Genomic DNA, 230686 nt, shown 5'->3' with positions numbered 1-230686 from the left:
CTTTATTTACCAATCAATATTTTCACGGAGGTGTTTGGGGAACCTTGCACAATAAATCCGTTAAGCCCAAAATTGAAATTCAGGATACCAAAATTAAAAATCAAACGCTCTCTTTTCAGGTATTCCGAACAGAAGGTGCCGATGTGTACGGTTCTTTTTTAATTGGGATTCAAGTCACTGATGCCAATGGAAATACGATTATAGAGTTAGATGGAAACGCACTTTCAAAATTCCCAAAAGAGCAAATAAATAACTTTTATGTTACCAAAGTAAAAAATGGAAAACATAGCTTGATCATTCCTTTGGGCGCTAAAGCAATACTATCTATCAAAGATGAAAAACTTTCGGTTTTACCAAAAGGCGAATACCATTTGACGTTGATTGACATTAGTGGAGCAACTTGGTCTGAAACTTTTGAAATCTAAAATTCAACCGAGTTTCAAAAAACAAACCCCTTTCAAAATTGCTTTCGAAAGGGGTTTTTAAATTTAAGAATAGCCGTTTTTTTTTTTAGATTCCCGCTATCGCTTTTATTTCATCAATAATTCTTAGTGCCAAAGCATCTGCTTGTGCTTGCGAAGGCGCTTCGGTATAAATACGGATAATCGGCTCCGTGTTTGATTTTCTTAAATGTACCCAATCATTGGCAAAATCAATTTTCACCCCGTCAATGGTGGTGATATCTTCGTTTTTGTATTTTTCGGTCATGGCAACCAAAATTGCATCCACATCAATTTGAGGCGTCAACTCGATTTTGTTTTTGCTCATGTAATATTCAGGATAAGAAGCACGCAAAGCCGAAACGCTCATTTTCTTGTTAGCCAAATGAGTCAAGAACAAAGCCACACCCACCAAGCTATCACGACCATAGTGCGACTCTGGATAAATGATTCCACCGTTTCCTTCTCCACCTATGATGGCATTATTTTTTTTCATCAATTCCACCACATTCACCTCGCCTACAGCGCTGGCTTCGTAATTCCCGTTATGCGCTTTTGTCACATCACGCAAAGCGCGAGAAGATGACATATTAGAAACAGCATTACCAGGCGTTTTACTCAATACATAATCCGCACAAGCTACCAAAGTATATTCTTCGCCAAACATTTCACCGTCTTCACAAATGAAAGCCAAACGATCTACATCAGGATCAACTACTACACCTAAATGAGCGCCTTCTTTAACCACCAATTCAGAAATATCGGTAAGATGTTCTTTTAAAGGTTCTGGATTGTGTGGAAAATGCCCGTTAGGCTCACAGTATAATTTTACCACTTCAACACCCATTAATTGCAACAATTTTGGAATGATAATTCCACCTGATGAATTGACACCATCCACTACCACTTTAAATTTAGCCGCTTTTACAGCTTCAACATCTACCAAAGGCAAGTTCAACACTTCATCAATATGAATGTCCATATAGGCATCATTCTCCGTGATTTCGCCCAAACTGTCCACATCCGAGAAATCGAAAGCTTCGGCTTCGGCAATTTTAAGGATTTTTTCGCCTTCAATACCGTTAAGGAATTCTCCTCTTCCGTTCAATAACTTTAAGGCATTCCATTGTTTTGGATTGTGCGAAGCGGTAAGAATAATTCCTCCGTCAGCTTTTTCAAGCGGAACAGCAACTTCTACAGTTGGCGTTGTAGAAAGTCCCAAATCAATCACATCAATTCCTAAACCTATCAGCGTGTTAATTACCAAATTATGAATCATTGGTCCCGAAATACGGGCGTCACGACCTACAACTACCTTTAATTTATCCTCTCTGATAATGGAAGGGTCTAAGCTATTTTTAAGCCAAGTTCCATAAGCCGAAGCAAATTTAACAGCGTCAACCGGCGTAAGGTTATCACCTACTTTCCCTCCTATTGTTCCTCGAATTCCTGATATCGATTTTATTAAAGTCATCTTTTGTATTTAATTTTTTGAATTTTGAGTCACAAATATAGCTAAAGTAGCTTGGTTGCAAAGAAGTAAAACAGCAAAATTTTAGACGTAATTTCGTAAAGTATGTTAAAAAGCTTTTTTCTATATTTACATTCTACAAAAGGCTTTTCTTCTTTGTGGGTTAAATAAAAAGAAATGAACTTTCTGGCACATATCTATCTTTCCGGAGATAACGATTCAATCAAAATTGGTAATTTTATAGCTGATAGCGTTCGGGGAAAACATTTTGAAAATTTTCCTTTGGATGTCCAAAAAGGAATTATCCTGCATCGAGCCATAGATACTTTTACTGATGCGCATCCTGTTTTTAGAAAAAGCACCAAAAAACTACACGCCCGATACCATCATTATGCCGGCGTGATTGTTGATGTTTTTTACGACCATTTTTTAGCAAAAAACTGGACAAATTATTCAAATGAGAATTTAGAAGAATATGTGGAGCGTTTTTACCTTTCTATGAATGATAATCTTGTAATACTCCCGGAAAAAGTGCAGAAAATGTTGCCCTACATGATTCAGGAAAATTGGTTGGTCAGTTATCAAACCATCGAAGGAATTAAATACATATTGACCAAAATGGACCAACGCACCGCTAACGAATCTAAAATGCGTTTTTCGACTGAAGAACTGACACAATTTTATTCAGAATTTGAACAGGAATTCACTGTATTTTTTGAAGATTTGAGAACTTTTGCAACAGAAAAATTGGATGAAATTTAAAAAATTTTACTACCTAGAAATATTTAGGTTAATTTTATTCTGAAAAAGATATATTTTTTTTCAAACACTAGTTTTTCACCTCACAAACCAAAATTCTATGTCTCTAGGTGGTTTAACCATTTAAAAACAAAGTTAATTATAAAATATAATGTGATAACATCTGTAAACATTACTACCATGAAAAAAATAATCTTACTTCTTTTCTTAGCTGTTTTAGGCTGTAAATCGAATGAAAAAACAACAGTGCCAACGGGCGTGGTAACTGATAAGGCCATGGTTGTTTCGGCACGCGAAGAAGCCTCTGCCATAGGAGTTGAAATCATGAAAAAAGGCGGAAATGCTTTTGATGCTATGGTCGCTACTGAACTGGCATTGGCCGTTTCCTATCCGCAAGCCGGAAATATTGGCGGCGGCGGATTTATGGTTTACAGAAAAGCAAATGGAGAAACCGGTGCGATTGATTACAGGGAAAAAGCACCACTTGCCGCATCCAAAGACATGTTTCTCGACAAAGACGGAAACGTGATTGAAGGCAAAAGTACCGCCACAGCACTGGCATCAGGAGTTCCCGGTACCATAGCCGGAATATTTGAAGTACATAAAAAATTTGGTTCTCTACCCATAAGCGAAATCTTGGCACCTGTAATCGCATTAGCCCAAAGAGGCGTAATCGTTACGCAACTACAAGCACAAAGCTTAGCCGAGTACAAAACTGCCTTCATCAAAGCTAATGGCACTAACAGCTTGTTTTCTGCAGCATACAAAGTAGGTGATACCATTAAATATCCGGCGCTGGCAAACACTCTAAAACGAATAGCACAAAACGGTCGCGATGAATTTTACAAAGGAGAAACGGCTCAAAAACTAATTGCTTTTCTTTCTAAAAAGGGCGGTAATATGACATTGGAAGATTTAAATAAATACCAGGCAAAATGGAGAACACCAATCACTTTTCAATACAAAGATTTAAAAATCACTTCAATGTCTCCCCCTAGTAGTGGCGGTATTTGTCTGAATCAAATTATGAAAATGATTGAACCTTACAATCTTTCTGAAATGGGACATAACAGCCAAAAAGCGATACAGCTCATTACCGAAGCAGAACGCAGAGCTTATGCCGACAGGAACTATTTCTTGGGTGACCCTGATTTTGTAAAACTGCCTTTAAAAGAATTGGTCGATACCGGCTATCTAAAAAAGAGAATGAGCAATTTTTCATTTGACAAAGCAAGTAAATCATCTGACATTGCCAACGGCGAAATCAAAGGCTACGAAAGCAAGCAAACCACACATTACTCCATTGTGGATGCCGCAGGAAATGCCGTTTCGGTAACAACAACCCTGAATGACAATTATGGTTCTAAAATCTATTGTGATGAATTAGGCTTTTTCCTGAACAATCAAATGGATGATTTTAGCGCTAAACCAGGGGTTCCCAATTTATACGGTCTTACAGGAACCCAAGCCAACAGCATTGCTCCCGAAAAAAGAATGTTGAGTTCGATGACACCAACCATAGTAGAGAAAAACGGAAAACTCTTCATGGTCTTAGGAACTCCAGGCGGTTCGACCATTATCACCTCAGTATTACAAACGATATTGAATGTTTATGAGTTTAACATGAGCATGCAGGAAGCCGTAGATGCACCTCGTTTCCATCACCAATGGCTACCTGACGAAATTACATTTGAACCTTCTTCCTTTGCTAAAGATTTATTAGAAAATCTAAATAAAAAAGGATACCATATCAATGAGAAAAACAATCAAATTATAGGACAAGTAGATGCCATTTTAGTTTTACCCAATGGAAAACTGGAAGGTGGCGCAGACAAAAGAGGCGATAACAAATCGGTTGGTTTCTAATCTACAATTATATTTATGAGTTTTATTTTTTCTTTAGAGTCAGCTTTTATGGAAAACAGCCATCCTGAAAATGCAGCTCCTATGGCTAAATATATGAGGAATCATTTTGCTTTTTTTGGAATAAAAACAACCGAAAGAAGACGGCTTTTCAAGGAAATTTGGAAACAAAATAAAGCAGAAGTTACCGAGAATTCCAGAACGGTCGCTTTGCAATTATTTGCAAAAAAACAAAGGGAATTTCACTATTGCGCCATAGAGATTTTGATAAAAGAACTCAAGCAAAACTATTTAAAGGATGACATTCATTTAATAAAAAAACTGATAACTGAAAATTCTTGGTGGGACAGTGTGGATACCATCTCAAAATACATACTGGGAGAATATTTATTGGAATTTCCTGATGAAACTGATACCGTAGTGAAACTTTTTTCTAATGCTGACAATATGTGGTTGAACAGAAGCGTCATTCTTTTTCAATTGGGATACAAGAAGAAAACCAATTTTGAGTTATTAAAATCTATTTGCCTCAAACAGCAATCGTCTTCTGAGTTTTTTATTCAAAAAGCAATTGGTTGGGCATTACGGGAATACGCAAAAACGGATTCTGAAGCCGTTAAGGAGTTTGTTGCTGTTACTGCCTTTAAGCCTTTAAGCAGAAAAGAAGCATTAAAAAATACATGAGGTTGCGCAAAATAATAGTAATTTAGCCCTTTCAAAAAAAGATAAATGTTTAAAAAATATATTTCTAAATTAGAAAGTATAATTGCTTGGTGGCAATCTATCCTGAGTGAAAAACAATTTATTTTCTTATCCAGTGTATTAGTTGGTATAAGTGTTGCCTTTGCAGTAATTGTCTTAAAGTCATTTGCCCACTGGGTTTTCTTATTTGCTACCTACATCAATGGCATTTTAAAACTTAGTTTTATCAATAGTGTTTTACCCATTGCCGGTTTGTTATTGACCGTATTTGTGGTAAAAAAAGTACTTCGTGGTTCCATCGAAAAAGGAACTTCACAAATTTTATATGGAGTTGCCAAAAAAGCAAGCATCATTCCAAAAAAACAAATGTATGCGCAAATCGTTACCAGTTCCCTTACGGTAGGATTGGGGGGTTCAGCCGGTTTAGAAAGCCCAATTGTGATTACAGGTGCAGCTTTTGGTTCTAATTATGCTCAAAATTACAAATTAAGTTACAAAGACAGAACCCTTCTTATAGGTTGTGGTGTCGCAGCTGGTATAGCCGCAGCCTTTAATGCGCCCATTGCCGGTGTTTTGTTTGCTATCGAAGTTTTGTTAGTCGATGTGAGCATTTCGGCATTTACCCCCATAATGATTGCCGCTGCAACCGGCGCCTTGGTCTCTGTAATTACATTAGACGAAACCATTTTATTGAATTTCAAACAACAACAGCTTTTTGATTACCATAAAATCCCTTTTTATGTACTTTTAGGAATAGTAACTGGTTTTATTTCTGTTTACTACACCCGAAATTTCCAAAGAACGGAACACTTTTTTGCCCGACTTAAGCTAAGTCCTTACAAAAAAGCAATGTTTGGCGCTTCTATTTTAGCGATCCTTATTTTTATTTTCCCTACACTCTTTGGCGAAGGTTATGAAAGCATCAAAATCCTATCCGAAAACAATCCAGGCAAAATATTAGACAACACTCTTTTTAGTGATTACAAAGACAAAACCTGGTTGCTTATTATCTTTGTTGGTTTGACGATGATGGTCAAAGTTTTTGCAACAGCCATTACATTAGGATCAGGAGGAAATGGAGGTAACTTTGCGCCTTCGTTATTTGTAGGTTCTTACGTGGGTTTTGTATTTTCCAAAGCAATAAATCTTACAGGACTCACTCATTTACCGGTCAGCAATTTTACCATGGTGGGAATGGCCGGAATTTTGAGCGGATTATTTCATGCACCATTAACCGCGATTTTCCTAATTGCCGAAATAACGGGCGGCTACAGCCTGATGATTCCCCTTATGATTGTCGCCTCCATCAGTTTTGCTATTTCAAAACGGTTTGAAAAACATTCGATGGATGTAAAAGATTTAGCAAAAAAAGGCCATGCTTTTACCAGTAATAAAGATACTAACGTCCTTTCGACATTAGATACTAATTCGATTATTCAAACCGATTATCTGACTGTTTCTCCTGACGAAAATCTAGAAAAACTGGTCGATTTGATTTCACATTCCAATCAAGTTGTATTTGCAGTTGTAGACAAAGAAAAACATTTATTGGGTATTGTTCATTTCAATAGCATACGCGAAATTATATTCAATACTTATAGGGTAAAATATACTTTGGTGAAAGAAATTATGATTGATCCGGCCGAAGTCATTTATCCTTTTAACAGCATGGAAACCGTAATGAATAAATTTGAAACTTCTAAAGTGGCTTTCCTTCCTGTGATTAAAGATGATAAATACTACGGATTTATCTCTAAATCGGTTGCGCTGGAGGCCTATAGAACCAAGCTGAAATCAATGACAATTGAATAAATTTCTATCGGTTTTTAACATAAACTTCTAAACTGTTGTACCTAAAGAACAAATCAAAATGCTAACTTTGCTGTCATTGCGATGAAAGAAGCAATCAGCAAAAATATGTTAGATAAAGACAATACCATCGAAGTTCTAGGCGCTCGAGTTCACAACCTAAAAAACATAGATATTTCCATTCCTCGCGAAAAATTGGTAGTGATTACCGGTCTTTCGGGTTCTGGAAAATCATCTTTGGCATTTGATACCATCTATGCTGAAGGACAACGCCGTTATGTAGAAACTTTTTCGGCTTATGCCAGACAATTTCTTGGCGGACTCGAACGCCCGGATGTGGATAAAATAGACGGACTTTCGCCCGTTATCGCTATCGAACAAAAAACAACTTCCAAAAGTCCGCGTTCTACCGTAGGAACGATTACCGAAATATACGACTTTCTGCGTTTGCTTTATGCGCGCGCCGCAGATGCTTACAGCTACAATACGGGAGAAAAAATGGTCAGTTATTCTGATGAACAAATCAAAGATCTTATCATAGAGGATTTCAACGGAAAACGCATCAATATTCTGGCTCCGGTTATTAGAGCCCGAAAAGGACATTATGGCGAATTATTCCAACAAATTGCCAAGCAAGGTTTCCTGAAAGTGCGTGTCAATGGTGATATTCTCGATATTACGCCCGGAATGAAACTGGATCGTTATAAAACCCACGATATCGAAATTGTGGTAGATCGAATTGTTATTGAAGCTACTCCTGATAATGAAAAAAGATTGTCCGAAAGCATCAACACGGCGATGCATCACGGAGAAAATGTATTGATGGTTTTGGATCAAGATTCGAACGAAGTGCGTTATTTCAGTAGAAACTTAATGTGTCCCACAACCGGAATTTCGTACCAAAATCCGGAACCGAATTTATTTTCATTCAACTCTCCAAAAGGAGCCTGCGATCATTGCAACGGTCTGGGAACAGTGAACGAAATCAATATCCTAAAGATTATCCCCAATCCTAAACTATCCATAAAAGCGGGCGGTTTTGCGCCTTTGGGCGAATACAAATCTTCTTGGATTTTCAAGCAATTGGAAATTATTGGCGAAAAATACGCTTTTAAAATCACCGACCCCATTGAGAAAATTCCCGAAGAAGCCATGAAAATGATTTTGAACGGCGGTAAGGAAAAATTCACTATAAATTCGAAAGATCTGGGCGTTGCCCGCGATTATAAAATAGATTTTGAAGGTATTGCCCATTTTATCAAAAACCAACACGACGAAAGCGGTTCCACAACAATTAAACGTTGGGCAAAGGAATTCATGGACGAAATATCCTGTCCTGTTTGTGAAGGTTCGCGATTAAAAAAAGAAGCATTATTCTTTAAAATCAATGAAAAAAATATTGCCGAATTGTGCAATATGGATATTTCTGATTTGACAGCTTGGTTCAAAAAACTGAACAGCCAATTATCCGATAAACAAAAACGAATCGCGACCGAAGTTATCAAAGAGATCAAAGACCGATTGGACTTTCTGATGAATGTTGGATTGGATTATTTGGCTTTAAGCCGAAGCTCCAAGTCGCTTTCCGGAGGAGAAGCCCAACGCATTCGATTAGCGACCCAGATTGGTTCGCAGCTGGTGGGTGTTTTGTATATTTTGGACGAACCCAGTATCGGTTTACACCAAAGAGACAATGAAAAATTGATCCATTCTTTGGAACAATTGCGTGATATTGGGAACTCAGTAATCGTGGTAGAACACGATAAAGACATGATTGAGCGCGCCGATTATGTGATTGATATTGGACCAAAGGCAGGGAAATTTGGTGGTGAAATCATCAGCAAAGGAACTCCAGCCGAAATTCTGGCATCGCATTCGATGACAGCCCAATATCTTAACGGCGAAATGAAAATTGAAATCCCGGCAAAACGTCGTGAAGGCAATGGGAAATTCCTAAAGTTGACTGGAGCAACAGGAAATAACCTCAAAAATATATCGATTGAATTGCCTTTGGGCAAAATGATTTGCGTGACGGGAGTTTCAGGAAGCGGAAAATCGACGCTGATTAATGAAACGCTCTACCCTATTTTGAACGCCTACTATTTTAATGGTGTCAAAAAGCCTCAGCCTTATAAAAAAATTGAAGGCCTGGAACATATTGATAAAGTGATTGACATTGACCAAAGTCCGATAGGTAGAACGCCACGCTCTAATCCGGCTACTTATACCGAAGTTTTTACCGAAATCAGAGCTTTGTTTACCAAGACTCCTGAGAGTATGATTCGCGGTTATAAGGCGGGACGTTTCAGTTTTAATGTCAAAGGCGGACGCTGTGAAACCTGTGAAGGTTCAGGAGTACGAACCATAGAAATGAATTTTTTACCGGATGTGTATGTCGAATGTGAAACTTGCCAAGGCAAACGTTTCAACAGGGAAACTCTGGAAATCAGGTACAAAGGAAAATCCATTTCGGATGTCTTGAACATGACGGTAGACGAAGCCGTTCCGTTCTTTGAAATGATTCCGAAGATCTACAGAAAAGTAAAATCCATTCAGGATGTAGGTTTAGGCTATATCACATTGGGACAACAAAGTACAACCCTTTCGGGTGGAGAAGCACAACGAATAAAATTAGCCGGAGAATTATCTAAGAAAGATACCGGAAATACCTTTTATATTTTGGACGAACCCACAACAGGTTTGCATTTTGAGGACATTCGAGTATTGATGGACGTGATTAACAAACTGGTTGACAAAGGGAATACAATATTGATTATCGAACACAATATGGATGTAATCAAACTGGCCGATTACATTATCGACATTGGCCCCGAAGGAGGAAAAGGCGGCGGACAAGTTGTCGCCAAAGGAACTCCAGAGGAAATTGCAAAAGTTAAAAAGAGTTATACAGCGCAGTTTTTGAAAAAAGAGTTACTTTAGTATTTTGAAGTTTTATACTCTGTTCCTTTAGCTATGCGGGATTATGAGAATATAACTAAAATAATAGTTAAATAATACAATACGAATATGAGATTAGAAGATTTTGACAACGATGAGGATAAAGTAATCCAAGATAAATTAAAACAAAAAACCTGGAACGAGATTAGAACCAATGACAGTTGGGCTATTTTTAAGATCATGGCTGAATTTGTAAATGGTTACGAAAGCATGGGACGCATCGGTCCTTGTGTATCCATTTTTGGATCGGCAAGAACCAAGCCCGAGGATAAATACTATAAACTAGCCGAAAGTATCGCCTATAAAATCAGTAAAGCAGGTTATGGTGTGATTACCGGCGGCGGTCCCGGAATCATGGAAGCAGGTAACAAAGGGGCGCATCTGGGCGGCGGAACTTCTGTAGGTTTAAATATTGAATTACCATTCGAGCAGCATTTTAACCCCTATATTGACGGAGACAAGAATTTGAACTTTGATTATTTCTTTGTTCGAAAAGTGATGTTCGTAAAATATTCCCAAGGTTTTGTAGTTATGCCAGGTGGTTTTGGAACCTTGGACGAATTGTTTGAAGCCATAACCTTAATCCAAACCAAAAAAATAGCCAAATTCCCCATAATACTGGTTGGGACCAGCTTTTGGTCAGGATTGATTGATTGGGTAAAAACGGTCTTAATCGAAAAAGAACAAACCGTGAGTCCCGATGATTTGAAATTGATAAAAATTGTGGATTCAGAGGATGAAGTGGTTGAAGCTTTAGATAATTTCTATAAAAAGTACAATTTGAAACCTAATTTTTAAGAATAGGGCTGTTTTTTATAACAGCCCTATTTTTTTTAGTCTTTTAACTACAAAGCATTGTGGGTTTTATGTAAATAAAATGTATCTTGTACTTTATTAAACCGAAATCTACCATTGAAATCTACCTACAAATTTGCGGTTTGCCTTTTCGTTTTATTGACCTCAATAAAACCGTACGCCCAACATCATTCCAAAATGTTTGTTGAGGTAGATTTTGATACTAAAACCTTGAATATCCAGCAGGAAATTGCGTTTTTTAATGATTCTAATGATAGCCTTTCGACAATAGTGCTCAACGACTGGAATAATGCCTACTCCAATGTAAAATCGCCTTTAGCCAAACGCTTTTCTGATGAATTTTACAGAGGTTTTCATTTGGCTAACGAAAAAGAAAAGGGAAGCACAAACAATATCACCATCATTGATGCTAATAAATTATTCCTTGGTTGGGAAAGAACAGAGGAAAATCCGGATGTCATCAGCGTAAAGCTCAGAGAAAAACTGGGTCCAAAGCAAAAAACGACTCTTTATCTTACTTATGTAGTAAAGATTCCCAGTGATAAATTTACCAAATACGGTTATGATGTTAATGGAGGAATAAATCTGAAAACATGGTATTTAAGCCCTGCCCGATATGAAAATCATGGTTTTATAAAATACAATAATGAGAATCTGGATGATATTGCCAATGCCGTTTCTGATTATGACATTGAGCTAAAAGTACCTAAAAACATGGATGTTTCTTCTGATTTGAACTCCTCTGAGCCGATTGTCAAAGCCCACTCTTCCATTTATAAATTATCCGGGAAAAACCGAATTAATTTTGACCTATTCATAGAAGCAAAATCCAGTTTTTACAGCTTTAAGAATTCACTTGAAGTGCTAACTAATTTGAAAGAAGAAAAAATTAGCGGCATTCAAAAAGCTATTATTATTGACAATATCGTCTGCTATGTCAATGAGTTAATAGGAAAATACCCCTTTGAAAAAATTGTGGTTTCTGAAACGGATTATGAACGCAATCCGTTTTATGGTCTGAACCAACTGCCTTCCTTTATTAGTCCGTTTTCGGATGAGTTTACTTATGAAATAAAATTCTTAAAAACCTATTTGAACGCCTATCTCAAAAACACGATGAGAATAGACAACCGGAAAAATAGTTGGATCAATAACGGGATTCAGGTTTATGCAATGATGAAATACATTCACGAGAATCATCCTAACAGTAAGATGTTAGGAAGCGCCAGCTCTTTTAGATTATTGAGAAGTTATAATTTGACAAATCTGGATTTTAACGAGCAATACAGCTATTTCTATATGCTGATGGCTCGTAAAAACCTGGATCAACCACTGGGCAGCCCAAAAAACACTTTGATCAAATTCAACGAGCAAATTGCCAGTAAATATCATGCTGGGTTGAGTTTGCGCTATTTGGACAATTACCTTGGTGAAAATACCGTTACCAATAGCATCCGTCAATTTTACGCTAAAAATCAGGAAAGCCAAACCTCAGAAAAAGATTTTGAAACCCTGTTGAAATCCAATACGGAGAAAAACATAGATTGGTTTTTTAATACTATTGTAAACACCCGCAAAATCATAGACTATAAATTTTCGAATGTTATCAAGACAAAAGACAGCATCTCTTTTTCCATCAAAAATAAAACTGGAGTTATTGTTCCGGTTCCCATCTATGGTGTGAAACACGGAAAAATTGTATTAAAAAAATGGCTGGAACCGCAATCCAATGATACGATTTTTACTTTGGAAAGAAATAATTCCGATAAGATTGTCATCAATTATAATAATGAAGTTCCTGAATACAACTTGCGAAACAATTGGAAATCCCTGAAAAGTTTTTTTCCAAACAATCGCCCCATCAAGTTTGTGTTCATGAAGGATCTTGAAGACCCTTATTACAATCAGGTTTTGTATGTACCTACTCTAACTTACAATTTATACGACGGCCTGTCGCCCGGAATAAGACTTCATAATAAAACGATTTTAGACAAACCTTTTGTATTTGATGTCAATCCATCTTATTCTACAAAAACAAGCACTTTATCCGGATCAGGTTATTTTGTGGTAAATCAAAACTACAGAAACAGCGCTTTATACAATGTTCGCTATTCGCTATCGAGTTCTTATTTTCATTATGCGCCGGATGCCACTTACCTTTCGATAAATCCAACCGTTCAATTGCGTATTCGTGAAAACGACTTTAGAGACAACCACAAACAATTGATTCTTTTTCGCCAGGTGATGATCAACCGAGAGAAAAGTGCGATTGTAGTAGATAATTCCAAAGAAAATTACTCTGTTTTTAATACAAAATATTTTAACTCCAATAATGAACTTACCAAGCAATTCAGTTTCATGACTGATCTGCAATTGGCAGGCAAATTTGGAAAAGTAGCCGCCGAATGGAGTTATAGAAAACTATTTGAAAACAATCATCAGATACAATTACGCTTCTATGCCGGCAGCTTTTTATACAACAAAACCAATTCTGATTTCTTTAGCTTTGCTCTAGACAGACCAACAGACTATTTGTTTGACTATAATTATTATGGAAGATCAGAGAGTAGCGGATTTTTTAGTCAACAATTAATTATTGCCGAAGGCGGATTTAAATCTAAATTGAACACACCCTTTGCTAATCAGTGGATATCAACTTTGAATGCAGGATACAATATTTGGAATTGGGTCGAAGTTTATGGCGATCTGGGTGTTGTTAAAAATAAATCTCAAAACGCAAAACTGTTATTTGACAGCGGAATTCGGCTGAATTTGGTTCCAGACTATTTTGAAATGTATTTACCGGTCTATTCTTCGAATGGTTGGGAAATAGGACAAAACAAATACAATGAAAAAATAAGGTTCATTATTACTTTATCTCCAAAAATATTAATCAATTTATTTAATCGAAAATGGTTTTAATTGATTAAATAAAAACATAGCAATTGAAATATTCTTAACAGAAAAGCTTTTTAATTACATATAATTAAAAAATAGTTAATTCAAAATAGATAAAATTACACATAATTAAATTTTATTTCTTTTATTGAATTATGATAATAGCTAGTTTTTAAGTAAATTTGCAGCACTAAGTTATACTTTTCAATTATGATAAAAGAAAAAACCAATACTACATTGACATTCGAAGATTTCAAAACCGAAGTATTGAACGACTACAAAATCGCTATAACAAGCCGAGAATGTAGTCTATTAGGACGTAGAGAAGTATTGACCGGAAAGGCTAAATTTGGAATTTTTGGTGATGGAAAAGAGGTCCCTCAGCTAGCGATGGCTAAATTTTTCAAAGACGGAGATTTCCGTTCTGGATACTATCGCGACCAGACTTTCATGATGGCTATAGGTCAATTGACTGTGGAACAGTTTTTTGCCGGTTTATATGGAAATACCAGTATAGAACAAGACCCCATGTCAGGAGGTAGACAAATGGGCGGTCACTTTGCCACCCATAGTTTAAATGAAGATGGTTCTTGGAAAGATTTAACAAAACAAAAAAATTCAAGCGCTGATATATCCCCTACAGCCGGACAAATGCCTCGCTTACTTGGCCTTGCGCAAGCATCAAAAATATACAGACAGGTTGATGGAATTACCAACAAATCAAATTTTTCAGTTGAAGGAAATGAAATTGCTTGGGGAACTATTGGCAACGCCAGTACATCCGAAGGACTATTCTTTGAAACCATTAATGCAGCAGGTGTTTTACAAGTACCTCTAATCGTTAGTGTCTGGGATGATGAATATGGAATTTCGGTTCATGCCAAACATCAAACTACAAAAGAGAATATTTCGGAAATATTAAAAGGATACCAACGCGATAAAGACGCCAAAGGATATGAAATTCTCAGAGTAAAAGGATGGGATTATTCAGATTTGATTGCGACCTATGAAAAAGCATCTGCCATTGCCCGTGAAGAGCATGTGCCCGTGCTCATTCATGTAAACGAACTGACGCAACCTCAAGGACATTCCACTTCAGGTTCTCATGAAAGATACAAAGATGCTGATCGTCTGGCTTGGGAAAAAGATTTTGACTGTATCCGACAAATGAAATTATGGATGATTGCTATTAATATTGCATCACCAGAAGAAATTGCCGAAATTGACTTGAAGGCAAAGAATGAAGTTCTTGAAGCTAAAAAAGCAGCTTGGAATGCCTTTATAAATCCCATTGTACAAGACCAAAAAGAACTGGTAAAACTATTGGAAAAAGTCGCTGTTTCTTCTGAAAACAAAGACAATATACTAAAGCAAGCCTCTGAACTAAATAGCTTAAAATCTCCTTTAAAAAAGGAAATTCTTATAGCAGCCCGCAAATCTTTGCGTTGGATTTCTAATGGTGAAGAAAAGAATGAATTATCCAGCTGGATCACCTCTTACTTAGCTAAGAACCAACCACATTTTAGCAGTCATTTGTATTCGGATTCTGATTTGAATGTGTTTTCTGTAAAAGAGGTTTTACCTGAATATAATGAAAACTCAAAAGAGGAAGCAGACGGAAGAATGATTCTACGCGATAATTTTGATGCCATTTTCACAAAATATCCGGAAGCCTTAATATTTGGTGAAGATGCCGGGGCTATTGGTGATGTGAACCAAGGACTGGAAGGCATGCAGGAGAAATATGGTGAACTGCGTGTAGCAGATACCGGAATACGCGAAGCTACAATTATAGGGCAAGGAATAGGAATGGCTTTAAGAGGCTTAAGACCTATTGCCGAAATTCAATATTTAGACTATTTGTTGTACGCCATACAAATCATGAGCGATGATCTAGCAACCTTACAATACAGAACTGTCGGCAAACAAAAAGCGCCTTTAATTATTCGTACCAGAGGACATCGCTTAGAAGGAATTTGGCATTCTGGTTCACCAATGGGAATGATTATCAACGCTGTTAGAGGAATTCATGTTTTGGTTCCAAGAAATATGACCAAAGCAGCAGGTTTTTACAACACTTTATTAGAATGTGACGAACCGGCTCTAGTAATCGAATGCTTGAATGGTTACCGATTAAAAGAGAAAAAACCGACTAATTTTGGAGAATTCAAAACACCAATTGGTGTTGTTGAAACCATGAAAGAAGGTAATGATATCACCTTGGTTTCTTATGGCTCTACATTGAGACTGGTTGAACAAGCTGCCAATGAACTTATGGAAGTTGGTATTGACTGCGAAATCATCGATTTACAATCCTTATTACCATTTGATATTAACCACGATCTGGTAAAAAGTATCGCAAAAACAAACCGTCTTTTAGTAATCGACGAAGATGTACCTGGCGGCGCTTCGGCTTATATTCTACAACAAATTGTAGAACAACAGGACGGCTATAATTATTTAGACAGTAAACCGCAAACCTTAACGGCAAAAGCACATCGTCCTTCTTACGGGACAGATGGTGACTATTTTTCAAAACCGTCTGCAGAAGATATCTACGAAAAAGTATATGCTATGATGAATGAGGTAAATCCATCAAAATTTCCAAGTTTATACTAAAATAACTATTCAATAAGTGAAAAAGGATGTCTATAATGACATCCTTTTTTTTTAGCAGTATTTGTAGCGAAACAAAATATCTTAATGAAAAGTTATAATTATGATATCAATCTGTCATGTTGAATTTTTATTGTAATTTGAGAATACAAAATTGAATTATAAATGAGCAACTTAGAAACGACATTAAAAAACATCCAAAATGTAGAATTAATAGACAGTTCAGTAGATCATCCCTATTATTTTCCCATCGATCTTTCCGTTTCTAATAATGAGCTGTCAAAACACAATTTAGGCACTGCGGCTGATTTTCAAAGATACGTAGAAAATATATTAGCCTCAAACAACTCAACAGTTGCCTATGGCGGTTATAAAGAAGAAAGGAATCTTTACAAAAAAAGTCCGATTTTTAAAAACAATAAAACGGAAGAAAGAAACATACATCTGGGTATAGACTTGTGGACAAAAGCAGGAACGAATGTATTATCGGCTCTGGACGGAACAATTCACAGTTTTAAAAATAATGTTGGTTTAGGCGATTACGGACCAACAATAATCTTGGAACACAGACTGGAAAATCAACAATTTTATACTTTATACGGACATTTAGCGTTAGAGAGTTTAGAGAATTTAAAAATTGGCGCTTTTTTTAAAAAAGGAGAACAACTGGCTGTTTTAGGAGAGGCATCGGTAAATGGCAACTACGCTCCGCATTTGCATTTTCAAATCATAAAAAACTTAGGCAATAATTTTGGTGATTATCCCGGTGTTTGCAGCAAAAAAGATTTGGCTTTCTATCTCGAAAACTGCCCTGATCCCAATTTATTATTAAAAATACAAGCATGAAAAAAATCATTTTACTACTTAGCTTAATCGTACTCATTGGTTGTAAATCAAAAAAAAACGCCCTCGAGACTGAAGAAAAAAAAGACGAAGTTAAATTCGAAAAATTAGCCCTGACAGCGGTTGATGCAGGCTTAAAGAATAAAGCATACGAACTGGGCAAAAGAATTTTGATGACTTGTAATACATCCAAATTTAAACCTTTTAACGAAACGGAAGCCACAAGCTCCGTTATTGCTAACATCACCTTAGAGAAGCTTTCCAAAACCTGCACCCGTTACCGCCAGTTTTACGGAGATTTCAAAGACATTCAGTTAGTAGAAATTTATAAAGACTACCAAAACAACACCATTGTATTTCGCTATAAGGCATTGTATACTAAAAAAGTGGCCAATAAAGAGCTTCGGGTATCTATGAATGACGAGAATAAAGTTTCTGCAATAAAATCAATGGATTGGACTGATTTATTTGAACTGAAATAGAAATAAAACTCTAAAAAACACATTTTATGAGCTGAACAAAAAATACAGTTAACCAATTCATACCACCTGCCGATAAATCAAAACTTATAAAAAAAACTACCTTTTATTTCAGTTTTTTACTCACTATTATAAATTTTAGTCAAAGGTTTCCAAACCGTGAATTATGTAACTTTTTTAAATAGTTATACAACTCGTTTTCAATAAAAAAGAGCAACTTTTACAATCAGTTAAAAAAAGAAAACAATTTGAAGTTATATATAAAATACATGGTCAGTAATCGTTGCAAATCAGCAGTGAAAGAAGAGTTAAAGAAACTTGGTTTGCATTTTATTGTCGTTGATCTAGGAGAAGTAGATGTGATGGAAAATATTTCCAAGGATCAACGAGAATCTCTTAAAATAGGACTCCTTAGTTCCGGCTTTGAACTGATGGATGATAAAAAGTCTATGCTCATAGAAAAAATTAAAAATGTAATTATTCAGATGGTTCACCATTCTGACGAAATCATTAAAGTAAATTTCTCTATTTATTTAAGCGAAAAATTAAATCACGATTACACCTATTTGTCCAACTTATTTTCTGAAGTTCAAGGAACGACTATTGAACATTTCATCATTTCTCATAAAACCGAAAGAGTCAAGGAATTAATTATTTACGGAGAACACAACATTACTGAAATTGCTTGGAAAATGGGATACAGCAGTGTCGCTCATCTCTCGAGTCAGTTTAAGAAAGTAACAGGACTCTCCCCTTCTCACTTCAAGAATTTGAAAGATAAAAGACGCTGTCCCATTGAAGAAATTGGAACTGAAAATAACAGGAATCAAAATACTCTAAATTAATTTTTAAAAACGATTATGAAATTAATTTCAGACAACAAAAACCAATTCTATTCCCTTTTTTTAGTTCTAATATTGGCTTCGGTCTTAGCTTTTTTCTATTACAACAATCTTAAAGTGAAATCTAGCGGTATCTCAGCCGACCACGCTCAGGATATACTAAGCAAAAATGACAATGTTCTTTTGGATATTCTTGATATTGAAATTGGCATGAGAGGTTATATCGTTTCCGAAAATAACATTTATTTGGAGACTTTCAATAATGCCCGAAAATCGCTCAACAAAAACCTACTGGCTTTATCAGAATTAACTAAAAATAATCCAAAGCAAAAAAAAGAGGTCGATTCCTTAAGTATCATGGCTACGGAAAAATTATTCCTACTTCAAAAAATTGTCGATGACAAAAAGATTGGTTTATTAAATGAGAATGAAAAAATAGCCATTCTTAATAATGGAAAAGTTATTACTGATAAAATAAAAAATATCATATCTGATATAAAATACGATCAGTATCATTATTTAAAACAAAGGAAAGACGAAAATGACAATAGAATCCAAACTACGGAAATCTTGTTCTTTTTACTCTTACTGTTAATATTCACCATTTTTACCCTTGTCTCAATCATTATCAAAAATTTAAAAGGCAGAAACAATGAATTAGAACGCTATACCGCTTCACAAAAATTACTCTCTAATTATTCTCTTAGCCTTATTGAAGCCAGTTTAGATCCACTAATTACTATAAATATAGACGGAAAAATAACTGATATAAACGAAGCCACCGTTAAAATTACGGGCTTGGATCGCGACAAACTCATTGGTTCTGATTTTTTTGACTATTTCACCCAGCCACAAATGGCGCGCGAAGTATATCAGGAAGTTTTTGCTAAAGGCTCTGTGTCTGATTCTCCCCTTACGCTGCGACACAAGGACGGAAAACTGACTGATGTACTATTTAACGGATCTGTTTATAGAGACGATCAAAAAAATGTACTTGGAGTAGTTGTAGTCGCTCGTGATATCACTGACCAAAAAAGAATTGAAACAGAACTGATAGAAGCCCGGGTTTTTGCCGAACTAGCAACCGGAATCGCAGAAGAGGAAAAAAGAAATGCCGAATGTGCCACCACAATAGCCGAAAATGCCGTAAAAGCAAAGCAACAGTTTTTATCCAATATGAGTCATGAAATACGAACTCCGATGAATGCTATTATTGGGTTTACAAAAGTGGTCTTAAAAACTGATTTGACAGCAAAGCAAAAAGAGTATTTAGATGCCATAAAAATGAGTGGGGACGCACTAATTGTATTAATAAATGACATTCTGGATTTAGCAAAAGTAGATTCCGGAAAGATGACTTTCGAGAAAATCCCCTTTAAAGTGAAATCATCGATATCATCGATGCTCCATCTGTTTGAAACAAAAATTCAGGAGAAAAATTTAACGTTAATTAAAGAATACGATCCTAACATTCCCTCAATAATAGTGGGCGATCCCGTTCGTTTGCATCAAATTATTTTAAATTTGGTGAGTAATGCCGTAAAATTTACCTCAAGAGGAAAGATCACTGTTGCTGTTCGTTTAATCGATGAAACCCCTGAGAACGTAACCCTTGAATTTGCTGTTACTGATACCGGTATTGGAATTCCTGAAGAAAAAATAGCCACAATATTTGAAAATTTCCAGCAAGCATCCAGTGGAACATCCCGAATTTATGGAGGCACAGGCTTGGGACTGGCTATTGTCAAACAATTAGTAGAACCCCAAGGCGGCACCATTAAAGTAAAAAGTGAAGTGGGTGAAGGAACTACCTTTAGTTTTAGACTGAATTTTGAAAAAACGGATGTTGATGCCGAGCTGGAAACTGAAATACATGAATTGGATTCGGATATAAAAAACATAAAAGTTTTAGTCGTAGAAGATATAGCGCTAAATCAATTATTGATGAAAACACTATTGGATGATTTTGGTTTTCAAAGAGATATTGCCGAAAATGGAAAAATAGCCATAGAAAAACTGGAAAAAAACAGTTATGACATCATCCTAATGGATTTGCAAATGCCAGAAATGAATGGTTTTGAGGCTACCGAATACATTCGAAAAATAATGAAATCCAATATTCCTATTGTTGCTTTAACAGCTGATGTCACCACCGTAGATTTGGCCAAATGCAAGGCCGTAGGAATGAATGATTATGTTACAAAACCCGTTGACGAACGATTGTTATACAGTAAAATAGTAGGAATCGTAAGAAAATCATCAAGCCTAAAAGACAATGAACTGAAAAAAAATAGCCTTGCGAAAAATTCCAAATGCATTGATTTAGCCTATTTGAACAGTCGTACTAAATCAAATCCTAAACTAATGATGGAAATGATTGCGGCTTATTTACTGCAAACACCTCCTTTAATAACCGCTATGAAGCAAAGTTTGACTGAAAAAGATTGGACTTTACTAGCTGCTTCGGCTCATAAGATGATTCCATCTTTTTCAATAATGGGTATGAATCCTGATTTTGAAGAAATGGCAAAAACAATCCAAAACCACTCCAGTGAGTTAGAAAATAAAAAGGGCGAAATTGATGATTTAGTTTTCCAACTTTCAACTATTTGCGATCAAGCTTGTAAAGAATTAGAAATAGAATTTAATAATATTAAAAACATAAACGGATGAAAAACGAAGAGAAAATAAAACTATTTTTAGTAGATGATGATGCCGTTTTCTTAAAATCATTAGAAATCGAGTTTCTTAATCATACCGATTTTATTGTTGAAACTTTTGCTACCGGAGAACTTTGCATCGCTAATTTAGATCAAAATCCAGATGTGGTCATTCTTGATTACCATTTAGACGGAATAGATCAAAATGCCATGAATGGAATAGAAACATTAGATAAAATTAAAGAATTTAATTCTAGTATTCCTGTAGTAATGCTGTCTTCTCAGGACAAAATTGACGTAGCGATAAGCTGTATGCATCATAAAGCATTTGATTATGTCGTAAAAAGCGAAACGGCTTTTATGCGACTTCAAAAGAATATTACCGCCTTTTTCCATTTTGAAAGAATCGAGAAAGAATTAAATTGGTATATGGCTAGAATGTAAATTGATGATTGGCATTCTATATAGTAGCCTATAAAAAATCTCTTTAATAGAAATAAAAGCACCTTTTGTTAAGTACAAATGGTGCTTTTATACTTTTAAAAGCCACACACATCAGAAAAGTGTGAAAGATGAAACTTTCTGTACAAATTATATAAAACGAACTATGCATGAGAGTCTTACCTTTGATATTAATAATACAATTACAAATTATTGTTCGCTATTAATAAAACAAATGATGCTTTATTAATTATTAGTGTTTTTAAAACTTTAATCTGTAAATCAATACATTCTATAATCAAAAACAGATTAGCAAATTTAAAAACTTACAATCATGAATCTTAAACGAATCTTCGGAGCATTACTTACAGTTCTAGGTATAGGAGCTCTTATTTATACTGCGGTAGTGTTTTCAAACACTTCTGGCAGTAATGCAGATATTAAATTTCTAATTATTTATGGAATACTGGGAATACTATTTTTTACCTCAGGCATAAGTTTAGTTAAAACCACTAAGGATGAGTCCTAAAAATCTATTCGTAATTAGTGATCGCTAACAAATTAATTTGTAAATGACTCAAAAAAAGAAGCAAATACTGAATGTTAATTAAAAAATAATTTCATGAATCTTAAAACAATCGGAATCGGGATAATTATTATAGGCGCCTTAATGGTTTTCTACACAGGGTTCAATTATGTTACAACAGAAAAAGTAGTCGATTTTGGACCAATTCAAATAAATAAACAACAAAATCATCCTGTACAATGGTCACCAATAGTTGGAATAGTACTGATCATTTTTGGAGGAATACTTATTATACCTGAAAAAAAATGAAAAAGGAAAATTTAAAAGAGACCTGGAAAGAGCAAAAAGAACATCTAAAACAAAAAATCTCTTCTTTGACTGATAGTGATTTATTTTTCCTTGAAGGCAAAGAAGAAGAAATGATGGCAAAACTTCAAATTAAACTAGGCAAGACAAAAAATGAACTCTATAAAATTATAAATACACTTTGAACTAAATTTTATACTCCAAAAAACATAAAAACTCTTCAAATCAAAAACTAAAAAAAAGAATGAAAAATTCAAAAACAATATTTTCAGCTTCAATCGCATTGACATTTATGGTTTGTACCTCAATTAAAGCTCAGGAAAATACTCCTAAATTTGGTATAAAAGGAGGTCTCAACTTTTCCAATTTGTACACTGATAATGTAGATGACGAGAATATGCTAACTGGTTTTAACATTGGGTTATTTGCGAAGTTACCGATAAGCAATTCTTTTGCCATCCAACCCGAAATATATTATAGCGGAAAGGGTGCCGAAGTAGTTTACGACAATGTTTTGGCAAATGGTACCGCACAGTTCAAATTGAATTATATTGAACTTCCAGTGATGCTAGTGGCCAATATCACGAAAAATTTCAATATTCAGGCCGGACCTTATGTTTCATATTTGATTAACGGTAAAACAACAAATGAATCAAACGGTAGCAGTTTTAACTTCGAAGATAACATTGATGTGAATGACTTTAATAGAATCGATGCGGGTCTTGCCGCAGGCCTTGGTCTTGATTTAGGAATGATCAGCTTAGGCGTACGTTACAACTATGGATTAGTCAAAGTGGGAAAAGAAAAAAATTATTTTGGAACAAACTATACCTTTCCAGATGCCAAAAATAGTGTATTGAGTTTCTATGGTGCTTTTTCATTTAACTAGAATCAGCCAAAACATTTTACACTCTAACAAATAAAACTCAATCATTTGAAAAACAGATAAATAAACTTATATTTATATGTAAATTTATTTAAACAAATCCCTAAAAAATAGAAATCATGAGCAATTTACTTTACACAGCAGCAGCGATATTAATAATATTTTGGGCAATTGGATTCTTTGCTTATAGCCTAGGGTCAATTATTCACATATTGCTGGTAATAGCAATTATAGCAATACTATTAAGACTCATCCAAGGAAAAAGATTATAAAACTAAAAAATTAAACTATGAAAACAGATAAAGTAATACTAGGAGTTATAGGTGGTCTTGCTGCCGGGGCACTAATGGGAATATTATTTGCTCCTGCTAAAGGTACCAAAACAAGAAAAAAAATTAAGCGAAAAAGCAATGAATATGCCGATGAGATAAAGGAAAAATTTGATTCTACCATAGACACTATTTCAAACAAATATGATACGCTAAAACAAGAAGGCTTAAATCTCTTAAATGATGGAAAATCTAAATTTGAGAAAACAAGAAAAGAAATTGAAAATCTAGAAGTATAAAAAATTTCAAGACCTGATTATGCAACTAATTTAAACGACCAGTAATAGCAATATCCCAAGACATGCGATTTCACAATCATTCAAATCATCTCTTACTATTACTTTCTGTTTATTATTTATTTAAAAAAAAATCGAGAAGCATTCTTCTCGATTTTTTTTTTGCTTTAAACCAAAAAAGACTAGGAGTATCTTCTTGATTTGGAGAGGATCAGAACAAAGCCCCTTTTGAAAATAAAACTCCAGAAGAACGTTCTTATAACAGAACAGTAATTATTGACATTATTCCCGCAAAAAAATAAGTCAAGACAATACAAAATTTATTTTTATAATTTACAAAAGAGGATAGACACATAAAAGTCTGTCCTCTTTTGTTTTTTTATAGCTTTCAAATTAATGATATGCTAACAAAAACTGCACATTGGAGTTATAGGTTATTTAAGTTTAAAGTCTAAGGAAAATAAAAATCCTTACAAAATATTTTGATCTAAAGACTCTAAAGGCTAAATAAATTAACTGATTTCAGTTTAAAACTACCTTAAAATTGGTCAAAATCAAACGCCCAATCCAACTCTTTTTTATACCATAAATGCCCCTTAGAAACTTCAAGCGGACAATCAAAATTATTTGTATAAAGCGCTCCCGTTCCCAGTCCTTGCGACATTAAATTATGCTGTAAAAAAGTCCATTGCGCAATGGCATTTAATCCTATGTTGCTCTCCAAAGCGGAGGTAATCCACCATCCTATTTGATACTTTTTGGCCAAAGAAATCCATTCTTGAGTTCCCCGAAAACCACCTACAAAACTCGGTTTCAAAATAATGTATTGTGGCTTAATTTTTTGTAATAACTTCTCTTTTTCTTCGAAAGAAAACACTCCAATCAACTCTTCATCTAAAGCAATAGGCAAAGGAGTGATTTTACACAGCTCTGCCATCCTGTCAGTACAATCTTTTTGAATAGGCTGCTCAATACTATGTAACTCAAATCCAGATAGTTGATTTAATTTATATAAAGCTAATTCTGAATCAAAAGCACCGTTTGCATCTACTCTTATTTCAATCTGTTCCGAGCTAAAATGTTCTCGAATATAATGCAATAATTCCAGTTCTTTATCAAAATCTATGGCTCCTATTTTGAGCTTAACACAGCTAAAACCTTGTGCTAATTTTTCCTCAATTTGTTCCTTCATAAAAGCAGCTTCTCCCATCCATACCAAGCCATTAATTTGAATTGATTTTTCTCCTTCTGTAAACTCAGAAGGAAACAATAAAAAAGGGCTTTCACTTTCTAAAGATTGGAACGCCATTTCGACGCCAAACTGGATCGAAGGAAACTCGATCAGCGCCTCCCAAAGTGTATCTTTTCCAAGATGAACATTAGCACAAGTCCACTGCAATTTTTCTTCATAATCCGATCTGTCATCTGCGCTCAATCCCCTCAAAATTCCGCATTCACCTATTCCTTTTTTTCCTTCGTTTTCCAAAACTAAAAACCAGGTCTCTTTTTCGGTCATAATACCGCGAGATGTCCCAGATGGTCTTTTAAAATTGAGTATGTATTTATGGTAAGTTGCTTTCATAGACAATAGTGAATCGTGAATCGTGAATCGAAGGAAGTGATTAGTCGGTTGGTTTGAATTATAATTTTCGTTTCATTAGATAAGAAATCCCTATTAATAAAATTCCAAAAAAACTCAATATATAAAACATATAGGTTGGCCATTCATCAAAATAATACATCTTGAAATTTAGAATCACTCCAACAAGAAAAACAAACAGACCAAAATAACGGGTAAACGCAATCACACTTTTCATATTTTTTTTGTATTTCTAATAATGGTAACAAATAGTATTCTATTTCTCTATCCATTTTAAAATTTTATCAAAATCCTCATTTTGAATTCCCGCTTTGGCAAAATTTTGAAAATCGTCTTTTATTTTTTGCGTCCAGCTTAAGCTATCAGTTACGTTTTGATTTTGGTAGGCTTTGTATATTGTTTTTGCTTTGGCATATTCGCCATTGAGCAAATAAGCATGTGCCAAATTCAACTTAACTAACAGTTCCGTATCATCACGTTTTTCTCCTTCCTTTAAGGATTTAATTGCTTTTGCGTATTGCTTCGTTATTAGATAAGCATAGCCCAAATTACTGAAATCTAAAACGCTGGCCTTACCTTGAATTACGATCTCATTATAGGTTTTTATCGCCGACCCATAATCTCCATTTTTAATGCTACTGGAAGCTTTTGCTCTCAAATCATTAAAAACAGTGTTTGCTATTCCCGTTTCATCAAAACAACTATTGCCAAAATCCTTATAGATCTTAGCTTGCTCCATAGGCAAGAGTTTTTGGAATTCCTGAAACTTATACTGTTTTTGAATTTTCTCTTGAATACATAAGCAAAAATCATCCGAATTCGCCATTTTTCTGGCCAATGCCGAAGTTTTACACTGGCTAATGATGTATTTCCTGTTTTCCAGAGACCAGCCTCGACTGAGCTTGGTATCGACCCAAGGAACGACTTCAAGAACAATTTTTTGTTTCAAAATCCAGTTGGTACTTTCAAAACCGAACCATAAATTTCCGACACCAGCCTTTAAGCATGCTGATTTATCCAATGAAAGTCGATTTGCATCTTTACTTATTGGATCATTTTTAACAAAACAAGCCTTGTCATTTTTGCCATTTTTTTTGTACTCAGAAGCCAATTCTCCAGATGAAAAAACAGCGTATTTACATTTGTCTGATCCGGAAACTTTTGATAAAACAAAAACAGCACCAGCCGATCCCTGACTGATTCCTGTAGGATCCGGAATGGCTTTTAAAACCGAAACCAAACTGCTGGCCAGTTGCTGGTTGTCATCTAAAAGTGTGATTCTATAGATCAATTCCGTAGTTCCTACGGGAAAATCGTCTGTTTTTATGAGGATTCGGTCTCTGGCCGAAACGATTATTTCTTTGGTTGTCGCTCTTTCTTTGTCCCAATAGCCGTCATTTTGAGCAACCGCCGACTGATAAAAAAGGCTAATAAATAGCACTAAAAAGATATTTTTCACTTGTGTTTTCTTAATTAACGATTTGCCCTAGCCCTGATGGAAGTGAAAATCCTTGCTTAGCGGTCCTGGAGCTTTAGGACCGCTAAGCAAGATTGTAACGTACAGCAGGAATAGCTCCTAAAAAAATTATAATTCGATACTATCGCCTATTTCCAGCAACATTAAATCCTTGCCTTTATCAAAAAATTTACGGATTGCTTCTTCATGGTTGATTTCGATATATCCAAAAGTATCGTAGTGATAGCCCAGAATTTTATCGCATTCTACAAAATTAGAAGCTACAATAGCATCTTCAACGTCCATTGTAAAATTATCTCCAATAGGCAGAATGGCCAAATCCAGTTTGGTTCGCATCGGAATAAGCTTCATGTCCATAGTAAGGGCAGTATCTCCGGCTATGTAAATATTTTTATGCTCACCTTCAATGACAAAACCACCTGGGTTTCCTCCGCTGGCTCCGTCTGGAAAAGTACTGGAATGAACCGCATTGACATATTTTACTTTTCCAAAGTCAAAATTCCAGCTTCCGCCATGATTCATCGGATGTGCCTGAAAACCTTTAGCTGCATAATAACCCGCAATCTCCGCATTTGAAACGATAATCGCATTGGTTCGCTTCGCTATTGACTCGACATCCAAAATATGATCACCGTGAGCATGAGTCACTAAAATATAATCGGCTTTTAAATTATCAATATCGATATGTTCTGCTAATGGGTTAGCAGAAATAAATGGATCGACTAAAATGTGTTTTCCGCCCACTTTTATTCCTAAGGCGGCATGTCCGTAATATGTTATCTTCATGGTAGTAAATTTATCTTCCGCCCAATAGCGTGTTAACAATTATATCTGAAAAAAAGTAAATCATACATAAAGCAAGTAAGACTGAAAGCGCAAAAGTGCTCAAAGCCAATTTTTTCAACTCAGGATCTAACAGCTTGGCCTCTTTGTTTTTATGGACATTAATTAAATGTTTAGTCAAAGGAATATAAGCCAGTAAAAAAAGATACTGATCTAGTTTAAAACCACTTAAAAGCGCAAAAAGGACCACCAAAACCATTGCTGAGATTATTAGAAAATAATGATAGATTTTTGCTTTGGCTCCACCAATTTTTACCACTATGGTGTTTTTATTGGACTTTCTATCCGAGGCTTCATCACGCATATTATTTAAATTCAAAACCCCTACACTCAAAAGTCCCACTGCAGCAGCCGGTAAAAACAATAATGGATCTAATTCTTTTGAATAGAGAAAGTTAACTCCTAAAGTACTCACCAATCCAAAAAAAACAAAGACGAACAAATCACCATATCCGCGATAGCCATAAGCGGTATTACCAACTGTATACCGAATTGCGGAAGCAATTGCCAAAATACCCAAGACTAAAAAAAACAGAGAATAAAAAATATTTGTATCTGTAAATGCATAATAAATCAACAGCATTGCAGAAAGCAAGGTCAATAGAGAGGTAATTATAATGGCTCTTTTCATCGCCTCAGGAGAAATTACACCGCTTTGTATGGCACGCTTAGGACCAACTCTATCCTCGTTATCCGTTCCTTTCATCCCGTCTCCATAATCATTGGCAAAATTGGACAAAATCTGCAATCCAAGAGTCGTTAGAATTGCAAAACCAAATAACCTCCAGTTAAAAACTTCTGTCGGCGTAAGTATGTTATCCGTTGGGTTAGCCAATGCGTACATGCTTCCCACTATGATTCCAGATATGGATAAGGGCAATGTTCTTAATCGTGCGGCTTCAATCCAATGTTTCATTTTATTATTTTTTAGTATTTTTATTATTCTTCTTTTTAAAATTTGGAGAACTACATCCAATTATTGTTGGCGGTTTCTATTCGATACAACCAAAGATTGACATATTGTTTAATGCTGGTAAAATTCCCCAATTGAAAAGCAACATCACCGCCGGCTGTGTGAATTATCAAAGAACCTATATCGGCCTTTTTGTGCCAAAATAGCTGTGAGGTTGTTATCGCCTGGATTTTACCCGGTTCAATAATTTTATTATCAATATCCCAAGCTCCGCTTTGCTTAATGATAAAATCATCATGAATATAAAGTCTGTTATTTTTGTATCCAAAATAAACGATCAGTCCCACAAAAAGCAAGTACAAAGGCAAGACATAAACGTATTCTAAAAATTCCGGTTTAATATAATGGGCAATAACATAAAACCCCACAAGTGGAAGAACTATGAACAAGAATATTGAAAAAACCAATTTTCGGTAATTCGGTTTTAGCACAACGCCTTTTTCTGGAATGCTATGAAACAAAAGCTTAAAAATAGCTTCCTTCTCTTTATCGTCACAACCCGGAATTTCGATGATGGATTTATTATTTTCTTTATCGCTACTGCTTGCCTGCTTTATTTTAATTTCCAGAATATTCATTTTCTTCTGAAAATAATTCCTGCTTAGGGTAACTATTTGAACTTTTTCCGGTTTTACAATGGTGCTTTTAGTACTTAATAATCCAAAAGAAAGCAACAAAGAGCCGTTTTGTTTGGTCAATTGATAGTTAAAATATTTAAATACAACTCGGATTAAATTGATAACTAAAATCAAAATCAGCATCAAAAAGAAAACAAGTACAATTGAACTAATAACAGCGCTTTGATCGATATAATTCCCAATTTCTTCCTCATTGAAACCTTCTTCTGGCAAGAAATTCTTTCCGTTTTCATAAATGGTCGCCAAAAAAGCCAATATCAACCCCAGCGTTTTTACATAATTTGACGTAATCCCCACTTTCAATAAACTTAGAAAACTAATCTTAATGAACGGCTTTTCGTCTATAATTTCTTCTTGTAAAAATTCCTCGTTAACTACGGCATCCCGCTTTTTTCTGTCATTTATTAACAACCTTGTTTTCAAGGCCAAGGCCAAAGGATGTGAAATCGCTTTTATCTTTCCTTCTTTCTTAGCACTGCCGGCCGTATCCACATTAAGTTCATAAACCCCGATAAGCCTTTGAATCAAAGACTGATTGATATCGACTTGCTGAATTTTATCCAATTGGATAATCGTTTTTGTTTTGTTTAAAATTCCCTCATTGATAATAAACTCCTCATTTTCGTTTTCTAGATAAAAAGTAAAATTCAAGTATTTTAAATAAGCAACTAAAGCAATTAGCAGTAAAAAAACACTAATTCCCAGAAAAAAGTACACTTTATTCAGTTCGTTAAATCTAAAAGCATAAACAACCATAATAGGCCACAAACCTCTCGCCCACTGCTGTAAAGTATCAAAAAACATTACCAAAACGCCTATGGAAGACTGCCTTTGGGGATGATTAAATTGTTGCTCCATTACAATTGTTTTTGAATTTTACCCATCAACAATTGTTTGATTTTTTCGGCTTGTTCAATTGCTATTCCGGGAACTTCTAAATCGCTCGAACTACCTCCTGCAGTGAAAATCTCGATTTTAGCCAAACCAAAATAACGCGAAAGAAGCCCTTCATGTAAAGCCACATGTTGTATTCTATTGTAAGGAATTATGATTGTATTTGTAGCAATCATCCCAGATCTGAAAAGTACATCATGTTCCCTGAATGCAAATCCTTTTTTCTTAAAACTAATTCTATTAAAAAGTAACAGTAACAGAAAAAAAACAAAAAAAAGCAGTGTTATTTCAACTAAAAAAGGCTGAAACTCTTTCTTATAGAACAGCAACAAGCTCAATCCTGTCCCTAAAATCAAGAATAGCGATGCTATATTTATCAGTATAACTTTCCAATAGCTAGCGCTCAGCACCGAGAACTGTACGGCTTCAAATTGTGGAAGCTGGTTTGTATCGATAGTCTCGTTTGAGAAGTTTTCCATTCATTATGTATTAAAATTAAATCTTTTAAGTCACTCTCAAAGACTTTAATGTTTTTAATTCAAAAACCTAAGGCAACCATTTCTTTTCAAAATTTGGTTTTCTCTTTTCAAGAAAGGCGTTTCTACCTTCTTTGGCCTCTTCTGTCATATAAGCTAATCGCGTCGCTTCACCAGCAAAAACCTGTTGTCCTACCATACCGTCATCAGTCAAGTTCATGGCAAATTTCAGCATTTTGATCGAAGTTGGTGATTTTTGCAAAATCTCCTGCGCCCATTCAAAAGCAGTATCCTCCAGCTCAGCATGCGGTATAACAGCATTTACCATTCCCATCTCAAAAGCATCTTGTGCAGAATAATTGCGTCCCAAGAAGAAAATTTCACGCGCTTTTTTCTGACCTACCATTTTAGCTAGATATGCTGATCCGTAGCCACCGTCAAAACTGGTTACATCGGCATCAGTTTGTTTAAAAATAGCGTGCTCTTTGCTTGCTAAAGTCATATCGCAAACTACGTGCAAACTATGCCCTCCGCCCACAGCCCATCCTGGAACTACAGCAATAACAACCTTTGGCATGAAACGAATTAAACGCTGCACTTCTAATATATTCAAACGGTGCTGACCGTCATCACCTACATAACCTTGATGACCACGGGCATTTTGATCCCCTCCGCTACAAAAAGAATACACTCCGTCTTTTGAAGAAGGGCCTTCGGCCGAGAGTAAAACCACACCTATGGAAGTATCCTCCTGAGCGTCATAAAAAGCATTGTATAATTCTGCTGTAGTCTTAGGGCGAAAAGCATTTCGCACATCAGGTCTATTGAAGGCTATTCTGGCAACACCATTGCATTTTTTATAAGTAATATCTTCATATTCTTTGGCGGTAATCCAATCCATTCTGTTTAGTTTATTTATTTACTGTAAAAATAATGCATTTTTCACACTTAAAACAACTCTATTTCAACAATGACAGAAAAGGATTTTAACTCTGCATAAATTTTAAAAATACTTAGTGATTTCTTCTGACGAAAAGTTCTACTGTTTTACATTTTTTAATAATATTCTTACTATATTTACAACTATTAACCATTCATTATCATGTAGTTATTAATTAAATTCAGTATCTAATGATTATTTGGAAAAAATATATTTCAGCCATAAAGAGAAACGTTTTAGTTTCTTCGAATCAAAATAAAAAATTAAACTACTGGAGAGACGACATGTTCTCTAATACCCTTATTTTTATAATTCCGATGGGAATTATCACTTTAATCCCTTCGTTATACTGGGCTTTAGATTCTGGATATTATCCCATGGTGGTTATAGATCTAACTTCGGTTTTAATTATTCTTTTTATTGCTTTCAAAAAAGGAATTAAAATCAAACACCGTAAACTATTATTTATAGGCAATCTATATGTCCTGAGTTTTTCTTTGATTTATTATGTTGGTCTTAATAGTACCCTTTACCTTCTGGCGTCTTGTTTCCTTTCCGTTTTTATCTATTCCTTTAAAAACAAATACACTCCAGCGCTTTTAAACTTTTATATTTCAGCGATTTATACTTCCCTGTATTACTTTGATTTGATTTCATTTAAGAATATTACTTTCAGTCCATATGAGCTTATCGCTATTTTCTCTAACTTAATTTTTCTCAGTTTTTTAATTTGCTCTTTGATTCCGAGACTATTTGAAAAATTAAATGAACGTTTTCAACAAAACTTAGTCCATACCAAAAAAATAGAAAAGCAAAATAATCTATTAAAAGAAATCACTTGGATTCAGTCGCATGTGGTTAGAACACCATTATCCCGATTAATGGCTCTTACTGAACTTTTAAAAGAGGAAAATATTTCTGAAGAGGAAAAAAAATTCTTCTTAGACAATATCATCATTTCCAGTGGAGAACTTGACTGTATTATTAGAGATATTGTACAAAAATCAGAAAATGTACACGCTGAAGAATAGTTCATCAACGAATATAAAAAAAGACTAATCGTTATGGATTAGTCTTCATTTTTTATTCCTGTTTGATCAAGTAAATTCCATCATCCTTAATCTCGATAAGCTTTTCACGATACAGAGCTCCAATCGCCTTTTTAAAGGTTTTCTTACTCATTTTTAGAACTGTCTTGATGTCTTCTGGATGAGAATTATCATTCAAACGCAAAAATCCACGACTTGCCCTTAGTTCGTCTAAAATCTTATCAGCATTGGGTTCGATACTTTCGTAACCTTGTTTTTGCAAAGAGACATCAATTTTATTGTCAGGGCGAATGTTTTTAATATAACCGCGCATACGATCTCCGGTACGAATTGCATCATCATAAACTTCATCTTTATACAACAAGCCTTTATGGCGCTCATTGATAATTACATTAATCCCAATTTCGGTAATATGAGAAACAATTAACTCTACTTCTTCCCCTTTTTCTACACTAAGTTCCTCGTTGTTTAGGAATTGGTTGGTTTTGCTTGAAGCTACCAAACGGTTGGTTTTTTCGTCCATATAAAGATAAACCAAGTAACGTTTGCCTTTTTCCATCGGACGCGCTTGTTCTTTGAATGGAACCAGAATATCTTTTTCCATTCCCCAATCCATAAAAGCACCGATTTGATTGACATAATTCACACGCAAAAGCGCAAATTCGTTCAATAAAATATAAGGCTCTAAAGTAGTCGCCACTGGACGTTCTTCGTGGTCTAAATAAACAAAAACAATAAGTTCTTCTCCAATTTCAAATTCGTTGGGAACATATTTATTGGGCAAAAGTATATCGTGTATTCCTTCGGGATCCGTTTCTGGAGTTCCTAAAAACAATCCAACTTTGGTATCACGCAGTATTGTTAGTGTATTGTATTTTCCTATTTCAATCATTTTATTCTTTTTTCTAAAGCGCAAAGGTACGAAGTTTGAAAATAGCAACACCAAAAATGATTTTACAAACAAATATTTATTGTATTGCTAAAACTCCTTTTGAAAAAACATCAATAAATGCCTAGACAAAAATGATAGCTTTGATTTGTGTTTTTTTGTTAAATTTGAAAAAAACATAACCAATAATGAAACTACATCCTATTATCTATCTATCCTTTATATTTTTCTTTTCTCCTATTATAACATCCGCTCAAACCATTCTTAAGGATCCGGAAATTGACAAAATGATCGCCGAAGTAAAAACTGAAAATCTCGAAACAACGGTACGTAAATTAGTAAGCTTTGGCACAAGACATACCTTAAGCGATACCAAAAGTAAAACTCGTGGCATTGGCGCAGCACAACGCTGGCTCAAATCAGAGTTTGATAAATATGCTTTAGAGTCTAATGGAAGGCTCACTGCTACGATTGACTATTTTACCGTAAAAGCGGATGGAAAGCGAATTACAGTTGACAGCCAACTGGGTAATGTAATGGCTACTTTAAAAGGAACAGATCCTACTGATGATCGTGTCCTAATTATAAGCGGGCATCTGGATTCGAGGGTTTCTGATGTTATGAATTCAAAATCAGATGCACCCGGAGCAAACGATGATGGTTCTGGTGTTGCTGCCATGATGGAATTAGCCAAAATAATGTCCAAAAGAGAGTTTCCTTTTACCCTAATTTTTGTTGCCGTTACGGGAGAAGAGCAAGGACTTTATGGAGCAAGACATTTAGCAGAACTAGCCAAGAAGTCTAAATGGAATGTAATTGCGATGATTAACAATGACATGATTGGCAACAGTTTATCAAGCGGAACTCTTTTGAGAGACAACACACAAGTTCGCGTTTTTAGCGAAACCATTCCTTATCTTGAAACCGAAGAAGAGGCAAAAATGCGTAAAGCAACCAATAGAGACAATGATAGCCCTTCAAGACTTCTGGCGCGATACATTAAAACAACTACAAATCAATATGTAAATCAACTGGATATTAATTTAGTGTATCGAAATGATCGTTTTTTGCGTGGCGGTGATCATACTCCTTTTAGCCAAAATGGTTTTCCGGCGATACGTTTTTGCGAAATGAATGAAAACCACGATCACCAACACCAAGATATAAGAACTGAAAATGGTATAAAATACGGAGATCTTCCTGACTTCATGGATTTTGAATACCTAAGAAAAATTAGCTGTTCAAATCTGGCAGTATTCAGTAATTTAGGCTGGTCGCCCAAAGCACCTACAAACGTGGGTATTGAAGTAAAAGAGTTGACTAATTTTTCAACTTTAACCTGGAAAGCTCCTGAAGGAAAAAAAGTTTATGGCTATCAAATCCTAATTAGAGAAACAGCATCTTCACATTGGGAAAAAACAATTTTCGTTAAAGATACAAAAGCCGAAATTCCTTATTCTAAAGACAATTTTTTCTTTGCCGTACAGTCTGTTGATGAATTAGGACATGCAAGCATTCCTGTTTTTCCTATTCCCATTCGCTAATATTAAAAAATATTCCACAAAAAAAGCGTTCTCCTAGGTGAACGCTTTTCATTTTTTATAGTTGCGGCATTAGTTATAAACACTCTCTTTCTTAAAGTGAACGGTTAATAAATAATAAATCACGGCTCTGTATTTATTTTTGTTGGAACGTCCGTATTTTTCCATTACGGCATCAATTCCCGCGTCTAAAGCAGCTCCATCAGAAAGTCCTAGTTTTTTAATTAAGAAATTATTTTTAACTGTATCCAATTCTGATTGCTGACTCCCGGCAACAGTAGCGGCATCGGCATTATAGATTGAAGGACCACAACCAATAGTTACTTTTGTCAATAAATCCATGTCAGGCGAAACACCACATTTGTCTTTCAAATCAGCCGCATACTTTTCAATTAATTCTTCTCTTGCACTCATAAATAAAGTTTTAAATATTGATTAATAATTCTCTAATATTCTCAAATTTAAACATTTATTCAAAAAAAGACTCCTATTTAATGTAAAATAAACATTAAAATTCAGCTAAGTCCCATATCTAACATCATGTTAGTTCTTTAAAATATTGTAAAAGAATAGCATCATTCTCCAATGTTGGCGTAAAAATTTCCAAAATAGCAGGCTTCTCATTCTGAGAATATAAAGCAATTAAACCATTTTCTAAACTCGCTTCATCATTTGCCGTATTATATTCAAACCCGTGCATTTTGGCTAAATGTTCGGCTGTCAAACTGTGGGAGGTTTCAAAAAAAGTATTAAAAACAGGCGTTTCTTTATGTCCGGGTAAAATCCTAAAAATACCGCCGCCTCCATTATTGATTAAAATAATCTTGAAATTAGATGGAACGTATTGATTCCAAAGTGCATTATTGTCGTAAAAAAAACTAATATCACCCGTAATAAAAACAGTCTGTTTTTTATTGGCTACAGCCGCACCAATGGCAGTCGAAGTACTTCCATCGATACCGCTGGTTCCTCTGTTAGAATACACTTCTACCGACGGATCGATATCAATTAATTGCGCATAACGAATCGCTGAACTGTTGCTGATTTGCAAAAGGCTGTTTTGAGGCAAACTTTTAATCACTTTATCGAAAACTACGAAATCAGAAAAAGTAATTTTAGACAGATAATTTTCGCGTTTTATTTTACGCAAAAGGTTTATCTCATTCATTTTATCAAAATAATCGCTTGCAGCAGCTTTTGTAAGCGGCAAAAATAATTCAAAAAAATCATTTGGATTCATTTCAAAATGCTTCGTCAAAGCATCAAAAGTATCATACGCTCTTAAAGAATCAATGTGCCAATGATGTTTGGGTTTGTACTTTCGCAGAAAAGCTTTGATGCGTTTTGAAACAATCATTCCTCCAAAAGTCACCAAAACATCAGGATGAAAATTCTCAAACTCATCATCGGTAAAAGGCGTAATTATCGTATCAATATTAGCTATAAAGGAAGGATGGTATAAATTAGATGTGGTTTCAGTCATCACCACAACCGATTCCTCTTTTGCCAATGCTTGGATTACGTTATCACTTATCGCATTAGGTTGATTGACTCCAACAAGAATCATTTTTTTGGGTGCTTTATTCCAAATAGCTGCAAATTCAGCTAATTCTTCGATTGTAATTGTCTGAGGTTCATTTGCCGAAGCGGTACTATTCACCTTGACAGAAAGTTCCGAAACCGTTTCATACAAAGGCTCTTCAAAGGGCGCGTTAATGTGTACCGGTCCTTTTTTTAGAATTGCCGTATTGATGGCTTCGTTTATCTTGAAATCATTCTCAGTAGAAACCAATTCGTTCAAATTAGCATTGTATAAAGAATGATTGGCAAAAACATTTTCCTGACGAATCGTTTGCCCGTCACCAATATCGATTTTATTTTGAGGTCTGTCCGCTGAAATCACAATCAACGGAATCTGGCTGTAAAACGCTTCTGCCAATGCAGGATAATAATTCAATAAGGCAGAACCCGAAGTACAAACCAATGCTACCGGTTTCTTAGTTTGCTGGGCGATTCCGAGTCCAAAAAAAGCAGCAGCGCGCTCATCGGCAATACTATAACATTGAAAATCCGGATTACTTGCAAAACCTATTGTTAAAGGTGCGTTTCTGGAGCCCGGCGAGATTATAATGGTTCTTATTCCTTTGGCTAGACAAATTTGAATGATGCTTTGGGCTAAAGGTATTTTGGGGTAAATCATTGTATTTATTTTAGGGTTGCCCGCGGGCGAGAATCAAAGTATCAAAGATACAAAGTTGCAAAGGTTTTTCTATAAACTTAAATAGTTTTCTTAATTTTGAAGTAAATTAAATTTAACATGGAAATCAAGATCAGACCAGCCGTTTTTTCAGACTTAGACACTATATTGGAAATCGTAAATCACCAGATACTCAACAGTACTTCGATTTATGATTATGAACCACGGGATTTTGAAACCCAGAAACTGTGGTTTGAAAAAAAACAAGAACTCAATTTCCCCGTAATTGTGGCCGAATATGAAAACGCTCCTATTGGATATGCTACTTATGGTACTTTCAGGGAAAAAGAAGCCTATCGATTCACGGTGGAACATTCTGTTTACGTGGCTGAAGAATTTATGGGAAAAGGAGCTGGGAAATTTCTGTTGGCTGAGCTCATTCAGCTAGCCAAAAACCAAGGTTTTCACAACATGATTGGTGTTATCGATTCAGAAAATCAAGGCAGTATTGATTTTCACAAAAAGTACGGTTTTCAAGTTTCGGGAATTATCAAGGAATCAGGTTATAAATTTGACCGCTGGCTTGATTCTGTTTTTATGCAACTTTTACTTTAATTTTTCTTTTCAGTTATAAAAAAAAGCTATTCCTCAATTCAGGAATAGCTTTTTATTTTGCTTGTGTTTTCTTAAAACTAGGCTTTGATCCAATCGATTACTGAAGCATCTGTAGGCAATGTTCTTGGAGCAATGACTTGTTCTAATTGTCCTTTTTCATTGATCAAGTATTTTTGAAAGTTCCATTCTACTTCTGAATCTTTCAATCCATTTTTAGCTTTCTGTGTCAAGAACTGATATAAAGGACACATATCATCTCCTTTTACCGATACTTTATCCATCATTGGAAAAGAAACTCCATAATTTTCTTGGCAAAAAGTAGCGATTTCTTCATTAGTTCCGGGCTCTTGTGAGGCAAAATTATTTGCTGGAAAACCTATAATGACAAAGCCTTTGTCTTTGTATTCTTTATAAATAGCTTCTAAACTTTTATATTGAGGTGTCAACCCACACTTTGAAGCCGTATTGACAATCATTATTTTTTTGCCTTTGAGAGTCGAAAAATCAAAGACATTACCATATAAATCCTCTACTTTAAATTGATAAATCGTTTGTTTTTCCATAGCGGTTTCATTTTTACTTTTGACTGTTTTTTTGTTTTGTGCCTGACTTTGACCACCAAAAAGGAATAGGGCTAAACAAGCAAATACTACTATTTTTTTCATCTTTATATTTTTTTATAAAATTAGATAAAATGACAGGATCCAAAGTCGATTAACTCTATTATTTTGCTTCAACGGATGTTAAATAAATTACAACATTTAAAATATTGGAAATTCAAATTATTTGGATCTAGAAAACCTTATTCATTATTTACTGTAATAAAACTTTTTAAAGTTTGCGTACTTGTTCCTCTTGAATCAGTAACAGTTAGTTTAACATTATAATTCCCCTTTCGCGCTTTTCCATATGACACAATTGGTCTTTCTGCCTTTGATTTTGCAGGAATTCCTCCGGCAAATTCCCATAAAAAAGTGGCATTTTTATCAGCGACGGAATAATCAGCAAATTGTACCATTGGATCATCTTTAGAAACCCGTTTTTTATCTGCTGAAATATTTGCTTTGGGTGCAGTCAATTCAACCAAATCATTTTCCCATAACCCTCTTGATGTTCCAACGCGTAATTTTCCCTTAGCATAGTTAATAAACATAAAACTTGTGTTTGAAGCAGGCATACCCGAACCAAAAGGTACCCATTTTGACATTCCAGCCTTTCTGTAATAAATACCAAATCTTGTTCCTAAGTATAAAACATCATCGCTTCCACGTTGATAAATCATAGAATAAATAGCATATTGAGGGAGTCCTTCAGAATAATCATTCCATGTTAACCCTCCATCTTTTGACTGAATCACTTTAACAACTTCTTGATTTGCCTTAACTGATACCCATAAATGATTTGGATTTTTATCACTAACAGCTAAACGCCATAAGGCAAACCCCTTCAATAAAGATGCCGGTGGATTGACATCAGTCCATGTTCTTCCTTCATCTTTAGATTTAATTATTCGATTAGGCTCAACTACTGCATAAACGTAATTAGGATTAGCAAAACTTACTTTTACCGCAACTGCATTTGCTTTCTCAGTAATAAACTCTTTCATTACTTCCCAGGAAGTTGCATTATTAGTAGTTTTAGATAACTGATAGGTCTTATTTCTATCTCCGTAATCACTGCCATAAATGGTATAATATTGGTTCGGGTGGTACTCTAAATTATCTAAGGTAATATATCCTAATTGTATACCCAGTTCTTGAAAATGATGACTTTTTTTATCTGATAGGGAGCGTTTTACTCTTTCATGTCCCCAAGGATGATTGTACATATATTGATCATCAATAGGATTAATATTAGTTGCCATTGCATCAGCTCCATTAACTCCTATCCATCCTCCATAAACTTTATCATCTCTAAAGCATATTTGATTATGATTGAGGCCTACAGCCATAATATCATTTTTAAAGGATTGACTGTAGCCCCATAATTCCATAATCCCTAATCCATCTGTTTTATCTTTAACAACAGTATACCCCCCATCACCGGAATAATAGGCTCCTCCATCATTAGCATTCCAAATATGATTCCCTATTACCGAAAGACCGTGATGATCTCCATGAACTCCGGTGTGCGCATCATTAGAAGCATATCTATCATACTCTTTACCTGTCTTAATTTTTCCCGATCGGTCAAAAGTCCAAGTAGCTCCTCCATCAATACTTATTTTTATTTTATTGGCTGCACAAGCTATAAAGTTTTCATCTGTCTCTGAAACGGTAAAAGCAAAATTCCAAGTTAATTGCGCAAGATGACATGTTTCGCTCAGGAAATCTGTAGCCTCCATAGCATTGAACAATGGTTCTTCATTTTTAGGATTGCTTTTTTTGACAAATCCACGTCCTGCATCAACAGATTTAAAAAATGAAATTTTATCATTTGTGCCACCTCCATTGAATCCAATAGCAATATAAACGACATTATTATTTGCAGCTGTTGTTGCTAATCTCGCTCGATGTGCTTTCGTTTTATAATCAGCAGGATAACCATTATTTCCCGTACTAAAGGTAACTCCACTATTAGTCGATTTTTTAAAATTAATCCAATCTGTGGTTGAAGATTCTTCTAAAATATAAATCACATTCGAATCGTCCGGTTTAACACGCATATCCCAGATACGCTTATTCGTTTGGTAATTTTCAGTCCAAGATTTTCCACCGTCAGTTGATTTAAATATTTTATACTTTCCTTTTTCTTCAGTTGTAGCATAAACAATATCACTACTTACTCTTGGTAAGTCTAGCCACAAAAGAGAACCAAATGTGTCAGGAAAGTTTTTTTTCAGTGCCGTATAAGTCCAATTTTTCCCTCCGTCAATTGACTTAACAACTCCCATATTAGTACTAGCATAAACTACCTTCGAATCTTTTCTGCTATAAATAATTTCGTTTACCCATTCCACTTCAGGTATCCCACCCGAGACAAAAGACCAATTTTCTCCTCTATCTGTTGTATGCCAAATCCCTGCTGTAGCTGCTCCCGCCAATACATTACTAGTATTACTTGGATCAATCCTGATCGATCTTAAAACTCCTGTTCCTCCATTGCTCTGTGTGGTGTTCCATTTTAAAAATAGTTGATTCCAAGCGTTACCCACAAAAGAATCATTAGAAGTTAGTTCTTTAGCACTACTTTTTGAAGTTGAAGGGTCAATGTAATTCCCTTTAGCATCTATATTAGGAAAATATTGATGAGCAAACCTTCTATATTGTTTAACTTCTTGAGTAACAAAATAAGGATTATTTTTAAAATAATAATTGAACTCATCCCTTACTTCGTAAAAATTAGGAGTTGTACTTTTCATTCCTAAATACCAACTCGAACTTTTATATTTCTTTGACCAGAATTCTTTTGCTACTTTTTCTTTGGAAAGATCATCTGTAAAGGAGGTCTCATAACTTATAAAAGAGAAAAGAAAACCAGAAAAAATGAGGATTAAAACAATTAATTTTTTTTTGAATACCTTATTCATAACATACATACTTTTTTACCTTAAAATTATTTTTCGCATAATTTCAATTTATTAAACAATAAAACAGCACCTATTTTCAGTCTATTACTATCTACTTTTATAAAATAAATACCACAAAAAACACTGTTCATTGAGCCAAAAATACATTAATTAAAAACGTACAAAATAAAAAGCCTACCAGAAATAGAATAATAAACACTATTTCAAGTAGGATTTTTTATAACAGAATTACAATTAAATAAAAAGAAAATCTAATTAAAACCTATACCCTATTTTGGCTTTCATAAAGAAAGGAGTTCCCGGCGTAAAATGAATTTCTTCGACACTACTGGTCTCCTCTTTCAATCTGGATTCGGTAGCAAACTGGGTTTCGTTCCATTCAGTATTGAACAGATTCTCTATTGAAAATCCAAAAGTCACATTTTTATAATCATAATTTATGTTCATATCTGAAATAAAATAACCTTTGGCAATGATTGAATTGTCCTCATTTGCCGGACGATTTTTTAAATACCGATAACGCAAACCTCCTGAAAATCCATTCCATTTTTGAAAACTCAATCCGCCACTGGTAGTGAAATCAGGAGAAAGCGGAATATAATCCTGTCCTTTTAGTTCTTCAGTACTTCTGGCATAGGTATAATTAGCATCGGCATCAAGATACAAGCAATCGTTCAACTGGTAACGCAAACCTAAATCGGCGCCCATGCGATTCGATTTTCCACTAGGTTCAATAATTCCGGCATCACCCACATAGACAAATTCCTGTTGCAGGTACAGATACCACAAGGCCGAATTCACGAATAACCTAGGAAATGGTTTCCAAATTGTACCTACATCCATACCAATAGCCGTTGGTAAAATCTGTTTTCCATCATTTTGAACTACCACACGAGTATCATTGGAATGAAACCCTATTCCTGATTTTACAAAAAATTGTAAATTGTTATTTTGCGAATAAATAAAATTCAACTTAGGCGAAACTTTCACTTCGGTTTCAGACTGATTATTATACACAGGAGCCAGTTTGTCCTGATAATTAAATTTGAAATAATCCAAACGTACAGCAGGGTTTATGGTTAATTTTCCCAATTTAATTTCTGAATTCAAATAGCTAAATCCGTTTGTTTGGTCAATATCACCTAATTTAATATTTTCCAAAGTAGTCGTTCTGTTTAAGGTATGAGAAAGCTCTGAATCTATAGTAGCATCAGCTCTAAAACCCATACCCAACTGAAATGAAATATCCCAATCGCTATTTTTTATCTGCTTATTGAGCTCAACATTCATCCCATAAATAGAACGGTCTTCTTTTTGTTTGATTTGGTCCCCATTGACAGGATCTTCCAGAAAAAAAGTAAAATTAGAATACAACTCAAAATCATATTTGGAATAAAAAGCATTGGCTTTCAAGAAAGTATTTTCATCAATGGGCTTACTCAAAGTTGCATTCACATTGGTTCTAGCGGTAATTCCGCCCTCGGTATCATCAACAGCACCAAATCTGGAAATAGTACCATTATCTACTAATCGCTGTGGTATTTGTCCGGATGCATCCCATTTGCTGTAAAAACGCGAAGCCATTATAGAAAACTTACTGTTGTAATTAAGTATCGCCGAATATTTCCCCAGCAAATTGACTCTGCTGAAATTTTGAGGAGAATCAAAAGGGCCATCGGTTAGAATGTATTCCGTGGCAATGTAGGCACTTTGCTTTTTTTGCCTACCCAAAAGATTAAATAAACCTACTGTTCTAAGCGTATTAAACTGACCCGTTTCAAAACTGATGCTGCTGTTTTCTAATTTTTCTTTAGTTTGGAAAGTGACGTATCCTGCCGTTGCAAAATCCCCTTTACTGGCATAATACGTCCCTTTTCCAAAATCTATCTTTTCTACCGTTTCCGGAATTACAAAATGCAAATCGGCATAGCCCTGACCGTGTGCATGAGACACCATATTTACTGGTATTCCATCAACCGAAATGGCAATATCAGTACCATGATCAATATCAAAACCTCTTAGAAAAAGTTGTTCCGCTTTACCTCCACCAGCATGTTGCCCGATAAATAATCCCGGCACTTTCCTCAAAATTTCCTGAGAGGAATTGACAGGAGTAGTTTGTAAATCTATCTTAGAAATAACATTCAGTGCCGAAACTTTCTGCTGAATAACAATTTCGTTTAATCTAAAAATATCCTCTTCCAAGACAATTCTATTTTCAGTGCCTACAATAGTGAAATTCTTTTTTTTGTATCCAAAAGCCGTTACTTTTAAACTATTTCCTATCATCGATTTATCAATACTAAATAGCCCAAATTCATTAGTATGCGCATGACTTTCTGAATTTACATTAACGATATATGCATTCTCAATTGTGTTTCCGGCTTCGTCCAGAACAATTCCTTTTTGTATTTGACCGTGGGATAGTAATCCTAGAACAGACAGTAGTATTGTAAAAAAATATTTCATATTGGGGATTTATTGGATATTATAATTGTCTTACTTTTTCTTCCATGTTGGGACCTAATTCATAAATGCTAGATAGCAACTCTTCCTTTATCGGCACCACTTTATTCATTTTATTATTTGACTTGTAAATCATCGCTAAATGGTACTGCACTTTGGGTTCGAATGTTTTTCCCTCCACATACTTTTGGGCGATTTCCAATGCCTTTTTGCTTTGTCCCGTCTTCAAATACGACCAAGCCAATAAATCATAAGAATCTGGTGTAGGTCTATGATTGACTTCAATTTTGGCTATCGCCAAGGCTTTGGATGCCGTTTCCTTTGCATCGGCATAAATCAGAGTATTATATTTATTGTACATTGCTCCATAATCGTTATTCTCCTGCATGTAAAAATAAGCGTTTCTTTCATGTAACACCTCCTCTTTATTTCCTTCAAATTGAGCCATTTGAGATTTCAGCAAGCAAAAATCAGGCGTATTATGAGTCAATTCAATAGCTTCTACAATTCTTTTTGCCTCTTTTGTATTTCTTTCATAAGAAAAAACAATCCAAGCAATTCCTTTTAAAGCATAGGAATAATTGGGATCTATTGTTAATGTTTTTAAATAACAATCATAGGATTCTTGAATTCTTCCGGCGTGACCATAGAAATCACCCAGATTCGAATAAGACCATACTTTTAGTGTTGTATTATCTTCTTTTTCGGCAATATCTTTTGCCTTTTCCATGAAACTAATTGCGGTTTCCAAATCGCCTTTGTGGTCATTCCATTTTGCCAATCGAATCAAATAATCAAAATCATTCATGTCCTTAACCGCATTTAAATTCTTTTCGGCTTCGGTATAATTGCCTAATTCCATTTGGACATCAAACAATAACTTTTGAGTTTCTTTTCGAGCTTCACCAATTGCTAAGGCTTTATTAGCCAAAACTAAAGCTTCCTTGAATCGATGCTGTGTAATATAATTTCGAGCCAAAGAACGAATAGCCGCCACTTTAGAATACTTATAGGATTTGTTAACCTCTGTCAATAGTTCTTCTGCTTTGTATAAATGGTTCACCTCTCCAGTGTATTCAAAAAGAGTCGCATATTTTGAAGCTATTATACTTAAATAACTCATTTGATTGGGAGCAGCATCAAATTTTTTTTGCCAAAAATCAATTTCAGCATGGGCAAAATCCAATGCTTTATTTTCTTTCACCTTTAAGTAATTATTGTAGTCGGCAACTTTTGTAACTGGGGTGTTTTTATTATCGCAAGCGAATATAAAAAGGATTGTGAAAACCAAAACGGGGATTAATTTATACGGTTTCATAATATGTCGTTTATTAGTTGTTTATTAAAAAAACAGAGTGCTATTAATATAAAAGAACTCTGTTTTTTTTCAATTATGTCTTACCAGGCTGCCGCCAAATAAGGAAATGAGGCCAAAAATGGTTTGTCATTGGCATCTACATGATCTGAAGTAAGACCAGGATTAGAAGTTCCCATTGGTCCTCCAAAAATCAATAGTAATTCGACATCAATCACATCATCAGCCAAAGCTCTGCCCGTTAAAACATTAGTTCCGTCAAAAAAAGTAGTTTTTCCTGAAGTTTTCACGTTCAATACATCGGTAGCCAAAACACCTGTAAAAGCAGCCGCATCCAATCCTAGTGCGTTAGTGGTATAAGCCGGATTTAAAGCCAAAAGACGGGATTGAAAAGTAGATTGATATTTAGCGCCCATCATAGATGGAATAGTTGCATTAAACTCATCTTTAGGTTGTCCCGATGCAATAAATACTGTATTGATTGCCGGTCTTGCCATTTGATCTTGTTGCACAAAAGTTCCTGAGAAATCAGCGCTTACCATCATATTATTACTGTTATCGTCGTCGTTACAGCTTACTGAAACCACTGCACCCATTAGTGCTATTGCTATAATTTTGAATTTATTTGTCTTCATAATTTTTGATTTTAATAAATGATCTTTATTGTTTTTTCTTAGTTTCTGCCCACACATTTAAAGAAGTTGCTGTACCCAACATTGCTTTTGGAACTTCAACAACTACTGAAAGTACATTTGTTCCAGCAAAAGTATCTGTTCCCGGATTGCTGAATCCTGAAGCGGTTCCGCCTAGTATGGCCTGAAACTGACCTAAGTCAAAAAAGAAAGGATCATCTCTAGGACCTGCAAAAAACTTCATTCCACCACTTTCAGCAATCACAGCAGCCGATCCATAAGTAGAAATCGCTACGTTTCCTGAAGCAGCACTCGTTTTTATGGTGCTAGAGGTTCCAGTGGTAGCTGGAGCATAAGGACCAAAGAAATACATCTTATTTCCTTTTCTTATGGCTTGGATAACCAAATCTTCAACATTATCACCTGTATTATCGATGTTAATTTCAATCATCACATTTTCACTGAACATGGCCGCAGCAGTTGCATTGGGACTTAATAATCCTTGTGTATTAACCGCAAAGACTAAATTATTGGTATTTTCTCCCTGAAAAGTGTACATATCGGTAATATCAGCGGCATTTCCTGTTAGCGATGGCGCATCAATATGATCCGCTGCTACTAAAACTAAGCCTGTAATCGCCACTAGCGCCAGACCTAATATCATTTTTGGTTTTTTCATTTTGTTATAATTTAAAAGGTTATAAAAGCATTTACGCAATAAGTTTCCTTTTGGTTTTAAAAAAATTAAAAAAAGTTAATCAATCTAACAAATAGCTGTAAAACAACACTTTAAAAACTTTAAATAAATAAAATTGAACTCAATCAGAACCGATTATAAAGCAGTTACCAATTTTAATTATCCAATTATAAATAAGTTTGTATAAGTTTGTAAGAGTAAAACATAAAGTATATGACTCAGGAAGAACTTTTAGTATTGGTATATAAGAAAGACGATAAGGCATTTACACATCTGTACGATATGTATTCCAAAAGTTTATTTTCAGTTATTCATGTTCTGGTAAGAAATAGAGAAGAAGCAGAAGATGTACTTCAGGATGTTTTTGTGAAAATCTGGAAAAACATTGATTCCTATCAGGAAAGCAAAGGCCGATTCTATACTTGGATCGTAAACATAGCGCGAAATACTTCTATAGATATGCTACGTTCTAAAAATTTTAACAACAGCCAAAAAAACCTTTCTTCTGATAATTTCGTACATCTATTAGACGATAGCAGTAAACTAATCAATAAAGTGGATACAATTGGCATGCAGGAATTTGTAAAAAGACTCAAACCAAAATGCATTCAAATAATTGATTTGTTATTTTTTAAAGGTTACACCCAGCAGGAAGCTTCCGAAGAATTGGCTATTCCTTTGGGTACTGTAAAAACACACAATAGAAATTGTATCAATGATTTAAGAAACTATTTGAAAGTATAATGGAAAATAAAGAATATATAGAATCCGGAATTTTAGAACTTTACGTTTACGGTTTACTTAGTGAAACCGAAAATGAAGAGATTAGCGCTCTGGCAAAAAAAGATCCTGAAATCAATGCTGAGATTATTGCTATCGAAAAGGCAATTGTGGCATTATCTTCCAGTTTTTCGCCTTTTCAATCAGTTGCTAATTACGAAAAAATAAAAGCCAAACTCGACTTACAACAAACAGCCGTAGTTACAATGGAAGCTTCACGAAATTGGTCACAATATATCGGATGGGCTGCTGCCATTCTATTATTGGTTGGCATTGGCTTTCAATACAACCAATTGGAACAAACCAATAACCAAGTGGTAAATATTCAAATGGAAAAGGTAAAAATGAAGCAGGAACGCAAATTGTTAGAGTTAAAAAACAAACAAACTGAAACCAACTTAGCCGTAATAAGAGATGCCAAAAATACGGTTGTTGCTCTTGGAGGACAAGCTGTAGCACCTGAGTCATCTGCTAAAGTATATTGGAACAAAGAAACCGAAGTGGTTTATGTTGACGCATCCGGCCTGCCAGAACCTCCTAAAGGAATGGTTTACCAGGTTTGGGCCTTGAAATTGAATCCTTTGACCCCTACAAGTATTGGTTTATTGGAAAAATTTGATGAAAACAACCAACGCATTTTTGCTGTGAATAATACCGGAGACGCCGAAGCTTTTGGAATTACGTTAGAACCAGCCGGCGGAAGTTTGACCCCTACAATGGAACAATTGTACACCTTAGGAAAGGTTTAAAGAACAGAATATGTATCCTAAAAGACTCTCATTTGAGAGTCTTTTTTTTGTTTTAAACCACTTTTCTTAAAGACTAACAAAACATAAACTCACTAAGAAAGCCATAAGAGCCCAAAAGTATACTATATTTGCACAATTATATCTTTCATGAGCTACACCCTACTTTCTTCACCCCTTCAAGGTTTTACTGATTTTCGTTTTAGAAATGCTGTAAACAAGTATTTTGGAGGTATCGATACTTATTATGCGCCCTATATCCGTTTGAACGGAAAATTAGTCATCAAATCCTCTTATCAGCGGGATTTACTTCCTGAAAATAATGCCAATCTGGAAGTTATTCCACAAGTGATAACAAATGATGCCGATGAATTTTTATTTGTGGCAAAATATGTTCAGGAGCTGGGATACAAAGAATTGAATTGGAATCTAGGTTGCCCTTATCCAATGGTAACCAAATCAGGAATGGGCTCAGGGCTTATTTGCAATACCCAAAAAATCAATACAATTCTTGACAAAGTACATTCTGAATCGGATATTATTGTGTCGATGAAAATGCGTTTGGGCTATGAAAATACCGAAGAAATTCTTCAGGTTTTGCCCATTCTGGAAAACTATCCTATCAAAAATGTAGCTATTCACGCTCGCATTGGAAAACAATTGTACAATGGTGGCGTAAATCTAGACGCATTTCAACAATGTGTTGATGCCACGAAGCTTAAATTGTATTACAATGGCGATATTACCTCGGTAGCTAAATTCCATGAAATGCAAGAACGTTTCCCTTCCATAGATCACTGGATGATCGGTCGCGGCTTAATTGCTGATCCTTTTTTGCCTAGCATGATCAAAAACAACAGCAAGGAATACCCATCAAACAAAATGGAATTGTTCAGCGATTTTCATGATACTTTGTATGCTGGATATAGCGAATCTTTATCGGGTGCCACCCACATTTTATTGAAAATGCATCATTTATGGGAATACTTCTCAGTGATCTTTTCGAACCCACACAAAGTCCATAAAAAAATAAAAAAAGCCAAAAGCATCCGTAATTACGAACAAGCTGTAAGAGAAATTATAAAAGAAGGATAGTTTTTTTACCACAAATTGCGCAAATTTTCACAGATTATTTTGTGCTAATTTGTGTAAATCTAGCATGCAAAAAAAGGTTCAACTGCGAAGTTGAACCTTTTTTTTTTAAGACTTATAAATTATTTATTTATAATACTTTCTGTACTTTGGATAAGTAATCGCTCCAATAAAAGTGATTGTTCCCAATGAATACCAAATCCAGTTTAGCGAATGTGCTTCTCCACTGGCATAAGAATGTAGTCCTACTAAGTGAAAGTTCACCCCATAATAGGTAAACAGGATAGAAACAAAAGCATACATACTCATCAGGTTAAATATCCATTTTCCTCTTAAAGAAGGAACAAATCGAGCGTGAATCACAAAAGCGTAAATCATAATACTAATTAGTGCCCAAGTTTCCTTTGGGTCCCATCCCCAGTAACGTCCCCAGCTTTCATTAGCCCATTGTCCTCCAAGGAAGTTTCCTATAGTCAACATAATCAACCCAATGGTCAAAGCCATTTCATTGATATAGGTAATTTCCTTAATATTCAACTCCATTCTGGCCTTATTTTTTTCATTGGTGAAAAAGATTAGCAATAAGGAAACAAATCCTAAAATCATTCCTAATGCTAGCGGTCCATAACTACCTACGATTACCGCAACGTGTATCATCAACCAATACGAATTAAGAACTGGCTGCAAATTAGCAATTTCTGGATCAATCCAGTTTTGGTACGCAGCCCAAAGAATCATTGCTGTTACAAAGGCTGATGAAGCTACTGTCAGTTTAGACTTGATATCGAAAGCCAAACCAAAAAACATAGTTGCCCAAGCAATATAGATAATAGATTCATAAGCATTACTCCAAGGAGCATGTCCTGATATATACCATCTGGCAATCAATCCCAAAGTGTGTAAAGCAAATAATAATCCTATAATTACATGCATCGTATTGACCGCAACAGTCAAAAATTTACGCTCCTTAAATATCGCTAAAATTGTAAATACAAACATTAATAAGGCAGCAAGAACATACCAGTACACTAATTTTTGAAAAACATCATATTTGTTATACAATATTTCAGTAGTCACTTTATCTTCACTTGGCAAAACCTTACTGCCAAATTTTCTTTGGAAACCGTGAATACTTTCTAATAAATCATCTGGATTTTTATAATCATTTGAAATAGAAGCATTATTCAAAGAACCAAAATACAAGGGTAAAACACTTTTTGTATAAGTAGAATCCATTCCTTTTAAACCGGAATTCCCCACTTCTAAGTAAGAAATCCATTTATCATTTTCATGATTAGGAATCGGGAAAATTTTTAAAATTCTGCCGCTCAAGGCTGATTCCATTAGGTTTACCTTCTTATCTGTTTCTATAAAATCTTTCTCAAATTGATTTGGATTTGCCGCTTTATAGGCAGCATCTAAATAAGGAGATAGTTTATAATTTCCCTTTTCGTCAAAGAAAGCTACAAAAGGAGCCGTTTTGGCTTTTACATCAACTCCTATTAATTTACGAATACTATCATTACCGCTTCTCAAATAAATCAACGGAACTTCAATCCATAATTGAGCATATTGAGACATCGATAAAAATACCTGATCCGGATTCATCCCTTTATAATCATTAGAATGGCTTACCTTTCTCAACAATTCAGACGAAAAAGTATTGATGGGTTTCATTCTTCCACCGGCATCTTGAATAATTAATCTACCAAATTTAGCGGCATGCTCTTCCTTAACCTTAAATTTGTTAAGCAAGGAGTCCAATTGTTTTTCGGTAGGTTTATTTCTGGCATGCATCCCGTTTTCGGTATGGTCCGGATGATTTCCATGTTCATCATGTTGATGATCGTGGTTTTGCGCCATTGCACCAAAACTCAAAAACAAAACCAAAATCGTAATCAGTTTTGATTTTTTCTTTTTTACCACTTCCAATTTACGTTTCAAATCAGCAAAACGAGAATACTTCGTAAACATAATTGCCATCATGGCAAAATACAACAAGAAGTATCCTAAATAGGTAATCTGCGTTCCCAAAAAATCGTGATTTACAGATAAAACGGTTCCTTTTTCGTCCGGATCAAATGAAGACTGAAAGAAACGATATCCTTTATGATCTAAAACATTATTCATATAAATTCTGGCATCAAATGGTTTTATAGAATCCTCAACAGTAACTTTACTTTCAAAAGAGGAATAACTTTTTTCTGTACCAGGATATTTTTGAGCAATAAAATCATTCAGTTTTAATTTAAAAGGCAAGACATAAGCTTTGCTTCCAAAGAAAAAAGTATAATCCATTTTTCCTATTTTCACGGTTTGAAAATCACCCGTTTTTCCTTTGGATCCCAATACCGTAACTTCTTTTTCCTCACCTTCGGCTGTCAATTTAAGCGTCAGCGCATCCTCATGAGTTTTGGCTTTAAAATCATTATCTGATTCATAAGCTATGATTCCCTTTACCGCAGGATCTGGAAATACAAATCGCATTTCGCCAATAGTATAAAGCGATCGCATCATCAAGGGTTGCACATTGTCTTTAGTGACTGCTCCTTCGAGTTTGTCAGCCATACGCATAAAATTCCCTTCAAACGGTGTTTGAATTGTATACGCTTCTCCGTTAGTGTTGATATTGATAGCACCGTCCGTTGGTTTATTCAACGCAAATAAAACGTTATGAATATTTTGAACCTCTCCTTCTTTGAGGAAATGCTCGTGACGACCTCCGTCTCCAGCTTCCACAATTTTCAAAAATAAACTTCCTTTAGGATCTGCTTTAACATATTCTTTGGCTCCCATGATAAAGTTTTGGTATTCCACTTTAAAAGGAGTATCTGCAAATTGACCCGAAACCGTAAAATCATTATTAGTCACTGGAGAAAGCAATAAAGGTTTTTCAAAAATCCTGCGTTTCATCTCTCCTTTATACTCTCCATCGACAAAAATGGTCAGGAATGTTTTATCAGAATAAAATTGATTTTCGCTTGCTCCTTCACGAATTGGCATCATCCCTTCATAGCTGATATAGCGTGTTATAAAGGCACCTAAAAGAATTAAAATAAAGGCCAAGTGAAGCATTAAAGTAGCCCATTTTTCTTTTTTAAGCAATTGGTATCTTTTTATATTTCCAATGAAATTGATCATAAAAAAGACCATTATCGCTTCAAACCACCAGGCGTTATACACTAAAATGCGAGCCGTATCTGTATTGTATTTGCTTTCGATAAAAGTTCCTACACCCATTGCAATTGCAAAAGTCACAAAAAGAAGTGCCATTAATCGTGTAGAAAACAAAAACGAGTATAATTTTTTATTCATTTGTAAGGAATTACGTTTTATAAAAGTGGGACAAAAGTACTTAAAATTGTTGACTTCTATATTCGTATAATTGTTAATTAAATCCAAAATTAAGCACTTTAACAGGGCAACTAATCGCTGATTCCCAATACTAATTTATTTCAGCTATCCCTGAGTTGGTAGTAATCCTTCACTTTTTTTTGCTAATTTTGCCGAATGATTAAAGTGATTATTATAGGTTCGGGAAATGTAGCGCAACATTTGATTGCTGCATTTCAAAAATCCCAAAATGAAGGGAATGAAATTGAGCTGATTCAGGTTTTTTCAAGAAAAAAGGAAGCACTTGTCCATCTGCTCGATTCAGATCGAATCACTTCTGATTACGATCAATTATTGGAAGCTGATTTGTATATCATCTCAGTTTCAGATGACGCTATTTCAACAGTTTCTGGCCAATTGCCTTTCAAAAATCGTTTGGTGGTTCACACTTCGGGAAGTGTTGCCTTAGATGTTTTGGACAATAACAATCGAAAAGGGGTTTTTTATCCGCTTCAAACATTTACAAAAAACAAGGCGGTCGATTTTAAAAACATTCCCATTTGTTTAGAAAGTGAAAATGCTACAGATTTTCAATTATTGAAAAAAGTAGCTCAAACTATCTCTGACAGCGTTTTTGCTATCAATTCTCATCAACGAAAAGCCTTACATGTGGCAGCGGTATTCGTCAATAATTTCACGAATCATTTGTACCAAATAGGGAACGAAATTTGCCAAGAAAACCAAGTGTCTTTTGACATTCTAAAACCATTGATTCAGGAAACCGCTCAAAAAATAATGACCCTTTCGCCCGAAAACGCGCAAACGGGACCTGCAATACGCAATGACAAAAAAACAATTGAAGCACACGAATTGTTTTTAACCGATAAAAATCAAGCAACTATTTATAAAATACTAACACAATCTATACAAAATAATGGCAAAAAGTTATAAAGAAATAATGAACGACATCACCACTTTTATTTTTGATGTTGATGGTGTACTTACTGACAGCTCCGTTTTTGTAACCACCGAAGGAGAAATCCTTAGAACAATGAACATTCGTGACGGTTACGCGATGAAAGCGGCTGTTGAAAGTGGTTATAACGTATGCATTATTTCGGGAGGAAGCAATGAAGGCGTGCGCGTGCGTTTAAGAAATCTCGGAATTACAGACATTCATTTAGGAACTCCTGACAAAGTAGAAACTTTTAAAGAATACACCGAATTATACAATATTAATCCTGCACAGGTTTTATATATGGGAGACGATATCCCGGATTATCATGTAATGAAATTAGTAGGTTTGCCAACTTGCCCGCAAGACGCAAGTCCGGAAATTAAAACACTATCTACTTATATCTCGCATAAAAATGGAGGAAAAGGTGCCGCCCGTGATGTCATAGAACAAGTGATGAAAGTACAAGGAAAATGGATGGAGCATTTTGACGGAAAATTGGATTAGTTTGCAGTAATCAGTGGTCAGTGATCAGTGATCAGTACAAATTTACAACAAGCATTAACAATTAAAAATAAAGGATGAAATTTCAAGATTTACTAGCCTATCAAAAATCATTTGCTTTGGCAATGAAAATTTTTGAAATAACTAAATTATTTCCGAAAGATGAAATATATTCTTTAACTGATCAAATTAGACGTTCATCAAGAAGTGTACCTGCAAACATTGCTGAATCATACAGAAAAAGGATTTATCCAAGACACTTTCATAGCAAACTAACTGACTCAGATGCAGAAAACTCAGAAACTCAAGTTTGGATTGAATTTGCCTATAAATGTAACTACATCTCAATTGAAATTCATAATACATTAATTTCTGAAAGTGAAGAAGTTGGAAAATTAATTAACTATATGATTCTAAACCCACAAAAGTTTGGTGTAACAACTGAACACTGATTACTGAATACTACAAAGATGAACTTCCTAAAACTAATTCGTTACCAAAACCTACTCCTACTTGCTTTTATGCAGTTGGTTTTTAGATACGGCTTTTTGAAATTGCAAAACATTCCTTTGGCTTTAACCAATTGGCAGTATGCTTTATTGGTATTAAGTACAATACTAATTGCTGCAGCCGGTTATGTAATCAATGATATATTTGATCAAGATACCGATAACGAAAATAGACCTGAGGGCGTTATTGTAGGGAAAAGCATTAGCGAAACTAAAGCCTATAATCTTTATGTTGCCTTGAATGTAAGCGGTGTCGCAATTGGCTTTTATTTATCGAATGTGATTCAAAAACCAAGCTTTGCGGTCATTTTCATCTTGATTGCCTCTACGCTTTATTTGTATGCCACAAGTTTGAAACAAATGCTACTTCTAGGAAACATAGTTGTGGCGCTATTACTCTCATCTAGCGTAATTATCATTGGTGTTTTTGACTTATATCCTGCCATTGACTCCGAGAATCAATTGCTAATGGCTAATCTGTTTTCGATACTTCTGGATTACGCGATCTTTGCCTTTATGATTAATTTCATTCGGGAAGTGGTCAAAGATTTAGAAGATCTAAAAGGTGATTCGGCTCAAGGAATGAAAACCCTAGCTATTGTTTTAGGAAGTGAGAAAACCACTAAGTTCCTTTTCGCTTTTGGATTGATTCCAATTGTGTTACTTTTAATGTATGTCAATAATTATTTTATGCCCAATGATTTATTTATTAGCAGTATTTATGCTTTTCTTTTTGTCTTGGCTCCCTTGATTTATTTTAATGTGAAAATTTGGACTGCAAAAACAAAAAGTGACTTTAAAGCCCTAAGTTTGCTCTTAAAATGGATTCTTCTTTTCGGAATTTTATCTATTGTCATCATTAGCTTAAATATAAAATACAATGCTTAAAAATAAATTAAAATCATACCAACTGATTTTAGCTTCCGGTTCTCCAAGAAGACAACAATTCTTCAAGGATTTGGATCTGGATTTTGAAATTAGATTAAAAGAAATTGAAGAAATATACCCGCCCGAATTAAAAGGCGCTGAAATCACCAATTATCTCGCCGAATTGAAAGCCAATGCTTTTGAGGGAGAATTGAAAGAGAACGAAATTCTGATAACAAGCGATACTATTGTTTGGCATAACGAAGAAGCATTGGGAAAACCAAAAGACAAACAAGATGCTTTTGAAATTCTAAAATCATTATCTAATTCTACTCATGATGTAATCACCTCGGTTTGTTTTAAAACAAAATCCGAAACAACGCTTTTATGCGAAACTACAAAGGTTACTTTTAATGAATTAAGTGATGATGAAATTCTGTATTATATTGATAATTATGAGCCTTTTGATAAAGCGGGCGCTTATGGTATTCAGGAATGGATTGGTTTTATAGCCGTTTCTAAAATTGAAGGCTCTTATGCCAATGTCATGGGAATGCCGGTAGATAAAGTATATAAATATTTAAGTACCTTAGCCTAAAAAAAAACTGATGGACATGACTTTTTTTGATGACTTTACAAAAGAATTAATCGAAACGGGAGTTTTGCTATTTTTGGTAATTGTATTGCGACTAATCATTTCAAAAATGGTTCGAGGTTTTGCAAAATCAACTCATATTATAGAACACCGAACCAATCTGGTTATCAAATACATTCATTTGTTAATTACCGTTTTGGCACTGATTATTCTTATCATCATTTGGGGAGTTCAAGCCGAAGACATCATTATTGCGGTCTCCTCTATCACAACCGTAGCGGGAGTTGCCATGTTTGCCCAATGGTCTATTCTAAGCAACATTACCTCTGGTATTATATTGTTTTTTTCATTTCCTTTCAAAATTGGCGATGTTATCCGAATTCACGATAAAGATTTCCCTGTCATTGCCGAAATTGAAGACATTGGTGCCTTCCATATTGCCCTAAAAACTAAAGATGGAGAAATGATTGTTTATCCTAACAATCTGCTTTTCCAAAAAGGAATTTCTATATTAGAAAACCATTTTGATAATAAGGAATTTGTAGATTAGTTTTTTCTTTAATAAAACAATCTTATAATTATTTTGTTCTAACTTTATACTTATAATTGAACAAAAAACTGGTTTCAATTAAAGGGATGATTAGCGGTATTTGGATAGTAAAAATTCTCTAAACAGCTGCATTTTTAGCACTATTTGAAATAGATTGTGACAAATTCGAATTGAAGATCGTCAACAAAAAAGTGTACTGATTAGCCTAAAAACATTATTTTTAAATGTTTTCAAAACAAAAAATAGCGATACTTATCTTAATCTCTTTTAGCTATCAAATTTCTTTTTCGCAAAATGACAAAAAAGAAAAAGACAGCTCTAAGAGCTATCAAAACATTCAAAGCTATTCGAAGAAGAATAAGTACACCCATCTCTTGCATAAGCTTATTTTTGAGCCAATTAATCCAAAAAAGAAAAAACCAATAATTGAACAAAAAAAACAAGTCGATGCTGAAGGAAAAATTATTCGGAATATTATTATTACTACCTTAGACCCATTTGGTTATTCTGATACGGACTCGACAAAAACTCCGGATAAATGGACTGAAAGGACTGGAAACCTATTGCATCTTAAAACTAAAAATCTTGCCATAAAGAATTTATTACTGTTTAAAAAAAATACCCCTTATAGTAGCGTAAACATAGATGAATCTGAACGTATTATCCGTTCTCAAAAATTTGTCAGCAGAGTCACTATTTCAGAAAAATTAACAGCTAAAGAATCCGACTCAGTTGATGTTTTCATTCGGGTTTTAGATTCATGGAGCTCATTGCCCAAGGCTTCAGTTTCCAGTACAAAAGCCTCATTGGGATTAAGTGAAAGAAATATTTTTGGTATTGGTCATCAATTCGATTATAAATTTACAAACCGGTCAAGTGACGGAAAAAATGCCAACGATCTTGCGTACACTATCCCAAACATTAGACATACTTTCATCAAAACAATAGTACAATACCGTATTGATTTGGATGACAATTACAGCAAAAGTATTAGTATAGAGCGTCCTTTTTATTCTCCTTTAACAAAATGGGCAGGAGGAATTTATTTAGATCAACAATTTAAAACTGATACATTACAAGGATTAGATCTACAATATGTAAAGCAACATTTCAAGTATAGTTCACATGATTTTTGGATTGCCAAGGCTTTCCAAATATTCAAAGGAAATACTCTTGATGATAAAACAACCAATCTTATTATTTCAGGGCGATTATTGAATAAAAATTATATTGAAAGTCCCGAAATTGATTATGATCCCACAAATTTTTATGCTGATGAAACCTTCTTACTTTCAGGTATTGGTATTAATACCCGAAAATTTATCAAAGACAAGTATATTTTCAAAAACGGTATTGTTGAAGATGTACCTATAGGACGAATTTATGGAATCACCTATGGTTACCAAAATAAAAACAATAATTGGCGTCCTTATATAGGAAGCCAAATCTCCTTTGGAAAATACTATAAATGGGGCTTTTTGAGTACTAATTTTGAAGCTGGAACCTTTTTTAATAAATCCAAAACAGAGCAAACCACTTTTTCTTTCCAGGCCAATTATTTCACCAATCTAATTGATATTGGAAACTGGAAATTAAGACAGTTCATTAAGCCGCAGGTCATAATAGGACTCAACCGACAAAAATCGATTGGTGATCAACTCAATATTAACGAAGAATCCGGCATTCAAGGATTCAACAGCCCGATTTACGGAACCAATAAAACGCTGTTAACCTTGCAAACTCAAGCTTATTCTCCTTGGAATATAGGTGGATTTCGGCTTAACCCTTATTTTAATTATTCTATCGCCCTACTTGGAAATTCTCAAAATGAATTGCAAAAAAACAAGGCTTATTCTAAAATTGGAATTGGACTCATCATCAATAATGATTACTTAGTATTTAGCGCTTTTCAAATATCATTGGCCTATTATCCCGTTATTCCGTTTCAGGGTGATAACGTTTTTAAGACCAATGCCTTTCAAACTTCTGATTTTGGTATACAAAATTTTGAGTTAGCTAAACCTCGAATTGTTCCTTATCAATAAAAGATGTGAATTAACAAAAATATTGTTAATACAATATTTTTAAAAGAGTAAATTTCACAAAATTCACTTTAAATTATACAACACTGATTGCCAATTAATTATTATCTTTATATAAATATTCTTATTAAACCAAAACCAGATAAAAAGATGAAAAAACTAAGTTTCTATTTAATGATAATGATATTATCGTTAAGTGCAATTCCGACTACAATGACAGCAGCCGAAAAAAATCCGGTTCCTAAAGAAATTCCTGCAGAGGTACAAATCATGCTTAATCGATTGGAAGAAATCAAGGAGATGGATAAATCTTCTTTAAGTTCTTCAGAAAAAAAAGAACTCCGTAAAGAGGTGAGAGAAATAAAAACTAATTTAAAAGCATCAGGAAACGGCGTTTATCTTTCAGTAGGTGCTATTATCATCATCATTTTATTGCTAATTTTATTGCTATAATTTACTATTTACAATATTTAGAAGAGGCTGTTTGTTACAAAACAGCCTCTTCTTTTTGCAGTAAAAACAAAAACTATAAACTAACTAAAAAAACAAATTGGCACAGTTCTTGGCTTTGGAGATAAAAGATTGATAAAGTCAATGCAAATAAAAATATTAATATCTAAATAAAAACAAAATGAAAACTTTAAAATTATTTGCCGCTGCAATAGTACTGTTTATAGCTACTTCCTCACAAGCACAAGTATCTGTTAATGTAAATATTGGTTCGCCTCCTTCTTGGGGTCCTGCAGGTTATGCTGCCGTCGAATATTACTATCTACCAGATGTACAAGCCTATTATGATATTCGAGCATCACAATTTATTTACTTTGGTAATGGAAAATGGGTAAGATCAAGATACTTACCTAGACAATATAGAAACTATGATTTATATAGTGGTTATAAGGTAGTTTTAAATGATTATCATGGAACCAGACCTTATACCTATTTTAAAAACCATAAAGCTAAATACCATAAAGGATATAAAGGTCCTCATCAAAGAACAATTGGTAATCGTTACGACAAACATGATAATCGCAATCAAAAGGGAAATAAAGGAAACAATGGCCATAAAGGAAATAATGGTCATGGAAACGGAAAACATTAAATCCCATTTCAACCCTTTTAAAAACGGAAATACTAATAGTGTTTCCGTTTTTTTTACTTGTTATAAAACCAATTTAAGCAATAAAAATCATCTTGGCACAGTTGTTGGTTTTAGCTAAAATGTAAAGCAACAAGCAATACATTTTAAGAATATAAACATTAAAATATAGAAAGATGAAAAATTTAAAATTACTCGCCGTTGGAATAGTGCTACTTGTATTCAGTTCAGCTCAAGCTCAAGTTTCAGTAAGTGTAAATATAGGAACAGCTCCTTCATGGGGACCTAGAGGTTATGCAGCAGTAGAATATTATTATTTACCGGATGTTCAGGCTTACTACGATATTAGAGCCTCACAATTTATTTATTTTGGTAGCGGAAATTGGGTAAGATCAAGATATTTACCTAGACAATACAGAAACTACGATTTATACTCTGGACATAAAATTGTATTAAACGGTTATCATGGAAACCGTCCTTATGCACATTTTAACAACCATAAGAGACATTATAATGTAGGTCATAGAAATGAATATCACAGACCCATAGCGCACAGATATGATGATAAAAGATACGCTAAAAACCACAAATATTCTAATGATAACAGACGTCATGACGACCGCAGAAACTATGGCAAACATGATAACAGAGACTCTAGAGACAATGACCGTAGAGGACATTAATTCCTAGCCTATAAATGAAAAAGGGAGCACTGACCGGTGCTCCCTTTTTAGCTATATATGCTTTTTAGCAAAGAAAATATAATTCGGTTTTAAATAAAACTTTTAATTACTACATTTGAACTAATTGCAAATTAATTTTAAATAAAATGCACAAAACTAAAATTCAATTTCTATTAATTTTTCTTATTTCTTTTCAAATACTACTGGCTCAAAAACCTCAAAAACCAAATTCGGTTGAGATTTACAATCAAATTCAAAAATTAAATTTTCTGGGATCCGTGCTTTATATCGCCGCGCATCCCGATGATGAAAATACCCGATTAATTTCTTATTTGGCAAATGACCAAAAAGCAAGGACAGGATATCTATCCTTGACAAGAGGTGATGGAGGTCAAAATCTAATTGGTCCACAATTGAGAGAATTATTAGGAGTTATAAGAACCCAAGAACTCATTGAAGCCCGAAAAATTGATGGAGGAGAACAATTTTTTTCCCGAGCCAATGATTTTGGATATTCTAAAAACCCGGATGAAACCTTAGAAATCTGGGATAAAGAAAAAGTGCTTTCTGATATCATTTGGGCAATTCGGAAATTCCAACCCGATGTAATCATTAATCGTTTCGACCATCGTTCCCCTGGAACCACTCACGGGCATCATACGGCCTCAGCCATGTTGAGCGTGGAAAGCTTTGATTTGACTAATAACTCAACAGTATTTCCTGAGCAATTACAATTAGTTCAACCTTGGCAACCCAAACGTCAATTTTTCAACCATTCGTGGTGGTTTTATGGCAGCAAAGAAAAATTTGACTCAGCCGATAAAACTAATTTGTCAACACTTCAAACAGGCGTTTATTATTCAAATCTGGGGAAATCAAACCAAGAAATCGCAGCATTAAGTAGAAGTTGTCATCAATCTCAAGGTTTTGGAAGTACCGGAACCCGAGGCGAAGAAACAGAATATCTCGAACTCATCAATGGCCAAAGTATTAAAGACAAGTCCAACATCTTTGAAGGTATTGATACAAGCTGGAATCGAGTGAAAGGCGGCAAAGAAATTGGCGAATTACTAACATTGATTACCTCTCAATTTGATTTTAATAATCCTTCGGCCAGTATACCAAACTTGGCAAAAGCCTATTCAATGATTCAGTCATTGGAAGAAAATCATTGGAAAACCGTAAAATCCGAGGAAATAAAAAATATCATTGCCGGCTGTTCCGGTCTATACCTAGAAGCAGTGGCGCAAAATCAAGAAGCAACGCCGGGAAGTAACTTAAAGCTGAAACTGGAAGCGATTAATAGATCTGCTGCAAAAGTGCAATTAATGAGTGTTACCACTTTACCGGATAATAAAAAAACCATCCAAAATAAGACCTTAAACCCTAATATTTCTGAAAGCATAAATTTAGAATTAGTACTACCTCAATCCATTGCATATACGCAACCTTACTGGCTCAAAGAAAAAGGAACCGAAGGAATGTATGCTGTCGATGAGCAAAAAAACATAGGAATTCCTGATGTCCTTCGAGAAGTAAAGGTTATTTTTAATGTCAAAATTAGCGAAGTCGAAATCCCTTTAGAACGCAGCGTAGTTTATAAATACAATGATCCCGTAAAAGGTGAAATGTATAATTATCTGGATATTGTACCAGAAGTGACAACTAGTATTATTGATAAAGTTTCCCTTTTTAATAATGGAAAAAGTAAGGCTGTAGCCGTAAAAATAAAAGCCGGAAAAGATGGCGTAAAAGGAACTCTACAATTAGAGTTATCAAAAAGCTGGATGGTCACTCCTAAGTCTGTGCCGTTTCAATTAGACAAAAAAGGAATGGAACAGCTAATCTATTTTGAGGTAACTCCGCCTTCCGAACCATCGGAAACCATAGCCAAAAGTATTGCTATTGTAGACAACAAAAAGTTTGACAAAGACCAGATAATAATCGATTATCCCCATATCACCAAGCAACAAGTTCTGAAACCCTCGGAGACTACCTTCCTCAAAATGGATTTGAAAACAGTGGATAAAAGAATTGGTTATATTATGGGTGCAGGGGATGAAGTTCCAGAAAGTTTAACACAAATGGGCTACAAAGTCACCCTATTAAAACCGGAAGAAATCACTCCCGAAAAACTAGAATCTCTTGATGTTGTAATTACCGGAATACGAGCGTATAATACCGTAGAAGAATTAGCCAACAAGCAAAGTGTCCTTTTTGACTTTGTAAAAGGCGGAAAAACAATGCTGGTTCAATACAATACGCCAAATACAATTGTCAATGGAACTCTTGCGCCTTATCCGTTAAAAATTTCAAACGACAGGGTAACCGAAGAAAATGCCGAAGTACGCTTTTTAGCTCCGGATCATCCTGTTCTTAATTATCCCAATAAAATAAGCTCCAAAGATTTTGAAGGATGGAAACAAGAACAAGGTTTGTACTATCCCAATGAATTTGATAAGGCCTTCACTCCTATTTTATCTTCCAATGACAAAGGAGAAAGTCCAAAAAAAGGGGCTTTATTGGTCGCTCCTTACGGAAAAGGACACTATATTTATACCGGATTGAGTTTATTTAGAGAATTACCCGAAGGAGTTTCCGGAGCCTATCGCTTATTGTCTAATATCATTTCGTTAAAAGCAGCTGTAACGGTTCCTTCGCAAAAAATAAAACCCTAAAACCACAAAATATGGAATCTAAAAAAGGAAAAACTTGGAAAAAAAATTATACTTGGGTTCTGTTGGCAAATGCCATCTATATTACTATTTTTTATCTAATAATGAAATTATACTCTTAAAACATGCAGCTATTCGATTGGATTGTACTCATAGTAACCCTCTTATTTATTGTAATTTATGGAGCTTGGAAAACCAAAGGAAGTAAAAATGTCGAAGATTTTATATTGGGAGGAAACGAAACCCCTTGGTATACCGTAGGACTCTCTGTAATGGCTACCCAGGCCAGCGCTATAACCTTTTTATCTACTCCCGGTCAGGCCTATCACGATGGAATGGGGTTTGTGCAATTCTATTTTGGCCTACCTATTGCCATGGTGGTCATCTGTTTGACATTTATCCCTATTTACCATAAGTACAAGGTTTATACGGCTTATGAATACCTGGAAAAACGTTTTGATCTAAAAACCCGTTCTCTGGCAGCTGTTCTTTTCTTGTTTCAAAGAGGATTAGGAACCGGATTAACCATTTATGCTCCAGCCATCATTTTATCAGCTTTATTAGGATGGAACCTGACTTATATGAATATTATCATTGGAGTATTAGTAATCATTTATACCTTCTCTGGTGGAACCAAAGCGGTAAACGTAACCCAAAAGCAACAAATGTTTGTGATTATGTCCGGAATGTTTATCACTTTCTTTTTGATTTTGCGTTTTTTACCCAATGATATGACGTTTAGCAATGCCATGCATATTGCCGGGGCAAATGACAAAATGGACATTGTGAGTTTTTCAACGGATCCTGAAGAAAAATATACTTTTTGGAGTGGTATCACGGGAGGTTTTTTCCTTGCTTTAGCTTATTTTGGAACCGATCAATCTCAGGTAGGACGCTACTTATCCGGAAAATCAGTTCGTGAAAGTCAAATGGGATTAATCATGAATGGTCTCTTAAAAGTACCTATGCAATTTTTTATATTGCTTACCGGAGTTATGGTTTTTGTTTTTTTCCAATTCAATCCTGTTCCATTAAATTTCAATCCTAATAACAAGGTGGCTATTGAAAAGTCACAATATAAAGAGGAATACCGTCTTTTAGAGAAAAAACTGGACAGTCTTTCTGAAGACAAAAAAGTGATTAACCTTTTGTATATTGATCAACTTAACCAAGATTATGACAATCCTATTTTGCGAAAGGAATTGGTTGCCTTGTCTACAAAAGAAAAAGATTTAAGGGACCATGCCAAAGAAATTATTCTGAAAGCAGATAGCAGCAGTGAGACTAATGATAAAGATTATGTCTTTTTTCACTTTATTTTACATTATTTACCCAAAGGTCTTATTGGGTTATTGTTGGCGGTAATCATATCGGCTGCCATGTCCTCTACCGCTTCTGGGCTTAATGCACTTGCCTCTACAACGGCAATCGACATTTACAAACGCAATGTAAAAGGAGAAAAATCTGAAAAACATTATTTAAATGCTACCAAGTTTTTTACTTTGTTTTGGGGAATCATTGCCATCTTGTTTGCTTGTATCGGAACCTTATTTGAAAATTTAATCCAATTAGTAAATATCATTGGTTCCATATTCTATGGCACGGTACTGGGAATTTTCTTGGTGGGATTTTATATAAAACATGTCAAGGCTAAGTCTATATTTTACAGCGCATTGATTTCCCAAATCACCATTTTTGTCATTTATTATTACGCCATTTACATTTTTCCGAGTGGTGAAGAAAAACTGGGTTATTTATGGCTCAATTTCATTGGTGCTTTACTTACTATCGTACTCTCCTCCCTATTGGAATGGACTCTATTTAGAAAATCAAAAAAACAGATGACCACATAAATTAACCAAATAAAAATCCCGTCTAACCTATTGGAAAGACGGGATTTTTTATTTTAAAAACTTAGAACTTATTTACTCCATTCAGCCATACTATCCTTATTCATTTTTACATAGTCTTGATTTCCGGCAGCTTCAGAAGCAGCAAGCGATAATTTAGCTGTTTCAATAGCGCCTTTTTTATCTCCTTGTTTTGCTTGTATCAACGATTTTAAACGCAAATAATAAAATGGTTTACTTGGTGTTAATTCTAATGCTCTATCAATATAAGTTCTTGCTTTATTGATATCTAAATTAGCCAGATAATAGAATTGTGCTGACGAAAAATAATCTGCTCCTGTGGCACCTGACAATACTTTATCAATACTTTCAATGGCTTTTTTCTGGGTTGGAACTTCAAATTTTAAAGCGGCATATGAATTCTCCCAATAGATTTCCAAATAAGCAAAATCAGTATCCAAACGACTCAACCCGATAGTAAATGTTTCCATTGGTTTAGACAAAGCCTCTTCTTTTACAGTAGTTCTTAAAGCTACATTCGCTTCATTAAATTCCTGTGGTGTTCCCCAATTATCTGTTGTTTTATAAAAAATGATTTCCCAACTTTGAATGTTTGGAACGGTATACAAAGCATACTTTCCTTTCTTTAAAGTCTTGCCGTCAATTATCACATCATCACTAAAAGAAATGGTGCTGTTTTCATTAGCTCCAGTTCTCCACAATTTCCCAAAAGGAACCAAATTACCAAAAACAGCTCTGCCTCTTGCAGAAGGTCTGGAATAGACAATTTCTATATCCGTTAAACCAACAGCCTGATTGATTTTAGTTTTCGGACTGGATTCTGGTGTTTTCACCTGGGCTTCAATACTAAAATTAGCAATGACAACCGCTAATAGAATAAGTAAGTTCTTCATATTTATTGTTTTATTTTTTTCAAATTTACAAATTCAAACATTTATAATTGTTAAATATTTAATAAACCCAAATCAGAATTGGGCTACTTTTTCAAAACTCAATTCATCAAAATGATTAATTATCACATCGGCAGCTGATAAATCCTGCAATTTAGAATGGAAACTGTTGTAACCCACACAAAAAATCCCGGCAGCTTTAGCTGCTTTCACACCATTAGTACTGTCCTCTATAATGATACAATTTTCTTTAGGTGCAATTGATAAAGAAGCGGCATGTACAAAAATAGCCGGATCGGGTTTTGATTTTGGAAAATCCTCCCCACTTACAATATGTGTAAAATATTGGTGTAAATTAAAACGCTTAAAAACGCGATCTATTGTCACTTTGGAAGCCGAAGATGCCAAAATCAGTTGCATTCCCTTCTCATGAAACTCTTTGATCAGCTTTTCTACACCTTCCAGCAGCTCCAAATCTTCTTTGGTATCAAAAGCATCGTTAAAAATACTTCTTTTTCTTTGAATCAAATCTTCTACATCCTGTTCCAAATTAAAAAGTTCTTTTAAATTTTGGAACACATTTCGAGTCGAATTCCCCGTAAATTTAGAAAACTGTTCCTCGGTTACTGGAATATTCAATTCCTCAAAATGCTGAAAATAGGCGTATTTATGTACAGGTTCCGTATCGACAATTACTCCATCCATGTCGAAAATTACTGTTTGTATCATTTTATAAATTATGAGTTATGTATTATTTAGGTTGTAAAAGACTGTGAATAATCACTAATCATTAATTTTATTTCTTAAGTAAATAGCGAATCACGGTCTCGGCGGCATAAAGACCAAATAATCCTGGCATATAGCTATTAGTCCCGTAAAATGATTTTTTAAAATTGGAACCATCGGTCATTTTTAAACTCGAATCATCTTGAATTTCTGAAGAAAAAACGACTTTTAATTTATCAATTTTGTGCTCTTTTAAACGTCTTCTGATGGTTTTGGCCAAAAAGCAATTCTCGGTATTACTTATATCAGAAACTTTCACCTTAGCAGCTTCCATTTTTCCACCGGCGCCCATACTTGAAATGATTTTTACTCTTTTTCGTTTAGCTGCAATAATCAAATTCAATTTTGGAGTCACGCTGTCAATGCAGTCCAAAACATAATCAAACTCTTCGGTTACCATTTCTAAAGCCCGTTCCGGCGAAAGAAACTCCTGTACTCTTGTCAATTTTAATTCCGGATTAATATCCATCAATCGGTCTCCAACTACGGTAATTTTAGGTTGGCCTACAGTAGAATGCAAAGCCGGTAATTGTCTGTTGATATTGGTAATATCCACAACATCTCCGTCTACAATAGTCATCTTGCCCACTCCTGCCCTGGCTAAAAACTCAGCTGCAAATGATCCCACGCCTCCTAAACCTACTACTAATACATTCGCATTTTGTAATTTTTCTAATCCTTCCTTTTTAAATAAAAGCTCCGCTCGCTCTGTCCACTCTGCCATGATTAAAGTATATTCGTTAATTCGGTAATTTGTTTATCTGTTAAAAACGGTATCGAAATTAATTGCAACTTGCTGTTGTAATTTCGATACGGTCATATTCTTATATTTTGCTGCCAAAGCATATACTTCGTCAATCGTTTCATCAATTGTATCTGTTTCCAGAAAAAAAAGGCTGTTTGGAATACTCACGAAAACCGTTTCCAATTCCGGATTTTGCACTAAATATTTCCCAAATGAAATATAAAATCCATTATCAATTAATTGTTTTGCCAACTGTTGATTTTTAGAAAAACCATGAATAATCATAGGAACTTTTATATTCAACCGCTTCTTTATTTCGATTACTTCCTGAAATGCGGCTACGCAATGAATAACCACTGCTTTATTATATTTTTCGGCCAACAGCAGTTGTTTCTCAAAAACCATTTGCTGCAAATCCATCGGGATTTTGATCCTTTTATCCAATCCGCATTCGCCAATGGCAAGACAATTATTTTGTTGTAATTTACTTTCAATAATATCCAAATCGGATTCCAATCGCTCTTGCACAATATACCAAGGATGAATTCCAATGGAATAATTAGGAATACTGGAATCAAATTCCTGTGGATACTGATTTACCAACTCTAAAACATTGGGTTTATCCGTAAATTTATGGGTATGACAATTAAAGAATTCCATTAGTCATGGAATTTTTTTACTCCGGCTTTTATCTCCACATTCAGATCATTCTCTAATGGAACAATAGGGCAAGAATATTTGTGGTTGTAAGCACAATATGGATTATAGGCTGTATTAAAGTCAATAACTAGGGTGTTTCCTTCGGGAATTTTCACATCAATATATCGTCCTCCAATGTAGCTTTCCTGGCCACAAGTCAAATCAGAAAAAGGCAAAAACAAATGATTTTTATATTCCTTCTTTTTAGAAAGTGCGATGTTTCTGTAAACGTTCAGTTTAAAATCTTTACCATCCAAAGTAAAAAAAGCCTCACCATATTTCACATACATTGGTTTTCTTTCCCCTGTGGTCTTCATCTCAAAGGGTTTTTCTTTTTTGGTTCGAACGAATTTAGCTGTCACGAAGTATTTTCCATTTGCGGGATAAAAATCTAAGGTCTGGAATGTTGACAAATCTTCTGCCATCAAAGGACTCGTTTTGGCATCGGCAAATTCCGTATTTAAATCCGTTTGAAATTGAGTTACAGCTGCCTCATCAAATTTTTCTTGGGCAAAGCCAAAATTCAATTGCGCTAAAAAGACAAAAAGCAGAATGGTTCTCATTTGTATATTTTTATGCAAAAATAGTTTAAAAGTTGCAAAGGCACAAAGGCTGAAAGTTACAAAGTTTTCTACCTTTGCAAGACAGAACCTATTTACAATGCTCCAAACCGCTTTCAGCCGCTATATTAATAATTTCAAAGGATTTTCGAGAGAAATTTGGATCCTTACCCTGATCACTTTTATCAATCGGGCCGGAACAATGGTGCTTCCCTTTTTATCAAAATATTTAAAAGAAGACCTGCATTTTTCCTACGGAGAAGTAGGCTGGGTAATGGTTGCCTTTGGTTTTGGCTCCATGCTGGGTTCTTGGTTGGGAGGCAAACTGTCTGACAAGATTGGGTTTTATAAGGTGATGGTTTTTAGTTTGTTTAGTAGTGGTGTTTTCTTTTTCGTCTTACAATATGTCACCTCGTTTTGGGGATTGTGTTTAGGGATGTTTGCTATTATGACGCTAGCCGATATGTTTAGACCCGCTATGTTTGTGTCCCTTGGCGCTTATGCCAAACCTGAAAACAGAACGCGAGCCTTGACCCTTGTGCGTTTAGCGGTTAATTTAGGATTTGCGGCAGGACCCGCTTTGGGCGGCTTAATTATTATGGGGATTGGCTATAAAGGCTTGTTTTGGATTGATGGTACGTCCTGTATTGTCTCGATTTTGATTTTTGCCTTGTTGGTCAAAGAAAAGAAAAAAGTCTCTCACCATGATCCTCATGCCACGGTACTAGAAGCTGCATCGGTTTTTAAAGATAAAATATTTTGGCTTTTTCTGTTTGTGAGTTTTGTTACGGCCATGATTTTCTTTCAGCTTTTTACCACTTTGCCTTTGTATCATAGCGAGAAATTTGGGCTATCTGAATTTCAAACCGGATTATTAATGACCCTAAACGGCTTGTTGATTTTTGCACTGGAAATGCCTATAGTAAGTTACTTTGAGCGAAAGAAAATCCAAAAACTAAAAATAATTCTTTGGGGTTCGATGATGATGGCTGTCAGTTTCTATTGCCTGCTTATTAATGTTTGGGCTGGTATTTTAGTTATCAGCATGATTATCATTTCTATAGGAGAAATATTTGCCTTTCCTTTTTCGAATAGTTTTGCCATGAGCAGAGCTACCAAAGGTCATGAAGGTCGCTATATGGCGCTTTATACGATGAGTTTTAGTCTGGCTCATATCATTAGTTCTAAAATGGGAATGGAAATCATAGCGCAATTTGGTTATCAGATCAACTGGTTTGTGATGGGGACTTTTGGACTCGCAGCGGCAGGCTGTTGTATCTGGTTGCAAAAGTTGCTGAAGCTGGAAACTAATATTAGCTTAAAACATTTGTCTTAACTAATAACAAAAAACTCTTTTGTATTTTAAATTCTTTTCTTTTGCCTTGATGCAAAAGAAACAAAAAATCAAGCCTGAAAATTAAAAACTTAAAAACTACCTCAAAACTCTGTTCCGCAGCCCGAGCCGTTCGTCCTTCGTCCTCAACTCGCGGACTGCTGCCACGTCGTTTTATCGTTGTTTTTTGACGTTTTTAATTTAAGGGCGGTTGAGGAGTTGTGTGTGAACAGTATTCAGTATTCAGTGTTCAGTGTTCAGTGAGCAGTGTTCAGTACTGATAGTTGTCGGGAGAATTTTGGGTTTTGTTTTTTTAAATTAGCTTTTTCCTTTTTTAGCTCACTTAACTTTTATTGTAAGTAGTGTTCGCTGAATCTTCGATTTGTCTTGATCAAAAAAGTAACAAAAAAATCAAGTCTGAGCTCCCTCGTCGGTCAAATTAGTCTTCGAAGTCTAAAACAAAAAAACTCGCTTCGCTCAAACAGTTTTTGTTTTTACGACTTCTTCAAACATTTGACGCTCGACTGCGGAAGCTAAGGACATTTGAATCGCGGAAATAACAACAATTTGATATATGATTAACACAAGTCATATTATCGTTGTTTTTCTATGTTTTTAATTTAAGGGCGGTTGAGGAGTTGTGTGTGAACAGTGTTCAGTGAGCAGTGAGCAGTGTTCAGTACTGATAGTTGTCGGGAGAATTTTGGGTTTTGTTTTTTTAAATTAGCTTTTTACTTTTTTAGCTCACTTAACTTTTATTGTAAGTAGTGTTCGCTGAATCTTCGATTTGTCTTGATCAAAAAAGTAACAAAAAAGTATCCACCCCAGCAACTACATCAATCCAATAAATTCTGATTGAAGTATTGAGGAAGAAGATTGTGAAGTTCTGAAGATTTGGTGTCGTTGATATTTTCAAGGACATGATGTAGCCATTTGGATGGATTGATATTATTTTTCTTGCAGCTGGCAAAAAACGAATAATACATGGCAATATCCTTTGCAGCTTGGTGTGAACCTGCAAAAAGATAATTTTTTCTTCCCAAGGCCAAGGGTCGAATGGTATTTTCAACCTGATTGTTGTCAATATGCAGATTTCCGTCTTTTAGATAAGCCATCAAACTGTCCCAACGTTTCAAGCAATAATTGTAGGCCTTGCCCAGCGGACTTTTGGGTAATTCTAATTTTGACTGCACTGCAATGTAGTTCCCTATTTCGTTAAGTAAGGGATGTGATTCTTTTAATCTTAAAGCATATTTTTCCTGGATTGAAAAGTTTTCAGAAGTGGCTTTTCGTTCAATTTCATATAGCTTTTGGATAAGCAACATCACGTGCGAAGCATTTGCTTTGTTATAATCCAATGCTTTTTCAAAATAACGGCGCGCATGTGCCCAACAAGCTATCTGTGTGACGTTTTCTTTGAGTGCAAATTGCGGATATACTCCATAACCATCGGTTTGAAGATAACCTACAAAATCGTTTAACATTTCCAAAGGGCCTTCGCTGCCGCGTCCTTTTCGATAATCAAAATACACACTTTTGGGTATAGGCGCGTGATACACCCACATAAATCCAGTATGTGTTGCGCCTTTTTTATCTGTGTCCTGTACTTTTATTGGGGATTCATCCGCCTGAAGATAACCGTTTTTCAGCGTATGCTGTCGGTGACATTCGTACAAGGGTCGAAGTAATTGGGATACTAATCTTACCCATGAATCGACCGTAGAAGAAGGTATATCGACTCCTTCTCTTGAAAATCGCTGTATCTGTCGGTAAAGCGGAAGGTGATCCACAAACTTATCGGTGATGATTTGAGTCAAAAGATGGGTTCCAGCAATACATTTTGGAATCGGACGAAAATCGAGAGAGGCAATTTTGACTTGCTGGTTTCCTTTTTCATCCACCGGGGCAACATATTTATTTCGGATGTAACGGTTGATGAACAATTTTGCGGGAGTATATTCCAATTCATCAGTAATTTCCTGACCAATGCATTTCAATCCTTCTACATTTTCAGTCGGTTCCAAAATGATTTCGTTTACCGCAAGGTGCGATGGTAAAGCCATACGGCCTTGATGCTTTTTGCTTGCTTTTTCGCGTTCGTAAGTGATTTGCTCTTTTACCGATTCAACGGCTTGTGCTACTTCTTGCTCATCGATTTCAAAAGGAATGGCTAATTGCTCCGGATTTTCACTGGCGATGAAACGTTCTTTCTTAGAACCGTACATTGCTCTTTTGAACTGTTCAATCTGGAATTTTAGATAACTAACCTCTTGTTCAAGTTTCGTGGCTACAATCTCTAATTTTTCGGTTTTGGATTCTAATTTATTAGATTTGGATTCTAATTTGGAATTCGCTTTTATTTGACTTTTGAGTAATTTCAAAAGTTCGTCTTTAGAGTAATTATCAAACAAATCTGGTGCGTTTTCCATGCTTCAAAAATAAGAAAACAACAGTAAAAATGCAAAATTTCAAAGGTATTTACGATTATTTTTCGGCTGTTTTGTATCTCTTTTTTTGCTTGAAATCTCTCAATTTAAGACCACCCAAAACCAGTAGCAATTCCTCTCTTTTTAATTCCCTTGAAACCGAATCGCTTGTCAAAAAATCAAACCTTCCTTGTTCTAGTCGTTTGTAGAAAATCGCAAATCCGTCGCCGTCCCAATACAGCAGTTTGATATGGGTTTTGGATTTGTTCAAAAAAACAAAAACATCGCCCGTTTGAGGGTTTTGGTTCAGATAATTCCGAACCAAGCCCGAAAGTCCGTCAAAACCCTTTCGCATATCCACCAAAGTACAGCACATGTGATAGCGAACACCTGCACTCAAGCCCAGCATCAGTAAATCGTAATGGTGATTCCTCCAGGAAGATCGATTCGCATGGTTTTCTGATCTATCTCTTTTGAGGCTGACTGTTTTTTATCTTTTCTCGGGCTATCCGAAACCGAGAAAAAGGAAACTTCCGGTTTGGACTGTCCGAAATCCATCTCCTTATTGTACTTTTTTAGCCAATAATTGAATTGATGATAACTCAGCGATTTTAAAGCTGAAAATTCTGCTTTGGTTAAGTCGGATTGTTTCCATTCTTCAACCAAAAAATACATCTGTTCTTGTTGATTCATATCCCATAATATTGAATCAGCAAATTTAAATTAGCGGGTTTAGGTATCAAATATGGCATTGGTGGGAAGGATACAGTGCTGATAGTTGTCGGGAGGCTTAGGTGTACTTCAAAGATGACAAGCAATGGCGTTAACTTAAAAAATAGTTAAATAACTATAAAAATAGTTTTAAAACTGTAAATATAGTTGTAAGTTTGATTCAAATAAAGAAATCATGCTAAAACTAACGAACAAAGAAGAGGAAATCATGCACATTTTATGGAAGCTCAAAAAAGCATTCGTAAAAGAAGTCATGGCGGAAATCACCGAAGATCAGCCTCATTATAACACCCTTTCTACCATTGTACGCAACTTGGAAGAAAAAGGATATGTTTCCCATAATGCATTTGGAAACAGCCATCAGTACTACCCTATTGTAAGTTTAGAAGATTATCGAAAAAAGTTCATGACTAATGCTATTGACAATTATTTCAATAGTTCGTATAAAAACATGGTTTCCTTTTTTGCCAAAGAGGAGAAAATTACGGCCAAAGAGCTTCGGGAAATATTGGAGATGATTGAAAATCCCAAAGAGGCGAAATAGTTATTTATAAATAAACTATAAATGGTGCCATTCTAAAAAAAGGCGCCTTCAATACAGCAAAGCAATGGAGATACTATCAATTTACCTCATTAAATCAAGCGGATTAATGGCCATGTTCTTTTTGGCTTATTATTTTTTGCTCCGAAAAGAAACCTTTTTTACCGCTAACCGTTGGTTTTTATTGGCTGGATTAATTACATCGGCTCTATTGCCCTTTGTTATTTTTACAAAAACAATTTGGGTTGATCCAAGTCCGGCAACTATAGATTGGTCGAATATTCCTATAAGCGCTCCAATGGAAAATACCGGTTTCGAAATCAATTGGTATTTGGTGCTGGCTATCGGCTATGGCTTAGGTTTATTATTGTTTTTAATAATGTTCGCTTTGGATTTTTATAGTTTGACCAAAATACTGAAAAACAAAGCCATTCATCAACAAGCCGATTTAAAATTTATAGACCTGAACGAGAATGTGGCTCCCTTTTCTTTCTTTAATACCATTGTTTACAATTCCTCTTTGTACACCAGATCAGAACTAGAATCGATTTTAGAGCACGAAAAAGTGCACAGCGAGCAAAATCACACTTTAGATGTTTTAATTTCACGACTGTTTTGTGTTGTATTCTGGTTCAATCCTATAGTATGGTTCTACAAAAATGCCATCATGCAAAACCTTGAATTCATAGCCGATAGCGAAGCCTCGAAGAAAATATCCGACAAAAAAGCCTATCAAATCACGCTTTTAAAAATAACAACACAGGAAAATTGTGTTGCCATCAGTAATCATTTTTATCAATCATTAATCAAAAAACGAATCGTTATGTTAAACAAAAATCAATCAAAAAACAGCAATTATTGGAAGTATTTCTCCGTATTACCGGCACTTATTGCCTTTGTCTTATTCTTTCAAATTGAAGTCATTGCTCAGGAGAAGACGGTTAAAACAGATACCTCTAAAAAAGTTAATTCAACAGAACCAGATGTACAAAAAAAAGAAATTGCAAATGACACTGTTAAGAAAACAAAGGTCATAAAAGTTCAGACCGTAAACAAGGATGATCAAACTGAAATTTTTATCGATGGCAAAAAAGTAAGCAAAGCAGAGATGGATAATTTAGATCCAAACCGCATTGCCACTATGGATGTAACTAAAAACAGTGGTAAGTCTACTATCAAAATCATTAGCCGCAACACTCAAGGCATACCCGATGACACAGAAATTTACATTGACGGAGAGAGAGTCAGCAAAAAAGAATTGGATGAGCTCAATCAAAACACCATTAAGCAAATGGATGTAAACAAGACGGGATCAAATAAAAAAACGATCAAAATAATAACAAGATCCACTAATCAATCTTTCAACAACACTCAAGCTCCGGTACCGCCTACTCCGCCAACGCCGCCGAATTTTACTTTTAAAACTCCAAAAGCGCCTAATTTTCCAAAGGCCCCTAAAGCGCCCAAAGGAGACCCGATCAATGGGGATAAAAAAGCGTGGAAGCAATTTGAAAATCAAATGCAAGAGTATGAGCAAAAAATGCAAAAGGCAGCCCCTAGTATGGCCGCTTTTGAAAAACAAATGGAGGAATTTGAAAAACAGATGGAACCCTTTAATGCTGAGATGAAAGCATTTGAAAAGAAAATGAAAGTATACGAGCAACAAATGGAAGAATATCAGTCCCAGTTGCATGCGAAAAAATAGTTCTAATCTCCCCAAAAGACCGTCTCTCATCAAGACGGTCTTTTTTTATATCTTTAGCCCAAATTAAAAGCTTATGTTTAAAGTATTAGCTCAAATTAACAAACTGATTTTACCTAGTTTCAGCAAGCGCGGATTGGATTTGGCGAAGGCCAAAAAATGGCAAATGGTCCTCATCGGTTATCGCTATTATGTGACAAGTAGGGCTTTGGGTTAGTTGCAAGCTATGGAGCTGCTGCTGTTTTCTCCGTATTTTGAGGTATTGCAATCCTGCTTTAAGGCTGTTTTTCTCAGACAGCAGAGCTAATGGCGAAAAAACAATTCGTTTTTGTAAAATTTATTTTATTGGAAATCATTGAATATCACACACATAATTTGGTTCCTTTATTTTTTTTTATTTTTATTCGGTTTTAGGCTTGCAGATTATACATTTATCCCTATATTTGCACCCGCAAACAGGTTGAATATAAGCAATTATAAAAACGCCTTTAGCATCATAAAAGGCCTCGTGGCGCAACTGAATAGCGCACTTGATTACGGCTCAAGAGGTTACTGGTTTGAATCCAGTCGAGGTCACAAAACCCTAGTTTTTACTAGGGTTTTTTTATGCTCAAAAGTTAAAAACAGCATTTATCAATCTAAGTTTGTATTGTTGTGGTCGTCCTTTGTCAGTTGACTTTGGATTATAGCGGTCTTAGGGGAGCGTCCTATTTTATAGAGCTGACTAATAATCAAACTGCTTATTGAACTGGTTGTGATTGTTTTTAAGGACTTAGCAGTCTCCAGCTGCTCTACTATCCTATTATGCAACGCACTACATGTTCTACTTTGAGTCCAGTATATTCGCAGAATTCTTCAATTGAAATTAATTGGTGCGGTTGTTTATTGAGATGTTTCTTGATCTTCAATAAATACAATCTCGCTTGCGGATATTCCTTACCCATAATGCATTGCACATCTTTAGGATAAATACATACCCTTGTGCCTCTTGCTATCACTATTCTACTTTTAATACACTCTTCATACACTATCCATGCCTTTGCCTAGGCTTTGATCAGGATGAAGGGTGTTGTACAAACATAAGCAATTATTCTTTAGCTTTTTATGTCAAAACAGTTGGTGTTCAGTTTTCAGTGCTGACAGTTGTCGGTTGTGGGTTTTCAGTTGTCGGTTGTCGGTTGTGAGTTGTGTCCTTCGGCAAGCTCAGGATGACTGTGAGCCCCGATAGTTATCGGGATGAGTTGTGAGTTGTGAGTTGTGGGTTTTCAGTTGTCGGTTGTCGGTTGTCGGTTGTGAGTCGTGGGTTGTGGGTTTTCAGTTTTCAGTTGTCGGTTGTCGGTTGTGGGTTGTGAGTTGTGGGTTGTGAGTCGTGAGTTGTGAGTTGTGGGTTTTCAGTTGTCGGTTGTCGGTTGTGGGTGATAAGCGATCGGTGTTCAGTGTTTGGTGTTTGGTGTTTGGTGCTGATGGTTGTTGGGAGACTCGTACAGCGAGGCTTTGATGAGTATGAAGAGTATTGTACAAACATCAGTAATTATCCTTTATCCTGATGTACTAAAATAGTCGATTATGGTTGTTTATAGCTGGTTTCTAAATAGTTGTGTTTGAAATATGAATTTAATAACTGAATCTTTGGTTCAATCATTCAAGATCTAGTTGCAACGATTATCTAAAATGAATTGATTGATCGACTTAATTATTAACATTAAAAATTAGAAATTATGGCAAAACAGAGAGGCATAATTAAATTGAAAGGTACTTTAGGAGACATTACTTTCTATAAAACCAAGGACGGTTATATCGCCCGAGAGCGAGGTGGCATTGACGCCAGCAGAATTGCCAACGACCCTGCTTTTCAGAGAACAAGAGAAAATGGTGCTGAATTTGGCAGAGCCGGAAAGGCAGGCAAGATTTTGAGATCTGCTTTACGTCCGATACTCATTCATTCCTCTGACGGCAAAATGGTTAGCAGGCTTACCCAACAGATGGTCAAAGTTATTCAGGCAGATATGACCAGTGCCAGGGGATTGCGCAATGTTATTGACGGTGAAGCAGAACTACTGAGTGGTTTTGATTTTAATATCACAGGAAAATTAGGCACTATCTTATTTGCTCCTTTTGAAAGCAGTATTGATCGTAGCAGCGGTGATTTGAGCATAAGCCTTGCTCCTTTTATCCCGATAAACATGATTGCCGCGCCAGGTGGCACTACCCATTACAAAATTGTTTCGGCAGCAGCTGAGATTGATTTTGAAGCAGAAAAGTTTGTAGTATCCCATTCTGAAACTGCTCTACTGCCTTGGGATGCTGTTGCTACTGCTCCCATTAGTCAAAGTAATTCTGTTACTCCAGCGAGTACAAAACCTTTGTTTCTTGCTTTGGGTATTGCGTTTTATCAAGAAGTCAATGGGCAGATGTACTCCTTAAAAAATGGAGCTAATAATCCCCTCGCCTTAGTACAAGTAAGCGGATTATAAGATGATCTTGGTACTATCCAGAACTTATTTCCCTGACGGAACTAATGGTAAACTTGAACAGGAGGGTCAATTCATCTGTCATACTATTGAATTGCCTTGGAAAGAAAACCAAGCAACAGTTTCCTGCATTCCGGAAGGGGAATATTTTATCAAGAGGCGTTACAGCAGTAAATTTCGATGGCATTTGGAGATTATTAATGTCCCCAGCAGGAGTTTGATTCTCATTCATCCTGCCAATAATGCCCAGCAAGAATTGCAAGGCTGTATTGCCCCTGTAACGACACTTTGTGGCTCGGGTTTAGGCCTGATGTCCAGAAAAGCCTTTTGTAAGCTGAAAGATGTGGTTTATGCTGTTTTGAACGAAAATCAGATTGTACGCTTAATTGTAAAATCTTAAAATGAAATTATTATGAATGTATTAAAAAGAGCAAAAGCTCCCACACCGAAGTTTTTTAAAGTGCTACGCACTATTGGGTTGTCTCTGGCTGGTATAGGCGGTACTATTTTGGCAGCACCTATTGCTTTGCCTGTTGTCATCAGTAGCATTGGTGGTTATTTGGCTGTTGCAGGCGGTGTTCTGTCGGTAGTGAGTCAGATTACTACTTATAATGAAGATGCTTATGACAGTCCCTAATTCGACATGGTGTACTACCGCTGGTGGTACTTTCTTGAGTGTGTTACCCAATTTAAGCTCTGAAGATGTTTTGAAAACTGTATTGCTTGCTATTATTGGCACTGTTGTTAGTTTTATTATTTCTTTGGTCTTGAAAAATGGTATGAAGAAGCGCAAGAAATAGTCTAGGTTAGTTTTTTTTAGGCTATTCAGGTTGATTAAAACGCCCTATCCGTTTGGATTAGGGTGTTTTTTTTATTATGTGTTGTGAGGTGTGAGTTGTGGGTTGTGAGTTGTCGGTTATCGGTTATCGGTTGTGAGTTGTGGGTTGTGAGTTGTGAGTTGTGAGTCGTGGGTTGTGAGTTGTCGGTTGTGGGTTGTGGGTTGTGAGTTGTGAGCCCCGATAGTTATCGGGATGGGTTGTGAGTTGTCGGTTGTCGGTTGTGGGTTGTGGGTTGTGGGTTGTGAGATGTGAGTTGTGGGTTGTCGGTTATCGGTTGTGGGTTGTGAGTTGTCGGTTGTGGGTTGTCGGTTGTGGGTTGTGAGATGTGAGATGTGAGTTGTGAGTTGTGAGATGTGAGTTGTGGGTTGTGGGTTGTGAGTTGTCGGTTGTGGGTTGTGGGTTGTGGGTTGTGAGATGTGAGTTGTGAGTTGTGAGTTGTGAGTTGTGAGTTGTGGGTTGTCGGTTGTCGGTTGTGGGTTGTGGGTTGTGGGTTGTGAGTTGTGAGTTGTGGGTTGTGGGTTGTGGGTTGTGAGATGTGGGTTGTGAGATGTGAGTTGTGAGTTGTGAGTTGTGAGTTGTGAGTTGTCGGTTATCGGTTATCGGTTGTGAGTTGTGGGTTGTGGGTTGTCGGTTATCGGTTATCGGTTGTGGGTTGTGAGTTGTGAGTCGTGGGTTGTGAGTTGTGAGTTGTCGGTTGTGGGTTGTGGGTTGTGGGTTGTGAGATGTGAGTTGTGAGTTGTGAGTTGTGGGTTGTCGGTTGTCGGTTGTGGGTTGTGGGTTGTGGGTTGTGAGTCGTGAGTTGTGAGTTGTGAGTTGTGGGTTGTGGGTTGTAAATGGCGAATGATGAGAAGTGTTTCGCATTAGGCCGAAGGCGGGAGACTTCAGGCAGCGGGGGTGCTGGGCTGAGTGATAAACAGATGCTTAAAAGCTTTAAAAAAACACTGGCTTTAATAAATTATAAAACCCTAGTTCAAAGAGTACTCTTCTTTATTTAGGCTATATTCCGAATGTAAAAACGCTCCAAAAATAGGGTGTGTAATTCGCGAATTAAGCATATGTAATTCGCGAATTGCACACTATACTTTTAGCAAATAAAAATTACATTATATAGTTTTGTCTGTCTTTTCAAGCACTTGTCTTGCTATTCCGCAATTAATTCCTCACTATATAACTTAATGGAAAATCAAACTACACCGCAGCGCATTAAGGCGATTTACCAAATGCTTTTTCAGATGGCATCCGGTAATCTTGCCTTTAGAATCTTAGTAACTGATCCAAACGACGAACTCGGCAAAATATCTAAAATGTTAAATAAATTTGCCGACGAATTACATCTTATCCAATTAAATTCCGGTAGCGAAAATCCTTCTTACTGCTACCGAAACTTAGTACATATAACGTTGCTTTTGAACAACAACTTTAAGATCAAAACCTTTACTTCTGATGCTCCTATATTTATAAAACATGCATCTGAAAACTTACTAGGAATGGATTTCAAAGAAATGCTTTCCGGACAATCTCACCATCAATGGGATCAAATAAAAAATCAACTCAGAAAAGATGGTAATTTCAGTACAACGCAACAACTTATTTTTATTAGTCCTGACAAACAAGCAATTCCTTCTTTTTGTACCATTTCCAGATTAGTATATACGAACAAGTTTATAATAAATACCTCAACCATTAGCCTACATAATGCAAAGGCAAATCTTATAGGAAATATTGATTCACCAACAGAATCAGCTGCAATATTGGCTCAAAGAGTATCCGAATACATTTTAATGAATTTGGAAGATCCCTTACCAAGTGTAAAAGAGCTATCTATAATGTTTGGAACCAATGAATTTAAAATTAAAAAAAGTTTCCGCCATTTTTATAATACTAGTATTTTTCAATTTTATAATGAACAGAGACTCAAAAAAGCACATCTTCTGATTGAACAAAGCAGCATTCCTATAAATGAAATAGCGATAATGAGCGGTTTTCCTAATTACGTCAACTTTTACAAATCATTCAAAAAACGATTTAATTACTTGCCAAGTACACTCCAGCGAGACAATCGTATTACTAATGAATAATCATTTTGGCTAACATTTAGCTTTTTGCATACAAATACTCCCGAAACGAAATAGCGTAATGATTTAATTATTAGAATTTTACAGTATAAAATCAATAGAAATTGTTATGAAATACGCTGAGAACATAAAAAATGGTATTGTAATTTTTGTAAGCTACAGCTATGCTTTCCTTTTTACTTATGCTGCCATCAGTAAAATTCTTGATTACAATGATTTTAGTATTAAACTTGGTCAATCTCCATTACTGAGCGCATTTGCAGGATATGTCGCTATTGGTGTGCCAATTTTAGAGCTGATAATAGTTCTAATGTTAATTTTTCCACAATGGAGGATAAACGGGTTATTTGCATCGTTCTGTCTAATGATTGCCTTTACAGCTTATATTTTCATCATCTTAAATTTTAGTTCAAATATCCCTTGTTCCTGTGGTGGAATTTTACAGGATCTTGGTTGGACTGAGCACTTGATATTCAATATCGCATTTATTTTGTTAGCTCTTTTAGGACTAATACTCACCTATCCAGACCAAAGAAATTGGCTTACAAAAATGAAAAAACTTCAATTTTCAATAGCATTAACTGTTGCAGCTTTATTAAGTATAACTTCAGTACTAGTGCTGTTTTTAATTTCTGAAGACATTATCCACAAACGAAATAATTTTATTCGCCGCTTTCCGTCCCACGCTGAACCTGCATATAACAAATATGACCTCAAAATAAATTCATATTATTTTGCAGGTTTCGATAAGGACACAATCTACTTGGGAAATTATACTACACCGCTGTATATAACAAAAATTGATACCGCATTAAAATCTAAAAATCGCGTAAAAGTGCAACTTGATCAACCCCAACTTCCTTTTAGGGATATCAAATTAAAGATAGTTTCTCCTTATTTTTTCGTGACAGATGGAACAGTACGTTCAATATTCAAAGGAAAAATGAAGGATTGGAAAGCTACGAGCCAATTAGGAAAAATACCCTATTTTACACTAGCTGAACCAATGGATGCTACAACTGTTGCATTAAGACTTACTAGTTATATTAAAAAGAACAATAGCTTAGTGACCTACGGCTTGAATGAAAAAAGGATAATAGCAGAAAATACAAACTTACTAAAAAAGCAAGTGGATGGTATTTTTGATACCGACGGTATGCTGCACTTCAACAACCAACTTGGCAAGTTAAACTATATCTTTTATTATAGAAATCAATACTTATCCATCAGTCCGTCGATGAAATTGACTGCTCAGGGCAAAACTATTGACACAGTACAGGTTGCACAAATTCAGGTTTCTCAAATGGCAAGCGGTGAAAAGCAAATGTCAAAACCACCCTTGATTATCAATAAAACCTCAGCAGTATACAGCAATTTACTATTCATCAAATCTCAGCGTATTGGCAGATATGAGGACAACAGGATTTTAAAAGAAGCCTCGATTGTAGATGTTTACAACCTTGCAAATGGTAGCTACGTTGGTAGCATGTATATTTATAATATCGACAATCAGGAAATGAAAAGCTTTCGGGTAAATGGCAATAAATTATATGCGCTTTCCGGAAAGTACCTGTCTGTAAATAGAATAAGCAAAAAGATAACTGATACTTATGACGTACCAAATAAAACACTACAGTAAACATACTTTAAAATATACCCGGCCGGTATCAGGGAAAAGGCTGAAAACCTGTGAATAGAGTAAGCCATAACCACAAATTTTTTATATTATGAAAAAATTAATTGTACCAATGCTGGTAATTGTTGCAGCAGCAACCAGTGCATTCAGTACGGATGCATCAGCAAAAAGAGGTTCATCTCTTGTACCGGGATATATTCCTAATAATCCACAAGGTACGGATTGTACACAAAAAAATGATTGCAGTACCGTGAATAACGGCCCTGTTTGTCGCGTAGGACAAGTAGACGAAGGAGCGCAATTATTTATTATGGACGCTAATGACGAGTGTATACTTACCGGTTATAAACCATAAGTAGTTAAAAAACAATGCAGTCCTTTCGGACTGCATTGTTACTATTTCCATGTCGGAGCATTCATCCCCTTAAGGTAATGATCAAACCATTCCTCAATTTTTGTTGTTAGGTCTATTGCATTTTCTTTCTTTCCCATACCATGTCCCTCATTAGGGTAAGCCAGCAGGATATGCGTTTTGCCCAATCGTCGCAACGCCATATAAAACTCAAAGCTTTGCCTCGGTTCTACCTGCGGATCTTTCAGTCCTGTCCAGGATAACAGCGGCGTATTCACATTCGCAGCATGCATCACTGGCGAATTCTTCAGATACCATTCCATATTCTCGTAGGGAGAGAGTTTCATCCTGGCCTGTCCATATTCCATTTTGAAAAAGTTTGGAATCCCTAAAATCTGGGCAACCGATAAGTAGGAACTTAAATAATTCGTGGTAGCGGCTCCTGCGACCGCACAGGCAAACAAATTACTTTGGGTGATAATGAAATCTGTTTCATTGCCTCCGAAAGAGTGTCCAATTAAACCAATTTTCGCATCATCAATTAGAGCTAATTTTTTTACTTCTTTCACTGCGGCTTCCACACAATCTAAGGCTGAAAATCCAACATTGCCAACCTCATAGGTAATATCCGGAAGCAAAACGAAATACCCTTTAGCAGTAAGATTGCTGATGTTAAAACCATCTCCGTTATTCATCTTGGGATTAACATAAGAATGCCGTTGGTACGATTGCTTTTCATAAAGATGTACTATCATCGGATAGCGCTTATTTTTATCGTATCCAGATGGGTAATACAAGAGTCCCTGTAAAGATTCACCCTTTACATTTGTATAATGTATCATCTGCAATTTGGTCCAGTTAAATTTTTTATGATGTGCATTACTCTCAACCACAGAATTAGCTTTACCGCCAACCTTTGCAACCATGATACGTCGGGGCTCATCTACAGCTTCTTCTACCCACGCATAATCACCTCTTTCAGATTTCATTATTCCGGTTACACTTTTATTCACATAGCAGATTTTTGTCATTCCCTTTCCTGGCTTCAATAAGTAAAACCCGTTATAGGAATAATCAACAGCCCTCGCACTTAATAGCAGTGAACTATTAAGGTCAAATTCTCCATTAGTAAATATCCTGTCGGCTATAGTTTGTGTTTGCTCTTTACTTTGTGCAACAATCCTAAAAATGATGCCCTGCTCACGTCCGTTTGTTAAACGTACTGGATTAGATCCGTCTGATTGAACTTTCCAGATATCAAATTGATCATACAACAAACATTCTCCTTCCGTAGTCCATCCGGGATTACCGTAGCCAATTTCCTCTTTCTCAGTATCACTTTCAACGCTTAAGGTATAAGGCAGATTACCGCTAATTAATCCATGAGTCCCCTGTGCAATATTATAAACATACCACTGCCCTTCCTTAAAATAGCAGATATATTTCCCGTTCCGCGAAGCTAAAAGATTGTATTCTCCACCAACATGTCTGCGAAGCACTAACTTACTTTGTCCAGTACCAAGATTTCTAATGTATAGATCCTTATCAGGTACCGATTTGCTCTGTGGCTCATAATCCTTTGCATTAAATGTCAAAGCAAAGCTTTCGTTATCTGGGAATGCGCCATAAGGCTGTATCGAATCTGTAATCTGCAAGAAGCTACCAGTTTCGGGTTCCCACATAGCTTGCTTCGGGTTCTTCGAATACCCCTCTGTCACAATGTGACGTGGATAAATATGTTTGTCAGCTGCATTCCATACCTGTACATCATTTTCTTTCCGCTCAATATCAAATTCCTTGCGTTGCTTTATTTTAAAGAAAACACGCTTGTTGTTCTTTGCTATAGTTAATTTCCTTGACGGTATTAAATTCATCGTTTGGGGGAATTTAACATCATTGGTAGAAAATGTTAGGAGTTTTTTTTCGCCTAAATCGTAATAAAAAAGTTGTGACTCCTTTTCATCATAATTCATAAAGGCAATTGCTTTGCTGTCATTTGACCAGCTAGGGTTTAGGAAAGGTCCTCTTTTTTCACTTTCCGCTATGATTTTTTGCTTTTTAATATCCTCCATATTTATAAGCAGTACTTGATAGGCATTTTCTTTTTTCACCGCCACTGCCATAAGTTTAGTATCAGGACTAACAGAAAAAGATTCTACTTCTGTTTCAGTGCGCAATAAAACACCATCTAAAGTATAAACGGATAACAAATTCCCAATTTTACCGTACTCCGATGCTACAATAAAAGCCTTAGAAACCGTAAAGGTTTTAACATTTCTCAATTTCCTTTCCACCCCATTCTTCAACGAAATAATATGAACGATGCTGTCAGGAGTATGGCAAACGAAATGATTAGCTACAAAAGCCCCGTCTTTACCCTTTGCAAAACTATAAAGTTGGGCAGACCTTCGGTGTTTAACAAATAACGAATCAGTTGAGCTATAATAGTTACGGTAGCTAATCCAATTTCCATCATCAGAAATCGCTTCGGCATCCATATAATGCCACTGGGGATAATCTTCTCTTGTTACAACCTTCTTTTGTAACACCTGCCCCATCAAAGGACAGGAAACGAATACAAAAAAAAGAAACAAAAAAGCGGAATGACAACTCCTATCTAAAAAGCTACGTCCAATACTATAAAATGAAGCCTTCATTAATAACCCGAGTTTTGAGGCCCAATATTAGGGTTCAGGTTCAACTCGTTCTGTGGTAGTGGCAGCAAGTTATCAGTGTTGTTCCAATCAGCTTTAATACCCGATAATGTCCTGTCTAGTGCACCAAAACGTCTCAGGTCAAAGAAGCGGTGGCCAAACTCACTAAACAATTCCACTTGTCGTTCATGCAGTATGGCATCCAGTATTTCATCTTGGGTAACTGCAGCAGTGTTTCCAAGACCAGCAGTATTCCTGATTACATTAAGATCCTCTTTAGCATTACTAAGTTCGCCTTGTCTTGCACGAGCTTCCGCACGAATAAGATACATTTCAGCAAGACGTAACACTATTGAAAATTCAAGTTGGGGAGTATTACTGCCTGTTTTCTTGTACTTATAAGCATGATACCAAGTGGTACCTTCTTTACTTATTGATCGAATCCATTTAGCCTTGCGTTGATCAGCTGTCTCAAATGCATTTATTAAAGAACTAGTCAATGCTACAGAATTTGGCGGACCTGCATTAAATATAAAAGTAGTACCCTCATCGGTATTCCTTGTTGGTGTCCTTGGAGCATATTGCCAGATGGTGGCTCTACTTTCTTTTAAAAACACGTTATTTAGTTCAGTAATCCATGTATAAGTACCAGTCTTATTCAGTACTCTAGAAGCACTGTTGACTGCCTCAGGCCACATTCCGGCATACAGATAGACTCTTGCCAATAAGGCTTGCGCGGTGTACGAATTAGGCCGCACTCGTGTCGGGTTGGTGTATTCCTCAGGCAACAATGTCGTTGCAGATTCTAAATCTTCAATAATCTTTGCGTATACTTCTGCTGTAGGCAAACGTTTTAGGGTACTGTTATATCTATAATCTGTTCCCGTAACGTAAGGCACATTAGCCCACAGCTGTAAAACATAAAAATGAACAAAAGCTCTGGCAAATTTTGCTTCCCCTGTTAACTGATCCTTATCAGCCTGCAAGAGTTTTGTCGATCCAGCTACTCCCTCAATTACAGCATTGGCAGCATAGATCTGACTATAGCTGTTATTCCACCAGTTTGCCAAAGTGGGATGTGTAGGAATAAGCGTATTATAGAAAAAATTAGCCGAGTTCTGCGTAGTATTTCCATACCATATAAGTTCATCGGCATACAATCCCATTTCTTTCTGCATTCCAGTTGTTTTTCCTGTTAGCATGCCATTGTCTCGCATTTGCGCAAAAACATTTGCCATTGCGCCATAGGCTGTATTTTTTTCTTCAAAAACAGCAGCGGTATCTAGTTCCGATACTGGCGTATCGTTCTCCGTAAATTCATTGCAACTATGAAGCATAAATACAATAAATAATAGAGTTACCATTGAAAGAATTCTGCAATAGCATACCGTTTTGGTACAATATCGTTTTAAAAAGGTATTGATATTCATATCTCTTGCTTTAAAGGTTAAAAGTTAAATTGTAAACCAGCTGTAATCATTCGTAGTGGTGGCAAAAATCCAGAACCGCTAAATTCTGGATCAGCCCCATTATAGCCCGTAATCGTGAACAAGTTTTGCGCCTCAACTGTTGCCTTGCAGTTAACATTTTTAAGCCACCGCTCCGGAAATTCATAGCTGATGGAAACATTCTTCAATTTTATAAACGATGCATCGGTTATGCCTGCATTACTGGCAGCATATCGGTAAAGGGCATTTTCGACTGTGCCGTTTGCGCCTGAAGTATACCGTTGGGAAGAAGCCTCATCTCCCGGAAATTGCCAACGGTCAACTATAGCGACGCTTTGGTTATTCATCGTACCAGCAACGCCCAACGTTCGCGGTGCATTATAATTTTGCTGCTTTGCAAAATTGAAAAGGAAATCAAATTGCCACCTTTGAAATCGTAAGGTATTTTTAATCCCTCCAAAATAATTCGGGTTTAAGACTTTTACCGTCTGCTTGTCTTCGGGTTCTGTCAATATACCATCTGCATTTACATCCTCAAAAGTGTAAATACCAGTTTCAGGATCAATGCCGGTATAATGATACACTTTTACAATATTCAATGGCTGTCCAATTACGTACGAATTACTGTAGGTAGAACTTTCAAGGTTTGGGAAAGAGCGCAGCTTGTTTTTTGAAGCCGAAAAATTGATTGCAGTACTCCAGTCAAAACCTGTAGTTTTCACATTAAGGGTGTTCAATGTAAGTTCAATGCCACGATTTTCAACTGAAGCATTAAGGTTCGACTGTATTTCCGTAAACCCCGTAGCCCCCGGTAACGGTATTCCTACCAATTGGTCGGATGACCTGTTGCGATACCATGCCGTTGTCAGGAAGATTCGGTCTTTCAAAAATCCTGTCTCTATCGCTATTTCTAGCTTTTTGTTGGTTTCCCATCCAAAACCGGCATTATACAAACGCGATGGTTTCAGCCCCATTATACCGTCATAACTGGCATTCGATGGTGTGTAGGTATCAAGGAATTGGTAATTCCCAATCTGGTCATTTCCTGTTGTCCCATAACTGGCACGAAGCTTTCCGAAACTCAGCACCTTATTGTCCTGTAATAATTTTTCGTAGGAGAAAAGCCAGGCGGCTCCTACGGCTCCGAACCATGCGAAACGTTTACCAGCACCAAAACGGCTTGAACCATCTCGCCTTCCGGTAAGGTTAATGATATAGCGTTCTTTCAGGTTAAAATTAGCACGGCTAAAAACCGATTGATACTTGTACACAGATTCGTCAAAAGCAAGTATCGAAGTATTGGTGGCTGCGGCAGGATTATAAATCATGCTATTACTGGAAAAACCACTGTTTAGGCTCGATAGTGATCTATTATTTTGACGTTGGAAAGCGCTACCTATCAAAAGATCTGTTTTAACAGCTCCTAATACAGGCTTCCAGTTTAGTTGAGGTTCGATAATCCACGAGTTCCTTTTGGTGTCGGTATAAAAAATCCGTGAAGTTTCACTACCAACTCCTAATGATGGGTTATACATTGTCGAGGGATACGTACTACTCTCATGATGATTGAGATCGGTATAGCCAAAATTGCTTTTTATTTCAATATTATCAAATACGTTATAGGAAAGTGTTGTACTGGCAACAAGGTCATAGGATTTAGATTTCGATAAGCCTTTTAAGTAGCGTAACGGATTCTCAAAAGTGTTGTTTTCCCAATTAAGGTTCCCTTCCGCATCATATAGTGTCGGAGCATTTGGGGCAAGTCGACGAGCCGGAATACTGAGATCGGTCGAGGGCTGGTTGTTATCCTGTATGCCATAGCCTCCGGTAAAAGCAATCTTAAACCGTTGGTCTACTGATGTGTGATTAATGCTTGTCCTCACATTAACCCGGTTGTAACCAAAATCACCAGGAAGTACGGTTGTTTCCTTACCATAAGTCCCGGACACCATAAATTGAGTTTGCTCAGAGCCTCCGGAGATAGAACCGTTTATATTGGTTATTTTTGAAGTCCCTCCCATTAATTCTTTCTGCCAGTTAGTAGATCTACTTTGGTCCCAAGTTCCATTAATGTCATAGGCACTTCCCGGATATGTCGTTATGCCGTCGTTCGCAAATGCTTCTACACGCATAGCAAGATATTGTTCCGTATTCATCATTTTCATAAAATGCGGAACGCTTCCGCCTCCCTGTGCTACCGAGGCGCTAAAACGGGTCTTGCCTATCTTTCCTTTTTTGGTGGTAATCAATACGACACCGTTAGCTCCACGCGATCCATAAATGGCTGTTGCATCAGCATCTTTAAGAACTTCCAGACTTTCAATATCGGCTGGATTGATGTTGTTTAGCGGATTAGTATTCATCGACATGATCGACATCGACATTCCGTTCCCGATTTCCTCACTTGAATACGGCACATTGTCAATAATGTACAAAGGTGAGTTGCCGCCTCTTCTCACACTGTTCTGTCCACGAATCTGGATGTTAAACCCTCCCCCAGCAGTTCCGGTCTGTTGCGTAATATGTACCCCCGCCATCCTGCCCTGCATGGTCGCCAGCACATTGGTCACCGGTTGGGTCTCGATGTCTTTGGCCGTGATGCGGGCAATACTTCCGGTGCGTTCTTTTTCTTTGACGGAATAGTAACCGGCATTGATACGGACTTCCTGCAAGGAGGTGATGTCTTCCTGTAATTGAATATGGATAGTCTTGCGGTAGTTTATGGGGATTATGGCTGTTTTATAGCCTATGTAGCTCACGACTAAGGTGTCATTGGCTTGCGCTAGGAGGGTGTATTTACCATCAAAGTCGGATAGAACGGCATAGTTGCTACGGCTTTTTATGGCGATGGTGACGCCAGGCAAGGGTGATTTGCCATCGGTTATGGTACCGTTTATTGGGTTTTGCTGTCGTTCAGACAGCATTGGCCTCAGTGTTTTGTTAGCTAAGGCGGGGCTGCTACTTAGTAGGAACCCAATAAGGATCAGGTAAGATAAAGCGGAAGCTGTGTTGTAAAATGAAGAATTTTTCATAATATTGGTTTAGTTTAATGAAACGTTAGTTTTGTTTGCGAGGGTTCTCTATACTAGTTTGCAGACGGGTTAGAGAACCTTTTTTTTTGAGTTTTTATTTTATCATAGTGAGGACATTTAGTTAATAGATTTTTAATCGTTCTTTTTTGCATTGCCCAAAAAAGAACCAAAAAACGCTAGCCTGAAAATTTAAAACTTAAAAACTACCTCGAAACTATGTTCCGCAGCCCGAGCCGTTCGCCTTTCAGGCTCAACTCGCGGACTGCTGCCACTTCGTTTTTTCGTTGTTTTTTTGACGTTTTTAATTTAAGGGCGGTTTTAGCGAAAGCATAATATTTATTTAGTCATAGGCGTTATAGGTTTTCTGATCACTGACCACTCCCTTCTTTCTTCATCAACCAGAGATCCAAAGGCATATCAATGTTATAAATGCTAGTATTAATAAGGCTTGTATTTGTTTGTAATATTTCATTGTAGTAGGTTGTCGGTTGTCCGTTTTCTGTTATCAGTTTTCGTTTTTGGGTTTTGAGTTCGTTTTGTGGTTAGCTAAAACATCCTGCACCATTAATAAATTCAAATTAAATTAATGAGATCAATTGCTCAAAGGATCGTGCGGTGCAGGTGTTTTTTAGTTAGCTGTTATCGGTTATCAGTTGTCGGTTTTCGGTTGATTTCCGTCACTTCGAGTGATTTTATAAAATAGCGATAGCCTTTTTATAAAATAGTATCGAGAAGGCGGTTATCAGTTATCGGTTATCAGTTGTCGGTTGATTCCGTCACTTCGAGTGATTTTATAAAATAGCGACAGCATTTTTAAAAAATTGTATCGAGAAGTTGGCATAGAAATTCCTGACCGGTTCAGAAAAGTGCATTTTCCTGACTGGGATTTTGTGGTTTAGTGATATAAACCACGGTTAACGCAAGGCGTTGGTTTTTTTAGGGGGGCTTTGTTATTTTATTCATGGTTTTTTATAGTTAATGGTTAATAGTGAGTAGTTAATAGTTTAAAGTTGACATAGGTATTCCAGACCGGTTCAGAAAAGTGTATTTTCCAGACTGGGATTATGTGGTTTAATGGCAGTAACCACGGTTAACGCTAGGCGTTGGTTTTTTTAGGGGGGCTTTGTTATTTTATTCATGGGCTTTTATAGTTAATGGTTAATAGTGGGTAGTTAATAGTTTAAAATTGGCATAGGTATTGCACACCAGTTTAGAAAATGCGGTTTTCCTGACTGGGATTGTTGTGGTTTAGTGACAAAAACCACTGTTAACGCTGGGCGTTGGCTGCTTTAGGTGTGTAGCTGTAGTTTACTCATAGGCGTGCGGGTTTTAGCGGTTTAAACTGCTGCGAGACTATGAAAAAAAAAGAAGCGGTGCTAAGAATGAAGTTGAGTTTTGCCAAAATATTAGGCAAAAAAAATGGCATGGAACTCAGCTTATATCGACCTAAGGTACTGGTATACCTGTACACGAATAAGTGAGCCCACGCCATGGACGTGAGCATCGTACTTATCATCCCGTGTACAAAAATTACCAGTTTTTAGGTCGGGATTCAAAGCGAATGCTTCAAATATTTTAATTGAAGAAACGCAAATATATGTATTCAATGACAAACTTACTAAAAAAATATCAAACTGGCACTATCGTGACACTAAATATCAATAATAATATATTCTTTTGTCTAAATGGCTAGTAAAACAAATAATAAATCTTTAGACACTAAGAAAGAGGCAGTTGTATTTCTGCTTGACCAATTCATTTGTGATTACATAAGGAATGAATGGTTACAAGTCAATGAGCCAGTTCTACCTCAAGCTCAAGAATTAGGAGTACATCGACACATTATAAAAAAAATAATAGAGGACCGACCCTATAGAGTACCGATCTCAACATTAGCAATCATTTGTTTTTACAAAAAAATTGCTTTATCAGATTTTTTTAAATTAATAGAAGCAAAATATGGTTCTAGAATAAATGATGATTTCATATTAAAAACAAAAAAAGATGCCTAGGCATCTTTTTTAACGTAAATATTTTAATATTATTTTTTCTTTAGTACAATCTTAGTTAAATATGTTTCACGAAACGCAATTGGAGTAAAATTGTGAGCACCTAATAATTTGGCAATTTGCAAAGATGTAATGGCAATCGTACCATGGCTAACTATACCATTAACAAATTGAGCTAAATTTTCTCGTAATTTATTTAGTGAATTCTCATCAATAACCTTAGAATTTTCGCTTGGATTTACATTCCACCCTTTGATACTTGGCGCCTGTAAAGTAACTAAAGTATGACTCATCCCAGCACCATACCTAGTTTTAAACCATTCCCCCGATTGCAATAATTGCCCAATATTTTCTCTGGTAATTTCACCGTGAATTGCCATAGATTTTGCCTCTAAGATCAAGTAGTGATTATCTGTCATACCCCATAATACGTCTGGACCATTTCCAAAATCACTTTCTGGTTCTTGTGCATAATATCCTAGTATACGACCGACATTTGCTAATGCATTTTCGAATTTACTTGAATTAACATCAGGACTAAAAATTAAGCTACCTAAAACTTCCTCTAAATATATTTTAAAGTCATGTGACTTATTAAATTGACTAATAAATTTTAAAACATTAGAAGACTGCTCTTCGTTAGCGCTGATTTTTGTATAGTTATGACCTAAAGCGGTTTGAAACATATGAGGCGTCGTTTTTGAAGCTTTTATTTGAAGATCATTCGAAGCTGGCTTGTTGTCCATGTACAAAAATTGAGCAGCTAACTGAAAATACCAACCATTTTGCTTGCCAGTCAAATCATTTATCTCAATTATTCTTTTTAAAATAACTTCTTTTGCTGCCTGATAATTTCTTGATCTATATAGATCAATTGCATCATTTTCAGCTTGCGCAATATTTAAATTCTTTATCTTCTCATCATTCAATTTATCAGATTCGACTCCAGACAATTCTTGAGAATGATATGCTCTCCACTCAGGGCTTTGTGTTAAACATAAATCAGTAGTTTCGCGAATTGTCACTAAAGAATTATCTTTTGATTGTCCATCAAGTAATGACAAGCCTATTTCCAATTGTTTTCTCGTTACAGCGGTAAAAAATTGCAAATTGTAATTATTTCCTAAAAATTGTAAAAGATCATTACCCATAAGATAGACCGTACAATAATCACTACCCGACCGTACAGCGCGACCCAGCCCTTGCTCAATTATTTGGGCTTTAAGGGATGCTTTTACTGAATCTAATCTCATCTCTGTGTACAGTTCTTTATAAGACGTAAAGGCAGGATATCCATCTATAATTAAAATCCTACACATGTTTGCATGCAAATCAATACCATCATATCGATTAATTAGTATATAAAGTCCTCCGTTAGATTTTTTTAGTTTTTCAATATTAACGTTTATATGTTCGCCACTTAGAATTTCACCTCCAACATTAATCCATTGTTTAGCTTTGTCGGCAGATGGAACTAATACTACAACGTTCACACCGTCGTTTGAATATTCTACAGCCAGCTTGTGCATATCTGCATCATTAATATTTGGGTCATATCTTCTTGGGGCTAAAATTAATCTTTGTCCTATATCTTTCCGGTCTCGTGGCACTAAAGCATTAATAATACTAACTTTATTAATCCCAAAATCTTTAATCAAATCAATTTGATCTTCAAAAGTAGCTGATAGAATATATCTATGCTTCGCTTCATTAAATGTTCTAATATTATGAAAAGGTACATGAATAGGTGCAATTTCAACTCCTCTCGGACCAATATAGCAATCAAATGAAAGTAAATCGTCAGCTATTAAACCCCATTTAAAAAGCAATTCTTTATCTTCAGCATACTCATTTAAAATTGCCAAGATTTCATCTTTTCTATCCAACCATGACCAATATGGAACTTTAAGAATCTTTGCATAAGGATCTCCATCCATTAATCTTCTATAACTTCCTGGGGCTTGAAATATTAAATCTTTTTCAAATAATTTTATTATACGTTGACTAATTGGATGGGAAGAAAGCAGTTTTAACGTAGTTACTTCTCGGGAAATGTCTAGACAACTATGGGCATCATCTATTACTATCGCACCTACAGAAATATTATCTCTTTCAAAAATTGATTTAGCATTGAACATTCTATGAAATGTACAAAGCAAAATGCTTTTGCAATTATGAAAATCAGCCGGAAATTGATTGCCTTCCTCAATTTCGCAAACTGGAATTCCATAAAGCTCAGCCTGTATTTTGGCCTGTTCAAGTAGCTGTTTATCTGGACATAAATAAAGTACCGTCCCAACGCCTTCTACCATTTTTGAATAAAGCATCATTAAACTTACTAAAGTTTTACCCGAACCTGTATTCATTTTGCATAAAACATCACGTTCATCTCTTTTGTCATTCCATTCTTTCAATACTTCTTCTTGGATACCGCGCAAATAGGCATATCCTTCCTTGTGAAAAAGGGTTTGAAAAAGATCAATTGGATCCATAGGTAATTTTCTTTCTTCCACAGCTTCTAGCTTCATTTTGAATATATTCATATATTTTTAAATTTATTATTTCGATTTATATTATTAGTTTATATATTATTTCCATAAAGAATTATATCAGATATTACATATAAAAGTTTTTTTTAAAAACCAAATTCAGTTTAAGATTGTGAATTATGATATTACATCACTGGTTATTAAAAAAATGAAACCCTCGCCTTAACGAGGATCTATAATAGCTTTAAATTAATAAACATACCTGTAATCTATAAGATGTAAGAGATTGTCCTTTAATGTTCCGTCACGTGTTGTTCTAAGGAAAGGAGGATTGCCATTAACTACATGTATATCTTCACCAGCAACCCATTGAGCTCTTGCATAATTCCACAAGAAAGTTTTAGCGCTGTTTGCAGGATTTTGCAACAGTGTTACAGCATCTGCCTTGGTCATCTTTATTGCTCGGCTAATTTCATAACCATTTCCAGTTTGATTTCTTGTTCTTGTATGGACAGCATAATGAGTTATTACTTCTTGACTATTTTTCCAAATTCCTGAAATTCTATATTCTGACATTTTATTCTTTTTTAAATATTATTTAATGTATGTTATACTATTGTTATCCTTTGAAAGCACAATGTATTTTTTCAAATTTAAACTCATTCAACACTTTCTAACGTACATTGTATCAAATGTATGTGCCTACTTGTCAATTGTTGGTCTACAAAAATTATTTTGTACTACCATATAAGATGATATCCGAAATTATATATCTTAATTTATCTTTAAGATCAAAATCAATTTCTAATTCCTCTGCTTTATTACACATTTCTAACAATTTTGAGAAATTGGTAATTTCATTATCAATTTTCGTTTTAAAAATATCAGACAGTCTCTTTATGTGACCAAAAGAACTTCTAGGACCATCAATCTTAGCCTGAATCTTCATTCTCAACTCATCAGGAGTTTTAATCGTTTTGGCTTCCTTTAATTCTTTGATAAATCTATCGCTGGTATTGAGAACACTCTCCATCGTTTTTAATGTTGCAAAGACGTTTTCGGGCTTTGTGGTATGAGAAATCTGCACTCTATTACTTTCAAATGGGTTTTGTTTTGGAAGTAAATAAAATCCATCTTTATTGGTCTTACCTACATTAATGATATTTAAAAAATTTAAGGAACCTTGTCCCAAGTCATTTGTTGAAACTTTAATCGCAGTTGAAACTTTACCAAACTCTCCGGCATCCTTTTTAAACTTTTCCGCAACTATGATTTCTAATTTTGATTCATTAATATGTGCTGATTTGATTTTGTATTCAACTCCTTGATTCTTTTTCATAAAATTATGGAATGCGAGCATTGATACAACAAATGCAAAATCAACGCCATATTCATAATATTTATCAATTGAGGTAATACCTCTCAAATAGGTAACACCATCATTCTCAACAAGACGATAACTTCTGTGCTTATTATAATTATCTGAACTGCTTGCTAAATCTTTAAAATATTGAATATTTTGCCTTGCCAGATCAGATAAACCATTTTTGAATAAACTATTAGCATACTTAGTCATCACATAAGCGTCAAGGTAAGTGTTTTTTGACTCATACTTAGCAACTGTTTTTAAATCTTGCTTCACTTCATCAACGACCAGATATTCATCAAAATGGAAAATGATTTCTTTTTTCTTTTCACCATCAATTGCAAGCATTTCCTCAAAAAGATTAATATGCTTAATTTCGGCTCTGATTAACTTTCGTTTATAATTTGTACTAAAATATTTGATCCGTTTATAAATAGTATCTATAAAGTCGATAACAATTACTTCATTTTTAATTTTTTCAATTTCAAATTCAGCATACATTTTTTCCTTATAAGGATGATCTTCCATCAATTCCCATAATTTCTCTACCTTAAGATTTCCCGTACTTTCTTCAGGATTAAGCGCTACTGATTTTTGTATAAATTTTTCTTCCATAGTTTTTGTTGGTTAATTAAGTTAAGAGTAAGCCTAAAATTATTTTAGGCTTGTTTTAGTTAAATGTTATCCTTTTGGAGGGTAAGGATCATTTCCATAACTATCTCTGTCTCTAATTTTACCATCCCTTCCATGAATAAGTAATTCGGATTCTTGATTTTTTGCAATTTCTCTTGCATAAGAAATTGCTTCTTGTTGAGTATCAGTAATCTTTGTCGGTTTAGAGTTGCCTTCTCCTTTAATTGCCCATCCATCTGGATGAGGTACTACATGCTGATTTTTTCCCATTTCTATTTTTTTAGGAATCGCTCAAATTTATCGGCATCGAGAATCTCCGAAAAAGAATACGTTAAAAATTTGCAGAGGAAAAATAAATGATTACTTTTGCACACCCGTAAAAGCGAATTTTCTTTTCAATAATTCGCGAAATTTGTCTAACCGTGAGAAGTTTAGGACTAATATTATATTAACGATAGTTTCTATAACAAATTTGCGCCCATTTTTTTGTAAGAAATTATTTAATCGACAAATGACCTGTATAATCGACGAATTACTTGATTATGCCAGTATGTCATTTTACACAAAAAAGCACATACTCTTTTTCTGTCATATTTTTCATTTATGACAGCTAATTTTTAAGAATCATTTTTCTGACTAATATGATATTTTATAATTAAAAATTTATAATTCTTGATTTTGTTGTTTTCTAGCTCTTTTTTTTGATAACTGCTTTAAATACAATAGATCCATTTCAATTCGAGTTTTTGAAAAATCTTTAATATTACAATAAACATCTAAGTGACACCTTTTAAGTTTACTACCACTCCCGCAAAAACAATTGTCATTCCTATTCATTTTTTTTGTGTTGAAAAAATACAATAGGCTAATTACTTGCTCAATATCATCCATTTTAAAAAGCTCTCTATAGTATTGTAAAATTCCATCTGAACCGTGCTCATAATCTCCATTTGCCCATTCTTCCTGACTATCAAAATATAACTGATTAGCTAAATAAGGAATGACATATCTTAAAAAGAAATCTTTAATGGTAATACCCTTTTGACTTACTAAGTCTGATTCCTGCAATGAGCTAACACAACAACTTCCATCCTCACTAATATGGCGGTCAGGAATATGTTCAAACTTATTGCCGGTTTCAAACAGCAAAGGAAATCCGTGCGGATAATTCCTTGGAATAGTTACTTTAATATCAAAACTATCCACATAGTTATCCGCAGCATCAAATATGGCTATTTCACCACATACCGATTTCTTTTTATCCTTCTCTGATAATTTGAGTTTCGGAAACATTTCCAAAACTTCATTGAGGTCCTTATTTAAATTTATCTTTTGCATAGGGTCTGTTTTCACCCACCACTTCTTTCAACGAAGCTATACTTGGGATAGTTGCAATTTGAGGCTTAATTGTAATATCACCGGTGATAGAGGTTGCTATATGTTGCGAAGACTTTAGGTATTTAAGCCAATCAAATACATATTGTGTATAGTAAAATCCATTGTCCTGGTCTGAAAAAATATACCTTTGTTCTTCGACTACCTTATAAAGCATCGGGTCAAAATTGGCTTTGTCTTTGACATATTGCCCCACAACAATTTCATTGCTTCCGGCATATGCCTGCATTTTTGCTGCTAGGCTGGTATGCAAACTATATGTCGCAATCTCACTGGTATTTTCTTTACCTGCCACACCCCATAACACTTTATCATCGTCTCCAAAATCAACTCCAATTTTCGTAAAAATTCTTTCGATACCATGTTGCTCAAAAACTCTTTTTAAATCATTTTTCACGAAATAACTGAATAAACCTAAGGCCGTAAGACAGTGCTGGGTTGATTTGCTCTTATCAATATTTTTCCCTCCAAAATACACGAATAGACCATCACCTTGAATCCTTTGGATAAATCCGCCAAAAAGCTGACATACATTTATTGCAGCTAATTGGATGGTATTTGTAATAATCATATTAGTTTCCTCATCATACTTCTTAAAAAGATTAGTTGAACCTTTAATATCAATAAATGCAGAAATAATATAATGCTTTTCAGTATTTGTTGTCCCTTTTAAATGACTGAAATGCGGGTGATGACCAATTAGTTGATTATTATGAGGAACAACTCCCATTCTATTTGCTATTGCTACTAAATCCGCAGAAAAAGAGAGTTCCGACCTGTTACTCACATAATCGCTAAACGTATATCTCCCAAGAGAGGCTGGTCCTGCAAGAGCTGTATATGCTCTTGATTCATTTAATCCTTTACTGATTTCGTTTCTGTTAAGAGCTTTTTCAATAATGTTCTGGTATTCTGAAAATGTATTCATAATTATATAGATTTTGTTATTAGTGTTATTGCGTAGATAAGAAGGAAGACAAATTCGACGATGATGATTCTACCTGCATAAAAAAGTTTTTGATATTTTGCTTTTAATCCTCCGGCTAGACTGTAAGCTTGGCAAGTGAGATCCAGCAAGAATTTTTTATCAGAAATATCATTGATTTTATTTGCATATTCTTCAAAGGTGTTATTTGTGACATCCTGAAAAAAAATAACTGAGCTATTTTTATCTGAAGCACTTTGAAGATACGGTGTAATCGCAATCAATGTTATAGTTATACTTGTAGCGGCTAGAAGCGCAATAATACCTAAGACTATAAGCGAAAAATGTGTGACATCTTCTGGTTTGGTAGAAGCCGCAATTGTAATAATACCACCAAGTATGGCAGTGTTCAGAGCAAGATAAAGGTTGCTTTTAGTTTGGGTGCTTTCAATATATGTGTCGAAACGACCGATAATAAATTTTGTTTGTTCTAATTTTTCTTTCATTCTTTTATGTTTTTTTTATATTACAGCAAATTAAATATTACTCCTTTTGCTTCTATATGCTGAATAAAAGTCATAAATTTCCAGTCGATGGAATTTTTATTAATAAAAACAGCATTAAGATATAAATGGAAGAAGATGATATAAATATTAAAGCATCGGCTGATGATATTAATACAGCAATAGGAACTATCGTCACAAACGAGTTTTTCAAGAAGCTGGTCGCATATACAATTAAACGTCTTCTGTTTCAATTTCACATTGTATATGATCCTGACAAAGGCTTCAAAGGACAGATGGCCGAAGATATTGTTTCAAATCTGTTTATTTCTTTTTTAGACGAAGGCGGTCGAAATTGGTATAAAAATAAATTTCCTGATTTTGAGAAACAGTTTTATAGTGCACTCGACAGTGAGATTTCCAATATTGTTTCTGGAAGTTATGTAAAAACTGAAAATGTAGAAGTGGAAGATGAAGGTTCAGTTCTTGATTTTGAAAGTATCGAATATAATGAATTGTATAACCACTGCATATCTCAATTAGAAAAGTCTGGAGCAGATATAGATGAATTACTTGTTTTTGAATGTATGTCAAAAGGATTATTAAGACGCGAAATAGCGGATGAATTAAAAATTCCGCCGGAAGGGATTACTGTCATTAGGAAAAGACTCGACAGAAAAATAAATCTTTTACGAAAACAATTAGAGAGTACTTGGTCATGAAAAAAACATATATAAAGAATATCGATGAAGCTCTATTAGATTCCATCAAGGAAGGTGATAGTACTTATATAAACAATGTCCTTACAGACGAGGGAATAGATCTAGATAAAATGAATATTATTGCTGAAAAGAATGTCAAAAAGATATTATTTCTGGCCAAGGCCAAAGCAAATAAAATTCATAATGACAGGCTTTTACAAGTGGCATTGACACTTAAAGAAGGAATTGAAAAAGGATTGGAAAAACCTATTTCTGTAATTAAAAATTTAATTGCAAGTAATGAATTGTCTTTTCAATTTAGAAATTTAGATCGTTTAGGCGAAACAGAAATTAAGGAAATCATTAAAGGTCATAATTTACTTAATATTTTAGAAGAACTGGAAAATAATGACGAAGACCCCGCGGTTAAGTAAAAGTGCAAATGCAGCCAAAGACCTTTTGGAGTCTTGTGGTTTAGATAATTTAATTGATTTTTCACTTGAATTATTTGCCAGTGGACTTGGGATAACTCTTATCGAAAAACCACTGGAGAATTGTGATGGAAGAATTATTTTCGGAAAGACGAAAACTCTTGTGGAGCTTAATAGCGAAATTGAGTTTGAAGAAAAAAAACGTTTTACTCTTGCACACGAAATTGGGCATTTCATACTTCATAAAAATATTGAAATTCATAATGATAACGAAGGAACTACAAGCTGGTTTAGCAACAAAGAGTCACAGGCAAAGGCGGGGAAACAAGAAAGCGAAGCCAACCAATTTGCCTCTGAGTTATTAATGCCCACTACACTTTTTATTGAAAAAATAAAAGGTAAACCTTTTTCGCCGGATCTTCTAAGGAGTTTATCTCAATATTTTAAGACAAGTATCACTTCTGTGATATTTAGATATTTTGAATTAGGAAACCATCCTATTTGCATTTTTTATATGCACAGCAATATTGTAAAATATTGGAAAAGACCTGATGACTTTCCATATTTTATTATTGACCGTACAAGGCTCGCACCTCCTGAGGATTCGGTAGCTGCCGAGTTTTTTGATAAGGGTAAAATATATCCCGGTAGTCTCTCCAAAAGACCTATCTGGAAATCAACTTGGTTTGATGTAAAAGATTGGGAAAATGAAAATCAATATAAGTTTTTTGAATATTGTATTATAAATAAAAAATACAATACTGCCCTAAGTGTTGTTTGGGAAGAATAAAAAAAACAGTAACAGTTCTACGAAGTCTCCTGACCTCGAATTACTAGCAGTTGTCTTAAAGCTAATGACGTCGAATTGCATTCACCTTTGAGATCGTCGCTCTACATCCATCCCTTATGGGGTTTACGGTAAATGAGTAAGAAGAATTTTGAGAGGCTATAATGGCTCTATTTTTATGGTCTATAATTAGGATTACTAGCAGTAAAACATTGAACTATACTCATGTGAGCAATAGTCCTTTAAAAAAGATAATCAATCCCTTTGATATGTAAGAAATGTTTCTGAATTTGTAAGATATTGATAAAAAATAATACGAATAAAAACGTAGCTAAACTTGCGCCTATCTTGCTACTTTGGAACAAAACAGATCGAGTTTATTCGCCTATAAACAAGTTAGCAGTAATGTTTTCAGACGTCGAAAAAAAAAACTAAAACTTTGAATTAGAACTATGAATTTTATTGTAGAAAATGAAAAATTAGAAATTCAATATATTCCAGGAAATGGTGCTTGGACTTATCAACTTATTATACCAAATACTAAAAATATAAAAGGAAAATGGGGAGATCTAAAAGTTTCTGGTAAAATTGACAATTTTGAAATCAAAAATAAGAATTTAGGTCCAATGAAAAACTCCGACAAAAAAATGGCGTTAAACTCTGAAATTAGAAATTCTATTGGAAAAGGCGCTGGAGATTTTGTCAATGTTACACTTTTTCTTGAAAATCAAAACGAAGAAAAAACTAATGAAAATGAAATGATTTTTGAATGTTTCAAAGATGCTGAAGTATTGAGTATATTCAACAAACTCAAAATTGATGAACAAAATGAAATAATTCTGAGCATAAATTCAACAGCTACAGAAAATCAGAAAGTGGAAAAAATCGTGAAATTTATTGCAAAACTTGAGCAATTAAATTAAAAAACACTACTGCCAATAGCTAGAATTTCGTTGCGTGCGCAGCACGAACACCCGAGTCCCGATAATTATCGGGACGAACGGACGTAGTAATGAAACTCCTGTTGAACGGAACCGATTACATGTCCGTCAACTATGGAGTTATCGTAAAGTTTTGAGAGAGAATGTCAAGAGGATTTAGTGTCCTCTTTTTTTTTATGCTCTATAATCAGGATTACTAGCAGTAAAACTACTGAAATGTAGATCTATAGAAGTACGAAAGGCCTGCGGTGAATAAAAGTCCTTTTGATGATTTGTAATAAATTATTTATATATTTGATAAGACATAATACATGACCGTTGTCAGACCTATCTCTCTAAATGTGGGGTGATAGGTCTGATTTTATCAGATATATATGCTAGTTGTACCTAATGCTAAAAAATGACGGTGCAAGATAGAAATTATCTACTATTTTTCAACTTAATTCATCACAATACAATTAATAAATTTAAAAATGTAAATTTGTAAGTATAAAATAAATTAAAAAATGAATATTGAGTTTAATTTAGATAATGAAGAAACTGTTTTTTTAAATCCAGTAAAAAATATAATTGATGGTAATCATTTTTTTAATTTAATAGATTCTGAACAAAAAATTTGGATGACATTACAGTTGAATGGTAATCATTTTATCATAAAACAAAAATCTAATTTAATAATTGATGATTCCGAAACAATTGAATCTAAATTAGATGACCTAGTTATAGAGATCATTCAAATTGAACAATCTGGAACAGATAGTTTTGTTGAAAATTCTCAAGGCAATGATGATCCATATAATCCTGATGATATTAAAGTTAGAACTGATAAATTAGCAATACCAACACTATATCAGATGATGGAAAGTGGAGATATTGATCTAAATCCTGACTTTCAAAGAAATTTGGTTTGGGAAAATTTTGAAAAATCTAGATTAATTGAATCTATCCTTTTGAGAATTCCTTTGCCTATGTTTTATTTTGCAGAAGATAATGAAGGAAAATTAACTGTAGTTGATGGTTTACAAAGAATAACCACCATTAAAGATTTTATGGATAATAAGTTTCCACTCAAAAATCTACAATATTTACAAGATTCTTGTGGTGGCAAATATTATAAATCTTTAAATAAAAAGGTTGGAATTGATAGTAAATATTTCAGATGGTTTAATCTAACTTCAATTTCCGCAAACTTTATTGACCCAAGTTCACCATATAATGTAAAGTATGATATTTTCAGAAGGATAAATACTGGCGGAAGACCATTAAACAATCAAGAAATCAGAAATTGCTTTACTGGTCAAGGAGTAAGAGATGTTCTAAAAGAAATGGTTTCATTACCTGAATTTGCAAGTGCAACAGACAGAAGTATAAAAAGTAAAAGAATGGATGACCAAGAAATCGCTTTGCGATTTCTATTCTTTAATTTGTTAAATACTCTTGATGGAAATATTGAAGGATATAATGGTTATATGGATTCTTCTCTAGATTGGTTTGCAGAAAATCATAAAAAAACAAATAAAGAAGATTTAGATAAATACGTTATAGATTTTTCGAATGCTATGAAAAATGCAGAATATCTAATTGGTAAAAAATACGCATTTAGGAAAATAACTCCAGTAGACCTAGAACCTACTTCATATAAACAACTAATTAACAAAGCTTTATTCGTATGCACTTCTGTTTTGTTAGCACGTTATGATTTTGACAGGGTTAAGGAACTTAATGATAGTTCTTCATTATTACATCTCCTAGCAGAAGAAATTAGAAGTGATGATTCTTTATTTAATTATTTGTCATACGGGACAAATGGTTGGAACAATTTAAATTATACGTTTAACAAATTAAAAGTATTATTTAATAACAATATTCGATATTAAAAATGATAAAATTAAAAATTTCCAATTTCAAGTGTTTTTATGACATCGAAATTCCAATTAATGAATTGACAATTTTTGCAGGTGCTAATGGTAATGGAAAAAGTACTTCAATACAAGCTCTATTACTTTTACGTAGAACTATCGAACATTGTGCTAAATGGGAAGGTAATGCATATAATTTAAAAGAACTTAATGGTTTAAATGTTGAGTTAAATGGTGCTTACTGCTTAAATTTAGGAAATAGTGAATATTTACTTCCAATTGATTATACTAAAACTGAAATAAATCTTGGTTTAATAACTAAAAATGAAGTCTTTTCGATTAATTATAGTACAAACCAAGGTAATGATTTATGGATTACACCTATTGAACCTTTAGTGAATAATTTAAAAGAAAACCCACTTTATTTTCAAGAATTCTATTACCTAAACGCAGAACGTTTAGGTCCAAGAATTGCTCAAAATATTCAATTTTTTGACTATGAGAATACTGGATACAAAGGGGAATACACTGCACAAGTAATATCAAATTTAAACTACAATTTTAAAATAGAAGAAGGAAAAATATTTGACGAAAAATTAAAAGGTAACAAATTTTTTATCAATCACATAAATGCTTGGTTAAGCTACATACTTAATGGAACAACTATTACACCTCATTATGATGACAAAACACATTCTGCAAGAATAGAAGTTCAAAATAGTTATTCAAAAGGTAATCCTATAGTTCCAACAAATACTGGTTTCGGTATTAGTTATGTTTTACCAATCATAGTAAGTGGATTAATTGCGAAGAAAAATAGGCTTTTAATTGTTGAAAATCCCGAAGCACATTTACATCCATCTGCTCAATCAAAAATGGGAGAATTTTTATCGATTATTGCTAATTCTGGTGTTAAAGTTATTGTAGAAACTCATAGTGACCATATATTAAATGGAATTCAACTTGCGTGTGCTAAAAATAAAATAGATAACAATAAAGTAACTATAAACTATTTTGATAAGGTTGAAGACTCTATTCAACCACAAATTAATAGTATTTCAATTAACCAAAGAGGAGAACTTTCGGATTGGCCAAAAGGCTTTTTTGATCAAAGTCAGAAAGATTTTTCAGAATTGTTTAAAATTAGAAGAAATGAGTAATTTTTTTTTAAACAATACTTCTTTAAATACAACTGAATATCAATTATTTAAAAAAGGAATTCTCGATTTAGTTCTGATAGAAAAAAAGGAAAGTCATACTTTTTGGAAGAACCCGTCAATATATAATTTACCGATAATTACAGAAGAATTATATACCAAAATAAGTGGTCAGGAAGAACAAGAAATATATAGATTCATTGAGCAACAACTTAAATCTTGCGAGGTTGATATAAATACTGAAGAAGAGGCAAATTCTTTTTGTAAATCTGAATGTAATGGTTTTTTAGGAATAGACTTTTCTCAAGTTCAATTAAACGAAAATAAACAAGTAAAAAATAAAACTGATTATGAAAATTGGTGCTATATGTTTCATTCAAAACCTGAAGAGCTATTAATTAAATCAGAAAATATTGCAACGATTCATTTAGCAGATCATCACGGAAAAAAAGAACTCGGAGAATTTTCCGAAAAATTAAAACACTGCCCATATATTGTTAATATTCAATCAACTGATTGGGGAGGAAAGAAATTAATTAGAAAAATAAATGCTGATAATTCAATAGATTTAGTATTGTTTTGGACGGAAAGGGAATATGCTTTAAAAGTTTTTACAACTGGTCGAAATCAAAAGGAAACTGAAATTATTTCTAAAATAATATTGAAAAAGTATAATAAATAAAAGCACTAGGTACAATTGAGTAGACGGCTCCGCCCCTAATGGAACGGAGTGCGCCTCTCACACCACCGAGCGTACGGGTCACGTACTCGGCGGTTCGCAAAGAGATGGATTAAGTGAGATGTAAACATCGGTCAATGATTGATACCCTTTTTGTTTTAAGCGTTTCAAGGTTATGGTAGTTCCCAAGATTGGACTCTGAGCAATTGCCCAACCACCTTTGCGAGTTCGACTCCATGCATAGGCGTGGTCTTGATCAATTCCTAATCGAATTAGGTTTTTCCTTTTCCTCTCAGGTTTCTTCCAATCGTGCCAAATGCAGTATCGAAGTCGGTTTCTGAGCCAGCCATCTATATCCCGTAATTTCCCCATGATACTCGTTCCTCGAAAATAGTTTAACCATCCTCGTTGGATTTCGTTTATCTTGATAATACGGTCTTCTAGTTTGACTGGTGCAGTTTTGCGGCTAATACTTTTGAGCTTTTCTTTTAGTTTCTTCCAAGCCTTTTCTACTACTACCAACTGGTATTGGTTTTTGCTCCCTTTTTGATACGTAGGTACAAACCCAAATCCCAACAAGCTAAAGTTCACAGGACGTCTAATCCCGCTTTTATCAGCATTGATGGTAAGTTTGAGCTTCGTTTTCAAGAATTTGGCAATGACAACTGCCGTGGCTTTCGCCTGATTCTGCGATTTAGAGTAGATACTGAAATCATCGGCATAACGTACAAATTTTAGTTTACGTCTTGTCATTTCTTTGTCCAACTCATTGAGCAGGATATTAGACAATAACGGACTCAAGGGAGAACCTTGCGGAACGCCTTTTCTTCGTTTTTGTAGTTTGCCGTTAATCAGTATCGGTACTCGCAACCATTTACGCATCAGGCGCATCGTGGTTTTGCATTTCACTTTTTGGTACACCAAATTCAACAGCAAGCAATGGTCAACTTCATCAAAGAAATTTTTCAGGTCAATGTCCACAATGTGGTTCAATCCCTGATGGATGTATTCCCTCGCTTGCCCAACGGCTTGTCGGGAGTTTTTGCTGGGTCTAAATCCAAAACTGTTAGTACTGAATTCGGGTTCAAATAGTGGCGCTATAACCTGTGCTACGGCTTGTTGGAACACTCGATCGGTAGTGGTGGGAACTCCCAAAAGTCGTGTTTTTCCGTTGCCCTTGGGAATCTCAATGCCCAAAATGGCTTGTGGCAAGTAGTTTCCCTCTCTGACGGCTTCGAGCAATTGGTCTTTCCTTTGGGGAAATAGCATTTTAAGTTGACTTGTTTTTATACCATCAACTCCTGCGCTTCCTTTGTTGGAAATCACTTGCTCTACTGCTTTTTGCAGATTGTAAGGATGTACTACGCTCTCAATCATTTTGTTGTTTTAATCGTTTAACCTGTTCTTGTTTTTCAGGGCTATAACTTGCGTTATTCCGTTGAAAATTAAGAACCATTTTGCGTTCGGTCCTTCCTTGTTTGTGAGTCCTATGCGGTATCTATTCGCAACTCGTTGCCCCAAGTACTATGACCTCTGCTGACTTCTTGACATAACCAACTCGTGGTTGCCAAGACCTCCCCTGGTAAGAACTTTTTCCTTTGTCCAATCTCTGCGGCATCTACTGAAATACGATTTTGGTAACCTTCGGACGTTGCAATGGTGTGCTTGCTTATCCTCGTATAACAGCCTCTTATGCCGTTTCTGTTCGTCAGTACCGGACTTTGTCGTTTCGCTTCCTTCAGTTCTGGTTTCACAACTAACAACCTTGCGACGTACTAATGATTCGGGGTTTCAATCCGCTCATAAGGGACTTACACCCTCTGGAAAAATAACACTCTGCAAGTTTGATTTATAATCCGAAATTTGTATTTTTCAATTTTTAATCGAGCTTACAGAGTGTGTCCTGCTCATGCAGGGCACACACACACGCTACAAGCAATTTGGGGATTTGGCTTAATGGAAAAATTGGTTTGTATTTGGAAGATTTGGCAAATCCGAAAATAAGGCTTAATTTAACCCCAAACCACTTGTAGCAAGGGAACGTTGTGTAAAATACTTCAAAAATGACGAAAACATTAACAATAAGAATTAAGAATTTCAAAGATTTATTAGAATTATCTTCTCTTCCTTTTTATTGGAGAGGACATTCTAATGCAGAATGGCCACTTCAAACAAATCTTGAAAGACAAATTGATAAAACATCATGTGTTCCATCAAGTGAACTAAGAATTCTAAGAGAATTTAAGAGAAAGCAGCATTTGTATGAATCTTCAAAAGATATAGTAACGAATGATTTTGAGCGTATTGCTAAAATACAACATCATGGAGGTCCAACAAGACTATTAGATTTTACAAAATCGTTACTAGTTGCTTCATATTTTTGCACTGAAGATTTTGATGATAAAAATGACGGTGCAATTTGGGGCATAAATATTAGTAATGTTAATGGTGCTCATTCAAATCCAGAAGTCGAAAAAATGTTAATTGAGTTAATCTTTGGACAATCCAGCGATTTGTTTTCAAATTATTTAAATGGAAAGCTAAAAGAACAAACAGTAGTTTTTATAGAACCTTTTTTACTTAATCATCGTCTTCAAGTTCAACAAGGTCTTTTTGCTATTCCTTTGGATGTTAATATTCGATTTATTGATAATTTAAACTCTCTATTTGGTATTAATATTAATGATGAATTATCAAAAAACATAATTGATTTCAATCATGAACCATTAAACATGGCTGAGGATTTTATTAAATTTTTTGAATGTTCAGTAATCAAAATAATTATTCCAAAAGAAGTGAAAAGAGCAGTCAAACTAAACATTAAAGGGTTTGGTGTAAAAACCGAAATGATTTATCCAGACATAGATGGGTTTTGCAAAAGCTTGGTGTCAAATTGCGAAGATCATTCTTCAACTTTTAAATTCGAATAGTACTGTACACAACAGCTAAGTTTTCGTTGCGTGCTTAGCACGAACAGCAAAACGACAGCGAACGGACGAAGTAATGAAATGAAATTCAAGGCTATCAAAACGAAATAAAAACCAGCTGTAAAGCTTATCAGTTCGATCGCCATCAGATATACTGACGTTGGCAAATATATTATGAGAAAACTACAAACGACATTATTCCTATTTCTTTTTATCCAATTAAGTTTTGGGCAAAAACTAAATATAATAAATAATCAAGCAATTCAATTCAGTATAAAACAAGAAAAGGACACTGTTAATTTTATATTAATTGACACTAAATTAGATCAAATAAAACCAGTTTTTTTATTTTGTCAAGGTTCTTTACCAATGCCATTATTCGTAAAACCTGAAAAAGAAAATACGTGGATGATTGGAGGTGGAATAACAAATTTCGACCTAGATGAAATAAAAAAGAACTATCATTTAGTTGTAATTTCAATGCCAAAAACCCCAGTAATTGTTGCCGAAAAATACCTAAATAAATCGTACTGTTACATTCCAGATGAGAAAGAACCTAATGAATTTGATAAAGAATATGTAAAGACAGATTTTTTAGAGAATTATGAAAGTAGAGCAGAAAAAGTTTTAACTTTTTTGCGAAAACAAAAATGGGTAGATAATTCAAAATTAATAGTTGCTGGACATTCTCAAGGTTCAAAAGTGGCAACATTAATTGCTTTGAATAACAAGAAAGTTACACATTTGGGATTATTTGGTCCAAATCCATTTGGTAGAATAGACCAAAACATTAGACATTATAGAAAAGAAGCTGAAAGAAAAGAAATTACTTGGCTAGAAGCTAATGATAAAATTGAAAAGACCTATCAAATGTATAAAGACTCTTATGATAAAGATTCTTTAATTAAAAAACCTTATTTATTAGCTTGGAAATCATTTTCAAGACCTTTGCTAAATGATTGGCTACAAATTAAAATACCAACTTATTTAGCATATGGCACAAATGATATTGCTTCAGATCTATGTGATTTAGTTCCTTTATTTTATATCCAAAACTCAAAAAATAATTTAACATATAAACGATATTTAAATTTAGAGCATAACTTTTTTGAAGTTAATGAAGACGGAACTGCAAATTACGAAAAAGAACATTGGAAAGAAGTTATGAATGAATTTATAAATTGGACAAAAAAATAAATACATCTGCCTACAGCTCAGGTTTCGAGGTCTTGAAAAGCCAACACCCGAGCGACAGCGAACGGACGTAGTAATGAACCCGCGGTTGAACGGAACCAAACCTAAAGTTGTGAAAAGTGAGAAGTAAGTTGTGAATAGTTAGGCAAAATCAGAGTAAGTTTCCACTGTACCCCCGCCCTTATATTTTTATCCTAGAAAATCCGGGCAAGGATTTGAGCGTTGGCCGGCGGGAGTGACCCCCGAGTCGAGTGTGCAACACGAGCGGCTGGGGTCGCGATAGGGAAATGCTCCCGAGATTTTCGGCCCCGATGGCGATCGGGAGCAACTATTCAGGCTTGATTTTTTTGTTACTTTTTTTATCAAGGAAAAAAGTAAAAATAGCTGCTATCCCCTACTCGTTATAATATGTACGTCAAGCCATCCCTTATGAGGTTTACGATAAATGAGTAAGAAGAATTTCAAGAGGCCTTTGCGCCTCTTTTATTATGCTCTATAATTAGGATTACTAGCAGTAAAACTATTGAAATGTAGATCTATATAAGCACGAAAGGCCTGCGGTGAATTAAAAAGGCTTTTAATGATTTGTAAGAAAAATTGAATATATTTGAAATATAATAATGCACGATGTTTATCACTACAATCTAACCAAAATTAGGTGTATAATAGCGACCACGTCATTACTATATACTAGTTGTGCGTCATTTTAAGACCGACCGTAATCAAATAAAGAAAACTTTATGACAGGACCAAATAAAGATATTAAATTCCCACTTGACAATTATGACAGACTTTGCTTTTTGAAGAATGTTATTAAAAATCCAAATATAATTGTAGGCGACTTTACGTATTATGACGATTTTGAGAATGTTGACAACTTTGAAAAAAATGTAAAATACCATTTTGACTTTGTCGGCGACAAATTAATAATCGGAAAGTTTTGTATGATTTCTTCTGACGTGAAATTTATAATGAATGGTGCAAATCATTTGACAAATGCTCTGACAACTTATCCGTTTGCGATTTTTGGAAACGGTTGGGAAAACGCAATGGACAATAAATCTTACCCACAAAAAGGTGACATAAATATTGGTAATGACGTTTGGATTGGCTACAATGCAACAATAATGGCAGGAGTAACAATTGGAGATGGAGCAATTATTGCGACAAATTCGACAGTTATAAAAGATGTTGAACCTTATTCGATTGTCGGAGGAAATCCTGCTAAGGAAATTAAAAAGCGATTTTCCGAAGAAACAATTTCAAAATTATTAGAACTAAAATGGTGGAATTGGGACATTGAAAGAATAACAAAAAACATTCAAAACTTGACAGACAACAAAATTGACAAATTAACCGAATAAAAAAAACGAACGCACAACAGCTAAGTTTTCGTTGCGTGCGCAGCACGAACAATGAAAGCTGTGTTGAACGGAACCGGTCACTGGCAGGTACTATGGAGTTATCGTAAAGTTTTGAGAGAGAATGTCAAGAGGCTATCGAGCCTCTTTTTTTATGGTCTGTAATGAGGTATTACTAGTGGTAAAACTACTGAGATGTAGATCTATGTAACTGCGAAAAGCCTGTAACAAATAAAAAGTCCATTTGATGATTTGTAAGAAAATTTGAATATATTTGAAATATAATAATGCGCGATGTTTATCATTCCTTCATTTAAATCCAAAAGTTTAAAAACAGAAAAAACAGAAAATAATTTACTCTAAATTTGCTTACCCTCCTTACCCTAAAAAATCCCTCACTAAAAGCAGGTATTTTGTTAATAACAATATACTTTTTAAGGGTTTCATTTGTTTACTTCATTTTGCTTTTTAGTATGTTTGTAGCTAAGACTATTTACTGCCATATTGGAAAATAATCTTTAAAAAAGAACAGCTACTTTCCCAATTGTGTACACACTGTATGCACAATTGAGTAAGTGTGATTGTAGGATCAAGTCTAAAAAATCATAAAGAAACAAAAACACAATGAGTGATTTAATGCCAAATAACAATAACTTCATTCTATACACCGCTCCAAACGGCAATGTAAAAATTGAAGCCTACCTACAAGATGAAACCATTTGGCTGACCCAACAAAAAATGGCAGATGTTTTTGGCGTAACCAAATCAACTATTAGTGAACACCTTAGCAACATTTACGAGAGTAGCGAATTAGAAAAAGAGGCAACCGTTCGGAAATTCCGAACAGTTCAAATCGAAGGCGAACGCGAAGTAACTCGTAATTTAGAATACTATAATCTCGATGCCATCATTTCGGTTGGTTACCGTGTCAATTCTTCCAAAGCAACCCAGTTTCGTATTTGGGCTACTAAAGTTTTAAAAGAATACATCATCAAAGGTTTTGCTATGGATGATGATAGATTAAAACAAGGCACCACAGCCTTTAGCAAAGACTATTTCAAAGAATTGCTCGAAAGAGTTCGCTCTATCCGTGCCAGTGAACGTAGAATTTACCAACAAGTTACCGATATTTTTGCCGAGTGTAGTATTGATTACGACCCAAAAGATGAAATCACCAAAAGCTTCTATGCTATGGTGCAAAACAAATTCCATTTTGCCATTACAGGTAAAACCGCTGCCGAAATCATTTACCTAAAAGCCGACAGTTCCAAACCACAAATGGGATTAACCACTTTTAAAAACGCTCCCGAGGGTAGAATTTTGAAATCCGATACGGCTATTGCTAAAAATTACCTCGAAGAAAAAGAAATAAAACAACTGGAACGTACCGTATCGGGCTATTTCGACTATATCGAAAACCTAATCGAACGCCAAAACTCCTTCACCATGGAAGGCTTAGCAGAAAGTGTAAACAAATTTTTAAACTTCAACGAATACAAAGTTCTAGAAGGCTTCGGTAAAATATCACACCAGCAAGCGATTAATAAAGCAGCCAAAGAATACGATACCTTCAACAAAACGCAAAAAATAAACTCCGACTTTGATAAGCAAATCCAAGCATTGAATCTGAAAAATAAAAAGAAATAGTGTTTATTAGCATAATTAAATGTTAGAAATATCTAATAATATAAAAAATGAATTAGTTGAGAATAGGTGCTGAAATATTAGAAAATGAAATAATTGAACGTTATCCTGGTGTTCTTGACATAATGCTTTGTGACCATACCACAAAAAAAATATTTTTTGGGCTACTGAAAATTACCAGCATCTTGGAAAATCATATAGTTTTGATTCTCAAATTTTACCAGAATTAATTACAGGTGAAAATGGTAATATCATTATGCCTCGTGTTCACAAAAATAAAGCTTTACAGCTGTCTCGATTTACAGCATTAAAATTTGATAATGTAACTTTAGATAAAATTAAGCCAACCAATAATAAGTGGTTTGCAGATAATAAACTTATAATCGAAGTTGCAGAGCAGTCTGAAGAAGATCGATTCAAAAGGAAGCGGGAAATATACAGACAATTGAAACAGGCTTTGAAGAACAATGGAAATCAGATTGATAGTCTTTTTTTTCAAGCTCGAGAAATGGAATCCTACAGAAATGAACTCAGACAGTCTAAAAATTACAGTTTGAGTGATAAAATAATTATGACATTTAGCAGGTTTAATGATTATGGTCTAAATTGGATAAAACCGGTAATAATAGTTTTCTTTCTAACATTATTCGTGTATGTTATAATCCTTGCCGGCATATCGGATAAAATTCTATTTTCATTTTCATGTGATCCTTATGATATTAAAAATACATTTGAGGTCTTCATGACGAATTTTAAAACATTTTGGAATTTATTTAATCCTGTCAGAAGAACGGACTTAACTTATGGTAAGACAATTCAAACAGATTGGATTTATTTTATTGACTTATTGCATCGTATATTTTTAGGAATTATGATTTTTCAAATAATTAAGGCATTTAGAAAGCATGTGTCTAGTTAGAAAAGCATACTTTTATTTAGACCTATATTAGGATATGTATCTGATTTCAAAAAAGGCTCAGATTATAAAATCGAGCCTTAACTTTTCAACTTACACCCTTTTTGGGACAGTGTCGCACAAAATCCTCGTTTAGTCCAAGTAGTCCTATACTCACATCTTTGTTTGCTTCATTTCGCTAATGACTATCTCCACAGCTGCTATTAGTTTTCTTTCTAGATTACATTAAGTCGTTAAAATCAAAGAAGTTAAACTTTTTTATAGTAATGCACTATATAACACTAAATTCAGTATTTTTGCATAGTGAAACAGTCAGTAAACATAGCAACAATTTTTCCCAAACACTTGTTTTGGGATATGGATCCTAGTAAACTTAATCTTTCTAAAGATAAGTCTATTATTATACCAAGGGCTTTGTATGCAACAACTCCAGATACATTTGAAACAGATATTCTAAAATTAGAAGAATTATATTCTACTAAAGACATTGTTAAATACTTAAAATTAACAACAGAGAGTATCAGTAACAAAGTTTGTATAAGTGTGGCAAAAAGATACAATGTAAAACCTTTTCTTCGTTTTTCGCTATAATTCATGAAGGCAGTTACTCCAGCAATAATAAAAGCCATTATAGAATTACAAACATTACCAACAGTATCAAAATTTACTTTAGGGGGTGGTACAAATCTAGCATTACAATTCAATCATAGAGTTTCTGATGATATTGATTTCTTTTACGATGGAATAATTGGCAAAGAGGGGTTTAAAAACATCGAAAATGAAGTCAAAAACTACTTTGGTACAAAAACAAAAAGCTTTGACGATCCCTGTGATATAAACGACCAATATTGCTTTCTGCGTTTCTTTCTTGATTTAGAAGATGGTGTAACTATAAAAGTAGAGATGCTTCAAAATATGAAGAATTTGTTTGAGGTAGAAGTAAATCAAGGAATAAGTTTACTTTCAAAAAGAGACATTGGTTTGTTCAAATTAATCAGCACCTCAAACCGTTCTACCAAAAAAGACATTTATGATTTAGACTTCATAACCGATTCAATTTCATTAATCGATTTATATGAAGACTTAAAAGTCAAAACACTTAAATTCAATAAAGAAGAAGATAAAACAATATTTGATTTAAGCAAAAATAAAACCCCGATTGACAATCCCGAATTATTATTAAAATTTGACGATAATTCCGATTATTCAAAGTTTCCATCACATACAAATGATACTATACAAATCATCGAGGGAAGCAAAACTTGGATTGAAGCAAAAATAAGTTGGCGTTCAAAAGTAAGAAGATTGTACAGCCATTTAGGCAAAGATTTCCCAGGGCCAAAAGGAATAAAAATCAAATAACCCAAAAAAAGAAATAGGAACGCTATCTCCCATCTGGTGCTCGTTTGCAACGCGACTCATTTATATACATCAGCCCCCCGCTACCGCACGAAATGAAATTCAGCGAAGCTAATCCTTTCGTGTGGTTCGTGATTAAATTGCATCTTCTAAACTTGAAAAGCGCATTTGTTGGCGAGAAATTCCGGTGATGTGTTGTCCGCTCCACTAAGTGTTCGTCTCTACGCTAGGCAAATGTTTCATGCATTTTCTTAAAAATACCTTTAAAAGCCGTAAGCATAATAAAAGTTTCCTGACTTTTTCCGTGAATGTTTTTAAAACTGAATGAAGGTATTACGTCTTCTAAACTTGAAAAACGCCCAGGCTGGCGCAAGCGTCTCGCTTGTGCCCACAAAGAAAATCAATTAAGTAAATAATCCCAATGATACAGAATTGTAAACCCTCGATTCGCCGCGGCAGAAGTAGGAAATTTAGAATGCATTTAATTACCTCTTCTAAACTTGAAAAAAAGCATTTGTTGGCGGAAAATTCCAGTGAGGTGTTGCATTCTTAAAAATAAGAATAATCTTCTTTTTGTATTAGTATTTTGTTATATTTGAGGGTAGTAACGGAGGTTTTTTATGAACTGACGTTGGAAGAAATAATTCGCCACTTAACAGAAAACACAATAAATGAAAAAATATTTATTCTTGCTTTTTTTGTCGTTGACTTTTAACATCGTTTTATCTCAAACTGTTTACATTACAAAAACGGGTAAAAAATACCACGATATTAATTGTGGTCATTTAAAATACTCGTCAATAAGTGTCGACTTAGGACAAGCAATAGAAAGAGCATATGAAGCATGCAAAGTTTGCAAACCAAATAAAGACCAAACTGCAAATGGTAGAAGTAGTTTTCTTGATAACAAAAATATAGAAAGAATTCAAAGCTCAAGTTCGTCAACACAATGCGCTGGAAGGACAAAAAAAGGCGCAAGATGCAAAAGAATGACAACCAACCCAAGTGGAAGATGCTATCAACATTAAGGAATTCTTTTAAAAGCTGAGTTTGCGCAGCCTATGTAATGTGACATTTGAGCGACAGCGAACGGACGAAGTAATGAAAAACCAGTGTTGAACGGAACCAGAAGTTGTGAATAATGAGTGGGATTTTTGGTTTATCCCCAGCTACCGCATGAATCCTTTCGTGTGATTCGTGATTAAAGTACAAAATTTGTGTAAAAACTAATAATTATGAGTAGAAATTATAAATTTCACAATCCAGAGGGATTGTATTTTATTAGTTTTACTCATGACATATTTATTGTTTTTTATAGGTATTCGTGCATCCGCTTCGCTCAAGTGCAGTGGTAGGTTGGTTGGATGTATTTACGAGGAATGAGTATAAAGATTTGTTTTTAGAGAATTTAATTTTTTGTCAAAAAAGCAAAGGTTTAGAAATTCATGCTGTTTTGGCACATCAACTATCCATGGGTTTGGCGGTGTCCTCAATAATTTAGGGTTTCCGGGTAAGTTCCTGTTCCACAAGCGAGAATGGTGAGCGCAATAATTTCGTATCTGAGCAATTGACTGCAGCCAACTTGGCAAATAGGTGTGATTGACTACCCCATATTCTTTAGCAATAATGTCTTTAGACCTAACATTGTGTTTAAGGTTGCCATATAATTTAGACAAAGCACCAAAACTAGTCTGCTCTAAAGATTTCCAAGCAGGAGGAAAACGTAAATCATCCTTATGTTTTCTGTAATGATTCTTTATAGTTTCATCTTTGGTGCGTTCAAGCTCTTCCTCAAGACTGGATAAAGTCTTCACTAGAGCTTTACTGTCATTAAACAAATCAAAATTTTGGAACCACCATGGGCTTATCTCATGCGACAAATGGTAAATAAGTTTTGTACGTAAGCTTATTTCAATTTTTTCAATAACGTCAAACAAAAGTATTTTTAGCTCACCATCAAAGCAATATAAAGCGATAACATCTTCAAACTTACTGTTTTCTTTAAAAATATGATGTTCTTTATCAGATTGCATAGAATACCAGTACTCTCCCAATCGATAATAGCTAATATGTGAAAGATGGTGAGCCGCTATGGCTCTATTCTTTATAATTAGTCCCCTTTTAAGTAATTGATCTATTTGCTTCTCAATGGTTGTCGGTTTTTTCTCAAACATAATATAAAAATATACCCTGCTAATCTACAAAAAAATGTAGAAAAAGCAGGGCTAAACTATAATTTAAAAACCTCTATAAAGCAAAAGACACACCCTGGGACGCTGTATCTTTGATGAAAAAGACCTATCGCGCGGTGTGTACTGTTGCAACAAAAATACAACATATTACCAATTTACCAAACAAATGAGCCGTTTTTAGCATTATTTTAATAGTGAATCAATTAATCTATAAGAATAAATATAAAAAAATAAATAATCATTTTTATTCTGAAATAAAACCACTCAATTTAACAATCGATTATCCTTCACAAAACTCGATACTGTTAACCTATGTGCACCCAAAATTCTACCAATACCACTATAAGATATTTTTTTTTTCAATAGCTTCTTTATTTCTTCCTCCTTACCTGTAAGTTTCAATGTACTGGATTTACTACCTATTGGTCTACCTAAAATTACACCTTCTGCTTTTTTTCTAGCCAAAGCTTCTTTTGTTCTTTGCGAAATTAAATTACGTTCTATTTCAGCTGATAAACCAAAGGCAAAGGCCAAAACTTTAGAATTAATATTGTTCCCTAGTTCATAACGCTCTTTTATTGTAAAAACCTGTATATCTTTTTCCATACAATCATGAAGAATTTTCATTATCTGCATTAGATTTCTTCCCATCCTCGAAAGTTCTGATACAATAAGCACATCTCCCTTTTTCATTCTGTTTAGTAAATGTCCGAACTTTCTCTGCTCCAATTTCTTGGTAGCACTAATGGTTTCTTCAATCCATTCATCAATTACTATGCTTCTTTCCTTTGCGTAATTTTTGATTTCAAATTTTTGATTTTGCGTAGTTTGTCTGTCTGTACTTACGCGAATGTAGCCATAGGTCATGTTGAATAAATTAAATATTAATAAGTTTTAAATGTACATTTTCTGAAGTAAGAAAATATATAATTATCACTATCTATTAATGTAACCACTAATCCAGCGATTATTTTAGTCAAAAATCAAGCTTAATCGTCTTTAATTCAGAAAGCTGGACAGTTTTAAGCCCTATTGAATTAGATATAAAGAAAAAAGTAGAAATAATAGGTACTCCGCTGAAAAATTGGGACATTAAAATTTACAGAGGAATTTTAACAGGATATAATGAAGCATTTATCATAGATGAAAAGACTAAAGATGAATTAGTACAAAAATCATCTTCAACAGATTTAAGCGAAATTATACGACCGATTTTAAGAGGCAGAGACATTCAAAAATATAACGCAGATTGGCAGAATTTATATTTAATTAGTACATTCCCAAGTTTAAAAGTTGAAATTGATAATTATCCCCAGATTAAAGAATATTTACTTTCTTTTGACTATGATAGATTAAAACAAACAGGTGAAAAAGGTGCTAGAAAGAAAACATCTAACAAATGGTTTGAAACACAAGATCAGATAGGTTATTGGAGAGATTTTGATATGCCAAAAATTATTTGGAAAAGGATAGGTTCGGCAATAAGGTTTTCTTATGATGAAAGTAAAGTTGTTTGTTTGGACAGTACTTGCTTTGCTGTCGGAACAGATTTGAAATTTATATTAGGGTTTTTAAATTCGACAATCAGTAAAAGGGAATTATTAAATAATGCTCCAAAGACAGGTACAGGCGATGTTATCACTAGTGTTCAAGCATTAGAACCTTTGTTAATACCTAAAATTGATGAGTATCAAAAAAATCAAATTATTCAATTAGTTGATAAGTGTATAGAGCTTTCAGGTAAAAAATTTATTAATGAAATTTCATTAATAGAAAAGAAAATAGATGAAATATTTTACAATGCATATGGTTTTAGTGATGATGAAATTAAGTATTTATCAACTCCTTTCTAGCTAATTGAAATGTAGCCTATTTTGTTAATTTCGTGTTCGGTTAGATTATATAATCTAAAGATCATATAATCTATTTCTTTTTCTAAGGAAATGGTAGAAATATTTTCTTTTTTTAGTTTTTCAATTTCTATAATTATATTTTTAAAAGTTTGATTACATTCATCATTAACTTTTATTACTGGAATTTTGTCGAAGAAAATCTTTCTTAACTCGCGAGTTCCTCCTTGTAATTCAGGGAAATTATCGCGAAAGCAGAACTTAAATAAGCTTGAATTGAAAAAAGCAGTTAAAAATTCAATGTTTTTGCCTGTAATTATAAATCCCTTATCGTTAACAAAATAGCCTTTAGTATCATAAATGAAAGGTAAGTATTTTGTCATATTAGGGTAAATAATTTTTGGTTGATCGAATTCTTCAATATATGCACAATTTCTTAAGTTTGTCCAATGATTACCTTTATCAAATCTATTTTCAATTTGAGGGCAGTACTTTTTAAGATGTTCAAAAACAGCGGGATAGTGATTAATAATATCTATGTTTTTAATTTTTAATTCCTTAATTCCATTGTGAGAGTTAATCAAGTATAAATTCTGCCAATCTGCACTATATTTTTGAATGTCTCTGCCTCTTAAAATCGGTCGTATAATTTCATCACAATTAGGCGATTTAGCAATCAATTCATTTCTAACTTCTTCTTCAATAATGAAGGCCTCATTGTATCCAGTTTTGATTCCATAGTTTATTTTAATATCCCAATCTTTTAAAGGAATACCGATATTTTCTATTTTTCTCTTTATTTCCTGCTCAATAATACTGAGTACGATCCAACTTGTTGATTTAAAATCTATTATACTGAATTTTTGACTAAAATAATCGCTCATATTATTTATGCTATAATCTTTCTCCAAAATACAAGCATTTGTTTTACCATCATAAATTGATTTTTTAGCAATTAAAATATTAGTATCAACAGTTGCAGTATCAAAAACTTGTACACCACCGAAGTCAATTAAAATTTCAGGATTTGCTTTTTCAACGAAATATTTCCTAAGACTTTCACCATATCCGGCTCTCATCCACTTATTAGAAGTTATGAAAGTTAGCATTCCATTCTTTTTCAAAATATTAAAACCTAATTCATAAAAAAGGCTATATATGTCGCCCATTTTAGTATATGTTTCAAAACCCATTTTTTGTAACGCATTGCTTTCTTCGCCTAATTTTTGCAGCTGAATATAGGGTGGATTTCCAATTACTGTGTCAAACCCTTCAAAATCACCATCGCTATTTAAAATATCAGGAAATTCAAAACGCCACTCGAAAGCATTTTCAAATATCTTATTACTTTTTATTTCTTCAATCTCAAAAACTAATTTCGAAATGTCTGCTAAAACTATTTTTATTTTTTTGTTTCTTGCAGATTCTTCTTTTTTGCTAAGTTCAAATAAACCTGTCTGCGAAGTAAGTATCAAATGCTCGCCTTTAAGTTTATAGAGTTTAATTAATTTGGGGTCGTTAGAATTAATTTCACTTCTAAAATTGGTTTTTATCTCTCCAATTAAAGTTTCCATTTCTTTTTTCTGCTCTTTACTATCGGCATTTCGATAAGTATCAACTGCATTTTTATAAATTTCAATAGAAAGTTTACTTTTCTTTAAAGCTTCTTTAAGATTTGTATCTAGATCAAAACGACTTATTAATGAATTGCCACATTTTATATTGATATCAATATTAGGAAGTGTTTCTAATTCATTTGTATTTGATCTGTAATATGCATTTTTAAGTAATTCAATCCATAAACGTAAACGACATATTTTTACAGAATTGGGATTAAGATCAACACCAAACAAACAGTTCTCAATAATAGTTTGCTTTTCATTAAACAAAGTTTCTTGTACTCTTCTGCTTTCTTCACTTAATGGATTATACTGAAAAAAGCTTCCATCACGATCATCAAAAATCATTAATTCATCGTTCTCGATAATTATTTGATAATTTTTCAAAAGTCTACCTTCCTTATCACGTAATATCTCAAGTTTGCTTTTAATAGAAATAATTTCATTTAAAGCAGATACTAAAAAATGCCCAGAACCAACAGCTGGGTCACAAATCTTTAAACTGTTTATAATAGTATTGGCCTCCTCTATATCATACTTTTTATTTTGTAATTCAAGAAAGCTAGTACAATCCCAACCTTTAATTTCATTAAACTTTTGAACAACTGATCGACGAATAGTCTCTCTACACATATACATGGTAATAAAACCCGGGGTAAAGAAAGAACCATCCTTATAACCATTTATTTTTTCAAAAATTAATCCAAGAACCGAAGCATTAATTAAGGTTTTATTATCCTCTTGAATATCTTCGGATCCTTCACTTGCAAAATCATAAGAATCAAGAAATGAGAAAAAATAATGCAAAGCGTTCAATTCTCCTGTTCGCTTCTTTCCAAGTGAATCTTTAATTACTGTCGAATTTAATAAAGGTAAAGTTTTATTATCTTCCAATTGAGATATCGGAAACATTTGATGCTCCATATCTGTCATTTCAAAAAGGGAGCTATTCAGATAGGGAACTTTATCAAACTGCTGTACATCATCATTTCGTTCATTATTCTTTTTCGCTAAAACCTGAAAAAATAATGTATTCAGAACATCATAGTCTTTAATCCTTTGTGAATTTAAAAAAGAATAATCGCGGTTGCCTTTCTGATAAGATATCAACTGAGCTTCAAGGAGTTTTAAAAATAAGATTCTATTTACCCATGTAATAGTAAGTTCCAATGCAATAGAAAAAAGACGTTCTTCGCTGTTATTCCCATACTGTTTTGGATTTTCAACACGTGATAATTTATCCATACTATCCAACTGTAATATGACATTTTCCAGTAAAGAACCAGAAAAACGTTTATCTTTTTTATTCCGTTGAATCAGCTTTTTCCCTCCTTCTTTAGTTTCTGTTAAACCAATAATATGTAGTAACTCTGTATAAAAATTCTTATCAAGACTATTACTGTCGTTCGCAAACGAAAGTTTAAGTAAATGCTCTGGTGACAATAATTTATACAATGCAATTAATTGCTTATCATCATTTTTGTCAGCGTTCCGCAGTGGTTTATCATAACTACGGATATCAAAATGGGTATACTCTATAGTCGCCGCCAATGAAGCAATAAACGGTGCTGCGATTTCATTATAAAAATAATCGGTACTACTCCCTGATGCTCTCTTATTTTCAAAATCAGTAAACTGCTTTACAAATCCTTTATTTTCTGCAAAAAGCTTGTTAAAGAGTTGTGCATCAAAAATAAACCATTCATAAATATTAGTAACCACAAGATTTTTTAATTCTGTATTTTGATGCGTTATCCTTTCTCTCATGTAGTAATATACCAATTCATGTAATGCTTTTTTATTCGGATTGGCAATCGAAATCATTTCTGATTTATTTACTGGACTTTTTGCCTCAATAATTACGCCTACAAAACTTCCAGGCTCTCTTCCATTATGAATTACTAAATCATTACGCCCTTTAGTATTTACAAAATAGTTAGGTTCATAATACGTTTTCTTCAGAAACGCCGTAACCAGATTCTTATGAAATTCTTCAGATTCTTTTTCATTAATTCTGTCTAGCAACTGAATAAGATTGCTTTTAAATATCTCTATAAAGCTTCTGCTAGGTTTAATTTTCAAAAAAGCTTTATTAATAGCTTTTCTTGGTTCAAGAAGTGTAGTATTCATAATCTGGTCGATGCTCTTAAATCTGGTTTGTTCACCAAACTTACAAATTATAAGGGAGACTTTATAGATAAATTTAAGATGTAAAAAATCCAGCTCTTTGATATCCCAGAGGGACGGAAGCATCTTGATTGTGCCGATAAACAAAATTAATTAAGATCAGTAATCCCGATAATACAGCATTACATTCCATAACTGTCAATGAAAAAGGTACTAATCTCCCCCGATGGCTCGGAAATCTAGGTCAGCTAGCCGATAGCGCTGATTTTTAACCTGATAGCACAGAATTGCATTCCGTGAATATCAATAAAGTACGGTTAAATATTTTAAAGGACAAAATAGAAAAATATATTGTAAAAAAGAAAGGACTGAAAAGACCTTTTTAAGATTATAATGTCAAAAGGAATTCAGAGAATTTGATATTATTGGAGTTACAAATCACTTCCGTTTCTTTTTCTAATAGGTCTGGTGTAATAAAATCAAAATCCTCTTTGTAGTTTTGAACACTCAAATCAAACAAATCGTATTGTAATGTACCTTGAATTGGTTCTTCAAAAACAATTTTAATTTTTGTGACTTCAGTATTAGCCTTTTGGGCAAAGACATTCAAGGCTTCTTTTATAATTTTTGTTTCATACAAATGATGCACCACCGTTTGCTCTCCTAAACTAAAATCAACGATTTGAATGGTATTAATAGCTCCATTCTTAGTAATCAGGGGTATATGCGTTTCTTTTAGGATGCCATTGAAAGTTAAAGGGTCAAAAGTGAATTTTAGATCCGCTTTTTCCTCAAGACCTACTTTTTCAAAAGCAGGTTTTATTTTTTTAGCAAAAGTTACAACTTCTTTTTTAGTTTCAAGGACTACAACTTCACCTACAAAATTGTAATAATACTGCATGAATTTTTCGCCAGTAAAATCAAAAGGTAAAGAAGCAGGTTCCGAAAAATGCAAAATGCCATTATTGTATTTATTCAAATAAGAAATATAATCTTTAGAGAAAATCGATTTTTCAAATACTAATTCCTGTTGGTCTTTGATCAACGCTTTATTAGTCTCAGTCACTTTTTGCTTGATTTGCTGCAAAGCATTTTTAGCCATGCTCCCAATCCCAATTTTGGTAGGAGCCAATTTATCCAGTAATCCCAATTTGCTTTTAGAATAATCAAAATAAATTTCATTTCCAGTAATAGCCAATACGCCCATAACCACTTTTTCCGAAGAAATAGGATTGGTTTGAATGCTGACAATGCTAAAAAATGTTTTCATTTTAATAAATGGATTTACTTTTCAATATAACCGCTTTTACTTTTTCAATTCGTTCTTCACAAAACAAATATTCTTGTATTCGGTCCCCTAAATTAGGCGTTAATTTCCATATATCAGTTAATTGAAAAACAACAGTATCAATAACCTCTTTATGGGAAATTTTCAACAAAGGTATGAAATTATCAACAATTTCAATTATTTCTTCTTCAGCCATAAAGCGGATAAAGCTCTTGTAAAAATCCGATTGATGGAATTTACCCTGATTTTCGAAGGGCATTTTTGAATTAAAAACGCCTATTTGTTGGACTCCACCAAAAACAAACGCATGATCAAATGCCACTATTTTACGTTTATTACCAAAGTGAACAGCCAAAAGATTGTAATTAAATCCGGGGTTGATAAATCGTCCTCTATCCACATTATTAATCCATAAATCAAAAAGGGCAATTTTGATAACATCTGCTGGATTTAAAATTCGATTATAATCTCTTTTGCTTCTACAGCTTTCAAATTCGTTAATTTCTTCTGAAGGATCGATCCCTTTAGAGCCAAAGCAAATATGGTTTACACGAAGTCGTCTGTTTTTTATGATTTTACTTTTATCCAAAGTCCCCTCGGAAACTTGAACTAAAGCAATATCTGGAGTGGGGATATTTAAGGATTTCAATAGATAATGGGAGACTATTTCATACGCAAGGCAGTTAATTTCATTTGGATCAAAATCGACTAAATATTTGCAGTAATATAGATGGCCATCGTTGCATATAAACTTCAAAGGTGCATGACCGCTTGTTTTTGTCTCTTCTAATAAAAGTTCTGTTTTAACTTTTGCAATATCAATCATGCTGATTATTAAAGATTTGTAGTAAATATAGTGGTATTTCTTTAAATCAATCAATTTTAATTATGATAAAATTACCAGTATGCAATTCGGGAATTGAACAGTATACTATTTGCAATACTGAAACCCATCCGATAGATTTACAGCCCCTATTCCCAAAAAGTCAATTTGTAAATCCTAAACCATGGCTATGAAATTATTCTCTGAATCCCTAATGTCTGAACTGGAGCAACAATTAAAACTGATCCATCTGCAAACTCAAAATCCAATAGACTATGCCGAGCAGGCGATAAAGTGCAACATTCTTTATCTGGAGCAACTGAAAACCTTTTTCATCAAATACAAACGAATAAACAAAAAAGAAGAAATCGAATTCTTCCGGAACATCAAACCAAAGTTTGCGGCCAAACTCATTTATTATAACGAAATCTACGCTTTGGAAACCAATAAGCCATTGGGCTCACTAAAAACAATAGATAAGTATTATAAAGCAGAACTCCTTAAATTGAAAATCTACTTCAAACAAAACAAGGACTTCTACCGCTATTACCGCACGACTAATGACTACTTGGATAAAAAATACTTTATTAGAGCCACCTACGACCTTAAACTAATGCATGACAGCCTATACTTTCAGATAGATCACCGCTTCTCAACCTCTCACCGACTCGAATTACATGGAGAATCTATGAGAAAGAAAAGAGGAATAAACAAAGGGTAATATTTTAAGTATATTTGAACACTAATTAACAGATGAAAAAAAGTAGTTTTTGATGTAAAATGTAGGTGGTCATTTTGCTCCGGAATTAGGTGGTCATTTTGAATTGGAATCAGGTGCTCACTTTAAATTGGAATTGGGTGGTCAATATCACTGGAATTTGCACAGGAGTATAAAAAATAGTGATATTATCTTTCGGCAAATCTTTTAGCGAACTATTATAGGTCTGCAGTTTATTAAGACTGTCATTTACTTTTGCTATTTTGGCTGAATACCTTTGTGTCAAACCAGAAATATTATCTGATCTATTCAAATTACTTACTTGAACATTCAGCTTACCTACCTGCTTTTGTAATTTATCTATCCTTTGCTTGTCATACGGTTTACGATAGTAACTCACCACATAATAATAATAATAATAATCCTTGACTTCTGCCTTAATAATGTCCGTATTAGCAAAGTCAAAGCTCTGACGATCTGTAATGGTATCGGGCTTTATTTTAGGAATTATCGATCCAGGAACGGATGTTCTTCGTACCCTTGCTTCTTCATTTAATATCCTCTTAGCCTGTAGAACACCTTCACGAACCGCATTTTTAAGTGACTCTTCCGAGGGATTTTGCTGTGCAAGAACTGGCAATGTAAAAATAAGAGTAATAAATAGTAATGTTTTCTTCATAAAATATCAGATGTTAAATAATTAAATACTACAAAAACCTTATAATAAATCTATTACTACCGATCTAAAACTAAAGTTTTCAAAATTAAAGACCAATTTTATTGGTAAAATCATTTTTAAAAATACCCCAATCACTTCATTTATCTACAAGTGTAATTAGCTGTTTTTAGCTTAACCCGCAGAATAATAGACTTTGAATAACAATGATCTTTGGTATTGATTTTTAGATGGGTTTAAAATTATAAAGATAAAATTATTCCCAGATGCGACAGAACTCATTATTGAGGTCTTAACTGTTCAATGATTTTAGCGTCAACCCAATAATCTTTAGTCTCCCAATATGTACTTCCATCCTCTTTTACTTTTTCTTCTGACCTTCTAAAAAGCAAATATTTTCCGTCAGGTGTTAACCTCGCACCATTTTCTACTAATGCTGAATTTATCTTATCTCCCATATTAATAGCTGAACTCCATGAACCATCTTGCTGTCGAAAACTGATATAATTGTCAGACTTACCATATCCATCTTCTCTCTCGCTATCCCATATTAAGTAGGATTCATCAGGTGCTATAAAGGGGTGGGCGACCAATTTTCCTGAGTTAATCTCCTTGCCGAGTAGCTTTGGTTCTTCACGTTTACCGTCTTTAATCCTTGATATACGGATTCCGTCATCAGTTTTATAATCATCAAAAACAATAGTCCCATTAGCGGATATTGACAACACCATAATGCCCAAATATTTGTTGTCAAACATTGGACCTAGGCTTTTTAGCTTTGACCAACCAGAATCTGTACGTTCAATATAGTTATGCCTTGAGTATAAGATGTTGCTATTTTCAGCACCACTGGGGTGAAAAGTATATTTACTGGCTCTATAATAATTTTCTTCTTGCCGATAAACAATAACGGCAGGCTGAAAAGGGTCATTCCCTGAGTAAGTGAAGTAAAACTCTTCCATATCCAAAGAGTCCTTGTTCCCTAGTTTCCAATCTTCAGAAGTACTCTTTTTAGGAACAAAAACTTCAGGTTTTAGTCCTGGTGGCTTATACCCAAAGTATAGATTTTCGTCTATCGAAGAATTATTCTTTTTTGTTGCTGATTTCTTGGTATTGCAAGCATTTGAGAATATTACAAATACCAGTGCTAAAAGTTTAATTATGTTTTTTTTCATTGTTCAAATAGTTTTAATTACCGCCAACTAGCTTCTTTTTTATTTAATGTTTACTAGTTTCTGAATCATTGCTTTTGCCGATGCTGAACCTGAGTCTAATTCTAAAGCTTTTTGGTATGCTTTTAATGAGTTCTCTTTATCCTGATTTGCAAAATAGGCTTCCCCTAAACTATCCCAGGAATTAGAATCCTCTGGATATAATTTTACATTCTCCTGAAATACGAATAGCGCATTATCAAATGATTTGTCTTGCAAAAAACTATAACCAATTTTGTTTAAAACAGTATTTTTATTTCTTTTGAATGTTTTTTTAATAGCATCTACATAAGCATACACAAAAGCGTCTTTTTCATCCGTTTTTATGTCGGGCTGAACACCTTTTCCTTCCCAATTGGTTTTTGTTACTGGATGAATGGCTTGGATGTAAGGCATAGAAATTGTAAACTCATCGTTTAAATTAATTCGTTTGCTTCGGTTCGCACCTCCGGCTGTAATTTCACCAACTACAATAGCTTTATCTAAATGCTTTAAAGTATAAGTAAATGCTTCTGCCGCCGAAAAAGTATGTTTACTGGTTAAAATATAAAGAGGTTTGTTTGTACTTCGTTTTCCGTTTACATTTTCAAATGTGTATAGTTGTGTTTTTGTATTAGTTTTTCGCTCATAAAAATCACTTAATAAAACAGGTTTTTTATCAAAAAAATAACTCGATAATAACTGCATCATACTGGGAACACCACCTCCATTTGAGCGTAAATCGATAATGATTGCATTGGTATTGCTTAAAAAATTCATAGTTGCGACAGCTGTTTCTTCTGCATATTTTATATCTGCAAACTGACTTAAATTTAAATAACCAATGTTTCCTTGCAGTATTTTCACTTCTGTAAATCCGTAATTTATTTCGGTCATTTGCATAGCTGTTCTTTTCTCCATTTCTAATCGCTTTTCTTCCGAAACAGCAAGTTTTTCCTGAGCAATACGCTCTGGTTCAAATCGAACTTTTAGGTGCAAATCTTTACTAATACTTTGCAAATCCTCTGTTAGTCTTTTAGCGAATTCAACAGGACTTGTAATTTTCTTATAGGTATCCGATTTTAAATTTTTATCCAGTTTCATCATCATTTTTTTGGATAAATCCAAATCGATGTAAGCTACTTCAAGATGAGTTTTAATTGCCGATACCACTTCGTTTTTCTCCTTTGCATTCAATAATCGTTTAATGTCTTGTGCTACTACATTTTGCAAGGTTAAAAATAAAATCAGCAGCATTGTTTTGAGATAGGTTTTCATATTGTTTTCGTTTTACTATTTATAATTTTCAACAAACATATCGTTAAACTAAAACGGACTAAAATATTTAGCATCAACATGTCCATAACACTCACATACAATATATTTTATGTTCAAATCCGGTTTAAGCCTAAAAAAGCAGCGTTTGTGTATCTTTTAAGTGAATTGGTGCAGATTGTACTGGGAAAAAGTCATTTTTTGTTAATTTTGACTCATGATTGAATTTCTTAAAAAGTACAAAGCCTTTTTGTATGGATTACTAATCCAAAGGATTGCAGTAGTTGTGATGCTGTATTTTAATTTTATTTACATTGATGATTCTCTAACATTAGCCAATATCCTAAGTTTTATTTTTAGTTGGTTTCTAATTTCTTTGCCCATTCATTATTTTTCGTTTTTAAAAAAGCATAAAACCATTTCTCTAAAGTTGCTTGTTCTGCTTTTTGTTTTTTTTGTAATCATTATAAATGATCTGAATTCAAAAATAATTGACAATCCCATAACCTTTATCGGATTAATTTGCGTTGGATTGTCCTTTTTTGCCATCATAGCTCCTTCTTATTTCAAAAAGTACGCGTTAATTATAATGGGGTATTATAGCTTGGTTTTGGGTTATTTCTACTATCTAAGAGTATATATTAATGATATAAATAGGTACTTTGAGCAGGAAAAAGAAATAAAAATCATCTTGACAGCACCTTTTTTTGTATTGCTATTAACTTGGTTTTATCAGCAATGGAAATGGATGAAAACAATAGAATCAAAAAAAACAAAAGCCGAATTATCGTTATTGAAAAGCCAGATCAATCCCCATTTTTTCTTTAATACTTTAAATAATTTATATGGATTAGTAATAGAAAAATCTGATGATGCACCAAATGTTATTTTAAAATTATCCGACATAATGCGTTATACTATTTATATGGGAAAAGAAGATGTTGTACCGTTAAAAGAGGAAATAGAATACTTAAAGAACTACATTGAATTGCATAAAATACGATACCAAAAAAGAGTCGATATTGTTTTTAGTCATAGTCGCGAAATTGATTATCAAATTGCACCATTACTATTTATTATTCCGTTGGAAAACGCCTTTAAGCATGGTGTAGAAAGCATAACCGAAGATGCTTATATTCATATCAATATAAAAATTGATGCTGCCATACTTTATTTTGATATTGAAAATAACTTCGAAGCAAAAGAAACTTTCCAAACTGCCGGTATTGGAATACAGAATCTAAAACAGCGTTTAAAATTATTATATCCTGACAAACACAATATAAAAATTGATGTTAAAGATTCTATTTACAAATTAGAACTTAAAATAGAAATGTTATGATACGCTATTTAATTGTTGATGATGAACCTATTGCCCATCGCATTATTGAAAATTATTGCGAAAATTTGCCTTATTTAGAAAAGAAAGGAAGCTGTTATAATGCCTTTGAAGCCTTACAGTTTTTGAATGAAGACACTGTAGATTTACTGTTTTTGGACATTAATATGCCCAAACTATCAGGTTTCGATTTTTTAAAAACCCTACCCAATCCACCCAAAATAATTGTGACTACAGCTTACAAAGAATTTGCTTTTGAAGGGTATGAACTTAATGTTTCGGATTATTTGCTGAAGCCCTTTAGCTTTGACCGATTTCTAAAAGCCATTAACAAGACATTTGATAGTGCTCAAAATAAAAAAAGTAATGTTACATTACCACCAAACGAAACAGAACCAAGTATAAACAGCTTTTTTTTAAAAGGTAATAAAAAGCACCATCAAATTCATTTTGAAGATTTATTATTTATAGAAGCTTATGGGCATTATACCAAAGTGTATTTAAAGAATGAGATGATTGTTAGTCCTCAAAAAATTTCTGATTTGGAACAGTTACTTCCAAAAACTAACTTTATAAGAACCCATAAATCTTTTATAGTGGCTAAAGATAAAATCAAACAGATTGAAGGCAACAGAATACTAATTGATAAATATAAAGTGCCGATAGGACAAACCTATAAAGAAAATATTATGATGCTTTTATAATTTTATTTTTTATTAAATTACCATCATGATCAATTTTTCCTTTTTAAAAAGATATTATATAATTGAAATTCAGCAAATTGATTCATTCTTTGTTTTTTTATCTAACGTTTTTTTTTAGTGTTGCTTTTTATTCTTCATTTATATCCATTCCAATTTTTCAACAGTTTGAGGAACTTTAAGTTCACCTGTATACTGTGTGGTTTTGGGCTCGATAAGCATTACCATAACTTCTTCTCCATTTGTCCAGGGCCTGTGCTCTTCTCCTTTTGGCATTATCAATATTTCTCCAGACCTAGTTGATATTGTTTTTCCATCTTTAATATCCATAATCAATGTGCCATTAATTACCACAAACATTTCATCCTCTTCCTTATGGCTGTGCCAGACAAAGTCGTTCTTAAGTTTACAAAGCTTAATATATTGTCCGTTGAGTTCACCAATTATATGTGGTGTCCATAGCTTTTCAAACAATGAAAATTTCTCCAAAATGTTAATTGAATTTATTTCTTGCATATTCCTTTAATGTTAAAATGGTTCTGTTAAATATTTTTGGATTCACTCTGCAAGATTGATAGTTCCTTGCTTCACTTAATACTATTAACCTGTTCAAACAAATCTGTAATAACCTGTTGTTTAGAATCCGGAGCTACTTCATGGAAATACTTAATTAAGTCCGCCGTAGTTGCATAGCGATTTGGTTTTTGGGAGTTATTTAAAGAATGCCAATCATTCAGAAAATGCTGTAATGCTGTGTTTACATTTTCTTCACCAATTTGTTTCTGCAATTCATACATAGCGATTGCTCCTTTGTTATAGTAGATGTGTTCTTCATTTTCAACCAATGCCAGTGGCAATTCCTTCTTGCTGGACTTTAAGTTAGCTTCTGTGTATTCATCTAATTGGAATTTCAAAAATTGCTGAACTTTTTTATCTGGATATTTTTCTTTAAGTACCATTATAGCCGAATACTGAGCCAATGTTTCCAATATCATATTTTGTCCCTGAACGTTTGCGGCTTCCAGTTGTAAGCCCCACCATTGGTGAGCCACTTCATGAGCAGTAATATAAAATGCCATGTCTACATCTTTTTTATCATCAATGTTCATCACAAAACCAATAGCCTCCGAAAAAGGGATAATGCCTGGCAGCGATTGAGCAAATGCTCTATATCTTGGAAATTCCACAATACGGAGTTGTTTATATTGATAAGGACTGAAATGTTTGCTGTAATAATCCAACGACATTTTCATAGATTTCATCATACGTTTGAGGTTGTACTCATGTCCTTTTTGGTAATAAATCTCTAAAACAACTCTCTCGTTTGAACTATTGCCTGATGGAATAAAAGTGTTTCTCATTACCTCATACTCGCCTGATACAACAGGATAAAAATTGATGATCTGTTGATTGGTTTTATAGTGAAAATAATTTCGACCCTCCCTGTCCCATGCTTTAACTAAATCGCCGGAGGTAAGTGCTGTTTGTGGTGCTTCTGTACTTATTACTATATCTAAGGTGATTCCATCCGAATCACTTCCACTGCGTGCATTCACCAATTCTCTTATATCATCCCGCCGGGCTTTTTGCAATCGTGGAGCCAGCTCAAAATCTTTCCGGCCGTCTTCATCCTGCAATTCATATTTTTTCTGATAACCAAAACTCGGCAACACCGCATTATCAAAAAAAGTACCGTTATAAACGACATCTATATCAGAATTGTCAGTTTCAAAACCTTTTGGCCGTAAGGTTTGTTTAAAATTCATTTTCAGTGTATCACCGGGAGCTAACGATTGGCTCAATTGGTAAATGGTATAATGATATTTTTTATACCTGTTGTTTGTTCTTGCGTTACGATCAAAGCTTACATCCGTTAATTCCACGTTTGACTCTAATAGTTTTTGTACATGAATTTCCCGAATGGGTACTTGCGATGTATTGGTAACAATATAGTAACCTGTTATTTCATAGGCTCTTTTTGAAGGAAACAGATTGATTTTTAGATTGACATCTATAATTTTCGGCTGTGGAATATATTCAAACTGCTTCAACGTCTTTTCGTAACCAGCTCTAAAATCATCTTGCTCACCTTTAGTCCAAAATTCATTTAGCACATTTGTATTGTAAAAAATATAACTTCCAATACTTACGATAAGCGTCAGGCAAACTAAACTGAAAATCCTTAATGATTTTCCCATTTGCTTTAATCCGTTCGTCCATCGCTTTCTCAACCCCGTTTCGGTTCCTTTTACCATCAAAACACTAGCGAATATTAAGAGAAGCAAACCAAACAATACCCAATAGGTTTTTGCCCACAGATAGGCAGTCAGGAAGTGCCCATAACCATTCATATCCGAGTATGTGGCCAGTGCTTGTCCACCAAAGTTAAGCAACGCATGTTCCAATCCAAATACGCCAATAGCTACGTTTATGATAGCGAAGGCGATGGTGGCGAGCATCCCCATAAACTTGTTTCCGGTGAATGCCTGAAAGAACATGGCTGCAAATGTGTACAAGGCCAGGAATGGGAATAGCTCTAAAAAGAATCCAAAGAAATAGACGTCCAATTCGTAGCGATAATAGCCGTTTAGTGTTTGGAAAAGAATGCCCGCGGCAATGAGTGAAAGCATGACAATGACATAGATGAATAGTAATCCCAGAAACCTGCTGCTCACATTAATAAAACTACTAAAGGGTGAGGCATCATGAATGAGATTGAGCTTAACATCCCTTTCCTTCCACATAATCTCACCGGAATAAAAGACTAAAATGATCATAAAGAAGTAAATGGACATCTCTCGCAGTTCTTCGATAATGAAATACGTGGTTGGATAACTATCTACTCCATAGGATGTGCCTAAGCTCACAGAATTGACCAAGATAATAATGAAGCAGCACAAAATAATCGCCCAAAAGGAAATAAGCCTGAGAATGGACAGGCTATGAAACCATGCATTGAGCAATAACTGTGTGAATTGCGCCTTAATATGAAATACAGGTGTAACCGAGGGTAATACCTTAATGTAGGTAATTGGAAAGGTTTTAACTTTTTGTTTCTGCTTTTTATTAAAAGTCTTTTCGCTTAGTACCACCAACTGAAACTTGATGTAGCCAATCGTCAGTGCTAAAATGCCCAAACCTAGCCAAAAGAGTTTGTTAAGCAGCATAATGCCAGACACGGGAATCAGCAGAGAGTTCCTGTCCATTACCGTCCATCCCTTAGTTGCTTTGGTTAATGTAGTAAGCGAAAAGGGATCCAACAACGCCTGAAAGGTTTCATTGGTAATACCTTTAGTAATCATGAACAAAACAAAAATGACCACCCCTTGAGTGTACACTACCATCAGATTTTTACTTAACGTACCAGTGGCAAAAAAAACAGCAGCACCAAAAAACAAAGTGGGCAAAACCACCCAAAGAAAGGGCTGTAGATAATTAATAAATTGAAAGGGCAAAAATTCGCTTGGATCGTTCCATGGCAAAAATTCTCCAATGGTCATTCCCCAGAGCACACCACTGAAAATAAAAAGTAACACAGCAAAGGATCCCAAAAAGCGGCCTAATAAGTAATTCTTTCTGGAGATAGGGTTGACGTAAATAAGTAAAGTAATGTCGTACTGAAAGTCACGCAGTACAGGAACACCCATAATCATCGATGCAATAATCATCGACAATCCCGTAATGGCTCCCATGGATTTAGCAATCACAAGTGGCGAATTCTTCTTTACTAATCCTAAATCTATTCCCTGAAAGACAAATTCAACGCCCACTGCTGAGAACAGGAACAGAAGAAGAAAGAAAAAAAACGTTTCAGGTCGCTTCAATCGGTATTTAATTTCGAATATGAAAAATTCGTATAGCATGTGAATGGAATTAAGAATTAAGAATTTGAGACAGGTAAACATCTTCGAGATTGGCATCAATGGATTTGAACGTTGATCCTGGGTGCGTGTCACTAACCACATGAACAATTTGGTTTCCTAAATACAGGCGATCACTGATGACCTGATATTCGTTTTTGTATTGTTCCAGTTCTTCTTTATGTATGATTTTCTCATATAACCGCCCTTGCAGATTTTCCATAATTTGTACGGGATTGCCCTGAATAAGCACTTTTCCTTTGTTGATGATGGCCATCCTGGGGCATAACTGTTTCACATCATCAACTATATGCGTTGAGAGAATTACGATGGTATGCTCGCCCACTTCACTTAATAGATTATAAAATCGGTTACGCTCAACAGGGTCTAATCCTGCTGTTGGTTCATCCACAATCAGTAACTTAGGGTTGTTTAACAATGCCTGGGCAATGCCAAAACGCTGTTTCATTCCTCCTGAGAACTCCCCTAGTTTTTGGCCTCGAACCTCGTATAGATTTACTTTATGAAGAAGTGCATGCACAATTTCTTTACGTTCTTTTCTATTCATAATCCCTTTCAACACCGCTAAATGGTTCAATAATATCTCAGCAGATAATGCTGGATAGACGCCAAATTGCTGTGGCAGATAGCCTAACAATTTTTTTAGTTCATTCGGACGTTCTAAGATATTGAGGCTTCCAAATTTGATACTTCCACTGTCGGCTTCCTGCAAGGTTGCTATAGTACGCATGAGCGTTGATTTACCGGCGCCATTTGGCCCAAGTAAGCCAAACATACCCACCGGTATTTGTAATGATACGTTTTGAAGTGCTTTAACTCCGTTACTGTATGTTTTAGAAAGGTCAGTTATTATAAGTTCATCCATGATTGTTAATTTTGAAAACAATATTAAGATGAATAGAATGGATATAAAAAGGAATGGGACAGATGTATGGAAAGTAGGTACATATTACCAGGATTGTGACATGAAACCACTTGACACCTATCAACAGTACGTTCATCACACCTACAAGTACATCTGTAACAATGCTTCGGTCGACTAGAATTTTTATGTAATTTTACAGCATGACTTTCCTTCAAAAAACTTTTAATAAGCAACGCCTTCAAAAGCTAGTACCCTACTTTTTTATCGTGACCACCATGTTATTGGTGGTTTTTAATGATTTTTTCGGAAAAGAAGAAGATTATCACATTTTCATTCTATTATTTTTCATTTCAATGATAGTCTGGATGATACGCTGGTTAATTATTCAGATTAAAATCATACTCCGACTAAAAAAAGACAAAACGCAAGCGGAATTAATGCACTTAAAGAGTCAGGTTAATCCACACTTTTTTTTCAACACCTTGAATAATTTGTATGGACTGGTAGAAAAAGATACCGCTAAAGCACAGCAGTTAATTCTCAAATTATCTGACATGATGCGTTATAGTATTTATGAAGGACAAAATGATTGGGTTACCTTAGGGGATGAAATCACCTATCTTGAAAACTATATGGATTTGCATAAAATGCGATACCATAAGGAGATTATTATTCGCTTTGATATAGATACAGTAGATCGGAATATTAAAATTATGCCATTGCTGTTTATTATTATGGTTGAAAACGCTTTCAAACATGGGGTAGAAAAACTAAGAAAAGATGCGTTTGTTTACATTCGATTAAAGGCTACATTGCAACATGTTGATTTTGTAATTGAAAATAATTTTGATGCCGATGAGCAATCAAGTATTCAAGGAATTGGTTTAAATAATCTCAAAAAAAGACTGGAATTGGTTTACTTGAACAAACATGAATTGGAAATATCTACCAATCATGATGCTATTTATAAAATTAGATTAAGACTTACTTTATGAATATTAGATACATTATAGTGGATGACGAGTCGTTGGCACACGACATCATCCAAAAATATTGCTCACTGTTGCCCAATATGCAATTAATGCAGAACTGCTACGATGCCATAGAAGCCATTGAATACCTCAATAATAATTCGGTAGATTTAATTTTTCTGGATCTGAATATGCCTAAATTACAAGGGTTTGAATTTCTAAAAACACTTTCCAATTTACCAAAAGTAATTGTTACCACTGCTTATAAAGAGCATGCCTTAGAAGGTTATGAATTAAACATTGTTGACTACTTGCTTAAACCCTTTTCATTCGAACGTTTTTTAAAAGCGGTAAATAAGGTAAGTGCAGAAACTCCGAATATACAATCTAATATGCACAACGCTGTTAGCGATACAAATCAGGATAGGCTTTTTATTCGATCAGATAACAAATACATACAAATCTCCACTGATGATATTTTGTTTGTAGAGTCTATGGGCAACTATATTAAAATTGTGCTAAAAGAAGAAATAATCACCATACGTGGAACATTATCCTCGCTATCTGAGCATATTCCAATGCAAGGGTTTATTCAAGTACATCGTTCGTTTATTGTAGCCCACAAGCACATCAAACGTATAGAGGGAAATCAGATATTTCTTGATAATTACACAGTGCCTATTGGGAAATCATTTAAGGTACAGTTAGATCGGATTTTAAAATAGAAATACAAAAACCCTCATTGTATATAAATTAACATCTTAAATATTGATACTTTAAGATTTTTGGCAAAAGTGTGGCATGCTCTCTCTCGAGTGGGTACATTTTTTGCCACAAAAAATTAAGACGGTTTTAATAACTTTGAACTTCTTGCTTAATTTGCTTCGTAAGCCAAGTTATTTCATATATTTTGCAACTGTAATTGCTTCGCCTGTTCGAGCAAGCTCTCGGGTCGTGAAATTTTATAACCTAAATGCTGTAATTCCAATGTTATTCCAGGGCTTCCATATCTTTGTTTGGCAGCAAAATAAATCAATGTTATCTGTTCTTTTATGGTAATTTTTAGTTGTTGTCTTGCTGTGATTGCTTGTTTTTTCCATCGGTAATAACTTCCGCTGCTTACTTTGTAGAACTTTGCACATTTTTTCAATCGGGAATAGTTGTTCATTGCTTTTTATAAAACTATAAATCATCGACCGCTCTTGGAAAAAATGCCGATTGCTTTTTTTAATATATCACGTTCTAACTCGGCATCTTTGAGTCTTTTCTCCAGTTCGTAAATTTTTTCTTGCTCGGGAGTGAGTTTTAAATTTCCTTTTCCAGGAAAACTTCCTTCTCCAAACTCTTCGAACTCTTTACTGGATATGCTAACTTAGTAGACACTAAAAACTAAGAATAAAATCTCACTTTTAATAATCAATTTTACTACAAAATATTACTTAACTAATTTTGCTATTTTTGTTTGCATATGCTGCCAAGTAGTCTATAATTCTAACTTACAAGTAAAACATTGTAACATTTCATTTATTAATGAAATACTCTTTCTTAAATTTTAGTGTATTTACAAGAATAGATAATCGATAAAATATCGATTATATACATTTATTACCACAATAAAATATGTATATTTGCAAATAGATAATCGACATTATATCGATTATACACTTATTGTTTCACAAACAAAAACAAAACAGATTATGGATTTCAGCAGATTATTATCTACTTTTGAAGGACAGCCAATAACGCATCAAATGCTGACCAGCATACTGAGTCAATACAAACGACCTAATGACAAAATCAAAGCACTGAAAGACAAAGGCATAATCAAATCTGTAAAAAGAGGGATCTACATTCCAGGAAAAAACGCAAATATGCGAGTGCCTGAAAGTGGCTTGATTGCCAATCATATTTATGGTCCAAGTTATTTATCAATGGAAACCTCATTATCTCATTACGGCTTGATTCCAGAACGCGTATATGCAGTAACATCGATGACAACGAAACCTTCAAAAGAATTCAGAACTTCGATCGGACTATATAGTTATTCCCATCTTCCACTGCCTTATTTTGCCTTCGGAATTAAGAATGTAATACTTCACGAGAAACAGCAAGTCCTTATGGCTTCGCCGGAAAAAGCACTCGCTGATAAAATAGTAACAACATCAGGAGTTATACTTAGAAGTATGAATAATGCTCAAAATTACGTTTTCGAAAATCTTAGAATGGAACAATCCGATTTAAAAGACTTTAATACCACTGAAATGCGTTCCTGGTTATCAGATGCACCAAAAAAAGAGAGCTTGGAAATACTAATAAAAATGATAGAGAAATTATGATAAAAGAATGGCTTGAAAGTTATAATCCTAAAAACAAAGAAGAAGCACAATCAGCACTTCGAGAAATCATGCAAGAAATTGCACTTGCAGGACTCCAACGCTCGAACTTTTTTGACAAAGCGGCTTTTTATGGAGGAACAGCATTGAGAATATTCCATAACCTCGATCGTTTCTCAGAAGACCTTGACTTTTCATTATTACAAACAGAACAAGATTTCTCCTTAGAAAAGTACCAGCATGCAATTGTAAATGAATTTGCATCCTTAGGAATGACGGTGAGTATTAGTGAGAAACAGAAAGTGAAGCAGAATAATATCAATTCAGCCTTTCTAAAATCTGAAACCCTTTGGCGTGAATTAAAATTGGAAACTATCATACCGCAAAATGGTCTCGATACTAAAGCCAACATAAAAATCAAGATCGAGGTAGATACAGAACCGCCTTTAGGTTTTAAAACAGAAGAAAAACTTCTTGTAAAACCTTTCTCCTTTTACGTCAAATGCTTTACTCTTCCAGACCTCTTTGCTGGTAAGATGCATGCACTGCTATTTCGAAAATGGGGAACTAATGTAAAAGGACGTGACTGGTACGATATGGAATGGTATATCAAAAAAGGGATTAAACTTGATCTTGGTCATTTCCTATCTAGAGCACAAGACAGCGGTGACTGGACAGGGGAAACCATTTCAGAAATGGACTTCAGAGACTTGCTTTCAAAAAAAATAGATAGCGTAAATATGGATTATGTAAAGGCTGATGTAATTCGTTTTATAAAAGATCCAGCACAACTCGATATATGGTCGCCCAAATACTTTCATGACCTAGTTTCACACTTGAAGATGGAATAAATTCAAGATATACGCTGCATCTAGATTTTATAAAAACATTTGCATAACTTTACTTAAAACTAGAAACAGATTTGTACTCCCTATAAAGAATTCCACATAGCCAATTTCTTCAAATCATTCATAAAATGGTTTGTAAATTGTTCAGTAAAGGTCACAAAATAAAAAGCTCAATTCACACGAATTGAGCTTTTTTTATACCTATTATTTTATAATTAACATACTTAAATCCAAATATTCTCACTGGTTTGGGTATTTATTGAAGTCACCTTGACTGAACTAAAACCAGATTATAACAAAAAACCTGTGGAGTAGCAAAAAATTGCTATGTAATTGATACCAGATTAATTTGATCACATTTGATAGATTTTTATTATAAATTATTAATATATCATCACTAAAAAAATAATATCTAATTTTACAAAAATTAAATTGTAATCGAATTGAGAAATATTCTAATAATCGACGACGAAGAAAAGCTAAGAGGTCTTCTAGCGCGAATTGTAAAGTCAGAAGGTTTTGTAGTATTGGAAGCAGCGGATTTAAAATCTGGTTTTAAGAAATTAGAGCAAAATGATATCGATGTTGTACTTTGTGACGTAAAACTTCCAGATGGCAACGGCGTTGAATTTCTCGATAAAATTAAAGCTAGTTTTCCTTTAACAGAAGTAATTTTGTTAACCGCATACGGTAAAATCTCAGATGGCGTGCAAGCCATGAAAAATGGTGCTTTTGATTACATTGTAAAAGGCGATGATAATGATAAAATACTTCCACTACTATACAAAGCAATTGAAAAGGTTACACTTCAGCAAAAAATCAAACAACTTGAAAAACGAATTTCAAAAAAGTATTCTTTTGAATCTATTATTGGGAGATCAAAAGGTTTAGAACAAGTAATCCAGTTATCTAAAAAAGTAGCTAAAACTGATTCAACTGTGCTTTTAACCGGAGAAACCGGAACAGGAAAGGAAGTTTTTGCGCAAGCGATTCATGAGAATAGCCATAGAAGTGGAAAATCATTTGTAGCATTAAACTGCAGTACTTTTAGCAAAGAACTTTTAGAAAGCGAATTGTTTGGTCATAAACAAGGTGCCTTTACTGGCGCGATAAAAGACAAAAAAGGTTTTATTGAAGAAGCCAATGGCGGAACCTTATTTTTAGATGAAATAGGAGAAATGCCAATTGATCTACAAGCTAAATTACTTCGTGTCCTAGAAACTAGCGAATATATTCCTGTTGGTGATTCAACTCCAAAGAAATCAGATTTTCGATTGATTGCTGCTACCAATAGAAATTTAAAAACAGAAAGCGACGAAAAAAGATTCCGTCAAGATTTATACTTTAGATTAAATATTTTTGAAATTACTATACCGCCTTTACGCGAACGCCTAAAAGATATTGAACCATTGACTCATTATTTTGTGAGTCAGTTTGCTGAAAAAATGAATCGCCAAACATTGCAAATTGATAGTAGTTTTTTGCAGAAATTAGAAGTCTACCAATGGCCTGGAAACATTAGAGAATTAAAAAATGTAATTGAGCGAGCCGTAATTTTATGTAATGGTACTATTCTAACTACAGACTTGCTTCCCTACGAAATGCAACAACAAAACTCTAAAAATGGTAAAAGCCTGTCGGCATTTTCTATGCAAAGTGTCGAAAAACTGCACATACAGAAATTATTAAATTATACTAAAGGTAATAAAGCCGAAGCAGCGCGTTTGCTAGAAATTGGTATTGCTACGTTATACCGAAAATTAGAAGAATACAACATTCAATAAAAACTTATCATTTCAATAAAAGCCTATCATTATGATAGGCTTTTTTTATGCTTTTTTCTAAAACAAAACCGATAAACCTAACACTAACAACACTTTACATAAACAGCTATTTATTGGAACATATTTTGGCATGAGTGAGGAGAACATAAAAATTCATCCTTATGAAAAATCAAGTCATTACTATTTACAAACAAGCAGAACGCTTCGCAGAAATCACAAAAAAAGCGATTAGTACAGGAAACATTGCTAGAGCTAAAAAATGTCTAGCCCACGCAGAAAACTTATTCAACAACGGAAGCAACGAAACTAAAAGTGTCATTTCTAATATTTATGTTTTTTCTGTTTCTTCCTTTATGGAACTTCGTCATTGCAGTATTTCCAATCTTTTTCCTCAAAATTTAAAACTAGAGTATAACAAGCAAATCAATTCTTTAGGAGTGTGACAAACTTCATCAAACAATTGATATCAAAACTCTAATTCTCATCCATCTAAATTTATTTACTATGCTAACACTTGTCCTCTTTGCACTCGGTTTATTGTGCTTTTGGTTACTCTATCGCTCCATCAATTATTTTGACAATATCTAAAAATGAAAACAAAAATCTACGAAGCTATCCAGCAATGGATACCCGATTCGAAAAACTGGATTGATTTACCATCCACCAGTGATGAGACCATTCATCAATATACACTTTTAAAAAGTGTCGCTAAGTTTTGTATTGAGAGAATGGATTCAGTTGATGAATTAATTAGAATCACAGTCAGCAAGAGAAGTTATCAGAGTGATTAACATGCTATATGAAAGTGGCAATCACTACACTCGAAATGCAATTGAGAACGAATTTTTTACTGAATTAATTACTCAAGAAAATCCAGCAAGTTTAAAAAAGCATTTGGATTTTCTTTCGAAAGAATCAAAGCAAGGATATTTAAAAACCTTATTAGAAAACTAAAAAATTATGACCACATTATTTATTATAGCAATTGCAGTTTTTGTCTACATCTGTTATGTACTATTAAAACCTGAAAAATTTTAGCAACAAAAGAATAATTTAACCCTTAATACTAAAAAATGAATACAGAAATATTAGGAATTATAGCGATGTTCTTGCTGACTTTAGTGCTCGCTATTCCGTTAGGAAAATATATTTCCAAGGTTTACGGAATGGAGAAAACATGGCTGGATTTTATTTTTAATCCTCTTGAAAAAATGTTTTTCAAACTAAGTGGTGTCAATCCAGAGGAAGAAATGAACTGGAAACAGCACATGAAAGCTTTACTAACCATAAACATAATATGGTTTGTTTTAGGAATGATTATCCTGATGACTATGGGAACTTTACCATTGAATCCCGACGGGAATCCAAGTATGTCAGCAGATTTAGCTTTTAACACTGCCATTTCGTTCGTTGTTAATTGCAACTTGCAGCATTATTCAGGCGAAACCGGAATAAGTTATCTAGGACAATTCTATTTGATGTTCCTACAATTTGTAAGTGCAGCAACGGGAATGGCAGCCGCAGTTGTAGTTTTTAGAGCTTTTAGAGATAAAACTACAACAGAACTAGGTAATTTTTATACCTATTTCATGAAATCTTGTACTCGCATATTGTTACCACTTTCTTTTGTTGTTGCCGCCCTTTTAGCTTTCCAAGGAACACCTATGACACTTGAAGGAAAAGACAGTATTACTACTTTGCAGGGAGAGATACAAGAGGTTTCTCGTGGACCAGTAGCAGGATTTGTTGCTATAAAACACATTGGTACAAATGGTGGAGGTTTTTTTGGTACAAACGGAGCACATCCGCTTGAAAATCCAACTTATTTCACCAATATGTTAGAGATGTGGGCTCAAATGATTATTCCGTTTGCAATGATATTTGCCTTTGGATATTTCATTAAAAGGAGAAAGTTCTCTTGGATGATCTTTGGCGTAATGACCATTGGCTTCTTGGCCTTAGCCATTCCTAATATTGTCGGAGAAATGCGAGGAAACCCAATGATCGAAAAAATGGGAATTGAGACTTCGCTTGGTGCGATGGAAGGTAAAGAAACAAGAATTGGTGCTGCGTCATCAGGTTATTGGAGCATTGCTACGACAGTAATTTCGACAGGTTCTGTGAATTCTATGCATGACAGTACGATGCCGCTTTCTGGCATGAACCAATTGCTAGCCATGATGATCAACAGTTTTTATGGAGGTGTTGGTGTTGGAATTTTGAACTTTTTCGTCTTTATCATTCTGGCTGTTTTCATCAGCGGATTAATGGTAGGAAGAACACCTGAATTTTTCGGAAAAAAGGTCGAAGCTCGGGAAATGAAAATAGCAATGATTATCGCCTTAATGCATCCATTTTTAATATTAGTTGGAACTGCTTTAACAGCAGCCATACCAGAATATGGTACAGCAACCTTAAATAATGCTGGATTTCATGGTTTGAGTGAGATGCTTTACGAGTTTACTTCTGCATCTGCAAATAACGGAAGTGGATTTGAAGGTCTAGGTGACAATACAGTTTGGTGGAATGTTTCTACTGGAATCGTTTTAATTCTAGCCCGTTTTCTACCCATTATTGGCCCTGTAGCTATTGCTGGATTATTGGCACAAAAGAAATTTATTCCTCAAGGAGACGGAACTTTAAAAACGGATACGGCAACTTTTGGTTTAGTAACCTTGACGGTAATTGTGATTATTGCTGCATTAGCCTTTTTCCCCGTGTTAGCCTTGGGACCGATAGCTGAATATTTTACCATTTACTAAAAATAATTTAAAAAATGAATAAAGATCAATCCTTATTTCAAAAAGACATCATGCAGCAAGCATTGGTAAAATCTTTTGTGAAATTGAATCCGAAACTGATGTTCCGAAATCCTGTGATGTTTACGGTAGAAATCGGAACATTTGTGATGCTTGTTGTTTCTATTTGGACATTGACAGGCGAAACTTCACAAGGTAGTTTTGGATATAATTTTGTTGTATTCCTAGTCTTATTATTTACGTTGTTGTTTGCCAATTTTGCCGAAGCCATTGCGGAAGCACGAGGAAAAGCACAAGCTGATAGTTTGCGAAAAACAAGAGAAGAAACACCTGCAACTTTAAAAAGTGGTGAGAAAATATCGTCCTCTCAACTAAAAAAAGGAGATTTATTTGTGTGTGAAGCGGGCGATATTATTCCTACAGATGGAGAAATCGTAGAAGGTCTAGCTACAATTGATGAAAGTGCCATTACAGGAGAATCGGCTCCAGTAATTCGAGAATCTGGTGGAGACAAAAGTTCGGTGACTGGTGGCACAAAAGTGCTGTCTGACCGAATTCTAGTAGAAGTTACTAATGAACCAGGCCAAAGTTTTTTAGATAAAATGATTGCTTTAGTAGAAGGAGCTTCACGTCAAAAGACACCTAATGAAATTGCTTTAACAATTTTACTTGCCGGATTCACATTAGTGTTCATAATTGTTTGTGTGACTCTAAAACCATTTGCAGATTACTCCAATGTTAATATTACCATTGCTTCTTTTATAGCACTTTTTGTTTGTTTGATTCCAACAACCATTGGAGGACTTTTATCAGCAATTGGAATAGCAGGAATGGACAGAGCTTTGAGAGCGAATGTAATTACAAAAAGTGGTAGAGCCGTAGAAACTGCTGGTGACATTGATGTATTGCTTTTAGATAAAACGGGAACAATCACTATTGGGAACCGAAAAGCGACTCATTTCTATCCAGCTCCTGGGATTTCAGAAGCACAATTAATTAAAGCTGCATTTTTAAGTTCTATTTCTGATGAGACACCAGAGGGAAAATCGATTGTTGAATTATCAAAAATAGATCCTTCGTCTTTTCAAAATAGTAATGCAAAATTTATAAAGTTTACTGCAGAGACCAGAAGCTCAGGAATCAATTTTGAGACTACTCGAATTAGAAAAGGAGCTACAGATGCCATTAAAAACATGGTGACTTATGCTGGAAATCCTTTTCCAACAGAACTTTTAGACCAAGTAAAAGTAATTGCAAAAAATGGAGGAACTCCCTTAGTAGTTTCCGAAAATGAAGTGGCTTTAGGAGTGATTGAATTGCAAGATATCATCAAAACGGGAATGTTCGAGCGCTTTGAACGCCTTCGTAAAATGGGAATTAAAACCGTAATGGTAACGGGTGATAATCCTTTGACTGCCAAATTTATCGCCGAAAAAGCAGGCGTTGATGACTTTATCGCCGAAGCGAAACCAGAAGATAAGATGAACTACATCAAACAAGAGCAAATGGCGGGCCGTTTGGTAGCCATGATGGGAGACGGAACAAATGACGCACCGGCTTTGGCTCAAGCAGATGTTGGTGTTGCCATGAATAGTGGAACGCAAGCTGCAAAAGAAGCGGGAAATATGGTCGATTTAGACAATGATCCAACTAAATTAATTGAGATTGTTGAAATTGGAAAACAATTATTAATGACTCGTGGAACGTTGACTACTTTCAGTATTGCAAATGATGTTGCCAAGTATTTTGCTATTATTCCAGCTTTGTTTATCACAGCGATCCCCGCTTTACAAGGATTGAACATTATGCATTTACACAGTCCAGAAAGCGCGATACTCTCAGCAGTAATCTTCAATGCGATCATTATTCCGTTCTTGATTCCATTGGCTTTAAAAGGAGTGAGTTACAGACCAATTGGTGCAAGTGCTTTGTTGAGAAGAAATCTTTTGCTATTTGGTGTTGGTGGAATCATTGTTCCATTTATCGGTATAAAATTAATTGATATGGTAGTTGCATTATTCATTTAAAAAAAAAAAATTATGAAAAACAATTTAATAAAAGGAATTAGAATGACCGTAGTGTTAGTTGTGCTGTTCACCGTAATTTATCCACTATCGGTATGGGCAGTTGCTCAATTAGCGCCTAATAACGGAAAAGGCGAAGTAGTGTCTTATAAACAAACTAAAGGATACGCTAATATTGGACAAAATTTTACGGATGACAAATACTTCTGGGGACGCCCTTCAGCCGTAGACTATAATGCTGCTGGATCAGGAGCTAGCAATAAAGGAGCTTCAAATGAGGAATATTTAGCCGTAGTGCAAGGCCGAATCGATACGTTCTTACTTAAAAACCCAACAGTACAAAAATCACAAATACCAGTTGATTTAGTAACAGCCAGTGGAAGCGGATTAGATCCGAATATTTCAGTTGCAAGTGCGAAAATACAAATCGCTAGAATTCAGAACGTAAGAAATATAGATCCTAAAAAATTAAATACCTTGATTGATGCCAACACAGAACATCCTTTATTAGGTGTTTTTGGACCAGCAAAAATTAATATCCTAAAACTAAATATTGCTCTAGACCAACTAAAATAAACCCGTTAACAGAGCTGGGGAGGTTTTGCCATACCTCCCCTTTTTTAAAATCACTTTAACAAATACAAAATGAATACAAAAATAAGTCTAGCTGCCTTAACTTTATGTTTTTCAGCGGTAGCTTTTGCACAAGAGGAGAAACCAAAAAATCCATTGACAATTAGTGGATATGCTGAAACTTATTTTCAGTACGATACCAACAATCCAATCAATAATTCTCGTCCAGAATTTATATACAGCCACAACCGTAACAATGAAGTAAGTCTGAACCTTACATTTGTAAAAGCAAATTACGAAACTGAAAAGGTACGTACCAATCTAGCTATAGCTGCAGGTTCTTATATGAATGCGAATTATGCAGCAGAACCGGGGGTTTTGAAAAATATTTATGAAGCCAACGTAGGATTTAAAGTTGCTAAAAATCAAAACTTGTGGCTTACAGCGGGAATCTTTCCGTCGCATATCGGTTATGAAAGTGCTGTTGGAGCCGATTGCTTCACATTGACAAGGAGCATTATGGCGGAGAATTCTCCTTATTTTGAGGCTGGAGCCAAAATTACATACGTTTCACCAAGTGGGCAATGGGAATTAACAGGATTGTATCTGAACGGATGGCAAAGAATCCAACGTGTCGATGGCAACACCACACCTAGTTTTGGTCACCAAATTATCTTTAGACCATTGGCTAAATTTTCTATAAACAGTAGCTCTTTTATAGGAAATGATAAAGCGGACAACTTGCGTCAAAAACGTTATTTCCATGATTTGTATGTCGCTTATGATTTAACCCGTAAAGTGAAACTTTTAGCAGGATTTGATATAGGTTGGGAACAAGCCGCACCTCAAAGTGAGGATTATAATAAATGGTACGGAGCTTCTGTAATGATGCAATTGATGGTAACTGATAAATTAAATTTTGCCGTAAGAGGAGAATATTATCAAGATAAAAAAGGGGTAATTATAGCTTCAGGAACTCCAAATGGTTTTGAAACCTTCGGCGTTTCTTTGAATGCAGACTATAAAATTACTCCAAATTTAATGTGGAGAACTGAAGTTAAAAATTACAGTAGCAAAGAGGCAATTTTTGTAAAAAACACAGCTGAAGTTTCTGATACTAGTTTTTCGATAAATACTTCTTTGGCTATCAAATTTTAAATAATATTTTTTGCCGCAAAGGCACAAAGTTTTCATTTTTAGAAATAATGAAAACATTTATATTTAAGGAAAATTTTATCTATTGCCACGAAAGAGCAAAGGTAAAAAGTTATTAAAAGTAATAGTATTAAAGACTTTGTGCTATTTAAATATTGTTGCAAAAAATTCTTCATGACTTCATGCCTTAGCGGCAAAAGAATTTAATGTCATGATAAAAATAAAAACTTTGTCTCCTTGAGTTATTTTAAAAATAATAAATAAACCCTTATTGACTTTGTGCCTTAGTAGCAAAAAACAGCATAAATGGATAACGAAAAAGAAAATAATGTCAAGCACTTTCTTGATTTAATTCAGAAATCTCGCAAAGGAAAATTTAAAATCTACATTGGGATGAGTGCTGGTGTAGGAAAAACGTACCGTATGCTTCAAGAAGCACACACCTTATTAAAAAACGGAATTGACGTTAAAATAGGATATATTGAAACGCATAACCGTAAAGAAACGCATGAATTGTTAGCTGGTCTGCCTGTTATTCCGCGCCGTACTATTTTTTATAAAGGGAAACAACTGGAAGAAATGGATGTTCAAGCGATCATTAATTTACGTCCAGAAGTAGTAATTGTAGATGAACTAGCACACACGAATATAGAAGGAAGCAAAAATGAAAAGCGCTGGCAAGATGTTTTGGAAATTCTAGAATCGGGTATTAATGTAATTTCGGCAGTAAATATTCAGCATATAGAAAGTTTAAATCAAGATATAAAACGAATCACCACTATTGATGTGCAGGAAAGAATCCCTGATCATGTTTTGAGAATAGCAGATGAAGTAGTAAATATCGATTTGACTTCAGAGGATTTGATTGCTCGATTGAAAGAAGGTAAAATTTATACTGCAGATAAAATTCCGACGGCATTAAATAACTTTTTCAAATCAGATCAGATTTTACAGTTACGTGAATTAGCGTTAAAAGAAGTGGTGAATCAAGTGGGACGCAAAGTCGAAAACGAAGTGCCAAAAAATTTAGCTTTAAAGCCTCAAAAAATAGTCGCTTGCATTAGTAGCAATGATAAAATGGCTAAAATTGTTATTCGGAAAACCGCGCGATTGGCGAGTTATTACAATTGCAAATGGTATGTTTTATATGTAGAAACTCCAAAAGAAAGTTCTAGTAAAATAGCATTAGATAAACAACGCCATCTAATCAATAATTTTAAATTAGCTTCGCAATTAAATGCTGAGGTTATCAAAGTAGAAAATAGTAGTATAACCGATGCGATATTAGCAATAGTTGAACAGAAAAATATCACAACCGTTTGCATTGGAAAACCACATTTAAATTTATTTAAAGTAATTTTATCGACGACCATATTTAATAAATTACTAAATAACCTAACCTCATCAAATATTGACTTAGTAATTTTGTCATAATCGCAAATAGAAGCCTAATGAAAATAAAAACCAAATTAAATCTCGGCGTTGGATTGTTATTCTTGATGATAATCATCCTTTCGCTAATTAGTGCTTATTCCGTTTTTTTAATAAAAATAGACACTCAAAATATTTTGAAAGCAAATTACAACACCTTAGAATATTCTCGTAACATGTTACTTTCATTAGAGAAAATTAGTACCGATAAAAATATAGATTTTTCCTTTTTCGAAAAAAATCTTAAAAATCAAATGGCAAATGCAACTGAAATTGGTGAAAGAAATGTTAACATCAATCTAGAGAGAAAATTTACGGAACTCAAAAACGATTTTTCTAATGATGAGATCAAAAATCAGATTCGGCAAGATATTTTTGAAATTATGAAGTTGAACATGAATGCCATCAAGCAAAAAAGTGATGTAGCCACGCATACTGCTGAAACGGCCAGCTTGTGGATTGCTATTACCGGAACGTTATGCTTCTTGATAGCTTTTAATTTATTAGTAAATTTACCCAATAATATTGCCAATCCTATTAAGGAATTAACAAATAGTATCAAGGAAATTGCCAATAAAAATTATTCGCAAAGAGTACACTTTATGAATCATAACGAATTTGGAGACTTGGCAAAGTCATTCAATTCAATGGCTGAGAAATTACAAGAATATAGTAGCAGCAACTTACACAAATTATCATTTGAGAAAAAGCGATTAGAAACTTTGATTAATAACATGCACGATCCCATTATTGGATTGGATAATAGGGGAATTATATTATTTGTTAACAATGAAGCATTAAAAATCATTGGTTTAAAATCAAATGAAGTTGTAGGCCAATTAGCCACTAATCTAGCCCTTACAAATGATTTAATGAAATCGCTATTAGTAAGCACACTTCTTGATGGCAAACAAAAAGTGGAACCAATGAAGATTTTTGCAGATAACATAGAAAGTTATTTCGAGAAGGAAATTGTAAATATTACCATTAAACCAACGGGGGAAGACCACAAAATCGATATTGGTGATGTGATAATTCTAAGAAACATTACTGTTTTTAAAGAGTTAGATTTTGCAAAAACAAATTTTATAGCCACGGTTTCTCATGAATTAAAAACACCTATCTCCTCTATAAAGATGAGTTTACAAATCCTAGAAAAAGAAGATAACGGTAAAATGAATCAAGACCAAAAACAATTAATTACCAGCATTAAAGAAGATAGCGAAAGATTGCTAAAAATTACCGGAGAATTACTGGATTTATCCCAAGTAGAAACGGGAAACATACATCTAACTATAGAAGACAACAATCCATACGAAATAATAAACTATGCTATAGCTGCAGTAAAAGTAAAGGCCGATCAAAAAGCAATAAATATCATAATCGATGCAGAAGAAAACTTACCTTTTGTAAAGGCAGATAACGATAAAACAGCTTGGGTCCTAATTAACTTTTTAACAAACGCAATTACCTACTCTTCTGAAAATAGTAAAATTATTGTCAAACTAAGAAAAGTGAACAACACAGTCCTTTTTGAAGTTATAGATAAAGGAAAAGGGATTGATAGTCATTATAAAAATAGAGTCTTTGATAAATATTTCCAAATTCCAGGAAGTCACAAATTAGGAACTGGATTAGGTTTAGCAATTAGCAAAGAATTTATTGAAGCACAAAATGGTACAATCGCTGTAAAAAGTGAACTTGGATTAGGAAGTACTTTTAGTATTGAATTGAATATTGTTTAATGAGAATTGGTATAAGTGAAAAACAATAGTCTCTCTATCTCCAAATTAAAAAAACACCTCTTACCTAGCTAAATTATGAAGTGGATATCCTAAAAACAGGTATAACTTTACTTAAAACTAGAAACAGATTTGTACTTCCTATAAAGGATTCCACATAGCTAATTTCTTCAAATCGTTCATAAAATGGTTTGTAAATTGTTCAGTAAGGGTCACAAAATAAAAAGCTCAATTCATACGAATTGAGCTTTTTTTATACCTATTATTTCATAATAAACATACTTAAACTCAAATATTCTCACTGGTTTGGATATTTATTGAAGTTACCTTGACTGAACTAAAACCAGATAATAACAAAAAAACCTGTGGAGTAGCAAAAAATTGCTATGTAATTGATACCAGATTAATATTGTACTAAATCTCGATGTATTACTTCAGCTAATCTTATATTTGGCGTTAAGCCAAGTGATTGATTATCTATTTGAACAGCATCATTCGAGCCTTTAGAATTGACTTTGTAATAGCGATTAATTACATTACTCCCATCAGTAACATTAATCACACCGGCAGTAAACGAAGCTTTAAATAGCGGTGATAGATTAAAATTTAAAGAGGCATCTAAACGCATGAAATCATCTAATTTTTAACTGTTTGGCGAATCATAATTTACCATGGTATTATTTCCGTTTTGAACGGTTTCATTTCCTTGAATTGGTTTTGTATACGGCTGACCATTTCTCCAAATACCACCAACCGCTATTTTTAGATTTTTAAGAATATCGTAATAAAAACCTAGCAATACAATATCAATGAACATAATATTAACCATCGGGTTTTTAACTTATTTTAAGTCCACACTATTGAACTTAAATACATAAATAATGATGATATTTGAAGCTTTAAAAAGCATTATAATAAAGGGTATAACTCTATTTTAAAATTTTCTTGCAATGAAAAAACTCGCTCATCTGCTACTTATTAGTTTTATATTTGTCTGTTTTACAGCCCAATCTCAGAAAAACATATGGGATGAAAACCCCAGTGATTCACAGGTTGAACTAGACAGTTTGTTAAAAATCTTGCCCAAATCTATAGGAGAAAAAAAACTGTCTTTATTAAATAGAATTGCCGAGATATACTGGGTCATTGATCCTAATAAAACTATAAAATATGGCTCGGAAGCTTTACGTTTATCAATCGAGTTGGAAAATAAAAATCAAGAAGGGTTAGCACTAATAAATTTGTGTCAGGGTTATTTGTTTAATAATATTTATGATAAAGCTTTACAATTCGGGCTACGATCCTTAGAAATACGAAGAGTAATTGGAAACGATTATGATCTTGCCTTTACTTTACGTACACTTGGTTGGTTATATTATGACATTGGTTATTTTGAAAAAGCATTAGAATATCATACCCAAGCTTTAATCATACATGAAAAAATAGGCGACAAGCAGCGAATTGCATACAGTTATAACAGTATCGGAATAATTCATGATGGCAAAGGCGATTATAATTTGGCATTATTTTTTTTCAAAAAATCTTTAAAACTCATAAAAGATTCTAATAATAAGGACAGAATCGCAGAAACGATGAAAAATATGGCCATTTGCTATCGTAAAATTAATGAACTCAATTTGGCTAAAAAATTCTTAGATTCTGCTCTGGATATTGAGAGTCAAATTAAATATGACTACAAAAAAGTTTATATTCTTCATGAACTTGCTATTGTACACTTACAACTTAAAAATTATCATAAATGTTATTTATTGTTACAAGAAGCTAGGACTATTACTAACGCATTGGGTAATAAAAAGGAACTAGTTTTAGAGAATGATAAAATTATGTCCGATTATTATTTAGCATTAAATAACTATAAGGAGGCTTTCAAATTTTATATGAAATATACTAATGGTAAATCTGAACTTTTCACAAGCAATAAAAGTGAAAAATTGGCTGAAATGCGGATTTTATATGAGGCTGAACGACGCGAATCTGAAATCAAGTTATTAGAGCAACAACGTAAATTGGAATCACAGAAAAGAAAATCCTTATTGATAGGTTCTTTATTATTGGCAATAATAGGAATTCTAATAATAGCTTCGTTATGGAATAATATAAAAAAGAAAAAAGCTATTTATCTGCAAAATCATAAACTTTCAAAGGAAAAACTAAAATCACAATTTCTATTACAGGAGAATTTAGAACGCAAACTGGATTTTCGAACTAAGGAACTTACAAATCTAGCTTTGTTCATTTCTCAAAGAACTAATATTTATAAGGACCTAACAAAATCTTTAAAAAATTTAAAATTCAACGATTTAAGCTTACTTAAACAAGACATCAATGCGCTTATAAACGAGTACACTTTTAAATTTGATTTAAATGAAGATATTCAGCAATTTCATTCCAACATAGAAACCCTACAAAGTGATTTTTTATTTAGAATTAAAGAAAAATATCCTAATTTAACTGATAAAGATATTCAGTTGGCAGTACAGGTTAAACTTAAACTTAGCTCTAAAGAAATAGCCAATATCAATAATATCTCTGCTAATTCAGTAGAAATTGGAAGACATAGGTTAAGAAAAAAATTAGGATTAGAAAACAAAGACAACCTAGTTACTTTTCTGGAAAACATTTAGGCTATTAATCTTTCTTGGACATCTTCAAATATTATGCTCAGTCCTTGTCCTCAATTATTAACACAGTTTATAAGACAAAAAATGTTACATTATAAAAACAGTTGCAAAATTATTTTGCAACTGTTTTTTTGGTTTATAAGCGCTCCTTTTTATTTTACTCTGTTGATGCATTTCATTAGGTGCTAAAATATAATTTATATAGTGTAGTCTTTTTTACTGTAAATTTTGATTTCTTTTCTCACCGACAACATCATATTGGGTAGTGTTATATTAAACTTATCGACATTATATTCTAAATTTAAAATACAATTTATTCTTTCTGTAATTGAATTTTCATATTGATAAGAATATAATAAAGAAAAAAACTGCTTCAATTTTAAACCTCCATCATATTAAAAACATAGTGCTTACATTGATAATTATTCGTAAAACCCCTGTATATACTGGCTTTGCTTGAGGATGTAAAGGTCAAGTAAAGTTCTTTTTTGATGTTTTATATTGAAATAATTTAATATTTGTGAGACCAAAACTTAGATTAAAATTAAATCCTAATTCTGCTAACAAATAAATTATGATGAAAATCAAAAAAAACAAAATATGACTACAACAAAATCTCAATTTGGTATGAATGAGGCTCTAGAAAAATTAGGGATCAAGACTATAAATGAAGGAACATCAACTGGTTTAAATCATTTTTCGTCTGGAGAAATTTTAAATAGTTATTCTCCCGTTGACGGAAAATTGATTGGTTCTGTTAAAACATCCACATCACAAGACTACGAAAAAGTAATACAGTCGGCTACTGAGGCATTTAAAACCTTTCGTTTAATGCCTGCTCCCCAACGTGGCGAAATTGTTCGTCAATTTGGAGAAAAATTACGCCAAAACAAAGAAGCTTTAGGAAAATTGGTTTCTTATGAAATGGGGAAATCATTGCAAGAAGGATATGGTGAAGTACAAGAAATGATCGACATCTGTGATTTCGCAGTAGGCTTATCACGTCAATTGCACGGTCTAACCATGCATTCTGAGCGACCTGGACACCGTATGTATGAGCAGTACCATCCTATGGGAGTTGTTGGAATTATTTCGGCATTTAACTTTCCAGTTGCTGTTTGGGCTTGGAACACAGCTTTGGCTTGGATATGTGGAGATGTTTGTATTTGGAAACCTTCAGAAAAGACACCTCTTTGTGGAATAGCTTGTCAGAATATTATAGCCGAAGTTATTAAAGAAAATAATTTACCCGAAGGAATTTCATGCTTGATTAATGGCGATTATAAATTGGGGGAATTGATGACTTCCGATACTCGAATTCCATTAATTTCAGCTACAGGATCAACCAGAATGGGGAAAATAGTAGCGCAAGCAGTTGCTGCACGTTTAGGTAAATCCCTTTTAGAATTAGGAGGGAACAATGCTATAATCGTAACTCCTGATGCAGATATAAAAATGACTGTTATTGGGGCTGTTTTTGGAGCTGTAGGAACTGCAGGACAACGCTGTACATCAACGCGTCGCTTGATTATTCATGAAAGTATTTATGAAAAAGTAAAAGACGCTATTGTCTCGGCATACAAACAACTCAAAATCGGAAATCCATTAGACGAAAACAATCACGTAGGTCCATTAATCGATAAAGACGCAGTCAAATTGTACAAAGCAGCCTTAGATAAAGTAGTTGAAGAAGGTGGAACTATTTTAGTTGAAGGCGGAGTTCTTTCTGGAGAAGGATATGAAAGTGGATGTTATGTGAAGCCAGCGATTGCTTTAGCTAAAAATTCATTTGAGATTGTGCAACACGAGACTTTTGCCCCTGTTTTATATTTAATAAAATACAGTGGAGATGTTGATAACGCACTTGAATATCAAAACGGAGTTGGACAAGGATTATCATCAGCTATCATGACCAATAATTTACGTGAAGCTGAAAGATTTTTATCAGTTGTAGGTTCAGATTGTGGAATTGCCAATGTTAACATAGGAACATCCGGAGCTGAAATTGGAGGTGCTTTTGGTGGCGAGAAAGACACTGGAGGCGGAAGAGAATCTGGGTCAGATGCTTGGAAGATATATATGAGGCGTCAAACTAACACAATTAATTATACCACAAACCTACCATTGGCACAAGGAATTAAATTTGATTTACAATAAAAAAACTATAAATAACTAAGAACCATAAAACTATAATTAACCAAATTTATTACAGATGAAAAAGCGAATTTTATTATTTAAGGGTTTAAACTTCATACTCTTAATGATGTTCCTGTGTCAACCACACTTTACTTTTGCGCAAGAAAATCAACCGCAAAAAAGTATTTCGGGAAAAGTAACAGATAATAAAGGAAATACACTTCCCGGAGTAAATATTATATTAGCGACAACGAGTATTGGAACTACGAGTGACGAAAACGGAAAATTTACATTAAAAATTCCTTCAGATTTAAAAAATCCAAGCTTAAACTTTACCTACATGGGTTTTTTAGATCTTACTTTAAGTGTAAATAACAAATCAGAGTTAAACGTTACACTTGAGGAAGAAAACAATAAACTAAATGAAGTAGTAGTCATAGGATACGGTTCCATTAAAAAAGGGAATGTTACCGGAGCAATATCTTCGATCAAGAAAGAAAGTATTGAAACTAGAGCTACAAATAATGCTTCAGAAGCGATTCAAGGATTAGTAGCTGGTGTAAATGTTCAAAAAAGTGGTGGTGCTGCTGGTGCTGCTGTAAAAATAAAAATTAGAGGAATTAATACATTCGGGAACACAGAACCGCTATGTATCATTGATGGGTTTCAGGGCTCATTAAGTTCAGTAAATCCTACAAACATTGAGTCTATAGAAGTGCTTAAAGATGGAGCAGCTGCTGCAATTTATGGATCAGTTGCCGCTAACGGAGTAATTATCGTTACTACTAAATCTGGGCTTAAAGAAGGTGTAAAAGTTGATTTTACTTCTTTTGTAAATAGCACTTCGACAGCAAAAAGAATAGAGTTATTAGATGCTGTTGGCTATAAAACAGTTCACAAAAGAATGTATGACGAATACAATAAATATGCTAATACACCGGTTTCATTGCCTGCCTATATCAACGCACCAACAACAGCTAACACAAACTGGCAGGACCAAGTTTTTCGCTCTGGTTTAGCACAAAATTATGGTTTAGGTGTGCAAGGTCGCGAGGGAGTGGTTAAATTTGCTCTATATGGTAACTACGCTAAAGAAAAAGGAATCATCATTGATAATAACTTTGGACAAAAGAATGCTAGCGCAAGAGTAAGCTTTAAGAAATCAATTTTTGATATCGACACTAAATTATCGTACTTATCGACTAAAAGTGAGCAACCTAACTTTCAATTGAAAGAAGTGTATGCAATATCGCCATTAGTACCTGTTTTAGATTCAAATGAAACTTACGGATACGGATTAACAAACAAAAACGGATTGCCATTTAACACAAACCCTGTAGCCGATGAGCATTTTAGAAGTGGAGAATTAAGAGGTCAAGATCTAACGGCTAACATTTCGATTACTGCCAATATCGCTTCTTGGTTGAAATTTAAAACAGCCTACTCTCATCATGAATTAAATTCACAACGTACAGCACACAACGCACCATTCATCGCTAACATACAAGCACCAGAAAAATATACGGTTCATAGAGAAGTTAGAACCTACTGGAGTGAACAAGTTTTTGAAAACACCTTAATGATGGATAAAAAATTTGGCGAACATTCTATCGACTTTTTATTAGGTAGTACTATTAATCCGTCCTCTTCTAACTGGAATGATATTACAGTTGAAGGCAAAACAACGGATCAATCCGTAGTAAACGGTCAGCTTGTTTCAACGGAACGTCCTGCAGGATTTTTAGATCCAAGTTTTGAAACTATTGGAGCAGGAAAAGGAGGAACTTACTCAGCTGATGGTTCTAAATACCAATACAATAGACTTTCTTACTTTAGTCGTATCAACTATTCTTACAAAGATCGTTATTTAGCGCAAGCCACTTTGCGTTATGATGGATCATCAAAATTTGGTAAAGACAGTCGTTGGGGAGCATTTCCTTCTGTGGCTTTAGGTTGGAAAATTGATAAAGAAGATTTTTATCCAGAAGATTTCATCATCTCTACTGCTAAACTACGTGCTAGCTGGGGACGTTTAGGTAACGAGGCAGCATTAGGCTATTATACTTCTAGCTCTTTAATTTTATCAGGTAATTACTTAAATTCTGGTTACGTACAAGGAACAGGAAGTAATCCATGGCCGGGAAGTATTGCTACAGCATTAGAAAACCGTAACCTAAAATGGGAAACTACTGATTCTAAAAACATAGGTATTGACTATACACTTAGAAATGGTAAAATTAGTGGTTCGATAAACTACTACCGCAATGTTACTGATGATTTGTTAATTACAAAGAAATTAGCACCTTCAGCCGGTATCGACAACCCAATTCTTAACGTTGGAAAGGTAAGCAATAGCGGACTTGAGTTTGAGGTAAATTATAGCGAACAAAGTAATGACTTTAAATATAATGTAGGATTTAATATTAGTACACTTCGCAACAAAGTAGAAAGCCTTGCTAATGCAGACCAAGCTATCAACGGACAAGGACTAAAATTTGATACGGAACACTTCCCAACTCAAGCAAGAGTAGGAACGCCAATAAGCTCTTTCTATCTGTACCGTGCCAATGGTATCTTTCAATCTACAGACGAGGTGAATAGCTATACTAGCAATGGGAATTTAATACAACCTAATGCTAAACCAGGTGATGTTAGATTTAAAGATTTAAATAATGATGGCCTTATTGATGAAAATGATAAAGAATACGCAGGTACAGGTTTACCAAAAGTAGAAGCTAATATAACTTTAGGAGCTAGCTACAAAGGATTTGACTTTAGTACATTGATTGGAAGTGGTTTCGGACATAAACTATACAACGGAAATCGTTATTTCTATGAGTCTATGAGCTCAGGAACTAATATGTTAGCTTCAACCCTTAATTCTTGGACTCCAGATAACAATAGCAACATTCCACGTGCTGTACTTGGTGATCCTAATGGAAATAGTAGAGAGTCTGATCGTTTCCTTGAAAATGGAAATTTTATAAGAATGAGACAATTACAAATAGGGTATTCATTACCTAGCTCATTATTAGAAGCAGCAAAAATCGACAAACTTAGATTTTATGTAAGTGCTGAAAATGTATTCACCATCACTAAGTATTCAGGAACTGATCCAGAGTTCTCTAGAAATAACTTACTAGATACAGGCGTTGACCGTTTTGTATATCCATTTACAAGATCATTTGTTGTAGGCGTACAATACGTATTTTAAGAAATTTATAAAGAAACAATTATGAAAAACATATATAATTTTATTACCGTATTATGCATCTTTACACTAGTAGGATGTACTAATGATTTCCTAGAGCAACAGTCTCCAGACCAACTTAATTCATCTACTTTTTGGAGAAATAAAGCCGATGCCGAAGCTGGTTTATCCTCAACCTACGCTTACCTTGAGGGAGCTGTAGAAGAGTACGCTTTTCCTGAAGTTAAATGGCCTGTTGAAGCCTATCGTGAAGACATTTGTAAATTAGGTAGTGATGCCTTAAATTATCAAAATTGGGTGGAATTAGCTGATTTTACTTATACAAATGGGAACAGCCAAATAACATCGTATTGGAAATTAAACTATCGTGGAATTTCTAATGCAAATCAAGTTATTGCTAAGGTTGGAGAAATGCCTTCATCTGCTATTAGTGATGCTGATAAAAACCAAATTATTGCTGAAGCACGATTTTTAAGAGCTTACTATCATTTAAAATTAATTCTTAACTGGGAAAAAATTAAATTAAGAACGAAATACATTACTAATCAAAACGAAATAAGTCTTCCTCTTGCTGAACGTGTAGAAACTTGGAATTTTATTGTTAGCGAATTAAAAGCAGTTGCTGATGTGCTTCCTGCAGTACAACCTGCTGATAACGTAGGTCGTGCAACAAGCGGTGCTGCTAATAGTTACCTTGGTTTTGCCTATTTGACTAGAGCGTATGAAGAAACCGCAGACAAACAAACCCACCTTACTGAATCAATTAAAGCTCTTGATAAAGTTCAAGGATATGAACTAGTGAAGGACTATGTGAGTTTATTTAATGGTACTAACAAGAACTCAAAAGAAACTATTTTTGAACTTCAATTTACAGACAACACATCTAACGGTGCATTCTACCGTACTGCGCTTCATTTCTGGATGGGTGCAAGCGAATTAGGTGGTTGGGACGAAATTCTGCCAACAGATATGTTGATGAATGAGTTCAAAAAAGAAGGTAAAATAGCAACTACAGGAAATTATGACAGCCGTCTTTACGGTAACATTTTCTTTAAAGATCCTTATTTTAATGAAGCCTCTAATCCTAGAATTTTTGGTGAAACGTATGATGCCAAATTCGGAAATACTGACAAACCTGTATTCCGTAAGTACTTACCTCCTACTCAAGAGCAAATGGACACCGAGTTTTTAGGGTTAAATGTTCCTTTAATGAGATATTCTAATGTGTTATTAATGAAAGCAGAAGCTTTGAACGAATTGAATCGTACGCTTGAAGCAATACCTCTTATCAATCTTGTAAGAGCTCGCGCTGATATGCCAGGAATGATAGGCACAACTTATAATGCCGTGAAAGCGCAAATCGAGCATGAAAGAATCATTGAGTTCCCTTTAGAGAACTTCCGTTTCTATGATTTACGCCGTTGGGGAAAAACAAAATCTGCTTTAGATGCTGTTGGACGTACAGGTTTTGACGCAGCAAAAAATAATTTTTATCCAGTGCCTTTAACTGAAATACAAAATAATTAAGAGAGTTAAAAAAATAAATTCAAAATAAAAAGAATAGTCCGAATAGTACTTGGGCTATTCTTTTTAATTTAAAAAAACATTTTTTAATGTTACCAATAGAATTAGTGTGAGAGAATCTATATTAGCTCAAATTGCTTGCTCGTACCAAATGCACATTATAATGAAAAATGAGCTGTGCTTTTCTATATTAACAAATTAAATAATCATGTACAAAAAAGAAAAATTTTATATACTTCTATTCTTTTTACTATTGCAAGCTAGTTTTGCCCAAAGTAAATTTAGCAACTTAGAATTAAGTAAAAACAACTTAAACTACAAAGGGAATCCTGAAAATGCTAAGGACAGAAAATCATTGGCTTTCTCTGATAAAGGCGCTTGGTTTGCCTTTGGATTGCTAGAGCCTTCAAATATTCAAGCTGGGTTTTCAGGTCCTTTTTTAATGACGGAGCAAAACGGAGTTTGGTTGAGTTCTTCCTTTCTTTCTTTGCATCTAATCGATGACAAACAACAAGAAATGATCAATTGGAAAACGGCTTTAAAAAGTCAGAACAGTTATAATAGCCATTTAGAACAGGAGTTTTCAAATGAAAAATTAAGCATCAAACAAGAACTAGTTTTTTCATCTGGACATACTGCAATTCAAAAAACTAGCATAACAAATACTTCTTCCAAAAACATCTCGTTCACACCTAGCTTTCAATCAGATGTTTATTTAGACAATCTGCAGCTTTCGGTAGTAGATAATGTATTAAAAATAGTTTCATCAAAAAGTAACGTTATTGGTTATGTGCAATTTCTTAATGAGGACAGCAAAATAGAAGTTACAAAGAATGGCTTTACAGCAAAGACTTCTCAACTTGTATTAAAACCAAATGAAACTAAAGAAATAGTAGTTTCTCAAACGTTTATTTTCCCACAATACGACTGGAAAAAAGAAAAAGAAAGCATTTCAAAATTACAATTTGATTCCGTTTTAGAACAAACACAACAAGAAAAAGAAAATCAATTAGCACAATTAATTGCAAAAAAGAAACCGACCTACAAAGGTTCTGAATACTCTGTTTTCCTAGCGAAGTTAATACTCACTTTGCAAAACAACACTCGTATTGCAGCAGAAGGTTTAAAACATGCTGGAATATTCCCAAGCTATCATTACGAATGGTTTCATGGTTTCTGGGCTTGGGACAGCTGGAAACATGCTGCTGCAATTGCAGAAGTAGATCCAGCTTTAGCCGAAAACCAAGTACGAGCTATGTTCGACTTTCAAGAGCCTAATGGTTTTATTCCTGATTGTATTTATAGAGATACCTCGATTGAACCTAATAATTATCGAAATACTAAATCGCCGCTGGCTGCTTGGGCAGTTTGGGAAATTTACAAGCAAAACAAGAATGTAGATTTCATTAAAGAAATGTATCCTAAATTAAAAAAATATCATGCTTGGTGGTATAAGGAACGTGATCATGACCAAGACGGACTTTGCGAGTTTGGGTCTACAGACGGTACTTTAGTAGCTGGAAAATGGGAAAGCGGAATGGACAATGCCGTGCGATTTGACAACAGCAAAGTACTAAAAAATGCCGAAAATGCCTATTCCCTAGATCAAGAAAGTGTAGATTTGAACTCTTTCCTTTATGCCGAGAAAAACTATTTGAGTCAAATGGCTAACGTTTTAAAACTAGCTAAAGATGAAAAAAAATGGAAAGCAGGAAGCAAAACCCTAAAAAAGCAAATTCAAAAACAGTTTTGGGATCCAAGTACAGGATGGTTTTATGACACCTCTTTGGATGGAAAAACATTCGTAAAAGATATGGGTTGCGAAGGTTTCTTGCCGCTTTGGACTGAAGTTGCTTCTAGAAAACAAGTTAAGGCTATAAAAGTTAATTTACTTGATCCAAATACCTTCAACACCTTTGTGCCTTTACCAACATTGGCTAAAAACAATCCGAAATTTAATCCTGCGAATGGATATTGGAGAGGACCAATATGGCTAGATCAAGTTTACTTTGGTATCAATGGACTAGAAAAATACGGTTACAAAACAGAAGCCAATCTCTTAACAAAAAAACTGGTTCATAACGCCGAAGGTGCTGTAGAAAAAGGAAAATCTATAAGAGAAAATTACCATCCTACAACTGGAAAAGGATTAGAAGCCGAAAATTTTAGCTGGTCAGCCGCTCATTTTCTACTACTACTTTTAAACAACTAAAAAATAAACGATTAAGAAATGATAAATTATAATTCCCTACTAACTAAGCTCACATTAGTAGCTTTGGTGGTATTTACTTGTAATTCGACGCAAATAGTTGCTCAAAATAAAAAAGTAGCTACAACAGAAAAAAAAGATCCGAAACGATTTTTTGACAAAGCTGATTTAATGCAAATTGGGGTGTATTATTATCCTGAGCAATGGCCAAGAGAACAATGGGATCGTGACTTAAAAAACATAAAAAAGTTAGGTTTTGAATTCACACATTTCGCTGAATTTGCTTGGACATTTATGGAGCCTGAAGAAGGTAAATATGATTTTAAATGGCTGGATGAAGCCATGGCAATAGCCGAAAAAGAAGGTTTAAAGGTAATTCTTTGTACCCCTACTCCTACTCCACCAGCTTGGATGGGTGATAAATACCCTGAAATATATTTAGTTGATTCTAAAGGCAACCGAAGACAACATGGAAATAGAGCAAACATTTCAGTAACAAATGAAAAATACCGTGAATTTACAGCAAAAATAGTAGCTGAATTAGGAAAAAGGTACGGTAAAAATAAGAATGTTATAGGTTGGCAAATTGACAACGAGCCCTTGTCTACAGAGGATTTTAGTCCTTCTGCTAGAACAGCATTTCAAATTTGGCTAAAAGCCAAATACGGAACTATTGAAAAATTAAATACGGAATGGGTTGGAAGTTTCTGGAGTACACGTTATTCTAACTTTGAACAAATCGTATTGCCTAACACCGAAGTTTATTTTGAAGATAAGTTAAGTCCACATACGATTTTAGATTTCAAACGATTCACTGCCGATGCACAAGCTAGTTTCTTAAACGATCAAGCCGAAATATTAAGACAATACACGGATCCAAAACAGTGGATAACAACTAATTTCACGAATGTGACTTATGACTCAGATCCAAGAAGAGCTGATAAAATGGACTTCATAACCTATACAATGTACCCAGTAAGTGGGCAAAATAATTTAGGCGGAGCTAATTTTAGAATGGGACATCCTAGTAAAATTCATGAGGCAAACGATTATTACCGTTCAATCAGTGGCGTTACAGGAATTATGGAATTGCAACCAGGACAGGTAAACTGGGCGGATATCAATCCTCAATTACAACCGGGAACTGTACACATGTGGCTTTCACAAGCTTTTGGAGGTGGTTGCGCTTTTACTTGTACTTACCGATACAGACATCCACTAGGAAGTAGCGAAATGTATCACGAAGGTATTGTGGGCAATGACGGAGTGACACTTTCTACCGGTGGAAAAGAATTTGTACAATCCATTCAAGACATGAAACTATTGCGTAAAGAGTATAATCCTAAAGCAGTGCTTCCTCAAAAAATCGCCAATAGAAAAACAGGTTTTTTATGGAGTCATGAAAATCTTTGGGACTTAGAAAATCACAAACAAACTAAACATTGGAGTACTTGGAAACATAGAAATACCTATTCTTCAGCTATCAAATCTACTGGAGCGCCAGTCGATTTCCTTACAGAGGAAGACAATTTTGATGACTACCCTTTTATTGTCGCTAGTTCATATCAACTTATTGATCAAAAATTAGTGGACAAATGGACTAAGTATGTTGAAAAAGGAGGTAACTTGATTTTAAGTTGTAGAACTGGACAAAAAGACAAAAACGGACATTTTTTTGAAGCCAACTGGAGCGCACCAATCGTGCCTTTAATTGGAGCTGATGTTGACTTTTTTGATGTATTAGTTACAGATATAAAAGGAAATATAAAAGCAGATAACAATAACTTTCAATGGAATACTTGGGCAGATGTATTATCTCCTAGAAAAGGAACTGAAGTTTTAGCCACTTATGAAGACCAATTTTATAAAGGTAAAGCCGCCGCGGTTACTAGAAAGTTAGGAAAAGGAACAGTAACTTACATTGGTGTAGAAAGTACTGATGGAAACTTAGAGAGACAAATTGTACGCAGCGTATATGGAAGAGCAAATGTGGCCATTGAGAATTTACCAAGCGGTGTTTTTGTCGAATGGAGAGACGGCTTCTATGTAGGAGTTAATTATTCAAACGATCCTGTCGAACTTGAGATCCCAAAAGGAAGTAAAATATTGGTTGGACAAAATCCTTTGCAGCCTGCACAAGCTATAATTTGGAAATAAAATTAAAAAAACACTAAAAATTTACGAATGAATTTTTCAGAAGAAACTATTGAGCAATTAACCAAAGAACATTATGGCCTAGCTACAACCGCAAAATCATTAAATGGTTATGACGAGTTAAATTTTCTTTTATCTACTAATACAAACGAAAAGTATATTCTAAAAATATCAAATAAAGATCATCCTCTTCCGTTTTTAGATGCGCAGGTTAAAATTATTCAGCACCTATCAAATAGCAAGCTTGCCAATGAATTTCAGCAGTTTTGCATCAACAAGCAGGGAGATGCTTTGACAAAAATTGAGGCCGATTCTAAAATATATTATGTTAGAATTCTCAATTTTCTAGAAGGTACTTTTTGGGTAGAAAAAGAAAGTAAATCAAAAGAGTTATTTTACAATCTAGGATCCTTTTTAGGAAATATGGATTATGAACTTCGCGACTTTTCTCATCTTGCTATGCACCGCCGTTATACTTGGGATATTAGTTGTGCCAGCGAGGCAAATGAGAATTTAAAATATATTCTCGATCATGAAAAAAGAAGAATCGCGGGTTATTTCTTGTTACAATTTGATAGCGAAGTACTTCCTGTAATCCACTCTTTGCGCCATGCCTACATACATAACGATGCAAACGATTATAATATCCTAGTTCAAGAAAATCAAATTATTGGTTTGATTGATTTTGGAGATATGGTTTACACAGCGCTTATCAACAATCTAGCGATTGCGTGTACTTATGCAATGCTTGGTGAAAAAGATCCATTGGCTGTTGCTGCATCGATTGTTGAAGGTTATCATAAATCGTATGCCCTTACTGAGCAAGAAGTTGATTTGTTGTACTATCTAATTGCAGGGAGACTTTGTATTAGTGTGACACAGTCTGCTTACAACGCATCATTAGACAGCAATAATGAACATCATTTTCTTACTGAAAAACCAGCGTGGGAATTGCTGAACCAACTTATTCGAATTAATCCAATAAAAGCGCAAGATACTTTTAGAAAAGCCTGTGGTTTTATAGGATTAATATCTGATGAAAACTATGCTTATCTATTAGAATCTCGTCAGAAAAACATAGGTCGAAATTTAAGTATTGGTTACAAAGACAAATTAAAAATCACCAAAGGCGCACTACAATATCTTTATGATGATAAAGGACGAACTTTTGTAGATTGTGTCAACAACCCATCACATGTAGGCCATTGTCACCCTGTTGTTGTTCGAAGAATGCAAAAACAAATTGCTAATTTAAACACCAATACGCGTTACCTTAATGACACTATTATTGAATATGCCGAAAAACTTACCGCGACTTTACCAGCTGCCTTAAGTGTTTGCTATTTTGTCAATTCGGGTAGTGAAGCTAATGATTTGGCCATTCGAATGAGTCGCCATTTCACCAAACAGAAAGACATTATTGTTCTGGATCATGCGTATCATGGTACTTCAACGGTTGCTATGGAAATGAGCCCCTATAAATTTGATGGTAAAGGCGGTTTTGGAAAAATGCCTTGGATTCATAAGGCTATTAACCCCGACTTGTATCGAGGTCCTTATAAATATGGGGATACAAATGCAGGAGAAAAATATGCTGCTGATGTACAACGAATTATCGAAGATCTAAAAAAAGAAGATAAAGCGCCTGCGGTATTCATTTGCGAAACGTTGTTAGGTGTTGGAGGTCAAATTCCGCTTCCTAAAAATTATTTAAAAACAGTGTATCAACACGTCAGAGCTGCTGGAGGAATCTGTATTGCTGATGAAGTTCAGGTTGGTTTTGGAAGAATTGGAGACCATTTTTGGGGCTTCGAATTACAAGATGTCGTTCCCGATATTGTTGTTTTAGGAAAACCCATTGGTAATGGACACCCACTGGCTGCCGTGATTGTTACAAATGAAATTGCAAATGCTTTTAACAATGGCATGGAATACTTCAACACCTTTGGAGGTAATCCCGTATCCATGACGGCAGGATTAGCTGTATTAGAGGTTCTTCAAGACGAAGAAATGCAACAACACGCATTAGAAGTTGGAAACCACCTAATGGACGGTCTTAGAAAACTAATGACGAAATATCCTATCATCAGTGATGTTCGTGGACACGGTTTATTCATAGGTGCGGAAATGGTTAAAGACCGAGTTACAATGGAGCCCGCTGTTGCTGAAATTGATATAGTTGTCGAAAAAATGAAAGAAAAAGGGTTTTTACTAAGTACGGATGGTCCTTTGCATAATGTATTAAAAATAAAGCCACCAATGCCTTTCAACAAACAAAATGCAGATGAGATGATTGAATTATTAGATATTGCTTTAAGCGAACTATAACTTATCACACAAACATTTAATACTCTTTTGCGGTGATTATTATAATTATATACTGCAAAAATGCGGTGATTAAATACAATTAAAAACTAGAAACAGATTTGTACTTCCTATAAAGGATTCTAAATAGCTAATTTCTTCAAATCATTCATAAAATGGTTTGTAAGTTGTTCATTAAGCGTCACAAAATAAAAAGCTCAATTCACACGAATTGAGCTTTTTTTATACGTATTTTTTCATAATTAACATATTTAAACTCAAATATTCTCACTGGTTTGGATATTTATTGAAGTCACCTTGACTGAACTAAAACCAGATTATAACAAAAAATCTGTGGAGTAGCAATAATTTAATGTATCATTAAATCAAAAATCATTTTAACTTACGTAATCGATTTTTATTATAATTAGCTAATATATCCGGAAAAAACGATTAAACTGACCACCCAATTCCTATTTTAATTGACCAATAAAAACATTAAAAAAATCCATCTCAAACACAAATCAGTTTGTTAAAAATCAACAAATTATCATTTATTTTCACGAACAGCACCTAATAGAATTCAGTAGTGATTTCAAATTGGAATGAGGTGGCCAACGTCATTGGAATTTACATGTTAGAGCCGCTTTTGTCTATATTTATTACCGTTGGCCGTCAATTATTATTTATTGTTTTAATTAGGAATGACTGCGCACTCATTCTTTGTCTTCTTTTGGTCAGAAGAAAATCCACCTTACTACCCAACTTATCAACAGCTTGATATAAGTAACACCAAATGCCTTTTACCTTTACATAAGTTTCATTCATTCGCCAGCTGGCACCTACTCTGTTCTTTCTCTTTTTGATTTGCGATTCAATCAAAGGTGCAAATTTAAACATCCAACGCTGAATCGTAGCATGATCAACTGCTATTCCTCGCATTTTCATTATTTCCTCAATATCTCTGTAACTCAATGTAAATCTCAATTTCAAATAAACGGCCTGAAGAATAATAGCTTTGGGATAACAATGACCTTTGGTATTCATTTAATATATTTTGAAGTTCTAAAGATAATAATTATTAAACAGACGCGACAGAACCGAAATTTAGAATCTATACTTCTAATATTCAAATTCTTACAATGTATTGCGAATTGAATTATTAATATTTTAATTATTTTTATTTGTATTTAGTCTAAATAAGTATAGATTTGTAAAAATTTTAGAACAGAAAATATGTCACTCTCTCACTATTTCGTCTTTTTAATATGCTTCTACTTTGGCGCCTCTGCTATTGCACAAACTACTAAAATTAACGGTAGAATAAATTTCACAGATAATGAACCCGTACCTGGTGTTTTAGTTTTTCTTCAAGGAACCACTAAATCCGCCGTTTCAAATGAAAGCGGAAATTATGTAATCGAAAATATCCCTTATGGAAATTATATTCTTGAAACTAGTTCTATAGAAGCAAATAAAAAGACTGTAGCTATTAAGTTAAATGCTACTACTAAAAATATAAATATTACAATAGAGAGAGCTACAAGCGTTGAGCTAAGTGAAGTTGTGGTTAATGTTACAACTGAAAAAAAGAAAATTGAAACAAAAGGTTTTGCAGTAAATGTTATTGAGACTAAAACTGCTGCATCAAGAAATATGCAAACTAATGAATTGTTAAGCAGAACTGTTGGTGTAAGAATTCGTCAAAATGGTGGTTTAGGTTCAGATGTTAATTATAATATTAATGGTATATCAGGCAATTCTGTTAGAATTTTTATCGATGGTATTCCTATTTCAACTTATGGTTCTTCTTTTGATTTAAATAGTATTCCACCTTCAATCATCGAACGTATTGAAGTTTATAAAGGTGTTGTTCCTGGTCATTTATCTGATGATGCTTTAGGAGGTGCCATTAATGTTGTGTTGAAAAAAGGCGCTCGAAATAATTTTAATGCGTCGGCTTCTTATGGTTCGTTTAACACTTCTCAGGTAAATTTTAATGGTTTGTATCGTTTTGCAGCATCTGGTTTTACTCTTAAAACTTCTTTTTTTAACAATTATTCTGATAATGATTATGAAGTTTGGGGAAAAACAGTTTATAATATCTTACCAAATGGCCGATACGATTACATTAGAGCTAAGCGCTTGCAAGATGCATTTAAATCAACAGGAAGTGTTGTAGAAGTTGGATTTACAGATGTAAAATGGGCAGATAATTTCTTTATTGGTTACACCAGTTCAGATTCATATAAAGAAGTACAGCACGGAACGTTTATGTCTACTCCTTATAAAGGCAGATTTTTACGATCAGATGCCGGATTGATGAGCTTAACCTATAATAAGAAAGATCTCTTTGTAAAAGGTTTAGAGTTTAATTTTCACGGATTGTATGGTGAAAGAAATCGAACTATTAACGACACCGTTAAATGGAATTATGATTGGAATGGAAATCTGAGTTTGGATTTAAACGAACAACCAATTCCACGTCCTTCCGGAGCACAACAAGGAGCTCCAACTTTAGCCAATATTAAAAGAGAAGTTGGTACTATAAGAACTGGTATTTCTTATGAAATTAATGAAAATCATAAATTTTTATTAAACTATACACTTTCTGTAGTAAACAGAGAAGATGATGATGAAATGAAATCGGTTTTAGAACGAAAATTTCTTGGGACAAGAGACTTAAATAAAAACATAGGCGCTTTGACCTACGAATTGACTGCTCATGAAAGTAGATTAAAAGCTAGTGTTTTTAGCAAGTATTATCAACAAAGGGTTGAACGAATGAATCCGATAGTGCAGAATATTAATGGTGTTCAAACTAAGGTTGAAGATATCATTAGTAGCAATAAAAATGTTATGGGCTATGGTGGAGCGTTTTCTTATGCTGTTCTACCGATGGTAACGCTCTTAACATCTGCCGAAAAAGCAGTTAGATTACCTACTGAAAATGAAGTTTTTGGAGATTCAGGCGATAACATATCAGAAAATCCAAACATTAAACCAGAAACCAGTAAGAACTATAATCTTGGCTTTAGATTTGGAAAATTCAAAATCCAAAAACATGAAGTAGTGATTTCTACCAATGGTTTTATCAGAAGCATAACGGACAGAATTGGTACACCGGTGCAAACAGCAATTAATACAAATATTCAAACACTTCCTTTCGTAAATCAAGGTAATGTAAAATCAAAGGGCGTTGATTTCGAATTAAATTACACTTATAATAACAATCTGAATATTGCAATGGGAGTCTCAAAATTTGAACTTACAACCGTTACAGGAGGTCTAAAATATGACTTGCCAAATGAGCCTTTTTTAAACGCTAACGTAAGTGCTCAATATTCCTTTAATGATGTATTAGCTAAAAAATCACAATTGAACTTATTTTATAATTTCATGTTTGTAGACACTTTCAATTACAATCGAAAATTATATAGCAATACAGCCGGAACTGATTTTTTTAATGTCCCAGAACAATTTATACAAGACGCTGGCGTAAGTTATGTTTTTCCAAAGAAAAATTTCATAGCGAGTTTTGATGCAAAAAACATGTTTAATAAACAGAGTTACGATAATATGGGCGTACAAAAACCTGGAAGAGCATTTTACTTAAAACTTAATTACATAATCAATAATTTTTAAATATATAAATATAATGAAAAACAGATTTTTAAATTTATGGGCTTTTACGGCACTTATTGGAGTTATCGCTCTAACAACAAGTTGCAGTGATGATGACAATACTAGCGGCGGAACTACAGAACCACCCATTACAGAAGGCAGATACATCACTGTAGCCGGAGCAGTTATGGGAACTACAGATCCTACGCCAGGAGATGGAAATGGTGGAACAATTGTATATGCTATAAGTAAAGAAAATGCGAAAGATCCTTCTAAGACTTATGACGTTTTTGAAAACGGATTTGCAGTTCCATCAAACAGAACAGCGCGCTTGCAATCTTCACAAGATGGTTCTACGCTTTTCAATATCGCTTATACAGGAACAAATGGTGGTGAATTTTCAAAATACAAAGTAAATGGTGGACAAAATTTTACGCCTACAGGTGGAGTTGTAAATATTTCACAATATGCAGGAACAAGTCCAAGATGGGTGAAATTATATGATGGTGATAAAACTGGAGTTGCTGTAAATGTCACGTCTCCAACTGTTGTTACTAATGCAGATGGAAGCTATAAGCACACTAGAGGAACTGCTACAGTTTTATCTTTAGATTTAGTAAATTCATTAATTGCTCAAACTAAATCTTATGAAATCGCTTTGAGCGCAGTGGAAGAAGCACAAGGACATCATATTTTTAGATTAGATGCGCCAGTTTTAAATAAAGCAGCTAACAAATTAATTATTGGTACTTGGATGCGTAAAACAAACCCAGCAACGGGAACCAATGAAAGTACTTATACTCATTTAGGAGCTAAATCAGTTGTTATTGATTATCCATCATTAGAAAATCCGGTAGTAATTACTTCTACTGTAGGATTTGGTGATACTAGTGGTTACCGTAGTTTTAATAGTTTTGTTGGTGATGATGGAAATATTTATCAAGCTACCCAAAGAGATGCTTCTGGTTCGCACATCTTAAGAATTAATTCAAGTAATCAATACGATAATTCTTATGTGTTCAATTTAGATACAGCTTTAGGATTATCAGGTACTTATATTGAAAACTGGAAATATGTTGGAAATGGAAAAGCTGTGGTAGCTTATACCCATAGTGGTTCAGCAGTTTCTGCTCTTTCTGGACAATCTCAAAGTTTTTTAGCACTTGTAGATCTTACAGCTAAAACAGCTAAAACATTAGATTTACCTTACAGCACAGATATGTATTTCTTCCAATATCAAGGTTATGTTGTTGATGGTTTTGATGTTTATGTAACTGCCGCACCGGTTGGACAAGATGGTCGTATTTATATCATTAACAGTGCGACTGGAGTCGTAACTATTGGAGCTAAATTAATAAATAAACCTGGAAACCATTTTATTGGAGCCTTCTAGTGTATAACTTAAAAATCCGTGTTGTATTTTTGCAGCACGGAATTTTTAAATTGTAATTAAAAGTTTCATTTATTTTAAAAAACAAAACAGCAATGAAAAAAATATTGTTTAGTACACTACTGCTAATTGCAAGTGTTTCAAATGGACAGAATACACTTTTAAATGGAGATTTTTGGAAAAAAAATCCAGATTTAACTACTATTAAAGAAACGATAGCAAAAGGGAATAGTCCCTCTGAAGCAAATGGCGGTAATTTTGATGCCGTTACTATGGCCATCAATAACGATGCGTCATTAGAAAGTATCCTATTTCTTATTCAACAAGATGGAAATAGTGTGAAAAAATTAACGCATGATGGTCGTACTTATTTGCATTGGGCGGCTAGTAAAGGAAATGTTGATTTAGTGAAATTTTTACTAGAAAAAGGAGCAGATATTAATCTTTCTGATGATAAAGGAGCTATTCCAATTGCTTTTGCTGCGGCTAACGGACAAGCTAATGCAAAAATATATGAATTGTTCTTTAAAGCTGGAAACAATCCAAAACAAAAATTTAAAAACGGAGCCAATATATTACTCTTATCTATTCCAAACGACAAAGAACTAAAATTAGCCGATTATCTTGCTACAAAAGGTTTGTCGCTAAAGGATACGGATGATTTAGGGAATACGGCATTTAATTATGCTGCCAGAAGTGGTGATGTAAAACTGTTGCAAACTATCCTAAAAAAAGGAATTAAATACGATGGAAGAGCTTTAATTATTGCTTCTCAAGGAACCAGATCTTCATCTGCAACTTTAGAAGCTTATAAATATTTGGTTGAAGATATAAAGATCAATCCAAATTCGTTAGGTGATGAAGGTGAAAATGTTTTACACAATCTAGTTAAAAAACCAAAACAAGATGATATTATTGCTTATTTCTTAGCTAAAGGTGTTGATGTAAACCACCAAGATAAGGCTGGAAATTCTGTTTTAATGAACGCAACTCGTGGAAATATTGAATTGGTAAAAACATTCATTTCGAAAGTAAAAGATGTGAATGCTATAAATTCAAAAGGTCTTTCAGCATTGAGCTTTGCAGTTGAAAATGGTTCTTCAGATATGGTGGGATTTCTACTAGCAAACGGAGCAAAAACTAACGTAATTGATGCAAAAGGAAATAATTTAGCTTATTATTTGATTCAATCGGTACGAAAAGACGGAAAAGATGGATTTGACGATAAATTAAGTTTGTTGAAAAATTCTGGTTTTGACATCACAATTCCACAAAAGGATGGCAATACATTATACCATTTGGCAGTTGCAAAAAATGAGTTAAATCTATTTAAAAAAATAAGTGCATTGGATATAGACATCAATGCTAAAAATCAGGAAGGAATGACAGCTTTACACAAAGCGGCATTAACAGCAAAAGAGGACTCAATCTTAAAATTTTTAGTTGCCTCAGGTGCTAAAAAAGACATCCTAACAGAATTTGATGAAACTGCTTATGATTTAGCAAAAGAAAATGAGTCACTAACAAAAGCTAATATATCAGTAGATTTTTTAAAATAATACGCTATGAATAAAATAATAAAACTTGTATTGGTAGGCCTGTTTGGTCTACTATTTATGCCCCAAGCAAATGCCCAACTAGCCAAGTATAAATGCATGTTGCAACTGACAAATTATGAAGGTTTGGAAGCTTACGTTGTTGTTTCTTTAATTGATTCTAAAGGAAATTATGAAAAGACATTATACGTAATGGGACCAGATAAACAATGGTATAATGGTTTCAAAGAATGGAACAAAACCTTGGCCAAGAAGAAAGAAAATCTGAATGGTATTACCGGTGCCTCTATAGCGGCAGGTGACAGAAGTATTACAACTTTTTCTATTGATGAATCTAAATTAAACAAAGGTTACAAACTTCGATTTGAATCGGCTGTCGAAGACAATAAATATTATGTTGGAGATGTAGAAATTGCATTAACAACAGCTGATATTACGAAGAAAAAAGAAGGAAAAGGGTTTATCCGTTATGTAAAGCTTAACAAACTTTAAAAATAATCTAATATGACATTGTCTATTTGGCGGTATGCCCATTTGGTTTTAGCTCTTTTGGCTTCATTTGTACTTATTATTGCTTCTTTAACAGGAATTGTTCTCGCTATTGATGTGGCTAATGAGAAAACAAATCCGTATCAAATAGACAATTTCAATGAACTGACACTTCATCAAGTCTTACCAGAATTACGTAAAGTGTATCCTGAAATCTCTAATATTTCAGTAGATTACAACCAATCTGTAACTTTAGAAGGTTTTGATGAAGAAGGTAATGAAATTAAAGCTTATATAGATCCAACTACTGGAAAACAATTGGGAATTCCAAAGCAAAAAAATGAGTTTATCCAATGGAATTTGGCTTTACATCGTTCGCTATTTCTTCATGAAACTGGAAGATTTATTGTAGGATTGGCTTCGTTTTTATTTTTTTTAATTGCTATTTCAGGTACGATTCTTTTGATTAAACGTCAAAATGGAATCAAGAAATTCTTTTCAAAGGTAAATAACGATTCGCTTGCCCAATATTTTCATGTGGTAACCGGAAGAATCATGTTACTACCTGTTTTGATTATTGCTTTAACAGGAACGTATTTATTTTTACTTCGATTCGAAATTATTCCTGTCCAAAAAGCAAATGCGATTAATTATACCGAAGATGCAAAACTAAAAAAAGTTCCATTGACTGATTTTTCTGTATTTAAACAAACGAAATTGTCTGATGTTATAAAGATTGAATTTCCGTTTATGGAAGATGAACCGGAAGAATTTTACATTTTGAAGTTGAAAGATAGTGAAATAACAGTAAATCAACTAACGGGTCAAATCGTAAAAGAAGTTAAATATCCTTTCACACAAGTATTAGAAAAGTTGAGCTTTGACTTGCATACAGGACAAATAAATTGGATTTGGGCTATAATTTTGGCTTTCGCTTCTATCAATATTTTACTTTTTATCTATTCTGGATTTGCAATTACTTTAAAACGAACTAAAACAAGAATTAAAAATAAATATAAGGCAAATGAATGCGAATTTATACTTTTAGTAGGTTCAGAAAATGGTTCTACCTTAGGATTTGCGAATCAGATTCATAAGCAGTTGCAGGCAAATGGAAAGAAATCGTACCTAACAGATATGAATAATTATACCGATTTTTCAAGTGCGAAGCAACTACTTATTTTTACTTCTACTTATGGTTTAGGTGAAGCACCAATTAATGCCAAAAAGTTCGAAAAACTAGTTTGTGAATTTCCACAAAAACAAAATATTCAGTATTCGGTTGTAGGATTTGGATCTAAATCTTATCCCGATTTCTGTGCCTATGCCAAAGAAGTTGATGTGTTATTGTCCCAACAAAGTTGGGCAGAGAAATCAGTAAAACTTCATACTGTAAACGACAAATCTGCAGAAGAATTTACACAATGGCTTTCGGTTTGGGCCAATTTGAATAGCTTAGCCATTGCAACAGCACCTTCTTTATACAATCAAAAAGCACCAAAATTAAAAGTTTTAAAAGTTGTCGATCGTGCAGAAATAAATTCGGATGAGGTAATTACTTTCAAGCTAAATTTGAAACCTAATGCTTTGACAAAATTTAAATCAGGTGATTTATTAGCTATTTATCCAAAAAATGATGCTGTCGAGCGCTTTTATTCCATTGGTAAAGTTGATAATTCGGTACAATTAATTGTCCGATTGCATCCAAATGGATTAGGATCTGAATTTTTATACAAGTTGCAAAAAGGCACTTCAATTAAAGCGCGAATTATCAAGAATTCACACTTTCATTTTCCGAAGAAAGCTTCTAAAGTGGCTTTGATTTCAAACGGAACAGGAATTGCCCCTTTTTTAGGAATGTTAGCCGAAAATAAAAACAAGGTGGAAACTCATTTGTATTGTGGCTTTCGAAATAATGATGAACTCACTAAAAAATATTCAAAAATTGCACATAAGCATATTTCCAAACAAAAACTTTCCACTTTTAATTTAGCTTTATCACGACAAGAAGCATCACAATATGTGATGGATTTGATAAAAAAAGACCAAAACTTCTTCCTAGAATTATTAAGAAATAATGGTGTTATAATGATCTGTGGCTCTCTTAAAATGCAAAAAGATGTTGAAAACGTTTTGGCTACTATTTGTTCAAATAACAATACAGACTTCGAAATTTACAAAGAAAATAATCAGATTTTAACGGATTGTTACTAATTGCCAACTTATGAAATTCAAATCAATCCTTTTAAAAATAGTTTTACTTTTAATTAGCACATTTTCATTCAGTCAAGTGGAACAAACGAAAACTGTAAATTTGATGGGAAGTGTTTTCCAAATTACTTTGGTTGATTCGGATAGTATTTCTACACATCAAAACATCAATAAAGCTATCCTAGAAATTGAACGCATTGAAAATTTAATTTCTGAATGGCGACCACAAACTCAAATTTCGAAAGTAAATCAAAATGCGGGCATAAAACCGGTTCAGGTGGACAAAGAAGTTTTTGAACTTACAAAAAAGGCGATTTGGTTTTCTGAAATTTCAAATGGTGCTTTTGACATTAGTATTATTGCGATGGACAAAATTTGGAAATTTGACGGAACTATGGAAAAGTTACCATCAAAAAAAGCAATTAGGAACTCTATTATAAATGTAAATTATAAAAATATCGTTTTAGACAGCATTAACTCCACAATTTTTCTTTCAAAAAAAGGAATGAAAATAGGTTTTGGTTCCATCGGGAAAGGCTATGCTGCAGATAAAGCACGTAAACTATTGCAAGAATCAGGTATCAAAGCCGGTATTATAAATGCTGCTGGTGATATCGCTGCTTGGGGGACACAGATTAATGGCAATCCTTGGCGAATAGGTGTAAACAATCCTTTAGAAACGGGTGAAACTATTGAAATTTTAGAATTTTCAGGAAATAATGCGGTTACTACTTCGGGAAATTATGAAAAGTATGTCGAGATTAATAACAAAAGATATTCCCATATAATTAATCCAAAAACTGGCTATCCTTCAACAGAATTAATAAGTGTTACTATAATTGGACCAAATGCAGAAATGTGTAATGGTTTTAGTACCTCAATCATGGTTTTAGGTTTGAAAAAAGGAATAAAATTAATTAATAGATTTCCTGATTATCAATACATAATCATAACTAACAAAGAGAACATTATTAAAAAATAGTCCGTTAAGAAAGAATAAAAAAGTTTATTATTAAACAATTGAGATTAAATCTATTTGAGACATTACAATGAACGCAAAAATATTGCAACAATCTACTTATTCCTACAAGTTAAGGGGGACAAATGGGGGACATTTCAAACATCAAGCCATACATAATCAATATTTTATAAAAAACACCCCTTTTACAGCCCGCTAATTTTTATTATATTCGTATTTGGACATGCTAACTTAGCCGACACAATAAGTTAAGAATAAATCTTAATTTTAACTTATGAAAAAAGTCCGTAAAATTTATGATGCAAGTTTTAAAGAACAGGCAGTTCAACTGAGCTATGACAGAACCAATGTTTCAGAGCTTGCAAGAGAATTAGGTATAACACCCCCACAATTATATAAATGGCGCAAAGAATTTGAGACCTTTGGAGAAGGAAGTTTTCCTGGAAAAGGAAATTTAAAACAAACTCCAGAGCAAGCAAAAATTCACGAATTAGAGAAAAAGCTCAAAGATGCAGAGTTGGAACGCGATATATTAAAAAAAGCAATCGGCATTTTTTCCAAGAGCGGTCGATGAAATACTGTTTCATTAAAAAGAATGAAAAAATATTTCCGATTGAAAAAATGTGTCGTGTTTTAGAAATCAGTACAGGAAGTTTTTATCGCTGGAGAAGAGCAAATATAACAATTGCTCAAAAAAGGATAATTGCTTTAAAAGAACAGATAGAGAAAATTTATTTTGAGTCCAAACAACGCTATGGAAGTCCCAGAATAGCAATAGAACTCCAGTGTTTAGGATATCAAATATCCAGAATAACGGTAGCTAAGTATATGAAAGTTCTTGGCTTAAAAAGCAAGCTCAGCAGGAAGTTTAAAGTAACAACAAACTCTAATCACAATTATCTAACGGTTGATAACATATTAAACAGAGAGTTCGTTGTCAATAAACCTTCAAAAGCTTGGGTTTCGGATATCACTTACATTCAAACCAAAGAAGGTTTTCTTTATTTGACAACCATTATGGATTTGTACGACCGAAAAATTATTGGCTGGAGCTTAAGTAACGGAATGAGCACTGAACAAACAAGTCTTGGTGCTTGGAAAATGGCAGTCAAAAACAGAAATATTGAGCAAGGTTTAATTTTTCACTCCGATAGAGGTGTTCAATATGCCAGCAAAAAGTTTGTAAATGTTCTTGATTCCTATAAAAAAATAACCCGTAGTATGAGCCGTAAAGGGAATTGTTGGGATAATGCAGTAGCCGAAAGCTTCTTTAAATCTATGAAAACCGAATTGATTTATGGAAATAAACTCATCTCTAAAGAACAAATGAAAATGGAAATTTTTGAATACATCGAGATTTGGTACAATCGAAAAAGAAGACATTCGGCTTTAAATTATAAAACAATAGAAGAATTTAATAATCAAATTAATTTCAAAAATGTAGCTTAACTTATTGTGCAGTTTTTGTTTGCATATCCAGTAAACTAAATGCTCTGTTAGAATCGCATTTGATGACCGAAAGCAATTGGAACTTATTTAAACGCGAATTTCAAAAAGAACATCCGGAATTCTATAATATGTTACTGACTGAATTTCCGGAACTCACCGACTCCAATATTCGAATATTAATGCTACAAAAACTTAATTTTAGCAACAATGAAACTGCTGAGCTCCTAGGTGTCACAACCGATGCAATAAAAAAATCTAAACAACGTCTCAAGAAAAAACTGGGCACAAAATCAAATTTACTGTTTGATCATATCTCGATTAAATCAGCCTAAATCCCCTCAATTTTTTAAGGCCATCTGCTCTTTAATAGTAAAGTGTAAATCCCATTGTATTACATATCGCAGCATGATGCACATATAATTCCTCTACTATTTCAACCACATCATCATATTGCTGGCAAAAACCAAAAAATTCATTATCGATAAAACTACTCAGAACAGGCTGTTTTTTATTATAACCCGAAACAGCTTTTGCCCCCGTTACATCCAAGAAATACTGCGCTTCTTCTTCATCTAAATCCAAAAGTTTAGTATTGGCAAAATGCAAAATCTTTCCGCTTAATTTCCCTTCGAAAAACTCCGCTATTTCTCCAAGACTATAATAATAATCATCCAAAACGATTGAATTTCCCTCTCCTTCAAACACCAGATATAAAATTTCATAATCCTTAAAATGGCGGTCGGCATAAAGTAAAGCGCTCAAACTTTCTTCCAAACTTTCAATGCTGTCACAGGTTTTATAGATATTGGTAATTCCCTGATACAGAGCCAAATTTTCCAATGAATAAAAAATAGCACTCGAAGCGGTTGCGTTTATATCTTTTACCCCTTCTAGGCAAAAAAGTTTAAAATTATCTGTATTGTCGTACATCAGTAATTGATTGTTGTATTTAGAATAGAATTTTATATTTTGAAAATCAATATTACAAAAATTGCCTGATTTTAAATCCAAATTTCCCCTTTTATGTAACACAAGGAACTTAAGATATACAAATAAGAAATTAATCGAATTTTATTTCTAGTTTAGCCAACATTTAAACAACTTCATATCTCGAAAAAATGCCAGATTACCACCTTGACTTGCAATACAATGACATCATTTATGATGTTGAAGACATGAATTTCAAGGAATTTGAATGCTGTATTTTTAACAATTGTGATTTCTCCCGATGCAATTTTATAGCGGTCACCTTTATAGATTGCAGTTTCAACAATTGTAATTTCAATAATTCAAAAATAAATCATGTTGCTTTAAGATCCGTACTTTTTAATCATTGCAAAATAAAAGACGTCAATTTTGCCATGTGCGATAAACTCATTTTTGAAATTCATTTTAGCAATTGTATTTTGGATTTCTCTAAATTCTACGCTTTAAAAATGAAAGGAACTACTTTTACCAATTGTAGTCTTATTGCTGTTGATTTTATGAGTACAGATTTGACTGAAGTTCTTTTTGATACTTGCGATTTATATCGGGCTGAATTTGATAAAGCTATTGCAAACAAAGCCGATTTTAGAACTAGCCGCAATTATACAATTGATCCGATGAGAACAAAACTAAAAAAAGCGCAATTTTCATTAGAAGCCGTTAAAGGTTTGTTGACAAAATATGAAATTGTGGTTCAATAAGAATCAGGAGATAATTCGGCCATCTTCCATCGTGATTATTCTATCGGTTCTTTGGGCAAAATCACTATCATGAGTAACAACTAATATGGTTTGATTAAATTCTCGCGCTAGTTTTTTGAAAATATCAAAAACCAAATCTCCATTTTTCTTATCTAAATTTCCGGTAGGTTCGTCCCCCATAATAATTAAAGGATCATTGATTAATGCCCTAGCTATAGCTACACGTTGTTTTTCACCTCCACTCAGTTGATTTGGCATTTTCAAGGCATGAGTCTCCATCCCAAGTGTCTTTAGATGGTTCATAGCGCGCTGTTCCAATTCCTTTTCGGAATATTTTCCAAATTTCAAGCCCGGAAGCATCACATTTTTTAAAACATTATATTCCACTAATAAGTAATGAAATTGAAAAACAAATCCAATTTTTTCATTTCTGATTTTCGCTAATTTTGCATCCTCCTGCCCTGTTACAAGTTCATTATGAATGAATAATTGTCCTTCATAATCCGTATCCATAGTAGATAATAAATACAATAAGGTAGATTTCCCTGAGCCCGATTTCCCCTCGATAGCAACAAACTCACCATGATTAATACTCAAATCAACTTCTTTAATGACCTGAAATTTTACCGGGTCATAAAAATATTTGGTTAAACCAATGGTTTGTATCACTCTTTTATTGTCTTCCATAACTATTTCCCTCTAATGATTTCTACAGGATCTACTTTACTTGCTTTTAGAGCAGGAAAAAGTCCTGCTATAATTGTAGTACAAAAAGCAAAAACAATTCCTATGATATAATAAATAATATTGTAGACAATTGGATAGGTTTTTACAGTTGGTAAAGATGTAGTTTCAAAAGGAATTACATCGATTATATTAGAAAAAATAAATCCAAACAACAGTCCTAAAATTCCACCTGTAAGTCCAATAATTATTGAGAGAGAGATGAAAATCCATTTTACGTCACTACCTGAAAAACCGGTGGCTTTAAGAATCGCAATACTGTCCATTTTTTCATAAATCATCATATTCAATATATTGTAAATCCCAAAACCAGCCACGATAAGCAACACAATTCCCACCGAATAAGAAATAATACTTCGCACAGTACTCCCGGTTTCAAATTGCGCATTGGCAGTTTGATAATCTATCGTATCAATATTGAATTCCTTTCGAAACTCTTTTGCAAGTTCTACTGCAGTTTCTTTGTCATACAAATTAACCTGAATATCGGTGATATAGCTCTTGGGTTGTCCTAATATTTTTTGGGCTGTAGCCAAAGAAGTATAGCTCATCACATTGTCAATTTCGGCAATTCCAATTTCAGAAATCCCCACAATTTTCAAAGAAGTCAAATCTCCACGAGAAGTAGTAATTTTTATTATATCTCCTTTTGAAAGCAACATTTTGTTAGCTAATCCTATTCCAATAATAATGCTGTTATTTTGAGCTAAATCAGCAATATTCCCTTGAGTTATATAATCACTTATCTTAAAAAGTTTATCCTCGGCAAACATGTCAATTCCGTTTACAAAACCCGAAATCTCAATGGTTCCCGAATTAAACAAAACCGAAGCAGTCACTTTGGGCGCGACATCTATAATGCGTTTGTCCTGTTTTAAAACTTTAATAATCGATTGACTATTGTAAACTGATTTGCCTCTGTCTTTTGGTTTTATAGAATGAATAAATTTTGTGTGGCTTTTATACTCTTCTGACAAGGACAAGGGCTGGTTCTCTGATGGTTTTACCTCATTGTACAACAGAATGTGCGGTGTTCTGTTGAGCATTAATCCATCTAACATTTCATTTAAGCCACCCATAAAACTAATCAAAGTAATAAACATAGCAATCCCAAAGGTAACCCCCACAGCGGCAACTATAGTTTGTTTTAGTCGGGCTTTAAGTAAATGAAAAGCAATATTTAAAATCAATTTAAAATTCATTATTCGGGCTTGTAAATCATTTCATCTGTTTTCAATCCTTCTAAAATCTCTACTTTTTGATAATCACTCAAACCGGTCTTTACTTTTCGTTTTTCATTATTCTTAACTAAAACGTATTCATTGTCTAGCAAATAGGCTTTGGGAATGGTAAGGGTATTTTCTTTTGTTTGCATGATGATATTAGCCTCAGCCGTAAGATTGGGATAAAGTTTTTTGGGCGGATTCACAAAGTGGGCTTCAATTTTAAAGGTACGGGAACGCTCATTCATAATAGGGTAAATTTTATCGACTACAGCCTCAAAAACCTTTCCTTTATAGCTGTCCATAGTCACAAGTGCTTTTTGTCCTATTTCGACCCGAACCATGTCATTCTCATCAACTTCTAATTCCAGCAAAAAGGAATTGGCTTTCCCTATGATGGCCAAAGGAGTCTGGGTTGTCACCAATGCTCCTTCTTTGACTAAAACATCAAATAACTCACCCGAAAAAGCACTTTTGATATTGAAATCACTTTGTGACTTCTCATTGATTTTAAGGTTTATGTTGTTCCGTTTTTGGTCGTTATCTAATTGGGCTTTGAGCTGCGATAATTGTTTTTGCGAAGCCTCATAATTGAGTTTAGAACTTTTGTAGGTAAGCTCCACTCTTTCAAAATCAACTTGAGAAATCCCGCCTTGATTTTTGATGTTTTTATTCCTGATGTAAAGGGATTCGTCGAGAGTGAGTTTGTCCTTGGCCGACTGTACTTTTAGTTCCATTTCGGCAATTTTATCTTGAATATACCGATTGCTTTGCAAACTTAATTGATAAGCTAATCGGGAGTTTTCGGTATTTAAAGCCGCTTTTTCGCTTTCAATGTCAAATAATAATTGTCCTTGATGAACAGACTGTCCTGCAACTACTTTTATCTTTTGTAAAATTCCGTTAACCGTAGAAAAAACAGTATATTGATCATTGGCTTTGATAATACCCGATGCATAAACACTTTCGGTAACACTGCCTTTATCGGGCTTTATTCCTTCTCTATCTTTTGAACAAGAAAGGAGCAAAAACAGCGCAATAAGGGGAAAACAATTTACATATTTCATTTTGACATCTTAAAAAAACAGTTTCAATAAACATTTAAATTTACTGCTTTTTTCTGTAAAACGAATAATAGAAGAAATTTCTTTTAAATAAATTAAAACCCTTTATACTCAAAATAAACTACAGCTGTTTCTCCATCTTATAATCTTCCATCAAATAGCCGTGTTCCAATTCTATATCCTCTTCTCCTACGATTTCAAAACCTAGTTTTTGATAAAAAGTCAAGGCTTTGTTGAATCGGTTTACGTTCAAGGAAATAACATTGGAACCGCTTTGCTTTGCATAATTTATGACAGCGTCGACTAATTGCTTACCCGCACCTTTTGCCTGTGCCTCAGGAAGCAAATAAATTTTATGCAAACGTGTCACTTTTTCGTCCAAATAATCATGCTGAAAAGAGGCAAAACCCAAACAAAAATCCTCCTCAAAAGCCAGAATAAAATGATGCCCTTTATTGACTACATTATCCCTTAAAGCCTCTTCTGAATAAAAGGATTTCAACATATAGTCCAATTGCACTGCCGAAAGGATTTCTCCATAGACATCCGGCCAAGTTTTATGAGCAATTTCCTGAATTATTTTGAAATCCTTGGCTGTGGCTTCTTTTATTGTTACCATATAAAAATTATGAGTTATGAGTTAGAAATAACTGATTACTGAACACTAACCGTGAATCGTTTCGCTTTTCCCGTAATTCTCAATTATTGACGCTTCAAACTCAATCCACTCACGCCATCTTTTCTCTACATCGATACCTATTCCGTATTTACGGGCATAAGTGATAAACGTAGTATAATGTCCGGCTTCACTTTCCATTAAATCCCTATAAAATGTCGATAATTCTTCGTCTTGAATATTTTCCGAAAGTACTTTAAAGCGTTCGCAACTTCTGGCTTCGATCATCGCCGAAAAAAGCAATCGTTCTACTAAACTAGAAACTCGGCTGCCGTTGCTACTTTTTTTCATATACAAATACAATTCGTTGACATAATCGTCTTTGCGTTCACGACCTAATTTTAAACCGCGTTTGATGATAATATTATGAACTTGTTCAAAATGGTCAATTTCTTCTTTGGCCAAAGCCAAAAGATCCTGAACTAAATCCTGATGTTCTGAATTATTAGTGATAATCGTAATGGCATTGGTCGCCGCTTTTTGTTCGCACCAAGCGTGGTCCGTCAAAATTTCTTCTATGTTTTTTTCTACAATATTTACCCATCTAGGGTCTGTTGGCAATTGCAATCGTAATACACCCATTTCTTCTTGTTTAAAGTTTGTTTAAAATTCTACTAAAATGAAAAAAGTTTAAAGTTTTAGAATGCTTTTGACAAACACAAAACTTTAAACTTTAAACCTGAAACTTTTAAATTCAATTTAGAAAACGAAAATCGCTCTTTCGCTCATCATTTCGTTCACTTCATTAGCCACCTCTTCGATGATTTCTTCGTTAGTATGATTCATCAAAACTCTATCAATCATATCAACAATGGTTTCCATATCTTCTTCAACTAATCCACGAGTGGTAATTGCCGCTGTTCCTACACGAATACCAGAAGTTACAAATGGTGATTTATCGTCAAAAGGCACCATGTTTTTATTCACGGTAATCTCTGCTTTTACCAAAGCATTTTCGGCTTCTTTACCTGAAATGTTTTTGTTTCTCAAGTCGATTAACATCATGTGATTGTCGGTTCCACCTGAAATGATATTGTAGCCTCTTTTTACAAAAGCTTCAGCCATAGCTTTGGCATTTTTTTGCAATTGTAAAGCATAAGTAAAGAATTCATCTTTCAAAGCTTCGCCAAAAGCAACCGCTTTAGCAGCAATAATATGCATTAATGGTCCACCTTGATTTCCAGGAAAAACAGCTAAATCCAATAGAGAAGACATCATTCTGATTTCTCCTTTTGGAGTTGTTAAACCAAATGGGTTCGGGAAATCTTTCCCCATCATAATCAAACCTCCACGTGGTCCACGCAAAGTTTTATGCGTAGTAGTCGATACAATATGGCAATGAGGAATTGGGTCATTCATCAATCCTTTGGCGATTAAACCTGCAGGATGAGAAATATCAGCAAACAAAATAGCACCAACACTGTCAGCAATTACTCTAAAACGCTCAAAATCCATATCGCGAGAATAAGCCGAAGCTCCAGCGATGATTAATTTTGGTTGTTCTTTAGTGGCTATTTCTTGAATTTTATCGTAATCTAAAAGTCCCGTTTCAGCATCTACACCGTAAAAAACCGGAGTATATAAACGTCCTGAGAAGTTTACCGGTGAACCGTGAGTTAAATGTCCACCGTGAGACAAGTCAAAACCTAATATTTTATCACCTGGTTTCAAACAAGCAAAGAAAACGGCTGTATTGGCTTGTGAACCCGAATGTGGCTGCACGTTTGCATATTCAGCACCAAACAATTCCTTAGCTCTGTCAATTGCAATTTGCTCAATAACATCAACTACTTCACAACCTCCGTAATATCTTTTACCAGGATAACCCTCGGCATATTTATTGGTCAATACAGAACCCGCAGCTTCCATCACTTCGTCACTTACAAAGTTCTCTGAGGCAATAAGTTCTAATCCGTGTATTTGTCTTTCTTGTTCTTCTAGAATAAGGTCAAAAATTTGTTCGTCGCGTTGCATTTCTTTGAATTTAGTTAATTTGGAGCAAAAATACAAAAAAACGCTTGTTAAACAGTTAGATTATGATATATTTGATGTGTAATTTTCAACAAAATAATTAACATATTATGCCAATAATAGCTAACGATATTAATAGAAAATCATGGTTAGAAGTACCTAAAAATAGTGATTTCCCTATTCAAAACATTCCCTTTGGTGTTTTCCTTACTAGAGAAAATGTGGTAACTGTGGGAACTCGAATTGGTGATTTCGCAATCGATTTAGGAGCCTTGCAGCAATTAAACTATTTTGAAGGTATTGAACTAACTGATGATATGTTCATGCAGGACACGCTGAATGATTTTATTTCAGATGGTCAAAAAACATGGCGATTGGTAAGAAATCGCATTGCCGAAATTTTTGATGCCGAAAACCCAATCTTAAGAGATAACGCAAAACATAAAGATGTAGTGATCTTTAAAATGGAAGACGTAGAAATGCAACTACCTGTTTTAATAGGTGATTACACTGATTTTTATTCCAGTAAAGAACATGCGACCAATGTAGGGAAAATGTTCCGTGATCCAGAAAACGCCTTATTACCTAATTGGCTTCATATTCCGGTAGGATATCACGGTAGAAGCTCTACTATCATTCCATCTGGAATTCCAGTTCACAGACCTATGGGACAAACTTTGCCTGCCGGCGAAATAAGCCCTGTTTTTGGCCCTTCTAAATCAATCGATTTTGAATTAGAAACTGCCTTTATTACCACAGACGTAAATATAATGGGAGAAAGTGTTCCTGTAGATGAAACCGAACAATATATCTTTGGAATGGTCTTATTGAATGACTGGAGTGCCCGAGACATTCAAAAATGGGAATACGTGCCTCTTGGCCCCTTTTTAGCCAAAAACTTTGCTTCTTCCATATCGCCTTGGATTGTAACAATGGATGCACTGGAACCATTTAGAACTGCTGGTCCAAAGCAAGAACCAACGCCACTACCTTATCTGCAACAAAATGGAAAACATTCATTTGACATCAATTTAGAAGTCGCCATCCAACCGGAAAAAGCAGAACCAACTATAGTAAGTAAATCCAATTTCAAATACATGTATTGGACTATGAGCCAACAACTGGCACATCATACTTCTAACGGATGCCGTGTGAATTCTGGAGACATGATGGGATCAGGAACCATTTCTGGACCTACTCCTGATAGTTTTGGTTCCATGTTAGAATTGACTTGGGGAGGGAAAAATCCTGTAAAAATGAGTGATGGTACTGAGCGTAAATTCATCAACGATAATGACACTGTAATTATGAAAGGTTATTGCCAAAATGACGAAGTAAGAATTGGTTTTGGAGAAGTTTCTTCTAAATTATTACCTCCATTTGTAAAAAAATAATTTTCGATAGCATTCATAAAAAAAGTCCCGTTTCAACTGAAGCGGGACTTTTTGTTTATTTCAATGACTGACCACTAAAAACCAATCACTGATTATATTTTTTACTTATTTCCTTTTTCGAAATCAGCTACAAACTGAGCCAATCCGATATCTGTCAATGGGTGTTTTAGTAAACCATAAATAGCCGAAAGTGGACCTGTCATTACATCGGCACCAATTTTTGCGCAGTTTACAATATGCATGGTATGACGTACCGAAGCTGCAAGAATTTGAGTTTCATAACCGTAGTTATCATAAATATCTCTAATTTCTTCAATCAAAGCCAAACCGTCTGTAGACACATCATCCAAACGACCAATAAATGGAGATACATAAGTCGCTCCCGCTTTAGCAGCCAATAAAGCCTGTCCGGCAGAGAATACTAAAGTAACATTAGTCTTAATTCCTCTATCCGAAAAATATTTAGCCGCCATAACACCTTCCTTAGTCATAGGCAATTTCACCACAATTTGCTCGTGTAAATCCGCTAATTCCTCTCCTTCTTTAATCATTCCGTCATAATCAAGCGCATTCACTTCGGCACTTACATCACCATCAACCAAATTACAGATGTCAACATAATGCTTCAAAATGTTGTTTTTTCCAGTAATTCCTTCCTTAGCCATCAATGACGGATTAGTAGTAACTCCGTCCAAAACGCCTAATGCCTGTGCTTCCTTAATCTGAGCTAAATTAGCCGTGTCAATAAAAAATTTCATAATATATATAATTTAATTGTGTGTTCTTTTTTTGGGGCGTGTTCGCCGCGGCGAATCGGGCTTTCCGCTGCAATCTCTTACTTTTTAAAATAAAAAAGTAAAAGGACTTTCACTACAAATGAAATTCACTGAACTCCAATTAAAATAAAAATCAAGTGAAGTAATGCTTCACGCTATTGCAAAATCAATAAAATTTGCTGCAAAATTACAACTTATAATGATTCATTAGCATTTTTTCATATACTTTATCAGGAAGAATGCGCTTTAAAACAATTGAAAATTTCTGCATAAAAACACCCACTTTGTAATGAATTTTTGGCTCCTTAGTTTGTATTATTCGATACACAGCCTCAGCCATTTCATTAGGATTACTACCGCTATCCACATGCTCATCCATCATTTTTAAAGTATTCCCATAAGGAATCTCATAAGCAGACCCCTTAACTAAAGGCGCATGAAAACGTCCCGAAGCAATATTAGTGGCAAAATCTCCCGGCGCTACATTAGCAATATGAATTCCAAAAGGCTTTACTTCCATACGCAAAGCTTCGGTTATCAACTCCAAAGAGCCTTTGGAAGCCGAATAAACAGAGCGATAAGGCAAGCCCATATAAGCCGCGATAGAAGTCACATTGATAATCAAACCTGATTTTTGAGAACGCATTTGTGGCAACACCGCTTTCATCACCTCAATTGGTCCAAAGAAATTAGTTTCAAAGTTATTCTTTATCTCTTCCGTCGGAATTTCTTCCAAAGGACCAGTAATTCCAACTCCCGCATTATTAATTACAACATCTAAACGTCCTGTTATTGCAATAATTTTATCTACAGCTGACTTTATAGAGTCAACATTTCTAACATCTAAAGCCACAAGAGGAAAAATAGAATTAAGTACTTTTTCGGGATTTCGGCTCGTACCATAAACGACAAAACCTTTTTTATGCAAAAATTCCCCAATCGATTTTCCTATTCCTGAGGAACCTCCTGTAATTAAAACGACTTTATCCATGCTGTATGATTGTTTGATATATGAAAGGGCCAAAAATAAAAAAATCCTCCCGAAGGAAGACTACTTTTGTATAAACTTTGAAAAGAATCTGAAATAAATCCAGATTTAAAAAAAATGGCAAGCGACCTACATCGCACCGCTCAACCACGTACCCTTGCTATGTTCCCATCCTGGGGGAGTCTGCAGGAGCTGGTCGTGTAGGACTTGCCGGTGCAAATATACAATCTTTTTATATTTTTGCAAGCCCTTTGCCGCCTTAAAATAACATTGTATATTGGACTATCAAAAAAAATGACCATGAAAAAATATAACTTACTATCTTTCATTTTATTAGGAATCACCTTTTCTAATTGTGGAGATACAAAAAAAGGAGAAAATTCTATATTTAATTTCGATACTTCCAAATTTAAGGAACAATATCAGCCACAAGAAGCACTAAGTTTGGAAATTCTGAACCCAAAAGAGAAGGCAATTGACAGTATTGTTTATTTTACAAATGACAAAAAAATTGCTTCCAAGAAAGGTCTTGAAAAATTGACTTTCGAATTAAAAGACCAAAAACTAGGTTATCAAAACCTAAAAGCTTTGGTTTATTATGATGGTGGAAATTCAGAAGCTACAGCAAGAGTGGAACTGGTTTCAAACATTCATCCAAAATTATTAAAATACACCATTGTAAATACCTATCCACATGATATTAAAGCCTACACTCAGGGATTAGAGTTTTACCGTGACACCCTTTATGAAGGAACTGGACAATATGGCAAATCTCAGCTCAAAAAAACCGATTATAAAACTGGGAAAGTTTATAAAGAAATTGAACTAGATTCCAAATATTTTGGAGAGGGAATCACAATTCTGAACAATAAAGTATACCAACTGACTTGGAAAGAGAATGAAGGATACGTTTATAATGCAGATACCTTTAAAAAAGAAAAAACATTCTCCTATTTTAAAAATATTGAGGGTTGGGGCCTAACCAATGACGGTAAAAATTTATACCAATCTGACGGAACCGAAAAAATTTGGATTATCGATCCTGTGACGCTAAAAGAAATTGATTTCATCAATGTGTATTCCTATGAAACAAAAATAAAATCTGTAAATGAATTAGAATGGATTGACGGTAAAATCTATGGAAATGTATATCAAAAAGACGCTATTGCAGTTATCAATCCGAAAAATGGTGCCGTTGAAGGGATTATCAACCTAGCGGATCTAAATAATAAAATTACAAAATTACCCGACACTGACGTTTTAAACGGTATTGCTTACAACCCGAAAACGAAGACTATTTTTGTAACCGGGAAAAACTGGGACAAAATGTTTGAAATCAAAATTACAGAATAACAACATGACAACACTGATCATAAATGTAAAGGAATTGCTTCAGGTGCGGAAAACTTCCGTTTCAAAAGTTTCCGGTGCCGAAATGGCCATTCTACCAACAATCAAAAATGCGTATTTATTGATTCAGGATGATTTGATATCCGATTTTGGTTCTATGGATAATTTACCGCAAATAAAAGCCGATGAAGTTATCGATGCAACTGGAAAAATGGTTTTACCCACTTGGTGCGACAGTCACACCCACATTGTTTATGCCGGGAATCGCGAGCAGGAATTTGTAGATCGCATCAATGGCATGACCTATGAAGAAATTGCTAACCATGGCGGTGGAATCTTAAATTCGGCAAAAAAACTCAACGAATCCTCAGAAGAAGAAATTTACGAGCAGTCAAAATTGCGCCTGGAGGAAGTCATGCGTCTGGGTACGGGTGCTGTTGAAATAAAATCCGGTTACGGACTCACAATCGATGGAGAACTTAAAATGCTTCGTGTAATTAAAAAGCTTTCTAACAACTATCCAATAACAATAAAAGCTACTTTTCTTGGCGCTCATGCTATTCCTTTAGAGTACAAAGAAAACCGCAAAGGCTACATCGATCTTTTAATCAATGAAATGCTGCCGCAAATTGCCCAAAACAAGCTGGCAGAATATATCGACGTATTTTGCGAAACGGGTTATTTCACTGTTAGCGAACTGGAACAAATCATGGAAGCAGGACTACAATACGGTCTGAAATCAAAAATCCACGTAAACCAGTTTAACTCTATCGGAGCAATCCAAGCGGCTGTAAAACAACATGCGCTCTCAGTAGATCATCTTGAAGTTATGAATACGGAAGACATTATGGCTTTAAAAAATACCGAAACCATGCCGGTAGCTTTACCTTCTTGTTCTTATTTTTTAAGTATTCCTTATACGCCGGCGCGTGAAATGATTGCTGCCGGACTTCCTCTGGCATTAGCTACCGATTACAATCCAGGCTCTACTCCATCCGGAAACATGAACTTTGTTGTTGCCACTGCCTGTATAAAAATGAAAATGACTCCTGAAGAAGCAATCAATGCAGCTACCATCAACGGAGCTTATGCCATGGGAGTTTCCGAAACCCATGGAAGTATTACAGTGGGTAAAAAAGCAAATCTGATTCTTACAAAAAACATTCCTTCCTATTATCAATTGCCTTATGCTTTTGGCAGTAATTTAATAGAAACCGTGTTTATAGAAGGTAAAAGTATAGCATAAAAAAAGAGGAACATTTAGTTCCTCTTTTTTTATATTTTTCAATTAGTAAGCTACTATCTTAAAGTAAAACTTGTTTTTGAAACCAATTCATCTTTATCGAAAACATTTACAAAGTAAGTTCCTTTGGCAAAATCTTTTCCTTTTAAATCTTCAGAAACATTAACTGTTTTATTCTCATATTTCACATTAGTAATAAAACTATAAGTCAAATCTTTATCTCCAAAGTTTTCCGTTTTCTTGTCCCCTAAAACGTTGTTTTTACTATCAATTACCTGTACATAATAAGTTTTATCTCCTGATTTTGCAATTTGGTTTTCAGCAATGGTAAAACTAATTTTAAGTACATCCGCTCTACTGGCTTTATCAGTTTCAATCTGTTTTCCTGAGCTTCTTAGTTTATAAGCCGAAGTTTTCATGTTTAAAACGGATAATTTAGACCCTTTTTCAACCGCTTTTGATAACTCTTCGTTTTGTCCTACTAATACTTCATTGTATTTTTTAGACTCACCTAACACTACAATAGTACTATCACGTTGTGTGGTAAGATTTGTATTTTCTTTTTTCAAACCTTCATTTTCCGCCATCAAAACTTTCATGTTGTTTTGCAAAGCAACAAATTGACTTTTGTATTTTGCCAATGAAGCTACATCCCCTTTAGATTTATTCAAGTCAGCCATTAAGCTTACCACCTTATCTCTTTCTTGAATTAACTCTTCAGACATAGAAGTATTTTCTGCAATTGCAGCATCGTAAGTTGCTTTCAACTCTTGCAAATCTTTCATAACTGATTCTTTTTCAGTCATAGTAGATTTTAATTCAGTTTGTACGGTATCAGCATCTGAGGTAATTTTAAAAATATACACTAAACTTCCCACTAGCAATACCGCTAAGACAGCTATAACAGCTTTTAAACTTGAACTACTTTTTTGATTTTCCATTTTTAATTATTTTTTTCCAAATTTAACAATATATATTTGAGTTATAACGTAAGTTATGACAATTATATTATTTTTGGAAAAATTTTTATCCTTTATGGAAAAGCTACTGCGTTTTACAGCTAATGATTTAGCGAAAATTACTAACCATAGAAGTGGTGAAATAAAGTTTGGAGAAAAAATGATAACGGTCCCTAAAGACACCGATTTTATTTCATTTTTAAAAAGCTATGAAGCCAAATATGTATTATTGGGAATTCCGGAAGATATTGGTATCAGAGCTAATTTTGGAAGGCCTGGCGCAGCATCAGCTTGGGATGTAGCCATAAAAAATATCGCAAACATTCAACACAATCGTTTTTGCAAAGGCAGTCAAATTATCGTTCTTGGCCAAATTGATGTTTATGATGAAATGAAAGAAGTAGAACATTTAGATTTCAATAAAACAAGCGATCGTACAAAATTAAGTCAACTGGTAGAGAAAATCGACAAAGAGGTCTCACATGCTATTTTTAACATTATAAAATCAGGAAAGACGCCTATAATTATCGGTGGCGGACACAACAACTCTTACGGAAACATAAAAGGGACTGCCTTAGCCAAAGGAAAAGCAGTTAACGCGATAAATTTTGATGCCCATTCCGATTTTAGAATTCTAGAAGGACGTCATAGCGGAAACGGATTTTCTTATGCCTACGAGGAAGGTTTCTTAAAAAAATATTTCATCTTTGGATTACACGAAAATTACACTTCCAAAAGTGTCTTGGATATTATCAAGAAAAAAGAAGATCGAGTACGTTACAATACCTACGACAGCCTGAACATTCGAAAAGAAAAAGAATTTCGCCAAGAAATGGTTAACGCATTAGAATTTATAAAAACCGATTCCTATGGAATTGAGATCGATTTAGATGCTATTCCAAATATTGCCAGTAGCGCAATGACGATGAGCGGTTTCTCTGTAGAAGAATTGAGACAGTTTATTTCATTCTTCGGCAAACACAAAAACGCTTCTTATTTACACATTTGCGAAGGCGCACCGGATTTGGCTGAAGAAAAAAACAATCATTTAATTGGAAAATTAATTGGGTATCTTGTTACTGATTTTATAAAATCCAACAGCAGCATTGAGTAATTAGTACAACCATTTGATTATTAAAATCAATTTGGCTAGGAAAATATTAAAAAAAGATGCCAAAAATAATAATAGTATCTTTGCAAAACTATCTCTGTACTTAATACAAGGTATTTAATATCCAAAATATGTTATTCGAAGATTTATCGCTTTCAAAAAGTATACAAAAAGCCGTATTTGAACAAGGCTATACCATCCCCACTCCCATTCAAGAACAAGCAATTCCTTTAGTTTTAGCAGGAAGAGACTTAGTGGGTTGTGCACAAACAGGAACAGGAAAAACGGCAGCATTTGCCATTCCTATCATCCATCAATTACACCGCATTGTAGGTTCATCAAAAAAAGCCAAACAAATTCGTGCCCTGGTAGTTACCCCAACTCGGGAATTAGCAGTCCAAATTGGTCAAAATTTTGATGATTATGGAAAATATACCAATTTAACCCAACTCACCATTTTTGGAGGAGTTTCTCAAAACCCACAGGTTGATGCCTTAAAAAACGGGGTTGATATTTTGGTTGCAACACCGGGAAGATTACTTGATTTACACAAACAAGGTTTCATTGACTTAGATCATTTGCATACGCTTGTATTGGATGAAGCGGATCAAATGCTTGATATGGGCTTTGTAAATGATGTCAAAAAAATCGTAAAGCTAACGCCTAAAAACAGACAAACTCTTTTTTTCTCGGCAACCATGCCTATTGCAATAAGAGAACTTGCCGAAATGTTTTTGACTGATCCTGAAACAGTAACTGTTTCTCCAGTTTCCTCTACCGCCGAAAATGTAGAACAACACGTTTATTTTGTTGAAAAAACAGAGAAAAGAAATCTGTTGTACCATTTGATAAAAAATCAAGATTTATCGAATATATTGGTTTTTTCAAGAACGAAACACGGCGCGGACAATGTTGTAAAAGCATTACGAAAAAACAACATCGCTGCCGAAGCTATTCATGGCGATAAATCACAAAATGCCAGACAGCGTGTACTGGAAGCTTTTAAAAACAAAGAAGTGGGCGTTCTTGTAGCCACAGACATTGCCGCTAGAGGAATTGATATTGACCAATTGCCTTTTGTCATCAACTTTGACCTGCCAAACATACCCGAAACATACGTACACCGTATTGGTAGAACAGGACGTGCCGGAAATGGCGGAGTTGCTATTTCTTTTTGCAGCAAAGACGAACATGGTTATTGGAAAGACATCCAAAAATTAATAAAAGTAGACGTTAAAACCATAAATGACCATCCTTATCCGTGGCATTCAGGAAGTCCTGAAACTGCTCCTGGAGGATCGACTAAACCTAAAAATTCAAATCGCAGCGGCGGTGCTCACAAATCGAGAAAATCTAGTGCTTCCAAGCAAAATAAAAAACGCTGGTATTAATTAAAATAGATAATTTGTTAGCCTTAAAAAACTCCTTTTACCAATATCGTAAAAGGATTTTTTTTACATACAAAATACTAATAATGAGTTAATTAACTTTTTAGATATAACTATTTCAAGTGTTTTTCCTTAATTTTATTAAAAATTACTAATCATCTAAATCTTTAATATCATGGAAACTCCAGCAAAAAAAAATGGTTTTGTTCCAATTGTAAATACTTTCTTTGATGATTTTCTATCAAAAGATCTTACAGATTGGAGCGGTAAGAATTTCTCTTCTTTAGGCGGTAATTTACCTTCAGTAAATTTAAAAGAAACAGACAAAAAAATTGAGGTAGAATTGGCCGCTCCCGGTTTAAAAAAGGAAGACTTTAAAATTGAAATTGACAATAACATGCTTAGTATTTCTTCTGAAAAAAAAGAGGAAAAAGAAGAAAATAGAAAAAAAGACAATTATTACAGAAAGGAATTCAACTATCAATCCTTCAACAGAGCTTTCAGTCTCCCTGATTACGCCGATGAAAACAATGTTAGCGCCAATTATAAAGACGGTATTTTACATGTAGAAATTGCAAAAAAAGAAGGTACAACTAACAAAATAGCCAAAACTATCACTGTTAAATAAGCCATTTTTAAAAATGACTCAAAATAAAAGAGCTTAGAATTTACAAAAAATCTCTAAGCTCTTTTTTTTTAGTTTAAAGAAAGAGATTCCTGTCTAGACAATAAATAAGTAATAGTCTTAAATAGAGCTTCAGATTCGAAAGGTTTATTTATAATATCATCGAAACCGGATGAAATCGCTTCTTCTGTGACTTCCTCTTTATTAAATGCCGTTAAAGCAATAACAGGTGTATAAATACCTCTCTCACGAATTCTTCTTGTTGTTTCAAAACCGTTAATTATTGGCATATTAATGTCCATTAATATCACGTCAAATTTATCTTTATCTAGAATTTCAAGGGCTGTAAATCCATCACTGACAATTATACAATTGCTGTTTTGCTTCTCAATAATTTTCCTAATAATAACTTGATTGATTTTATTGTCTTCAACCACTAAAATTTTAAAAATTTGGTTTGTTCCTAAATCAACCTCTATATTATTAATCATTTCAACTGATTTAGCAGAGTCATGTTCAAATTTTATGACAAAAGTAAATTTAGTTCCTTTCCCGGCCTCGCTTTCAAGATTAATAGAACTATTAAACAAGTCTAATAATCGTTTAACAATTGCTAAACCTAATCCAGTACCCTGATAATCTATTTCCTTTCTGCCAATTTGTACGAATGTATCAAAGATTTTATCTTGATCCTCTTTGGCAATACCAATACCGTTGTCTTCAATATTGAATTCAACACTACATTCTTTTTCTGCCATTTTAACCAAATCAACTTTTATTTTGACTTCACCATTTTTAGTAAATTTCAAAGCGTTACTTACCAGGTTAATCAAAATTTGAGAAAGCCTTAATTTATCTCCAATTAAATATTCCGGAATTGCAGGATCAATATAAACATTAATTTTATTATCATGATTCTTAGCAATAAAAGACAAAGAGTTCTTTATCATATTGATTTCATCACTAATATTAAAAGTCATGTTTTCTAATACTATTCTGTTTTCTTCAATTTTATTGATTTGAAGTACATCATTAACCAATGATAATAAATACCGGGCAGAAAATTTAAGTGAACTCAAATGCGGACTGTTTGCCAATTCTTTATGCTCATCCAAAAGCATATTAGTAATCCCTACAACACCGTATAAAGGAGTTCTTAATTCATGACTAATCGTTGATACAAACTGGGACTTTTGCTGGGAAGCAACTTCTGCATTTTCTTTTGCTACCGATAGCTCTTTATTAGCAATAATAAGCTCCTTGTTTTTCTTTTGTTTAAAACTATAACTCTTATAGAGTGTATAGAACAATAATAATAAAACGCTCAAAGCAATAATGAATAATACTACAATGATTCTTGATTTCTTTAAGCTTTGGTATTGAAGTTCTTTTTCACTTTCAATAGTATTGACTTTTCTTTTGTACTCATCTAGTTCCAGATTAATACCTACCAAATTAGCTTTCCTAAGTTTTTTAGAATCAGTAAGCTCATTATTTACTTTATTAAAAGTAGCCATATTTTCATAGGCCTTTTTAAAATCACCTGTTTTGAATAATAATTTTGCATATTCACTATAGGCTTGGGACAAATCTTGCTTTTCATTACCTTGATTTCCTAATGCAATGGCTTTTAAAAAATAAGAACTTGCTTTATTATACTCATTTTTATGACTATAAAACATCCCATTGAGCATGTTTAATGCTACCGCTGTTTTCTCTTTACCATACTTTTTGTGCTGAACATTAATAAATTTTAAATAAGGCTCTCCTTCTTTAAAATTACCTATATAAAAGTAAGCCCAAGCTAAGTTTAACTTGGTTACATAAATTTGAGCACTATCATTTGTTTTTTCGCTATGCCATAAAGCTTTCTTATAATATTTTAATCCTGTACTGAATTGATTTTTGTCAAAACTATACAAGTTTCCTAAATTATTATTTAACCAACTTTTGATAGTATCATTATTAGTTCTATTGGCATATAGCAAACCTTTAACAAAATAGAAAACTGCCTTATCATACTCGGCTAAACCTTGATAATTGGCTGCTATATTATTATAGGATCTGGCAATGAGATAATTATCTTTACTGACATAAGAGTGATGCAAAGCCTTCCTGGAGGTTTCAAAAGACTTTTCAAATTTAGACTCATGCAAAGAACTAGAACCCTGCTTTATTAGTTCTAAAATTTCCTTATCGCTAAGCATCGCGTTAGTTGTAGCGGGTTGGCTACTTAAAATGTTTAAGGAAAATAAAATCAAAAAAATAATTTGAATTCCGTTGTACATAAACTACTACTAATTGTTCAAATATACAGCTAAATTTTAAGAAACAATTCATTATACTCCATTAATTTTTAAAGCTTTAAAACATCTTATCCTGAAAACACTTGATCTATTTTACAATCAAAAAATACTAATTCATAAAAAAGCCTGCTTGAAACATTCAAGCAGGCTTTTTATTTAAAAAAATCTATACTTTTTACTAAGCAATCTATAAACTATTCCGAAACTTCGCTTAGCATTTCATTGTCCCCTTCCCATTTACCAACTACTGATGTTGCCAAAGCGTTTCCTAAAACATTTGTAGCACTTCTAAACATATCGCAAAAATGGTCAATTGGTAATATCAAAGCAATACCTTCAATTGGAATATCAAACATCCCACAAGTAGCGGCAACCACTACTAAACTCGCTCTAGGAACTCCCGCAATTCCTTTGCTGGTTAACATCAAAACCAAAAGCATGGTCATCTGCGTCCCCATATCTAAATGAACACCATAAGCCTGAGCTATGAAAATACTGGCAAAAGTCATGTACATCATACTTCCATCTAAATTAAAAGAATAACCCAGCGGCAACATGAATGAAACTATTTTATCTTTTACTCCAAATCTTTCCAATTCTTCGGTCAACTTTGGAAAAACAGCCTCGCTACTAGTAGTTCCAAAAGCAATGATAAGAGGACTCACGATTCTTTTTAGCAACAAAGTCATTCTGCTTTTAAGAAAGATATAACCTACTACTATTAATATCACCCACAATGAAGAGATTCCTATCAAAAAAGAACCAAAAAACTTGAAATAAGTGATCGCTAATTCTTGAAAATCTCTTACAGCAAAAACACCAGCAATAGCTCCAAAAACACCTATAGGAGCAAAATTCATCACATAATTAACCATTTTAAGAACAATATGCGAAGTCTTATCTAGCGCATTGACAACCGGTTTAGCATGATCTCCGATAGAAGCTGCGGCTAAACCAAAGAAAATTGAAAAAACAACAATTTGAAGAATCTCATTGGTGGCCATTGCTTCAAAAATACTTTTAGGCACTATATGCTCTATGAAGTTTTCAAAGGAAATACTCTGTGTTTTTGCAGCTACTTCTGTTGCCGAAGTTAAATCAACATTTAACAAATTCAATCCAACTCCTGGCTCAAGAATATTTACAAAAAACATCCCCAACAACAAAGAAATTAAAGAAGCAGTAAAAAACCAAGCTAATGCTTTTCCTCCAATTCTCCCTACAGCACTAACATTCCCAAGCTTAGCGATACCCACAACAAGCGTTGTAAATACTAAGGGCGAAATTATCATTTGAACTAATCTAATGAATACTGTAGCTAATATTTTAATTTTATTACTAAATGATGTTGCTGTTTCTACTGAAACCGAATTATGAATAATAATTCCCAAAATCCCCCCCAAGACCATAGCAATAAGTATTTGCGTGGTCAGATTAGCAAATATAGATTTCTTTTTTACTGTTGTTGAATGCATCGATTTAATATTAATTATTATTAGAAATTGGGTCTCGTCCCAAAATACAATTATTCTATAGTCCTAATTTTAACAGCATTGTAAATTCAAATCTCCTTTAAAAAGTAGAACTATACGTTTTATTTACCAAATAAAAGTCGGCAAGGACAATAGCTGCCATAGCTTCTACAATAGGAACAGCACGTGGTACTACACAAGGATCATGACGACCTTTACCGGTCATTTCAGTAATATTCCCTTGATTGTCCAGTGATTCTTGTTTTTGCATAATAGTTGCTACAGGTTTGAATGCTACTCGAAAATAAATATCCATACCATTACTGATTCCTCCTTGAATACCACCCGAAAGATTTGTTCTTGTAGTACCATCAGTATTGTACAAATCGTTATGATCACTTCCTTTCATTATAGCTCCATCAAAACCGCTTCCATATTCAAATCCCTTCACGGCATTGATAGAAAGCATGGCTTTTCCCAGTTCGGCATGAAGTTTATCAAAAACCGGCTCGCCCAAACCTATTGGCACATTTTGAATGACACAAGTTACAATACCTCCCACGGTATCTCCTTGTTTTCTAATCTCACGAATATAATCTTCCATAATGGCAGCTGATTCTTCATCAGGGCAACGAACAGGGTTACTCTCTATTTTAGAAAAATCCAAATCTTGGTACGGCTTATCAAGCGTAATCGGACCTACAGCAGAGACGTAGGCATTTATCTTAATTTCAGGCAACATTTGTTTTGCAATGGCACCGGCCACCACCCTACTGGCAGTTTCACGGGCTGAACTTCTACCACCACCTCGATAATCACGAACACCATACTTCTTTTCATACACATAATCGGCATGACTTGGTCTGTAATTATCTTTTATATGGGAATAATCGTCTGATTTTTGATTTGTATTGGGAATGATAAATCCTATTGGTGTACCAGTTGTTTTTCCTTCAAAAATTCCCGACAAAAACTGAACATCGTCCGGTTCTTTTCGTTGGGTAACTATTGCAGATTGTCCTGGTTTTCTTCTGGACATTTCTCTTTGAATTGCTTCTAAATCTATTGTTATCCCAGGAGGGCAACCATCAATAATTCCGCCTAATGCTTCTCCATGCGATTCTCCAAAAGTGGTTATTCTATATAGTGTTCCGTAGTTATTTCCTGCCATTATAATTATTTTGAACAAATATATGTTTTCTGATTTAAAGTAAAAAATTAAAAATTACGATTGTTTTATAAAATCAATTGACTAAAACTTTACATTCCGTTAAAGATTCTTACAAAATGATAACCTTTTTTTAAATATTCGTAAAAGATAGTACCCTTAAATTTGTAAAAAACTAATTAGAATCAATTGAAAAAAAGAAAAGTTGAATTAGTAGTGCTTTCTGATACTCATCTGGGCACTTTTGGAAGTCACGCCTTAGAACTAAACAAGTATTTATCGACTATTAAACCCAAGATTTTAGTCCTAAATGGAGACATCATTGACATCTGGCAATTTAGAAAATCGTATTTCCCAAAAACGCATCTCAAAGTCATTCAAAAAATAATAGGATTTGCATCCAAAGGCACTAAAGTCTATTATATCACCGGTAATCACGATGAAATGCTTAGAAAGTTTACTGACATGAGTATGGGAAATTTTGCCTTGGTTGACAAGTTAGTCTTAGAAATCGATGACAAAAAAGCCTGGATTTTTCATGGTGATGTATTTGATGCTTCGGTGAACCATGCCAAATGGATTGCAAAACTAGGCGGATTAGGGTATGACTACTTAATTTTACTGAACCGCTTTGTGAACTGGTGTTTAAAAAAAATGGGGAAAGAACCCTATTCTTTTTCTAAAAAAATAAAAGCGGGCGTAAAAAAAGCGGTAAAACACATCTCCGATTTTGAAGAAACCGCTACTGAACTGGCCATTGAAAAAAAATACGATTATGTCATTTGCGGACATATTCATGAGCCAAAAATAATTAGAAAGGAAAATAAAAATGGCTCCACACTCTATTTAAACTCTGGAGATTGGGTCGAAAATCTAACCGCTTTGGAATACAACAAAAAGCGATGGAAATTATACAACTATCAGGAATCTAATTACATCGAAGAAGAAGAAAACTTATTTGAAATGGAGGATATTCTAAATAATAAACTGATTCATTCGATAATTAATTCAAAATAAGTGCTTTATTTTTTAAAATAAAAAAAACTTAAAAAAAACAAATAAACAACTGAATAACAGTATATTAACAACATAATGAATGAAAAACATGTGAATTATATAATTTTTTATAATAATAGTATATTTCATTCGTTACTTTTCATTGTAACTTTGTAGAACAAATATTTACTTATGAGAAAAATTATTTTATCGGCTATTATGCTTTTTGGATTAGCATTTAGCGCACAAGCACAAGACATTTCAAAAAATGCATTAGGTCTACGTTTAGGAGACAACAGTGGTTTTGGAGGTGAAGTTTCTTACCAAAGAGGATTATCTGACAATAACAGACTGGAATTAGATTTGGGATGGAGAAGCAGAGACAACTTCAACAATAACGGATATGATTCTCACGCTGTTAAACTAGCAGCATTGTATCAATGGGTATGGAACATTGACGGTGGTTTCAACTGGTATGCTGGTGTTGGTGGAGGATTAGGAAATTACGGTTATGATGATAATAATGGTAAATCCTATAATGACACTTTCGTTTTTGCAGCAGGAGACATTGGAATTGAGTATAACTTTGACATTCCATTGTTAATTTCTTTAGATTTCAGACCTGAATTTGGAGGAAATGGTTACTACAAAAACAATTATGGTTCTGATATCGCATTAGGAGTTAGATACCAATTCTAATACTTAATCGAAATACCAAAAAAAAGCTGCCCCAAAAAGGCAGTTTTTTTTTGGCAATTATCGAACCATCAGCAATAAATAATCGATTCCAACTGATAAGACATCTAAAAAAAGAAGGCTATTTCTAAAATAAATTTAGAAATAGCCTTCTTTTTTAATCAGTATAAAATCCCTTTCTAAGACTCCATCAAATTCAGTTTACTGTTTTTACGGCTGAAGCCAAAGTAAATTGTAAGTCCTATTAGCAACCAAATCGTGAAATAGATCCAGTTCCACACACTCAATTCAGCCATCATATACAAACAGCTAACCAAACCTAATAAAGGAATTAAAGATAAATTTTTACGAAAAGACCAAAATGTAAGTACCACTAAAGTAATCAAGAAAATCCACATAGGTATCTTATGCTTAAACAAGCTAAAACCACTTTCATACTTTAATTTATTATCTATCGGTAAACCCGCCACAACCGAAGCATATTTTGCGTCATCCTGCTGGTATTGACTTAATAAATTTTCTAAATCCAAAACTTCAATTGTATTTTTTTTAGTCTCAATCCCTACTAAATAATCATACACTTTTTTGGTCTCCTCTTTGTTCAATGAAGTAATAATATCAGTGGCTTTAAAAATTTGGGTTTCATTGGTGATAAAATCCGTAGTTGCCTTATTGTTATAGGCAAATGCATAATACAAACCGGCAATTAGCATAAAAGGAACAACATATTTTGAATTCACATAAGGCGTTTTGAATTTTCCTCTTGGAATATTGGGTTTGTCTTGTAAAACCAATACACCGGCGCAAACCAATACAAAGGCAAACAATGTCCCAATACTACACAAATCAGTAACGATAGTCAAATTCAAAAATAAAGCTGGAATAGCCACTACAAAACCAGTTACTATCGTTGCATAAGAAGGCGTTTTAAATTTTGGATGTACCTTAGAAAAACGTTTTGGCAATAAACCATCACGGCTCATACTCATCCAAATACGGGGTTGTCCCATTTGAAAAACCAACAAAACACTCGCCATGGCAATTACGGCACTTACAGCAATAATACCAGACATCCATTTTAAATCCAATTTATGAAAAACAAATGCCAAAGGATCACCTACATTCAATTCACTGTAGTTCACCATTCCGGTTAATACCAAAGCGATAATCACATATAAAATCGTACAGATTATAATAGCCCACATCATTCCACGAGGCAAATCGCGTTGCGGATTTTTACATTCTTCAGCAGTAGTAGAGATAGCATCAAAACCAATGTAAGCAAAGAAAACAGCCGATACGCCTTTTAAAACCCCGCTAACCCCATTAGGTGCAAAAGGAGTCCAGTTTTCAGTATCTACATAAAACACGCCCACAGCGATAACTAAAAGAATGATACTTAATTTTACTATAACCATCATATTACTAGCATTTCTTGACTCTTTCATGCCACGATACACTAAGGTTGTAATCAAAATAATGATAAATAGAGCTGGCAAATCGGCTACGAAATGAAAAGAACCAATAGATGGCGAAGTAGTCCAAGCAACATAAGCGGCTTGCATACCAGAACTCAAATTCTCAAAGGACTTCCCTCCTTGCATCAAAGCGGTTGCGTCATTAAATCCATTGGAAGCAGATAAATAATCCATTTGAACCCATTGGGGGAGATGGATTCCCCCGCTTTCGAGCAAGCCCGTAAAATAATCACTCCAAGAAATGGCAACTGTAACATTACCAATTGCATATTCCATAATCAGTGCCCAACCAATAATCCAAGCAATTAATTCACCAAAAGCGACATAAGAATAGGTATAGGCACTCCCTGAAACAGGAACCATAGAAGCAAATTCAGCATAAGCAAAAGCAGCAAAACTACAGGCTAAAGCGGTAAATATAAACAAGAAAATTACTGCTGGACCACCATCTGAACTGGCTTTCCCAATTGTACTAAAAATTCCGGCACCAACAATCGCAGCAATACCAAAAGCGGTCAAATCCCTGGCTGTCAAATACCTTCCCAGCGTATTATGACCATCCGTTTCATTTTTTTCAACCTGCCTTAAAATATCTTCTACTGTCTTTTTCCTAAATAAACTTGAAAATGCCATATTGTAAAATTTCTCATTAAAAATTAATATCCTTTAAATAATACTCCATTATATTAGAAATAACGTTAATATTATTCAAAAACCAAATGTATAAAACAAATTCAATTCTGAAAGATTTGATTCAGGATTTTTTAAAACTAGATAATAAAAAAGCCAATAATGGTATTTAATATTCTTCTAAAAGTCAAAAAAAAATAAAATAAAGCAATAAAAAATCAGAAAACAAAAACAATTAAAGCTTTTCCTTCAAAAAAATAATTGGCACTAGAATTCAAATTTCAACCTAGTCTAGTACATGAATTCCTCCTTCAATCAGCGATGTCCAAACTCTCTTTAGTTTATTATTAATTTCTATAAATCAGATACTGTTTTCTCATTTTTTTAAAATCACGCAAACCATCATTCCAGCTATTTCTGATTTCTTCTTCTGAAATTCCTGCTTCAATTTGTTGCTGTAGTTTATCATTTCCAGCTCGTATTGAAAACTTTCTTTTATCGAAAAATTTTGACTTATCTAAACACGATTGATACGCTTTGATGAGCCATTTTATTTCCAGTCTGTTAATTCTTGGAATTGCCGATAAATCCTCACCATTACATTCTATTCCATTGTACAAAGGGTCTTTGTCTCCAAAATTAGGCTTGGGAGTAAATACAAAATCACTTTTTGGCAAATCAGGAGAACCATAAATTTGAAATTGTTTTTCGGTTCCACGTCCCATACTAATATTCGTTCCTTCAAAAAGGCACAAACTAACATATAAATTGATAGATTGGTCATTAGGCAAATTAGGAGAAGGTCTAACAGGCAAACTATAACTCATACTTCTGTTGTAATTCAAACAAGGAATTACAGTCAATTTACATTGAATACCATCTTTTAGCCATTTCTCACCATTGATCATTTTAGCTTGTTCTCCCAAAGTCATTCCGTGTAACAAAGGTGTTCGGTGCATACCTATGCCACTTTGAAAAGCAATATCTAAAACCGGACCATCAACAATCGCAATATTTGGATTGGGACGATCCATTACAATTAGCGGAATGTTATTCTCTGCGCACGCTTCCATTATTCTATGCATCGTAGAAACGTAAGTATACAATCTAGTTCCAACATCCTGCAAATCAAAAACCATAACATCAATACCTTTCAGTTGCTCCTGACTTGGTTTATTGTTTTTTCCATAAAGCGATGCAATGGATAAACCCGTTTTACTATCAACTTCATCCGAGACATGCTCACCAGCATCAGCAGTACCACGAAATCCGTGTTCTGGGGCGAAAATGGTTTTTATCTTTATTTTCTTTTCAACTAAAAAATCAACCAGATGGGTTTTCTTGTCAATAATACCCGTCTGGTTGGTTACAATACCAATAGTTTTACCTTTCAAAATAGGCAGATATTCTTTATAATTTTCGGCACCGGTTTTTATATTTTGCGCAAAAGAAACTGTTGCAATCAACATGCAAATTAGGGTTAGTTTTTTCATAGAGTCAATCTTTATATTTATTTATAAGCACTTAATTGGATTTTCTAATTGTTTATCAGTTTCCAAATTTTCGGGCAAAAATCATCTTTATACATTAATCTGTTGGTTCTAGAAGGATTTACACGATTGCTAAGAATAATCAGAAATCGATTATTATCCGGATTTAAAAAGAAAAAAGTTCCCGTAAAACCAGTATGACCAAAATCATTTTTCTTATAAAATCCATCTGGTTTGCGCTTATCAAAACCGAGTCCGCGATAAATCCCTTTTTTAGCCAAAGGTGATTTTGTAAATGCCTTAACCACCTTAGCTTTTAAAATTTGTTTTCCCTGATACTTCCCATTATTAAGTAACATTTGACATATTACCGAGATGGATGTTGCATTTGCAAACAAACCCGCATTTCCTGAAACGCCTCCTAAAAGGGCAGCCGCTTCATCATGCACATAGCCTTTAATAGTGTCTTTTCTAAAAAAATTATCAATTTCTGTAGGAATAACATCTTGTACAGTGGTCCATTTCAAAGGATTATATCCTATTTTTGTAATGCCTAATTCATTATAAATCGCTCTAGTTAATTGATCGAGTTTCAAACCTGTTTTTGCTTCCATCATTTGTTGTGCTAATATCAAATTTAGATCACTATACAAATAATTCCCCCGAGGATTGGTATTAGCCAAAGCTATTTTTTCATAAACTGTTTTATAAAATTCAGGATTTAACCACATGTTTCTATAAATCTGAATATAATTGTCTTTTGGTTCGAAAGACAAATATTTTGCATCGTAAACTATATTTTTGTTTACATACATATTATCAAATAAATTTGGATAATTCTCTGATTGTTGATTGCTTAAAAATGGTAATCCATCGGATGTAGAAAGTAGGCTTTGATAAAAAGTGATTCCTGATTTTAGCCCTGTTGTATGCGTCAGTAATTCAAAAAGTGTCAAATCAGCAATGGCTGTATTTTTATATACCGCAACGGCATCACCTAATTTATCTTCTAAGTTTATTTTATCATCACCAACTAACCGCATTGCTACTAAAGTTGCTCCCAAAACTTTGGACATAGAAGCCAAATCGTACACATCGGCTGTTTTCACTTGTTGTTGTTTTGAATAATCCTGATAGCCGTAATTTTTCAATATAAAAATAGAATCTTTGCTACCAACAACAATTTGTGCGCCCGGAAAAAAACCTTTTTCGAGCGCATTATTCATAATAGAATCGATGTAGGCTTCATTCCGTTTTGTATCGAAAGATTTACTTGATTTTTTTACCGAACGGCAACTGGCTCCTAAAAGAATCAAAAAAACAAGGACTATTCTAATTGCTGACTTTTTCATTTCTTTTTAAGGGTTAATTCTTAAATCCTGAGCTGCCATAATAGGCTCGTTATTTGTTCCTGTAATCACAATTTTTATTGCTTTTACAGGTTGTTTCGGATAAATGGAAGCATTCCCATAATCAAAATTCTCCCCTTTTATAAAATCAACTCCGTTGTAAGAATACTCAACATAGCCATCATTTATAATAAATCTCGGGTGGTGCGGTATTCCTGTCAACACATCAATTTTAGATGAAACAACTGGATTGGTAAAAGTGTATAAAATCCAATCACCATTTGCACACGGAACATCGGTGCGTAAATAGCTTTCTACATTATAGTCTTCTAATCTTGTGAATGGGAATTTCGGGTTTTCAACCATCGATGAAGTAACTTTCACCTCCGGCTCTAAATAAGGTGAGCAATTGAAATTTACCTTCGCAGCAGATTCTTTTGCTTCTTTATTTTCAACCGTAAAATCTAAACGATAGCTGTTTTTATCATTGTAATTATCAATTACAAATCGCAAACGGGGTTTTGATTTTAATGCTCTATCTTCTGAATATGTTTGTATTAATTTATCATTTTCAAAAAGTGAAATTGCTCTTATTACTCCATTATTTGTTCCATCGGCTGCTGGATCAAAAGTCAGGTACCAAATCCCGTTTTTATCGATATTTTCAGAAATATTCTCCGAAACATTTAAAATTTCGATTTTTGAAGTGCTCCAAGTTGCTACTGGAAGCTTCTCTGCTTTTACAGCTGGGCTTGCTGTATCTTCATTAAAAAAAGTACGAAACATGTATTTCTCATACTCTTTTGTCTGAATTGGATTTGTATATAAAGGTGACTGTCTTGTAGGTTCATTTCCTTGCGTATCATAGCGTACAACCGCTCCTTCATAAGGTGGAGTTACTGTAATACTTCCGCTTTTATAAATTGCTGTAGGCGGAAAATCTCTAAAAGCAATTCCCATATTTGCTAAACGTTGTAAATGGCTATTTGTTAACCTGCCGTAGAAATCATCCCAATTTTTGTACTCTTTTTTAGACCATCCAATTTCCGACAAAGCACTAATTCTTGGGTAACTTTGGTATTCCATAAATCGTGTTGGGAGATCGAGATATTCACTCCACAAAGCTCCTTGAACTCCTTTTATTAATTTTTGCTCATCTAATGATAAATCATTTTGAGGAATTGGTTCAAACGAATATACTCGTTTAGTATCTGTAATAGCAGCCCAACGATGGCCTCGTTCATTTTCAGACTGCGCCATATCAAAATAGGTGTATTGTCCCGGAATCATAATTGTTGGGTGACCCTTTTTAACAGATTCGATTCCGTAACTTATACCTTGCCATGCAAAAATTTCGGTTTTTGGGCTCAGAACCCCGCCTTTCATAATTTCGTTCCAACCAGCCGCTTTTCTACCATACTTTTCTACAATTTTTTCCATCCGTTTAAAGAAATAATTTTGCAATTGAAAAGTATCAGTGTATCCTTCCTTTTCCATAACCCCTTTACATTTAGGACAGTGTTCCCAATTAGCACGGTTCACCTCGTCACCTGCAATATGAATATACTCAAAGGGGAACATTTCCGTAAATTCTTTAATTATACCATCTAAGATTTCGAAATTTTCTTCTCGCCCTACACACCATACATTTTTAACTTCTCCTTGAACACTTTTGGTTTCCTGTGTGGTTACGCAACCTATTTCTGGATAAGATGCGGTTACAGCACGAGAGTGTCCTGGAATTTCGATTTCTGGCATAATCGAAACACCACGCTCTGAAGCATAAGCCACCACTTCTTTTATATCGTCCTGCGTATAATAGCCTCCGTAACGTTTATTTCCAGAACCGTATGATGGCAACAATACTTCTCCCGGCCCCCTCCAAGCTCCCTTTAAAGTTAGGTCTGGCATTGATTTAATCTCAACTCTCCAGCCGTTATCGTCTGTAAGATGCCAATGAAAAATATTCATTTTATGTGCTGCTAACCAATCAATATAATTTTTAACGGTTCCTTTATCAAAAAACTGTCTTGATACATCTAGCATCATTCCGCGCCATTCAAAACGAGGATAATCCTCTATTTTCACAAAAGGGATCGTGCCTTTTTTCACCTCTTTTGCAGAACAAATTTGGAGTAAAGTCTGAAAACCATTCAAGACTCCGTTTAAAGATTTTCCTTTTACAAAAATCCCCTTTTTAGTTACTTTCAATTCATAACCATCATTTGGGATATTCATTTTTTCATCTATCAAAAATGATATTGCATTTTTTTTATGAGTATTTCCAGTTGTAACAATTGAATTAATCCCTGCATTTTTCAAAAGACCAGCGCCAATGTAATCCGTACTTTTTTGCATTCTTTTATCAACGATTATCTTTACAGATGATGGAATTACAAATACTTTTTCTTGCTGTTCTATCTTTACAGGCTTTGGAATTATATCTAGTTTCTGAGCCTGTAAAATATTCAGGAAACTCAAGAAAACAGCAATTAACGGTATACTTTTTTTCATCTTTATAATTTTTAGAACTTTATCGAAATGTTTTCCATTTATTACATAATTACTCTGACAAAGCTTTTTTATATTAATTTGAGAATTACTCCAGCAAATAAATTCCGCCTTCAATAAGTGATGTCCAAACTTTTCCTTTATCATCGATCGAAAATCCATTTACGCTGGAACTACCCAAATGAATTTCTTTTACAATTTCAAATTTTTCAGCATCTACAATAACAACTTCTCCCTTGCGGCTTCCTATATAGATTTTATTATTATTTTCCAGTATTGGCGCAGGATTATGCTCATAGCCAAGTTTTAAATCCAAAACTTTACTTTGGCTCACTAGATTTTCTTCGGTTAATTCTACCTTATCATTAAGCGGTAATCTCAAAAGTTCGCCATTCATTGTTTTAGCATAAAACCATTTTCCGTCCTGGCTTTTCCCCATTGATTCTCTCACTTTCCATTTTGAGGTTCTCAAAAGAGTTTTTCCTGTTTCTATGTCTAAAATTGTCAAAAAGCGTTCGGGAGTGACAAAATAAAGTCGGTTTTTAGACGAAACTACATTTACATTTCCTGCTGAGTACAAGACTTGCTTATCATTTCCGTTATTCCATTTCCAAATAAGTTCACCTGTATTTATATTTAAACAATAAAGATTGGTATCCCATGCTCCAAAAATGATCTTATCACCTTGTATCAAAGGGATTCCTTGTGAGTAAGACAACGGCAATTTATTTTGCCAAATTATTTTTCCGTTAACTGCATCGATGCAAATAAAGGCTGTTGAACTCGCCGTATAAATTTTATCATTTTTGACAATTGGCGAACCAACCAAAACGCCGCCAACGGGAACATTCCATTTTTGTTTGCCCGATTGCTTATCAAATGCTAAAATATTTCCTTCTATTGTGCCAACAACAAGATTATTTTTTACAATTATTGGTGCGAAATAAATCGAATTTCCTGTCTCTGTTTTCCAATTCAATGTCTTACTTTTTAAACTCATCGATTGCACTTCGCCAATAGAATTGGCAAAATAAATGTTCTTTTTATCAAAACAAGGAACACTGTAAACAGATGCAATGTCTTTTACAAAAGGTGGAAAATCTTTTTCTGACTCTTTTTCAATTTCAATTTTTGAAGGTTTTGTTGGAACTGAAAATTTAAAAACGCCTGCTTTTGCTAACTCTTTCTGATAAATGCTAATACTATCGTTACTGATAATTACCTCGTTATAACTTTTAGTTTTTCCATCTCGTGACGTAATAGATGCTCCCATAATACCACTCAAGCCAGAGAAATCATATTTTTTCAAAGTATGCCCATGACCGCAAAAACTAGCAACAGTAGGATATTTTGCCAAAACAGAAAGCACATCTTTATAATTACTAACACTGTTATCTAATGGATAGTGAGCAAAATTCAAGACCTTTTTATTCCCACTTTTAATGCTGTCTTTTACTGTTTTGTCCAACCAAAGAATGTCTTCATATTTAACAAAACCATCCCCCATTTTCATATAAGGACCACAAGGAAAACCTATAAAAAGATACTCTCCCTTTGAAAACACAAATCGATCATCGCCCCAAAGTTTTTTATAGGTCAAGCCCGCACTTTCACTCCAATTCGTTTCATGATTTCCAGAAATCACATAATAGGGAATTTTTAAACTCGAAAGAATAGAATGAACTTGGTTCAGTTCATCATCAGCACCGCGATTAGTCAAATCACCAGTAACCACAACAAATTCATTCGTAGAATTATTGATTTCCTTTACAATATTCTGCAATAAAAAATCATTTTCATTCCCAACAGAAACATGCAAATCAGTAAGCTGCACAAATTTGATATCAGCAGATTTTTTGATTTCTTGAGAAAAACCGGATATGATTATAAAAAGTAATAAAATTTTGGAATACAGATATTTCATAAGCTAGTGTTTATTTTGTCTTTACTTTATTATTAAAAAAATCATGAAAAAACAGCAATTGAAACTTTAAGGAGTTTTCCCAATATTCCATATTATGCTTTCCGGGGCGTTCAATATAATCGTGGTTTATTTTTAAAGCCAGCATCTTCTCGTGAAGCTGTCTGTTGACATCAATAAAAAAATCGTCAACACCACAATCAATAATAAGATTTAGTTTATTGCTTTTTACCAATTCAAGCATATTGACAACTGTATTTTTGTCCCAATTTTCAGGAAAATCGGTTATGGAACCAAGACGCTTTTTTATATCCCAGTTTCCAGGAAAAGGACGAAAATCGACACCACCGCTCATACTTCCTGCCGCTCCAAATACGTCCTGATGCTTGAACGATAAATACAAGGCTCCGTGCCCGCCCATACTAAGACCTGATATGGCTCTTCCCTCCCGACTTGCAATTGTTTTGTATTTTTTATCTATAAAAGGAACTAATTCATCAATTATATACGTTTCATATTTAAAATCAGGATCAATCGGACTATCAAAATACCAGCTTGAATAATTTCCATCAACACCAATTACTATAAAACCATACTTATCAGCTTGCTGAGCAACCTCTTTAAAGCTTTTTACCCAAGTTGCGTAATTTCCGCTATACCCATGCAGCAGATAAACAACTGGGAAATTTTTCTTGCTTTTTTTATAACTATCAGGCGTTATCACACAGGTTTTTATATTTTTATTCATCGAAACGCTAAAAACATCTAAAGTATCAACCTTAGCCGCTTTGGCAGAAAAAAACATAAATACGAGAAGTGTTACATAGATTATTTTTTTCATAAAATCATGGTGTCTTTGGGTTTAAAAAAGGCAATCTTTTTTCTTCAAAAAGAATATAAAATCAAAAAATCGAGCGATTTATTTCAAACAATCTCTCAAAATGGTCACCGGATGCATGGCTTTTCTATTCGTTCCGTCAAAAATCTGATGACGGCAAGATGTTCCAGCAGCAGCAATCGCTGTTGTGGGCTCAGTTGTCCGGATTTTTGGAAACAAAGTATCTTCACCCATTTGCATACTGATTTCATAATGCTCTTTTTCATAACCGAAAGAACCCGCCATACCGCAACAACCTGAATTATATATGGTAACCACGCTGTTTTTGGGCAAATTCAACATGGCAAAAGAAGCTTCAATAGTACTCAATGACTTTTGATGGCAGTGCCCGTGAATTTTTATTGTTTTCTCCACATCCGAAAATTGTTCAGAATGAATTTTCCCTTTTGTTATTTCTCTTTTGAAAAATTCCTCGATAGTAAATGTATTTTTCGACAATTTTTCGGCACTCGCTTTGTCTTTTGCTAATCGAATGTATTCGTCTCTGAAAGTCAAAATCGCCGAAGGTTCAATTCCAATCAAAGGAGTATTTTCTGAAATTAAATCCTTAAAAATAGCCACATTTTTATTGGCAACAACTTGCGCTTCTTCCAGAAAACCTTTGGATATAAAAGCTCTTCCGCTTTCTTCATGATCTATTACAATCACTTCGTAACCTATTTTGGTTAATAATTCATAGGCATCAATACCAACTGAAACATCATAATAATTGGTAAATTCATCACAAAAAAGATAAACTTTTCCGTTTTCAAAAGAACTGCTTTCTGCTGCTTTTTTATTTTTTTCGTACCATTTTCTAAAAGTCGTTGGAGCCAATAAAGGAACTTGTCTTTTGGATGCTATTCCCATGCCTTTTTTAACCAAACCTAAATTGGCTACAAAATTAGTCATCGATGGTGCAATGCTTCCCAACTTATTGAGTTTAGAATTAAAAGCAAATATTTTGTTACGGATTGAAAAGCCGTTTGCTTTTTGATATTGGTACAAGAACTCCGATTTTAAAGTTGCTACATCCACATTACTCGGACATTCGCTGGCGCAGGCTTTACAGCTCACACACAATTCAAATACCTTATACAATTCTTCGTGATCGAATTTATTGTCTTTCTCAGAATGGGTCAAATATTCTCTAAGCGCATTAGCTCTGGCGCGAGTGGTATCTTTTTCGTTTCGCGTGGCACGATAACTCGGACACAAAGTTCCTCCAGCCGAAGGCAATTTCCTGCAATCACCGGAACCATTGCATTTCTCTGCAGCGCGTAAAATTCCCATACTATCAGAAAAATCTTGAATTGTTTTGATATCCGGTTCTACTCTTCCTGCTTCTACTCTAAGATTCTCGTCCATTTTGGAAGCATTTACAATTTTTCCAATGTTTAAAATGGCATTCGGATCAAAGGCATTTTTTATTCGTTTGAGCAATTCATAATTCTTATCTCCAATCATAAATGGCAAAAACTCGCCACGAACAATTCCGTCGCCGTGTTCCCCGCTTAGTGAACCTCTGTATTTTTTTACCAAAATAGCCACTTCGGTAGCAATGTTTCTAAATTGGTGCAATCCTTCTTTTGTTTTTAAATTCAGAACGGGCCTCAAATGCAATTCGCCGGCTCCGGCATGTGCATAATAAATAGCGCTTTGACCGTGACGCTCCATCATAGCCGAGAATTCGGCGATATAATTTGGTAAATCACTTAACTCAACTGCCGTATCTTCTATGGAATCGGCTGCTTTATCGTCTCCTACAATACTCCCTAAAAGTCCTAAACCTGCTTTTCGCAACTCGTTTATTTTATCAATATCGGCACCGTAAATTTTAGGTAAAGCATAACCAAAATTATTTTTTTCGAGATCTGCAATCAATTCATTGGCTTGTTCTTCGGCATCTTTCATACTATAATGTGAGGCTACTTCGAGCATAATAACCGCCTTAGGATCGCCTTGAATGAAAAACCTGTTTTTGGCCTGTTCTCTGTTGGTTTTGGTACAATTCAAAATCGTATCATCCATCATTTCACAGGTATACAAATGATGTTTCATTGCCGTCACAACAGCCTCCAAACTTTCTTGAATACTATGAAAATGCGCAACGACCATAACACTATTCGTTGGCGGAATCTTATCCACTTTCAAAGTGATTTCTGTCGTAAACGCCAAAGTTCCTTCACTTCCGCAAAGCAATTCACCTACATTTATTGTTTTTTCAGTTCCGGAAAAAAGCTCTGATTTCAACAATAAATCTACTGCATACCCTGTATTTCGTCTATGAATTTCGGGTTTCGGAAACTCTTTTACAATTTCCTTCTGGTTTTCTGTACTTGAAAGTTCCTCGTAAATTGTTTTGTAGATTTTACTTTCGAGTGAATCTCCTTTGGTCTTTTCTATAAATTCCTCCGAAGACATTTCATTAAATACAGCAATACTTCCGTCGCTTAAAACCGCTTTTATCTCCACAATTTTATCCCGCGTGACTCCATAACGAATCGATGTAGTACCCGAAGAGTTATTCCCAACCATACCGCCAATCATACATCTATTAGAAGTAGAAGTGTTTGGTCCAAAAAACAAGCCATGTGGTTTTAAAAATAAATTTAGTTCATCACGAATCACACCCGGTTGAACAGTAACGGTTTTATTTTTGGGGTCAAAAGACACAATCTTTGTAAAATATTTAGAGACATCCACAATTATCCCATTACCTACCGTTTGTCCTGCAAGAGAAGTTCCTGCCGTTCTAGGAGTAATTGAAATCTTATTTTGATTAGCGAAGCGAATAATTTTTACAATATCGTCTTCGGTTTTTGGAATCGCTACAGCAACTGGCTTAATTCTATAAGCCGAAGCATCAGTCGCATATATTGTAGTATAAAGTTCGTCATAGAAAAGTGTTCCTTCTAGCGAATCGGATAATTGTTGCAATTGGAGAGAGTGAGACATTTAGGTGGTTCTATTTTTTTTTATATAAAACATGAAAACAGTAAACATTCCTTTTTAATTAATCAAAGAAGCGTTTAGCTAATTTAAAAAACACATTTATATTTTGGGTTTATTCTTGGCTTGAATTAATAAAGCTTATTCAAAAGCAACAATTGACGAAGCTTGAGAGTATTATTTTTTTTAATCTAATTGATGATTTTTAAAAACTGAATTTCTGGATAAAGATCGTTTAACAAATATAAACAAAAAACGAAATAAATACATTTTTTTGCATTATTTAACATTTTACAAAACAACAAAATGCAAAATAACGCAAAAACAAATGTTTGTATACTAAAACTACAATATAAAAACTCCAGCTTTTCTATATTCCTCCAATCTAACATCTTCAGGTTCTAACTCAGTAACTATAGTATCTAACTGATTGAGTTCACAAACTACATGTGGCATTTTAGTGTTTAATTTATTCGAAGCAAACATCGAAACCACTTTATCAGAGGATTCTATCATTGCTTTTTTTACAATTGATACCTCATAACCAATCTCTGTCAAACCTTGTTTTATATTGATACTACTGGCGCCAATAAAACAAATATCAGCTTTAATCTTTGACAAAACCTGAATAACATCCATTCCAATTGTTACCATTGCATTTTTCTGCATTTTACCTCCTATAAATATCAAATCTATGTTCGGATGTTGCGATAATTGCATCGCGATTCGTAAACTATAGGTATAAATAGTCGCCTTCAAATCGGAAGGGATTAACTTTGCAAAAACCAAGTTAGTACTTCCCCCACTCATTATAATAACCTGTCCATCAGCCAGCAAAGACAATGCTTTTGAAACAATTTTTTTCTTTTCCTCCTCGGTTGAAATAACAATATCAAAGACGTCAACCGCTTTCTCTGCAATTTGTATCGCCCCTCCATATACTTTTTCAAGAAGCTTCTTGCGATCTAACTCATTCAGATCTCTTCTTATTGTATCTTCTGACAAATCTAAAGCCAAAGCCAAATCCGCTGTAACAACTTTTTCATCTTCAATAAGTTTAGTCATGATATACTTATGTCTTTCAGCTTTTAGCATTTTTTAAAAATTTAAATTCAGCACAAATATATCAAATAATTTAATTCAATTATAGAGAGAAATTTGCAAGAATTGGAAATATTTCAATATTCCATTCATATTTACTGCTCAAAAACAGTCTAAAATTGCGTTATTTTGCATTATTTGATTTGTTTTTTAAAAATAAATATCAAATATTGCATTTATATGCAATATTTAAATATATTTGCTAAATAACCATAAAAAAACCAAAATAATTATGAAGAAATCATTCCTTATTTCATTCTTGTTTTTGTTGGTCCAAACTACCTTTGCGCAAACAAAAACAATTACTGGAACTGTAAAAAATAAAGCTGACGGTATTCCTATCCCGGGAGCTACAGTTCTTATTAAAGGTACTACGACTAGTACCACTACCGATTTTGACGGGAAATTCGCAATTAGTGCAGCATCTTCAGATGTTCTTAGCTTTAGTTTTATTGGTTTTGAGACTAGAGAAGTAAAAATTGTAGCACAGCAAACAATTAATATTGAACTTTCGGAAAGCACTTTAAAACTGGACGAAGTAGTTGTTGTAGGATTTGCTTCTCAGAAAAAAGCAAACCTAACTGGTGCCGTAGCAAAAGTTGACGTAGAAAAAGCACTTGGAAGCAAACCAATAACGGATTTAAGCAAAGGACTTCAGGGTACTACTCCGGGATTGAACATCTCTTTTAATTCTGGAAACATTGGTAAAACATCCGATATAAATATACGTGGAGCAGGAACTATTATCAATGGTACCGTTACTGGTTCTCCTTTAGTATTGGTTGACGGAGTTCCATCAGATATGTCTCTTATTAATCCTGAAGATGTTGCTTCTATGTCGGTTCTTAAAGATGCTGCTTCAGCTTCTATTTATGGTGCTCGTGCAGCTTTTGGTGTAATATTAATTACGACTAAAAACGGTAAAGGTGCAAAAGGAAAAGTTAGATTTTCTTATAGCAACAATTATGGTTGGAGTAATCCTATTTCATTAGTAGGTTTTAATGATCCTACAGTTGAACTTCCTGCTATGATTGAGGCGCAGGCTCGTGCAGGAAATGCAAATCCAGAGTCTTTTGGTATGAATTACAAAACATTACTTCCAGGTATAATAAATTGGAAAGAAAAATATGCTTCATCTCGCAGTAGCAGCGATAAAAATATGATCTTAGGAGAAGATTTTGAAGTTATTGGAGGAAGAGAATATTTCTATAGAGTTTGGGATCCACATCAAGAAATGTTAAAGAAAAACTCGATCCAATCGTATCATAATTTTTCGGCACAAGGTTCTTTAGGTGATAAAAGTTCGTTTATAGTTTCCTTGGGGGTTTCTAACCAAGAAGGGGTTATGAATATTAATACGGAAAACAATGAAAGATTGAATTTGAATATGGGTATGAGCACTCAATTGACAGATTGGCTTTCAGGTGATTTCAAAATATTATCTTCTTTCCAAGAATATACATCTCCTTTTAACTACTATAACAGTGGACTAGATACTGCAGGAAACGGGTATTTTGGATACTATATGCGTTGGGGTTCTTATTTCCCTTATGGAACTTATAACGGAACATCTTTCCGCCATGCAGCAGGTTATATGACTAATTCATCTTCAAATAAAAGATTGACAAACGACACGCGTATCAATGCAAAATTGACAGCACAAATCACTAAAGATTTTAACATAATTGGTGAATATAGTGTCAACAATAATTTCTTTAGCAATAAAATGAATGGTGGACAAATTCCATTGTGGGATTGGTGGACAAATGCATCTGATTTAGTTTCCGGAAAACCTACAATGATGCAATCAGGTGATGATTTTGTAGCTCAATCTAAATCATCATACACAACAAACGTTGCTAATATATATGCTAATTACTCCAAAACAATCAATAGCATTCATAATATCAAAGCTTTAGGTGGTTTGAATACGGAATGGCAATCATTTGAGAGAACCTATGCCCGTAGAAACACACTTTTGGATAAAAACAAACCAGAATTCAACATGGCGATAGGCGATCAATTTACATCTCCTCTTACTTCAAATTCTACACTTAATCCTGGTTTATCTCAATATGCAATAGCTGGTTTCTTCGCTCGAGCAAATTATGATTACAACGGAATCTATTTATTGGAATTGAATGCGCGTTACGATGGATCTTCAAAATTCCCAACAAACGAACAATGGGGTTTTTTCCCATCAGCTTCTGTTGGATATAGAATTTCTAACGAAAAATTCATGGAAAGTACTCGTGACTGGTTGAATGATTTAAAAATACGTGGATCTATTGGATCTATAGGGAATCAAAATATTGCAAATAATGCCTTTTTACCTATTATGTCAAGCTCTAATCCATGGTGGTTAGGAAGCGGTTCTTCAATTCCTCCGTCAGTATCACAACCAAACAATGTTGATCCAAATTTAACATGGGAAAAAGTAACTACTCAAGATATTGGTTTGGATTTAAGAGTTTTCGACATGGTTGGATTAACATTTGATTATTACCAACGTGATACTAAGGGAATGTTATCTCCTGGTAAATCTCTTCCGGGTTCATTTGGCCAAGCTGCCGCAAATACAAACTCAGGAAATCTTAGAACAAGAGGTTGGGAATTAGGAATTAATTTCAATAAAGACATCAACAAAGACATTTCTGTTTATGCTGATTTGACTCTTTCAGACTATTCAACAGTTGTAACAGAATGGAATAATACCACTAAATTATTAGGTTCTTTTTATTCAGGTCAAAAAATTGGTGAAATCTGGGGATTAACAACCGATAGATTAATACAATCATCTGATATTGTTGATGCTTCAGGATTAATCATTAATGGGATCGATAATAAAGATGTTCGTACAGGAACTTTCAAATTTGGAGCTGGAGATGTTATGTATAGAGATTTAAATGGAGACGGAAAAATTTCAAGAGGAAAAGGAACTGCTAATGATTCAGGAGATTTAAGTGTTATAGGTAATACAACTCCTCGTTATCAATACGGTATTCGTCTTGGAGGAAAACTTTATGGATTTGATATCGATGCCTTCTTCCAAGGAGTTGGAGAGCGTCAGTACTGGGCTTCTTCTGATTTAGTATTGCCTTTCTATAACAGGACTGATGCCATGTATGCTCACATGAATGACTATTGGACATCTGAAAACACAGATGCTTATTATCCAAACCCTTATCCAAATCATGCAACAAATGCTTTTGGAGCCTATGCACCAGGATCAAACAACTTTGTGGCACAATCTCGATATTTACTTAACATGTCTTACCTAAGATTAAAGAGTGTAACTGTAGGTTATACCCTTCCTAAAAGCCTTTCTCAAAAAATAGGAGTAGATAAAATCAGACCGTATGTATCAGGATTAAACTTATTAACGTTTAAAAACAGTAAACTACCTGTTGACCCAGAAATTAATGATACTGAAGCAGCATGGGGTAGAACTTTCCCATATTCTAAAACATGGTCTGTGGGTATTCAAGTTGCATTTTAAATATTAATTAAAATTAAAAAATCAATTAAAATGAAAAAAATAATAAAAAACACTAAGATAAAGTCATCGCTAGTTGTTCTTTTTGCGGCCGCGCTGTCTTTTAGTTGTTCCGATTTTTTGGACACACCTCCTAAAGATATATTTACAGATGCTAATTTTTGGACATCCGAAAATAATGTAAAAACATATTCGTGGTTAAATTATGATACCTTTTTTGCGTATGGAAATAACTCAGGAACAACTGCCGATTTCTATTTTCAAACTTCATCAAATTTTGACGACAATTTGTGTTGGAGAGATTTCACAACTTTTAACACAACCGCTAATGCCACAAATGCAAGTTGGAATGAATATTATACATTAATTCGCCGTTGTAATTTAATGTTGGAAAGAGTTCCTAAAGTTCCGATGGATGAGACCAAGAAAAACCATTATTTGGGTGTTGCCAAGTTTTTCAGAGCTTTTACCCATTTCCGTTTGGCTCAACAATTTGGGGATGTTCCATATACAGATATGTATTTAACGCAAAACGATCCTAATGTTTATAAGCCAGCTCTAGCAAGAGGTGAAGTTATAGACAATGTGATCAAAGATCTTGAAGAGGCAATTGCTTTGCTTTTACCGGTTGATGATCAAAACGTAACCGTAAATAAATATACTGCTTATGCCTTATTGAGTAGAGTATGTCTTTACGAAGGGACAAATAGAAAATACAATCTTGCACAAAGCGGCAACGAATATCTTCAAAAAGCAAAAACAGCTTCATTGGCAGTTATGAGTAATTCTGCTTATAAATTGAATGCAGATTGGAAATCACTTTACAATTCTGTTGAATTATTAGGAAATACCGAGACAATATTAGCAAAAAGATATATCAGAGGTGTTTTATCTAACTCAATTCAAGCTTACACAAACACTTCAACCGTACAAAGTGGATTATCAAAATTTGCAGCCGAGAGTTATGTTACAACTAACGGATTACCAATTAAACAAGTTGGCGGAAACAGCCAATACCTAGGAGATGATAATATTTCAAATGTTTTTGCAAATAGAGATCCTCGTTTTGCAAAAGCTTTCAGCAATGTTGACTATGCTTATTCTGACAAACCCCTTAATGGATTGACTTCTATAACAGGATATGTTTTTCAATTGTACAATAACCCTAGTACATCAGGCACAGAGGTAACAACAATAGGACAAAATCATATAGATACTCCTATATTTACACTTAGTGAAGTGTATTTGAATTATGCCGAAGCTTGTGCTGAACTTGGTACCGCTACAAATGCAGACCTTGATTTATCAATCAATAAAGTACGTACTCGTGCGGGAATTGCAAATCTAACGACTGATGGTACAAATGCTTCTGCAAATGGAGTACAAATTAATGATCCACAACGAACATCTGCTTTAGAACAAATTTCTGGTGTTGTAAGTCCACTAATTTGGGAAATCCGTCGTGAACGCAGAATGGAATTTATGAGCTGGACAACTCTTAGAAAAGCCGATATTTTACGTTGGAAAAAAGGAGATTATCTTGATGGTACTAAAAACCCAGATGCTTTATTAGGAGCAAGAATTCCTGCATTAATTGGAACTAATTCAAAAACAAAAGTAGATGCAAATGGTTACGTAATACCTTATACTGTTACGAGAACCTTTATCTCACCAAAACATTATTTGACAGCTATTCCTACAAATGACATCAATTTGTATTTAGCCGAAGGTGTCGAATTAAAACAAAACCCAGGTTGGAATTAAGAGTTTCCTAAAACTCTGATTACTGATAAAATAACAAACTACCTCTGGTGCAATCCAGAGGTAGTATTTTAAAATCCCTTTTTCATTCGAAACTGAGCTTCGATGAATTAAACTACGGGATTTAATGCGATCTGATTCATTCAGACAAACTCTTCTACAGTAATTCAAATTAATAATAATCTAGAAAAAACTGAAAATATTAAATAAAAACACCAACTTTATTTAATCCATTTCATGATTCTAACTATTAAACTCTGATTTAAAATGATGCAATTCATAAAAAAAAGTGCCCTTCTTGCATTTTCTATATTTTCAATCGCTACTTATTCTAATACATTTCAGGCAATTGCAAAAAATAATACGCCAGAAAATAATACCACAGCAATTAAGACCGGTGCCGATAATTATGAAAAATACCTGCCTTTGTTAAAAAATAAAAAAATAGGAATCGTTACCAATCAAACAGGGATTTTGTCTGACAATACACATTTGGTCGATTTCTTATTGGATAAAAAAATTACTATTCAAACTATTTTTGCTCCTGAACACGGTTTTAGAGGAACTGCAGATGCAGGCGAACATGTAGTTGATGGAAAAGATCCCAAAACCGGACTTTCAATCATTTCGCTTTATGGAGACAATAAAAAACCAAAACCAACACAATTAGAAGGAATTGACATCATGTTATTTGATTTGCAAGATGTTGGAGCCCGTTTTTACACCTATATTTCCTCTTTGCATTATGTCATGGAAGCTTGTGCCGAAAATGGAATTCCGCTTGTAATTCTTGACAGGCCAAATCCAAATGGAAGTATTATTGATGGTCCTCTTTTGGAAAAAGAATTTACCAGTTTTGTAGGAATGCACCCTATTCCGGTGCTTCACGGAATGACAATTGGAGAATATGCTAAAATGATTAATGGAGAAAAATGGCTCAAAAATGCAGTACAATGCACGCTGACCGTTATTCCTTGTGTTGACTATAATCGAAAAATGGAATACAGTTTACCTGTAAAACCGTCTCCAAATTTACCCAACGATCAATCCATCAATTTGTACGCGAGTTTGTGCTTTTTTGAAGGTACCAATGTAAGTATGGGGCGCGGTACTGAAAAGCAGTTCCAAATTTATGGTTCCCCTTTTCTAGCTAAAGAAAACTTCAATTACCGTTTTACTCCAAAACCAAATTTTGGTGCAAAAGATCCAACTTATAATGGCAAAGAATGTATTGGTGAAGATTTAACAACTTACCCAAAACTAAAGCGATTAGAACTAAAATGGCTAATTAAAGCCTATCAAAACACCAGCGACAAAACTAAATTCTTCAATCCTTTTTTCACAAAACTGGCTGGAACAAAAAAATTACAGCAACAAATTGAAAGTGGAACTTCGGAAAATAAAATAAGAAAAAGTTGGCAGAAAGATTTGACTTCTTTCAAAAAAATGAGAGTGAAATATCTAATCTACTAAATCAATGCTTACTCATTCGCTAAATAAGTCTAAAAAAAACATCTCTAATAAGTTAAAAATTCAAAAATAAAAATGGCAAAATTCAATCCCGATACAGAACAAGAGTCTCTATATTCGAACTTAGATAAAATGAGTACTACTGAGTTACTGTCTAATATAAATAATGAGGATAAAAAAGTAGCAGATGTAATTGAAAAACAAATTCCCCATATTGAAAAACTAGTAGATATCATTGTTTCTAAAATGAAATTGGGCGGAAGATTATTTTATATCGGAGCGGGTACATCCGGGAGAATCGGTATTCTTGATGCTTCTGAATGTCCTCCTACTTTTGGAGTTCCGGATAATTGGATTATTGGCATCATAGCAGGTGGCGACTCAGCCATCAGAAAAGCAGTAGAAAATGCCGAGGATGATATTGATCAAGCTTGGAGAGATTTATCCGCCTATGAAATTTCGCCTTTAGATGTGGTTATAGGAATTGCAGCTTCGGGAAATACGCCTTATGTTATTGGCGGCTTAAAAAAAGCCCGAGAAAACAATATCGTTACCGGAAGCATTTCCTGCAATAGCGAAAGCCTGATTTCAAAAGAAGCCGATTATCCTATCGAATTGATTGTTGGCCCGGAATTCCTTACCGGAAGTACCAGAATGAAAGCAGGAACATCTCAAAAATTAGTCTTAAACATGATTTCAACATCGGTTATGATAAAACTGGGACGCATTTATGGAAACAAAATGATTGACATGCAGTTATCCAATAAAAAATTAGTTCAAAGAGGTGTCGAAATGATTGTAGAAGAACTCCATATTGATGAAAAATTGGCTTTTGATTTATTGAAAAAACACAAAAGTGTTAGAGCTGTTCTACTGGCCGAAAATAAAAATCTAGAAATTTAACAACCAAACTATTTAAACTCTTTTCATAGATTTATAAAAAAATAGAAAACCACTAAAGATATAAAATGACACCAAGTGCAATCCTAATCCTTATTATCGTTTATTTCGGAACATTGTTCTATATCTCGCATAGAGTCAGCCGAAAAGATGACGGAAACGAAGCTTTTTTTACAGCCAATAAGAATTCTAAATGGTATTTAGTTGCCTTTGGGATGATAGGAACCGCTCTTTCTGGGGTAACTTTTATATCGGTTCCGGGCGAAGTAGGCGCCGCAAGTGGCGAACAATTTAAATATTTCCAGTTTGTATTGGGTAATGCCATCGGTTTTATCATAATTACAAAATTATTATTACCGCTGTATTACAGAATGAATTTAACCTCTATTTATGGATATATCGAGCAGCGAATGGGGATCTTTAGCTATAAAACGGCGGCTTCTATTTTCCTGATCAGCAGGACTGTGAGCTCTGCATTCCGACTCTATTTAGTGGTTATTGTATTACAGCGTTTTGTTTTTGATTATTACAACATTCCGTTTGCAATCACTGTATTAATCTCCTTGCTTCTCATTTTTTCTTATACCTACAGAGGCGGACTCAAAACAATTATTATAACGGATACTTTACAGACATTTTTCTTGGTTACTTCGGTTTTCCTGACGATCTATTTTATTTGCGACAGTATGGATTTAAGTGCTATTGGCGCATTTGAAGAAGTAAAAAACAGCAATTATTCAAAAATATTTTTCTTTGATGATTTTCTGGGAAGCAAATTTCATTTTGTAAAACAAATATTAGGAGGAATGTTTGTGACCATTGCAATGACGGGGCTCGACCAAGATTTGATGCAAAAAAACCTGAGCTGTAAAAACATTGGCGAAGCACAAAAAAACATGTTTACCTTTACGGGAATCTTCGTGCTTATCAATATTTTTTTCTTGAGCGTAGGAGCACTTCTTTATATTTATGCCAACAAAAACGGTATCGCAATCCCGGTTGATTCAATTACAGGCAAGCCAAGAACCGATTTACTTTTTCCTGAAATTGCATTAAATCATCTATCTATAATTCCGGCAATTATATTCTTATTGGGAATTATTGCAGCAACTTTTGCCACCACAGATTCAGCATTAACGGCATTAACAACTTCTTTCTGTGTGGATTTTTTAGGTATGGACAAAGCCGAGAACAATAAGAAAAACTCAGTGCGCCTAAGACATTTTGTTCATCTCGCTTTTTCGGCCTTAATCTTCTTTGTAATACTTATTTTTAATTCCATCAATGATAGCTCTGTAGTTGGGATGATATTCAAGGTTGCCTCTTATACTTACGGTCCTTTATTAGGATTGTATGCCTTTGGTTTATTCCAAAAATCAAGAAACGTAAATGATAAACTGGTTCCATTCCTATGCCTATTATCTCCTTTTTTGACCTATCTTATAAATGAAAACTCAAAAATATTGTTTTCAGGATATGTCTTTGACAATGAATTAATAGTACTCAACGGACTGATAACTTATTTGGGATTGTACCTAACAAGTTCCCGCAGCAGTGAAAAAATAAGTTTTTAAACCCCATTAAAAACACTATAATTGACTAATTGATTGAGGTCCATCTGAATGAAAAATTGGAATTCAATTGCCATAAAAAACAATTAAATGAAAAATTACTTTATAAAGATTAGCCTTTACACCGCATTTCTATTTTTGATTACCAATTGTACTATTTCGAAAAAAAGCAAAACCATTACTGATTTAAATAAAACTTCTTTTACGGAAGATAAAGATATTTACGTTCCTTTAAAAAAATCCGAGAGAAAAACGTTTTTTAAAGATTCTAATGCCGAAACCCATTGGGTAGACAGCATTTATAACAAAATGACAGTTCGAGAAAAAATAGGTCAGCTGTTTATGATCTCGGCTTATTCAAATAAAGATTCGGTTCATGTAAATAAAATCAAGGCATTAATTAAAGATTATAATATAGGCGGAGTAATATTTTTCCAAGGTGGTCCGGGCCGTCAGGCTAAATTGACGAATCAGTATCAGGCAATAGCAAAAGTGCCTTTATTCGTAGCAATTGATGCCGAATGGGGTTTGAGTATGAGACTGGATTCTACTTATGTTTTTCCTTGGAACATGACTTTAGGAGCCATTCAGGACTTGGATTTAATTGAAAAACTAGGAAAAAACATGGGTGCCGAAAGCAAACGAATGGGAATCCATTTCAATTTCGCACCTGTTCTTGACATCAATACCAATCCTAAAAATCCAATTATTGGAAACCGATCCTTTGGCGAAAACAAACGCAATGTCAGCGATAAAGCCGCCGCTTTGATGAAAGGCGTTCAAGGTCAGGGCGTTTTCAGCACCGGCAAACATTTCCCAGGTCACGGAGATACTTCGACCGATTCTCACTATACCTTGCCTTTGGTTGATTTTTCAAAAGAGCGAATCGATATGGTAGAATTGTATCCTTACAAACGAATGTTTGATGAAGGTTTGGTGTCTGTAATGGTTGGACATCTTAATATTCCAAGTCTGGAATCGAAAGAAAATCATCCATCTTCGGCTTCTTATAACATAGTAACTAACCTACTTCAGAATCAGTTAGGTTTTGATGGTTTGATTTTTACCGATGGTTTAGCGATGAAAGGTGCCACTAACTTTAAAGGTCCCGGAGATCTTGAATTAGCCGTTTTACTTGCCGGAAATGACATCTTTCTTGGCCCCAACGATGAAGTTGTTGGCTTAAACAAACTGGAAACATTTTACAACGAAGGTATTCTTACCGAGGAGCGATTGGCGCATTCGGTAAAAAAAATACTGCATTATAAATTTAAAGCAGGGCTAAACAAATACAAATCTATTGACACAACAAATTTGTCTTCAGATCTTAATCCTTCAGAAAATGATGCTTTAAGCTATCAGTTGTATGAAAATGCCATTACCGTTTTGAAAAATGAAAAAGAAATACTTCCTATCAAAAATTTGAATCAAAAAATTGCCTACGTAAAATTAGGCGATGATGTCAACAGCACTTTTGTATCTACCTTAAAAAAATATACCGAAGTAACCGAAGTATCTCATACCCATATTGACAGCCTAAACAACGAATTAAAAAAATACGAAACCGTTATTATTGGTTTCCACAAACTAAACAAAACTTGGGAAAAACAGAATTTTACCGAAACCGAATTGCTTTGGTTGCAAGAAATTGCAAAACACAACAAGGTGATTTTGGATATTTTCACAAAACCGTATTCTTTATTACCAATCACAAATTTTGATGCTATTGAAGGATTGGTCGTTTCTTACCAAAACTCGGATATTAGTCAGATTGTTTCGGCAGAATTACTCTTTGGCGCCATCGAGGCCAAAGGAAAATTACCCGTATCGATAAATAAATCTTTCAACGTAAACGATGGTTTATCGACAACAAAATTAAACCGTTTGGGATTTACAGCACCGGAAAATGAAGGTATGAATCCAAAAATTTTATCCAAAATCGATTCGATTGCTCAAAAAGCAATCAATGGTAAAATGGCTCCCGGAATGCAAGTATTGGTGGCTCGAAAAGGGAATGTGATTTTCCAAAAATCCTACGGCCACCATACTTATGACAATGCCGCAAAAGTCAAAAACTCGGATTTATACGATGTCGCCTCCATTTCAAAAATGATTTCGACACTTCCTAATGTCATGCAATTGTACGATAAAAACAAAGTGAATCTGGACACCAAATTAAAAGATATGGTTCCGCTTTTTGCAAAAACAAATAAGGAAAATATCAACTTCAAGGATTTACTAACCCATTATGCAGGACTTCAGGCTTGGATTCCGTTTTACAAAGCAACCCTGGACAATAAAAATAATCCTTCTGAAAAATATTATCGCAAAGTGGCAGACTCTCAATTTTCTACAAAAGTGACAGATAATCTTTTTATCAGAAATGACTATCAAGACACCATTATGAAAATCATCGCTGATACTCCATTATCCCTTAAAAAAGAATACAAATACAGTGATTTTACCTTTATCATCCTGAAAGAATATTTAGAAAAAAAGACCAAACAAAAATTAGATGTCCTAAGCCAGCAAAATTTTTACAACTCAATTGGAATGAATAACACGCTGTACAATCCGTTAAACAAATTTGATAGGAATGTTATTGCCCCTACTGAAATTGACAATTATTTCCGCCACCAGAGTGTTCAGGGGTATGTTCACGATATGGCGGCGGCAATGGAAGGCGGAGTCGCAGGTCATGCCGGAATTTTCTCGAATGCGATGGATGTTGCCAAAATGATGCAATTATTTTTACAAAAAGGCAGCTATGGCAATCAGCGTTATTTTTCCGAAAAAACATTTGATGATTTTAACACTTCCTATTACGCTTCCGAAGGAGTTCAAAGAGGTTTAGGTTTTGACAAAAGAATAGGAAACGACGGCTCTACTTGTAACTGCGTTTCTGAATCTAGTTTTGGTCATACCGGATTCACCGGAGACATCGCTTGGGTTGATCCTGAAACCGAAATCGTTTATGTTTTTCTTTCCAATAGAACGTATCCAGAAGTAACTGCTGAGGGGAATAAGTTATCCAAAGAAAGAATCAGAGAGGATATTCAGAAAATAATTCAGGAAGCCATTATAAAATAACAAACACTTCTATATATTTAGAAATTGACAAAACAATCCAAATTGTAAATAACAGCTTAAAATTGAATCATGAACGCAAATCTGGAATCACTGTATAAAATTGCAAAAAAACCAAGCCGAACTATTATTGGTCTAATGTCCGGTACTTCTCTAGATGGTTTGGATGTGGCTTTATGCACGATTTCAGGTTCTGGCGAAAATACAGAAATTCAATTAGTACAATTTGACACTGTTGACTATTCCGAAGAAATCAAATCAGAAATCAGAACGGTATTTGCAAAACAAACCATCGACTTCCAGAAACTGGTTTTATTGAACGAATGGATTGGACTGCTTCACGCCAATATGATTTTGGACTGTCTGAATCGTTGGAAAATCCCCACAGAAAAAATCGATTTGATAGCTTCGCATGGACAAACCGTTTTTCATGCGCCGAAGATTTTACACCAACAAGAAAAGTTCCCAAATGCTACCTTACAGATTGGAGATGGAGATCATATTGCTGTCAAAACAGGAATTATTACCATTTCAGACTTCAGACAAAAACATCTTGCCGCAGGTGGCGAAGGAGCACCATTGGCTGTTTACGGAGATTATTTCCTCTTTGGAAAAAAAGGCGAAAATCGTATTATGCTCAACATGGGCGGAATTGCTAATTTTACGTTTTTACCCTCAAGCATGAATCCCGAAGAAGTTTTTGTGACTGATACCGGAACGGGAAATACTCTGATTGATGCATTTACCCGACTTTCTTTCCCTGAAAAATCGTACGATAAAGATGCCGAAATTGCTAAGAAAGGAACCGTAAACCCATCTCTTTTGAAAGCTTTAATAGACAATGAATTCTTCCTGAAACCTTATCCTAAAACTACAGGTCCGGAACTTTTTAATATTGAATACGTCAAAAAAGCACAAAGCAAAAGCGAAACAGAAAATATCTCAATTCCCGATTTATTGGCAACATTAACAAGGTTTTCTGCCGAAACCATAGCCAACGCTATACAATCAACTATAGACAATACAAAATATCCTATTGAAAGTTTTACCATTTATATGTCCG

General features: G+C 34.3%; 191 protein-coding genes, 1 tRNA gene, 1 other RNA gene and 1 pseudogene (2 of these 194 running past the window's edge). 117 read left to right on the top strand and 77 right to left on the bottom strand.

Annotated features, from left to right (window positions below):
* Positions 1-425 carry the final stretch of a TQO small subunit DoxD gene (locus LNP19_RS11075; protein ID WP_230061981.1) on the top strand. The gene continues 601 nt to the left of window position 1, outside the view, so only the last 425 of its 1026 coding nucleotides appear in the window; the start codon falls outside the window, past its left edge; it ends in the stop codon at positions 423-425.
* A gap of 85 nt (positions 426-510) precedes the next feature.
* On the opposite strand, the gene glmM is transcribed toward LNP19_RS11075, so the two are convergent.
* Complete coding sequence (gene glmM, locus LNP19_RS11070; RefSeq protein ID WP_230061980.1) at positions 511-1914, bottom strand: phosphoglucosamine mutase; 1404 nt, start codon at positions 1912-1914, stop codon at positions 511-513.
* Positions 1915-2088: 174 nt separating this feature from the next.
* Here glmM and LNP19_RS11065 point away from each other — a divergent pair, with 174 nt between their 5' ends.
* The 18 genes from LNP19_RS11065 to LNP19_RS10980 all read left to right on the top strand — a co-directional run bounded on the left by LNP19_RS11065 (position 2089) and on the right by LNP19_RS10980 (position 23883).
* Positions 2089-2673 (top strand): acyl carrier protein phosphodiesterase, encoded by a 585-nt coding sequence (locus tag LNP19_RS11065; RefSeq protein WP_230061979.1) that lies wholly within the window; start codon positions 2089-2091, stop codon positions 2671-2673.
* A gap of 177 nt (positions 2674-2850) precedes the next feature.
* On the top strand, positions 2851-4536 hold the full coding sequence (gene ggt, locus LNP19_RS11060) for a gamma-glutamyltransferase (protein ID WP_230061978.1): 1686 nt from the start codon (positions 2851-2853) through the stop codon (positions 4534-4536).
* Between the two features lie 15 nt (positions 4537-4551).
* Positions 4552-5217 (top strand): DNA alkylation repair protein, encoded by a 666-nt coding sequence (locus tag LNP19_RS11055; protein ID WP_230061977.1) that lies wholly within the window; start codon positions 4552-4554, stop codon positions 5215-5217.
* A gap of 45 nt (positions 5218-5262) precedes the next feature.
* The gene (locus LNP19_RS11050) at positions 5263-7047 is read left to right on the top strand and encodes a chloride channel protein (RefSeq protein ID WP_072945607.1); all 1785 of its coding nucleotides are present in this window, start codon (positions 5263-5265) and stop codon (positions 7045-7047) included.
* Between the two features lie 105 nt (positions 7048-7152).
* On the top strand, positions 7153-9984 hold the full coding sequence (gene uvrA / locus LNP19_RS11045; protein ID WP_230064232.1) for an excinuclease ABC subunit UvrA: 2832 nt from the start codon (positions 7153-7155) through the stop codon (positions 9982-9984).
* A gap of 87 nt (positions 9985-10071) precedes the next feature.
* Positions 10072-10800 carry an LOG family protein gene (locus LNP19_RS11040; RefSeq protein ID WP_072945605.1) on the top strand — a complete coding sequence of 243 codons (729 nt, stop codon included), beginning with the start codon at positions 10072-10074 and terminating at the stop codon, positions 10798-10800.
* Positions 10801-10995: 195 nt separating this feature from the next.
* Complete coding sequence (locus LNP19_RS11035) at positions 10996-13740, top strand: gluzincin family metallopeptidase (protein WP_230064231.1); 2745 nt, start codon at positions 10996-10998, stop codon at positions 13738-13740.
* Between the two features lie 186 nt (positions 13741-13926).
* On the top strand, positions 13927-16335 hold the full coding sequence (locus LNP19_RS11030) for an alpha-ketoacid dehydrogenase subunit alpha/beta (protein ID WP_230061976.1): 2409 nt from the start codon (positions 13927-13929) through the stop codon (positions 16333-16335).
* Positions 16336-16497: 162 nt separating this feature from the next.
* Positions 16498-17178, top strand: coding sequence for a peptidoglycan DD-metalloendopeptidase family protein (locus LNP19_RS11025; RefSeq protein ID WP_230061975.1), 681 nt, complete (start codon positions 16498-16500; stop codon positions 17176-17178).
* A complete protein-coding gene (locus LNP19_RS11020; protein WP_230061974.1) occupies positions 17175-17657 on the top strand; it encodes a hypothetical protein in 483 nt (160 codons plus the stop codon). Before LNP19_RS11025 ends, LNP19_RS11020 begins: the two co-directional genes overlap by 4 nt.
* Before the next feature lie 266 nt (positions 17658-17923).
* Positions 17924-18499 (top strand): helix-turn-helix domain-containing protein, encoded by a 576-nt coding sequence (locus tag LNP19_RS11015; RefSeq protein WP_230064230.1) that lies wholly within the window; start codon positions 17924-17926, stop codon positions 18497-18499.
* A gap of 15 nt (positions 18500-18514) precedes the next feature.
* Entirely contained in the window at positions 18515-21169 is a 2655-nt protein-coding gene (locus LNP19_RS11010) for an ATP-binding protein (protein ID WP_230061973.1), read from the top strand.
* A complete protein-coding gene (locus LNP19_RS11005) occupies positions 21166-21600 on the top strand; it encodes a response regulator (protein ID WP_230061972.1) in 435 nt (144 codons plus the stop codon). The genes LNP19_RS11010 and LNP19_RS11005 overlap by 4 nt, the downstream gene beginning before the upstream one ends.
* A 619-nt stretch (positions 21601-22219) precedes the next feature.
* A complete protein-coding gene (locus LNP19_RS11000) occupies positions 22220-22432 on the top strand; it encodes a hypothetical protein (protein WP_230061971.1) in 213 nt (70 codons plus the stop codon).
* Complete coding sequence (locus tag LNP19_RS10995; RefSeq protein WP_230061970.1) at positions 22429-22614, top strand: CsbD family protein; 186 nt, start codon at positions 22429-22431, stop codon at positions 22612-22614. The genes LNP19_RS11000 and LNP19_RS10995 overlap by 4 nt, the downstream gene beginning before the upstream one ends.
* Positions 22615-22673: 59 nt before the next feature.
* Positions 22674-23318 carry a porin family protein gene (locus LNP19_RS10990; RefSeq protein WP_230061969.1) on the top strand — a complete coding sequence of 215 codons (645 nt, stop codon included), beginning with the start codon at positions 22674-22676 and terminating at the stop codon, positions 23316-23318.
* Between the two features lie 116 nt (positions 23319-23434).
* On the top strand, positions 23435-23587 hold the full coding sequence (locus LNP19_RS10985) for a lmo0937 family membrane protein (RefSeq protein WP_230061968.1): 153 nt from the start codon (positions 23435-23437) through the stop codon (positions 23585-23587).
* Positions 23588-23604: 17 nt separating this feature from the next.
* Entirely contained in the window at positions 23605-23883 is a 279-nt protein-coding gene (locus LNP19_RS10980; protein ID WP_230061967.1) for a YtxH domain-containing protein, read from the top strand.
* Positions 23884-24418: 535 nt separating this feature from the next.
* Here the strand turns inward: LNP19_RS10980 and LNP19_RS10975 are convergent.
* The 8 genes from LNP19_RS10975 to LNP19_RS10940 all read right to left on the bottom strand — a co-directional run bounded on the left by LNP19_RS10975 (position 24419) and on the right by LNP19_RS10940 (position 31682).
* Positions 24419-25462 carry an o-succinylbenzoate synthase gene (locus LNP19_RS10975; RefSeq protein ID WP_230061966.1) on the bottom strand — a complete coding sequence of 348 codons (1044 nt, stop codon included), beginning with the start codon at positions 25460-25462 and terminating at the stop codon, positions 24419-24421.
* 58 nt (positions 25463-25520) lie between these two features.
* On the bottom strand, positions 25521-25697 hold the full coding sequence (locus tag LNP19_RS10970; RefSeq protein ID WP_230061965.1) for a hypothetical protein: 177 nt from the start codon (positions 25695-25697) through the stop codon (positions 25521-25523).
* Between the two features lie 39 nt (positions 25698-25736).
* Positions 25737-26939 carry a tetratricopeptide repeat protein gene (locus LNP19_RS10965; RefSeq protein ID WP_230061964.1) on the bottom strand — a complete coding sequence of 401 codons (1203 nt, stop codon included), beginning with the start codon at positions 26937-26939 and terminating at the stop codon, positions 25737-25739.
* Positions 26940-27065: 126 nt separating this feature from the next.
* The gene (locus tag LNP19_RS10960) at positions 27066-27743 is read right to left on the bottom strand and encodes a metal-dependent hydrolase (protein ID WP_230061963.1); all 678 of its coding nucleotides are present in this window, start codon (positions 27741-27743) and stop codon (positions 27066-27068) included.
* 10 nt (positions 27744-27753) lie between these two features.
* The gene (gene menA, locus LNP19_RS10955) at positions 27754-28716 is read right to left on the bottom strand and encodes a 1,4-dihydroxy-2-naphthoate octaprenyltransferase (RefSeq protein WP_230061962.1); all 963 of its coding nucleotides are present in this window, start codon (positions 28714-28716) and stop codon (positions 27754-27756) included.
* A gap of 50 nt (positions 28717-28766) precedes the next feature.
* A complete protein-coding gene (locus LNP19_RS10950) occupies positions 28767-30269 on the bottom strand; it encodes a PH domain-containing protein (protein ID WP_230061961.1) in 1503 nt (500 codons plus the stop codon).
* A complete protein-coding gene (locus LNP19_RS10945; RefSeq protein ID WP_230061960.1) occupies positions 30269-30784 on the bottom strand; it encodes a PH domain-containing protein in 516 nt (171 codons plus the stop codon). The genes LNP19_RS10950 and LNP19_RS10945 overlap by 1 nt, the downstream gene beginning before the upstream one ends.
* Before the next feature lie 67 nt (positions 30785-30851).
* Entirely contained in the window at positions 30852-31682 is an 831-nt protein-coding gene (locus LNP19_RS10940) for a 1,4-dihydroxy-2-naphthoyl-CoA synthase (RefSeq protein WP_230061959.1), read from the bottom strand.
* A gap of 230 nt (positions 31683-31912) precedes the next feature.
* Between LNP19_RS10940 and LNP19_RS10935 the strand changes: the two genes are divergently transcribed.
* A complete protein-coding gene (locus LNP19_RS10935; RefSeq protein WP_230061958.1) occupies positions 31913-32752 on the top strand; it encodes a histidine kinase dimerization/phospho-acceptor domain-containing protein in 840 nt (279 codons plus the stop codon).
* Positions 32753-32804: 52 nt separating this feature from the next.
* Here LNP19_RS10935 and LNP19_RS10930 read toward each other — a convergent pair whose 3' ends face one another.
* Positions 32805-33662 (bottom strand): CvfB family protein, encoded by an 858-nt coding sequence (locus tag LNP19_RS10930; RefSeq protein ID WP_230061957.1) that lies wholly within the window; start codon positions 33660-33662, stop codon positions 32805-32807.
* A 185-nt stretch (positions 33663-33847) separates the two neighbouring features.
* On the opposite strand from LNP19_RS10930, the gene LNP19_RS10925 reads away from it, so the two are divergent.
* Positions 33848-35203, top strand: coding sequence for a M28 family metallopeptidase (locus LNP19_RS10925; RefSeq protein ID WP_230061956.1), 1356 nt, complete (start codon positions 33848-33850; stop codon positions 35201-35203).
* 69 nt (positions 35204-35272) lie between these two features.
* Here LNP19_RS10925 and LNP19_RS10920 read toward each other — a convergent pair whose 3' ends face one another.
* Together LNP19_RS10920 and menD are read right to left on the bottom strand one after the other, a co-directional pair.
* Complete coding sequence (locus tag LNP19_RS10920; RefSeq protein ID WP_230061955.1) at positions 35273-35614, bottom strand: DUF2853 family protein; 342 nt, start codon at positions 35612-35614, stop codon at positions 35273-35275.
* A gap of 124 nt (positions 35615-35738) precedes the next feature.
* A complete protein-coding gene (gene menD / locus LNP19_RS10915; RefSeq protein ID WP_230061954.1) occupies positions 35739-37400 on the bottom strand; it encodes a 2-succinyl-5-enolpyruvyl-6-hydroxy-3-cyclohexene-1-carboxylic-acid synthase in 1662 nt (553 codons plus the stop codon).
* 117 nt (positions 37401-37517) lie between these two features.
* Between menD and LNP19_RS10910 the strand changes: the two genes are divergently transcribed.
* A complete protein-coding gene (locus LNP19_RS10910; protein ID WP_230061953.1) occupies positions 37518-38012 on the top strand; it encodes a GNAT family N-acetyltransferase in 495 nt (164 codons plus the stop codon).
* Positions 38013-38089: 77 nt separating this feature from the next.
* Here the strand turns inward: LNP19_RS10910 and LNP19_RS10905 are convergent, their stop codons facing one another.
* The 6 genes from LNP19_RS10905 to LNP19_RS15410 form a co-directional block, all read right to left on the bottom strand.
* Positions 38090-38677 (bottom strand): glutathione peroxidase, encoded by a 588-nt coding sequence (locus LNP19_RS10905; RefSeq protein WP_230061952.1) that lies wholly within the window; start codon positions 38675-38677, stop codon positions 38090-38092.
* A 137-nt stretch (positions 38678-38814) separates the two neighbouring features.
* Positions 38815-41541: a PKD domain-containing protein gene (locus tag LNP19_RS10900; protein ID WP_230061951.1), complete on the bottom strand. Its 2727-nt coding sequence runs from the start codon at positions 41539-41541 to the stop codon at positions 38815-38817.
* A 255-nt stretch (positions 41542-41796) separates the two neighbouring features.
* Entirely contained in the window at positions 41797-44010 is a 2214-nt protein-coding gene (locus LNP19_RS10895) for a TonB-dependent receptor (protein WP_230061950.1), read from the bottom strand.
* A 19-nt stretch (positions 44011-44029) separates the two neighbouring features.
* Entirely contained in the window at positions 44030-45325 is a 1296-nt protein-coding gene (locus LNP19_RS10890) for a tetratricopeptide repeat protein (protein ID WP_230061949.1), read from the bottom strand.
* Between the two features lie 80 nt (positions 45326-45405).
* On the bottom strand, positions 45406-45957 hold the full coding sequence (locus LNP19_RS15415; protein WP_255665573.1) for a DUF4331 family protein: 552 nt from the start codon (positions 45955-45957) through the stop codon (positions 45406-45408).
* A 25-nt stretch (positions 45958-45982) separates the two neighbouring features.
* Complete coding sequence (locus LNP19_RS15410) at positions 45983-46633, bottom strand: DUF4331 family protein (RefSeq protein ID WP_255665572.1); 651 nt, start codon at positions 46631-46633, stop codon at positions 45983-45985.
* Positions 46634-46864: 231 nt separating this feature from the next.
* Here LNP19_RS15410 and LNP19_RS10880 point away from each other — a divergent pair, with 231 nt between their 5' ends.
* The 3 genes from LNP19_RS10880 to LNP19_RS10870 all read left to right on the top strand — a co-directional run bounded on the left by LNP19_RS10880 (position 46865) and on the right by LNP19_RS10870 (position 49272).
* The gene (locus LNP19_RS10880; RefSeq protein ID WP_230061948.1) at positions 46865-47395 is read left to right on the top strand and encodes an RNA polymerase sigma factor; all 531 of its coding nucleotides are present in this window, start codon (positions 46865-46867) and stop codon (positions 47393-47395) included.
* On the top strand, positions 47395-48180 hold the full coding sequence (locus tag LNP19_RS10875; protein ID WP_230061947.1) for an anti-sigma factor: 786 nt from the start codon (positions 47395-47397) through the stop codon (positions 48178-48180). The genes LNP19_RS10880 and LNP19_RS10875 overlap by 1 nt, the downstream gene beginning before the upstream one ends.
* Positions 48181-48327: 147 nt before the next feature.
* Positions 48328-49272, top strand: a complete 945-nt coding sequence (locus tag LNP19_RS10870; RefSeq protein ID WP_230061946.1) for a tRNA dihydrouridine synthase — start codon at positions 48328-48330, stop codon at positions 49270-49272.
* Positions 49273-49395: 123 nt separating this feature from the next.
* Here LNP19_RS10870 and LNP19_RS10865 read toward each other — a convergent pair whose 3' ends face one another.
* Entirely contained in the window at positions 49396-52584 is a 3189-nt protein-coding gene (locus tag LNP19_RS10865; RefSeq protein ID WP_230061945.1) for a cytochrome c biogenesis protein CcsA, read from the bottom strand.
* 195 nt (positions 52585-52779) lie between these two features.
* Here LNP19_RS10865 and LNP19_RS10860 point away from each other — a divergent pair, with 195 nt between their 5' ends.
* From LNP19_RS10860 to LNP19_RS10805, 12 genes are all read left to right on the top strand, one after another.
* Positions 52780-53553: a Rossmann-like and DUF2520 domain-containing protein gene (locus LNP19_RS10860; protein ID WP_230061944.1), complete on the top strand. Its 774-nt coding sequence runs from the start codon at positions 52780-52782 to the stop codon at positions 53551-53553.
* Positions 53537-54064, top strand: coding sequence for a KdsC family phosphatase (locus LNP19_RS10855; RefSeq protein WP_230061943.1), 528 nt, complete (start codon positions 53537-53539; stop codon positions 54062-54064). The genes LNP19_RS10860 and LNP19_RS10855 overlap by 17 nt, the downstream gene beginning before the upstream one ends.
* Before the next feature lie 74 nt (positions 54065-54138).
* Positions 54139-54513 (top strand): four helix bundle protein, encoded by a 375-nt coding sequence (locus tag LNP19_RS10850; protein ID WP_230061942.1) that lies wholly within the window; start codon positions 54139-54141, stop codon positions 54511-54513.
* Between the two features lie 18 nt (positions 54514-54531).
* Positions 54532-55458 (top strand): geranylgeranylglycerol-phosphate geranylgeranyltransferase, encoded by a 927-nt coding sequence (locus LNP19_RS10845; protein WP_230061941.1) that lies wholly within the window; start codon positions 54532-54534, stop codon positions 55456-55458.
* Complete coding sequence (locus tag LNP19_RS10840; protein ID WP_230061940.1) at positions 55451-56035, top strand: Maf-like protein; 585 nt, start codon at positions 55451-55453, stop codon at positions 56033-56035. Before LNP19_RS10845 ends, LNP19_RS10840 begins: the two co-directional genes overlap by 8 nt.
* A 16-nt stretch (positions 56036-56051) precedes the next feature.
* The gene (locus LNP19_RS10835) at positions 56052-56582 is read left to right on the top strand and encodes a mechanosensitive ion channel domain-containing protein (RefSeq protein ID WP_230064229.1); all 531 of its coding nucleotides are present in this window, start codon (positions 56052-56054) and stop codon (positions 56580-56582) included.
* 224 nt (positions 56583-56806) lie between these two features.
* Positions 56807-58627 carry a BamA/TamA family outer membrane protein gene (locus LNP19_RS10830; RefSeq protein ID WP_230061939.1) on the top strand — a complete coding sequence of 607 codons (1821 nt, stop codon included), beginning with the start codon at positions 56807-56809 and terminating at the stop codon, positions 58625-58627.
* Positions 58628-58798: 171 nt separating this feature from the next.
* Complete coding sequence (locus LNP19_RS10825; RefSeq protein WP_230061938.1) at positions 58799-59077, top strand: hypothetical protein; 279 nt, start codon at positions 58799-58801, stop codon at positions 59075-59077.
* Between the two features lie 178 nt (positions 59078-59255).
* Positions 59256-59726, top strand: a complete 471-nt coding sequence (locus tag LNP19_RS10820; protein ID WP_230061937.1) for a hypothetical protein — start codon at positions 59256-59258, stop codon at positions 59724-59726.
* A 173-nt stretch (positions 59727-59899) separates the two neighbouring features.
* On the top strand, positions 59900-60406 hold the full coding sequence (locus LNP19_RS10815; RefSeq protein ID WP_230061936.1) for a hypothetical protein: 507 nt from the start codon (positions 59900-59902) through the stop codon (positions 60404-60406).
* Between the two features lie 146 nt (positions 60407-60552).
* A complete protein-coding gene (locus tag LNP19_RS10810; protein ID WP_230061935.1) occupies positions 60553-63084 on the top strand; it encodes a PIG-L family deacetylase in 2532 nt (843 codons plus the stop codon).
* A 122-nt stretch (positions 63085-63206) separates the two neighbouring features.
* Positions 63207-64934, top strand: coding sequence for a sodium:solute symporter family protein (locus LNP19_RS10805; RefSeq protein ID WP_230061934.1), 1728 nt, complete (start codon positions 63207-63209; stop codon positions 64932-64934).
* Positions 64935-65002: 68 nt separating this feature from the next.
* Here the strand turns inward: LNP19_RS10805 and LNP19_RS10800 are convergent, their stop codons facing one another.
* The 5 genes from LNP19_RS10800 to LNP19_RS10780 all read right to left on the bottom strand — a co-directional run bounded on the left by LNP19_RS10800 (position 65003) and on the right by LNP19_RS10780 (position 68635).
* Positions 65003-65845, bottom strand: coding sequence for a DUF2911 domain-containing protein (locus LNP19_RS10800; RefSeq protein ID WP_230061933.1), 843 nt, complete (start codon positions 65843-65845; stop codon positions 65003-65005).
* A gap of 72 nt (positions 65846-65917) precedes the next feature.
* The gene (locus LNP19_RS10795; RefSeq protein WP_230061932.1) at positions 65918-66571 is read right to left on the bottom strand and encodes an HAD family hydrolase; all 654 of its coding nucleotides are present in this window, start codon (positions 66569-66571) and stop codon (positions 65918-65920) included.
* Positions 66572-66638: 67 nt separating this feature from the next.
* Positions 66639-67352 carry a tRNA threonylcarbamoyladenosine dehydratase gene (locus LNP19_RS10790; RefSeq protein ID WP_230061931.1) on the bottom strand — a complete coding sequence of 238 codons (714 nt, stop codon included), beginning with the start codon at positions 67350-67352 and terminating at the stop codon, positions 66639-66641.
* 33 nt (positions 67353-67385) lie between these two features.
* Complete coding sequence (locus LNP19_RS10785) at positions 67386-68033, bottom strand: TatD family hydrolase (RefSeq protein ID WP_230061930.1); 648 nt, start codon at positions 68031-68033, stop codon at positions 67386-67388.
* Positions 68033-68635, bottom strand: a complete 603-nt coding sequence (locus LNP19_RS10780; protein WP_230061929.1) for a DUF1684 domain-containing protein — start codon at positions 68633-68635, stop codon at positions 68033-68035. The genes LNP19_RS10785 and LNP19_RS10780 overlap by 1 nt, the downstream gene beginning before the upstream one ends.
* Positions 68636-68732: 97 nt before the next feature.
* Between LNP19_RS10780 and LNP19_RS10775 the strand changes: the two genes are divergently transcribed.
* Positions 68733-69968, top strand: coding sequence for an MDR family MFS transporter (locus LNP19_RS10775; protein ID WP_230061928.1), 1236 nt, complete (start codon positions 68733-68735; stop codon positions 69966-69968).
* A gap of 833 nt (positions 69969-70801) precedes the next feature.
* On the opposite strand, the gene tnpC is transcribed toward LNP19_RS10775, so the two are convergent.
* From tnpC to tnpA, 3 genes are read right to left on the bottom strand one after another with little or no spacing between them, the layout of a single operon-like run.
* Positions 70802-72394, bottom strand: coding sequence for an IS66 family transposase (gene tnpC / locus LNP19_RS10770; RefSeq protein WP_230061927.1), 1593 nt, complete (start codon positions 72392-72394; stop codon positions 70802-70804).
* Between the two features lie 55 nt (positions 72395-72449).
* Positions 72450-72800 carry an IS66 family insertion sequence element accessory protein TnpB gene (gene tnpB, locus LNP19_RS10765; protein WP_230061926.1) on the bottom strand — a complete coding sequence of 117 codons (351 nt, stop codon included), beginning with the start codon at positions 72798-72800 and terminating at the stop codon, positions 72450-72452.
* Positions 72800-73084: an IS66 family insertion sequence element accessory protein TnpA gene (gene tnpA, locus LNP19_RS10760; RefSeq protein WP_230061925.1), complete on the bottom strand. Its 285-nt coding sequence runs from the start codon at positions 73082-73084 to the stop codon at positions 72800-72802. The genes tnpB and tnpA overlap by 1 nt, the downstream gene beginning before the upstream one ends.
* 214 nt (positions 73085-73298) lie before the next feature.
* Here tnpA and LNP19_RS10755 point away from each other — a divergent pair, with 214 nt between their 5' ends.
* From LNP19_RS10755 to LNP19_RS10740, 4 genes are all read left to right on the top strand, one after another.
* Entirely contained in the window at positions 73299-73667 is a 369-nt protein-coding gene (locus LNP19_RS10755; protein ID WP_230061924.1) for a BlaI/MecI/CopY family transcriptional regulator, read from the top strand.
* Positions 73668-73731: 64 nt separating this feature from the next.
* Positions 73732-75369 (top strand): M56 family metallopeptidase, encoded by a 1638-nt coding sequence (locus LNP19_RS10750; protein ID WP_230061923.1) that lies wholly within the window; start codon positions 73732-73734, stop codon positions 75367-75369.
* A gap of 73 nt (positions 75370-75442) precedes the next feature.
* Complete coding sequence (locus LNP19_RS10745) at positions 75443-75583, top strand: SsrA-binding protein (RefSeq protein ID WP_230061922.1); 141 nt, start codon at positions 75443-75445, stop codon at positions 75581-75583.
* A 285-nt stretch (positions 75584-75868) separates the two neighbouring features.
* Positions 75869-75942, top strand: a tRNA-Arg gene (locus tag LNP19_RS10740).
* 218 nt (positions 75943-76160) lie between these two features.
* Here the strand turns inward: LNP19_RS10740 and LNP19_RS10735 are convergent.
* The gene (locus LNP19_RS10735) at positions 76161-76364 is read right to left on the bottom strand and encodes a hypothetical protein (protein ID WP_072946107.1); all 204 of its coding nucleotides are present in this window, start codon (positions 76362-76364) and stop codon (positions 76161-76163) included.
* Positions 76365-77084: 720 nt separating this feature from the next.
* On the opposite strand from LNP19_RS10735, the gene LNP19_RS10730 reads away from it, so the two are divergent.
* From LNP19_RS10730 to LNP19_RS10715, 4 genes are read left to right on the top strand one after another with little or no spacing between them, the layout of a single operon-like run.
* The gene (locus tag LNP19_RS10730; protein ID WP_072946108.1) at positions 77085-77840 is read left to right on the top strand and encodes a hypothetical protein; all 756 of its coding nucleotides are present in this window, start codon (positions 77085-77087) and stop codon (positions 77838-77840) included.
* Between the two features lies 1 nt (position 77841).
* Positions 77842-78237 carry a DUF5675 family protein gene (locus tag LNP19_RS10725; RefSeq protein ID WP_230061921.1) on the top strand — a complete coding sequence of 132 codons (396 nt, stop codon included), beginning with the start codon at positions 77842-77844 and terminating at the stop codon, positions 78235-78237.
* A 12-nt stretch (positions 78238-78249) separates the two neighbouring features.
* Entirely contained in the window at positions 78250-78474 is a 225-nt protein-coding gene (locus tag LNP19_RS10720) for a hypothetical protein (protein ID WP_230061920.1), read from the top strand.
* Entirely contained in the window at positions 78461-78637 is a 177-nt protein-coding gene (locus LNP19_RS10715; RefSeq protein WP_230061919.1) for a hypothetical protein, read from the top strand. Before LNP19_RS10720 ends, LNP19_RS10715 begins: the two co-directional genes overlap by 14 nt.
* Before the next feature lie 306 nt (positions 78638-78943).
* Here the strand turns inward: LNP19_RS10715 and LNP19_RS10710 are convergent, their stop codons facing one another.
* Entirely contained in the window at positions 78944-79537 is a 594-nt protein-coding gene (locus LNP19_RS10710; RefSeq protein WP_230061918.1) for a hypothetical protein, read from the bottom strand.
* A 314-nt stretch (positions 79538-79851) separates the two neighbouring features.
* On the opposite strand from LNP19_RS10710, the gene LNP19_RS10705 reads away from it, so the two are divergent.
* The 3 genes from LNP19_RS10705 to LNP19_RS10695 all read left to right on the top strand — a co-directional run bounded on the left by LNP19_RS10705 (position 79852) and on the right by LNP19_RS10695 (position 82742).
* Positions 79852-80754 carry a helix-turn-helix domain-containing protein gene (locus LNP19_RS10705; protein ID WP_230061917.1) on the top strand — a complete coding sequence of 301 codons (903 nt, stop codon included), beginning with the start codon at positions 79852-79854 and terminating at the stop codon, positions 80752-80754.
* Between the two features lie 106 nt (positions 80755-80860).
* Positions 80861-82390 (top strand): MauE/DoxX family redox-associated membrane protein, encoded by a 1530-nt coding sequence (locus LNP19_RS10700; RefSeq protein ID WP_230061916.1) that lies wholly within the window; start codon positions 80861-80863, stop codon positions 82388-82390.
* An 88-nt stretch (positions 82391-82478) separates the two neighbouring features.
* Positions 82479-82742 carry a DUF6520 family protein gene (locus LNP19_RS10695; RefSeq protein ID WP_230061915.1) on the top strand — a complete coding sequence of 88 codons (264 nt, stop codon included), beginning with the start codon at positions 82479-82481 and terminating at the stop codon, positions 82740-82742.
* A gap of 41 nt (positions 82743-82783) precedes the next feature.
* Here LNP19_RS10695 and LNP19_RS10690 read toward each other — a convergent pair whose 3' ends face one another.
* The 3 genes from LNP19_RS10690 to LNP19_RS10680 are packed head-to-tail and all read right to left on the bottom strand — an operon-like array spanning position 82784 to position 89873.
* Positions 82784-85396, bottom strand: coding sequence for a S9 family peptidase (locus LNP19_RS10690; RefSeq protein WP_230061914.1), 2613 nt, complete (start codon positions 85394-85396; stop codon positions 82784-82786).
* Positions 85396-86823: a RagB/SusD family nutrient uptake outer membrane protein gene (locus tag LNP19_RS10685; protein WP_230061913.1), complete on the bottom strand. Its 1428-nt coding sequence runs from the start codon at positions 86821-86823 to the stop codon at positions 85396-85398. Before LNP19_RS10685 ends, LNP19_RS10690 begins: the two co-directional genes overlap by 1 nt.
* Before the next feature lie 17 nt (positions 86824-86840).
* Positions 86841-89873, bottom strand: coding sequence for a SusC/RagA family TonB-linked outer membrane protein (locus LNP19_RS10680; protein ID WP_230061912.1), 3033 nt, complete (start codon positions 89871-89873; stop codon positions 86841-86843).
* Positions 89874-91558: 1685 nt separating this feature from the next.
* Between LNP19_RS10680 and LNP19_RS10675 the strand changes: the two genes are divergently transcribed.
* Complete coding sequence (locus LNP19_RS10675; RefSeq protein WP_230061911.1) at positions 91559-91885, top strand: hypothetical protein; 327 nt, start codon at positions 91559-91561, stop codon at positions 91883-91885.
* A gap of 29 nt (positions 91886-91914) precedes the next feature.
* Here LNP19_RS10675 and LNP19_RS10670 read toward each other — a convergent pair whose 3' ends face one another.
* From LNP19_RS10670 to LNP19_RS10640, 7 genes are all read right to left on the bottom strand, one after another.
* A complete protein-coding gene (locus tag LNP19_RS10670) occupies positions 91915-94410 on the bottom strand; it encodes a DEAD/DEAH box helicase (RefSeq protein ID WP_230061910.1) in 2496 nt (831 codons plus the stop codon).
* A gap of 210 nt (positions 94411-94620) precedes the next feature.
* Positions 94621-94947 carry a DUF3892 domain-containing protein gene (locus LNP19_RS10665; RefSeq protein ID WP_230061909.1) on the bottom strand — a complete coding sequence of 109 codons (327 nt, stop codon included), beginning with the start codon at positions 94945-94947 and terminating at the stop codon, positions 94621-94623.
* Positions 94948-95101: 154 nt separating this feature from the next.
* Positions 95102-96352 carry a hypothetical protein gene (locus LNP19_RS10660; protein ID WP_230061908.1) on the bottom strand — a complete coding sequence of 417 codons (1251 nt, stop codon included), beginning with the start codon at positions 96350-96352 and terminating at the stop codon, positions 95102-95104.
* Between the two features lie 66 nt (positions 96353-96418).
* The gene (locus LNP19_RS10655; RefSeq protein WP_230061907.1) at positions 96419-96640 is read right to left on the bottom strand and encodes a DUF2188 domain-containing protein; all 222 of its coding nucleotides are present in this window, start codon (positions 96638-96640) and stop codon (positions 96419-96421) included.
* Positions 96641-97033: 393 nt separating this feature from the next.
* Entirely contained in the window at positions 97034-97708 is a 675-nt protein-coding gene (locus LNP19_RS10650) for an SEC-C metal-binding domain-containing protein (RefSeq protein WP_230061906.1), read from the bottom strand.
* Positions 97686-98693, bottom strand: a complete 1008-nt coding sequence (locus tag LNP19_RS10645) for an adenylate/guanylate cyclase domain-containing protein (RefSeq protein WP_230061905.1) — start codon at positions 98691-98693, stop codon at positions 97686-97688. Before LNP19_RS10645 ends, LNP19_RS10650 begins: the two co-directional genes overlap by 23 nt.
* 2 nt (positions 98694-98695) lie before the next feature.
* Positions 98696-99196: a Pycsar system effector family protein gene (locus tag LNP19_RS10640; protein WP_230061904.1), complete on the bottom strand. Its 501-nt coding sequence runs from the start codon at positions 99194-99196 to the stop codon at positions 98696-98698.
* Positions 99197-99321: 125 nt separating this feature from the next.
* Between LNP19_RS10640 and LNP19_RS10635 the strand changes: the two genes are divergently transcribed.
* From LNP19_RS10635 to LNP19_RS10605, 7 genes are all read left to right on the top strand, one after another.
* The gene (locus LNP19_RS10635; RefSeq protein ID WP_230061903.1) at positions 99322-99915 is read left to right on the top strand and encodes a hypothetical protein; all 594 of its coding nucleotides are present in this window, start codon (positions 99322-99324) and stop codon (positions 99913-99915) included.
* On the top strand, positions 99912-100328 hold the full coding sequence (locus LNP19_RS10630) for a hypothetical protein (protein WP_230061902.1): 417 nt from the start codon (positions 99912-99914) through the stop codon (positions 100326-100328). Before LNP19_RS10635 ends, LNP19_RS10630 begins: the two co-directional genes overlap by 4 nt.
* Positions 100303-101115, top strand: a complete 813-nt coding sequence (locus LNP19_RS10625; RefSeq protein ID WP_230061901.1) for an ImmA/IrrE family metallo-endopeptidase — start codon at positions 100303-100305, stop codon at positions 101113-101115. The genes LNP19_RS10630 and LNP19_RS10625 overlap by 26 nt, the downstream gene beginning before the upstream one ends.
* Positions 101116-101564: 449 nt before the next feature.
* Positions 101565-102035: a DUF1905 domain-containing protein gene (locus tag LNP19_RS10620; protein WP_229942682.1), complete on the top strand. Its 471-nt coding sequence runs from the start codon at positions 101565-101567 to the stop codon at positions 102033-102035.
* A gap of 524 nt (positions 102036-102559) precedes the next feature.
* Entirely contained in the window at positions 102560-103930 is a 1371-nt protein-coding gene (locus tag LNP19_RS10615; RefSeq protein ID WP_230061900.1) for a DUF262 domain-containing protein, read from the top strand.
* Positions 103931-103932: 2 nt separating this feature from the next.
* On the top strand, positions 103933-105072 hold the full coding sequence (locus LNP19_RS10610; RefSeq protein WP_230061899.1) for an AAA family ATPase: 1140 nt from the start codon (positions 103933-103935) through the stop codon (positions 105070-105072).
* Positions 105065-105751 (top strand): hypothetical protein, encoded by a 687-nt coding sequence (locus LNP19_RS10605; protein WP_230061898.1) that lies wholly within the window; start codon positions 105065-105067, stop codon positions 105749-105751. The genes LNP19_RS10610 and LNP19_RS10605 overlap by 8 nt, the downstream gene beginning before the upstream one ends.
* Before the next feature lie 78 nt (positions 105752-105829).
* Here LNP19_RS10605 and ltrA read toward each other — a convergent pair whose 3' ends face one another.
* Positions 105830-107125 (bottom strand): group II intron reverse transcriptase/maturase, encoded by a 1296-nt coding sequence (gene ltrA, locus LNP19_RS10600; protein ID WP_230061897.1) that lies wholly within the window; start codon positions 107123-107125, stop codon positions 105830-105832.
* A gap of 686 nt (positions 107126-107811) precedes the next feature.
* Between ltrA and LNP19_RS10595 the strand changes: the two genes are divergently transcribed.
* From LNP19_RS10595 to LNP19_RS10560, 8 genes are all read left to right on the top strand, one after another.
* A complete protein-coding gene (locus LNP19_RS10595; protein WP_230061896.1) occupies positions 107812-108678 on the top strand; it encodes an FRG domain-containing protein in 867 nt (288 codons plus the stop codon).
* A 171-nt stretch (positions 108679-108849) separates the two neighbouring features.
* Entirely contained in the window at positions 108850-109872 is a 1023-nt protein-coding gene (locus LNP19_RS10590) for an alpha/beta hydrolase family protein (RefSeq protein ID WP_230061895.1), read from the top strand.
* A 737-nt stretch (positions 109873-110609) separates the two neighbouring features.
* Positions 110610-111233: a CatB-related O-acetyltransferase gene (locus tag LNP19_RS10585; RefSeq protein WP_230061894.1), complete on the top strand. Its 624-nt coding sequence runs from the start codon at positions 110610-110612 to the stop codon at positions 111231-111233.
* Positions 111234-111854: 621 nt separating this feature from the next.
* Positions 111855-112877, top strand: coding sequence for a virulence RhuM family protein (locus LNP19_RS10580; protein ID WP_230061893.1), 1023 nt, complete (start codon positions 111855-111857; stop codon positions 112875-112877).
* Between the two features lie 253 nt (positions 112878-113130).
* Complete coding sequence (locus LNP19_RS10575) at positions 113131-113793, top strand: hypothetical protein (RefSeq protein WP_230061892.1); 663 nt, start codon at positions 113131-113133, stop codon at positions 113791-113793.
* Positions 113794-114147: 354 nt separating this feature from the next.
* Positions 114148-114381 (top strand): hypothetical protein, encoded by a 234-nt coding sequence (locus tag LNP19_RS10570; protein ID WP_230061891.1) that lies wholly within the window; start codon positions 114148-114150, stop codon positions 114379-114381.
* Positions 114382-114384: 3 nt separating this feature from the next.
* Positions 114385-115152, top strand: coding sequence for a nucleotidyl transferase AbiEii/AbiGii toxin family protein (locus LNP19_RS10565; protein WP_230061890.1), 768 nt, complete (start codon positions 114385-114387; stop codon positions 115150-115152).
* A 668-nt stretch (positions 115153-115820) separates the two neighbouring features.
* Positions 115821-116177 carry a hypothetical protein gene (locus LNP19_RS10560; RefSeq protein WP_230061889.1) on the top strand — a complete coding sequence of 119 codons (357 nt, stop codon included), beginning with the start codon at positions 115821-115823 and terminating at the stop codon, positions 116175-116177.
* 342 nt (positions 116178-116519) lie between these two features.
* Here the strand turns inward: LNP19_RS10560 and LNP19_RS10555 are convergent, their stop codons facing one another.
* The gene (locus tag LNP19_RS10555) at positions 116520-117323 is read right to left on the bottom strand and encodes an Abi family protein (RefSeq protein ID WP_230061888.1); all 804 of its coding nucleotides are present in this window, start codon (positions 117321-117323) and stop codon (positions 116520-116522) included.
* Between the two features lie 282 nt (positions 117324-117605).
* Positions 117606-118208 (bottom strand): master DNA invertase Mpi family serine-type recombinase, encoded by a 603-nt coding sequence (locus tag LNP19_RS10550; RefSeq protein WP_230061887.1) that lies wholly within the window; start codon positions 118206-118208, stop codon positions 117606-117608.
* A gap of 125 nt (positions 118209-118333) precedes the next feature.
* On the opposite strand from LNP19_RS10550, the gene LNP19_RS10545 reads away from it, so the two are divergent.
* The gene (locus tag LNP19_RS10545; protein ID WP_346432226.1) at positions 118334-119194 is read left to right on the top strand and encodes a TaqI-like C-terminal specificity domain-containing protein; all 861 of its coding nucleotides are present in this window, start codon (positions 118334-118336) and stop codon (positions 119192-119194) included.
* Here the strand turns inward: LNP19_RS10545 and LNP19_RS10540 are convergent.
* The 3 genes from LNP19_RS10540 to LNP19_RS10530 form a co-directional block, all read right to left on the bottom strand.
* Positions 119191-122940, bottom strand: a complete 3750-nt coding sequence (locus LNP19_RS10540; RefSeq protein ID WP_230061886.1) for a DUF7149 domain-containing protein — start codon at positions 122938-122940, stop codon at positions 119191-119193. The two genes, LNP19_RS10545 and LNP19_RS10540, sit on opposite strands and share 4 nt — an antisense overlap.
* 385 nt (positions 122941-123325) lie before the next feature.
* A complete protein-coding gene (locus LNP19_RS10535) occupies positions 123326-124207 on the bottom strand; it encodes a hypothetical protein (RefSeq protein WP_230061885.1) in 882 nt (293 codons plus the stop codon).
* A 1-nt stretch (position 124208) separates the two neighbouring features.
* On the bottom strand, positions 124209-125051 hold the full coding sequence (locus LNP19_RS10530) for a HipA family kinase (protein ID WP_230061884.1): 843 nt from the start codon (positions 125049-125051) through the stop codon (positions 124209-124211).
* 187 nt (positions 125052-125238) lie between these two features.
* Here LNP19_RS10530 and LNP19_RS10525 point away from each other — a divergent pair, with 187 nt between their 5' ends.
* Positions 125239-125769, top strand: coding sequence for an RteC domain-containing protein (locus LNP19_RS10525; RefSeq protein ID WP_230061883.1), 531 nt, complete (start codon positions 125239-125241; stop codon positions 125767-125769).
* A gap of 109 nt (positions 125770-125878) precedes the next feature.
* On the opposite strand, the gene LNP19_RS10520 is transcribed toward LNP19_RS10525, so the two are convergent.
* The 3 genes from LNP19_RS10520 to LNP19_RS10510 form a co-directional block, all read right to left on the bottom strand.
* On the bottom strand, positions 125879-126445 hold the full coding sequence (locus LNP19_RS10520; RefSeq protein WP_230061882.1) for a hypothetical protein: 567 nt from the start codon (positions 126443-126445) through the stop codon (positions 125879-125881).
* A gap of 278 nt (positions 126446-126723) precedes the next feature.
* A complete protein-coding gene (locus tag LNP19_RS10515; protein ID WP_230061881.1) occupies positions 126724-127617 on the bottom strand; it encodes a hypothetical protein in 894 nt (297 codons plus the stop codon).
* Between the two features lie 39 nt (positions 127618-127656).
* Positions 127657-128910 (bottom strand): S41 family peptidase, encoded by a 1254-nt coding sequence (locus LNP19_RS10510; protein ID WP_230061880.1) that lies wholly within the window; start codon positions 128908-128910, stop codon positions 127657-127659.
* 214 nt (positions 128911-129124) lie between these two features.
* Here LNP19_RS10510 and LNP19_RS10505 point away from each other — a divergent pair, with 214 nt between their 5' ends.
* Positions 129125-130249, top strand: coding sequence for a sensor histidine kinase (locus LNP19_RS10505; RefSeq protein ID WP_230061879.1), 1125 nt, complete (start codon positions 129125-129127; stop codon positions 130247-130249).
* A complete protein-coding gene (locus tag LNP19_RS10500; protein ID WP_230061878.1) occupies positions 130246-130950 on the top strand; it encodes a LytR/AlgR family response regulator transcription factor in 705 nt (234 codons plus the stop codon). Before LNP19_RS10505 ends, LNP19_RS10500 begins: the two co-directional genes overlap by 4 nt.
* Before the next feature lie 138 nt (positions 130951-131088).
* Here the strand turns inward: LNP19_RS10500 and LNP19_RS10495 are convergent, their stop codons facing one another.
* The 3 genes from LNP19_RS10495 to LNP19_RS10485 form a co-directional block, all read right to left on the bottom strand.
* Positions 131089-131463, bottom strand: coding sequence for a cupin domain-containing protein (locus LNP19_RS10495; RefSeq protein WP_230061877.1), 375 nt, complete (start codon positions 131461-131463; stop codon positions 131089-131091).
* Positions 131464-131534: 71 nt separating this feature from the next.
* Positions 131535-134810, bottom strand: a complete 3276-nt coding sequence (locus tag LNP19_RS10490; protein WP_230061876.1) for an ABC transporter permease/M1 family aminopeptidase — start codon at positions 134808-134810, stop codon at positions 131535-131537.
* 10 nt (positions 134811-134820) lie between these two features.
* Positions 134821-135693, bottom strand: coding sequence for an ABC transporter ATP-binding protein (locus tag LNP19_RS10485; RefSeq protein WP_230061875.1), 873 nt, complete (start codon positions 135691-135693; stop codon positions 134821-134823).
* Between LNP19_RS10485 and LNP19_RS10480 the strand changes: the two genes are divergently transcribed.
* From LNP19_RS10480 to LNP19_RS10470, 3 genes are all read left to right on the top strand, one after another.
* A complete protein-coding gene (locus tag LNP19_RS10480) occupies positions 135692-135871 on the top strand; it encodes a hypothetical protein (RefSeq protein WP_230061874.1) in 180 nt (59 codons plus the stop codon). The genes LNP19_RS10485 and LNP19_RS10480 overlap by 2 nt on opposite strands.
* A gap of 187 nt (positions 135872-136058) precedes the next feature.
* On the top strand, positions 136059-136688 hold the full coding sequence (locus LNP19_RS10475) for a sensor histidine kinase (RefSeq protein ID WP_230061873.1): 630 nt from the start codon (positions 136059-136061) through the stop codon (positions 136686-136688).
* On the top strand, positions 136685-137389 hold the full coding sequence (locus tag LNP19_RS10470; RefSeq protein WP_230061872.1) for a LytR/AlgR family response regulator transcription factor: 705 nt from the start codon (positions 136685-136687) through the stop codon (positions 137387-137389). Before LNP19_RS10475 ends, LNP19_RS10470 begins: the two co-directional genes overlap by 4 nt.
* 176 nt (positions 137390-137565) lie before the next feature.
* Here LNP19_RS10470 and LNP19_RS10465 read toward each other — a convergent pair whose 3' ends face one another.
* Positions 137566-137832, bottom strand: coding sequence for a hypothetical protein (locus LNP19_RS10465; RefSeq protein WP_230061871.1), 267 nt, complete (start codon positions 137830-137832; stop codon positions 137566-137568).
* Positions 137833-138361: 529 nt separating this feature from the next.
* Here LNP19_RS10465 and LNP19_RS10460 point away from each other — a divergent pair.
* From LNP19_RS10460 to LNP19_RS10410, 13 genes are all read left to right on the top strand, one after another.
* Positions 138362-139000 carry a type IV toxin-antitoxin system AbiEi family antitoxin domain-containing protein gene (locus LNP19_RS10460; protein ID WP_230061870.1) on the top strand — a complete coding sequence of 213 codons (639 nt, stop codon included), beginning with the start codon at positions 138362-138364 and terminating at the stop codon, positions 138998-139000.
* On the top strand, positions 138997-139848 hold the full coding sequence (locus tag LNP19_RS10455) for a nucleotidyl transferase AbiEii/AbiGii toxin family protein (RefSeq protein WP_230061869.1): 852 nt from the start codon (positions 138997-138999) through the stop codon (positions 139846-139848). The genes LNP19_RS10460 and LNP19_RS10455 overlap by 4 nt, the downstream gene beginning before the upstream one ends.
* Before the next feature lie 440 nt (positions 139849-140288).
* Complete coding sequence (locus LNP19_RS10450; protein ID WP_230061868.1) at positions 140289-141629, top strand: sigma-54-dependent transcriptional regulator; 1341 nt, start codon at positions 140289-140291, stop codon at positions 141627-141629.
* A 161-nt stretch (positions 141630-141790) separates the two neighbouring features.
* Positions 141791-142072 carry a DUF7674 family protein gene (locus LNP19_RS10445; protein WP_230061867.1) on the top strand — a complete coding sequence of 94 codons (282 nt, stop codon included), beginning with the start codon at positions 141791-141793 and terminating at the stop codon, positions 142070-142072.
* Positions 142073-142219: 147 nt separating this feature from the next.
* Positions 142220-142420 carry a hypothetical protein gene (locus LNP19_RS10440; protein WP_230061866.1) on the top strand — a complete coding sequence of 67 codons (201 nt, stop codon included), beginning with the start codon at positions 142220-142222 and terminating at the stop codon, positions 142418-142420.
* 1 nt (position 142421) lies between these two features.
* Positions 142422-142583, top strand: coding sequence for a DUF7674 family protein (locus LNP19_RS15505; protein ID WP_428979028.1), 162 nt, complete (start codon positions 142422-142424; stop codon positions 142581-142583).
* A 6-nt stretch (positions 142584-142589) separates the two neighbouring features.
* On the top strand, positions 142590-142667 hold the full coding sequence (gene kdpF, locus LNP19_RS15500; protein WP_428979054.1) for a K(+)-transporting ATPase subunit F: 78 nt from the start codon (positions 142590-142592) through the stop codon (positions 142665-142667).
* Positions 142668-142702: 35 nt separating this feature from the next.
* Positions 142703-144391, top strand: a complete 1689-nt coding sequence (gene kdpA / locus LNP19_RS10435; RefSeq protein ID WP_230061865.1) for a potassium-transporting ATPase subunit KdpA — start codon at positions 142703-142705, stop codon at positions 144389-144391.
* Positions 144392-144405: 14 nt separating this feature from the next.
* Entirely contained in the window at positions 144406-146415 is a 2010-nt protein-coding gene (gene kdpB, locus LNP19_RS10430) for a potassium-transporting ATPase subunit KdpB (RefSeq protein WP_230061864.1), read from the top strand.
* Between the two features lie 12 nt (positions 146416-146427).
* Positions 146428-146988, top strand: coding sequence for a K(+)-transporting ATPase subunit C (locus LNP19_RS10425; RefSeq protein WP_230061863.1), 561 nt, complete (start codon positions 146428-146430; stop codon positions 146986-146988).
* A 69-nt stretch (positions 146989-147057) separates the two neighbouring features.
* Entirely contained in the window at positions 147058-148143 is a 1086-nt protein-coding gene (locus LNP19_RS10420; RefSeq protein WP_230061862.1) for a porin, read from the top strand.
* A gap of 303 nt (positions 148144-148446) precedes the next feature.
* Positions 148447-149574, top strand: a complete 1128-nt coding sequence (locus LNP19_RS10415) for a sensor protein KdpD (RefSeq protein ID WP_230061861.1) — start codon at positions 148447-148449, stop codon at positions 149572-149574.
* Between the two features lie 17 nt (positions 149575-149591).
* Entirely contained in the window at positions 149592-151316 is a 1725-nt protein-coding gene (locus LNP19_RS10410) for a sensor histidine kinase (protein ID WP_230061860.1), read from the top strand.
* A gap of 400 nt (positions 151317-151716) precedes the next feature.
* On the opposite strand, the gene LNP19_RS10405 is transcribed toward LNP19_RS10410, so the two are convergent.
* Both LNP19_RS10405 and LNP19_RS10400 read right to left on the bottom strand, forming a co-directional pair.
* Positions 151717-151941 carry a hypothetical protein gene (locus LNP19_RS10405; RefSeq protein WP_230061859.1) on the bottom strand — a complete coding sequence of 75 codons (225 nt, stop codon included), beginning with the start codon at positions 151939-151941 and terminating at the stop codon, positions 151717-151719.
* Positions 151942-151956: 15 nt separating this feature from the next.
* Entirely contained in the window at positions 151957-152142 is a 186-nt protein-coding gene (locus LNP19_RS10400; RefSeq protein ID WP_230061858.1) for a hypothetical protein, read from the bottom strand.
* Positions 152143-152263: 121 nt separating this feature from the next.
* On the opposite strand from LNP19_RS10400, the gene LNP19_RS10395 reads away from it, so the two are divergent.
* From LNP19_RS10395 to LNP19_RS10365, 7 genes are all read left to right on the top strand, one after another.
* Complete coding sequence (locus LNP19_RS10395) at positions 152264-153958, top strand: tetratricopeptide repeat protein (RefSeq protein ID WP_230061857.1); 1695 nt, start codon at positions 152264-152266, stop codon at positions 153956-153958.
* Between the two features lie 597 nt (positions 153959-154555).
* The gene (amaB, locus tag LNP19_RS10390; RefSeq protein ID WP_230061856.1) at positions 154556-156112 is read left to right on the top strand and encodes an L-piperidine-6-carboxylate dehydrogenase; all 1557 of its coding nucleotides are present in this window, start codon (positions 154556-154558) and stop codon (positions 156110-156112) included.
* A 55-nt stretch (positions 156113-156167) separates the two neighbouring features.
* The gene (locus LNP19_RS10385; RefSeq protein WP_230061855.1) at positions 156168-159305 is read left to right on the top strand and encodes a SusC/RagA family TonB-linked outer membrane protein; all 3138 of its coding nucleotides are present in this window, start codon (positions 156168-156170) and stop codon (positions 159303-159305) included.
* A 21-nt stretch (positions 159306-159326) separates the two neighbouring features.
* Positions 159327-160829 carry a RagB/SusD family nutrient uptake outer membrane protein gene (locus LNP19_RS10380; RefSeq protein WP_230061854.1) on the top strand — a complete coding sequence of 501 codons (1503 nt, stop codon included), beginning with the start codon at positions 159327-159329 and terminating at the stop codon, positions 160827-160829.
* A gap of 205 nt (positions 160830-161034) precedes the next feature.
* On the top strand, positions 161035-163038 hold the full coding sequence (locus LNP19_RS10375; RefSeq protein ID WP_230061853.1) for an MGH1-like glycoside hydrolase domain-containing protein: 2004 nt from the start codon (positions 161035-161037) through the stop codon (positions 163036-163038).
* A gap of 18 nt (positions 163039-163056) precedes the next feature.
* Entirely contained in the window at positions 163057-165192 is a 2136-nt protein-coding gene (locus tag LNP19_RS10370) for a beta-galactosidase (RefSeq protein WP_230061852.1), read from the top strand.
* A gap of 27 nt (positions 165193-165219) precedes the next feature.
* On the top strand, positions 165220-167517 hold the full coding sequence (locus LNP19_RS10365) for an aminotransferase class III-fold pyridoxal phosphate-dependent enzyme (RefSeq protein ID WP_230061851.1): 2298 nt from the start codon (positions 165220-165222) through the stop codon (positions 167515-167517).
* Between the two features lie 651 nt (positions 167518-168168).
* On the opposite strand, the gene LNP19_RS10360 is transcribed toward LNP19_RS10365, so the two are convergent.
* Positions 168169-168540, bottom strand: a complete 372-nt coding sequence (locus LNP19_RS10360; protein ID WP_230061850.1) for an IS6 family transposase — start codon at positions 168538-168540, stop codon at positions 168169-168171.
* Between the two features lie 189 nt (positions 168541-168729).
* Here LNP19_RS10360 and LNP19_RS10355 point away from each other — a divergent pair, with 189 nt between their 5' ends.
* From LNP19_RS10355 to LNP19_RS10315, 9 genes and pseudogenes are all read left to right on the top strand, one after another.
* Positions 168730-171138 (top strand): TonB-dependent receptor, encoded by a 2409-nt coding sequence (locus LNP19_RS10355; RefSeq protein WP_230061849.1) that lies wholly within the window; start codon positions 168730-168732, stop codon positions 171136-171138.
* 13 nt (positions 171139-171151) lie between these two features.
* Positions 171152-172510 carry a hypothetical protein gene (locus LNP19_RS10350; RefSeq protein ID WP_230061848.1) on the top strand — a complete coding sequence of 453 codons (1359 nt, stop codon included), beginning with the start codon at positions 171152-171154 and terminating at the stop codon, positions 172508-172510.
* A 92-nt stretch (positions 172511-172602) separates the two neighbouring features.
* Positions 172603-174066 carry an ankyrin repeat domain-containing protein gene (locus LNP19_RS10345; protein WP_230061847.1) on the top strand — a complete coding sequence of 488 codons (1464 nt, stop codon included), beginning with the start codon at positions 172603-172605 and terminating at the stop codon, positions 174064-174066.
* A 6-nt stretch (positions 174067-174072) separates the two neighbouring features.
* Positions 174073-174555 (top strand): DUF2271 domain-containing protein, encoded by a 483-nt coding sequence (locus tag LNP19_RS10340; protein WP_230061846.1) that lies wholly within the window; start codon positions 174073-174075, stop codon positions 174553-174555.
* Between the two features lie 12 nt (positions 174556-174567).
* The gene (locus LNP19_RS10335) at positions 174568-176766 is read left to right on the top strand and encodes a PepSY domain-containing protein (protein ID WP_230061845.1); all 2199 of its coding nucleotides are present in this window, start codon (positions 174568-174570) and stop codon (positions 176764-176766) included.
* Between the two features lie 10 nt (positions 176767-176776).
* Positions 176777-177745 (top strand): FAD:protein FMN transferase, encoded by a 969-nt coding sequence (locus tag LNP19_RS10330; protein WP_230061844.1) that lies wholly within the window; start codon positions 176777-176779, stop codon positions 177743-177745.
* A gap of 271 nt (positions 177746-178016) precedes the next feature.
* Complete coding sequence (locus tag LNP19_RS10325; protein ID WP_230061761.1) at positions 178017-178316, top strand: transposase; 300 nt, start codon at positions 178017-178019, stop codon at positions 178314-178316.
* Positions 178226-179191: pseudogene (locus tag LNP19_RS10320) on the top strand (IS3 family transposase); the annotation flags it as partial. The gene LNP19_RS10325 and the pseudogene LNP19_RS10320, both read left to right, overlap by 91 nt.
* 62 nt (positions 179192-179253) lie before the next feature.
* The gene (locus LNP19_RS10315; protein WP_230061843.1) at positions 179254-179523 is read left to right on the top strand and encodes a hypothetical protein; all 270 of its coding nucleotides are present in this window, start codon (positions 179254-179256) and stop codon (positions 179521-179523) included.
* Between the two features lie 31 nt (positions 179524-179554).
* Here LNP19_RS10315 and LNP19_RS10310 read toward each other — a convergent pair whose 3' ends face one another.
* Positions 179555-180121: a DUF6642 family protein gene (locus LNP19_RS10310; protein ID WP_230064227.1), complete on the bottom strand. Its 567-nt coding sequence runs from the start codon at positions 180119-180121 to the stop codon at positions 179555-179557.
* A 188-nt stretch (positions 180122-180309) separates the two neighbouring features.
* Here LNP19_RS10310 and LNP19_RS10305 point away from each other — a divergent pair, with 188 nt between their 5' ends.
* Entirely contained in the window at positions 180310-180879 is a 570-nt protein-coding gene (locus LNP19_RS10305; RefSeq protein ID WP_230061842.1) for a pentapeptide repeat-containing protein, read from the top strand.
* Positions 180880-180882: 3 nt separating this feature from the next.
* Here the strand turns inward: LNP19_RS10305 and LNP19_RS10300 are convergent, their stop codons facing one another.
* The 6 genes from LNP19_RS10300 to glyA all read right to left on the bottom strand — a co-directional run bounded on the left by LNP19_RS10300 (position 180883) and on the right by glyA (position 186560).
* The gene (locus LNP19_RS10300) at positions 180883-181566 is read right to left on the bottom strand and encodes an ABC transporter ATP-binding protein (protein ID WP_230061841.1); all 684 of its coding nucleotides are present in this window, start codon (positions 181564-181566) and stop codon (positions 180883-180885) included.
* A 2-nt stretch (positions 181567-181568) separates the two neighbouring features.
* On the bottom strand, positions 181569-182825 hold the full coding sequence (locus LNP19_RS10295) for an ABC transporter permease (protein ID WP_230061840.1): 1257 nt from the start codon (positions 182823-182825) through the stop codon (positions 181569-181571).
* Positions 182825-183913: an efflux RND transporter periplasmic adaptor subunit gene (locus tag LNP19_RS10290; RefSeq protein ID WP_230061839.1), complete on the bottom strand. Its 1089-nt coding sequence runs from the start codon at positions 183911-183913 to the stop codon at positions 182825-182827. The genes LNP19_RS10295 and LNP19_RS10290 overlap by 1 nt, the downstream gene beginning before the upstream one ends.
* Before the next feature lie 118 nt (positions 183914-184031).
* The gene (locus LNP19_RS10285; RefSeq protein ID WP_230061838.1) at positions 184032-184529 is read right to left on the bottom strand and encodes a GNAT family N-acetyltransferase; all 498 of its coding nucleotides are present in this window, start codon (positions 184527-184529) and stop codon (positions 184032-184034) included.
* Between the two features lie 45 nt (positions 184530-184574).
* Positions 184575-185168, bottom strand: coding sequence for a MiaE family protein (locus LNP19_RS10280; protein WP_230061837.1), 594 nt, complete (start codon positions 185166-185168; stop codon positions 184575-184577).
* Positions 185169-185285: 117 nt separating this feature from the next.
* A complete protein-coding gene (gene glyA / locus LNP19_RS10275; protein ID WP_230061836.1) occupies positions 185286-186560 on the bottom strand; it encodes a serine hydroxymethyltransferase in 1275 nt (424 codons plus the stop codon).
* 107 nt (positions 186561-186667) lie between these two features.
* Here glyA and fahA point away from each other — a divergent pair, with 107 nt between their 5' ends.
* Complete coding sequence (gene fahA / locus LNP19_RS10270) at positions 186668-187951, top strand: fumarylacetoacetase (RefSeq protein WP_230061835.1); 1284 nt, start codon at positions 186668-186670, stop codon at positions 187949-187951.
* A 101-nt stretch (positions 187952-188052) separates the two neighbouring features.
* Here fahA and fsa read toward each other — a convergent pair whose 3' ends face one another.
* From fsa to ffs, 3 genes are all read right to left on the bottom strand, one after another.
* On the bottom strand, positions 188053-188709 hold the full coding sequence (fsa, locus tag LNP19_RS10265; RefSeq protein ID WP_072945998.1) for a fructose-6-phosphate aldolase: 657 nt from the start codon (positions 188707-188709) through the stop codon (positions 188053-188055).
* Between the two features lie 205 nt (positions 188710-188914).
* Positions 188915-189718: an SDR family oxidoreductase gene (locus LNP19_RS10260; RefSeq protein ID WP_230061834.1), complete on the bottom strand. Its 804-nt coding sequence runs from the start codon at positions 189716-189718 to the stop codon at positions 188915-188917.
* A gap of 112 nt (positions 189719-189830) precedes the next feature.
* Positions 189831-189928, bottom strand: an RNA gene (gene ffs, locus LNP19_RS10255) — signal recognition particle sRNA small type.
* 87 nt (positions 189929-190015) lie between these two features.
* Between ffs and LNP19_RS10250 the strand changes: the two genes are divergently transcribed.
* Complete coding sequence (locus tag LNP19_RS10250; protein WP_230061833.1) at positions 190016-191068, top strand: glutaminyl-peptide cyclotransferase; 1053 nt, start codon at positions 190016-190018, stop codon at positions 191066-191068.
* 4 nt (positions 191069-191072) lie between these two features.
* Complete coding sequence (hutI, locus tag LNP19_RS10245) at positions 191073-192311, top strand: imidazolonepropionase (protein WP_230061832.1); 1239 nt, start codon at positions 191073-191075, stop codon at positions 192309-192311.
* Positions 192312-192364: 53 nt separating this feature from the next.
* On the opposite strand, the gene LNP19_RS10240 is transcribed toward hutI, so the two are convergent.
* Positions 192365-193249 carry a hypothetical protein gene (locus LNP19_RS10240; protein ID WP_230061831.1) on the bottom strand — a complete coding sequence of 295 codons (885 nt, stop codon included), beginning with the start codon at positions 193247-193249 and terminating at the stop codon, positions 192365-192367.
* A gap of 94 nt (positions 193250-193343) precedes the next feature.
* Here LNP19_RS10240 and LNP19_RS10235 point away from each other — a divergent pair, with 94 nt between their 5' ends.
* From LNP19_RS10235 to LNP19_RS10225, 3 genes are all read left to right on the top strand, one after another.
* A complete protein-coding gene (locus LNP19_RS10235) occupies positions 193344-194381 on the top strand; it encodes a formimidoylglutamase (RefSeq protein WP_230061830.1) in 1038 nt (345 codons plus the stop codon).
* Between the two features lie 128 nt (positions 194382-194509).
* Positions 194510-195769, top strand: a complete 1260-nt coding sequence (locus LNP19_RS10230) for a DEAD/DEAH box helicase (RefSeq protein ID WP_230061829.1) — start codon at positions 194510-194512, stop codon at positions 195767-195769.
* 172 nt (positions 195770-195941) lie between these two features.
* Entirely contained in the window at positions 195942-196394 is a 453-nt protein-coding gene (locus LNP19_RS10225) for an Hsp20/alpha crystallin family protein (protein ID WP_230061828.1), read from the top strand.
* A 68-nt stretch (positions 196395-196462) separates the two neighbouring features.
* On the opposite strand, the gene LNP19_RS10220 is transcribed toward LNP19_RS10225, so the two are convergent.
* The 3 genes from LNP19_RS10220 to aroC all read right to left on the bottom strand — a co-directional run bounded on the left by LNP19_RS10220 (position 196463) and on the right by aroC (position 201340).
* Entirely contained in the window at positions 196463-198679 is a 2217-nt protein-coding gene (locus LNP19_RS10220; RefSeq protein WP_230061827.1) for an ATP-binding protein, read from the bottom strand.
* Positions 198680-198891: 212 nt separating this feature from the next.
* On the bottom strand, positions 198892-200172 hold the full coding sequence (locus tag LNP19_RS10215) for a dicarboxylate/amino acid:cation symporter (RefSeq protein ID WP_230061826.1): 1281 nt from the start codon (positions 200170-200172) through the stop codon (positions 198892-198894).
* Positions 200173-200269: 97 nt separating this feature from the next.
* On the bottom strand, positions 200270-201340 hold the full coding sequence (gene aroC / locus LNP19_RS10210; RefSeq protein WP_230061825.1) for a chorismate synthase: 1071 nt from the start codon (positions 201338-201340) through the stop codon (positions 200270-200272).
* Between the two features lie 186 nt (positions 201341-201526).
* On the opposite strand from aroC, the gene LNP19_RS10205 reads away from it, so the two are divergent.
* Complete coding sequence (locus tag LNP19_RS10205; RefSeq protein ID WP_230061824.1) at positions 201527-202354, top strand: UDP-2,3-diacylglucosamine diphosphatase; 828 nt, start codon at positions 201527-201529, stop codon at positions 202352-202354.
* Between the two features lie 171 nt (positions 202355-202525).
* Entirely contained in the window at positions 202526-203032 is a 507-nt protein-coding gene (locus LNP19_RS10200; protein WP_230061823.1) for a hypothetical protein, read from the top strand.
* Between the two features lie 176 nt (positions 203033-203208).
* On the opposite strand, the gene LNP19_RS10195 is transcribed toward LNP19_RS10200, so the two are convergent.
* The 8 genes from LNP19_RS10195 to LNP19_RS10160 all read right to left on the bottom strand — a co-directional run bounded on the left by LNP19_RS10195 (position 203209) and on the right by LNP19_RS10160 (position 217332).
* Complete coding sequence (locus tag LNP19_RS10195; protein WP_230061822.1) at positions 203209-205140, bottom strand: amino acid permease; 1932 nt, start codon at positions 205138-205140, stop codon at positions 203209-203211.
* Positions 205141-205484: 344 nt separating this feature from the next.
* The gene (locus tag LNP19_RS10190; RefSeq protein ID WP_230061821.1) at positions 205485-206630 is read right to left on the bottom strand and encodes an exo-beta-N-acetylmuramidase NamZ family protein; all 1146 of its coding nucleotides are present in this window, start codon (positions 206628-206630) and stop codon (positions 205485-205487) included.
* A gap of 44 nt (positions 206631-206674) precedes the next feature.
* The gene (locus LNP19_RS10185) at positions 206675-207979 is read right to left on the bottom strand and encodes a serine hydrolase domain-containing protein (protein WP_230061820.1); all 1305 of its coding nucleotides are present in this window, start codon (positions 207977-207979) and stop codon (positions 206675-206677) included.
* 6 nt (positions 207980-207985) lie between these two features.
* Positions 207986-210490, bottom strand: coding sequence for a beta-N-acetylhexosaminidase (locus LNP19_RS10180; protein WP_230061819.1), 2505 nt, complete (start codon positions 210488-210490; stop codon positions 207986-207988).
* A gap of 85 nt (positions 210491-210575) precedes the next feature.
* Positions 210576-212411: an outer membrane protein assembly factor BamB family protein gene (locus LNP19_RS10175; RefSeq protein ID WP_230061818.1), complete on the bottom strand. Its 1836-nt coding sequence runs from the start codon at positions 212409-212411 to the stop codon at positions 210576-210578.
* A 10-nt stretch (positions 212412-212421) separates the two neighbouring features.
* Entirely contained in the window at positions 212422-213249 is an 828-nt protein-coding gene (locus LNP19_RS10170) for an alpha/beta hydrolase (RefSeq protein ID WP_230061817.1), read from the bottom strand.
* Between the two features lie 78 nt (positions 213250-213327).
* Positions 213328-216243: an FAD-binding and (Fe-S)-binding domain-containing protein gene (locus LNP19_RS10165; RefSeq protein ID WP_230061816.1), complete on the bottom strand. Its 2916-nt coding sequence runs from the start codon at positions 216241-216243 to the stop codon at positions 213328-213330.
* Positions 216244-216582: 339 nt separating this feature from the next.
* A complete protein-coding gene (locus tag LNP19_RS10160) occupies positions 216583-217332 on the bottom strand; it encodes a DeoR/GlpR family DNA-binding transcription regulator (RefSeq protein ID WP_230061815.1) in 750 nt (249 codons plus the stop codon).
* A 238-nt stretch (positions 217333-217570) separates the two neighbouring features.
* Here LNP19_RS10160 and LNP19_RS10155 point away from each other — a divergent pair, with 238 nt between their 5' ends.
* From LNP19_RS10155 to LNP19_RS10125, 7 genes are all read left to right on the top strand, one after another.
* Positions 217571-220837 carry a SusC/RagA family TonB-linked outer membrane protein gene (locus LNP19_RS10155; RefSeq protein ID WP_230061814.1) on the top strand — a complete coding sequence of 1089 codons (3267 nt, stop codon included), beginning with the start codon at positions 217571-217573 and terminating at the stop codon, positions 220835-220837.
* 30 nt (positions 220838-220867) lie between these two features.
* Entirely contained in the window at positions 220868-222598 is a 1731-nt protein-coding gene (locus LNP19_RS10150; RefSeq protein ID WP_230061813.1) for a RagB/SusD family nutrient uptake outer membrane protein, read from the top strand.
* 264 nt (positions 222599-222862) lie between these two features.
* Positions 222863-224068: an exo-beta-N-acetylmuramidase NamZ family protein gene (locus LNP19_RS10145; RefSeq protein ID WP_230061812.1), complete on the top strand. Its 1206-nt coding sequence runs from the start codon at positions 222863-222865 to the stop codon at positions 224066-224068.
* A gap of 72 nt (positions 224069-224140) precedes the next feature.
* Positions 224141-224968 carry an N-acetylmuramic acid 6-phosphate etherase gene (gene murQ / locus LNP19_RS10140; protein WP_230061811.1) on the top strand — a complete coding sequence of 276 codons (828 nt, stop codon included), beginning with the start codon at positions 224141-224143 and terminating at the stop codon, positions 224966-224968.
* A 65-nt stretch (positions 224969-225033) separates the two neighbouring features.
* Positions 225034-226539: a sodium:solute symporter gene (locus tag LNP19_RS10135; RefSeq protein WP_230061810.1), complete on the top strand. Its 1506-nt coding sequence runs from the start codon at positions 225034-225036 to the stop codon at positions 226537-226539.
* 87 nt (positions 226540-226626) lie between these two features.
* Positions 226627-229626 (top strand): serine hydrolase domain-containing protein, encoded by a 3000-nt coding sequence (locus LNP19_RS10130; protein ID WP_230061809.1) that lies wholly within the window; start codon positions 226627-226629, stop codon positions 229624-229626.
* Between the two features lie 69 nt (positions 229627-229695).
* On the top strand, positions 229696-230686 hold the 5' portion of the coding sequence (locus LNP19_RS10125; protein ID WP_230061808.1) for an anhydro-N-acetylmuramic acid kinase. It continues 218 nt past the right edge of the window; the window shows 991 of its 1209 coding nt (coding positions 1-991); the start codon lies at positions 229696-229698; its stop codon lies beyond the right edge, outside the window.

Origin of the sequence: Flavobacterium acetivorans (assembly GCF_020911885.1) — a bacterium.
Taxonomy (GTDB): Bacteria; Bacteroidota; Bacteroidia; order Flavobacteriales; family Flavobacteriaceae; genus Flavobacterium; species Flavobacterium acetivorans.
Note: the sequence above shows the minus strand (reverse complement) of the source record. Positions and strands in the feature narration are given on the sequence as shown.

Excerpts from the sequence above, each read along its gene's own strand:
- LNP19_RS10875 (WP_230061947.1), top strand. The coding sequence starts at position 47,395 with ATGGAAAATAAAGAATATATAGAATCCGGAATTTTAGAACTTTACGTT.
- LNP19_RS11050 (WP_072945607.1), top strand. The coding sequence starts at position 5,263 with ATGTTTAAAAAATATATTTCTAAATTAGAAAGTATAATTGCTTGGTGG.
- LNP19_RS10935 (WP_230061958.1), top strand. The coding sequence starts at position 31,913 with ATGATTATTTGGAAAAAATATATTTCAGCCATAAAGAGAAACGTTTTA.
- LNP19_RS10340 (WP_230061846.1), top strand. The coding sequence starts at position 174,073 with ATGAATAAAATAATAAAACTTGTATTGGTAGGCCTGTTTGGTCTACTA.
- menD (WP_230061954.1), bottom strand. The coding sequence starts at position 37,400 with ATGATTTACCCCAAAATACCTTTAGCCCAAAGCATCATTCAAATTTGT.
- fahA (WP_230061835.1), top strand. The coding sequence starts at position 186,668 with ATGCCAATAATAGCTAACGATATTAATAGAAAATCATGGTTAGAAGTA.
- LNP19_RS10785 (WP_230061930.1), bottom strand. The coding sequence starts at position 68,033 with ATGGAATTCTTTAATTGTCATACCCATAAATTTACGGATAAACCCAAT.
- LNP19_RS10360 (WP_230061850.1), bottom strand. The coding sequence starts at position 168,540 with ATGAATACCAAAGGTCATTGTTATCCCAAAGCTATTATTCTTCAGGCC.
- LNP19_RS10480 (WP_230061874.1), top strand. The coding sequence starts at position 135,692 with ATGATTGTTAATTTTGAAAACAATATTAAGATGAATAGAATGGATATA.
- LNP19_RS10780 (WP_230061929.1), bottom strand. The coding sequence starts at position 68,635 with ATGAGAACCATTCTGCTTTTTGTCTTTTTAGCGCAATTGAATTTTGGC.
- LNP19_RS10865 (WP_230061945.1), bottom strand. The coding sequence starts at position 52,584 with ATGAATAAAAAATTATACTCGTTTTTGTTTTCTACACGATTAATGGCA.
- LNP19_RS10685 (WP_230061913.1), bottom strand. The coding sequence starts at position 86,823 with ATGAATATCAATACCTTTTTAAAACGATATTGTACCAAAACGGTATGC.
- LNP19_RS10560 (WP_230061889.1), top strand. The coding sequence starts at position 115,821 with ATGAAAAAATATTTATTCTTGCTTTTTTTGTCGTTGACTTTTAACATC.
- LNP19_RS10345 (WP_230061847.1), top strand. The coding sequence starts at position 172,603 with ATGAAAAAAATATTGTTTAGTACACTACTGCTAATTGCAAGTGTTTCA.
- LNP19_RS10375 (WP_230061853.1), top strand. The coding sequence starts at position 161,035 with ATGTACAAAAAAGAAAAATTTTATATACTTCTATTCTTTTTACTATTG.
- LNP19_RS10575 (WP_230061892.1), top strand. The coding sequence starts at position 113,131 with ATGCCTCGTGTTCACAAAAATAAAGCTTTACAGCTGTCTCGATTTACA.
- LNP19_RS10330 (WP_230061844.1), top strand. The coding sequence starts at position 176,777 with ATGAAATTCAAATCAATCCTTTTAAAAATAGTTTTACTTTTAATTAGC.
- LNP19_RS10235 (WP_230061830.1), top strand. The coding sequence starts at position 193,344 with ATGGAAAAGCTACTGCGTTTTACAGCTAATGATTTAGCGAAAATTACT.
- LNP19_RS10790 (WP_230061931.1), bottom strand. The coding sequence starts at position 67,352 with ATGGCAGAGTGGACAGAGCGAGCGGAGCTTTTATTTAAAAAGGAAGGA.
- ltrA (WP_230061897.1), bottom strand. The coding sequence starts at position 107,125 with ATGATTGAGAGCGTAGTACATCCTTACAATCTGCAAAAAGCAGTAGAG.
- ggt (WP_230061978.1), top strand. The coding sequence starts at position 2,851 with ATGAAAAAAATAATCTTACTTCTTTTCTTAGCTGTTTTAGGCTGTAAA.
- LNP19_RS10455 (WP_230061869.1), top strand. The coding sequence starts at position 138,997 with ATGATAAAAGAATGGCTTGAAAGTTATAATCCTAAAAACAAAGAAGAA.
- LNP19_RS10385 (WP_230061855.1), top strand. The coding sequence starts at position 156,168 with ATGAAAAAGCGAATTTTATTATTTAAGGGTTTAAACTTCATACTCTTA.
- LNP19_RS10410 (WP_230061860.1), top strand. The coding sequence starts at position 149,592 with ATGAAAATAAAAACCAAATTAAATCTCGGCGTTGGATTGTTATTCTTG.
- LNP19_RS10495 (WP_230061877.1), bottom strand. The coding sequence starts at position 131,463 with ATGCAAGAAATAAATTCAATTAACATTTTGGAGAAATTTTCATTGTTT.
- LNP19_RS10190 (WP_230061821.1), bottom strand. The coding sequence starts at position 206,630 with ATGAAAAAACTAACCCTAATTTGCATGTTGATTGCAACAGTTTCTTTT.
- LNP19_RS10630 (WP_230061902.1), top strand. The coding sequence starts at position 99,912 with ATGAAAAAAACATATATAAAGAATATCGATGAAGCTCTATTAGATTCC.
- glyA (WP_230061836.1), bottom strand. The coding sequence starts at position 186,560 with ATGCAACGCGACGAACAAATTTTTGACCTTATTCTAGAAGAACAAGAA.
- LNP19_RS10220 (WP_230061827.1), bottom strand. The coding sequence starts at position 198,679 with ATGTACAACGGAATTCAAATTATTTTTTTGATTTTATTTTCCTTAAAC.
- LNP19_RS10850 (WP_230061942.1), top strand. The coding sequence starts at position 54,139 with ATGAAATTTCAAGATTTACTAGCCTATCAAAAATCATTTGCTTTGGCA.
- LNP19_RS10350 (WP_230061848.1), top strand. The coding sequence starts at position 171,152 with ATGAAAAACAGATTTTTAAATTTATGGGCTTTTACGGCACTTATTGGA.
- LNP19_RS10175 (WP_230061818.1), bottom strand. The coding sequence starts at position 212,411 with ATGAAATATCTGTATTCCAAAATTTTATTACTTTTTATAATCATATCC.
- LNP19_RS10855 (WP_230061943.1), top strand. The coding sequence starts at position 53,537 with ATGGCAAAAAGTTATAAAGAAATAATGAACGACATCACCACTTTTATT.
- LNP19_RS10470 (WP_230061872.1), top strand. The coding sequence starts at position 136,685 with ATGAATATTAGATACATTATAGTGGATGACGAGTCGTTGGCACACGAC.
- LNP19_RS10150 (WP_230061813.1), top strand. The coding sequence starts at position 220,868 with ATGAAAAAAATAATAAAAAACACTAAGATAAAGTCATCGCTAGTTGTT.
- LNP19_RS10380 (WP_230061854.1), top strand. The coding sequence starts at position 159,327 with ATGAAAAACATATATAATTTTATTACCGTATTATGCATCTTTACACTA.
- LNP19_RS10200 (WP_230061823.1), top strand. The coding sequence starts at position 202,526 with ATGAGAAAAATTATTTTATCGGCTATTATGCTTTTTGGATTAGCATTT.
- LNP19_RS10895 (WP_230061950.1), bottom strand. The coding sequence starts at position 44,010 with ATGAAATATTTTTTTACAATACTACTGTCTGTTCTAGGATTACTATCC.
- LNP19_RS10530 (WP_230061884.1), bottom strand. The coding sequence starts at position 125,051 with ATGATTGATATTGCAAAAGTTAAAACAGAACTTTTATTAGAAGAGACA.
- LNP19_RS10640 (WP_230061904.1), bottom strand. The coding sequence starts at position 99,196 with ATGAAAGAAAAATTAGAACAAACAAAATTTATTATCGGTCGTTTCGAC.
- LNP19_RS10395 (WP_230061857.1), top strand. The coding sequence starts at position 152,264 with ATGAAAAAACTCGCTCATCTGCTACTTATTAGTTTTATATTTGTCTGT.
- LNP19_RS10325 (WP_230061761.1), top strand. The coding sequence starts at position 178,017 with ATGAAAAAAGTCCGTAAAATTTATGATGCAAGTTTTAAAGAACAGGCA.
- LNP19_RS10905 (WP_230061952.1), bottom strand. The coding sequence starts at position 38,677 with ATGAAAAAAATAGTAGTATTTGCTTGTTTAGCCCTATTCCTTTTTGGT.
- LNP19_RS10880 (WP_230061948.1), top strand. The coding sequence starts at position 46,865 with ATGACTCAGGAAGAACTTTTAGTATTGGTATATAAGAAAGACGATAAG.
- LNP19_RS10370 (WP_230061852.1), top strand. The coding sequence starts at position 163,057 with ATGATAAATTATAATTCCCTACTAACTAAGCTCACATTAGTAGCTTTG.
- LNP19_RS10425 (WP_230061863.1), top strand. The coding sequence starts at position 146,428 with ATGAAAAACAATTTAATAAAAGGAATTAGAATGACCGTAGTGTTAGTT.
- tnpC (WP_230061927.1), bottom strand. The coding sequence starts at position 72,394 with ATGGAAAACGCACCAGATTTGTTTGATAATTACTCTAAAGACGAACTT.
- tnpB (WP_230061926.1), bottom strand. The coding sequence starts at position 72,800 with ATGCTGGGCTTGAGTGCAGGTGTTCGCTATCACATGTGCTGTACTTTG.
- LNP19_RS10230 (WP_230061829.1), top strand. The coding sequence starts at position 194,510 with ATGTTATTCGAAGATTTATCGCTTTCAAAAAGTATACAAAAAGCCGTA.
- LNP19_RS10580 (WP_230061893.1), top strand. The coding sequence starts at position 111,855 with ATGAGTGATTTAATGCCAAATAACAATAACTTCATTCTATACACCGCT.
- fsa (WP_072945998.1), bottom strand. The coding sequence starts at position 188,709 with ATGAAATTTTTTATTGACACGGCTAATTTAGCTCAGATTAAGGAAGCA.
- LNP19_RS10800 (WP_230061933.1), bottom strand. The coding sequence starts at position 65,845 with ATGAAGAACTTACTTATTCTATTAGCGGTTGTCATTGCTAATTTTAGT.
- LNP19_RS10225 (WP_230061828.1), top strand. The coding sequence starts at position 195,942 with ATGGAAACTCCAGCAAAAAAAAATGGTTTTGTTCCAATTGTAAATACT.
- LNP19_RS10130 (WP_230061809.1), top strand. The coding sequence starts at position 226,627 with ATGAAAAATTACTTTATAAAGATTAGCCTTTACACCGCATTTCTATTT.
- LNP19_RS10860 (WP_230061944.1), top strand. The coding sequence starts at position 52,780 with ATGATTAAAGTGATTATTATAGGTTCGGGAAATGTAGCGCAACATTTG.
- LNP19_RS10990 (WP_230061969.1), top strand. The coding sequence starts at position 22,674 with ATGAAAAATTCAAAAACAATATTTTCAGCTTCAATCGCATTGACATTT.
- LNP19_RS10465 (WP_230061871.1), bottom strand. The coding sequence starts at position 137,832 with ATGAACAACTATTCCCGATTGAAAAAATGTGCAAAGTTCTACAAAGTA.
- LNP19_RS10830 (WP_230061939.1), top strand. The coding sequence starts at position 56,807 with ATGTTTTCAAAACAAAAAATAGCGATACTTATCTTAATCTCTTTTAGC.
- LNP19_RS15415 (WP_255665573.1), bottom strand. The coding sequence starts at position 45,957 with ATGAAGACAAATAAATTCAAAATTATAGCAATAGCACTAATGGGTGCA.
- LNP19_RS10595 (WP_230061896.1), top strand. The coding sequence starts at position 107,812 with ATGACGAAAACATTAACAATAAGAATTAAGAATTTCAAAGATTTATTA.
- LNP19_RS11030 (WP_230061976.1), top strand. The coding sequence starts at position 13,927 with ATGATAAAAGAAAAAACCAATACTACATTGACATTCGAAGATTTCAAA.
- LNP19_RS10585 (WP_230061894.1), top strand. The coding sequence starts at position 110,610 with ATGACAGGACCAAATAAAGATATTAAATTCCCACTTGACAATTATGAC.
- LNP19_RS10170 (WP_230061817.1), bottom strand. The coding sequence starts at position 213,249 with ATGAAAAAAATAATCTATGTAACACTTCTCGTATTTATGTTTTTTTCT.
- aroC (WP_230061825.1), bottom strand. The coding sequence starts at position 201,340 with ATGGCAGGAAATAACTACGGAACACTATATAGAATAACCACTTTTGGA.
- LNP19_RS10160 (WP_230061815.1), bottom strand. The coding sequence starts at position 217,332 with ATGCTAAAAGCTGAAAGACATAAGTATATCATGACTAAACTTATTGAA.
- LNP19_RS11005 (WP_230061972.1), top strand. The coding sequence starts at position 21,166 with ATGAAAAACGAAGAGAAAATAAAACTATTTTTAGTAGATGATGATGCC.
- LNP19_RS10825 (WP_230061938.1), top strand. The coding sequence starts at position 58,799 with ATGATAATGATATTATCGTTAAGTGCAATTCCGACTACAATGACAGCA.
- LNP19_RS11020 (WP_230061974.1), top strand. The coding sequence starts at position 17,175 with ATGAAAAAAATCATTTTACTACTTAGCTTAATCGTACTCATTGGTTGT.
- LNP19_RS10625 (WP_230061901.1), top strand. The coding sequence starts at position 100,303 with ATGACGAAGACCCCGCGGTTAAGTAAAAGTGCAAATGCAGCCAAAGAC.
- tnpA (WP_230061925.1), bottom strand. The coding sequence starts at position 73,084 with ATGAATCAACAAGAACAGATGTATTTTTTGGTTGAAGAATGGAAACAA.
- LNP19_RS10520 (WP_230061882.1), bottom strand. The coding sequence starts at position 126,445 with ATGAAGAAAACATTACTATTTATTACTCTTATTTTTACATTGCCAGTT.
- LNP19_RS10290 (WP_230061839.1), bottom strand. The coding sequence starts at position 183,913 with ATGAAATATGTAAATTGTTTTCCCCTTATTGCGCTGTTTTTGCTCCTT.
- LNP19_RS10295 (WP_230061840.1), bottom strand. The coding sequence starts at position 182,825 with ATGAATTTTAAATTGATTTTAAATATTGCTTTTCATTTACTTAAAGCC.
- LNP19_RS10750 (WP_230061923.1), top strand. The coding sequence starts at position 73,732 with ATGGAGATACTATCAATTTACCTCATTAAATCAAGCGGATTAATGGCC.
- LNP19_RS10690 (WP_230061914.1), bottom strand. The coding sequence starts at position 85,396 with ATGAAGGCTTCATTTTATAGTATTGGACGTAGCTTTTTAGATAGGAGT.
- LNP19_RS10250 (WP_230061833.1), top strand. The coding sequence starts at position 190,016 with ATGAAAAAATATAACTTACTATCTTTCATTTTATTAGGAATCACCTTT.
- uvrA (WP_230064232.1), top strand. The coding sequence starts at position 7,153 with ATGTTAGATAAAGACAATACCATCGAAGTTCTAGGCGCTCGAGTTCAC.
- LNP19_RS10285 (WP_230061838.1), bottom strand. The coding sequence starts at position 184,529 with ATGGTAACAATAAAAGAAGCCACAGCCAAGGATTTCAAAATAATTCAG.
- LNP19_RS10185 (WP_230061820.1), bottom strand. The coding sequence starts at position 207,979 with ATGAAAAAGTCAGCAATTAGAATAGTCCTTGTTTTTTTGATTCTTTTA.
- LNP19_RS10820 (WP_230061937.1), top strand. The coding sequence starts at position 59,256 with ATGAAAACTTTAAAATTATTTGCCGCTGCAATAGTACTGTTTATAGCT.
- LNP19_RS10730 (WP_072946108.1), top strand. The coding sequence starts at position 77,085 with ATGGCAAAACAGAGAGGCATAATTAAATTGAAAGGTACTTTAGGAGAC.
- LNP19_RS10840 (WP_230061940.1), top strand. The coding sequence starts at position 55,451 with ATGCTTAAAAATAAATTAAAATCATACCAACTGATTTTAGCTTCCGGT.
- LNP19_RS10490 (WP_230061876.1), bottom strand. The coding sequence starts at position 134,810 with ATGCTATACGAATTTTTCATATTCGAAATTAAATACCGATTGAAGCGA.
- LNP19_RS10415 (WP_230061861.1), top strand. The coding sequence starts at position 148,447 with ATGGATAACGAAAAAGAAAATAATGTCAAGCACTTTCTTGATTTAATT.
- LNP19_RS10300 (WP_230061841.1), bottom strand. The coding sequence starts at position 181,566 with ATGGAAGACAATAAAAGAGTGATACAAACCATTGGTTTAACCAAATAT.
- LNP19_RS10445 (WP_230061867.1), top strand. The coding sequence starts at position 141,791 with ATGAAAAATCAAGTCATTACTATTTACAAACAAGCAGAACGCTTCGCA.
- LNP19_RS10280 (WP_230061837.1), bottom strand. The coding sequence starts at position 185,168 with ATGGGTGTATTACGATTGCAATTGCCAACAGACCCTAGATGGGTAAAT.
- LNP19_RS10705 (WP_230061917.1), top strand. The coding sequence starts at position 79,852 with ATGGAAAATCAAACTACACCGCAGCGCATTAAGGCGATTTACCAAATG.
- LNP19_RS10515 (WP_230061881.1), bottom strand. The coding sequence starts at position 127,617 with ATGAAAAAAAACATAATTAAACTTTTAGCACTGGTATTTGTAATATTC.
- LNP19_RS10355 (WP_230061849.1), top strand. The coding sequence starts at position 168,730 with ATGTCACTCTCTCACTATTTCGTCTTTTTAATATGCTTCTACTTTGGC.
- LNP19_RS10925 (WP_230061956.1), top strand. The coding sequence starts at position 33,848 with ATGAAACTACATCCTATTATCTATCTATCCTTTATATTTTTCTTTTCT.
- LNP19_RS11035 (WP_230064231.1), top strand. The coding sequence starts at position 10,996 with ATGTTTGTTGAGGTAGATTTTGATACTAAAACCTTGAATATCCAGCAG.
- LNP19_RS10720 (WP_230061920.1), top strand. The coding sequence starts at position 78,250 with ATGAATGTATTAAAAAGAGCAAAAGCTCCCACACCGAAGTTTTTTAAA.
- LNP19_RS10870 (WP_230061946.1), top strand. The coding sequence starts at position 48,328 with ATGAGCTACACCCTACTTTCTTCACCCCTTCAAGGTTTTACTGATTTT.
- LNP19_RS10440 (WP_230061866.1), top strand. The coding sequence starts at position 142,220 with ATGAAAACAAAAATCTACGAAGCTATCCAGCAATGGATACCCGATTCG.
- LNP19_RS10815 (WP_230061936.1), top strand. The coding sequence starts at position 59,900 with ATGAAAAATTTAAAATTACTCGCCGTTGGAATAGTGCTACTTGTATTC.
- LNP19_RS11000 (WP_230061971.1), top strand. The coding sequence starts at position 22,220 with ATGAATCTTAAAACAATCGGAATCGGGATAATTATTATAGGCGCCTTA.
- LNP19_RS10810 (WP_230061935.1), top strand. The coding sequence starts at position 60,553 with ATGCACAAAACTAAAATTCAATTTCTATTAATTTTTCTTATTTCTTTT.
- LNP19_RS10405 (WP_230061859.1), bottom strand. The coding sequence starts at position 151,941 with ATGCGTTTAGATGCCTCTTTAAATTTTAATCTATCACCGCTATTTAAA.
- LNP19_RS10890 (WP_230061949.1), bottom strand. The coding sequence starts at position 45,325 with ATGAAACCGTATAAATTAATCCCCGTTTTGGTTTTCACAATCCTTTTT.
- LNP19_RS10525 (WP_230061883.1), top strand. The coding sequence starts at position 125,239 with ATGAAATTATTCTCTGAATCCCTAATGTCTGAACTGGAGCAACAATTA.
- LNP19_RS10485 (WP_230061875.1), bottom strand. The coding sequence starts at position 135,693 with ATGGATGAACTTATAATAACTGACCTTTCTAAAACATACAGTAACGGA.
- kdpB (WP_230061864.1), top strand. The coding sequence starts at position 144,406 with ATGAATAAAGATCAATCCTTATTTCAAAAAGACATCATGCAGCAAGCA.
- amaB (WP_230061856.1), top strand. The coding sequence starts at position 154,556 with ATGACTACAACAAAATCTCAATTTGGTATGAATGAGGCTCTAGAAAAA.
- LNP19_RS11015 (WP_230064230.1), top strand. The coding sequence starts at position 17,924 with ATGGTCAGTAATCGTTGCAAATCAGCAGTGAAAGAAGAGTTAAAGAAA.
- glmM (WP_230061980.1), bottom strand. The coding sequence starts at position 1,914 with ATGACTTTAATAAAATCGATATCAGGAATTCGAGGAACAATAGGAGGG.
- LNP19_RS10555 (WP_230061888.1), bottom strand. The coding sequence starts at position 117,323 with ATGTTTGAGAAAAAACCGACAACCATTGAGAAGCAAATAGATCAATTA.
- hutI (WP_230061832.1), top strand. The coding sequence starts at position 191,073 with ATGACAACACTGATCATAAATGTAAAGGAATTGCTTCAGGTGCGGAAA.
- LNP19_RS10755 (WP_230061924.1), top strand. The coding sequence starts at position 73,299 with ATGCTAAAACTAACGAACAAAGAAGAGGAAATCATGCACATTTTATGG.
- LNP19_RS10675 (WP_230061911.1), top strand. The coding sequence starts at position 91,559 with ATGGCTAGTAAAACAAATAATAAATCTTTAGACACTAAGAAAGAGGCA.
- LNP19_RS10775 (WP_230061928.1), top strand. The coding sequence starts at position 68,733 with ATGCTCCAAACCGCTTTCAGCCGCTATATTAATAATTTCAAAGGATTT.
- LNP19_RS10975 (WP_230061966.1), bottom strand. The coding sequence starts at position 25,462 with ATGAAAGCAACTTACCATAAATACATACTCAATTTTAAAAGACCATCT.
- LNP19_RS10970 (WP_230061965.1), bottom strand. The coding sequence starts at position 25,697 with ATGAAAAGTGTGATTGCGTTTACCCGTTATTTTGGTCTGTTTGTTTTT.
- LNP19_RS10510 (WP_230061880.1), bottom strand. The coding sequence starts at position 128,910 with ATGAAAACCTATCTCAAAACAATGCTGCTGATTTTATTTTTAACCTTG.
- LNP19_RS10335 (WP_230061845.1), top strand. The coding sequence starts at position 174,568 with ATGACATTGTCTATTTGGCGGTATGCCCATTTGGTTTTAGCTCTTTTG.
- LNP19_RS10315 (WP_230061843.1), top strand. The coding sequence starts at position 179,254 with ATGACCGAAAGCAATTGGAACTTATTTAAACGCGAATTTCAAAAAGAA.
- LNP19_RS10920 (WP_230061955.1), bottom strand. The coding sequence starts at position 35,614 with ATGAGTGCAAGAGAAGAATTAATTGAAAAGTATGCGGCTGATTTGAAA.
- LNP19_RS11025 (WP_230061975.1), top strand. The coding sequence starts at position 16,498 with ATGAGCAACTTAGAAACGACATTAAAAAACATCCAAAATGTAGAATTA.
- LNP19_RS10695 (WP_230061915.1), top strand. The coding sequence starts at position 82,479 with ATGAAAAAATTAATTGTACCAATGCTGGTAATTGTTGCAGCAGCAACC.
- LNP19_RS10420 (WP_230061862.1), top strand. The coding sequence starts at position 147,058 with ATGAATACAAAAATAAGTCTAGCTGCCTTAACTTTATGTTTTTCAGCG.
- LNP19_RS10135 (WP_230061810.1), top strand. The coding sequence starts at position 225,034 with ATGACACCAAGTGCAATCCTAATCCTTATTATCGTTTATTTCGGAACA.
- LNP19_RS10620 (WP_229942682.1), top strand. The coding sequence starts at position 101,565 with ATGAATTTTATTGTAGAAAATGAAAAATTAGAAATTCAATATATTCCA.
- LNP19_RS10400 (WP_230061858.1), bottom strand. The coding sequence starts at position 152,142 with ATGGTTAATATTATGTTCATTGATATTGTATTGCTAGGTTTTTATTAC.
- LNP19_RS10365 (WP_230061851.1), top strand. The coding sequence starts at position 165,220 with ATGAATTTTTCAGAAGAAACTATTGAGCAATTAACCAAAGAACATTAT.
- LNP19_RS10180 (WP_230061819.1), bottom strand. The coding sequence starts at position 210,490 with ATGAAAAAAAGTATACCGTTAATTGCTGTTTTCTTGAGTTTCCTGAAT.
- LNP19_RS10145 (WP_230061812.1), top strand. The coding sequence starts at position 222,863 with ATGATGCAATTCATAAAAAAAAGTGCCCTTCTTGCATTTTCTATATTT.
- murQ (WP_230061811.1), top strand. The coding sequence starts at position 224,141 with ATGGCAAAATTCAATCCCGATACAGAACAAGAGTCTCTATATTCGAAC.
- LNP19_RS10155 (WP_230061814.1), top strand. The coding sequence starts at position 217,571 with ATGAAGAAATCATTCCTTATTTCATTCTTGTTTTTGTTGGTCCAAACT.
- LNP19_RS10590 (WP_230061895.1), top strand. The coding sequence starts at position 108,850 with ATGAGAAAACTACAAACGACATTATTCCTATTTCTTTTTATCCAATTA.
- LNP19_RS10745 (WP_230061922.1), top strand. The coding sequence starts at position 75,443 with ATGTTTAAAGTATTAGCTCAAATTAACAAACTGATTTTACCTAGTTTC.
- LNP19_RS10845 (WP_230061941.1), top strand. The coding sequence starts at position 54,532 with ATGAACTTCCTAAAACTAATTCGTTACCAAAACCTACTCCTACTTGCT.
- LNP19_RS10605 (WP_230061898.1), top strand. The coding sequence starts at position 105,065 with ATGAGTAATTTTTTTTTAAACAATACTTCTTTAAATACAACTGAATAT.
- LNP19_RS10535 (WP_230061885.1), bottom strand. The coding sequence starts at position 124,207 with ATGAAAACATTTTTTAGCATTGTCAGCATTCAAACCAATCCTATTTCT.
- LNP19_RS10260 (WP_230061834.1), bottom strand. The coding sequence starts at position 189,718 with ATGGATAAAGTCGTTTTAATTACAGGAGGTTCCTCAGGAATAGGAAAA.
- LNP19_RS11065 (WP_230061979.1), top strand. The coding sequence starts at position 2,089 with ATGAACTTTCTGGCACATATCTATCTTTCCGGAGATAACGATTCAATC.
- LNP19_RS11055 (WP_230061977.1), top strand. The coding sequence starts at position 4,552 with ATGAGTTTTATTTTTTCTTTAGAGTCAGCTTTTATGGAAAACAGCCAT.
- LNP19_RS10475 (WP_230061873.1), top strand. The coding sequence starts at position 136,059 with ATGATACGCTGGTTAATTATTCAGATTAAAATCATACTCCGACTAAAA.
- LNP19_RS10995 (WP_230061970.1), top strand. The coding sequence starts at position 22,429 with ATGAAAAAGGAAAATTTAAAAGAGACCTGGAAAGAGCAAAAAGAACAT.
- LNP19_RS11010 (WP_230061973.1), top strand. The coding sequence starts at position 18,515 with ATGAAATTAATTTCAGACAACAAAAACCAATTCTATTCCCTTTTTTTA.
- LNP19_RS10900 (WP_230061951.1), bottom strand. The coding sequence starts at position 41,541 with ATGAATAAGGTATTCAAAAAAAAATTAATTGTTTTAATCCTCATTTTT.
- LNP19_RS10500 (WP_230061878.1), top strand. The coding sequence starts at position 130,246 with ATGATACGCTATTTAATTGTTGATGATGAACCTATTGCCCATCGCATT.
- LNP19_RS10215 (WP_230061826.1), bottom strand. The coding sequence starts at position 200,172 with ATGCATTCAACAACAGTAAAAAAGAAATCTATATTTGCTAATCTGACC.
- LNP19_RS10570 (WP_230061891.1), top strand. The coding sequence starts at position 114,148 with ATGGATCCTAGTAAACTTAATCTTTCTAAAGATAAGTCTATTATTATA.
- kdpA (WP_230061865.1), top strand. The coding sequence starts at position 142,703 with ATGAATACAGAAATATTAGGAATTATAGCGATGTTCTTGCTGACTTTA.
- LNP19_RS10665 (WP_230061909.1), bottom strand. The coding sequence starts at position 94,947 with ATGTCAGAATATAGAATTTCAGGAATTTGGAAAAATAGTCAAGAAGTA.
- LNP19_RS10980 (WP_230061967.1), top strand. The coding sequence starts at position 23,605 with ATGAAAACAGATAAAGTAATACTAGGAGTTATAGGTGGTCTTGCTGCC.
- LNP19_RS10610 (WP_230061899.1), top strand. The coding sequence starts at position 103,933 with ATGATAAAATTAAAAATTTCCAATTTCAAGTGTTTTTATGACATCGAA.
- LNP19_RS10645 (WP_230061905.1), bottom strand. The coding sequence starts at position 98,693 with ATGAATACATTTTCAGAATACCAGAACATTATTGAAAAAGCTCTTAAC.
- LNP19_RS10960 (WP_230061963.1), bottom strand. The coding sequence starts at position 27,743 with ATGAAGATAACATATTACGGACATGCCGCCTTAGGAATAAAAGTGGGC.
- LNP19_RS10710 (WP_230061918.1), bottom strand. The coding sequence starts at position 79,537 with ATGCGAAACACTTCTCATCATTCGCCATTTACAACCCACAACCCACAA.
- LNP19_RS10930 (WP_230061957.1), bottom strand. The coding sequence starts at position 33,662 with ATGATTGAAATAGGAAAATACAATACACTAACAATACTGCGTGATACC.
- LNP19_RS10660 (WP_230061908.1), bottom strand. The coding sequence starts at position 96,352 with ATGGAAGAAAAATTTATACAAAAATCAGTAGCGCTTAATCCTGAAGAA.
- LNP19_RS10680 (WP_230061912.1), bottom strand. The coding sequence starts at position 89,873 with ATGAAAAATTCTTCATTTTACAACACAGCTTCCGCTTTATCTTACCTG.
- LNP19_RS10835 (WP_230064229.1), top strand. The coding sequence starts at position 56,052 with ATGACTTTTTTTGATGACTTTACAAAAGAATTAATCGAAACGGGAGTT.
- LNP19_RS10715 (WP_230061919.1), top strand. The coding sequence starts at position 78,461 with ATGACAGTCCCTAATTCGACATGGTGTACTACCGCTGGTGGTACTTTC.
- LNP19_RS10985 (WP_230061968.1), top strand. The coding sequence starts at position 23,435 with ATGAGCAATTTACTTTACACAGCAGCAGCGATATTAATAATATTTTGG.
- LNP19_RS10305 (WP_230061842.1), top strand. The coding sequence starts at position 180,310 with ATGCCAGATTACCACCTTGACTTGCAATACAATGACATCATTTATGAT.
- LNP19_RS10910 (WP_230061953.1), top strand. The coding sequence starts at position 37,518 with ATGGAAATCAAGATCAGACCAGCCGTTTTTTCAGACTTAGACACTATA.
- LNP19_RS10240 (WP_230061831.1), bottom strand. The coding sequence starts at position 193,249 with ATGGAAAATCAAAAAAGTAGTTCAAGTTTAAAAGCTGTTATAGCTGTC.
- menA (WP_230061962.1), bottom strand. The coding sequence starts at position 28,716 with ATGAAACATTGGATTGAAGCCGCACGATTAAGAACATTGCCCTTATCC.
- LNP19_RS10700 (WP_230061916.1), top strand. The coding sequence starts at position 80,861 with ATGAAATACGCTGAGAACATAAAAAATGGTATTGTAATTTTTGTAAGC.
- LNP19_RS10195 (WP_230061822.1), bottom strand. The coding sequence starts at position 205,140 with ATGGCATTTTCAAGTTTATTTAGGAAAAAGACAGTAGAAGATATTTTA.
- LNP19_RS10950 (WP_230061961.1), bottom strand. The coding sequence starts at position 30,269 with ATGGAGCAACAATTTAATCATCCCCAAAGGCAGTCTTCCATAGGCGTT.
- LNP19_RS10940 (WP_230061959.1), bottom strand. The coding sequence starts at position 31,682 with ATGGATTGGATTACCGCCAAAGAATATGAAGATATTACTTATAAAAAA.
- kdpF (WP_428979054.1), top strand. The coding sequence starts at position 142,590 with ATGACCACATTATTTATTATAGCAATTGCAGTTTTTGTCTACATCTGT.
- LNP19_RS10615 (WP_230061900.1), top strand. The coding sequence starts at position 102,560 with ATGAATATTGAGTTTAATTTAGATAATGAAGAAACTGTTTTTTTAAAT.
- LNP19_RS10310 (WP_230064227.1), bottom strand. The coding sequence starts at position 180,121 with ATGTACGACAATACAGATAATTTTAAACTTTTTTGCCTAGAAGGGGTA.
- LNP19_RS10635 (WP_230061903.1), top strand. The coding sequence starts at position 99,322 with ATGGAAGAAGATGATATAAATATTAAAGCATCGGCTGATGATATTAAT.
- LNP19_RS10565 (WP_230061890.1), top strand. The coding sequence starts at position 114,385 with ATGAAGGCAGTTACTCCAGCAATAATAAAAGCCATTATAGAATTACAA.
- LNP19_RS15410 (WP_255665572.1), bottom strand. The coding sequence starts at position 46,633 with ATGAAAAAACCAAAAATGATATTAGGTCTGGCGCTAGTGGCGATTACA.
- LNP19_RS10655 (WP_230061907.1), bottom strand. The coding sequence starts at position 96,640 with ATGGGAAAAAATCAGCATGTAGTACCTCATCCAGATGGATGGGCAATT.
- LNP19_RS10805 (WP_230061934.1), top strand. The coding sequence starts at position 63,207 with ATGCAGCTATTCGATTGGATTGTACTCATAGTAACCCTCTTATTTATT.
- LNP19_RS10725 (WP_230061921.1), top strand. The coding sequence starts at position 77,842 with ATGATCTTGGTACTATCCAGAACTTATTTCCCTGACGGAACTAATGGT.
- LNP19_RS10540 (WP_230061886.1), bottom strand. The coding sequence starts at position 122,940 with ATGAATACTACACTTCTTGAACCAAGAAAAGCTATTAATAAAGCTTTT.
- LNP19_RS11040 (WP_072945605.1), top strand. The coding sequence starts at position 10,072 with ATGAGATTAGAAGATTTTGACAACGATGAGGATAAAGTAATCCAAGAT.
- LNP19_RS15505 (WP_428979028.1), top strand. The coding sequence starts at position 142,422 with ATGCTATATGAAAGTGGCAATCACTACACTCGAAATGCAATTGAGAAC.
- LNP19_RS10650 (WP_230061906.1), bottom strand. The coding sequence starts at position 97,708 with ATGCAAAAGATAAATTTAAATAAGGACCTCAATGAAGTTTTGGAAATG.
- LNP19_RS10550 (WP_230061887.1), bottom strand. The coding sequence starts at position 118,208 with ATGACCTATGGCTACATTCGCGTAAGTACAGACAGACAAACTACGCAA.
- LNP19_RS10165 (WP_230061816.1), bottom strand. The coding sequence starts at position 216,243 with ATGTCTCACTCTCTCCAATTGCAACAATTATCCGATTCGCTAGAAGGA.
- LNP19_RS10945 (WP_230061960.1), bottom strand. The coding sequence starts at position 30,784 with ATGGAAAACTTCTCAAACGAGACTATCGATACAAACCAGCTTCCACAA.
- LNP19_RS10460 (WP_230061870.1), top strand. The coding sequence starts at position 138,362 with ATGGATTTCAGCAGATTATTATCTACTTTTGAAGGACAGCCAATAACG.
- LNP19_RS10505 (WP_230061879.1), top strand. The coding sequence starts at position 129,125 with ATGATTGAATTTCTTAAAAAGTACAAAGCCTTTTTGTATGGATTACTA.
- LNP19_RS10670 (WP_230061910.1), bottom strand. The coding sequence starts at position 94,410 with ATGAAGCTAGAAGCTGTGGAAGAAAGAAAATTACCTATGGATCCAATT.
- LNP19_RS10795 (WP_230061932.1), bottom strand. The coding sequence starts at position 66,571 with ATGATACAAACAGTAATTTTCGACATGGATGGAGTAATTGTCGATACG.